Raw genomic sequence first — 230,686 nt, 5'->3', positions numbered from 1 at the left:
TTGCCAACGCTAGCAAGTTTGCGGAAAAATAACGAAAGCACAACAACGTATATAAAAAATAGCGGTTTTAGTGCTTAACCAAAAGATAAATAATAAAATAAAGGTCAGTTATAAACCGAAAAGTTAGTGCATAAAATCCGCTACTTTTCATATACAAGACCGTTGGCAACAAGCTGAAAAAAAACGCACAATGATTAAATGAAAATCAGAAAAGTAAATATTAAAGACATTGAAAAACTCAAAGAAATCGGAAAACTGACTTTTGCCGAAACTTTTTCTTCCGAGAACAGTGAAGATAATATGAGAGAATATTTGGAAAACGGATTTTCAACCGAAAAACTGACTACGGAACTGACCGACCAAAACGCTGAATTTTACTTTGCGGAACTTGACGAAAAAACAATCGGATATTTAAAAATAAACATTGGACAGTCACAAACCGAAATAAAGGACAAAAACGCACTTGAAATTGAACGAATATACGTGCTAAAGGAATTTCACGGAAAAAAAGTTGGACAAATACTTTACGACAAGGCGATTGAATTGGCCAAAGAGAAAAATGTGGAATATGTTTGGTTGGGAGTTTGGGAGCAAAACCCGAGAGCAATTCGATTTTATGAAAAAAATGGATTTGTAGCGTTTGACAAACACGTTTTTAAACTCGGAAACGATGAACAAACGGACATAATGATGAAACTCAATCTGAATGAAAAAAAGCCAGTTGCCAACAATGTATAAAAATAATTGCTCAATTTTGGGCTTAACCAAAGGTCGTTGCAAGTTTACTACGTCTGATTTTCCTGCGGAAAATCCTCGCACGTAAACCCGCAACTATTCTTATACTAACCGTTGTGTTTCATACTGCCAGCCGCATATTTTAGCACTTTCGGCTTTTTTTCCAACGCACAATTCCAACGCTAAAAAACCAAAAGAGCTAAAATTTCCCAACGCTCGAATCAAATTTCCAATAATATTTATTACATTTGACCAATATTAGTCAAGTCTAAATTTGGTAAAATGACTCTTGGGCAGAAAATAAAGGAATTAAGAGAATCAAATGGAATGTTTCAAAGGCAACTTGCTTCAATACTTGAAATCGGAGATGGTTTTTTAAGTAAAGTTGAAAGTGACCAGAAGCCTTTAAAACGAGAACACTTAAAAACAATTAGTAAAACTTTCAATTGTTCGTTTTCGGAATTAGAAGCTTTGTGGATTGGCTCAAAGGTTTATGACATAGTTAAAGACGAAAAAGAAGGAATGAACGCCTTAAAAGTTGCAGAAGAACAAATGAAATACGAGAAGAAATAATTGATGAAATACCAACTATATAAAAAAAATAGAAAAGAAGTTGTTCCTGTTGAGGAAACTAAACTGAACAAACTTGCAAAAACTAAACTGAACGAAATTTTTGAAAAGAGAGTTGAGTTGAGAATACCAAATAGATTTATCGAAGATTGGGAAAAAGTTGCATTATTTCACTCAAAAGGAGATGTTGAGAAAGCCAACGCAATTCTATTTCCTAATGAGAAATCAGCTTTTGCATTGAATAATGGATTAAATGATTTGACAGCAAAAGAATGGTTGCCTGAAACTATAACAGTTTTCAGTCAAAAAGGATTAGGAGCTGGAAATAAAGATGCACAAATAGAAAAACAGCATCCTGCACCTTTTTCATTTCAAGATGTTGGTAGACTTATTCAATTCTTTTCTAAAGAAAATGACAAAGTTCTTGACCCATTTTCTGGTGTTGCTTCAACAGTTAAGGCTTGTGCATTTAATAATAGAATTGGTTATGGAATAGAATTAAATCCTAAATACCACGATTTGGGTTTACAACGTATTGAATTGGAAGTTCCTGATGATTTTCCTTTAAAAACCAAGCAAAATTTAATAAATGGAAATAGTCAGAAAGAAATTAAGAAGTTTAAAAAAAACGAAATAGATTTTATTGCAACAAGCCCACCATATTGGAACATTTTGGAAACTGTTGACCATAAAGGAAAAGAAAGAATTGATAATGATTTAGACCATAAGTATAGTGAGAATAATGAAGATTTGGCAAATATTGAGGATTATGACAAATTCCTTTCAACGCTTGCAAAGTTTTTCAATGACTGTTCAAAACCACTAAAGTCTGGAAAGTATATGTGTGTAATTGTAAGCGACTTTAGAAAAAAAGAGAAATACTACACTTTTCACGCTGATTTAGCAAATGCGTTGGAGAAAAAAGGAAATTTTGTATTAAAAGGAATTAAAATATTATACCAAAGACACAAAAGTATTTATCCTTACGGTTATCCTTTTTCATTCGTTCCGAATATGCACCATCAAAATGTTTTAATATTCCAAAATATCAAAAAAGATGATTGAGACAAATAAAATATATTACGGAGACTGTATTAAGCAAATGCAGAAATTAGAAAATGATTCTATTGATTTAATCATAGCTGACCCACCATACAATTTAAACAAAGATTTTGGAAATTCTTCTGATAATTGGGATGATGTAGATGGATGGATAAAATGGTCAAAAAAGTGGCTTGATGTTGCAATTACAAAATTAAAGCCAACAGGTTCAATTTTCATTTATGGTATACACCATTATTTATGTCATCTTCACGTTTATCTTTATCAAAAGGATTTAAAGTACAGAAGGCAAATAATTTGGCATTATGAAAACAGTTTTTCAGGTTATAAAAATTCGCCTTCGGCAAATTACGAACCTATACTTTGGTTTTCAAAAACTGATGATTACACTTATCATCAAATAAGAGAACCATATAAAAGCACAGAAAGATTAAAAAATAAGATAACCAAAAACGGAAAAGTTTGGACACCACATCCAGATGGTAAACACGCTGGAGATGTATGGAACATTCCTGTTTTAGCAGGTAAAAGATTTGCTAACGAGAAAGTTGACCATCCAACTCAAAAACCATTGGCAATATGCGATAGAATAATTAAACACTTCTCAAATGAAAATGATTTAGTTCTAATTCCTTTTGGTGGTTCTGGGAGTGAATGCGTTAGTGCTGTAAAGAACAACAGAAATTTTATCGCTTTCGAGAAAAATAGAGATTACATTAAAATCGCTAATAATCGATTAAAAGAATTAAATGTCAATAATCAAATTGAGATAAAAATTAACACAAATGGTATATTAGCAGAAATTTAATTTCTGCTAATCAATGAAAAACTTTCCTCATCAATTTAATGACCTTACCAAAATATTTAATGCCTTATTAGCTATAAAACAGCTAATAGATGAGGAAACAGCTCTAAAAGATGAAAATTTTGGGGAACTCTTAACAAGAAACTTAATCTACACATATCGAGATAAAACTTTATCAGTTGACGAATTTCTTGCTTTGGAAGAAGAAAAACCAAAAGCAAATCGAGGTTACTTAACGGTTGCAAGAGACATTAGACGACTATTTGAACTTCTTGGATTTTTAACTGTTTTCGAGAATAAATCTGGAAGCTTAAGTTCACAAGCGATACAGTTACTTGCATCACCAAATGAAGAGATAAAAAGAGAATTATGGAAAAATTCATTTTTACAATTAGGTTTGGAAGGAACAGATGGAGAGATAAGTCATCCCTATAGAATTTTATTAAAACTTGTTCAAGAGAAACCAGGAATAGAGACAAAAAAATTAATGCTTGCTCTCGAAGCTGAAAATGATTCAATTGAAGAATACGAAAGAATTATTGCCCTATCAGAGTTATCATTAGAAGAAATTCTTGAATCCACAGGAACTTCTGAATCGATGGGTAGAAATGCTGTTAAAATTCTTCCCGGAATTGCAGAGCAATTAGGAGATATTGCACGTAGAGGAAACAATGCTTTTCCAATTGGTCGAATAGTTATTACAGAAGATGAAATTTCCACAGAAATACCATCTGATGCAACAAATCCAGAAGGAGTTCCCTATTCACAATATAGACCTGTAACTTCAGGTACAATTGCGGTTGACCCAATTTTTAATACAATTTCTACAGTTAGTATAGATTACACAGAATCAATTAGAATTCGTCAGCAACGTTTGGCAGAACATCAAGAAATCGTAAGACAACTTGGACTGTTCTGCGAAGAAAGAGCATTTGAACTTTATGAAGGAAAGTTTGATTGTTTGTCGACAATTGAAGAAACAGCTTTAGTTTTTGAAATTAAAACTATTTTAAGCTCAATGTCTGACCAAGAAAAACAGACTATTAAAGGAGTTGGACAGCTTAAATACTATAAGTTTTCAATCGTAAACCGACAAATGGAATACGAGGACATTAAAGAGTTCTTGGTCTACTCTCAAAAACCACAAGTCAGTTTAATTGAATTTTGTACAGCAGAAAATATTAAAGTTGTTTGGTTAGAAGAAGGAATATTCAAAATTTACGATTCTGCCTCAAATGAAGATATTGACTTTGAACCATTGGATTTCGTGTAAAAAGCCAACGCTAAAAGCCATACACATTTGCAATTCGCAACAGCCAACACAGAAGCCCAAAATTGCAAAAGAGTATGTCTTTGCCAACGCTACAAACTGAACGGAAAAAAGTACGAAAACACAACAACGTGTATAAATAATAGCGGTTTTAGTGCTTAATCAAAGTTAGTTTTTTATCTTTAAAGTTAAGTCATAAACCGAAAAGAAGGTATTTTAAATCCGCTACTATTCATACACAAGACCGTTGCCCACAATATGGAAAAACTGCCGAACGGAATAACAGGATTTTGGAAAATCGGACAAAAGAGAGTTCCTGAAATCGATAAATTATTGATAGAAAAACTAATTGAAAATTTTGAAAACCATAATGAATTTTGGAATATTAAACTGACTGAACCAAAAGAGGACAATAATTTTTATCTGATTTCATTAAATGACAAAACTGGCTCACATTTAATCGGAATAAACTCTGCTTATCCAATCTTCTGTGGAATAAAAAGTATGTCGGACTGGACAACTGTTGACTTCTATAATTTACCAACCAATATAACCGATGTATTACTTGACGATTTAACAGAATTAAAAACTGAATTTCTAAATCAACCTCTGAAAACTGAAAATTTAATATTGCTCAATGAAGCGGAAATAGAACAAATAAAATATTGGAAAACAGAGAAAATTGGAAATGTAATTTTTAATAAATATGATTAAAATACTGTGGGCAACATCGGCTATAGTTCACTGCTTGGCAGTTTTTCCTTCGGAAAAACCACGCAAACGTGAATGTTGGTGTTTATTTGCTAAATTAGTGCTTAACCGACGCAGCAAACCATAGCCCTAACGTTGCCAGCAATTTGATAATAAACAAATGACAGAAGACCAACCACTATTCTTTTTAAAATTCGGTAGCGAAAAAAATATGACCGATTTTATTGAAAATGGAACTGTTTATTTTAATACGATTGATTATTTTCAAAGACTTGAAGAGCAAGGATTACGCGGAGATAAATATGAGGGAACTACCAAAATTACAAATTACCACGAATACGAGTATCTTAAAGTAACTATTACAATTCCTGAAACTGGAAAGCAAATTCCAATAAATCCTACCAAATTCCATTTACGAGAGTTTTTAAGCGATATAAAAGGTAATCTTTATTCTATTTATTGCATAAGACCAAAAGACATAATTGGAGTTGAGGATTTTAAAGTTGACAAAAGAGTACGGGAATTCGGAACTCATTTTGTATTGATAAAAGATGTTGGAAAATTCATAAATAAAGTTTGTGATGAACTTGAAAAAATAAAAATGGATTTCAGCACCAGACAAGTTGAATATTACGAAAAAGATAAAATAAATGGAGATATAACTTTATTTCACAAAATGAAAGAATTTGAATATCAAAACGAATTCAGGATTGTCTTGTATAACGAAAAAATGGAACCTAAAGTAATAAAGATTGGTAGCTTAAAAGATTATGCGGAAATTTTTCCAGTTGATGCATTGGATACGTTGGAAGTGAAATGGGAACCGAGAAAAACTGCTGGCAACAAAGTATAAAAACAATAGGGCAAGTAGTTGCTAAACCAAAAGGTTCGGGCGTATTTGCGAAGTCGCCAAATTTTTAAATTTGGCTTATTGAGAAAAAAAGATAATAAGGAAAATTTAAAAATTCGGCTTGTGTTTAACCGAATAGTAACTGTCTATTTTCAGCCCTACTGTTCTTATACAGAGCCGTTACCACACATTTGAGAAAAACGCTATTCATATTGACCATTTTGATTTTCCAACAAAGTCTTTACTCGCAAAAAGAAATTGTCGGAAAGGTTGAGTTTTACAAATCTAAAGCTACAGAATTCGTATTATTTCGGGATAAGGACGACCTATACACTAAAAATCTAAATAAAAGAAAGAGTAAAATCAAATTATTCCAAAGAGATAGTATCAAAGAAATCGAAACTAACTCAAGTGGAGTTTTTGTTTTAAAGACAACCTTAAAGGACTCTATTCGAATAATAGTAAATGAACATTCACCAGTCTTTAACGGACAATTTGAATTTGACTTCAATGAAATTAACGACACTTTAAAGCTTCGGATATCTGACAAAAAATTAGCTATTAAACTTGATTCTCAACTTGAACCTGAATTCTATAATAAATACAGCGAGAATCAAGCGAATGTGGATTTTGCAAATGGAAAACGTATAATTCTGGCAGTCGGAATTGATTGGCGAACGGACGAATCGACAAAAATAATTAAAGAAATTACCGAATTATACAATGTGAATTACAAGTATATTTTTGACCCAAGTCAAAGTGAAATGCGAATTTTGTATCGCTATAATGAGGTAATGAAAAAATTAATGGGAATAAATAAAAACGTGTGGTAACAACGTGTATAGCTCATTGCGGCTGAATTCCTAATCGGAATTCATTGCAATTTGCTATCTTTCGGTTAGGGCGGAAAATATTTGCGTATTTTCCCGCAACAAGCCATACACAAACCGTTGTGTGGCATTTGAAAAGACCAAAATGAACCTAACTGAATTACTAGAAAAAGTAAACTCGAAAAAAACTTTCTTTGAATTTGTCGCAGCATTAAAAAAGGACAAGGAAGACGAAGACAATAAAGAAAAGGTAAATCCAACTTCTCCGTATTCAAGTGGATTCAACGGCTGGGAAAATGAAACTATTCCTGACTTTCTTGACTCTATTCACGCATACGGACAAGACAATGAAGACATAGATCTAGATTGGAAAAGTTTTGCACTCTTGCTCTATTCAGGAAAGTTTTACGAATGACAAAAAAGGAAAGAAATAAAAAAACGCCACACAACAATACCTAAAGACTAATGCGGCCATTTCGTCTTCGGCAGACACAAACGCGGTTGACGATGACGATCTCGTTTCTTTTGGAACTTGCGAGAAACCGCACTAGCTTTAGCCAGAACGTTGGCGGTAATGCTAACAAGACCCTGCTAAACAATAACAATCATTTCATTTTGACAGACAATGATTCAAAAAGAACAAATACAACAAAGACGACAAGAGATTGCAGAAATCCGACACGCTGATAGTGTTTACAGGGATATTGTTGCCAGAGAAAATGAAAGAGAAGATTATGAGAAGCGTTGGTTTTGGGAATTACTTCAAAATGCAAAAGACTCGGTAGAAGAAAATCAAAATCTTAAAGTAAAAATTGAAATTTCCGAAAATCAAATTTCATTTTCACATACAGGAAATCCATTCGAGTTGGATGACATTCTAAGTTTAATCATACAAGGCTCTTCAAAAAACAACAAAGAAGGTAAGACAGGTAGGTTTGGAACAGGTTTTATGACAACATATCTTCTTTCCAAAGAAGTTTATATAACGGGACAACTTACAAATAATCAAGGTAGCTTTCATTTTTTATTAAACAGAAACGCAACAAACAATGAGCATTTCTATGAATTACAGCAAGAATCAAACAAACAATTTGATGAATCAATTAGAGAATTAAGCTATTTAGAAGAAGATGAATTTCAAACTAAATTCACTTATAATTTAGGAGAGAAAGGAAAATTAACAGCAAAAGTTGGATTACAATGTCTTGATGAATTAATCCCAATTACTCAACTTTTCAATGAGCAAATTGAATCAGTTATTGTAGTTGAAAACGGTTTGTCAAAGACATTCTCAAAGACCCTAATCAAAACCTACGAATTGGGTTCAATTAACGAATGGGAAATCACAACACTGATTGATGGTTCTGTAAATACCTGTCTAAAAGCTTACATTCAAAAAGATGAAAAATTTGATGCTTGTATAATAACCCAAGAAAAGAACGGCAGTGAAGAGATTTTTCCTTTAACAAAAAATTATCCAAGACTATATTACACATTTCCACTAATTGGAACTGAAGAAATTGGAATACCAATTATTATCAATTCAACTCAGTTTGACCCAAGGGTAGAACGTGATGGAATTTATTTAAAAAAAGCAACAGAAGGCGGAAACGAATCAAACAATAAAGAAATAATTAGTAAAGCATTATCTGATAGCTTACAGGCATTCGCAGAATTATTTAAAACCAAAAAAATAATTGGTATCTACGAATTGTTTGATTTCAAGATTTCCAAAGACCTCAAATGGGTCGACCAAGAATGGCTTACAACTATTAAATCCTCAACGATTAATTTACTTGCCGCAAAAGAAATTATTAATTACCACGGGGCTGATAACAAATTCACATCTCTAAATGAATTTACAATTCCTTTCACTGAAAAAGAAAACACCACAAAAGAACTTTGGGAGCTATTATCGGAAATTATTGATATTAAAGTTCCACTATCATCAGAATTGTTAAAATGGGTTCATATATCAGAGAGTATTACACAACTTAAACCCGATATTGAAAAAACCTATGACTTAAAATTCGTTTGGGGAGTAAATGAATTAATCAAATTCATTGAAAAAAAAGAATCACTTAAAGAATTAGAAAGTTCTATTACAGCAGATAAAAAATCTTGGTTGAATAATCTCTACTCCCTAATAATTAAGATAAAAGGACATTTCCCATTAGACATAAAAATCTGTCTAAATCAAAGAAATAAGTTTAGGGGTGCAGACGGCATTTATTGGGATAAATGCAATGATGATGAATTGATTTCAATTTCCGACTTAATACAATTGAATTTTTCTGACAAACTATTTTCAAGAGAAATAAATTTTTTGCAAATCAATGGAGTTGAAAATTACACAATACAAAATGCCATTAATGATTTAAAAGCCGAATTGAACGAGCTTGATGAAACTGACTTCATTAAGTCATCCAATCAGGAGTGTAATGCAAGGTTTTTAAAATGGTTAATATTAAAAGACCATAAAGAAATAATCAAAGATTTGAAGATACTAACAGGTGCAAGTAAAAAGATTGACGAAAGTTTTATTTATGACCATTTTCCTAAATTCGAACACCTTTTACTTACTCCAAAGCCATATTTTGAAGTAAACTTTCCTTTGTATTCAAGCTTAGTTAGGGACAAAGACTGCCTAAATGAAATATATAATCAATATTTGAATGAAGCAGACTACAACTTTTTAAATGAGAGCGGATTTATTCACATAAGTCCTTTAGTAACCAAAACTGAAACAGCAACGATAAAATTATTAGAACATTTAATTATCAAAGAATCTGACCTTAGTGTGTTAAGAGATGCAGAAGGGCAACTCAAATATAAATTTAAAATCACCTATTCCGACTTTGCCTATTTAACCGCAACAGACGGACATATTTACGGGAGAAACACAACACAAAAGTCAAGTTTAGAAAGATTTAAATTTCTTCTATCCGAAGCTGTAGAAAAAGACACCTTATTTGATTCAGATATTCAAGAAGTAACAATCGAAGGATTAGAAAATCCTATACACTTTAGAACGTGTTTTTGGGTATATCGTGCTAAGCGTCTCAATTGGGTAAATGTAAAAACCGAAAGTGAAGGTTCTGAAACGAAATTTGTAAGTGAAACTCCGTCCTCCAAGAATCTTTCGGAGATACTTAAAGGAGATGAAACTTTAGTAAAAACTATTCGTGGTTCAAGGAAACAAAATTTCTTAAACAAACTTGGTGTGGGTGTATCTGACCTAATTAGAAACACACTCCCAACAGACGAACTTAGATTAAGTTGGGACAAGGCTATTACGAATATGATTACAAGTGATGCTGACCCAGAACTTGTTCAAGAAATATTTAATGACCCCAACATAAGAAAGGAATATGAAAAAAGATTAAATGAGCGAAAACTCATTAACCGTAACCAAAAAATCGGGAAACTAATTGAAGATTTATTTAAAGAATATATTGAGCAACTTAAAAAAAGTGGAGTCATTATAAATATTGAGAGAGAACCATTTGGAAGTGATTATATACTAACTGAAGAATCATCAGATTTAGTTAATAACGAAAATCAACGAGAAGTATTTAGAATAAACAATTGGCTTGTTGAATTAAAGGCGACAGGCAAGGAACACGCTTCTATGACGCCATTGCAAGCAAAAACAGCAACTGAACAAAAAGACAATTATTCTTTAGTAGTTGTGCCATTAGACGGAACAGAACCAGACATTGAATATCTTAGAATAAATGCAAAAGTAATAAGTAACATTGGTCATAAAATTGACACTGTATTTAGTGACTTCAATGACGTTGAAATCAAAAAAAACAATCTAAACAATGGACAAGACGGAATATCTGTAAATATTGAAGACCAAAACATACGGTTTAGGGTTAGTTCTACCGTTTGGAGTTCAGGTCAATCAGACATTGAAACATTTATAAGAAAGTATTTCACAGTTTTAGCCGAAACCAACAATGGGACGACAACAAATTAAAAAAGAAGCACATACCGCCAACATCACCTATACGCAAGCAGGGGTTTCGTGCTTCGTAGGACAGATAAGTGGTAAAGTTAAAGTTCAGTTCTTCGTAGGAAATTCAGTGGTTAAAATCCCTGCCTGCGTATAGCTGAGAACCGTTGCCTACAATTATGAAAAAAATCCTGCTAATCATAATATTTTGTTCATTCGGTGGACTTTTCGCTCAAGAAAAAGTCGGGCTGAAAGAAATTTATGTGGAAAATAATTTGGCGTATAAAGTGGCGAATGACCAATTATTTTCTGGACAAGCGCAAAAAGTTCGCAAAAATGGACATTTGGTGTACGAAGAATATTATGAAAAAGGAATTCCGATTAAATCAATACTTTATTACAACGGAACGGAAAAACCAAAACCTGTAGAGCTGACAGAATTTTACGAAAAAACGTTTGATAAGAAAAAAGTAACCAGATACGGATTATCAAAACCAACGATGGAGTTTAAATTCTATGACCAAAATGGAAAGAAAACTCTTATTGAAAAATACGAAAATGACAAGCTGACTTACCGCTGCGAATATTTGGATAACAAAAAACACGGAACAGAATTTTGCATCAAAGATGACGGAACGGAATTGGAAATCGAATATCGGAATGGTAAGAAGGTTGCGCAGAAATAACTGTAGGCAACAATGTATAACCGCAATTACGGCGGATTCGACTGCGTCCGAATCCACTCGGAATTGCTAACGTCTGTGCCAACCCGAAAATTAACGCATATTAACCCGTAACTAACGGTTATACGAAACCGTTGTGCGTCATACTGACTCAACCATATGAAAATTGAATTTGACTACATATTAGAAGAACACGGTTGGGCAGTTGGAAAGCTCAAATCGAGAGATTTTTCGGCTGAATTTAATGCTTCATATCTTCACGATACTCTGAATTCTATTATCAATGCACTAATCGGACTTTTGACTGACAGAAATAGAGTTGTGATTCCTTTCTACGAAGAACCTGGAGAACACCAAATAATAATTGAAAAAATTGATTCCACCAAAATTACGATTGAATTAAAATGGTACGAGGATTACGCAACTGAATATATGAATGATGCGGATAAATATGAATCTTTATTCAAAGGAGAAACAACTTTAAAAAGTTTAATCTCTAACGGATTTAACTCAATAAAAAGAATATTAGACGAAAACGGAATTGAAGGCTATAAAGAAAAGTGGAGGCACGAATTCCCAATTTCTGACTATAAAAAACTGACTGAATTAAAAAGTACGAACGCACAACATCGGCTATAGTTCATTGCTTCTGACTTTCCTTTCGGAAAGTCCTCGCAAATTTGCTATCTTCGGTTTACGGCGGAAAATCCTCGCGGATTTTCACGCAACGAAACCATAGCCAAACACGTTACCTGCAAGCTAAAAAAACATATAGATGAAACAAAAACTATTGATTTTTCTATTTGCGATTCTTTCCTCGAGTACTTTCGGACAGACTAATCCAGAGGATATTATAATTGTCTATGATTCATTAAATCCACGTGGAAAAATAATTTTGAAAAGCGAATTAGCGTCTAATTTAGATTCTTTGAGCACCCATCTTGTAGATGACAAAAGGATTGAATTATTGACAAAAAAAGATAGCTCAACAATAAAAAAATTATTAATTGGAAATTGGAAACTAGAAAGTGCTAAGCGAATAAATGGAAAAACCTTAAACATACAAACCCCCGACCAAATCAGATTTGATGAAAATCAAAACTTCATCCAAAATTTAAAAGGTAAAATTTTAAAAGGAGAATGGTTTGTGAAGCAAAACCCTATTGGAAACCTTCATCTAAAATATAATGAACGACAATTTTTAATAACAGATGAGGAATTAATAAAGCAATTACCTGAAGAACAAATTGAATCTATGAGTTTTAATTCCGATATCCTATCAATAATGGAAATCGACAAAGAACATCTTATTTTTGCAAATTTCGTACTTGAAAATGCTCAGGATTTTGATAATATGTTTTTCAGATTAGTATTAATAACATACATCAAAACGGATAAAGCCAGCAGGTAACAACGGCTATAGTTCATTGCGGCGGAATTTTCTACCGAAAATTCTCGCCGTTTTGCTATCTTTCGGCTACAGCGCAAAAGTCCTTCGGACATTTTCCGCAACGAAACCATAGCCTAAACGTTATGTGTGATTTAAAAACGACTTTGAATTGAAAAAACTGCTGATAATAATACTTTCTACAATTTTAGTTTCATGCGGAATTAAAAAAAACAACACGGAATTTGAAAAAATAACTATTGACAAAGAATTAAATAGCAATCTGTTTAATTCAATCGAATTTATGCTCAATCCTTTGACTTTGAAGACGGAATCTGGATATGATAATGTTCCTGACTCAACTCAACTCAATATATCATAAAATCTAATGCAATTGTAAATAACGACAGTTTAAGATTAATGAGATCTACGGAATTAAAACGAACTGACTCTGATACTCTTGAATTGAAGATTTTTGAGACTAATCCAGCGTATAGTCAATATTTGACGATAAAAATAGCCGACAATCAATTCAAATCGGATTTTAATTATTGGGTATCTGGTCCAGCAATTGACCCAAAAGTAATAACGCTTGAACAGGAATTGAAATTCCTAAACAAAAAGGAGAAATGATTTTTGAAATTTTTTATTTCAAAGGAATTTGTGAATCGGATTGCAGCGGAGAAATTGAAATAAAAGGAGATTTTAAAGCCGAATTGGAATAAAAACAAACAACAATGCCTATAGCTCCTTACTTCTGAATCTTTTTTAAAGGAATCGAAAAAACTGTTTCCAATAGAAAATCCCGTGCCGCTTCATCTGAAATAATTGCAATGCCATCCGTTGATCGCACCTCCAATCCGTCCCGTTGCAATCCCTTTGATTGCAATGAAAATGCTTCCTTAACCGTAGGGTTTTTCAATAAACTTAGGTTTGTAATGTCTTCCAACCTGTACGGTTGGTTGTTGGTTATCTTCAACATCTTGACCAACTCATTCCGATGTTCATCCATTGCATTTTGTTGGGCAAGAAATGAATTGTACAGAACCAATGTTTCATTTGGAAAATATGCTTTTACATTATCGCATAATAGGGTTGAAACATAACATGCAACATTCACCTGTTCCATATATTTTTCCTGTAGGTACGTATAGCTTCCTTCATCCATAATGCTTTTTTGCCTGAGCAGGTAGGAAACGGTTCTTTCCAGTTGGAACCTCTTTGCAATAATATTCTCCAATGCCTCAGGATTTTGCAATAGCGTTGTATTTCTATCTTTCGAGAGATATAAAAGCTGGTCTGCGTAGTCATTAAGTGGAAAATTGAACATCTCCTGAATTTCATCTACGATCAATTCACTTGGCACATAAAATACCGATTGCGACATCAACCGCCTATAAAGTTTTATAAATATTTTATAAGTATCCATAGTTATAACATATCTGAATAATCGGCTGGCATTTCGGCATCAATGGTACGCAGGTATTTTTCAAGTGCGGTCATTGTGGTATGGCCAGTAATCAACATCAACCTGCTTTTTGCGGAAAATGGTGCCTGTTCCTTTATCAGCTCATTGTACAATTTGGTAATGTAGGTGTGCCTAAAACTGTACAGTCCATAATTCTCATTGAATCCAAAATGATCCTTTATCACTTCCTTGAACCGTTTTGAGAAATAGTCCCTTCTGTTTGCCAGCTTGGATTCCCAATGTAGTCCAATTCCCTTTGGGGAGAACAAAAGATTTTCCTTTGGGAGCCCAGAAAGGTCTGGCAGTGCATCTATTAGCAACTGGGGCAATATTTTGGTCTTGTAGGGCTTGTTCTTTGCCTTAAAACGGATTCTTTTATTGGTTACGTCAACATCTTCCACTTTTATCCTGCATGCTTCAATTGGTCTTAAAAATGCGTAGGAAATAAATTTTATATAGAGTAGGAGCAACGGGTCGCGTTCTTCTAGATATAAAAATATTTTTTCCTGCTCCTTTAGGGAAAAACCTCTGTTGCGGACTGGAACGGAGCGTAGTGGCGGTATTTTTTTTAGATAGTTCTCTGCAACAAGATCATTGTCTTTCAACGTCTGGAAAAGGCTGCTCAAATCTATTCTGTAGTTGTTCCTGTTCCTTGCGCTTGTCCTTCCAAGAATATCATTGAGATAGGTATTGAGGTGTTGCTTTGTCAACTGCTCCATTGCAACTACAGTTGGCTCATTTTCTTCCAGCCATTTAAGAAGATGCTTTGCTTTGTAGGTATAATCCGCAAGGGTTCGCTCGTTTACTACATTCTTCTTTATGGATAATGCCTGTTGCAATGCCATTTCAACCGTAAGCGTTGCATCGGCGTTGCAATTGGCACTTTCCAATTTTTCTGGGTGAATGGTAGGGTTTCCAGTGTTTCCTTCCAATACAGACTTAATTGAAATTGGGGTGTTGTCTGTCATCAATTGTTCGGTTGCAATAGCGTTTTTGGCGGGAACTGAATTTTCTTCTTCCTTTTTTAGATTCTGGTAAAGTGCTGTGTTGTCATTATAGGGGCTGTACCCTTGCTCCAATAATTTTAAAAGATTTCTAGCATAAGTGGAAAGCACATACATCCTTTCCTCGAAAGTCGAAAAGGTATTTGTTATGCCATATACATTTTTTTGTCTTTCAAGCTTGCCACTGATCGGATTTCGAAAAGAATAATAGACATACCAACGCTTGTTGAGGTCGCCGTTGGCATTGTAGATTTTTGGTGCAGAAAATTGCTTTTTGTGTTCCAAATCGTGTTCAATTCTGTGTTCCAAGGTAATAAATTCGAGAATAGATTCCATAAAAAAAACGGTTAGGAATGAACCTAGCCGTTTGTTTTTGGCACTTTGACCTTTGTAGCGAGAGCGAGACTTGAACTCGCGACCTCCGGGTTATGAATCCGACGCTCTAACCAGCTGAGCTACCTCGCCATATTTTATCGCGCAATGCAAAGCATTTTACGCAAGCGGGTGCAAAGATAGAAACAAAATCATCTGTGGCAAATATTAGGTTCTGTTTTTATTGAAATTATTTACACTTTTGAAACTTCAATCTACTGAAAAATTTTCAATCTTTCATTTGAGGTTAAAATTAATATATATATATTGGGCATCAACTAACGAACAGCTATGGAAGACAAAATTAAATATGAAATGGAATTTCCCATTCAGGTTTCCCCTTCATTATTATACCAATATATTTCAACCCCTTCCGGTCTTTCGGAATGGTATGCAGACAACGTAAATTCCCGTGGTGAGTTTTACACTTTTATCTGGTCCGGCAGCGAAGAGCGAGCAAAATTGCTCAGCAAAAAAAGCCCCGAACGAATCAAATTTAGATGGGTGGAAGATGAAGGCGAAGAGTTCTATTTTGAGCTTCGCATTCAAGTGGATGAAATTACCAAAGACGTTTCGTTGATGGTAACGGATTATGCGGAGGAAGACGAAATTGAAGAGGGAAAAATGCTTTGGGACAATATGATTTCAAACTTAAAGCAAATTTTGGGATCAGTATAAGAACCCTATAAAATATAGTATCTTTGAGCCGTCTTAAACAAAGGCGGTTTTTTTTATGGTAAATCTGAACGGAAATCTTACGGAAAAAGCAAGTGTTTCATTTGATAATCGCGGGTTGAATTATGGCGATGCTGTTTTTGAAACCCTCCGCTTTTCCGGCGGAAAAATATATTTCTGGGAAGACCATTATTTTCGCTTAATGGCCTCCATGCGAATTCTGCGAATGGAAATTCCAATGAATTTTACGATGGAATTTCTGGAAGCGGAAATTTTAAAAACAATCAATTCGGAAGAAAAAAAAGGTGTAGGATTTCGCATAAAACTACTGGTTTGGCGTAAAACAGGCGGAAAATACACCCCAAATACAAATGAGATTGAATATTTAATTTCAACTGAAAATCTTGAAACACCTTTTTATGTTTTAAATGAAGGCGATTGCGAAGTGGAGCTTTTTAAAGACCATTATGTTGCTTCCGGACTACTTTCAACTTTAAAAAGCAATAATAGACTTATAAATATTTTAGGGAGCATTTACGCGAAAGAGAACGATTATGAAAATTGTTTGCTATTGAACGAACACAAACAGGTAGTTGAAGCACTTAATGGAAACATCTTTTTGGTTTCGGGAAATACAATAAAAACACCCCCTTTGGCGGATGGCTCCCTTAACGGTGTTACGCGAAAGCAGCTTATTTCAATTTTGGGAACCATGGAAGATTTCAAGTTGGAAGAAACCTCAATTTCTCCTTTTGAGCTTCAAAAAGCGGATGAAATTTTTATTACGAATGTTATTCAAGGAATTGTTCCAATAACAAAATACCGTAAAAAAGAATTTGGAAATACGATAGCAAAAACGCTATTGGCAAAACTGAACCTAAAAGCGCGGATGGGTTAGTTGAAACTTGGGTTTTCAGGGGCGTTGGACCATAAAATATAATCCCCGCCAAACTCGATCATTTTTTCTTTCCAAAAATTGATGTTAGTTTTCCCAATAATGGTATTGTTATAATTATTTGGAACCACCACCCAGCTGTTCACTTCAAGTTCCTGTTCTAGTTGGTCGCTTTCCCAACCTGAATAACCAAGAAAAAAACGTATTTGTTCTTTTTTAAGTTTGTCTTCTTTAAGCAGGTCTATAATGGCGCTAAAATCACCACCCCAATAAATACCATTGGAAATTTCAATACTGTCCGGGATAATTTCAGGAATACAGTGAATAAAATAAAGGTTGTCTTGTTCCACCGGGCCACCGTTATAAACGGGAAGTTTGGAATTCACCTCTGGAACGAAATCCCGAAGCTTGTGCTCTAAAGGTTTGTTTAGTATAAACCCAACAGAGCCATTCTCATTATATTCAGCCAAAAGCACTACAGATCGGTTAAAGGAAACATCTCCAATAATGGAAGGTTCGGCAACCAATAACAGTCCTTTGGCAGGTTTTAAGGTGGTCATATAGTTTTTTTGGTCAAATAAATCTAAGTATTAAATTTAAGATTACCAAAAATTTACTAAATCGATGTTTAAGATAAATATTCTTTATTAAAATCGCGAATTTTTAAAATTTCAATAATTCGCTCAATTTCAGCGCAATAAAAAATCCTTCTTTCCAAATTAATGGTAAGAAGGATTCTTGTTTTGTAAAATATTATTTACAATTAGTTTACGCTGTTTTGTAAATCTGAACCAGCTTTGAACTTTACTACTTTCTTAGCAGCAATTTTAATGGTTTTACCAGTTTGAGGGTTTCTTCCTTCTCTAGCAGCTCTTTTTGATACTGACCAAGATCCGAAACCTACAAGGGACACTCTGTTACCTTTTTTAAGGGATTTTTGTACGTTACCTAAAAAAGACTCCAATGATTTCTTTGCAGCAGCTTTAGTAATTCCGGCATCAGCTGCCATTGCATCGATTAAATCTGATTTGTTCATAATTTTTTTAAATTAAATTGTTGGTTAAACTTCGATTAATTGCCCTACAAATTTAACAGGAATATCCGTTCAGGCAAGTAACCACGCTGTAAATCCCTATTTTTGTTGATAACTTGGGTGGTTTGTTAATAAACATGCGCCCATTTTTCACATTTTTAATGAAATCACTGATAACAAGGGTTTACATAAATTTGGAATCTTCCTCAAAAGAATAGCCATTTAGAAGTGACGAAACATCCATTTTGCGTTTTCCCGGAAGTTGAAGTTCTTTAATGTTGATGTACCCATCCAAACAAGCTGCTTTCAGTTCTTTTTTTGAGGTTTGAATCGTTCCTGTTTTAAAATTGTGATTGGTCTTTTCAAAATCCGCAGTGTATATTTTAGTTTTCAACTCTTCCTTATTATTATAAAGAGTTGACCAAGCTACAGGATAGGGGGAAAGTCCGCGAATAAAAGCATCTATCTCTTTTCCTGATTTTGTCCAATCTATCTGTGTGTTTTTTGGAGTAAGTTTGGGCGCTTCCTTTAAAGTATCACTTTGTGGTTGTGGTTTGGGAGCAGCGATTCCCTTTTCAATTAATTGAAGGGTTTCCAAAACAAGCTCACTGCCTGTTTCCATTAATTTATCGTGAAGCGTTTCTGCAGTTTCTTTATTTTCAATTGAAACTTCTCTATTTGCAATGATATTTCCAGTATCAATCTTTTCATCAATAAAAAATGTGGTGACGCCAGTTTTGTCTTCATTGTTGATAATTGCCCAATTTATGGGCGCTGCTCCTCTATATTGTGGCAAAAGTGAAGCGTGTAGATTGAAAGTTCCCAATTCGGGCATTTGCCAAACTGCTTTTGGAAGCATACGGAAAGCCACTACAACTTGAAGATTGGCGTTTAAATCCCTTAGTTCTTTGAGAAAGGATTCGTCTTTTAAATTTGTGGGCTGAAGAATTTTCAAGTTTTGGGAAACTGCATATTCCTTTACTGCGGAAGCCATTAATTTTCTCCCTCGTCCCGCGGGTTTGTCGGGGGCAGTAATTATTCCTACAATATTTTTACCGGCCTCAACCATTTGTTTTAAGACCCCAACGGCAAAATCTGGGGTTCCCATAAACACTATTCTTAAATCGTTCGGCATACTTTTCAGTTTAAAAAATATTTATTTTTCGGGTCAATTTTTATTTTTCCGGCATCCATCAATGCGCGAATTACTTTTAAAATGTCGGCTTCGGCAAAAGTAAGTCTTTCTGAAATTTCCCGCGAACTTAAATCATCGCCTTCAAGTAGCAGCAAAATTTGTTTTGCAAGTTGTTGCATCTCCTTTCTTGACAAATTATCGTTTTGCTTTTTGCAAACGGAACAAATTCCACATTTTGCGGCTGTGGTTTCTCCAAAATAGGAAACCAATTGAACGCTTCTGCAGGTTTCGGTGTTTTCAATATAATGTATTACTGAATTTACCTGCGCTACTTTTTTTCTGTTTAAAGCTTCCACTTCGCGCGAAATAACGTTTATGGTTTTTTCGTCTTCCCTCGGCACGAGAAAGGTTAGTGTGGCATCGGTTATTTGCAGCATCATTTCCACAACTTGGTCGCGTTCCATTTTTTTTAAAACCGAAATAATAGTTTCAATGGATTGCCCGGTTTTGGAGGCAATTAAATCCAAATTTATTGAGGTTGGCATTTCGAAAATCCCCCCGTAAATCCTCAGGATGGTTTTCCCTATAACGGACGTAGTAATGTCTTTTTCAAAATAATTTAAAACCTCTTCGGAAGTAATCAAAAACTGTACGGTAGATTTTCGCCCAAATTCCTGTGAAAGCTGTATAATCCCCAATCGGTCCAAACTGTTGAGCGCATTATAGGCAAGTAAAGTGTTGAGATTATAAGTTTTACTGAATTCAGAAAAACCGAAATTGTGTTTTGTGTATTCGCCTTCACCGTAGGGAATCTGAAAATAATTGTTCAGGGTTCTGTAAATCTTTTTCAAATCGGAAGTCGTTGGCAGCGATTCCACAAATTGTTGTTTAACATATATTTTGTCGTACTCATTATAAAGAAGCACTGCGGAAGCATATTCGCCATCGCGCCCAGCCCGGCCTGCTTCCTGAAAATAGCTTTCCAAACTTTCGGGAATCTGAAGGTGGATAACAAAACGAACATTGGGGTGGTCAATACCCATGCCAAAAGCGTTGGTTGCAACCATTGTTGAAATGGAGCCGTTTCGCCACGTTTGAAGTTTTTGGGCTTTTTCCTTGGCGGAAATTCCACCGTGATAAAATGTTGCTGAAATACCCAAACTATTTAATTGATCACTTATTTCTATTGTACTTTTTCTATTTCTGACATAAATAATTGCAGAACCGGAACTGTTTTTCAGCAATTGTTCCGTCCTGTATAATTTGTCGTCCTCCTTAAAAACTTGGTACGAAAGATTTTCACGGACAAACGAGTCTTTGAAAACCGCGGGAAGCTCCATTTTTAATTCGGAAATGGTATCTTCCAACACTTCTGGCGTAGCGGTTGCTGTAAGCGCAATAATTGGAACCAAAGGATGTATTTCGCGAAGAATAGTAATATTTTTATATGCTGGCCGGAAATCATTTCCCCATTGCGAAATGCAGTGCGCTTCGTCAACCGCAATTAAATTCACATTCATTTGCTTGATGTAATTCTGAACTATCTCTTGTTGCAATCTTTCGGGCGAGAGATAGAGAAATTTGTAATTTCCGTAGAGCGCGTTATCAAGCAAAGTGTTCAGTTCGTCAAAAGAAATTCCGCCCGTTAGTTTCAAAGCTTTTATTCCTTTTTCCTTTAGTGCATTCACTTGGTCGCCCATCAATGCTACCAAGGGCGAAACCACGATGCAAATGCCATCCATTGCCATTGCCGGAATTTGGAAACATAAGGATTTTCCGCCACCAGTGGGCAATAATGCCACGGTATCCTTTCCGTTCAATACGGACGTAATTATTTCTTCCTGCATCGGTTTGAAGGAAGTGTAGCCCCAATATTTGGTCAGGATGTTGTGGACATTCGTCAAATTTTTGCTTTCAGTTTATTTAATATGTAATCCACCCGATCTTTAATGGATCCAACGGGCACTTCGTAAACATGATAGCCATAATCTTCGTAACCTTTTTTTAAGAAATCGAAGATTTTTTCTGCCTGCTCAAAAGATTCATAACGCTCATTGTCTTGTTCGTAAATCTCTTCCCAAGGGGGAAGTACGAATATTTCATCATATTTATTCTCAAAACAAGTCTCAGAAAAATTTGTTGGATAATGAACGTTTACAAAATCCATATAGGCCGTAACATCTGGCATTCCGCGGTCATAAAAAAGTACCGGTGCTGCGCAATCGTTGCTTTCGTGAAACTGTTTCAACCTTCCCTCCAGCAATTTTTCACTGAAAAGAATGGGGTTTTCTAAAAATAATTGTTCAACGCCTTCTTTTTGTGCTTCAAGAATAACCGCTCTTGAAATTTCGTGCTTTACCGGATAGCCTTCCTTTTCCAAATAATTTATCAATACTGTTTTTCCTGAGCCCGGTCCACCCGTAATTACAATTCTTTTTGCTTCCAAAAGTTTGAATTTTATACAAAGTAAGTAAATAAATATTTGTGGTGAAAGTGTATCTTTGTTGCACACATAGCAATATTTTTTTGATGGATCAGGACAAGAACACTATAGAATTTTACGAACGCCTAAAAAAACAACTTGAGGAAGATACCACATGGCCCTCGCCATATCTTTTCAAATTTATAGTTCCCGCCAATCTTGAAAAAATTGCTGAAATAAGAGCTATTTTTGACGCTACCGATGCTGAAATAAATACCCGTGATTCTGCGAAAGGAACCTACACAAGCGTTTCCATAAAAGTAACTATGCAATCTCCGGACGAAGTAGTGAAAAAATATCTTGAAGTTTCCAGCGTTGAAGGTGTTATTTCACTATAATTTTTAGTATTTTGCACGGGAAACGATTTTCAATCTTTCCCAATACAATAACTCTTCCCTTAACAACAACATTTTGATACAAGAAGTAGCACAGATAGAATATAATACAGAACGCCCAAAATTGATTATTCCGGAATATGGCCGCCATATCCAAAAAATGGTCGATCAGGCTATAGCAACGGAAGACAAGCAGGAGCGCAATAAAATAGCAAAAAGCATAATCGCGGTTATGGGTAATCTAAATCCGCACCTTCGCGATGTTCCTGATTTTCAACCGATGCTTTGGGACCAACTTTTTATTATTTCAGATTTTAAGTTGGATGTGGATTCTCCCTTCCCGATTCCTTCCCGTGAGGAACTTATGGAGCGTCCGGAACCCTTGAAATATCCGCAAAATCATCCAAAATACCGCTTTTACGGAAATAATATTAAAAGGATGATAGATGTTGCAAACAGTTGGGAAGAAGGCGATAAAAAGGAAGGGCTTATCTTAACTATTGCCAATCACATGAAAAAATGTTTCCTGAATTGGAACAAGGACACTGTGGAAGATGACGTGATTTTCGAACACCTTTTTGAGTTATCCGGCGGAAAAATTAATCTTAAAAACAGTGATGAGGATTTAAGTGACGCTTCCAATTTATTGAAAAACAAGAAACGTTTCAATACCAATAATTCTGGGAAGAAAAACTACAAATCAAACAACAATAACAATCGCAATCGTAAGCGTCACTAAAATTCCAATCTTTATTTATGGGAACTTTTCAAATTGAAGGAGGGCACAAACTGAAAGGCGAAATTACGCCTCAGGGAGCCAAAAATGAAGCATTACAAATACTTTGTGCAGTTTTGTTGACACCGGAAAAAGTGATTATTGAAAATATTCCGGATATTCTTGACGTCAATAAATTAATCAAGATTTTAGAGAATTTGGGTGTAAAAATCCAAAAACTTGGAAAAGGAAAATTCGCTTTTACAGCTGATGAAATAAATCTTGAATACCTTGAATCGGAACTTTTTAAGCAGGAGGGGAGCTCCCTTCGCGGTTCTATAATGATTGTTGGTCCATTATTGGCAAGATTTGGGAAAGGTTATATTCCTAGACCCGGCGGTGATAAAATTGGAAGAAGAAGACTCGACACCCATTTTGAAGGATTTATAAATCTGGGGGCAAAATTCCGTTACAACAAAGAAGAACGTTTTTACGGAGTTGAAGCTCCAAAAGGTTTAAAGGGAGCGTATATGCTTTTGGACCAAGCCTCGGTAACAGGAACTGCAAACATTGTTATGGCAGCAGTTTTGGCTAAGGGCACAACCACAATTTACAACGCAGCCTGCGAACCATATCTTCAGCAATTATGCAAAATGCTGAATTCAATGGGCGCCAATATTTCTGGTGTTGGCTCCAATCTTTTGATTATTGAAGGCGTTAAAAGTCTTGGCGGATGCAAGCACAGAATCTTGCCAGATATGATTGAAATTGGCAGTTGGATTGGTTTGGCGGCAATGACCCGAAGTGAAATCACAATCAAAAATGTAAGTTGGGAAAATCTGGGATTGATTCCTGAAACCTTCCGAAAACTTGGAATAAAGCTCAACAAAAAAGGGGATGATATTCACATACCTTCCCAAAAGGAATACGAAATTCAAGGTTATATTGACGGTTCCATCCTTACTGTGGCTGATGCTCCTTGGCCAGGTTTCACGCCAGATCTTTTAAGTATTGTTCTTGTAGTTTGTACGCAAGCAAAGGGTAGTGTGCTTATTCATCAAAAAATGTTTGAAAGCCGTTTGTTTTTCGTAGATAAATTGATTGATATGGGCGCAAAGATTATTCTTTGCGATCCGCACCGTGCAACGGTAATTGGACATAATTTTCAGTCAAACCTAAAGGCTACAACTATGGTTTCGCCAGATATTCGGGCAGGAATTTCATTGTTGATTGCAGCACTTTCAGCTCAGGGCACGAGTACAATCCACAATATTGAGCAGATTGACCGGGGTTATGAAAATATTGATGAACGGCTTCGCGCCATCGGGGCAAAAATCACAAGAACAGAACCTTAAGAGATTTTAGGCTTTACGGTTTTTGTTGATCTCGTCCTGTAGTTTTCTTCGAAGTTTTTGTTCGCGCTCCAAACTGTTTCGGCGGTAATCTTCCAGTTCCATTTCCATTTCAACCATTTTAAGCTCCGCGGCATTGGTGATTTTTGTACTGTTTAAAAATCTATAAAATAGAAAACCTCCAAATAACAGCAATAAAGCGATAATGCTCCACATAATGGCATTATAGGTAGTTTTGGATGTTAAAATACCGAAGATTGCTATTCCGTCTTCTTTTTCTTTTGAGGTAGTTAAACTCTGTTGGGTGTTTTTTAAATTCTGTCGCAGCGAATCAATTTCACTTTTTTGTTGCTTCAATTCGCTATCCTGGCTACTTATTTTTTTTTCCAAGGAAGAGACGGAATCTAAAATATTTCGCTTTAAAGTGGCAAGCTGTGTTTTTTTAACAACCTTATATTCTTGATAACTGTTGCTTTTATCAAAAGCATCCGTCATTTGTTCGTTTAAGGTGTTTTTTTTGACTTGAATTGTATCCTGCGCAGTTATGTTCAGGGTAAAAAGAAATAGGGGAAGGGTTAAAAATATAATCTTCTTCATGTTTTCAGGTTTGTGTGCAATGCTTTATTTAACAGTGCAAGAGTAGAAAAAATTGTGCACAACCACCCAAAATTCACTTCAAATTACAAAATCTTTAACAAACTCCCTCTTTTTTACGGGCGTACATGCGAGTGCCCCGGATGGGCATTTTTTTACTTGTGAAATAATTTTTTTTGTGCTCGCACCTTCTAAATCAATCCAGGGAATGACTGAAGTTTTGAACACTGAAGAAAGACCTTTAGCACAAGCTTCGGCATGAATGCAACGGCTTGGTTCATAAGTAACTATAACTTCACCATTACTGTATACGTTTTTGTAGGTTTCCATAAGTTTACAATTTGGGTTTTGTAAATACCAATGTTAAATTCTCGATAAAACTACATATTTTATCGATATAATACACAAAATAGGAATAATCGTACATAAATTAACATATTTTAAGAAACAGCTTTTTTATATACTTGTAAGCATCTTTCCCGTGCTTCTTTATGGTCAACTATTTTTTTCGGATACTTATCAGTTTCAAATTCAGCAACCCATTTCTTTATGTATTTATAATCTTTATCAAATTTTTCAATTTGTGTAGTGGGATTGAAAATCCTGAAATAAGGCGCGGCATCAACCCCGCTTCCTGCTGCCCATTGCCAGTTGCCCACGTTGCTGGACAATTCGTAATCCAGTAGTTTCTCTGCAAAATAGGCTTCGCCCCAACGCCAATCAATCAAAAGGTGTTTGCAAAGAAAGCTAGCAACCACCATCCGCACCCGGTTGTGCATATAGCCGGTTTCATTAAGTTGCCGCATTCCGGCGTCAACTAACGGATAACCTGTTTTTCCTTCTTTCCATTTTTGGAATTCTTCCTCATTGTTTCGCCATTCAATTCGGTCGTATTTCTTTTTAAAGGCATTTTCTACTGTTTCAGGAAAATGCCAAAGAATTTGCATAAAAAACTCCCTCCAAATAAGTTCCTGCCAAAACACTTCGTTCTTTTCCGCAATTGCTTTCTTAATCATTTTACGGATACTAACAGTTCCAAAGCGAAGGTGTGGCCCCAGATGTGAAGTCGCATCCTCAGCGGGAAAATTTCGGCGCTTTTCATATTCCTGAATGGTTGTTGGCGTAACATCATATTCAGGAATTTCAACCTTAGATTTTTCAAAACCAATATCGCCTAACGAAAGGTTCGGAAGTCGTGAATTTTGATATAGATTTTTTAAAAAATCATTGGTGTAATATATCTTTTCAGTATACTCTTTTCTGAATTTTTCCTTCCACTTTTTCATATACGGTGTGTACACAATGTACGGATCGCCATCATCTTTCACTATTTCGCTCTTTTCAAAAATAACCTGATCCTTAAAGGTGTAAAATCCTATTTCCTTTTCGGTGAGTAACTTTTCAATAGCTTCATCGCGTTTTTTTGCATAAGGTTCATAATCGTGATTGGTTATCACGTTTTGAACTTCAAATTCTGAAATCACTTTTTTGAAGACGTCTATTGGTTTGCCGTGATAGATTGCAATACTACTACCTTTTTCCTGCAATTCATTGCGCATTTTTTGGAGGATTTCAAAAATAAAAGTGACACGGGCGTCATCTTTTGAGAGCTCGTTGAGTATTTCAGAATCAAATATGAAAAGTGGCAGTACTGGAAATTTTCCGTGAAGCGCTTTGTAAAATCCCACGTTGTCATCCAACCGCAGATCTCTTCGGAACCAAAAGATGTTTACTTTTTCAGCCAATTTAATTAACGTTTAAAGTTGAAAGTCCGCCGTCAACCCCAAAGACTTGACCCGTAATCCATTTAGATTCATCATTTAAAAGAAATGACGCCATTGCTGCAATATCTTTTGTAGCTCCCACTTTTTTCAATGGGTGACGCTCCGCCATTTTTTCTTTTTTGGCATCATTATTTAAAAGTTTTGAAGCTAAAGGCGAGTCTGTTAAAGAAGGCGCAATTACATTTACCCTAAAATTGGGCGCATATTCCGCAGCCAGCGCTTTGGCAAAACCTTCAATGGCTCCTTTTGAAGCCGCGACACTTGTGTGAAAAGGCATACCCACTTTTACGGCAACGGTGCTGAAAAAAACAATACTTGCTTGCTCGGCATTTTTAAGTTTGGGCAACAAACCGTGAACTATGCGAACAAGCGAGTGAAAATTTAGCTCCATATCCTCATGGAATGTTTCGGGACTCATCATTTTAAAAGGTTTCAAATTGATGCTGCCTGGACAATAGACGAGGCCGTCAATTTTTTCGGGCAAATCTAATTTTGAAATATCATCGGTTAGTGCATCAAAGGAATGGTGTTTTATAACTTTAGGAATATTTTCGTTGCTCCGCGAGGCAATAATTACATTGTGATCTTTTTTAAGATTGTCGGCAATTGCAGCTCCAATTCCGTAAGAACCACCAATTAAAAGTATATTTTTTTGCATTGTTTTCTATTTTTGAAATTACATAGCGCCGAAAAGTTCCACCAATTTATTTTTTCGGTATTCAAATATTTCATCCAACTTCGGCTTTATCAAAAAAGGATGCACAAACTGACCGAGAAACCCAAACGGAAGTTTGTAATGAAGCAAATCTTCCATTTCAACCCCGCCTTCAATTTCTTTTATAAAATGTTTGTGGTGCCACAATGCATAAGGCCCGAAGCGTTGCTCGTCCACAAAATATTCTTTGTCAACGACGTGGGTTATTTCGGTAACCCATTTAGTTTTGAGGCCGAAAATAGGCGTAACAATATATTCAATAATCTGCCCTGCAAACATAGACCTGTCTGCACCAGACTGAATATGGAAGCCCATATAATCTGGGGTAATAATTTTTAGGTTTGCTGGATTTGACAAAAAATTCCAAGCCTCGCCCATAGTAATGGGAAGGTTTTGTTTTGCGTGCAGCGTGTAAATTTTCATTCAAGCTTTTATTTATCTTGCTTGATAGAAAGTTTCCTATTCATACGTACCAATCTGTAAGTGTTCATTTCCACGGCTTTCCTTGAAAACCTTGTGCGGAATAGTGTGAGTAATTGCTTCAACATAATTTTTTGTTTAAAAATACTTTGTTTTAGTAAATGATAAAAAGTTTAAACAAAAGATTAACAAATTAATAAAGTCTTGTTGGACTTTGAAATAAGACTGAGGTAAGAAAATATCAACTTTATTACTTTACATAATACTAATTTTCTGTTGCTAGATGAAAATTTCCCCACTGTAATATTGCATTAGCACATTTTATTTAGGCTTTTCTTAACTTTTTAAAACATTCCAAATTGTATTTTCGTGTGAAGATATAAACCACTAAAAATCACTACCATGAAAAAGATTATTTTACTTTTTTCCGCTTTAATGCTAACCGTTGGCATTCAGGCGCAAATTCAAACTCCACAACCCAGTCCGTTTCAAAAAATTGAACAAAAAGTAGGTCTTACAGACGTAACCTTAGAATATTCAAGACCTTCAATGAAAGGCAGAACTATTTTTGGCGGTTTGGTTCCTTATGATGCTATGTGGCGCACGGGAGCTAATGCCAATACAAAAATCACTTTTAGCGAAAACGTTGAAATTGGTGGTAAAACTGTTAAAGCAGGTTCATACGCTATTTACACAAAACCAAGCGCTTCAAGTTGGGAGGTATATTTTTATAACGACACAAACAATTGGGGAACTCCGGAAAAATGGGATGACAGCAAGGTAGCGGCACAAGTTTCTGTACAAGCGTATCCAATGCCTATGAATATTGAAACTTTCACAATGAGTTTTGATGAGTTGAAGAACGATTCTGCAATGTTGGGTATTCTTTGGGAAAAAACCTATGTAGGCGTACCGATTAAATTTGGAACGGATAAAGCAGTTACAGATAACATCCAAAAAGTTATGAATGGCCCAGGGGCAAATGATTATTACTCCGCGGCAGTTTATTATTTAGAATCAGGAAAAGATATCAACCAAGCCAAAACTTGGATTGATAAATCTATTGAAATGAACAAGGAGCCTGCTTTTTGGCAACTACGCCAAAAATCTTTAATCTATGCAAAAGCAGGAGACAAAAAAGGGGCTATTGAAGCCGCCAAAAAGTCTATGGAGCTTGCAAAGGCTGCTGGCAATAATGATTATGTTGCTTTAAACCAAAAATCTTTAAAAGAATGGGGAGCAATGTAAGTCTCTCTTCCTTAAATAAAAAAAGCCCCGAACTTTCGGGGCTTTTTTTATTTTGGACCTTTTGGCCCCTTGGGCCCTTTTTCGCCTTTATCACTGTGACCGTTTCTGTACCGGTCTAAAAGCTCTCGTTTAAAATCGTCTTCCGTTTTTTTCAGGATAATTATTTTTTTTGGGGAAATAACACCTCTTAGTTCTGCGATCATCTGTTTGCGCAACTCCAACTCTTCACTCTCCAATGATAAGCTGGTATCGATTAAAGCATTGGCCTCAACATCGTTCATATTGTCCAAACCATCTCTCAGTTTTTTATAGATCTCGCTTTTTTCCTTTTTCCGAAGTGCATGAAATTTGTCTTCATACTTATTATAAATAGGCCAAAATTTCTCTGCTTCAGTTGATGTTAGCGATAATTTTTCAGTGATATAAGCAGTTTTCAATGCTTTAATTTTTTCGTGTTTTCCGTCTTGGGCTTGCATGGTTATGGTTGCAAGCAAGAATATAAAAATTAACTTTTTCATCATTGTTCGTTTATTAAAGTTTCTTCATCCACATTTTCCAAAAGATAGTTTTCCAGTGTGGTTTCTGAAAATTGGTGGTCGTCCATATTTAAATCGGTTATATCTTCATCATCTATATATGAAGTCAAATCATAAAGGTCTATATTCAAATTTCCGTCCTCAATATAAGTATCAATTGCTGCCAATTGTAGCGAATCCAAACCTGAATTGTCGGTTTTGGTATTAAAAAGCATAAAACCAAGAAGCAGGCAAGCCGCGATTGCTGCGGCATACCCAAAGTATTTTTTCGCGAAAAGCGGAATGACTTTCGTAGGTTTTTCTGAAGCGATTACCGTTTTTAAAACACGATCTTCCAAATTTTCAAAATATCCATCGGGAACGGTATGCCCAGCTGATTTCGGGAAATTTTCTTCTGAAATCTTGCCAAACAAACGCTCCTCAAAATCCTCGAAATAATTTTCAGGAGCTTTAAAACCAGATATGTTTTTGTTTTCTTTCATTGTTTCAATAGGACTTTAAAAACGTCAAAGAGTTTCATCCTGCGTTTTTATAAATTCTGTAATTTTCTTAACTGCAATGTGATAGCTACTTTTCAATCCGCCCACAGAGGTTTCCAAAATTTCTGAAAGCTCCTCAAAAGTGTGGTCTTCAAAATATTTCATTGTAAAGATCAGCCGTTGTCTGTCTGGAAGCGTTGCAATCGCTTTTTGAAACTGAAGCTGCAATTGGTCGCCTTCAAAATATATATCGCTTTCCAAGTTTCGTATTGCGTTTTCCTTCATATTTTCAAGGGAAACATTGTTGCGTTTTGATTTTTTATTCAGAAAAGTGATGGATTCATTGGCGGCAATTCGGTACATCCAAGTGTGCAACTTACTGTCACCTTTAAAGGAATTAATATTTCTGAAAATCTTGATAAAGGTATTTTGAAGCACATCATCAGCATCATCGTGATCCAAAACCATATTCCGGATTTGCCAATAGAGCCGTTCTTTATACTGCGTAACAAGCTCCCGAAAGGCAGATTCCTTTTCCGATTCGGTCTGCAATGCCGTTACAAGTTCTTGTTCTTCAACCATTTTTAAGCGCGCAACTTATTTATAGGACTAAGTTACAGAACAATGGTTTAATATAGTATATATAATTATGCAAGTGATTGCATTTCCACCAAACTGAAGTAAACGCCTTTTTTCTCCAAAAGCTCTTGGTGTTTGCCTTGCTCAACAATTTTTCCTTTGGAAAGTACCACAATATTATCTGCATTTTGAATGGTTGAAAGACGGTGCGCAATAACAATGGAAGTTCTGTTTTTCATCATTTTTTCCAACGCATCCTGCACCAAACGCTCGCTTTCGGTATCCAAAGCTGAAGTTGCTTCGTCCAAAATCATGATTGGTGGATTTTTCAGAACGGCACGTGCAATGCTAAGGCGTTGTTTTTGGCCGCCGCTCAGTTTGTTCCCGCTGTCGCCAATATTTGTATCAAAACCTTCCGGAAGGTCTTTAATGAATTCGAATGAGTTGCTTATTTCCGCGGCTTCCTTTAATTCTGAATCGGAAGCTAAAGGTTTTCCCAACTTTAAGTTGTTTGCCACAGAATCATTAAAAAGAATTGAATCCTGAGAAACTATGCCCATTAAACCACGTAAAGACCTTTTCGATATATCTTTTATATCCACACCGTCAATCTCGATGCTGCCTTCATTTACGTCGTAAAAACGGGTCAGTAAATTTGCGATCGTACTTTTCCCGCTACCGGATTGGCCAACGAGTGCCACGGTTTTTCCTTTTGGAATTTCAAGTGAAAAATCCTTCAAAACATATTGATCTTCGTATTTAAAGGAAATATTTTTGATTGAAATAACGCCATCAAAACCTTCTTTTTGAACAGGATTTTCAATATCAGTAATCGTGTTTTCAGCTTCCAAAAGCTCCAAAATACGATGAGCGGAACCATCTGCCCGTTTCACGGAATAGCTAGCTTTTGCAATGGCTTTGGCGGGAGTAAGTATGTTATAGGCTAACATTATATAGCCGATAAAGAAACTCGCTTCCAGCGTTCTGTCCACAAAAACCAAATAGCCACCATAAACCAACAGAATTCCTATGGTAATGATTCCCAAAAGCTCACTGACGGGCGAAGCCAGATTTTGTCTATTAAGCACTTTATTGGAATATTTGTAAAAACGTTCGTTGCTATCCTCAAATTTCTTTTGAAAGAGGTTTTCGGCGTGAAAGGCTTTAATAATTCGCAATCCGCCCATTGTTTCTTCCAGAATGGAAAGAAAAACACCTTGTTCCTGTTGCACTTTTAAGGAGCCTTTTTTTAGTGATTTCCCAATTTTTGAAATTAAAAAACCTGAAATTGGCAAAAAGAGAAAAACAAAAAGTGTCAGTTTCGGACTTATAAAAAGCATCGTTGCCAAAGAGAAAATGATAGTCAACGGTTCGCGGACAATCATTTCCAAAACTGAAAGCACCGAATTTTTCACTTCATCCACATCGCCGCTCAATCTTGAAATTGTATCGCCTTTTCTTTTTTCAGAATAGAAAGCCAACGGAAACTGGATTACCTTGCTGTAAAGGTCATTCCGAAGATCTTTTAAAACTCCGTTCCGAAGAAAAGTGGAATAGAACATCGCTAGATAATTGCTCAAATTTTTCAATAAAAAGAGCGAAACAATAATGCCGACCATATACATCAATACTGTAAATTCCCCTTGTTTATTGATGTTGTCAATGATGAAATAATTAAGGTATTCCTGTGAATAATCCTTTATACCCGAAATTCCACTATAAATTGGTTTTGGGCCTAGTGTCCGTTGATCGCTAAAAATAATTTCCAAAACAGGAATTAGCGCAACAAAGGAAAGTGTGCTGAACAACGCATACAGGATGTTGAAAAAAATATTTAAAAACGCATATTTTTTGTAAGGGTAGGCGTAGCGCAGTATTTTTCTGAAATAACTCATTAACTAATGTTTAGTTGTGCGGCAATGGCGTCAATTTTTTTCTGAAGTATTTCTTCAAAATTTTCCTTTTCCAAAGTGTTCACGCTAATGTAAAACTTTATTTTCGGTTCCGTGCCGCTGGGTCGCGCTGCAATTTTGCTGCCATCCTCAGTATAATAAATCAAAACGTTGGATTTTGGCAGGTTTAGTGACAAAGTTTCCTGTTTTGTGAAATCCGTTGTTTCGTTTTTTGAAACATCGTCCATTCGTATCACTTTACTGCCTGCAATTTCCTTAAATGGATTTTCGCGAAGGGTTTTCATAATTGCTGAAATTTCTTCGGCGCCTTTTTTACCTTTTTTGGTAATTGAAATCAAGTGTTCGCGGTAGTTTCCGAATTGTTCGTACACATCGTTCAAATATTGAAACATACTGCTGCCGGCATGTTTTTTCTGGGCAGCAATCTCGCAGGCAAGTAGGGTAGCGGTAACAGCATCTTTATCACGGACGAAATCGCCCGCCAAATAACCGAAACTTTCCTCGCCGCCGCCAATAAATTCAAGTTCGGGGAAATCCTTAATCATTTTTGCGATCCATTTAAAGCCCGTAAGCCCTTCAATATATTTTACGTTGAAATATTCCGTAACCTTTGCCACCATTGGTGTAGAAACGATAGTTGATGCAACAAACTGTTTTCCGTTGAGTTTCCCGGCCTTTTTCCATTGCTCCAAAAGAAAATGGGTCATCAAAACCATTGTTTGGTTTCCGTTTAGCAAAACCATTTCGTTTTTATCATTTCTTACGGCAACTCCCAAACGATCGCAATCTGGGTCGGTTCCAATAACGATATCTGCATTTTCTTTTTCAGCAAGCTCCAAAGCCATTTTTAAGGCCGCGGGTTCCTCGGGATTGGGCGATTTTACGGTTGGGAAATCTCCGTTTGGTTCAGCCTGTTCTTCAACAATTGAAACATTTATATAGCCGGCTTGTTCCAAAACCTTCGGAATCATTGTGATTGAAGTACCGTGAAGCGAAGTGAAAACAATTTTCAAATCGTTTTTCGCTTCTTTTGAAGTATTAAAAGTGCCGTTTTCAACCGAAGCTTTTGCAAATGCTTCATCAACTTCGGAATCTATAAATTGAATCAAATTTTCATTCGCTTCAAATTTTATGTTTTCGTAATTAAGGGAATTTATTTCAGCAATAATTTCACCATCCTGCGGCGGAACAAGCTGTCCGCCATCTTCCCAATACACTTTGTAACCGTTGTATTCTGAAGGATTGTGGGATGCCGTCAAAACAATTCCAGCTTGACAGCCCAACTGTTTTACCGCAAAGGAAAGCTCCGGCGTAGGCCGCAATTCTGAAAAAAGAAAGACTTTTATTCCGTTTGCGGAAAAAACATCTGCCACAACTTTTGCAAATTTCTTGCTGTTGTGGCGGCAATCGTAGGCAATTGCAACCTTGATTTCTTTTTTCGGAAACTGTTTTTTTAAATAATTTGAAAGTCCCTGTGTGTTTTTCCCCAAGGTATATTTATTGATTCGGTTGTCGCCAAGACCCATTATGCCTCGCATTCCGCCAGTACCGAATTCAAGGTTTTTATAAAAACTGTCTTCCAGACCCTCGGGATCGTAGGCAATCATTTCTTTAATTTCGTGTTGGGTTTTTTCGTCGAAAAAAGGGGTGAGCCACTTATTAACGCGGGCTAAAATTTTCGGATCTACGTAAATCATTCGCTTAAATTAATGTGCAAAAATAGTATAAAAAAAGTGCCTAAAGTACTTGAAGTGCCTAAAGTGCGCTAAAGTTAAAAGTATTTAAAGTTAGTTTATTCAAAACTTTAGCTCACTTTCAACTTTAGGCACTTGTAACCTCTTTGATAATGTAGTTTTGGGAGTCTTTTTTACTTCTGAGAATCAATTCGCCCAAAAATCCAGCAAGGAAAAGTTGGCTTCCCAAAATCATCGCAGTCAGCGCAATAAAAAATTCTGGCCTTTCCGTAATAAGTCTTCCCGTGGTATTTATAAAAAGTTTGTCAATTCCCAAATAGAGTGTCAAAAGGAAACCAACAAAAAGCATTGCCGCGCCCCAAGCGCCAAAAAGATGCATCGGCCGTTTACCAAATCTGGAAAGGAACCAAATGGTAATCAAATCCAGAAACCCGCGGATAAAACGTTCAGCGCCAAATTTTGTGGTTCCATATTTTCTGGCTTGGTGCAAAACAGGTTTTTCAGAAATGTTGCCAAAACCTGCATTTTTGGCCAATACAGGAATATAGCGGTGCATTTCGCCAGTTACCTCTATACTTTTTACTACATCTTTTTTATACGCTTTCAGTCCGCAATTAAAGTCGTGCAGTTTTACACCGGAAGTTTTCCGCGCTGCGTAATTGAACAATTTGGAAGGCATGTTTTTGCTGAGAACAGAATCATACCGTTTCTTTTTCCAGCCGGAAACAAGATCAAAACCTTCCTCGGCAATCATTTTGTACAGTTCTGGAATTTCTTCGGGATTGTCCTGTAAATCGGCGTCCATGGTGATAATCACATCGCCTTTAGCCATTGCGAAACCTGCGTGCAGCGCTTGTGATTTTCCGTAATTCTTTTGAAAACGAATTCCCTTTACTTCTTCGTTTTCTTGCGAAAGTTTTTCAATTAACTTCCAGGAATTGTCCGTGCTGCCATCGTCAATAAAAATGAGCTCGTATAAAAAACCATTGGATTGCATAACGGATGCAATCCAACGGTACAATTCATTAAGCGATTCTTCTTCGTTAAGAAGCGGGATGACGATGGATATGTTCATTAATTAGTTTAACGGATTTGGATTTTTTGTTTTAAAAATCAACGCAACCAACAGACCAATAACACTCATAAAAGCAAGTCCGAAAACGTAATTTTTAAGTTGGGAAAAAATCGCGAAATTGTCCTGATCAGCCATTTTAGCCATTTGTTTGTCAATTTCTGCTTGAGGTGTGCCCAGTTTTTGTAAAAATTCCGCCGTCATTTCTAAAGTTCTTTCTTGAAGAAATGCTGCTAAATCTGGGTCAATAATGTTGAAAATTAAAATTCCTACTAAAGTGCTTATTAGTGAGCCAATAGCAACAGTTATAAAATAAACCGTAAATGCTTCCTTAAAACTCATTACACCGCCAAGTATTCCTTTTGCTTTTGCTACAGAAACTATTGCGACAACAATAACGACAAGAAAACTTAAAATTCCTATCCACCATTTTGTGAAAAGTTCAGTATTTAAAACATACATTAAGGTAGTCATCAGCGCAAGTACAGCACCTAAAATGAGGCCGTAATTAACTGCGGATTTTTTAATTGAGATTGGTTGGGTTTCCATATTTATGAAGTTTTTTGGTTCGGGTTGTTAGTAAACAAAGATAGCAAAACGTTACATTTGCCGATGATTTTGCAAAGAATTAAAAAAGTGCAATATTTTGTTGCTAATTTCCAATTAATACTTAAATTTGCAAACTCAAAATTGAGCGCATTTTAAAAATTATAAAGCCATGAAAAAAGGTATCCACCCAGAAAATTATAGATTAGTTGCTTTTAAGGACATGAGTAATGAAGATGTTTTCCTTACAAAATCAACTGCAGATACAAGAGAAACTATCGAAGTTGATGGAGTTGAGTATCCTTTGGTAAAGATGGAGATTTCACGTTCTTCACACCCTTTTTATACCGGAAAAGCAAAACTTATTGATACAGCGGGACGTATTGACAAATTCAAAAACAAATACGACAAGTTTAAAAAACCTGCAGCTAAAGAAGCTAAAACTGAAGAATAATCTTCAATTTGATAAATATTTAAAAGCCTTCGAGAAATCGGGGGCTTTTTTGTTTGGGGTTGCTCGCTCCTTTATTATCTTTATTACTTAATATCTAAACTAAACAAATGATTCCTTGGGCACAGTTGATACCAACAGCAATCTCTTTGGTCGAAGTGGCCGGGGGAATACTTTCTTCCAATAAAAAGGAAAAAGCGAAAGCGGCAAATAATCCAAGCCATGATGCTGCAAGTTTATTGAGCCGCATCGAGATTTTAGAAAATAACGAGCTAAAGCAGGCAGAACTTATCCAGCAAATGGCGCAACAAAACCTAACCCTTATAAAAAAAGCCGAAAATAATTATAGACTTGCAGTTATTGGTATTTGTGCCTCATTGCTATCTATAGCTTTACTTTTGGTGCTATTCTTTTTAAAATTTTAAAAACTTCAAAACATAAAAGCAATAAATAAGATGAACTACATACTCTTCGACGGAAACGTAAGAAACCAATTATTGCCCTTCACATTTACACGCCCCGTTGCGGAAATTCGAGTGGGAATTTTGACCATTCGTGAAAAGTGGGAACATTATTTAGGCTTAACCACAACTACTGTAACCGAAGATTATCTTTCTGAAAAATATCCTTTTTTAGAACTTGAAAGGAATGTATTTATAAATGCTTCTTTTCTCCCTTCGGAAAATTTGGTAAGTATAATTAAAGGTTTGGAAGAAAATCAAGCTATTTTTTTTGATGATGAACCGATTGCTTTTTTCACCACGGAAGGACAGGAAGTAGATTTTGAAACCTTCGACATTATTCAATATACTTACGATGATGTGTTAAGAATTGAACATACTTGGGAAATCTTTTCAAAAAATGGCGAAGCGATAAAACGCGATTTTGAAATGCTCACAAAAGGAAGAAAATCACAGCCAATCCCGAAAGGTATTTGGACAAAAAATCCTGAAAAAATTTTTATTGAAGAAGGCGCAATTTTAGAATTTTGCACCTTAAATGCTTCCGAAGGACCAATTTATATTGGCAAGGATGCTGAAATTATGGAAGGTTCCATGGTTCGTGGGCCTTTTGCTCTTTGCGAACATTCTACCTTAAAAATGGGCGCTAAAATATATACAAACACCACCATTGGCCCGCACAGCAAGGTTGGGGGAGAAGTGAACAATTCGGTTATTTTTGGGTATTCTAACAAAGGCCACGATGGTTTTTTGGGAAATTCCGTTTTGGGGGAATGGTGCAATTTGGGGGCCGATACCAATAATTCAAATTTAAAAAATAACTATGCCGAAGTACGTCTTTGGGATTATGAAACCGAAGGATTTGCCCGGACCGGATTGCAATTCTGCGGTTTGATGATGGGCGACCATAGCAAATGTGGCATAAACACAATGTTCAATACGGGAACCGTTGTTGGCGTTAGCGCGAATATCTTCGGAAGTGGGTTTCCACGGAATTTTGTGCCCAGTTTCAGTTGGGGCGGAAGTGCAGGTTTCACAACCTATAAAACCGATAAAGCTTTTGAAGTTGCAAAAGTGGTGATGGGCCGCAGAAATATTGAATTTTCGGAAATGGACGCCAAAATTTTGGAACACGTTTTTGAAGAAACGGCCAAATGGCGGAAAGCTTAGTGGTAAAATAAAAAGTAAATCAGGGCGCAAATAATTACAAGCATTATGCTTCCGAAGACAACTGCTAAATGTTTTTGGCGGCGTAATTCGTTTTCCTTCAGTTTTTGCTTGAAAGCCTCAAATTGGGCGGGAGACATTTTTTTGTAGTCAACAATTTTCCCATACTTAGGGTAATGAATGTCCACATCTTTGTCAAAAAGGGTTTTGTGGTCGCGCCTATTGTTTTTAAGCGTTTGGATCATATCCATTACAAAACCGGCTCCGAACATTTCTTTTTTTAATTATAAAACTTCAATATTTTCAAATATATAATTTTTTGTTTAAAACACAGAAATCACGAAAGAACTGAATGTGAGTGAGTTGGATTTCTTGTGAAATTTATTTGATAAAAATCATTTTCAAATAAGCAGGATTTAGTTTTATTTGCCTTTTTGGAAAAATTCCCAAGCAACACATTATGAAAAAAACCTTATTCGCCCTTTTTGTTTTTTTTGCCATTCAGACAAGTCGTGCGCAGATGACCGACCTTTTAACACTCGCGAATGGAAACGTTTCATTTTTCAACCCAATTTTTGAAGAAGATAAATCTATTTACGGTTATTTGGCAGTTTATGATTTGGGAAAAGCAAACGAGAATGAAAACCGCTTTGAATATGTAATATTGGACACACGGCTGGCGAAGGTTGCAAACGGAGAGTTTTTAACGCCTATATATGAGAAAGTGGCAAGTAAATTCTATTCATTGGAAAAGGTAAAGGATAAGTTGCTTTTGAGCAGGCTTTATATTTCATACACAAGAACCTATGTAGTCTTCACTTCGCACACCGAGATTGATTTGACAACAAACACTCCTTCGGAAACTTTTTATTTGGAGGAAGGAAAATTTATTGACGGCTACAGAAATGCCGACAACATTTTTAAGGACCAAAAAAAATATGATAACATAGATCTTTTATACGGTTTGGACGAAAACTATCTTTCCTTTCAGGTTTCCAAGGACAGAAAAAACATTGGCGATGTAAATTCCGTGGCCGTTTTTGGTACAGATAAAAAGGAAAAGTGGGAAACTACATTCCTTACGGGCGATAGAACGGATAAATACCGAAATTTTTCTATCAATTATGCCGAAAAAAATACATTGATAGTTGAAGAAAAGAATAAAAAAGAAATTACGCTCCACGTTTTTGATCCACTCACGGGGCAGAAACAGTTTTCGTATATACTGGAAAATGCCGACTCGGAATACAACTACAGTTATCAAGTTAAAAAAATTGGCAACGAGCTTGTGTTGACAGGTAAAATAAGCTCTTACAGCAGTTTTGGATTTAAGTATGAAAATGCAATGGGGCTTTTCAAAATAAAACTATCGGAAAATGGGGACGAAGTTTTCAAAAAATATTTTCTTTGGGAAGAAGCTGCGGCATTTTTGGAAATAAACAAACGCGGAAAGCTTGAAAAAGGCTACAGATTGTTGGCGCAGGACTATTTTATTTTTGAAGATGGACGCATCACTTTTTTGGCTGAAAAGTACAAAGAAGGTTACAATATCCTTTTGGGCGTAAATGTTCCAAAGGCAACAGATTTTGTACTGTTTCAGTTTGACGATGCTTTTTCACTCCAAAATGTGGAAACCATTGCAAAGGACAAATCAAAATTCTCGATTTCTGATTATCTGTTTTCGCAACCTATAAATAATGGAAACGATGTTGTTTTCTTTTATAGGGATTACCAACAGGATGAGGTCACAAAAGATAAAGATTGGGTTTTGGGAATCGTGAAGTTGGTTGATAAAAAATTTGATTACGAACAGATTCCAATGTCATCAGATGATTTTTATATTGAGCCCTATATTGCAAAGGAAGGGTTTATATTGCTTCGCGAATACAACAAGGATTCAGCGCACAATAAAATCCGCTTGGAGCGCGTAAACTTTTAATTTTGAAGGTAATATTCTGAAATAATTTTTATCTCGGCAAGGTTCAAATTCCAAAGAAATGAAAGAAAGCGAATATAGCTTTCGTCCTCCATTTCCGGAGTTACGTATTCCACGAATTTGTTGAAAGTATATTGCTTTTTGGCTTCGTACAACAACAGAAAATTTTGCCCCAACTGTGACTTTAAATAGTTGTTTTTCGGAGTTTCTAGCAACCGTTTTATATTAACATAAATACCCTTTCCGTATTCTCCTTTTTCAATATAATTGGTGATAACCTCCTGTTTTGCCAACAATTTCAATTGATAAAAACTGGACGTTGTGTCAATTTTTGGAACAGAATCAAATGCCACATCCAGTTCGCTGAAATCATTTTTTAGTTTTAGAATCCGCGCATCAATTTCTGGATGCGTTTTCAGGGAATCCTTGCTGATTTTTTCTTTGTAAAAATCATAATTGTATTTTGAAAAATCCTCTACTTGCAACCAATCCTCCTTGAATTTTTGATCCGGAAGGTCAAAAAGTGTTTGGTAATCTTCTTTTGAAATTGAAATGGAGGGAATGCTATCAAACTCTTTTAATCGGTAGAGAGCGTCTAAATAATTTGAATTTGTAGGGCCTGCTTTTTTGTAAAGTAGGTATCCCAGTGAATCTGCGGCCTGTTCTTCCATTCTTCTTTTTCCACCTTCGGAATAGAGAATGTGTTTCAATAACGAAAAAGCTTCATCATTTTGCCCAGCCTTGCTTTTTTCTATGCTGCGAACCCTCGCTTTTAATGCATCGGAATTATTAAGAGTTACTTTGGAGAGTACTGTATTCTCGGGGTGTTTTAGCTGTTTGTGCCCAAGCTCGTGGCATATAACCGAAAGAAGCTGTGCTTCATTGTCGAAAAACCGGAAGAGACCGATATTAATGACCAAAATGCCTCCCGGCATACAAAAAGCGTTTGGGTTATTGGATTTGGAAACCAAGATTTTAAAATCGGATAAGCCACTATTATTGGGCTGCGACTTTATTTTTCTTTCCAATTCTGCTACATAATCCGTAAAACGTGTGTCAAAAACAAATTCCTTTTTTTCAATATTGTGAATGAACTCCTCTTGTGAAAATTCATAAATATCAATAAGCTCTCGTTTTATCCTGCCGCTGTATTCTTTGCTAATTTTATGGTTGAAGTTTTCAAATTCATTTTTAAAGTTTTCAATCAGTATTTTCCGCTGAATAAAATCTGAAGTATCAATCGGTTTTAATTGTTGTGAAAACAGAGCTGACGAAAAAAGAACAATGAATAGTAATGAATTTTTCAAAATGTTTTTTTAATAGGGCGTGGCAAAAATAAGATGGGGCAATCGGTTTTCAAAGTATTTTGATAGTTAATGTAGGTTATGTTTTTTAACCCGTTTCAGCACTAAAAAATTCTGTGGATTTATGCCCAACCCGGAAACTTTTTTATTTACAAAACGTACTGCCATATCATAAAACAAAGGGACTACCGGTGCTTCTTCAACAATTATTGAATCCATTTTTACATAAAGTAATTTCCGTTCCTCAATATTTGAAATTGAAAGTGATTTTACATACAGACTGTCGTAAACTTCACTTTTGAAGTGCATATAGTTTGGGCCATCCGGCGTAAAATTGGGGCTGTAAAACAACGAAAGATAATTTTCGGCATCGGGATAATCTGCAATCCAGCTTGCCCTAAAAATGTCCAGTTCACCACTACTTTTCATCTGCCGTAATGTTGAAGGGGGCATCACATCTATGGTTACGGCAATCCCCAATTTTTCAAGTTCACGCTGCACATATTCACATAAATCCAAATATTGACTGTTTGTGCCAATGGTTATTTCGGGATTTTGGTCGCCAGTTTCAGCTTTGTACTGTGCAATCAATTGCTTCGCTTTTTCGGGATTATAATTATAACCTTCAATTTCGGCGTAGCCCGGTAAGCCTTTGGGAATAAAACCGTGAACAGCAGGAATCCCCATTCCGTTTCGAAGATAGGTAACCATTTTTTCTCGGTCAAAACCGTAATTTATTGCTTTTCGCAACGCTTTGTTTTTTATTTCGGGCGTGTGCGCTTCTAAGAAAAAACCGAGATATTCCGTGTTCAAATACGGCCCCGTAATCATATAAGCCAAGTGCTTATATTTTGGTTGCAATTTTCCGCGCGTGGTCAACAGTTCGTCTTTATAACTGCCGTCTAAACCTGAAATAAAATCTAGTTTGCCCTGCGCAAACTGTAAAAATTCACTTTGCTTATCTGGCAAAAAAGTGATTGCCACTGCCTCTAAGTAAGGCAATCGGTTTCCTTTTTTATCCTTTTCAAAATAAAGCGGATTTTTTCTGAAAACTAACTTTACATTTTCCTCCCACATTTTAAACTGAAATGGTCCCGTACCCACAGGGTTTCTTCGGAAATCATTGCCGTAAAACTCTACTGCTTCCTTTGGAACAACAGAGCAATAACGCATAGAAAGCAATCCCAAAAACGCAGGAAATGGTTGCTTCAGTTGAATTACAAAAGTAGTATCGTTTTCGGCTTTATAGCTTTCCACATAATTCATCACCCAACTTCCCGATGAGGCTATTTTTTCATCGGTTAACCTATTAAAACTGTACACAAAATCTTGTGCAACAACTTTTCGTGTATAGCGGGTTGGACTGTGAAGTCCTTTTTGAGCGAATGCCTTGTTTTGATGGAAAAAAACATCATTCCGCAGAAAGAAAGTATAGGTATGAGTAGAATCATTTATTATCCAGCTTTTAGCGATATCGGCTTTAATATTTAAAGAGTCATCCAATTGCACCAAACCATTATAAAGTTGATTATCCGGCCAAATAGCCTGTGGATTTCGTGCAAAAGCGGGGTCGAGCGTGGGTATATTTCCCTGTTCATTGTAGCGAAAAACAAGTTGTTCGTTTTTCGTTTCTGCGTTGTTTCCGCAGGAAAGGATTGTAAATATTGTAACGAGAAGTATGAAAAATCTGGACATTCTAGCGGATTACCACGAATTCACGAATATATATGTTTGGTGGGTTATTTTTTATAGAACACAAAAATTTCAAAATAAAAAATTCGTGTATTCGTGGTTTATAGTTTGTATTTTTGTTGCCTTAATTGCCAAAAGTACAACAATGTCTCCTTCAAAAAAAGTCGCTTTTTACACTTTGGGTTGTAAACTTAATTTCAGCGAAACTTCTACTATAGCCAGAAGTTTTGAAGGAGAAGGTTTTCAGCGCGTAGATTTTTCTGAAAAAGCTGATATTTATGTGATAAATACCTGCAGCGTTACCGAAAATGCGGATAAGCGTTTTAAAACGATTGTAAAGCATGCCCAAAAAGCAAATCCGGACGCTTTTGTAGCGGCGGTTGGTTGTTACGCACAATTGAAACCACAGGAATTGGCAGATGTTGATGGCGTGGATTTGGTGCTTGGAGCAACTGAGAAATTCAAAATCACGGATTATTTGAACGACCTTTCCAAAAATGATTTTGGGGAAGTACATTCCTGCGAAATTGAAGAAGCTGATTTTTATGTAGGTTCCTATTCAATTGGCGATAGAACACGTGCTTTTTTAAAAGTGCAGGACGGCTGCGATTATAAATGTACTTATTGCACAATTCCTTTGGCACGCGGTATTTCGCGAAGCGATACATTGGAAAATGTATTGAATAATGCTTTTGAAATCTCGCAACAGGGAATTAAGGAAATTGTATTAACTGGTGTGAATATTGGCGATTACGGAAAAGGGGAGTTCGGAAACAAAAAACACGAACACACTTTTCTTGAATTGGTAAAAGCTTTGGATGAAGTGGAAGGCATTGAAAGGCTTCGAATTTCTTCCATAGAACCAAATCTTCTTAAAAATGAAACGATTGATTTCGTTTCAAAATCAAGATCTTTTGTGCCGCATTTCCACATTCCGTTGCAAAGCGGCAGTAATGATATATTGAAATTGATGCGTCGCCGTTATATGCGCGAACTTTATACGGAAAGAGTTACGAAAATTCGTGAAGTAATGCCACACGCCTGTATTGGAGTTGATGTTATCGTTGGATTTCCGGGCGAAACGGACGAGCGGTTTTTGGAAACCTACCAATTTTTAAACGAGTTGGATATTTCATATCTGCACGTTTTCACCTATTCCGAAAGGGACAATACACCAGCGGCTGAAATGGAAGGAGTCGTGCCAATGAAAGTACGGAACAAGCGCAGCAAAATGTTACGAGGGCTCTCGGCAAAAAAAAGAAGGGCTTTTTACGAAAGCCAATTGGGAACTACCAGAACGGTTCTTTTTGAAGGGGAAAACAAAGAGGGTTATATCCACGGCTTCACCGAAAATTATGTGAAAGTAAAAGCTCCCTGGAATCCAGAATTGGTAAATACTTTACAGGAAATTACACTTACTGAAATTGATGAAGACGGATTGGTCCGTTTTAAGGTTTCGGAAATGGTTTCGATTTAAATATTAATTCCAACAGGCAATAAATCTTTATATTTTCTACGGTTTTTACGCATAAATCCTGCAACTTCGGGACTGGTGGGAACCAAGCTTATTCCGCGTTTTTTCACTTCCTCAAAGACCGCTTTAATAAAGATTTCACGAAAACCCTGTTCTTCAAGATCTTCGGGCATTTCATATTTTGTGAGAAAAATTTTTCGATCCTGCAGCGCATATTCTATTCGAGCCATATTGTCGCCAATTTCAAGCTCAAATTGTCTTAAAAATTCATTGTCGGTAATTTCTACATCTTCAATCATTGGGAGTTGTTTTAAATTTTATAGCATATTAAGGATGTAGTGATAAGGAGACGGTATCTTTAATACATAGCTTTGTATGAAAAATCCGAAGCCGAATACGCTACTTTTTGATGTCTGGGTTGTTTTCAAAGTAAATTATTGCAAGAAATTTCAGTATAGAGGAAACTGTTTTATAATTCTATCTTTGTATTCGTAAATTTACGAATAATCTTTGGGCTAAACCATTTTCTTCACAAAAGACTTATGAATTCTGCAAAAACACACCTATATTTTGTTCCGGGGATGGCTGCTGGAAGTGAGATATTCAGAAATATTAAACTTCCCGAAAACTATGAAATCCATATTTTGGAATGGTTAATACCCGAAAAAGGGGAGGATCTACAAACCTACGCTAAGCGCATGGCGCTTCGGGTTGAAGAAAAAGATCCAATTTTAATTGGTGTTTCCTTTGGAGGTGTAGTGGTGCAGGAAATGAGCAAATTTTTGAATTTGAGAAAATTGATAATAATTTCCAGCGTAAAGTCACGTAAAGAACTTCCGCGCAGAATGAAACTTGCCAGCTTGACAAAAGCTTACAAGCTTATACCAACCAGTTTAGTGTTGAGTGCGGAAGATTTGACAAAATTTTCCGTGGGGCCAAAATCAAAAAAGCGATTGGCACTCTATCAGCAATATCTTCACGTTCGCAGTAAACAATATTTGGACTGGGCACTGGAAAAAATGGTGACTTGGAACAGAACGGAAAAAAATAAAAACATTATTCACATTCACGGAGAAAAAGATATGGTATTCCCCATAAAATATGTTACCGACTGTGAAGTTATAAAAGGGGGAACACATATTATGATTTTGAACAAGGGGGGGGAAATCTCGCAAAAACTTTTAGAAATTATTGAAGAATAACATTTCCTTTTTTTAAGATTAAGTATCTTTATTGAAAATATGAATTTATGAAATGCCCACTAAAAAATTATAATTCTACCGGAAATAAATAATTTGGGCATTCCATCTTCCACTTTATCAAATATTTTAAACAGATGAAAACGATAGGCAAAGTAGGTTTGGGAATAGCAGTTTTGGCAGTTTGCGCATTGAGCATACACGCAGTGCAAGATGCCCCAACGGATGAGAATTTTGAAAAGAAACTGGTAAACGATTATAATGTTTATGCATTGCCTTTGCCAGAGAAAATGGATTTTGCCGGGGAACCAGTTCCATTAAATAATCCAGATATACGCGAGCGAATGGACAGGGAATTGTTGGTGAATACCTATTGGCAATCCAACGGACTGTTGCTTTTTAAACGCGCCAATAAATATTTTCCTCAGATTGAGCCCTTATTGAAAAAATATGGCCTGCCGGACGATTTTAAATATTTAGCAGTAGCAGAAAGCGGTTTGGAATATACTAGCTCACCGGCTGGCGCATCAGGAATTTGGCATTTTATGAAAGGTACAGGCCTTGAATATGGACTGGAAATCAATGATTATGTAGACGAGCGCTATAACCTTGAAAAAGCAACCATGGTAGCCGCAGAATATTTAAAAGCCGCTAAAAACAAATTCGGTAGTTGGACAATGGCTGCGGCTGCTTATAATGCAGGTTCTGGCGGAATGAACAAGCAAATAAACAGACAAAAGGAAACCAGTTATTACGATTTACTTTTGAATGATGAAACAAGCCGTTATGTATTCAGAATATTGGCTTTGAAGGAAATTATGACCCATCCACAGCAATATGGTTTTAATTTTAGGGAAAAAGATTTGTACACAAATATCCCAACGTTTAAAGTAAAGGTTAATACGCCTGTTGAAGATTGGGCCGAATGGGTAAAACCTTACGGGATTAATTATAAAATTTTAAAACTCCACAATCCGTGGCTTCGTGATACTTTTTTGAAAAATTCTTCAGGGAAGGAATATTTTATAGAAATTCCAGAAAAAGGATATTACAATTAACAGTAGGGATAATTCAAATAAAAAAACCCGTAAAAAAATATTTTTTTTACGGGTTTTGTTTTGATGCGAAATGCTCTTTTTCTTCACTACCCAAATTTTTGAGCAACGAAATTCCATTAAGGAAGGAGTTATAATTTAGTTCAAAAGAAATTTCATATTTTTCGTTGTAGGGGTGAAGTACACCGCGCCTAACATCAACAATACGTTTGTTTTCGTCAATAAAGAAAGACGTTGGAAAACCAAGACTGTGTTTCATTATTTCCACAATATGGTCGTTGGTGTTTTCTCTTTCATCCACATAAACGACGTTTATTTTGCTGGAATAATCACGGGTAGATTTCCGAACATTTTCCTTTGAATCCCAAAATAGGACAACAAAGTCAATATCTTGATAATGCTTTTCAGCGATTTCGTTTAAGGCGGGGATTTCCCCAACGCCGGGAGTACACCAAGAGGCATAAGTCATTAAAAAAACTGGCCTTTCAAATTTATAAAGCTCTATTTTTTTCCCTGAAAGTTTTCTCACTTTAAAATTATCGAGATAACTTCCGTTTACAACATTATTAATAAGGGAGTCAAATAAGAATTCCGCACGCTCAAAGTCCTGGTCTGCATAAGCATTTTGAGAATTTTTCACATACTTCTTAATATTTTTACCAATAGCTTCGGAAAATAGGGAGCCTTGTTCAATCTGTGATTGTACTGTTATGGAAAATAAAAAGAAGAGATAAAGTAGTTTTCTACCCATAAGCGTAAGCTTTGTGCAAAGTTAAGGTAGTTTAAATATTTATAACTCGCTATTCGACAAATAGTTATAAAAATTCGATGAAATGCACAATAAGTAGAAAACTATTTAAGAAATCTTGTTTAGAACCTTCTTCCGCCACGACCGCCGCGCCCAAATTGCTGCTTAGGTTGCCCCATTTTTTTCATTTGCTGTTTCATCATTTTAATTTGGTCGTCCAGCATATTGTGTTTGTCAAGGCTTTTTGCTTCGGCCATTAGCTGTTCTGCCTCACGCTTACGATTCTTCGTCATGGCAATACCTGCCAGGTTCAATTTGGTCATCGCCATATCTGCAGACATATTTAAACCAAGTTTTTCAGCTTTTTTAAAATATTTCTCAGCTTCGATCATATTGGTTTGGGAAACCATCAAACCGTTTAAATAATTATAATATCCTTCCTGTTTCGGTACTAATGCGGTACTTGGATTGCCAATTTTGTCGAGCCATTTTTTAGCTCCCGGAAAATCCTGTTTCCGAAGGCGAAGAAAGGCAAGCAAAATGATTTCGTTTTTGAAATAGAGAAAGACGAATATCAACGAAAGCAAAATAAGCATAATTCCGTTGCCGATTTCTATTTCCGTAAACTGCCAAACAGCAGCTCCAATCACTAAGGCGGCTAAAACTAATTTTATATTTTTATTGAACATTTTAAAGTAATTTGTATGTTATTTTTGATGTAAGTGATGTTGGAATTTCATTATTGTCTATTTCTGGAACGATTGTAGCTCCTTCCGTTTCTTGGTTTACTTCCATAGTTTTTATAAACCCAGAAGATGCACTAGACGTTGCTTCCGTTTGCTGATTTCCAGTTAGTTTCATTATAACAGAATCATCTTTTGTTTCCATCACAACGGTTGAATTTGCGCTAAGAACAATAGCATCATCTTTGGAGTAGCTTACTAATTTCCAAGTATTCTCAGCGTTTACGGGACCGGTATAATTGTTAGTCCAGGTTTGGTTTACTTTCACTTTAACTTCGGGGTAGATAAAAGTAAACTGTTGCAAACTTTCAAGCATATCTTGATTGTTGAACTCCTTTTCAAAAGTTTCCTTTATCAGCGAATTTGTGGCTTCATCACCCATTTCAACTTGCTTGATCATATTTTCTATAAGATTTTCAGTGCCAGTAAGTGATTCTATCTGTCCCGTTTTCAACATAACCATTCGGAATTTTGGGCCGATTAATCCTTGAAAAACCTTAGCCATAATATCTTCTTCATCGGCAGGTGGAACGTCAGTATCAACATCTGATAAAATACCATAAATGTCAGATTCGGTTTTAAACTTGAATTTTTCAAAATTTACTTCAAACACATATTTTCCATCAATAATGTTTACAACTTTCATTAAGAAAATTCCGCCAATGGTATTGGTCATTTGGTGTTCTATGCTATCCATTTTCTGGACAATATTTTGAACGGCGTTTTGTTCAATTCTGAAAACATCGTCTTTTTTAAGATTGTACTGAAGTTTTTCTTGGGCCGTTATAGTTTGTAAACCTAGAATGTTTAGGAATAGTATTAGGTAAATTACTGATTTCATTGAATATTTGTGTAAAATTAGAAAGGTCGACAAAGGTATAAAAAACAAATAAAAATAATTTGATATTTACATTTGGGAAAGTAAAAAATGATTGTATATTTGCACCCGACTTTTGAGGGAGTACTCTAAAGTTTTTGAAACAAGATATTACAGAAGTTAAAGCATACTATAATGAGCAAAAGAACATTTCAGCCATCAAAAAGAAAAAGAAGAAACAAACACGGTTTTAGAGAGCGTATGGCTTCTGTAAACGGAAGAAAGGTTTTGGCTGCCCGCAGAGCGAAAGGCAGAAAGAGACTATCTGTATCTTCTGAAGCCCGTCACAAAAAATAATGTTGATAAATTATATATAAAAGGTGTTGTTTAACTAAGCAACACCTTTTTTTTATACCCGAATGCATCGTAATTTTGCAACACCGAAAAAGTAAAAAAAATGCCTAAAAATCCATCCATTAAATCAGTTCTAATTATTGGCTCAGGCCCTATTGTTATTGGTCAAGCATGCGAGTTTGATTATTCCGGTTCACAATCATTGCGTTCTTTACGCGAAGACGGAATTGAAACAATTTTGATTAACAGCAACCCCGCAACCATTATGACCGACCCTTCCATGGCCGATCATATTTACTTGCTGCCGCTTACCACAAAATCACTCATAAAAATATTGAAAGAGCATCCGCAAATTGATGCGGTGCTGCCAACAATGGGCGGACAAACCGCATTAAATTTATGTATTGAAGCGGATGAGAAAGGAATTTGGAAGGATTTCGGAGTAAAATTAATTGGGGTAGATATTGATGCCATAAACATTACCGAAGACCGCGAAAAGTTTCGTGAATTGATGGAAAAGATTGGCGTGCCAATGGCACCCCAAGCCACCGCAAATTCATACCTGCAAGGAAAGGAGATAGCACAGGAATTCGGTTTTCCTTTAGTTATTAGGGCGTCCTATACGTTGGGAGGTGCCGGTGCTTCCATTGTTTATAAAGAAGAGGATTTTGATGAATTATTGTCCCACGGACTTGAAATTTCACCCATCCACGAGGTGATGATAGACAAGGCGATGATGGGTTGGAAGGAATATGAGCTGGAATTGCTTCGCGATAATAACGATAACGTTGTCATCATTTGTACCATTGAAAATATGGACCCAATGGGAATTCATACTGGAGATTCCATTACAGTAGCGCCTGCAATGACATTGAACGATCGCACTTTCCAAAAAATGCGCGATATGGCAATCCATATGATGCGCAGTATTGGGGATTTTGCAGGGGGCTGTAATGTTCAGTTTGCCGTTAGCCCTGATGAGGAAGAAGAAATTATTGCTATTGAAATTAACCCACGTGTTTCACGTTCTTCAGCCTTGGCATCGAAAGCAACTGGCTATCCAATTGCGAAAATCGCCACGAAATTGGCTATTGGCTATAGGTTGGACGAATTGAACAACCAAATAACAAAATCAACTTCGGCTTTGTTTGAACCAACTTTGGATTACGTAATCGTAAAAATCCCACGTTGGAATTTTGATAAATTTGAAGGGTCTGATAGAACTTTAGGACTTCAAATGAAATCAGTTGGAGAAGTAATGGGCATAGGCCGTTCTTTTCAAGAAGCATTACATAAAGCCACACAATCTCTTGAAATTAAACGAAATGGAATTGGCGCGGACGGAAAAAGTTATACCAATTACGAACAGATTCTTGACAAGCTGAAAAACGCAAGTTGGGACCGTGTTTTCGTTATTTATGATGCGATACAGATTGGAATTCCGCTGAGCAGAATTCACGAAATTACCAAAATTGATATGTGGTTTCTTCGCCAATATGAGGAATTATTTCTTTTGGAAAAGGAAATTTCAAAATACACTTTGGAAACACTTCCGAGGGAATTATTATTGGAAGCCAAACAAAAAGGCTACGGCGACCGTCAGATAGCGCATATGCTGAAATGCTTGGAAAGCCAAGTTTACAAAAAACGTGAAGAAATGAACATTCAGCGCGTTTATAAATTGGTTGATACCTGTGCTGCGGAATTTAAAGCTGAGACGCCTTATTACTATTCTACTTTCGAAAACGAAATGCAACTGGAAGGCGAAAAACCGTATTCAGAAAACGATAGTATTGTTACCGAAAAGAAAAAAATAATCGTCCTCGGTTCTGGTCCAAATAGAATAGGGCAGGGCATCGAGTTTGATTATTGCTGTGTTCACGGCGTTCTGGCTGCAGCGGAATGTGGATACGAAACCATAATGATTAACTGTAACCCGGAAACCGTTTCCACGGATTTTGACGTTGCGGACAAACTGTATTTTGAACCTGTTTTTTGGGAACATATTTACGACATCATTCGCCACGAAAAGCCCGAAGGCGTTATCGTTCAGTTGGGTGGACAAACAGCTTTAAAACTTGCTGAAAAGCTTGATAGATACGGTATAAAAATAATTGGAACAACTTATGAATCTTTGGATTTAGCCGAAGATCGCGGAAGTTTTTCATCGCTTTTGAAGGAAAACAATATTCCCTATCCAGAATTTGGTGTGGCTGAAACTACGGAAGAAGCCTTGGCACTTGCCGACCAATTGGATTTTCCGCTTTTAATTCGTCCTTCCTATGTTTTGGGCGGACAGGGGATGAAAATTGTTATCAATAAAAAGGAATTGGAAGAACATGTTGTTGATTTGCTTCGTAAAATTCCGAATAACAAATTGTTGCTGGATCATTATTTGGATGGCGCAATTGAAGCCGAAGCTGATGCAATCTGCGATGGTGAAAATGTTTACATCATTGGAATAATGGAACATATTGAACCTTGCGGAATCCATTCCGGAGATTCAAATGCTACGTTGCCACCTTTCAATATTGGCGAATTTGTGATGCAACAAATAAAAGACCATACTTTTAAAATTGCAAAAGCACTGAAAACCGTTGGATTAATAAATATCCAATTCGCCATAAAAGACGATATGGTTTATATTATTGAAGCCAATCCGCGTGCTTCGCGAACCGTTCCATTTATTGCGAAAGCGTATGGGGAGCCTTATGTTAATTATGCCACAAAAGTGATGTTGGGCCATAATAAAGTGACCGATTTCGATTTCAATCCAAAACTGGAAGGATTTGCAATCAAGCAACCTGTTTTCAGTTTCAACAAATTCCCGAATGTGAACAAACAATTGGGGCCAGAAATGAAGAGTACAGGTGAAAGTATCTTGTTTATAGATAGTTTAAAAGATGACGCTTTTTACGATCTTTACGCAAGAAGAAAAATGTATCTGAGCAAATAATGAGATGTTTTAATTGTGGCACGATTTTGTGTTAATATTTTTTCGTAAATTTAGATTGCTAACCTACTTAACCATTCATTTATGAAAAAAATTACTTTGTTCCTTTTTTTTATTACAATGAACATTCTCACTGCGCAGAATGTTTTTGAAATTCCATGGGGACAGGGCATTAATGAATCCGTTGCAAGTCCAACTATTGAGGTTGGAGATACCGTGCTTTGGAAATGGGCAGATGCTTCACAAAAAAGTGTTACAAGCGTTTCAAACGGAACAGAGAACTTTGACAGTGGTACTTTGAAGGGGAATAACGGTGAGTTTTCTTATACTTTCACAAAAATCGGAACTACCGAATATCGAAACGATTCAGATCCATCTATGCACGGAAAGGTTACTGTGGTTAGTAAACTTTCCACAGAGGACAAATTTTTCAAAAATTTAAATTTTTATCCGAACCCAGTAAGAAATGAATTGACCATTTCTTCTTTATTTAAAGTAGATAACTATCAAATTTACAATGTTTTGGGTACACTTGTTTCTGAAGGGAAAGGCGCCGGCACTCTTACACAAGTGGATATGAGCAGGCTAAACAGCGGTTTGTATTTTGTAAAAGTCACTTCAAATGGTATGCAAACCACTTTAAAGATTGCGAAAAAGTAGTTTTAAAAATTAATTTTCCGGCAACTCCTCCTGTGTGTTTTCTGTTTTCAGAATTTTTTGGTCGATGCTTTTACTAGCAATAGCCCCAAGTTTTCTTAATTTTTCTACCCTTCTCACTAAATTTCCCTTTCCTTCTAATTTCACTAAAGCACTATCAAAAGAACTTTGCACGGTTCCCATCTGTCTTTTAATTTTTGTCAGTTCGTCCAAAAGTCCTACAAACGAATCGTATAATTTTCCTGCTTCCGTTGCAATTTCCAAAGTGTTTCTTTTTTGATTATCATTTTCCCATAGATTTTCAACTAATCGCAATGCAGCTAAAAGTGTGGAAGGCGTCACGATCATTACTTTTCTTTTAAATGCCTCTTGGTACAGATTCTTTTGATTTGCAACGGCAATTGCAAAAGCGGGCTCAATTGGGACAAACATAAAAATAGTGTCCGGGCTCTCGTTAATGGCGTGATAATATTTCTTCTCACTCAACGTAACGATATGCCGTTTGATGGAATCAATATGATCTTTTAGATATCTTTTTTTAAGGTCTTCGTTTTCTTCCGAAACGTATCTTTCAAAATCGGTGAGCGAAACTTTACTGTCAATTATCATTTTTTTCCCATCAGGTAAATGTATAATTACGTCTGTCTGTAATCTTCCTCCATCGGGATTATCGTGACTATCCTGGATTGTGTATTCCCTTCCTTTTTCCAAACCGGATTCCTCCAAAACCCGGGAAAGTATCATTTCTCCCCAATTCCCTTGAATTTTGGAATCTCCTTTTAAAGCTTTTGTAAGATTGTCTGCTTCCTGACTTATTTTGATGTTTTGTTCATTTAAAAACTGAAGCTGTTTGCCTAATTCTGCGTGGGTTTTGATGAAATCTATATTGTTTTTCCCTACTTTTTCTTCAAAATCCTTGATTTTTTGGTTTAAGGGTTTTAGTATTCCTTCAATGTTTTCTTTGTTTGATTCTGTGAATTTTGCTGTTTTATCAATCAGGATTTTATCGGCCAAAAGGGAAAATTTATCCTCAAAATCCTTTTCAAAATTTCTGAAGCGTTCTTTTTCTTTTTCAAGTTCGTTCCGAAGTGCTTCATATTCGGCACTCTGTCTTGAAAGCTGAACATTCGCCTGCTCCTTTTCTTTCTGTAAAATATCTTTTTCCGAAGCCAAAAGACCCAAACGTTCATTCAGCTTTTCTTCCTGCATCAAAGTATTCTGAAGTCGCTCTTCCAGTTTACTGGTTTCTGTTTTGTTTTTTAAACGGGCAAAAAGATTACCTATAAACGCTCCAATCAATAAGCAGATAGCGGCGAGCAAGAGGAATAGAAAAGTTTCGTTCATCACAATGAATTTTAAAGTAAATATACTTATTTCCGAATGGTAAACCTTCCGGTCTTTGAATCAAAATCTATGGTTTCTTTCGGGAAAAGTGCTTCAAACCGTCCATCTTCAATCAATTTGCAGGGAGCATCAATATAGGTTCCGTCTTTTGCCATTACCAACATTTTGTCGGTAAGCTGAATTGCCAAATCTATTTCGTGGGTTGAAAAAAGTATGGTTTTCCCTGTTTCCTTCGCAAGGTTTTTCAAAAGTTTCAAAACGTAGGCGCGATGATATAAATCCAAATGTGTTGTGGGTTCATCGAGAATAATTAACGGTGTGTCTTGTGCCAATGCGCGTGCAATAGCAACGCGCTGCATTTGGCCATCGCTCAATTCATAACATTTTCGGTGGGTAAGTGCTGTGGTTTCCGTAGCTTCCAAAGCGAAATTTATTGCCTTTTTATCTATTTCGGAAAGTGAATCCATCCAATTTGTATAGGGCTGTCTTCCCAATGAAATCATTTCCAAAACTGAAAGATTTTTAGAAGCGGGCGCTTCGGTCAAAACCACGCTCAACTGTGTTGCAAGCTGAAAGGAGGAATATTCGTTTAAACTTTTTCCGTTTAAAAAAATTGACCCTTTTAAAGCGTTTTGCATTCCCGTCAAAGTTCTTAAAAGGGTTGATTTTCCAATACCATTCGCGCCAACAACTCCAACCAGTTCACCTTTTTCAATAGAAAAATCAATTCCTTCCGCAATGATGGAATCACTTCCTTTTTTTGAATAGCCTACGCTCAGATTATGCGTTTGCAGAATGATATGTTTTTCTTCCAAAGCCATTAAAAGAAGAGTTTTCGTTTTCTTACCAATAACCAAATTACAACTGGAGCCCCAATTAATGAAGTGATTGCGTTAATTGGCAATGTAAATTCACTGAAAGGCAATTGTGCCACAGTATCGCAAATTAGCATCAACAAACTGCCGCAAAGTAATACCGCGGGAAGCAAAATTAAATGGTTGGAGGTTTTAAAAACCTGGCGTACCAAATGCGGCACCGCCAAACCTATAAAAGCGATTGGCCCCACAAAGGCTGTTATACTTCCCGCAAGTATGCTGGTGGCGAGAATTATTATTAATGTGGTTCGTTTTATGTGAAGCCCCATGCTTTTAGCATAGTTTTCGCCCAACAATAGTGCGTTTAAAGATTTACTGCTGAAAACACTCAGCGCCAAACCGACCATAAAACAGAGGATTAAAATCAAAACGCCTTGCCACGATTGGTTTCCTAAACTTCCGAAGGACCAAAAGATGTATTGTTGCAATTGTTCCGCGTTGCTGAAATAGGAAAGAACCGAGACAACGGCCGTCGTAACGCTGCCGAACATCAGTCCGATTATCAAGATTGCCATGGTGTCCTTTATTCTGAAAGTTACTGCCAAAACTGCCAGCAGCACCAAAAAACTTCCCAAGGCCGAGGCTATGACCAAACTCCATTGGCTTAACAGAATTGTTCCGAAAAATCCACCGAAAGCACTGGCACCCAAAATTAAAATTGCCACTCCCAAACTCGCACCACTGCTAAGTCCCAAAACAAAAGGTCCCGCCAATGGATTTCTAAAAAGGGTCTGCATCAGTAAACCTGAAATTGCCAAGCCGCCGCCCGCAAGCATTGCGGTAATTGCTTTGGGCAGTCTATAATCCATTAAAATGTACTGCCACGTTTCTTTGGATGCGCCATTCCCGGTAAAAACCGAAATTATTTCCTTTAAAGGAATTGAAACCGAACCCATACTCAAATTCACCAAAAAAGCAACAATTAGCACCACAAAAAGTGCTGCGAATTGAAGCTTGTATGTTTTTGCGGCTTGCATTATTTCAGTTTATCAAAAAAATAAAGTTCGTGTTCGGTTAATAATTCGGGATGTAGAATTTTAATCAAATCCTTTAAAACCAGATCCGGTCTGTTTGGTGCCAATTCAAAATAGATTACACCACCGGTTTTGCCTTTTTTTAAACTATAGGAATATACATTGTTCGTTTTAAAAGCAGCAAATTGTGTGTAAGCATTATTTGCGTTTTTCATTTCTTCCAAAGTAGTAAATTGTCCCGGACCAATCCAAACTTCGGCGTCGTGGCCTTTATCCAAAACTGACTCCAAACTTAATGATAAACCGCCAGTGCCTTTTGAATCTTTCCAAAGGTAATCGCCATTAGCGTCTGCTATAAACTGTGCGCCCCAACTGTCTCCCTGTGGCAAATACCAAACATCTTTATACATTGCGCCACTAATAACAGTGGGTGTTTCCTTTGCTTCGGAAGCAAGTTTTTTTGCTGAAAGGTATTCGGTTTCAATTGTTTTGAAAATGCTGTCTGCCTCTTTCTCTTTGTTGAATAGTACACCAAAAAATTTTATCCATTCCGCTTTTCCCAAAGGGGAAGTTTCTGTCCAGTCTGAATTATAAAGCACGGGAATACCCGTTTTTTCAATAGTCGCGAAGGTTGAATTGTTTCCATCTATAGCAAAACCAATTACTGCATCTGGCGCTAAATCTATTAAAATTTCAGTATTTATATCTTCGTTTTTGCCGAGCTCGGTTATTTTTCCATCAGAAATTAGCTGTCTTGTTTTTTCTGAAGAAATATAATCGAGGTTGGGAAAACCGACCAAACGTTCTGCTTCACCCAACATTTCCAAAGAGGGAATATGGGTTGTGGAGGTAACAACAATTTTTTTGATAGGTTTTTGTACAACAGCATCAAGCGCGCCGAGATAGTCTAATATAACGCCTTCGTTAACAATACCATATTTAAAGGTTTTTTCAGTTCCTGGCCACGGGTTTTTTAAGGTTATTATTTTTAGATCTCCTAAATCCTCGATTTCAAAGCCTTCGGCATATTTTATATCAATCATTTTCCGTTTTGGATTTTCACTTTTTTTAGTTTTAATAGTGTCACCGTTGTTTTTGCACGCCGTAAAAATGATGAAGAAACTAAAGAAGAAAACAATTTTTTGCATCCCCAAAAATAATGGTTTTGTTTGGGCGAACTAATTTTTAAAGTCTATTTTTGCAAGGAATTTTGGTGAGCAATTTTCAAAATAAAAATGCTCTTAAAAGGGAAATAGGTACATGAGAATGAATTTATTTGTTGAAATCTGAAAATCAGCAATCGTAAATATAAAATCATAAATCCTATGCTGTTCCCGCAACTGTAAGTCGTCCCGAAAATTTTCGGGCGTGCATACTTCAAAACCACTGTTCGCTTTTGCGGATGGGAAGGTGGCACAAAAGACAAGCCAGGAGACCTGCCAGATTCATAACATAAAATCATCAAACTTTCGGGATAAAGGTTGAATTATGAAGCAAAACGGTTTCCATATTATTTTTATTTTTTTTCTGTGCACTACTTCTGTTTTTGCTCAATTGGACAGTATTCAGCAGTTACCGGAAGTGATGTTGACAGACTCAAAACTCGTGCATTTTTCAAAAGGATTTAAACTTGAAAAACTGAGCGATTCCATTATTGAAAGAAATGCAAGCTCGTTAACAGAAACACTTCGTTATAATTCTTCAATTTATTTTAAGGAAAATGGTTTCGGGATGGTTTCTTCGCCTAGCTTCCGGGGAACAAATGCTGCTCAAACGGCGGTGATTTGGAACGGAATAAACATCAATTCTATTTTTACCGGGCAAACGGATTTTAACACCATTTCACCTTTTAATTACAATGAAATTTCAATAAGAAGTGGCGGTGGTGGCGTGCAATATGGCAGTGGAGCCGTCGGTGGAAGTATTCATTTAAACAATTCCTATTCTTTTAAAAAAATTGATTCTACGCAAGTTTCACTTAATTACGGAAGCTTTTCAACTGTAGGAGGGAATGCCAGTACCACACAAACTTGGGGTGATCATTACTTAAGTTTGGGCGTTAATTTTGTGAGTTCTGAAAATGATTATGATTTTGTGGGAAAGAATAGAAAAAACAATCACGGACAGTTTTTACGTTTTGCCGCAACTGTAAATGAAGCGAGAAGGTTGAAGCGTGGCGTGGCTACCTGGAATTCGGAATACACCTATAACGACCGCAATTTTTCTGGCAGTTTAAATACAATTGGGAAGGACGGATATAAAGATGTTGCAACTCGAAACCTTTGGCAATTGCAACAAAAAATAGGTGTTTTTGACACAAAAGCAAGCGTGGCACATCTTTTTGAACAATACAGATATTTTCCGGATAGTGAAAAACCACTTTTTGATCAAGGCAGGGCAAATACATTTATAGGCGCCTTGCAGACTGAAATTTTTCTTCGGAAAAAACTTCGCATAAATGGAAAGATGGAATATAGTTACATAACTGCCAAAGGTGATAATGTGGGGAAAAATTCACGAAAAACATTGGCTGCCGTTGTGTTGCTGAACCATAAAATTTCTGCGGCATTTAGTTATGGAATTAATTTCAGAAAGGAATTTTTGAATGATTTTGACAACCCATTCCTTTTTTCCGCGGATGTGAAGTGGAGCGTTTCAAAAAATTATGAACTTCGACTGAATGGTTCAAAAAATTATCGCGTTCCCACATTTAATGATTTGTATTGGTATGCGGGTGGAAATATTGCTTTACAGCCCGAAACCTCCTATCAATTGGAACTTGGTCAGGAATTTTCATTTGGAAAACTGAAGGCAGATATTGCGACGTATTATATTTCTTCCGAAGACTTAATAAAATGGATTCCCGGAAGTGGTGGAATTTGGGAGCCCGTAAACATCAACAAAACCAGAAATTACGGTGCGGAAGTGGTTGTAGGTTATTCTGTAAAAATATTTTCCCAACATACACTTGGCTTTACTGCAAACTATTCATACACCAAAGCAGAGGATTTGGAAAAGGAGAAGCAGCTTATTTATGTTCCTTTTCATAAAGCTACGGGAACATTTCAGTATGATTTTAAAACCCTAATGGTCTATTTACAAGGACTTTATAATGGAGGGATATATACTACAACAGATAATTCCAACGCAGTGAAGGCATATAAAATTTTCAACTTGGGTTCAGAATTTACCTTTCGCTCAAACCCACAAATAACTTTGGGAGCAAGGCTTAAAAACGTTTTTGATGTTTATTATGAAAACGTTGCCTACCGGCCAATGCCTTCCCGAAACCTACAATTATTCTTAAAATTTAATATTTAAACAAATGAAAACGATGAAAAAACTATTGTTCTTAACTTTTGCAACAGTGCTGTTTATATCCTGTAGCAATGACGATGATCCACAACCGGGCCCAAACCCACCGGAGGCTTATGAAAAAGGTATTTTTGTAACCAATGAAGGCCCTTTTGGTGCAGGAACTGGGAATGTTACTTTTATTTCGGAAGACTTTACCGATGTACAGCAACATATTTTTTTAACCGTAAACGGAAAGGATTTGGGCAACATAGTTCAGTCTATGAATTTTCAGGATGAAAATGCATACATCGTTGTAAACAATTCGCAAAAAATTGAAATTGTAAATCGCTACAGTTTTGAAAGTGTGGATTCAATTAAAACCGGAATCAATAACCCGAGATATTTTTTGGGAACGGATAATAATAAGGGGTATGTTACCAATTGGGGTGATCCAAATGATAACACAGACGATTTTGTTTCGGTGGTAGATTTGCGCAGTAATGCTGTTTCAGCAACAATTCCAGTATCTTTCGGTCCTGAAAAAATGGTTTCCAACGGTAATAAAATTTACGTTGCCCATCAAGGCGGTTTCGGACAGAATAATTTGATTTCTGTTATTTCCGGAAATACTGTTGAAAGCACTATAAACGTAGGCGATGTTCCAAACTCAATGGTGGTTTCTGGAAATTCATTATTCGTTTTGTGCGGTGGAAATCCTAGCTATACGGGTAATGAAACTGCAGGTTCGCTTGTTAAAATTGATCTTTCAAATGGACAGGTTTCAAATACATATAATTTGGCTATTACCCAGCATCCAACTGGTTTGACAATAGATGGGGCAAATCTATATTATAATCTAGACGGGAAGGTTTATAAAGTTAATAGCGCTTCAGTAAGCTTGCCCGGTGCTGAAATTATCAACGGATTCTTTTATGCCCTTGAAGCACATAACGGAAAACTTTATGCAACTGATGCAGGCGATTTTGCGAGCAACGGAAGTTTGAAAATATTTGACCTTTCAACCAATCAACAAATTCAGGAATTTCAAACGGGGATAATTCCCGGTGGGATTTACTTCAACGATTAGTTTTAAAATTCTAAAAAAAATCCGGATATAACCATTGGGTCGTATCCGGATTTTGTTTTTTATAGAATGAAATTATTTCTTTTCACCAATCATTTTCTCATACAAAGGAGAATTTGCCTTACTGTTTGAAATTTCCTTTAAAGGTCTAAAATCACGGCGAACAGGTAATGGCCTGGGTAAAATCTCATTTAAAGCAGCTGCCAAAAACGGTTCGTTGGCATCGCCCAATTGCCCAAGATTGAAATAATCTTCCTGCATAGGAATCTGCGGAAAGAGTCCGTCATTATAATTTGTATTTCCAGCAGCATTCGCAGTTTTAAAGACCAAAGGAAGCATTACATAGGTATGATTGGGATTTGCCTCATTTCTACTGAATTGTGGCGCAGGTGCATCATAAAGCAAGAAAGACGCTTGGAATTTTCCCGTAGTTGTATCTCCAACCTGTACGGCATCTATATAGGGTCTCAGTCCGTTTAAAACCAATTCACTGGCAGAAGCTGTTCTTCTTGTGGTAAGTATATATACTTTAGAAAGATTTAAACTATTCGTTGCGTTTCCGTTGCTGATAGAGTTGTCAAAAACGCCGTTTTCGGCATATTCGGGCTGCCTATCTTCATTCCAGAATTCTTTGTAAAAAACCTGCCCGTTAAATTGCCCCGTAATCATACTGGCAAGGTCTGTTGCGGTTTCCACGGAGCCTCCGCCATTATATCTAAGATCCAAGACAAGGCTATTTACCCCGTCTGATTTAAATTGTGCAAAAGCATTGTTTAACTCTGCATCATAATCTCTAATAAAACCATTGTACATTAAATAACCTATTTTTTCGCCATTAATCTCCAGCGTCTGTGCCTTATAAACGGGGTTTTCGTTGTATTGGGTTTTATTAAGGGTAGCTGTTATACCTGTGGACGTAAAATCCGTACCGTTATAAGTTGCAAGACCAATGGTATAGCTATTTGGCGCCAGCAAATCATTGTAATTGTTTTCGTTTATCTGTTGCCCATTTATGGTCGTGAAAAGATCCCCACGTTTTAAACCTTGCGTTTGCGCATCGGTATTTGGCAAAACATAACGGACGTAACCAAAAACATTTCCGCTTCCATCCGGATAATACACCAAACCAAACTCCATTCCGTTGCTCAGTGTTATTCCGCTCAAAGCGTTTTCAATTAAGGTATAATCGCTGTAAAGATTACTGAAACGATCTTGTGGCGATTTTAGATAATCGAATAAAGTTTCGGGAGAATCATAATTATCCAAAAAGGCATTTAGTTCATCCTGGCCAGCAAAAGCGTCGTTGGCAAGCTCCGGCGTATCAGCTTTATAAAGGTAAAAATAATTCAAGCCGCGATAAATAAAGTTTTGAATGTCAATAGTAGCGGCGGGCTGAAGGTTGTCGTCCGCATCTTCAAAACAGGAAACAAATAGGGCAGAAACAATCAAAAAAGGGATGAAAATTTTTCGTTTCATAAAAAGGTTTTATTAAGGGATTCTTTAAAACAGATAAATTAGGGATTATATTGCAGTTGTAAAAATATGTTTTTTAGTCGAAATTAATCTGATACTTTGCATCATACCTTCATTTATTAATAGGAAAACATTTCATTGTAACAAAAATGGGCGCGATTCGTCATTAAATTAGAAGGCCAAAAACACAACCAAAACCAAATGGACAGAAACGAATTTATAACTATAGTAATGCCGCTCAAGGATAAGCTATATCGTTTGGCCAAGAGAATTTTGGTTTCCAAGGACGAAGCCGAGGATGCAGTGCAGGAAATTTTTATGAAACTATGGAAAGGAAAGCAACAGATTGAAAATTATAAAAGCCCTGAAGCGTTTGCCATTACAATGACCAAAAATTATTGCTTGGATCGATTAAAATCAAAACAGGCTTCAAATTTGAAAATTGTGCACAGCAATTATCAAACTTCAGAAAATATTGAAAGAAATATTGAAGCGAATGATGGGGTTGAACTGGTTTTCCAAATAATGGAAACCTTGCCCGAGCAACAGAAACTAGTGCTTCAATTGCGGGATGTGGAACAATTTGAGTTTTCAGAAATCGCAAAAATGCTGGAGAGTAACGAAACGGCAATTAGAGTGGCGCTTTCCCGCGCCCGCAAAACAGTTAGGGACGAAATGATAAAAAAATACAATTATGGAATCAGTTAAAATAGAAAAATTACTGGAAGCCTATTTTGAAGGTAATACCAGTTTAGCGGAAGAAAAATTGTTGCGGGACTATTTCAACAGTAATAATGTTGCGGAACATTTAGAGCAATACACCTCAATGTTTGCAGGCTTTCAAGTGGCTAAAGAAGAGCACTCCAGCAGAGAATTTAATTTGCCGGAACGTAAATCAAAAACCAATAAAACTTGGTGGTATTCTGTTGCGGCAATGCTTGTAGTGGCTTTCGGTGTGGGAAGTTTTTATTTTTCACAACCACATTACACACAAGAGGAGAAGGAAGCTTTGGCAGCTTTTGAAAAGAGTAAAAAAGCAATGATGCTTCTTTCCGAAAATTTAAACAAAGGGGCAGAGCAGATAACGTTCGTTGAACAATTTGCAATAACCAAGGATAAAATTTTTGAATAGTATTAAAGAGCAAAGAGCAAAGGAAAACTCTTGCCTTAATGAGAGAGCTAAAAGATTTATAATAAACCAATAAAAAAATAGAAATAAACAATAAACAATAACAAACAATGAAAAAAATAGCAATAATACTAGCACTGGCAATTATGCCGATGGCATCATTGGCACAAAACGCTTTCGATTCCTTTGAGGACGAAAAAGATGTAACCTCTGTAGTGGTTACCAAAAATATGTTCAAACTTTTGAGCAAGATGGATCTAAATTCCTCTGACCCGGAAGCGCAGGCCTATCTAAAAATGGTAAACGATTTGGACAACATCAAGATTTTCACCACTGAAAATCCGGCAATGGCCCAAAAAATGGATGCTGCCGTTTCAAAATATGTGGCTGGCTCCAAGAGTTTGGGGGAATTGATGCGCGTAAAGGACGATGGAAAAAACATCAAATTTTACAGCAAGGAAGGTAAGAATGAAAACTTTGTAAGCGAGCTTTTAATGCACCTTGACGGAATCGTGGACGGAAAACCGATGACAGTAATCATGAGCATTACAGGAAATATTGACCTAAAGCAAATTTCAAAATTGACCGAAGATTTAAAAGTTCCCGGTAGCGAACAATTGAAAAATATTGACAAAAACAAAAAGCAATAATTATGGTACTTGCAAGATATTTTATAGCCTTAATCTTGGGTGCCATGGCCTTGACTTCCTGTAGCGACAAATCCTTGCAGAAGTATTTGGTTGAAAAGCAAGATGACGATAAATTTGTAAAAATGGACATTGCAGCCAGTTTGCTTCAAGGCAGGAACAACAATTTCACACAGGAAGAGAAGGATATCCTAAATACAATCAAAAAAGTAAATGTGGTTGCCTACCCTATAAAAGAAGGGGATACCGCTGATTTTGAAAAGGAAAGAAACGAATTGAAGGATATTTTGGACCAAGAGCAATACAAAGAATTGACCCGAATAAAGAGCAATGATTGGAACGCTACTTTAAAATATACAGGTGAAGAGGATGCAATAGACGAGGTAATTGTTTTTGCAAGCGATAACAATCGTGGGTTTGCGGTGTTTAGATTATTGGGTGAAAATATGCGCCCGGATCAAATGCTGAAATTGATGAAATCTGCTGAAAGAGGCGATTTGGATGTTTCCAAATTAGAAGGCTTCGGAGAGATATTTAAAGATTAAATTAGTTGATTAATAGTCGAAAAAGGCTTCATCCAAATTTGGATTGAAGCCTTTTTTATTGGTCTATTTTTTAAATTCCAGTGTAGTTTCCGGGCGTTATGCTTCTCATTTCCTGCTTTACGCTTTCGGGAACTTCCAAGGTTTCTATGAAATTTGCAATCGAAGTTTGGTTAATCCGTTCGTTGGTGCGCGTTAATCCTTTTAAAGCTTCATATGGATTTGGATAACCTTCCCTGCGCAGAATGGTTTGGATTGCTTCAGCGACCACGGCCCAATTATTTTCAAGATCTTCGGCAAATTTTGTTTCATTGAGCAATAATTTATTCAAACCTTTTAAAGTAGAATAAAAAGCGATTAGCGTATGCCCAATAGGAACACCAATATTTCGTAAAACCGTACTATCAGTAAGGTCGCGTTGCAATCTGCTTATAGGAAGTTTTGCTGAAAGATGTTCAAAAAGTGCATTTGCAATTCCTAAGTTCCCCTCACTGTTTTCAAAATCTATAGGGTTTACTTTGTGGGGCATCGCGCTGGAGCCCACTTCACCTGCTTTAATTTTTTGTTTGAAATAGTCCATTGAAACATAGGTCCAAATATCCCTGTCTAAATCAATCAATATATTGTTTATTCTTTTCAAACAATCAAAAAGCGCGGCCATGTGGTCGTAATGCTCAATCTGCGTAGTTGGAAAAGAGTGGTGCAATCCCAAAGTATTTTGAACGAATTTTTTCCCAAAAGCTCTCCAATCTATGTTTGGATAAGCAACGTTATGGGCGTTGAAATTTCCGGTTGCCCCACCAAATTTTGCGGCGCTTTTTATATCGTTCATTAAATCGAACTGTTCTTCAATACGAACCACAAAAACTTCAATTTCCTTTCCCAAACGGGTAGGGGAAGCAGGTTGGCCGTGTGTTCTAGCCAGCATGGATATCTGTGCCCAATCTTCGGAAAGTTCCTTTAGTTTATTTTTCACTTCCATTAAAAGCGGAACATAAACATTGTTTATTGCGTCTTTAAGCGAAAGTGGAATGGCGGTATTATTTATGTCTTGGGAGGTCAATCCAAAGTGGATAAATTCCTTGAATTTTTGAAGGCTTAAATGGTCAAATTTTTCTTTTATGAAATATTCAACCGCTTTTACATCGTGATTGGTAATCTTTTCGGTTTCCTTGATTTTTACCGCGTCCTGCACGGTAAATTCAAGATATAAATCCCTTAAATCCGAAAAGAGATTTCGGTCAAAATCTGCTAACTGCGGAAGATCCAATTCCACCAAAGCGATGAAATATTCAATTTCTACCTGAACACGATACCGTATGAGCGCCTCTTCGGAAAAATAGGGAATAAGGCTTTCGGTTTTAGATGCATATCTGCCGTCAATGGGCGAAATGGCTTGCAGGGCGTTGGTGTACATGGTTCAAAATTTAAAACGGCAAAGATACGCAACTCTACCGATTTATTAGGAAAAGGAGGGATTATATAATTTGAATAGGTTCAATTGTGGTTCTATTAAAGGAATGCCAATAAATTCCACATTTAAGATAATGGATAGTTAAATGTGTATGTTACATATTCATTTTTAAGATTTTGTTGTACTGAAATCGTTTTTTTTAAAACTAATTTTAATAGTGAAAAGAAAAATGAATTATTAATTTAAATAAAAATTGTTATGAGCACACAAAATCAAAATCAGCAAAGGAACCCTCAAAATCAACAACAACAAAATCAGCAAGGGAATCCTCAAAACAGACCACAAAACCAGCGTCATCCTGAAGAGGAAGAAGAATAGTTGGTAGATTTAAAAAATGGGTATCTAATTTTAGGTACGACGAAACCCCTTAATCAACACAATGAGAAAGGGGTTTCTGATTGTGGGGATATGGATATAGAATTGCGGAATTGTAAATATATTAAAAAAATAAAGGTAAAAAAACCGACATAGTTTAATTTCAGAAGAAAAATCTATAATTTTTTAGTGGCTTTGCATAGTCGATGGACCACATATAAAGCTTTGCCCAAGCACAATCAAAGGAGGTTTTTCTTTCCTTTAGTTTTTAATCGAATAACCTTCTTTTTTCTCTTTCTGTTTTCATATAGTCAATAATTGCTAACCACATTATAGCACTTGATAAAACTTGATATTCATCTCCAATGATATGCAAATATGTGAAGATTGCATTTGTGTAAGCAACTATAACCCAAACTAACTTTAAGTAGTCAAGTCTTTTCTTTATTGTTTTATTTAAAAAACTGAAGAAATAAGTCAACATTATTCCAATGAAGCCAATTGTCATAATCAACCGGTTATATTCCCAATGCAATATTCTGAAAAGTGCTCCAATAATTATTATTGCTATTACCCCTTTTAGAATTCGAAAATATTTTGATTTGATGAATGTTCCATTTAGCAATAACATAAAAAAACCAGTAAGTTCACTAATCCAAAGTCCAATATAAGTCCAATTTTCAGCATCATAATTGTCAGTCAGTTGTGAGGTAAGAAAACCGACAAGAGCTATTATTAGTCCTATTCCGATTATTGTTATGTATGGTAAATTGTTTGTTTTCAAATGTTGGGAGTTGTTTATTTAGGATATAGCTTAAAAAGGGTTTTGTAAATTGTTTTTTTCAATCCGTAATTCATACATGATGTTAAGTAAGTTTTCCTTGAATTTTTCCTTTTTTCTTTTTTGAAGAAGATTAGTTAAGGCCAGAAATCCAATTGAAAATGGGATGAATAAAATTAATAGTGGATATATTTCCTTTATAATAATAAGACAGATTAACGCTATTAAAAAAAGATGTGTAATGATTTTTCCAAATGCAGCGAATTCATTATTTTCATTTAATTCAATTTCAACAGTTGTTTTGTTATTCACTTGCGTGATTTTTCCTTTTGCAAAGGCTGCGGACACATTTGAGTTCAAAAACTTTCTTTTATTTCGGATAAAAAAATTAGTCGAATTTATTTCACCTAAATATTCCTTTTTAGATTTATAAAATTCATCATATAAATATCCTCTATCCTGATCAATATACGGTCTAAATCGATTGACGAAAGTTTCATTTCCAAAATTGAAATCGATTAAAATTATTTCTTTTGGATAAAAATATTTAATAAGATCAAACTTCATCTTTAATATTTACAGGGCTTCTTTTTAATTGACATGGAGTGTGTTCTGGAAGGAATTTTTACTAATGGTAAATATCCAATAATGGAGTTTGTAAAGGATTTTTTTCTATTCCGCTTCAATTATTTCCGTTTTTCTTTCCGCTAAATTTATTCTAACCATAAATTCGGGTTTCCATTTAAATTCTGAACTATAGTTGATTTCAAAGCTATTGACAGTCCAATAATAAATATTTCCATCATCAGAAACATCTTCTAAATTTGGGCTTGCTTGTCTTTTGGCTCTCTCAATTTTACGTAACAGTTTTTTAATATTTCTGTCCCTTTCAAAAATTTTATTGACTTCTTCAATTTTTTTCATTTCAGCAATAACCTCATTTCGGAATCTTTTTTCAGAATCAACGCCGTGAATACTGTCCATTTTTTTCCAGAGTTTGGTGTGAATTGTTTCAACACTATCTATTAGTTTTTTTGAAACCACACAATCTGCAACTGTATAGAGTTCAATTCCCCATTTTTTTCCAACAAATTTTATAGCTTTTCGCTGGGCATCATACGGAAAACCATAGGTTAAGATTCTATCGGGACTTTGTAATTCCTGTGAAAAAGAAGTCAAACTTATGAGCAAAAGCAATACGCAAAGGATTTCTTTCATAAAATTTAATACATTTTTAAAACGCCCCATCCATAATTTCCTGCACTACCTCTGGGTTTAGCAGGGTGGAGATATCGCCCATATTGTTGGTGTCTTTTTCTGCAATCTTCCTCAGAATGCGGCGCATTATTTTTCCGCTTCGGGTTTTTGGCAAGCCTGTGGTAAACTGTATTTTATCCAATTTAGCTATCGGGCCAATATGTTCTGTAATGATTTGGTTTATTTCCTTACGCAAATTTTCGTGGAGACGGCTTTCGCCAATTTCCTTTAAAATAACAAAACCATAAAGCGCATTCCCTTTAACGTCGTGCGGGAATCCTACAATAGCACTTTCCGCAACAGCTGGATGTTCGTTTATGGCGTCTTCAATGGGCGCGGTACCCAAGTTGTGGCCAGAAACAATAATTACATCATCCACACGTCCCGTGATGCGGTAATACCCTGTGCTATCGCGCAAAGCGCCATCGCCTGTAAAGTATTTGTTTTCAAAAGCTGAAAAATAGGTTTCGCGATAACGTTCGTGGTTTCCCCAAATTGTTCTTGCCATTCCGGGCCACGGGAATTTAATACACAATCGGCCACTCACTAAGTTTCCTTTCAGCTCCTCGCCATTTTCGTCCATCAAAGCTGGTTGTACTCCAGGCAATGGCAGGGTTGCGTATGTTGGAATGGTGGGCGTGGAGTAGGGAATGGGCGAAATCATAATGCCGCCCGTTTCAGTCTGCCACCAGGTATCTACAATAGGGCAGTTTTTCTTCCCAATGTTTTCGTCATACCAGTGCCAGGCCTCTTCATTTATGGGTTCGCCCACGCTGCCCAAAATTTTAAGGGAGGAAAGGTCATAGTTTTCCGAAAAATCCAGTCGTTCCTTCGCCAAAGCACGAATAGCTGTGGGCGCTGTATAAAATTGGGTCACTTTGTGCTTTTCCACTACCTGCCAGAAGCGTCCAAAATCCGGGTAGGAGGGAACGCCTTCAAACATAAGCGTTGTGGCGCCATTGGCCAAAGGACCGTAAACTATATAACTATGGCCGGTAATCCAGCCAATATCTGCCGTACACCAAAACACGTCGTTTTCTCGATATTGAAATACGTTTTTAAAAGTGTATGCTGTATAAACCATATAGCCCGCCGTACTGTGAACCATACCTTTTGGTTTTCCCGTAGAACCGGAAGTGTACAAAATAAACAACGGATCTTCGGCGTCCATAACCACTGGCACACAGTCGTGATAGGCTTCATCAAGCAATGGTTGCAGCCATTTGTCGCGATTTTCCTTCATCGGTATTTCAGAATTGATACGTTTTGCTACCAAAACTGTTTTCACGCCTTCACAGCTTTCCAATGCCTCGTCAACAATACCTTTTAAATCTATGGTTTTACCGCCACGGTAAGAACCGTCACTCGTGATTACCATTTTACAATCGGAATCATTGATACGCGTGGAAAGTGCTGTGGAAGAAAATCCCGCAAAAACCACGGAGTGTATAGCACCAATACGTGCACAGGCCAATAATGATACGGCCAGTTCAGGAATCATTGGTAAATAGATACAAACCCTGTCCCCTTTTTTTACACCGTGGTTCAACAAAACATTTGCAAACTTGCAAACTCGCTCGTGGAGCTGCTTGTAGGTTATATGCTCAGCTTTTTCGGAAGGGTCATTGGGTTCAAAAATAATCGCGGTTTTATCGCCGCGAGTATATAAATGGCGGTCTATACAGTTTTCGGTGATGTTTAGTTTTGCGCCTTTGTACCAAGAAACCTCAGGTTTTGAAAGATCGTGCTCCAGCACTTTGTCCCAGCGTTTGCGCCACATAAAATTTTCTTCAGCAATCTCTTCCCAAAAATTTTCAGGGTCTCGGACTGATTTTCTATAAATCTGAAAATATTCTTCTAAATTCTTAATGTGGTAATTGCTCATGACATATTGGTTTTCTGACTAATATTGAAGTTGCTGAATTGATTTAGAAATATATTTAAATTGGATGAGTCTGAAAACGAAAAGATGAATTTTGTGAAGAAATTTTCTTGAAAATCAGCTTTAGAATATAACCTGATGAAGCTAAGTTTTGGCCTAAAGCAATTTTGATAAAATAAAAAAACCTGTAAACGCACTGTTTACAGGTTTTTGCGGAGAAAGAGGTATTTGAACCTTTTATTGACTATTGGAACTTATTATATGTAATGTCAACAAATACAGGCTTTTGTTGAAAACCTTATATCTTATTATAGTTCAATTATAGTATTAAATAGTATATTTACTGACACCTATACTGGCACCCGTAATTTAGTACTATGAAAAAAACATTTAATTTGAAAAAGCCTAATGCAGAAGGTTTATCTCTTATTTACTTAAAAGCATATTTTAAAAATGAGGGACGGAAATTTGTATATTCTACTGGAGAACATATTAAACCTGAAGATTGGGATTTTGAAAATAGACAACCAAAAAATTTAAACGGCAGAACTGAACACGCCAATAAGCAAAGAGGGGTTAAGAGACAATTAGACAGATACTCTAATTTCTTTTCTGATTTAGTCCAGAGTTATAAATTATCAAATAGGGAAATTATCATTTCAGATTTTAAAAATGATTTTGATATAGAATTTAAGAGAACTCAATCTTTAGGAAGTAAGTTTTTTGAGGTATATGAGCTATTTCTTTTAGAAAAGAAAAATGATTTTACGGAAGAAGCGAACTCCGATACCACTATTAAAAGGTATGAGTATAATAAAAAATTGCTATTAGATTTTCAGAGCAACAGAAATAAAATAATACATTTCAATCAAATAAATAAAGGGTTTTATAATTCCTTTATAGAATATTGTATTATTAAAAAAAAGCATTCTGCAAATACGCTTAGAAGGAACGTTGGTTTGATGAAAACATTTCTTTATTGGGCTTTAGAAAATAATTACACTTATAAAGTAGATTTTCAAAAATTTAAGGCTCCTAAACCTCAACAGACTGATGAGGTTGCTCTTAATTTAGACCAAGTGCAAGAGGTTTTTAATTTTGATTTGAGCAAGAATCCAAGATTAGAAAAGGTAAGGGATTTATTTGTATTTGGTTGTGCTACTGGAATGAGAATAAGTAATTACTCTAAAGTATCTAAGAAAGATATTTATGACGGTTGCATTAAGGTCAGAGATGAAAAGAATAAAGACAAAAGTTTAGAAATACCATTAAATGATTTTTCTAATTTCATCTTAAAAAAATATGAGTATAATTTGCCTAAACTTTCAAATCAAAAGTTTAACGATTATATAAAGGAGGTGTTTGAGTTAGTTGGTTATACTCAGGACGTAAAAAAAACTATTATGATAGGGAAGGAGCTTATTGAGCAAATTAACCCCTTATATGAGCGTATTTCGTCCCATACTGCCAGAAGAAGCTTTATTACAATAATGAAAAACAAAAAGATTCCTGACAAAGTAATAATGAGTTATACGGGTCATAGGAGTTTGGAGGTTTTCAATAAGTACTATAAACCTAATAATGATGATAAAAAGGATTTTATGCACACCGTTTGGAAAATGGAAACTGCTCAATTAAAAAAGGTTAAATAAATGAATAGACATAAAACATTATTTTTTAATGAGTTATCTGAAGTTAGTTATTGTGGTCATAAAATGCTAACGGGTAAAATTGGAGAATTTGAACGTCCCTTTGACATTATTGCAGTTGATGGCGCTCATAATTATTCAAATTGTGAAAATTGCAGAAATACACGCAAGGATATAATTGCAAGATTAAAGAAAGCGACTGAAATATTTCCTTTTTGCTGTGAATCTCATAGGAAGCTATTAGACTTCTCATTATATAGAAATGAAGATTATATAGGGTTAGAAGATAAAATAGCAGATAAAATAATGTATAGCTATCATCACGTGATTAATTTTATTGATAGGGATGATTGGCTTAATGAAATAACTGATTATTTAAAATATGTTATTGACAGTTTTGGTAGTTTTCCGCCTGAATATGGATGTGCATTTATGATAAATTATTATCCTGATATCTTAAGTGATTTATTAAAAGATAATTCCCCGTCTTCTAACAAAATTTCAAATGACGAATTTCAAAAAAGAATTAATAAAATTCAAAACTTTATAGATTTGAGATTTAAAGACACCAAACCACAAGATGACGACTTTGGTGAAAGAGATTTAAATTTACTCTTATCTACGTATGATAAATGGTATAGAACTTTCCCATTTGATTTAGAATATTTCAAACCATTAAAAGAGCATTTTAGAAATACAATTCCAATATTAGAGAATAAATTGAGAATTAATAAATATAATGGTGTTGCAACCACAAGACTTCATACTAAAGAGAATTTGACAAAAACCTTAATTCAAATTACCAAACAAATTATTACTGAGGTAAATGCCAAGAAGTTATTTGACAAAGGTTTATTAAATGATTCTGAGAAAATCAAAATGGATTTAATACTAAATAATAGAGAATTAGAACTATCTGAAATTAGCTCAATTGATTATTCAGATAGGAAAGGATATATTAAGGTTCTCAAACAATGGTTTAAGTCCGAAAAAAAATTCATTAAAGATATAACCCCATATATACAAGATAAGCCTAATACAAAGAGTAGCGGTTCAAGTACTAAAAAGGATTTTGAAGATAATTTTGAACTCTATAAATTGTTTAAGAATAAAGAAGATTATGAATCTGTCATTGATATTTTAATAAAGGCAAACTTTATAAGTCCAAAAGGCAAGGGATTTGAATGGGTTTTTACTGAAACTAAAGAGTTCAAAACAAAACAAATGATTATTGCGCTTTTTGTGGTCTTAGAGACTGAAAACTATCTTATCATTAGCCCAAAATCAATTTACACATTTATTGAAAAAAACTTTGGAATAAGAATAAATAAAGGCACTTATAGTAGGTCTTCAAATAACTTTAAAGAAGATTATTACAATAAAAACACTAAAAATTATTCTTATACTTCAATATTCCAAAGCCTCCTCTCAGATTGTAAATAATAACAACCTAAGCAACGTTGTATAGGTTGCTATTAGGTTGTCATATATAGGCTTATAGTTCATTGTACTTTCGTCCTAACGGTTAAAAATTGTTAGCGATGGAAAGTATAATTCAAGTTCAAAATGTTTCTAAGAATGAGTTCATTTCAATAATTGAAAAGGTTATTGAAGAAAAACTAATTCAGCATCTTCAGCCCAAACAAAGCGAAAATCTTACGGTAAAAGAAACTGCTGAGGTATTAAAAGTATCTGAGCAGTCTATCCACAATTACATTAAAAGAGGGATTATTCCAGCTCAAAAAGCAGGAAGGATTCTACTCATAAAAAGAAGTGATTTAGATAAAGCATTAACTGAGGTTAAGACCCTTAAATACAAAAGGTCTTAGCCTTTTTTATATCTCTAAACTCAACTTCTAAAATGGGTAATATCTATACATTAGCACAAAACGGGACAAGCAAAACAGGACAAAACAATGTTATTGTCAATGGAGAAGGTTCAGACCTCAGCAAAAAAGAGGCTTTAAAAGGAAGAGCAAAACGAAAAACCATTACTCAAATAATGATGTTAAACCTCATCTCATTAGCTCAGGAAAACGGAGAGACAGAATTAGAAAAATCGTATTGGAATACTTACTACTGCCAACAAAATATTATTACAGCAGATGGTAGGTTATACGGTAAGTACTGTAAAAATAGATTTTGCACTTTGTGTTGTGCCAATCGTAAAGGTGAAATGATAAATAAATACTATCCAATAATGAAAGAATGGAAAGAGCCATATTTCTTAACGTTAACTGTAAAAGCCTGTACCTCTCAACAATTAAAAGCCTATATAAACTCTATGCTAAGAACCTTTCAGAAAATAATTGAAAAACATAGAAAAAAATACCAACGGGGCAAAGGACAAAAATTAGTAGGAGTAAAATCTTTAGAAAGTAATTTTAATCCCGTTAAGAATACCTACAATCCGCATTTTCATATAATCACTAAAGAAAAATGGATGGCTGAGGTAATTTTAGAAGAATGGTTAAGCAGAAGTAAAAAGGGATATACCTTAAGATGGTCTCAAAATTTACAGCCAGTAAGGAATTTAGAAACGGGTTTAATTGAAATTATAAAATATGGAAGTAAAATTTTTACTGAGCCAGATTTAAAGAAGAAAGCAAAAGAGACAGATACAGCTCAAATTTATTTAAAAGCTTTAGATACAATCTTAAGTGCAATGAAAGGAAAACGCATATTTGATAGATTTGGTTTTAATGCACCTAAAAATATTAAACCAAAATATACACCTGCAAAGCTATTATCTAATTATAGAGAATGGGAGTATGATGCTGAGAGTTCTGATTGGATTGATAACATTACAGGAGAAGTGCTTACAGATTATAAAATGCCATCTCATTTACAGGCTATACTAACTCATAATATTAACTTAATTAGAAAGTAGGTTTCATACAAATCCATTTTATAAAGTTTAGTACATTTGAGAAAACTAATCAATACTTCGATTTATAAAATGCAAAACTTACAAGAAGACCTCATAAAGCTACTTAAAAATGAAGAGAATTTAGTAGTTGATGGACACCTCAACAAAAATAAAATTATAGAATTAGCTCTAAAAGTAGAACCTAAGTTAATAAGGCTCTTATTAAGTACTGATACTTTCAAAAAGCACTTCTTTCAAAAAGTCGATGAGGTTTTAATTTTTGATAAAATAAAATTCCAACGCTTCGTAAATAACAAATCTTTTCTTCCAGACAGTTATACAGTTTTTAAAAATAAAATTGGATTGGTTGTAAATGATGATTATTTAGATAATTATATTACAGGCTCTAAAGACGTTGTATTGGCTTTTCCTCATAAAGATTGCATATTAGAAGGAGGGCAAACTAAAGAAGACCAAAAACGCAATGAAGTTTTCTGGAATGAAACCTTAGCGCCAGATAATGTAGATAGGCTTTTATCTCCAAAAGTTTTCACCAACTTTAAAAAATATGATAAAGATGGGGAACACAAGGTTGAAGTCATAACTCCAAATGACAATCTAATTTTAAAAGGTAATAATTTACTTTGTTTAGCTTCATTACTTAAAACGCATAGAGGGAAAATTAAATTAATTTATATAGACCCACCATTTAATACTAATAATGATTCTTTTAAATATAACGATAGTTTCAACCATTCAACGTGGTTAACTTTTATGAGTAATAGATTAAGTATTGCAAAAGAATTAATGAAAGATGATGGTTTAATATTTATTCATTTAGACCAAATTGAAGAGGCTTACATGAAAATTTTATGTGATGAAATTTTTAATAGAGAGAATTATGTAAATACAATTGCCGTAAAGTCATCTACTCCAAGCGGTACAAAAACTGCTCATAGAGATAAGACAATAATTAAGCAAAAAGATTTTATTTTAGTTTATAGAAAAAGCTCTTCAGCTTCATTTATCCCCCAATATAAAAGAAAAGAAAAGTGGGACACACACTTTAATTATTATCTTAATAAAAAAGATAATACTGTAATATCGTTATTAGAAAAATTAAAAGCAGATAAAATTCTGGAAGCTGAACAATCCCTAAAAGATTTTGATATAGACAACAAAAAACATAGGGAGTTTTATCTAAAAGAAGCAAATAGAATATGTCAAACACAATCACATAAAAATGAAGAGTTAAAAAATCAATCTCGCAAATTAAAAGATAAAGTTTTAGTCATAAATGAAAATTTAGAAAATGAAACAATGTTTTATAATGGGAGACAACTTACACCTCTATCAAAAAGTATTCACGAAGTAATATATAATGGAAAAATTGATAATGATTTTGGAATGTTGCTTTGTGATTTTTGGGATGATATTGACTTTCAAAATACCCAAAACGAGGGAGGCGTTAGTTTTACAAATGGAAAAAAACCAGAAGAGCTTTTATATAGGATAATTAATATGGCCACAACCAAGAATGAAATTGTTTTGGACTTTTTTGTAGGTTCTGGAACAACTGCGTCAGTAGCTCATAAAATGAATAGAAGATATATTGGTATAGAGCAAATGGATTATATTGAAGAGTTACCTTTTCTAAGACTTCAGAAAGTAATTAATGGTGAAAATGGTGGAATTTCAAAGTCTTTAAATTGGAACGGTGGAGGCTCATTTGTATATGCTGAGTTACTACAATACAATCAAAAATATATAGAACAAATACAGGAGGCTAAAACCAAAGAGCGTTTAGTTGAAATATGGCAAGAAATGAAGTATAAAGCTTTTTTGTCTTACCAATTTGATGCAGAGGTATTCGACACCCGTATAGATGCTTTTAAGACGGCAACAATTGAGTATATGCAAAAGTATCTCAATGAAATCTTAGACAAGAACCAACTTTATGTAAACCTCAGCGAAATAGAAGATGAAACCTTTGAGATTAGTGATGAGGTTAAAGCACTAAATAAATCATTCTATAATACAAAATTTTAGATTGATGTTTACAGAGCAAATACAAAGATTAGACAGGCGTATAGCATCAAAAGTAGAGGACGGTGATATTGAAGTTTCATTATCGGCTGTAATAAAGAATAATTTAAGATACGAGCCAAGACCATATCAAATAGAAGCTTTCACCTATTTTAATTATTATCTAAACAATCCAAAATTAAGAGCAAAGCCTACTCAGATTTTGTTTCATATGGCTACAGGAAGCGGTAAGACGCTGGTAATGGCAGGAGCCATTTTAGAACTATATAAATTAGGATATAGAAATTTCATATTCTTTGTAAATACAGATACTATAATCCGTAAAACGAAAGAGAATTTTCTTAATCCAAAAAGCTCAAAGTATCTATTTAATCCAGAAATTAATGTTGAAGGGATAAATATAAATATTACAGAGGTTGAAAACTTTGAAAGTACCAATCCAGATGATATTAATATGCTCTTTTCCACTATTCAGGGTTTACATACAAGGCTAAACAACCCAAGAGAAAACAGCGTTACGTTTGATGATTTTATAGATAAAGAAGTAGTACTTATTAGTGATGAAGCCCATCATATAAACACCCTTACTAAAAAGAAGCTTTCAGCAACAGAAAAAAGCACAGTTACAAGTTGGGAATATACTGTAGAGCGTATAATGAAAGCAAATATTAATAATATCATGATGGAATTTACAGCAACCTTAGAGCTGACCCATCCTAACGTTGCTTCAAAGTATGCCGACAAACTTTTATATGACTATCCATTATCTAAATTTAGAGAAGACCGTTATTCTAAAGAAGTTCAGACAAACCAAGTAGATTATGAGCCTATTCAACGTGCTTTAGTCGCTATACTTATAAGCCAGTATAAAAAGAAGGTATTTGCTTCAAATGGTATTTTAGCAAAGCCTGTTATAATGTTTAAAAGCAAAACAACGGCTGAGAGTGCCGAAATGGAAGAAGCATTTATAGAGGCTATAAGAGGGTTAAATACTGCAAAGTTAAAAGACCTCATCAAATTAGATAACGACATTCTAAATAAGGCAATAGACTATTTTAAGAGCTTAGACATATCACTACAGAGTTTAGTTGATGAAATTAAAGATGATTTTTCAGAGGATAAAATTATATCGGTAAATTCAACAAATGATACTGACCAAAAACAGATTACAATAAATAGTTTGGAAGATTTTGATAACGAATACAGAGCCGTTTTTGCAGTCGATAAACTTAATGAGGGATGGGACGTTCTTAACCTTTACGACATTGTAAGGCTTTATGATACAAGGGACGCTAAAGGAGGAACTCCAGGAAAAACAACCATTCAAGAGGCACAGCTAATAGGGAGAGGAGCAAGGTATTATCCTTTCAAATTAGAAGAAAACCAAGAGATAGACCAAAGGAAATATGATAATGATATTGAAAATGTTTTAAGAGTATGTGAGACACTTCATTATCATTGTTCCCATAATCCAAGATATATAACAGAGCTTAATACGGCATTACGTCAAATGGGCTTATTTCCAGAGGAGAAAGTTGAGGTAGATTTAATTTTAAAAGATGAATTTAAAGCTACAAACCTATACAGGAATGGCTTTATTTTTCTAAATAAGAAAGTAAAAAACAATCCTAAAACCCTCTTAGAATACCAAGAACCGAATATAGGTAAAAGATATACTTATGCTTTAAAAACAAATCGTTCTGCATCAACAACCTTATTAGATAATGAATCTGTTAGACAGAACCGTATAGAAGCAAATTTTTCTAATACTCATCATTTCAGCGTTTGGAATCCTACTCTAATTAAAAAAGGATTGAATAAAATTCCATTTTATAGATTTGACAATCTAAAAAGGTTATTTCCTAAGCTAAAATCAATGGATTCCTTTGTTACTGATGAAAAATATTTTGGAGGTATTAAGGTTGAGGTTACAGGATTAAAAAAAGATACTAAAGACCTCAGCGCAAAACAAAAAATGGATATTGTGATAGATATTGCCAATAAAATATCTAATGAAATTACAACCCTATTTGGAGATTATAGAGGCACTAAGACTTTTGAGAGAGAACCGTTAAGAAAGTATTTTAGAAATAAGAAACTTTCATTCTCTGTAAATACAAATACAACAGCGGAGACGGGGAAACCAACAATGCGACAAGATATAGACCAAAAATATGCCATTAACCTATTAGAAAAGGATTGGTATGTTTACAATGAAAATTATGGTTCATCTGAAGAGAAATTTTTGGTGAAATATTTTGACGGTGTTATTGATGAGCTAAGCCTACGATTTAAAGATATTTACTTATTGAGAAATGAGCGTTTCTTTAAGCTTTACAGGTTTAGTGATGCAAAAGCTACTGAACCCGATTTTGTGCTATTTATGACCGCTAAGGAGGGCGATACAGAGGTATTATATCAACTTTTCATAGAACCCAAAGGAGAACATCTTATTTACAATGATATTTGGAAAGAAGATTTCCTTTTAGAAATAGAAATTGAAGCCAAAATAGAACTATACCAAAACCAAGAATTTAAGCTTATTGGTATGCCTTTTTATAATGAAGAGGCTGAAATGGGAAGGAAGAAAGATGAGTTTGATTTGAAGTTGAAAGGAATATGAAAAATGATGAACTTATTGAGTATTCTAAAACTGCTACTATTGAAGATATAAAGAAAATTATTGCTGAAAAGTTAACTGAAGCAAAATATTCTTCAATATTATGTAAAAATCAAAAATTTAAAGGTTTCTATCGGGCAAGAAAGCATCAATACTTTAACGGGGATTCTTTTAAAGGAGAATATAGTGTTTTTATTTCGGAAAATGAATTTTGGAACCCGCCCGCAAAAAAAATCTTTTGGAATGGAAGATGTAATAGAGCGGGTAAGAGTACCTTTTACGCATCTACACAATTTGAAACTGCAATAAAAGAAGTAAGACCAGAGGTTGGTAAATTTATTACAGTTTGCACATTTGAACCTCGTATTGTGGATGAAAAACTCCCAAGTTTCAAAATTAAGCCAATTGCAATACAGCATTTAAAGAAAATAGAAGGAGTACATAGTTGTATTGAAAATTTTGAACCGTCTAAACAACCAAAAGAATTTAAAGAAGTTGATGATTTTTTAGATAAATTATTTACTCATAAGGTTACAGATGATGAACATTATTACAAAATAACAAATGCAATTACAGAGTGTATGCTTGTAAAAGTAATGGACGACAATGGAGAACCAGTTTCTATGAATGGAATGATATATCCAAGTATTTCCGACAATCTAAACGGAATGAATTTGATATTAAGACCTATAGACGCTCACTTACATTATGATATAAAAAGTATCCAGACTTTCTATGTTGAGAGTTTTATAGGAGATAAATTTCAATTAGTACATGTAAGAAATGGGTTATTACCAAAAGAAAAAGAGTTCCCTGATTTAAAATATGATATTGAGTGGACGGAAAATATAGCAAAAGATAAAACGTTGGTTTGAGAAATAAAAACACGAGAATTGACACCTATACAGGCACCCCGCAAAACAAAGCCCCGTTATCATTACGATAACGGGGCTTTTTGCGGAGAAAGAGGGATTCGAACCCCCGGAGGTGTGACCCTCAACAGTTTTCAAGACTGCCGCATTCGACCACTCTGCCATTTCTCCAGTGGTATGCGTTTTCTAAGCGTTTTGCTTAAGAGGTTGCAAATATAAAAAGCTTTTTTAAATATTCCATTTCTTTTTGATGTTTTTGTTTGTTAAATGTAATCATAAGAAAATATCCCTAAAAGTACTGTGAAATTTGGGCCGGCGCTCACAAAACCTTTCAATAATTTCACCAATAATATTTTTAGTAATTTTATTTAGCCTAACAAATCCTTAATGAAGCGTTTAAAGCTACTTTTTCTTCTATTGTTTCCTTGCCTTGTTTTTTCGCAAAGCAACAAACAGGTAGCGTTTCGGGAACTTACGGTGGAACAAGGCTTGTCGCAAAATAGTGTGGTTAGCATTGCCCAAGACAGTACGGGTTTTATGTGGTTTGCCACCCAAGATGGATTGAATAAGTATGATGGACGCGATTTTATTCACTATGATATTCAATTTGAAGATGTAACACGGCCTAAATTCAGTAAGCTGGGCAAAATATATGTTAGCAAAACTGGAGAACTGTGGATTGTTTCCAACTCAGGAAAGCTTGAAAAATATAATCAGGAAACTGATGATTTTAAAACCATTTTGAATATTGGCCCAATAAGCGCGCTCATTCAAGATAAAGCTTCAGATTATTATTTGGGCACTTATGAGAAGGGGATTTACAAAATAAATCATCAAACCAAAGACACTGTTCAATTTTTAAAATCAAAAGACGCAAACCGTACAATCTATGATTTTCTTGAAACGTATGATAATATCGTTTTAGCTACTACAAATAATGGTTTCTTCGAAATTAAAGATGGGAATTATAAGTTTAGGGAAATTCTGCCCGAAACCAATTTCAGCGCCCTTTCACAATCAAAAAATGGAACGATTTATATAGGAAGCTTTGGGGAAGGTCTTTTTAAAAAACAACAAAATGAAACTGAGTTTTCGAGATTCACGGGTTTTTCCTTGACTTCATTGCCCAAAAATTTAATCATTCAGGATCTTTTGTTTGATAAGCGAAACCAACTATGGGTTGCAACTTATGGGCAAGGTGTTTATTTAATAAATTTTGAAAGGGAAACCATTCAACATTTCACAGAAAACAAAAACAATCCTTATGCTTTGCACTACAACGATGTGCTCAGTTTGTTTGAAGACAATACCGGCACCATTTGGTTGGGAACGGACGGTACGGGTCTGAGTTACTACGATGAGTATTTGGTGAAATTCAATGTATTAACTAATGATCAAGTGCCATTGAATGTAAATGTGGACGTTATAAGGGCAATTACAAAAGATACCCAAAATAATATTTGGGTAGGAACTTCGGGAAAAGGTTTAACCCGTTTAAATATTGATAAAAAGGATTTTTATACCTATACCACTGAAAATTCCAATCTTTTGGGAGATAGGATAATGAGTTTATTGGCTGATGATGATAATCTGTATATAGGCCACCAGGCGCATGGATTGCAAATAATGGATTCCAAGGGAAAGATTGCTTCTTTTAAAGAAACAACTTCGTTTACTATTTGGAAAATCTACAAAGATAAAAGCGGCAATATTTGGTTGGGAACAAGAGATCACGGACTTATTCAGTTTGATAAAGATCGAGGAATAATTCAGCAATACACAACCGAAAATTCAAGCCTGACCACAAACAATATTAGAACTATTGAACAGGGAGCAAACACAGATCTTTGGATTGGCACGGAGACTGACGGCCTTTTTAAATTAAATGTTCAAAACAATACAATTGAAAACATTGCGTCAGTAAACAGCAATGTGAAATCATTATATTTTAATGGCACTGTTCTATTAATTGGAACCAACGGAGATGGTCTGCAAATCTACAATCCCAACCATAAAACCATTCAAAAAATTACAAAGGCGGAAGGCTTGCCAAATAATGTTGTTTACGGAATTCTTCCAGATTCCGATGGCTATTTATGGATAAGCAGCAACAAAGGCATCTCAAAGTTGAAATTTCAAAACAATACAATTTCAGTTATAGAAAATTACAGCAATTACGATGGACTGCAAGCCTTTGAATTCAATACTGGCGCCTATTTCAAAGATAAAAACGGTATTCTGTATTTTGGTGGATTGGAAGGAATCAATTGGTTTAACCCAAATCAATTATCGTTTAACCCTATAAAACCGAAAACAGTAATTTCAGGTTTCGAGGTTTACAATAAAAGCCGAAAGCTTATTCCCAACCAAAATCTTAAGCATAATGAAAATACTGTTACGTTTACTTTTTCCTCACTGCATTTTTCACAACCGGAGCGCAACCAATATAAATATAAACTGCTGAACAACGATTTAGATTGGATTGTCGCTGGAAATAGCAATGTGGCGCACTATACAAACTTACCGCCAAATGATTATGAATTTCAGGTCATTTCCAGCAATTATGACGGCGTTTGGAACACTGAACCTGCAACCTATTCGTTCACAATCCTCAAGCCTTGGTACGGCACCAATTTGGCAAAGGCGATATATGCGCTGTTATTTCTACTATTTAGCTACTACCTTTATAGATATTTGAAATGGCGCTGGGAAATAAAGGCACAGCTTCGATTGGAGCACGAAGAAACGGAGCGACTAAAGAAGTTGGATGATTTCAAAACCAAGCTTTATACAAATATTTCGCACGAATTTAGAACCCCTTTAACGCTTATTTCGGGACCAATTGAGAACCAACTTTCAAAAGAAAAAATTTCAGAAGAAGATAAAAAAGAACTGTCTTTGGTAAAACAAAATGCAGACAGGCTACTAATTCTGGTTGAACAAATGCTGGATTTGTCTATGATAGATTCCGGTCAGCGAAAACTGAAAATTAAAAAAGGCAACCTTTCTATACTGCTTAATCAGCTTATCAGTGCTTTTCAGTATAAAGCGGCGGAGAAGGAGATAACTATTTTAAGTAACATTCAGGATTTAAAAAATGTGTGGTTTGATGAGGATATAATTGAAAAAGTAGTTTCAAACCTTTTGGTGAATGCCATAAAATATTCCCCGCCAAAGAGTACAATTGTTTTTGATGCAAACAGACAGGAAGCGGTTATGGTGCTTTCCATAATCAATAATAGCGATAACGTTGGTAAAAAGGATTTGAGCAAACTCTTTCAGCGTTTTTATCAGGACAACAAGCTGTCTGACGGCGTTGGGGTTGGCCTTGCCTTGGTTCGGGAATTGGTTACGCTTTCAAAAGGAACCATTATAGCGAACAATATTGATAACGACAAAATACAGTTTACCGTGTCGCTTCCCATAAATAAGGATGCTTTTGAAGATGAAGTTTTAAATATTGATGAAGAAATTTTATTCTTTGAAGAAGAAACTGAACAAACAATTTCCAATTTCAATTCCAATAAAGAAAAACCATTGTTATTAATTGTTGAGGACGATGCAGATATTCGTGCATTTATCATTTCGATCTTTAAAAAGCAGTATCAAATTATTGAAGCCGAAAACGGTGAAATAGGAATAGAAAAAGCATTTAAAGAAATACCAGATTTGATTATCAGTGATATTATGATGCCTGAAATTGATGGCATTCAACTTTGCAACACACTAAAAACAAACGAACTTACCAGCCACATCCCAATAATTCTCTTAACTGCAAAAGTGGGCGAGGAAAACGAAATTGAAGGAATAAAAACTGGCGCTGATGCGTATGTAACAAAACCTTTCAACAGTGAAAAACTAAAAATTTGGGTTGAAAAACTTATTGAAAACAGGAGGCAATTGCAAAAGCATTTCAGCAAAACCCTAAGCATTAATCCAGAGATTGCAATAACTTCAGCTGAAAGTGAATTCTTGAAACGCTTGCAAACGGTTTTGGACGAACACATAACAGACCCTGAATTTACAAGTGATCGTTTTGGTAAATTGATGCTGATGAGCCGTACGCAGCTTCATAGAAAATTAAAAGCAATTACAGCTATGTCTGCCAGTGAATTTATACGTTCGCAACGGTTAAAACTTGCAATCCGCTTAATGCAGGAATCTGACGCTTCCATTTCAGAAATTGCCTATCAAGTTGGCTTTAATACACCTTCCTATTTCAGCAAATGTTTTAAGGAAGTTTATAATTGTACGCCCAACGAATACCTTTCAAATAACCCATAATCATTACATTAAGAATGTATTTTAACTACTGAAACATATCTTTTATGTTTTGGAACATTTGTATTATTCCTCAATTTACTTTCATTATAAATTTGTTAAAACTAAAAGGCTTCATCAATGAAAAACACCCTTGGTACTGAAAAAAAGGACGAAGTTATTTACATGAGCATTGACCACCTAAGGCAGGGGAAATATGAATTGAGAATTCTTTTAAATAACAAAGTAATGAAGACCATAAAAATTTTTAAAAAATGAAAACTAAAATATTGCTATTGTTTGTAATAGTTGCAATCATTTTTTTCTTAGGTAAAGAAGGGGATGGCCCCCTGAATGTTTGCTGTATATGAGTCAAAATTTATCAGAAATTAACTTCAGGATAAATTAAAATAGCTTTCCCGTTTTAAGATTTGTGAATATAAAAATTAACCTAAAAAATAAAAATAAATAAAAATGGAAACGACAGAGCCCAAAACAACTCCAATAGAAACAAACACATCAACATCAGAAGGGAAGTCCATTGCGACTATAGCTTATCTGACTATCGTGGGACTTATTATTGCATTTGTAATGAACAATGATAAGAAAAACGAATTTGCCAAATATCACATCCGCCAATCTTTAGGCCTAGCCGCAACGGGATTGGCACTAGGAATTATTGGATTGATACCCATTTTAGGTTGGATTATCAACATACTCGGATTTTTTGTAATAATATATATGTGGATAATGGGTCTTATGAACGCAGTAAATGAAAAACAAAGCCCAGTTCCACTGTTGGGTAAAAAATACGAAGAGTGGTTTAAAAATGTCTAAATGATAACCCTATAAATGATAAGAATTATGAAATCTAAATTATTTTTAGTTGGACTATTTACGTTCTTTATATCCTGTGGCTTGGAGGATGCAGGAAAAAGTCAATGCGCCATTGATGTTGAAGACACCTTGGATAGTTGGCAAACAACCTATAACATCCAAATGACAGAGGCTGTTGACAGTGAGGGTAACTCACAATCTTTGGAAGCGTGTTTAATTAGAAAGGGATTGACTGAAGAATATATACAATCGTTAAAAAATAGACGGGGATGGTTGAATTCCAACGGTGGCTGTACTGCCGATGAAAAAAGCACGCTCAATTCGCGAATCAATAATCGTGTGCAGGAACTGGAAGAAGATATGGAAAGCACATGGAACCGTTGCGAGGAAGTTTACGGAAGTGGAGGGTAATTTTTAATTGTTTAATTAGTAGCAAAAGGATAGCGGTAAAAGGTCAACATTTTTATCGCTATTTTTGTGTCCAATACTAACTCATTTTTCTAAATGTCTTCAAAAACAATTGAAAAACTTCAATGGCGCTACGCTACCAAACGGTTTGACTCTTCTAAAACCCTTTCAGAAGAAAAGCTGCAAATTTTAAAGGAAACTTTTAATTTAACAGCAACTTCTTATGGCCTACAGCCCTTAAAACTTGTTGTGGTTAGCAATCCTGAATTGAAAACCCAACTAATGCCGCTTACCTACAATCAGCCACAGGTTCGGGATGCTTCACACGTTTTAATTTTGTGTATTGAAAATAATATTAATGAAGACTTTATTACGGATCATTTTAAAAGAGTGGAAGGACATCGGAACACGCCGCGTACCATTTTAGAGCCATTTGAAAAAGCATTGATTGAAAACTTTTCAAAGAAACAAACTTCTGAAATCCGTCAATGGATGGCGAACCAATTATATTTAACATTGGGCGCACTGCTTACAGTTTGTGCAGTTGAAAAAATAGATGCCTGCCCCATTGAAGGTTTTGAACCGAAAAAATACGATGAATTATTAGGTTTGAATAAAAAAGGTTTGGAATCTGTAATTGTTCTTCCTGTAGGCTATCGCGACGAATCAGACTTTTTTATAAACCTTAAAAAAGTACGCCGTGGGGTGGATGAACTTATTATTGAAATAAATTGATTTTTAAGAATTTCAATTTCACAACACAACCATTACCTTTGATCCTCATCTATTATTCATTCTACATTATAATTTAATCATTAAAAAAAATGCCTGGATTTGAAATTTTTGGCGCCGAAGAGCGCAAACAAGTAAACGATGTGCTCGAAACTGGTGTTTTGATGCGTTACGGTTTTGATGGAATGCGCAACAATCACTGGAAAGCCAAAGAGTTTGAAACCGCTTTTGCCAAAAGAATGGATTCTGAATATTGCCAATTAGTTTCCAGCGGAACTGCCGCGTTAACTGTAGCTTTGGCTTCTGCTGAAATTGGAGCGGGTGATGAGGTTATTATGCCAACCTTCACTTTCGTGGCGAGTTTTGAATCAATTTTAGCTTTGGGCGCTGTGCCAATTTTGGTGGATATTGATGATACATTGACTCTAGACCCAAAAGCAGTGGAAGCTGCAATCACTCCAAAAACCAAATGCGTAATGCCAGTGCATATGTGTGGTTCTATGGCAGATTTAAAAGCTTTGAAAACAATTTGTAATAAGCATAATTTAATTCTTTTAGAAGATGCCTGTCAGGCTCTTGGCGGAACTTACGAAGGAAAACCTCTGGGAAGCTACGGCGATTTGGGTTGTTTTTCATTTGATTATGTAAAAACCATAACTTGTGGTGAAGGCGGGGCAATTATAACCAATAACAAAAAGTACGCGCAAAATGCAGACCATTACCAAGATCACGGTCACGATCACATTGGCACGGACCGCGGTGCTGAAACCCATCCCTTTTGGGGATATAATTTCAGAATTTCTGAACTGAATGCGGCAGTTGGTTTAGCACAGTTGGATAAATTAGACGGAATTTTAAATATTCAAAAACAAAATTATACGATTCTACGTGAAGCATTGGAAACAATTGAAGGTATTACATTCAGAAGAGTTCCCGAAGGTGGTGTAGAGAATTATTCGTTTCTGAATTTTTTCCTACCTACGGAGGAATTGACAAAAAAAGCACACAAAGCTATATCTGAATCTGGCGTTGATGCCTGTTTTTATTGGTACACTAACAATTGGCATTACATTAAAGGCTGGGAACATTTAAAAAATTTAAAATCTCTTGGCAATCTTTCTTCCGAAGTAAAAAGCCAAATGCAGGATTTGAACAATACCGATTTTTCAAAAAGTGATGCTATTATGGGGCGTACTATTTCTTCTTTAATAAAAATTGGCTGGACCGAAAAACAAGTTAGAGATAGGGCAGAAGCTATGAAAAAGGCAATCGCCTCGGTGCTTTAATAATTCACATATTCCATAATCTCCAAGCCATAACCTATCATTCCCACACGTTTGGTCTGTTCACTATTGGAAACAAGACGTATTTTGTGAATTCCTAAATCGTGGAGAATTTGAGCGCCAATACCAAAATCCTTGCTGTCCATTTCAATGCGCGGCGCTTTTGCAATTTCGTTTGGTTTTTGGTTTTCTTTTAAATCTTTTAAGCGCGATAAAAGATTTAAGGATTGACTCTGTTGGTTTATGAAAACAATCGCGCCTTTACCTTCATTATTGATAACGTTGAACATATCATCAAGCTTCTGTTCAGCATTGTTGGTAAGCGTTCCTAAAATATCGCTGTTTACCAATGTTGCATTCACGCGAACCATTACCGGCTCGTTTTCTTTCCAAGTTCCCTTTGTGAGGGCGATGTGAATTTGGTCATTTGTGGTTTGCTTATAAGCGCGAAGCCTGAAATTTCCGAATTTAGTGTTAATATTGAAATCTTCTTTTTTCTCAATCAAAGAGTCGTGCTCCATTCGGTATTTCACCAAATCTTCAATAGAAATTAGTTTTAAATCAAACTTTTTGGCAACCTTCACCAATTGTGGAAGTCGCGCCATGGTTCCATCTTCATTTAAGATTTCAACTAAAATACCCGCAGGTTTTAAGCCAGCAAGTCTTGCCAAATCTATGGCAGCTTCTGTGTGTCCAGTTCTTCTCAAAACGCCACCTTCCTTTGCCCGTAACGGAAAAATGTGTCCGGGCCTTCCTAAATCTGAAGCTTTTGTTTCATCGTTTACAAGTGCTTTTATGGTTTTTGAACGGTCATGTACGGAAATTCCCGTGGTGCAACCGTGACCAATCAAATCTACCGAAACGGTAAACTGTGTGTGGTGCAATACAGTATTGTTTTCCACCATCATATTTAAATCAAGTGCATTGCAACGTTCCTCTGTCAAAGGAGCGCAAATAAGTCCCCGTCCGTGCGTGGCCATAAAATTTATCATTTCTGGAGTGACCATTTCAGCTGCTGCAATAAAATCTCCTTCGTTTTCCCTGTTTTCATCATCAACAACAATGATCACCTTTCCATTGCGGATGTCTTCAATAGCCTCTTCAATTGTGTTCAATTTAACGGAAGTCTCTTTTTCTGTAGAAATCATAGCTCTTTAAATATGTTGTGCAAAGATATAAAATGTAGGGCTTTAATATGGTATGTGGGCGAGGGTTTAGAAAGTGATTAATTTTCAGAATCTTTTTTCTTTTTTCTTCCGAAAAGTCGCCCAATGCGCCCAACAAATGAATCAAAATCAAAAATACCCTGATCTGTGGTTGCGCGATAAGTGAGCCAAACGCTCAGCGGAAGCATAATGGCAGTGCTGAGCCAAGTTGCTATAAACGGATGCATCGTGCCATCCTCTGCACTGTTTTTTGCGAAAATCCCTATAAAATGATAGGTGAGAAAAAGCAGGATTGCAACAACCATGGGTAATCCCATTCCTCCTTTGCGTATTATCGCCCCCAATGGGGCTCCCACAAAAAATAGAATTACACAGGCAAGAGCGAGCGCATACTTTTCGTGTAATGCTATCTCGGTTTTGTTCAAACGTTTGGTTTTCAGCTTGAATTCTTCTTTTTTTGCATCAACAGTTTGAAGCGTGCCCTTGGCATTGTTTAAAGCCAATTTAACAATCTGTAATTGTTGCGCGGGACTATAGATGTCAATAATACTAGCGATAGCAGGAGGTTGGGCAGTGTTACTGATTTTGTTTTCCTTAAATTTTTCCACCCCGCTTCGGAAATACATGTTTTTGGTATAGGATTGAATATCATTTGAGTAGCTGTTTGAAAGTGAATCTATTTCCACCCTCAATTCGCTGATATTGTACATATTCTGATTGTTCAGATTGTTTTCCTTATCAATATCTTTATTGTTCAATTCCGTAAGGTCAATATTTATGGAATATTCGTCAAAATAACTTTTCGCAAAAGGTTCGGCCTTTCTTTTTACAGGATCTTTGCTGTAGATTTCCTCATAATAATTCCCTTCCCTTAAAATAAGGGAAAGCGTATTGCTGCCCTCTTCGCTGGCAAGTTCACCGTTATTGGCAATTATTACTATAAGGTTTCCGTTAGGCCTGCTCTCATTTTTTTTGTGAATAACCACATTCTTTAAAAACTGGTCCCGATCTCCACTTTTTTCGTCAACTTTTATATTGAACATATCGCCAATCTGACTGAATTGCCCTTCGGAAATAACCATAGAAGGCTGAAACTGCGAAATATTACGGCGCAAATTCTGCCATTTATATTCGGAATAGGGGATAACGTTATTAGCGAAAAAGAATGCCGTTATGGAAAGCACAACAATAAACCCAATTACACTGCCCATGGCGCGTTGCAGGGAAATTCCGGTTGATTTCATTGCCGCAAATTCATATTTTTCGGCAAAGCTTCCAAAAACCATTAGTGAAGTCACCAAAATGGTCAAAGGCAAAACAAGCGGAATAAGGCGCGGGGAAACGTACCAAAGAAATTTGAGAACAATCCAAACATCCAAATCTTTTCCGGCAAGTTCTGAAATGTAGAGCCAAATAGTCTGCAGGACAAATATGAACATTAAAATAATGAAGACGCTTATAAACGTCTTCAAAAAGGTCACTAATATATACCTGTCCAGTATTTTCACTTATGTGCGGTTAGATTTTGTTTATGTAGTAACCGTCTTTTTTGTATTTGGCCTCATCAAAAGTAAACAAGGTTTTGGAAACAGGTTGATTTGTTTTGAAGGAATTTACGGTAAGTGTATATTTTGTTCCTTTGGCATCAGTCTGTATCAGTTTGTAGATATGTTTTGTCTGCACGTCTATCCCCAAAAGAATGTCTTTGATTTCGGCTTTGGAATCAATTGGGATAAGTTTTACGAACTGTATTTTTCGGCCTTTCACATTTTGTTCAATGTCCATTTTATAGGTATAGCCCTTTTCGTAAAAGGTCAACATTTTTGAAGGGGTAATTTCCTTATCGTCATTCGCGTTATATGCAGAAATGGTTACTTCTTCATCTTCGGGAACAATTGTGTAAATGTTTTTTCCATCGAAAATTCGGGTAGTGCCAAGCATATTCAAAACATATTTATTGCCCTGAAGTGTAACATCGCCACGGGTTTCCTGGTTAACGTTTTCTTTGGAATTATTCAAATTATATTTGAAATCGATTGAAATATTATCGTAGCTTTTTGCTTTCGCGGAAACTTCTTTCAACAAAGATTTTGCATCCTGTGCCTGTGAAAAAGAAGTTATTAATAGAGCGATTAAAAGAATACTTAGTTTTTGCATTTTAATAGTCATTTTGTTCGTTATCTAAAAGTTGATTTAAAGCATCAATTGTGGGAACCAAAACCTGCCGTGCCTTGCTGCCTTCAAAAGGGCCCACAATACCCGCCGCTTCCATTTGATCAATAATTCTTCCAGCCCGGTTATACCCCAATTTAAGCTTTCGCTGTAATAATGAAGCGGAACCTTGTTGTGCAATTACCAATACTTCCGCGGCTTCACGGAACATTTTGTCGCGTTCCTCGATGTTAATATCAAGATTTGTGCCACCTTCCTCACCAACGTATTCCGGAAGCAAATGTGCATCGGGATATGCTTTTTGTGAGCCGATAAACTCCGTAATATCAGCAACTTCTGGGGTATCTACAAATGCGCACTGAATACGTGTCAGTTCATTGCCCTGGGTGTAAAGCATATCGCCACGGCCAATAAGTTGATCTGCCCCTGAATTGTCCAAAATAGTTCGGGAATCAATTTTGCTGGTTACCCTAAACGCAATACGCGCCGGGAAGTTTGCCTTTATAATACCAGTAATAACGTTAACCGACGGCCTTTGAGTTGCAATAATCAAATGTATTCCAATTGCTCGTGCAAGTTGCGCCAACCGTGCAATAGGGGTTTCCACTTCCTTTCCGGCCGTCATAATTAAATCGGCAAATTCATCAATCACTAAAACGATATAGGGCAAATAATGGTGGCCATCATTTGGGTTCAGTTTTCGGTTTTTGAATTTTGTATTGTATTCCTTAATGTTTCGAACCATCGCATCCTTCAGCAAATCGTAACGATTGTCCATTTCAATACAAAGCGAGTTCAGCGTATGGATTACTTTGGTTGTATCGGTTATAATAGCTTCTTCGGTATCGGGAAGTTTTGCCAAATAATGTCTTTCAATTTTGTTGAAAAGTGTCAGTTCCACTTTTTTTGGATCTACTAAAACGAACTTTACTTCTGCGGGATGTTTTTTATAAAGAAGTGATGTCAATACTGCATTCAACCCAACCGATTTACCTTGCCCAGTGGCTCCAGCCATTAGCATATGCGGCATCTTTGCCAGATCCACAACAAATGTTTCGTTGCTAATGGTTTTTCCAAAAGCAATAGGCAATTCCATTTCTGCATTTTGAAATTTTGCGGAAGCAATTACCGAACGCATAGAAACCACCCGAGGGTTTTTATTTGGAACTTCAATACCAATGGTTCCCCTTCCAGGAATCGGGGCGATAATACGGATGCCCAAGGCCGAAAGCGAAAGGGCTATATCGTCCTCAAGATTTTTAATTTTTGAAATTCGGACTCCCGCATCGGGAACAATTTCATAAAGCGTTACCGTTGGCCCAACCGTAGCTTTAATATTTGCAATTCCAATTTTATAATTGTTGAGGGTTTCAACAATTCGGTTTTTGTTTTCTTCAAGTTCTTCCTGGTCTATGGTAATACTTCCGCCAGCGGTGTGGTCGCGCAACAATTCGATGCTTGGAAATTTATAGTTGCCCAATTCCAGTTTTGGGTCGAATTCCCCAAAATCCTTTACCAGTTTCGCACTTATATTTTCAATTTCCTCTTCTTCGGGGGCTTGCTCCACTTCCATTTCAACATCGCCTTCCACATCAGATTTCAGAATAATTTTTTCTGCTACAGGAGGAGTAGGGGGAGTTATTTTTTCTTCTATATAGGGTTCAGGAATTTCTTCCTCTTTTTCTTCTTCTGATTCTTCGGTATCTTTTTCAACAGTAGCCACCTCTTTTTTATCGCCAACAAATTCAGATTCAATTTGCTTTTTTGAGCTTCGGAAAGCATCAATGGCCATTTCTGGAGTTAATTTTAAACGCACGACCAAATAGACAATCAATATAAAAATCATCACCAACATTGCTCCAACCAAGCCTAAATAGTCCTGCATCAAATCATTGGTTTCATAACCAATAATTCCACTGAAAAGCGTTGTCTTTTCTCCGAAAAAACCGAAGAATACTGAAATCCAAAGCATCAGAAGCATTCCCCAAAACCAGAATTTTAAAAGCTGTTTTTTGGCGTAATCGAAAAAATAATAAATTCCGGTTAACGTAATTAAAAATCCAAATATTAAGGCTGAAATACCGAAACCGTCATAAATGAAAAAGTGGGCCACATTTGCACCAAATTTATTGAGCCAGTTATTTGTTTGCAGTTCACGCTCGGCCAAAAGACCAATTTCGCTTTGATCTGCCTGCCAGGTAAAAAAATAAGATATAAATGAAAACAAAAAGGCCAATCCCAACAAAAACAAAAAGCTACCCAAAAGTATTTTTTGTTGCTTGGATAGCGAAAAGCTTATTTTTTTGCGCGGTGCGCTAGTGTTTTTGTTCTTCTTTTTGGCCATTAATAGATGGGTTGTCTTTCAGCAAAAATACAAATATCAGTGAGGAAAGTTTCAAATTACAAAAAACAAATTCCAAATAAGTTTTAATTTCAATAAAACTTGGGAAAGTAAATAATACAACCAATAATAATGGCAGTTATTGCAGCAAAGAAAACAGCTCCGGCGGCAACATCTTTTATAAAACCGATTTTATTGTGAAAATCCGGGTGCACAAAATCTGCAATTTCCTCAACGGCTGTATTCAAACCTTCAATGCTCATAACCAATCCAATTGCAAAGATTTGAAGCATCCATTCAACTGCCGAAATTTCAAAATAAAATCCAGCAAACGCCATTATAATTGCGATAACAGCTTGTACTTGAATGCTCGCTTCATTGCGGAGCAAAAGCAAAGCGCCTTTAAATGCGTATCCACATCCTTTAAGGCGCTTTCCTAAAAATGAATTCCACATTATAAAAGTGGTTTTAATGCAGAAAGATAATCTGGTTCTTCGCCAATTTCAGGTACTTGTTGACTGTGAATTACTTTTCCGTTCTCGTCCAAAACTAGCACTGCTCGTGAGTGCAGGCCACTTAGCGCACCACTGGTCATTTCCACGCCATAGTTTTTTCCGAAGTTGCCATCGCGAAAATCGGAAAGATTGGTAACGTTATTTATTTCCTCATCACTCACAAAACGTTTTTGTGCAAATGGGAGGTCTTTAGAAATGCAAAGCACTTTTGTGTTTTTCAAGCCGGTAGCTTTTTCGTTGAATTTACGTACGGAAGTTGCACAAACATTAGTGTCTATACTGGGAAATATATTCATTATAACACGAGAACCTTTGTAGTCTGATAATTTTTTTGAACTTAAATCTTGTGCGGTTAAGTTGAAATCTGGAGCTGTATCGCCTACTTTTGGTAGTGTTCCGTTGGTTTCAATATTGTTTCCGCCTAGTTTGATAGTTGCCATTTTTTATTTTTTTTATTAGCCATAAAATTAAGCAAAGTGATTCATTTAAACTGCAAAAGACTTCTTAAAGGTTTTTAAATAAAAAAAGCCCTTTTCAAATTTGAAAAGGGCTTTGAACTATAAATTTATTTTTAGTTCAAGTGTTGGCTAAGGTATTCAGCAACACCTTCGCGGTTTGCGTTCATAGCAGTTGCGCCTTCCTGCCAGTTTGCTGGGCAAACTTCGCCGTTTTTTTGAACGTGTGAGTAAGCATCGATCAACCTTAAAAACTCTGAAACATTTCTACCTAACGGCATATGGTTCACACTTTCGTGGAAAACAGTGCCTTCCTCGTCAATTAAATAAGTTGCTCGGTAAGTTACGTTGTCCCCATCAATCATTAACATTCCTGTTTCTTCATCATAACGCTCGTTGGTACTGTCAAGAATTCCCAATTGAGAAGAAAGATTGCGATTTGTATCGGCCAAAAGTGGATAAGTAACTCCTTCAATACCGCCATTGTTTTTTGGGGTATTTAACCAAGCGAAGTGAACCTCTGCTGAATCACAAGATGCACCAATCACTATTGTATTTCTTTTTTCAAATTCGCTCAAGGCAGCTTGAAAGGCATGCAATTCAGTTGGGCAAACAAACGTAAAGTCCTTTGGATACCAAAAAAGGATTACTTTTTTGCCTTCTTTTTTTGCGGTTTCAAAAATGTTTAGGTTTTGGGAAACACCTTTGTTGTTTATTGCATTTACGGCAATGTTTGGAAATTTTTTACCTACTAAAGTCATATATTTTTCTTTTAAAAATTACTCTTTTTTTGATGGTGCAAAAGTACCCATTTAAGAGAGTAATAAAAAGTAAAGTTGACTTAAAATTCTATTAAAGTATAAGCAAAATAGATACTGTATTGCTGACTTTTAAAATTTTTAAAATAGATAGGTAATTCAGTTTATGCTGTTGCTCTTTTTGTTTCGGAAAGTTGTCTTATTTTTATGCTGAAAGCTGCAAAAATAAGTGTCATAATTGGGCTGAGCCAATTGAAAATAGCATAGCCAGCATAATGAAGGGTATCAACGCCCAAAACACTACTTTGATAGGCACCACAAGTGTTCCAGGGTACTAATACTGAGGTTACTGTTCCACTATCTTCCAAAGTTCTACTTAAATTTTCTGGTGCCAAGCCACGGTCATGATAAGCCTGCTTAAACATTTTTCCAGGAATTACTAAAGCTAAATATTGATCGGAAGCTATTATATTAAGTCCTAAACAGCTCAATACAGTACTTGCAAAAAGTCCAAAAATAGAGTGGGCAAGTTTTAATAGAGATTTGGTAATGCGTGCCAAAGCACCAATACCATCCATGATTCCTCCAAAGACCATCGCGCATAAAATTAAAAATATAGTCCAGAGCATTCCCTCCATTCCACCAGATGTAAAAAGATCGTTAAGTTGTTCGTTATCAGTTTTTATTGAGGTGTCCGTGAAAATAGAATTTACAATAGCACCAAAATTTGAAGATGAAATAGCATTTAATATTTGGGGCTGGAATACAATAGCAAATATTGCAGCAGAAATTACTCCAATGCCTAAAGCCAAAAGTGGTTTTGTCTTTAACAGAATTAAAACAATTACTAAACCCGGAACAATAAAAAGCCATGGATTAATATTGAAGGTAGCATCAATTGTTGCCAGAAGACCACTAACATCTGCATTACCATGAGTTTCTACGGTTGCACTCAAAATGGAAAAAACAATAAGGGTAATTACATAGGTAGGAACAGTGGTAAAAGCCATGTATCGAATGTGTGTAAACAAATCTGTCCCAGCCATTGCAGGGGCTAAATTTGTTGTATCGCTTAAAGGTGACATTTTATCTCCAAAATATGCACCTGAAATTACTGCTCCTGCTACCATTCCTGGGGAAATCCCCAATGCGGTACCAATACCTACCAAAGCTATTCCCACAGTAGCGGAAGTAGTCCAACTACTGCCTGTAGCAATCGAGATTATTGAAGCAATAATTACTGATGCGGGAAGAAAAAATGAAGGACTTAAAACTTGAAGCCCATAATATACCATAGCAGGAATAACACCACTTATTAACCAAGTACCTGCTAAAGCCCCAACTAAAAATAAAATCATAATAGGGACAAAAACACTTTTAAGATTTTCATACACTTCTGCCATCATTATGGCTACCGTGCTTTTATTAAAAAAACCTACTATTGCAGCCACCACGCCACCTATTAATAATATTAATTGGTTTGAATATTCACCAAACCATTCTCCATCCGCAAAAAAAATATTATATGCCAATAATGACATTAATATTATAACAGGAATCAATGCCTCCCAAATATTGAGCTCTACATTGTCAACTATATGCTCATTTTCGGGATGCGGGCGAAGGTTTTGGTTTTCCATAGTTGGGAAGATTTATTTTTTAGGAATGTAATGTTACGATTTTGTAAAAAGCTATGCAAATTTTATCTTCCTTCGTCTTGGTGGATGGCTTTTTTTAAGTGGACCGTCAACGCTAATTAGCTTATGCCATAATTTGTCCGTTCTCAGGTGAATTTCTTAAATCCTTTCATCCTTTTGTCCTTTTCTCTTTTGTACTTCTTCCCTCGTGCCTTGTCGTTCACACCTCGTTAATCACCCCTTAAAACACTTCTTTTTCATACTCCTCCCTAAAACCCATAGATATTATAAGTGTACCGAAACTTCCTCTTATTCCTGGCGCACAAATTTCTTCACTATACAAATGGCGTTCTTTATTTATGCATTCAAATGTTAATTTTTCCATTTCACAATAAATCATGATAAATATTTCTTGAGAGTTACCTACAAGGCTACTTTCTAAAATAGCTGCTTTTACTATGATTCAATACTTGAATTTCTTAGTCTTAAATAGACCTATCTATAAAATTAAAATTAACTTTACCTAAATGCACAGCTGGTATTGTATTAATAACTATTCATGAAACCAACCATTGCAATAGTAGAAGATAATGAAGACCTTTTGGAGGCTATGGCAGGTATGCTCAAAGCGACCCATAAGTATGCCATAGAAGGCAGTTTCAAAAATGCGGAAGAAGCACTCGTTGAGATTCCACTATTAAAACCTAATGTTGTATTAATGGATATTAATTTGCCCAAATTAACGGGTATAGAATGTGTATCAGCACTTAAAAAACAATGTCCTGACACTTTATTTGTGATGTGCACCTCCTATGAAGACGAGGATAAAATTTTTAAAAGTCTAGAAGCGGGAGCTAGTGGTTACATTTTAAAAACCGATGGCCCCAAAAAAATTATTTCAGCACTGGAAGATCTTTTTGAAGGGGGAAGTCCAATGAGTGCGAGTATTGCAAGAAAGGTAGTGAGTAGTTTTTCTAAATTTTCAAAAAAAACAAATGCAGAAATGGAGCTCTTAACAGAGCGGGAAGTAGAAATTTTGGATTTAATAGCAAAAGGAAACCTTAATAAAGAGGTTAGTGAAAAACTGTTCATAAGCCTAGGCACAGTAAAAAAGCATGTGCAAAACATTTACGAAAAACTTCACGTAAACACAAGGGTTGAAGCAGTAAACAAATACTTGAACCGTAATGTGTAGTTGTTTTATTTCAAAATGGAAAATGGTATTTGTTTATCTTTTTTTTATTCCAATTGTTGGAATGGCACAGCTTCAGGAAAAAGAACTACTGCCAAGAATACAATCCTGTAAAACAAAAGAATGTAAGCTTATAAACGCCTTCAAATTAGCGGAACATTACCTTGAAACCGATGAAATTCCATTAGCCCAAAAATGGCTGGACTCCTGTAAAATATGGAGTTTTGAAAATCCAGAAATCCTAAATCAGTCTGATATCTTTAGTTTGCAATCGGAGTTATTCTATTATTTTGGGTTGTTTCAATTTGGCACCACGGAAGCAGAAAAAGGGATTGACTTTGCGATGAAAGAAAAGGATAGTGCATCCATAGCCGATCTGTATTTTTTTAAGGGTATCAACCTTTTTGAAATGCGTAATTACGTGGCTTCCGGAAAAGCTTTAAAAAATGCAGAAAAATTCTATTCTTCAGAAATTAAAACAGAACACCTTAGAACATTTATAAAACCTGAGCATATCTACAATAATTTAGGACAACTAAAATTGCAACTTAAAGATTGGGACAGTGCTTATTATTATAACGAAAAAGCATACAGAATCGCAAAAATTGAAAAAAGCGGTCGCGCACTAGCCAATTGTGAGCAGACTTTTGGACTTATTAAATTGGGAAAACAACAAAAGGATAGTGCTGTATTTTATTTCCATAAAAGCAAACAAACAGCACTAGCTTTTAACTATTACGATATAGCAACTGTAAATGAAGGCTTTTTGATGAAAGCATTTATTCCGCAAAAAGATTCTGTGTTGAATCATTTTCGAAATGGAGAAATATTAATAGAAAACTATCCTGTTAATACTCTTTTTAAACGGTATTTTTTTAAGGAAGCCGCATCAATTTTTGAAGTTTTGGAAATGGAAAAGCAAACCATCGCGCTTCAAAAAAAAATACTGCAAATTGAAGACTCTATCCGTTTTCAAGGAAATTCATTGGTTCAAAATATATCCCAGCAATATTTGGAAAATGAAAAGGAATTATTTAACCTGCAGCGCAATGAATTTGAAAAACAGAAAAAGGTTAGCCTGTTGCAAATCACAACGCTTTTATTAATTACTTTCTTATTAATTGTAATGGTACTGCTTTTTAGAAGAAAAAATAAAGTTCAAAAAAGGCTGTTACAGCAAAAAACAGAAATTAGTAACGACTTGCACGATGATATTGGAAGCAATTTAACCAGTATTTTAATTCATGCACAAATGCTGGAAGCACAAGAAAACCTTTCCGTAGAACAAAAAAAGACTGCCTCGAAAATATCGAGTACAGGAGCGGAAATAGGTCAGCGTTTAAATACCTTTATTTGGACTTTAAATGAAGCCCACGATAATCTTCAGGACTTTTTGGAATACGTAAAGCATTATGCTGCTAAAACTTTAGAAGGAATGCCTATCAAACTGGAATATTTAGAAAACATTAAAAATGCCTCGGAAATAAAAATTTCTGGGCAAATGCGTAAAAATATCTTCTATTGCATCAAAGAATTAATAGCCAATGCATTAAAACACTCCGAATCAACAAATCTTTCCATAAAGATTTCACTTACCGAAAAAAGATTTTTACAAATACTTATTCAAGATAACGGCAAAGGATTCCAAAAGGGAAAACGCTTGGGAAATGGCTTGCTCAATATTGAAAAAAGAATGCAAGCACATAAAGGAACGTTTACCTACACTTCAGAAAAAGGGTTTAGTGCTACATTATTACTCCCTCTTTAAAATACGACTAAAGTAGTATTGTGAATACAAACGAGTTATGTCAATTTAGTATTTCATAGAAATACACTTGCAATGAAGTTTTTTTTACAAATTATCATTTTTCTTCTTACGGGAATTCTCACCGCTCAAGTTGGAATAAACACTACAAATCCCAATGCCACATTAGATATCCCTGCACTTAATTCATCCAGCCCAACGAATACTGAAGGTATTTTAATACCAAGAGTAAGTGCCTTTCCTTCTCCTAATCCCGGAGCAGGACAACACGGAATGATGCTGTTTTTGACCAGTACTGTTGGGGTGAATACGCCAGGGTTTTATTATTGGGATAATGTTTCAGGTAGTTGGATTCCTGTAGGAAATAATACAAACATAGGTTGGAAAACATCAGGAAATGCAGGTACAAACCCAACTACAAATTTTATTGGTACCACAGATAATCAGGACATTATTTTTAAAAGGAATAATGTAAACTCTGGAATTATAGCCCCTGCAAATACATCTTTTGGAAGATCGAGCTTAGCAGCCAATACCTCTGGTTTTGATAATTCAGCCTTTGGGGCAGATGCTTTACTTTCCAATACTACGGGAAGGGATAATTCCGCTTTTGGAAATAATGCTTTGGCAGCAAACACAATAGGTGTAAATAATGCCTCATTTGGGGCGTCTTCACTAGCTTCCAATATATCGGGAAATAGTAATTCTGCATTTGGAGCAAGTTCTATGATAAGCAATACTACGGGTAACTCGAATGCTGCTTATGGCACTGCTTCCTTAGCTTCAAACACTACAGGTAGTAATAATGTAGCTTTTGGCGTAAGTGCTCTGGAATCGAACACTACGGGAGCGAACAATAGTGCCTTTGGATCAGGTGCTCTTTTTGTTAATTCTACGGGAACAAATAATGTAGCAATTGGTTTGTTTGCCATGGGTTCTAATACTACTGGTCAAAGAAATACGGCAACTGGGCGAAGTGCTTTGGGGTCCAATACTACCGCGTCAGATAATTCCGCTTTTGGGTATTTTTCTTTAAACTCCAACACAACGGGTTTGCGTAACGCTGCTTTTGGAAATAATTCCTTATCGTTGAATACTACCGGAAATTTTAATTCCGCTTTCGGTTCTTCATCAATGCAATCGAATACTACGGGTATTAATAACGCTGCCTTTGGAAGTTCTAGCTTATTTAATAATACTAGCGGAGTAAATAATGCCGCTTTTGGTTCGTCCGCATTGCAAGCAAATACTACAGGTGGTAACAATGCCGCTTTTGGAGCTGGCTCTTTAAGCAGTAATACTTCGGGCAGTACCAATACAGCTTTTGGTGCCAACGCTTTATCTAATAATACAATTGGTGTTGAGAATGTTGGGATTGGTGCCGCCGCTTTATTTAATAATACTACGGCAAATTTTAACGTGGCCGTAGGGCGTTCTGCATTGTCTTCAAACCTAGACGGAATTGGAAATACTGCTCTTGGTAAAAGCGCACTTACTTCAAATACTTCAGGAAGCAGTAATGTTGCTTTGGGTATTAATGCGGTCAACTCAAACACCACAGGCAGCAGTAATATTGGCATAGGGCCTTTATCGCTTGACGATAATACTTCGGGGAGTTTAAATATTGCTATTGGGTCCAATTCTTTAACCAATAATATTTCCGGATTAAATAATGTAGGTATTGGAACAGCTTCTTTAGGAACTAATACTACTGGAAGTAACAATATAGGTATAGGGAACAATAGCGATGTGGGCTCGGATGCCTTGACCAATGCGACGGCAATTGGTAATAATGCCTTTGTAGAAGCCAGTAATAGCTTGGTTCTGGGAAGCATCAATGGTGTAAACGGGTCAACAGCGAACGTAAATGTGGGCATTGGTACAACAACGCCCTTGAGTAAACTTAACGTGGTAGCCAATGAAGGTACTTCAGGAGCTTCGTATAATACGGATGCTATACTAACCATAGATCGCAAGGGGGATGATGCCTATATAGGGCTTTATACAGATGACGATCAAGCTTCGGCATTGCTATTCGGGAATAGTTTGCACAGTTCCCACGGAGGTATTTATTACAACACCTCCAATACCTTTGATATGCGTTTTAGAACCAATGGAAACATTACCCGAATGACCTTGGATAATACTGGAAATTTAGGTGTAGGGACTTTGGCTCCAAATAGAAAACTGGAAATTTCAAATTCAGGGAATGTTTTTGCTAGAATTACCAGTACTAGCGGTAATCAAGCTGGATTAGAATTGTTACGAACGGGAAGTACCGGAAATGATTGGTTGCTTACGGATGACAATGGAATTTTTAAAATAACAAGAGGGTTAGCAGATTTTGTTAGTTCTCAAGATGAATTTTATTTTGACACTTCTTTTTTTGCCTCTGCCATAGACGGAACAAAGACATTGGGTACCTCAATCAGAAAATGGATAAGTATCCATGCAGTGAATGGAGTTATTCAAACAAGCGATGCTAGGGAAAAACAAAATATCCAAGAACTTAATTATGGTTTGGAAAAAGTTATGGGCCTAAAACCGGTATCTTATAATTGGATCAATAAAGATATTGATAATCATTCCACCCATCTTGGCTTTATTGCTCAAGAATTGCAAAAAACCATTCCCGAAGTGGTTCTAGCCAATGAATGGAAACAAAATAGTAATGAAACAAAAACCTGGGAGCCTGTAGACCGCCTAGGGGTAAATTATGCAGAGATTATTCCTGTTTTAGTGAAGGCTATCCAAGAGCAGCAACTACAAATTGAGGAATTAAAAAATCAAATCGAAGCACTGGAAAAACAATGAACTCCCAAACGCGCTTCCAGATAGTGCCTATTAAAAAGTAGCCCGCCTTGAGCGAAGTCAAAGGGAGGCCAAAAGCTCAATAGTTTCAATTCCCCCATTAGACAATTCAAAAAACCCCTAAATTCCCAATCCCCACAGCATTCGCACTCTTAAATAGATAAAAGGTCTCCCCAACCTTATCATAAAACTTCATACCCAGAACCGCAAGCGACGTGCCGCTCACATCCGGGAGATCCACTCCCAGTTGAAAGGAATCCCCTGAATAATTCTTGTCAAAATAGAAGGGAACACTGGTTTTCAATTGATATTTCAAGGTGTCAAAATCAAAATGCAAAAGCCCAAGGGTAAGCGCCATATGGGTAGCCCCAGATGGAAAGCTTACCGCGTGGATATCAAAGTTTGTAACTTCTAGAATCCTATTGACAAAATCATAGTGTAGGGTGGCACCCAAAACCTCAGCCACATTACAAGCGGGGGTAAAATTAAAATTCCCCAGCAAATTCTTTCCCCTCACAGTGGTCAATCCTTGGCCCACATTTCGCTGCCCACGCTCACTCACCGGATCCATTTTTTTTAGCTCAGTAAATAAGGTCATCATCCGTTTATGGAGGGTACCATCTTTTCGCACACATAGAAAGGGAGCCAACGAAAGCCTAAAATGCTTTTTCACACTACTGCAATGCCCAAACTCACTGGCATTTTCCCTGGTACGAACCATACTCGGGCTGTTTTTTACACTTTCACTGGTGTAACCCCCACCAGCAGCACGAGCTAGATCCCCACCATTTTTTGATCTGTAATAGGTAACATCCCCAATAGTACCCTTAAGCCGAATAACACCTACCTGTTTTGCCATAATTAAAGTATTTCGTGCTAATATAATAAAAATCAAGAAAATATATGTAGTGTATTTATATTGTTATTATAGCGTATATAAAGTGTATTTAAACCGTGTATAAAACGTGTTTATAGCGTATATAAAGCGTATCATATTCTAATAAAATATAAATCTATCCCCTTTTTGAACCGCTGTTGCATGAGAAAATATAATAGCTAATTCAAACAATGTCTAAGTTGTGATGTAAGAAAGGTATCGTCCTGCCTTTGCAATGGCAGTAGAAAGAATAGGGGAGGAAATACGCCACTGAAAAATATAGACTTACCAAATGCATGGGATTTAAATTTTAGAGCGGGGGGGGCTGCTGCCAATATTTTTATTGGTAATGGAAATAAATTTTCGCTACGCTTCTTAAAATGAAAATCGTTAGAGTGCAAATACGGCTTTATTTTTACAGGTGTTCCAAAGGGAAAGACCAAACAATTATGGATGCACTTATAAAAATATTGAACTAATAAAAGCGGCTTAAAAATTTCACATATTGAATAAAAAAGCACCCGATGATAATCGGGGAGTTTTTTGTTATTCAGAAATAATTCACCTACAAAACCCCAACTTTCACCATACATTCCCGCATCATTTGGTAGGTACGAGCAATATCGTTGTCTAGTCCAATACTAAAACGTATCAACCCATCACTAAGCCCCATTTCTTTTTGTTCCTCTTCTGGAATTTCTGAAGAAGTGGAAGAGCCCGGCGCACTGAAGAGTGTTTTATAAAAGCCTAAACTAACTGCCAGATACCCAAGATTGCGTTCCTGCATCATTTCCATCAATTCGTTCGCTTTTTCAATTCCACCAACGTCAATGGTTAACATTCCGCCGAAACCGTATTCGGTATTCATCATTTTTTTGAAAAGCTCGTGACCGGAATGTGACTTCAATCCCGGGTAAACCGTTTTTAAACCTTCGGACTCAAATTTTTCAGCTAAATACAACGCATTTTCACTGTGTTGTTTTATGCGAATGTGAAGCGTTCTCAAATTTTTCAAAATGGAAGCAGCTCGCAAACTGTCCATTGCTGGACCTAACAACATATTGGCGCCATCGTTTACATTGCGAAGGGCGTCAATAAATTCCTGTGTGCCACAAGTTACGCCGCCCATAGTATCACTACTTCCATTTATGAATTTTGTTAGACTATGTAAAACTACATCAGCTCCCAAATCTGCAGGAGAAATGCTCAAAGGTGAAAAGGTATTATCAACCAACAATTGCAGGCCGTGTTTTTTCGCAATTTTTGAAAGAGCTTCAATATCTGCAATTTCCAAAAGTGGATTGCTTACTGTTTCGCAGTAAATTATTTTAGTATTTTCAGTAATAGAGGCTTCAACTTGCTCCAAATTTGTAATATCTACAAACGAAGTTTCAATATTCAATTGTGGCGCAAAGTTTTTCAGAAAAGCATAAGTTCCTCCATAAATAGTTCTGCTGGAAACTATGTGATTACCCGCTTTGCAAAGCTGAAGAATTGCTGGCGTAATAGCGCCCATTCCGCTTGCGGCAACATTTGCTGTTTCCGTTCCTTCCATTGCCGCCAAAGCTTGGCCTAAATAGAGATTGGAAGGAGTAGAGTGGCGGGAATATAAATAACAGCCGTCCGCATTTCCTTCAAAAGTGTCGAACATCGTTTTTGCCGAAAGAAAGGTATAGGTTGAAGAATCTGAAATGGAAGGATTAACCCCTCCAAATTCGCCAAAGTACTGTAAATCCTGAATTTTGTCTGCTGGTTTAAAAGCCATGATAGTTATTTTAGGTTGTTCGGCAAATTTGCGAAAAATTAAAGGAGTGGTAAAATTATAAGCCATTTCCTTTTCTAAATTTAGTTTTCAGAATTGCCAAAACTTTATTGATTATAACTTTTACTATCTAAGCTTTAACTGTTAAATTTGCACTTCAATTTTAAAGAGATATTTTATGAGCACTTATGATGTAGCAATAATTGGTTCGGGTCCCGGTGGATATGTAGCAGCAATCCGTTGCGCACAATTGGGTATGAAAACCGCAATCATTGAAAAATATGATGTTTTAGGTGGAACCTGCCTGAATGTAGGCTGTATTCCGAGCAAAGCGTTACTGGATTCCTCACATCATTATGAAGATGCGATGAAACATTTTGAAGAGCACGGGATTGAAATTTCTGGCGATATAAAATTGAATTTGAAAAAAATGATAGAGCGCAAAGCTTCGGTTGTGGATCAAACCACCAAAGGAATTGCGTTTTTAATGGATAAAAACAAAATTGACGTTTTCACAGGAATGGGCGCTTTTAAGGATGCAACCCATATTAAAATCACCAACGGAAAGAAAAAAGAAACCATTGAAGCGAAAAATACCATTATTGCTACCGGCAGCAAGCCGTCAACGCTTCCTTTTATAAAATTGGATAAAGACCGAATTATCACTTCAACCGAGGCTTTAAATATGAAAGAGGTTCCAAAACACCTCATTGTTATTGGCGGTGGTGTGATTGGTTTGGAACTTGGGCAAGTATATCACCGTTTGGGTGCTGAGGTTTCTGTTGTGGAATATATGGATAGAATTATCCCAACAATGGATTCTTCGCAAAGCAAGGAATTGATGAAGGTTATGAAGAAACAAGGTGTAAAATTTTTCGTTTCGCATAAAGTTTCCTCAGTTTCCAAAAAAGGAAAAGAAGTAACTGTTACCGCAACCGATAAAAACGATAAAGAAGTAACTTTTAAAGGCGATTACTGCTTGGTTTCCGTAGGAAGAAAGCCTTATACCGAAGGTCTTAAAGCTGAAAACGCGGGTGTTAAAATCACTGAGCGCGGAATGATTGACGTTAACGATCATCTTCAAACAAACATTAAGAATATCTACGCCATTGGTGATGTGGTTCGCGGCGCAATGCTTGCGCACAAAGCTTCGGAAGAAGGCGTTTTGGTTGCAGAAATAATTGCCGGACAAAAACCACATATTGATTATAACCTAATTCCCGGAGTGGTTTACACTTGGCCGGAAGTTGCTTCCGTTGGAAAAACTGAAGAGCAACTTAAAGAAGCAAAAGTTGAATATAAAATGGGTCAGTTCCCGATGCGCGCTTTGGGAAGAAGCCGTGCCAGTGGTGATACCGATGGTTTTGTAAAAATCCTTTCCGATAAAAAAACCGATGAGGTTTTGGGTGTCCATATGGTTGGCGCAAGAGTTGCAGATCTAATTGCTGAAGCTGTTACAGCAATGGAGTTCCGTGCCAGTGCAGAAGATATTTCCAGAATGAGCCACGCACACCCAACCTATGCAGAAGCAGTGAAAGAAGCTGCGCTTGCCGCAACGGATGATAGGGCATTACATATTTAAGATCTTATAGTTTCCCATAAAAAAAGTCCCGCATAAGTGGGACTTTTTTATTGCTTGCTCTTAAGCAGTTTCTAATCTATAACTTCATTATCGATAGTGGTTGTTTCTTTTATCAAATTTGCTGCTTGGGTTTGCCAATCTTCCTCAAAAACTTCCCAATCTACATAAGCGTTTGCCATTTTGAAATCTGAAAAATTTATTGCGGTCTCTTCGGCGATGCCAAAATATTTTTCACCATCATCTTCCGTATATGAAAATGTGAAGGCATAATAATTTTTATCGTCAATTGTAGTTTCGCCTAAATATTCAAAAATGTTGGGATATTCTTCATATTCGCCTCCAGCGGTATTGTAGAGCGAAAGCTTTGCAAATTCAATTGGCTCTAAATATTCCTCGGGTATCAATTCAGTTTTTTCAACTTCTACCATACTTTCCATCATTTCAAAACGGGAGTACATATCTTCAAAAGCATCGTTCAATGTTTTTTGGTCGATTTCAATATCCAATTCAATACACGCCATCAAAGCTTGGGTTCGCAGCCATTGATCTTCTTCAAGTTCATCAACAAGAAATTTGAGAGTTTTGTTTATATCTGAATTGCTTTCTTTTACCGTTTTTGCAATGTCAATATAATTGTAAATAAGGTTGTAGTTTATGAAGCTGCTATTTTTGCGCGCTATAGTATCTATGTATGCTTTAGCGTCTGCATACATGTTTTTTAGAAGTGTATTTTTTAATAAAGGCATTTTGCCTCCATAAACACTATCTTTCAACACATTATTTTTGTAAAAAGCAGCTATTTTGTCTCTATAATCTTTTGTGTCCGCAAGCCGTGCGAAACGTTCATCATTTGCAACAAATAGCGGAATAGTATCTGACAATGAATACAAAACATTAAATGGAGTTCCTGAAACTCGTTCAGGTTGGTGATTTTCCAATAAATCGAAATAGGTTGCGGAGGCTTCTTCATTCTCAAAATCCAAAATACGTTCAAGGATGGCCAATCTAGCATTATTGCTAGTTTTTTTATTTTTATAATAATTGGTTAATGTTTTTAATGTTTCAGTATTTCTGAGAGTTACCAAATTACTGATTATGTAATATTTTGCTCCGTAATAAATGCTGTCGTCCCGATAGCGGTTTTTCAGATTTTTCTCTAAAATTTTATATTCCGAAGCGTCAAAAGTATAGTAACCCAAAGCTCCTTTTGCTTCTTTAAATTTTACGGAATCTTTGGATTTCAGATTTTTAAAGATTAAGTCTGCTTTTGAAGCCGAGAGGTTGAATTTGCTTGTATTATTTTTTATTTCAAATGAATTGAAAAATTCGTCCACCCGCGGTTCATTTATTTCTTCATCGCCCAAATACGTTAAAAACAGAAATATTGTATCATCATCGAGTAATAATTTCATTCGTTGTTTTACATGTGTGTTTGGATTTTCCATTAAAATTTCACGTGCCGGTTTTCCCGCCACTGTGGTGGGAATATTGCTGATTAGCGTATCGTTATAATCCTTAAGCGCATCTACATATTCTTCATAAAAAACCTCAAGGGATTTCTGCCTATAATAGGGTTTCAGTTTAATTTCCTGAACTAAATAGGTGCCTGCGGTCTGAAGGTCCAACGCACTGTAGTTTTTTACGTAACTATATTCTGATTCAGCTTCATATGGTTCTTCATCAAGAATAACTTTTTTGTTCGGTGTTTTAAAGGAATATTTTTCACTGATGTTTACAATACTGTCAAAAGGGGCTTCTGCATAGGGCAAAAATTTAAAGGAATTAAGAAATTCATCGTTAGCTGTTACTTTTTCATTTTCAACAGTTTTTTGGGCCATTAATAAATAGGTTCTGTTTCCGCGAAGAAAAAGTTTTGCGACGGTATGGTATTTATCCGCAAACATAATTTCGTAGGCTTTTCCTTCAATACCATCCATTGTTATGGATTTTGGCTCGCTTATTAAAATGCCACGTTCCTTAAAGTAATTTTCAAAATAATCGTAATACGCAGCTTTTTGGTTTATGTAATATCCCAAAGGTTGGTCATTATATCTAAACAAGTACAATGTATGCTCTGCCTTGTCAGAAGATGTGAAAATTTTTAAATCATAAGGAGAGCGTTCTTCTCCGTTTGGATTTTCTTTTTCATGGGAAAGATCTTTTTCCACATCTGGAAAACGAACACTGTAAGCGCCAATGGAATCTATTTTTGTGTGCCAAACAGAGGGAGAGTATTTGGGGCTGAACACTTTAATGGAATTGAAAAAAGCATCTGCATATGGAGATTTAACTTCATCCATTGTATTTTCTGTAAAGAAGAAATAGACAATTTTATTGGCGAATGCGAGTTGCATTCGGGAAATATTTTCGTTTTTTCTTATTAAAACCTCAGTAAATTGTACACTATCTTTTTGAAATGTTCTTTTACTTATTAATGAATCCGTTTCCGAAGCCATCTGCCCTTTGATGATGTTTTCAACAAAATCAAAATCTTTTTTTAAGGTTTCGCTTCTTAAATCCATTGCCATATAGGCAAAGGTGCCGCCAAAAATAAGGTCGGTGCTGGTTTGGGTCTCAAACTTTCCGCCCAGATTCATGGAAATGGCTTTGTTCGGTGTTAAAACACTGTAGCCCAATTCCTTATTGTTGTCTTCATACCAATGGTCTGTGTCTGGAATAATTTGGTATGGTTCCTCACTTTGAGTAAATGTGGCATTTACTTTTTTTACGGTATATCCTTTTTTCCGAAGTAAATCGATAACCCCATTCTTACCTGGCAAATGTGCTGTTCCCACAGCGGCAAAGACCGTGTGGTCCTTCATAATATCTTCAATGCTATTTGCCATCACATTGTTTCGCTTCACCATTATTTCATCTGCGGGCTCATTTAGGTTTACGTAATATAAAATTTCATCGATGTTACCATTGTAATATAATTCGATAATTCTTTCAAGTTGCTCTTCTTGCTCTTCAATACTAGAATCCAAAAGATATAAAATACTTTCTTTTATGTCGTTTTCGTCAATTTTATCTATGGTGGGTATTTGGTCCTCAATTTTCTCCAAGCCCGCTATTTGCTTTTTGTTGTTATAGGCAATTCCATATAAATAGGCATCTAAAAAAGTTTGTTTGTCATCTGGTTTGTCTTTTTCCTTGGTCAGCATGCTTTCTATTAATTGCGGATGCATTAATGGAAAACTGTCTAGGTCTGTATTGTTTAATTCATAAAATCTATTTTTTAACCTAGCATAATCTTCTTTTGATAAAATTTTCTTGAAAACATTTTCTAATCCAGTGGAATAATAATTATCATCAAAATTATCGTAAACGGAGTCCGGGTGAATTTCCAGCGCAAACATTTCTGACTTTTTAATTGCCGGAATTACGGAATCACTGAATTTGAAGGCACGATTGTCTTTTACATGCAAAGTTCCAAATATGTATGATTTTTTGTTGCTGTCTTTATGCTGAATTTCCCAAAGAAGATCATAATTATCACGCGTTTGGGCGTTTAAAAAAGTGATGTTGAAAAAGATAAAAACGAGCAGGAAATATAATCGGGCAGTAGTAGTCATTGAGAATAGGGCTGAATAAAATTATTTTTTCAATAATAGTAATTTTACAATTCATATTTATTCAATTTTTTATTTTTTTAAAATAAAAAAGCCACCCTTTCAAGGATGGCTTTTCATATTTATATGTGGTTTATATTATTATTTTATAATTCCACCACAGCTCACTCTTCCTCCTGCATCACCAGTAGGTTGGGTTGTAAAATCGTCTTTACCGTCGTGAACTATGACAGCTTTTCCAACAATATTTTTATTTTCATCCATACAGCCTATACACCATTCGTCTGTTTGCATTGAAATACTACCATTTCCATCGGCGTCAGCTTCAAAATTGCCAATGTCACCTTTATGATATCCTTCTGCATCGCCCCATTTACCGTGTTTTTGGTGTGTTGGGTTCCAGTGGCCTCCGGAAGAAGTTCCGTCTTCAGCGCTGCAATCTGCTTTTTCATGTATATGAATGGCGTGCGTTCCGGGTTTTAAACCTTTGAATTTGGCATCCATTACTACCATTCCGTTTTCTTCAGTAAAACTGATTTCACCTTTTGCTGTACTTCCGCTTTTTGGTTGCATTGAAACTGAAACCTTTATTGGCACTTCTTTCATTGCGTCTTCTGAATTTGTGGAATCCATTTGGATGGTATCATTCATTCCATCCATATTTTCCATATCTTTTTTTTCATTTTTACAGCCAACAAATGTTGTAATAGTGATGGCTGTAATTAATATTCCTAATTTTTTCATTTTGGAAATTTTTTAATAGTTAATGTTATGTTGGTTAAATTTTAAGATTATTAAAGGTAAGATTTCAATTCGCAGTGAGCAAGATTTTAAATAAATCTTAGCATTTATAAAAAACTGCTTATGAAAAATATTTAATTTCAGCTTATTCCACAAGCTTTGTAATTACTTGGGTTTTGGTGTGTAACGTTTTATGTACGGGGCATTTGTCGGCAATTTCGAGAAGCTTTTTTTTCTGTTCATCCGTAAGATTGCCTTTTAGTTTAATTTCACGTGTGAAGGTGTCTATTTTTGCTGAATCTTCTTCGCAATGTTCACAATCCACTGCATGATCTTTTGAGTAATTAATGTGGCAAGTAACATTTTCAACTTCCCATTTCTTTCTTTTTGCATACATCTGTATAGTCATTACAGTACAAGCAGCAAGCCCTGCGGAAAGAAATTCATAGGGAGAAGGGCCAAAATTGCTTCCTCCGAAATCCTTTGGCTCGTCCGCAATAAAATAATGATCCCCCAATTTTAAATGGGTCGTGAATTTATCATCAACGTTTAAACTAGCTGCGACCTTACTTTTGCTTTTTATTTCCTTTTGAACAGGAATTTCAACATAGCGCGACGCCCAACCGGCAATCACTTCTCCTACATAATGTGAATCCTCTTTTTTTGAAAGCAAATGATCCACGCCATCCAATGAAACAAAACTTTTTGGGTGATGCGCCGCTTTATAAATTTCTTCTGCGTTTTTTATACCAACCATTGAGTCCTGAGGCGAATGTAAAATTAAAAGTGCCTTCCCAAAACTGCTCACCACATCAATTAACGATTTGTTTTCAAGATCATCCAAAAATTGTTTTTTGATGGTGAAATCTATTCCGCTCAAATTTACTTTCGCCTTACCGTTTTTGTTAATTTCCAGTTCACTGTTTTTGAGCAGATGCATCACATGCGAAGGATGGCTGGGCGAATTGATAACAGCTACAGCCTTAATTGATTTAATTTTTGACGCAGCAAATATAGCAGCTGCTCCACCCAAAGAATGACCAATCAATAGGGTGGGAGCCCTATAATTTTTTTCTAAAAATATTGCTGCTTCAACAAGATCCTCCACATTTCCTGAAAAATTGGTGTTTTCAAAATCACCTTCACTTTCCCCCAAACCTGTAAAATCAAACCGGAGCACACCAAAACCGGCCTCGGTCAATGCGCGTCCCACATTTTTAACAGCCGTTAAATTTTTTGTACATGTAAAGCAGTGCGCAAAAATTGCAAAATTATGTGGTTCTTGATTTAAAGGAAGTTCCAAACGGCCCGCTAGCTGTTCTTCATCTTTGTTTGTGAACGATACTTTATGAATATTCATCAATGAAGGTTTTGTGTATGTAATTTACAGAACATTTCCGGTAAAGCCATTAAAAGACTCTCTTTTTCTATAGTTGCTGTTGCCTCGTCAATTTCACCCAAAAACTCGCCGTCTATTTGGAAAGGTATTTTTTTTATAGAATTAATCTTCGCTTTATGGGTTGAAATAACACGAACAAAATCATCGGACATTTCGGGCTTATCGTTTATTGTCTTAAAAATTTCGATAAAGTCAAGGTTTTTGAAAATGAGGATTTCAAACTTGCCATCGTTCATTTTACCATTCGGATTAATAGTCGCTCCCGTCCCAAATTTATTCGCATTGGCAATGGCGAGCAGTATTCCGGTTTCCTCAAAAGTTCCTTCTTCGGTTTCCACACTGAAATGGAACGGGGAATCTGAATTAAAAAGCGTGGGGATGGATTGTAAAAAATAGCCCATTTTCCCTCGAATGCCCGAGTCTTCATAATTTCTTATAAGTTCCGCATTTATGCCCAAATCAGCAATGTGCAGACAAATTTTGTCATTTATGAATAATGCGTCCAATTTCATAGTGCAATCTGAAAGTGCAATTTCTATCTGTTCCGGAAGCGTTTGCGGAAGATTGAAATTTACAGCCATTCCGTTTGCGGAACCTGCTGGAATTATTCCCAAACATATTTCAGTTCCTAATATACATTGGGCCACCAACGAAATAGTTCCGTCTCCACCAGCAACCAAAATTCGGGATGGTTTTATTTCTTTTATAATGGATTCAATAGCTTCTTTGTCTTTTTTTCCGCTGGTTTCGTAAAGTTTGAAATTGATTTTTCTGCTTTTGGCTTCCTCCTTTACTGAAGTTATAATTGGAGATTTGTCGGAATCACCTGAAATAGGGTTGACTACGAGCAAAATATAATTTTCTGAATTCATTAGTATAGTTTGTTTTTAAAATTAAGTAATTTGGAAATGCTAAATCGTTAACGAAATCTCAATAAGTGAAGCTTGATTTAAAATTGTACCGTGGCTATGTAAACAAAGAGGAATTGGTTGTTTTTGGCCACGTTTTTAAATCTTGGGCCCCAGACAAATACAGAATGGACCGAAAGGGCATCCGGCACGCGGTTTCGGTGATACATATGTTTCGTATTAAACCTTTGGAAAATGTTGAGGTAACTCTGAAATTCAAAAATATTGTAGTCACAACCAAAACCTTGGCTGACGGCTATTTTAGATTTACAATTCCTTATTCCGAAAACATGGAAAGTGGCTGGCATCCGTATGAAGTTAGCTGTAACTTGTATGATTATGGCATCGTGCAGACTTCAGAGTTGTTGAAACCTTTTGAAAGTAAAGTTGGCGTAATTTCAGATATTGATGATACGTTTTTGGTTTCGCACAGCGGAAATTTCTTCAAAAAACTTTACATCCTTCTTTTTAAAAACATCAACAAACGCAAGGTTTTTGAAGACGTTGTGCCACATTATCAAGCGTTGAGCAGGGCAGGGCAGGAGAACGAAACGGCCTCAAATTCATTTTTTTACGTTTCCAGCAGCGAATGGAATTTATATGAATTTATTGATGCTTTTGCGCGGTTGCACAAACTTCCGAAAGCAGTCATTAAATTGAAAAAAATAAAAACGGGAATTTCAGATTTCCTTTTCACCGGAAGAGGAAGCCACGACCACAAATTTGAAAAGATAAAGGATATTATTATGTTCTATCCAAATCTAGATTATGTTCTTTTGGGCGATGACTCGCAAAAAGACCCTTATTTATATGAACGCATCGTAAAGATTTTCCCCGAAAACATTAAGGCTATTTATATTCGTCAAACTTCCCGACGGAAAAAACAACAAGCTGCAGCAGTTCTGAAAAATATTGAATCTATGAATGTTGCAACTTGTTATTTCAGCAATAGCGAAGAAGCTATTGCGCATTCCGAAAGGATAGGAATTCTTTAAAATTTACAGCTTTCTATTTTTAGAAGTAGTTTAACGTTTCGGCTTTTTTTATAAACAAGTATTGTTTTACTTTTAGATTATGAACAAGAAAGAAGCCAAGAGCGGATTTATCTTCACCAAACACACTCCAAAAGACCAATCGCCCTTCGAAAAACTTTTCGATGTTTTTCAGGAATTGATTACGCACACCTCGGGCGATTTTGATGAAGCGATGGACTGGTTAAAACAGTTGGACGAAGAATATAACCTCACAACAGAAGATTATACACTCGATGATTTTGTGGAAGACCTTAAAAAGAAAGGCTATCTGCGCGAAGAAATAAAGATTGACGGCTCAAACGGTTTGGCAATTACCGAAAAAACCGAAAGAGCCCTTCGGAAACGAGCTTTGGAGCAGATTTTTGGAAAGCTCCGGAAAAGCGGCGCAGGAAATCACCGAACCAAACAAACGGGCAGGGGAGATGAGCAAGCTGGAGAGTTTCGCGATTATCGATTTGGGGATTCTTTGGAACAAATCTCGATGACGGAAAGCTTCAAAAATGCACAGGTAAATCACGGTTTGGGCGATTTCACACTTTCAGAAAGCGATTTGGTGGTTGAGGAAACCATGTATAAAACCCAAATGAGCACGGTTTTGATGATAGACATCAGTCATAGTATGATTCTTTATGGCGAAGACCGAATTACGCCCGCAAAAAAAGTGGCGATGGCGCTTTCAGAATTTATCACAACGCGTTATCCAAAAGACACCTTGGATATTTTGGTCTTCGGAAATGACGCTTGGCCCATAAAAGTTAAAGATTTGCCGTATTTAAATGTTGGTCCATACCATACAAATACAGTTGCTGGACTTCAATTGGCGATGGATTTATTACGAAGAAAACGGAACACCAATAAACAGATTTTTATGATAACCGATGGAAAACCGAGTTGCATCCAACTTTCAGATGGACGTTATTATAAAAATAGCAACGGACTGGACAGTTATATTGTAAACAAATGTTACGCAATGGCTTCGCAGGCACGAAAACTTCATATTCCAATCACCACTTTTATGATTGCGGAAGACCCTTATTTAATGCAATTTATTGAACATTTTACAGCTGCAAATCAAGGTAAGGCATTTTACACAGGCTTGAAAGGTTTGGGAGAAATGATTTTTAGTGATTACGAAACAAACAGAAAGAAAAGAATTAGATAAATGATGAATATAGAAAAAATCAAAACGTTCGGCGAACTTAAAAAATCCGGATACGAACCGAAATCAATCAAAGAAGAATTACGAAGAAATCTACTTCAAAAAATAATGAAGAAAGAAACACCATTTGTAGGCATTCATGGTTATGAACTTACCGTAATTCCAGAATTGGAACGCGCCATTCTTTCAAAACACAATATAAATCTTTTAGGGCTTCGCGGGCAAGCAAAAACCCGATTGGCTCGGCAAATGGTTGGTCTTTTGGATGAATACATTCCGGTGGTTGAAGGCAGTGAAATAAACGATGATCCTTTCAACCCCATTTCCCGATACGCCAAAAACTTGATGCACGAAAAAGGTGATGATACTCCAATAAGTTGGCTGCACCGCGATGACCGTTTTTCAGAAAAACTTGCAACACCAGATGTTACGGTTGCAGATATTATTGGCGATGTTGACCCAATAAAAGCTGCAAATCTAAAACTTACGTATGCAGATGACCGCGTGATTCATTTTGGGATGATTCCGCGAAGCAACCGCTGCATTTTTGTAATTAACGAGCTTCCAGATTTACAGCCGCGTATTCAAGTGGCGCTTTTTAATATTCTCCAGGAAGGTGATATTCAGATTCGCGGTTTTGCGGTTCGTTTGCCATTGGATATTCAGTTCGTTTTCACCGCAAACCCTGAAGATTACACAAACCGCGGAAGTATTGTTACGCCACTGAAAGATAGAATTGGCTCCCAAATTCTAACCCATTATCCCGAAGATATTCAAACTGCACGCACAATTACGGAACAGGAAACTGCTGAAGCTATTAAAACAAAATCGAACATTTACGTGCCTGAATTAGCAAAGGATATTTTGGAACAAATAAGTTTTGAAGCCCGTAAAAATGATTTTATTGACGCTAAAAGTGGCGTTAGCGCCCGTTTAAGCATTACAGCTTTTGAAAATCTTTTGAGTACTGCAGAAAGAAGAGCTTTACAAAATGGAGAAGAAAAAACTACAATTCGTTTGGGCGATTTTATGGGAGTAATTCCTTCAATTACTGGAAAAATTGAATTGGTTTATGAAGGCGAGCAGGAAGGTGTTTCCCAAGTTGCACAGCAATTAATTGTAGATGCCGTAAATACTACTTTTAAAGAGCGTTTTCCTAAAATTGAAAAGCTCACAAAAAATACCGATGAAGATCCGTATGCCGAAATTGTAGCCTGGTTTTTTGAGGAAAATGATTTTGAATTGCTCGATTCATATTCAGACGAAGAGTATAAAAATGAATTGGACCGAATCATCCCATTGCAACAATTGATTGAAAAATATCAGCCAGAAACTTCGAAAAAGGATAGTTATTTTTTAAAGGAGTTAATTCTTTGGGCATTGGCAGAAAACAAAAAACTGAGTAAATTCAGTTTGGGGAACGGACTTCATTTCAAGGATTTATACGGAAGCTATATTAGTGGACTTTAAAATTTCAGCAATAAAAAACCGCTCGTTTAAATTAAACGGGCGGCTTTTTCATTATTAACTATTTACTGAATATTAAATATTTGGAATCACCAATTCATCACCTGGATGGATGAGGTCTGCCGATTTTAATTTTCCTTTATTGGCTTCAAATATAGCATTATACTTGTTTGCATTGCCATAATACTGCTTCGCAATTTTACTTAAAGATTCCCCGCTTTTCACAGTGTGGTGCGCAAAAACAGATGAGTCTGCAACTTTAATATCAGCCATTATATCTGTAGGGTTTTCACCACCTATTCTTTTTATTTCGTCCCAAAGAAGATTTTTTTCATAAGGTGTTTTTGCAGTTCCCCAAACTTTAAGCTGGCCATTTTCTTCTTTTACATCACCGTTTTGAATGTTGAGTTTTTCTCCTAAATCTAAAACGCTTTGATATTTTGATTTGATCATTTTGTAAAAAGTTTTATTTGTTAATTTCTAAAGATACAATTTTGTGCATTATTTTTTTAATCATTAATAAAACTTTAATAAGAACAACTGTATAAAGTAATATCCATTAAAAAATTACCAAAAATTTAACTAAAGATTAATTACAATTAATAAAAAGTTCGTCCTAGTTGAAATACCTTTGATACAAACATTAAATCAACTATAATATTATGAAACTAAAAACAATTGTAATGTCTCTTGCAGTAATGACAATGCTTTTTGCAAGCTGTGAAGACACAAAAAAGAAAGAAGCTGAGGAACAAGCCAAAGCTGAACAGATGCGCATGGAGCGCGAAAAAGATTCTTTAATGAAAGTTGAAGCTGACAACCAGGCCATGATGGCTCAAATGGAAGCTAATTCAATTGCTGCAAAAGCAATGGGTAATGCAGACCTTTCTACATTGGTAAGCGCTCTTCAGGCCGCAGATATGGCCCAAACGCTTAAAGGTGAAGGCGATTACACAGTTTTTGCGCCTACAAACGAAGCTTTCAACAAAGTACCAAAAGCAACTTTAGAAAATTTAATGAAGCCAGAGAACAAAGCTCAACTTCAAAAATTGCTTCAGTATCATGTACTTCAAGGTAAAATGAATGCTGCTGATGTAATGGGTAAAATTAAAGATGCTGGCGGTAAATTGGATGTAACTACAATGAATGGTGAAACCCTTACTTTATCTGAAAAAAGTGGTAAAGTAATGATCAAAGATGCTAAAGGAAATACAGCTACCGTAACAAGTGCTGATATGGACGCGTCAAATGGTGTTGTTCATACTATAGATAAAGTATTGATGCCAAAAATGTAATTCATTTTTAAATGAATTTAAAAGAAAAGCCCCATAAATATGGGGCTTTTTTTATGACTAACTTTTACCGAGATATTCCAGTCTTTTTAAATCTTCCTTACTTTTAATTGGGATTCCAACACCATTTTTTATGAGTAGGTTTTTTGAAGTTATATCGAGAACATCTTCGTAATAATGATCCGTTATCAATATTCCTTTTTCAACTTTTAGCTTATTTAAAAGGCTTTTAATTTCTACTTTATAAAGTGGATCAATCATAGAAAATGGCTCGTCGAGCATTAAAAATGAATGGTCCAGATTTCCAACCAATAAAACTTCCAAATAACGAACTTGCCCTAATGATAATTCCCCAACTTTTTTAGCGGCAATTTTTGCAATCAGCGCATCATAAAAGATAGCATCCTGTTTTTTTTCTTCTGAAAAATATATAGGAATTAAATCCCGAACCTTACTATTTTTTGGTAAAAAGGAGTGTTGTGATAAGTAAGCGATGCATTCTGAAGAAATATTTTCTGAAGGATTAAAGTTTATTCCATCGATTGAAACAGTAACTGACCCTTTTCTTAATGTTCCAAATATCATTTTGAGCAAAGTAGATTTTCCGCAGCCATTTCTTCCGAAAATCCCTAAAATTTCTCCAGTTTCCAAAGAAAAGGAAACTTCTTTGAGAATTTCTTTTTTTCCAAAGTTTATTGAGGCATTATGTAATTTGAAGATTGCCAAATATGAAGGTTATAAATATAATTAGAACTGAAAAAACAGGAATGCCAACTAAAATATTGATAATAAATGAAACTTTAAAAAGCTTCCATTTGGTAATACCAAGATTAAAGTAGAAATAGAATTGATCATTATAAAACGTTCGAAACCCTATAAAACCAACCAACAAACCGATTGTCACGAAAAGAATAAAGCCCCAAAGCAACCCCACATATAGCATACTCAAAATTGAAAATGCTGCAATAAACGGAAAGATAGTTTTATAAAATTGCCAATATGCTCGGTACATTTTCTTCTATTAATGACAGCTGCAACCGCCATCCATAAATCCGTGGGTTTCCTGATGCCACGGGAAAGCTTGATTGTATTTCTCCATTTCCCAGAAAAAAGGAAGACGTTCTTTTGGATTGTTTCCTATTTCATTCATTGTTTCGGTATCATACAATCTTCCGTTGATCATTACCATTTCTATGGTTTGGGTGTTTTCAATATCTTCCAATGGGTTTTTATCCATCACAATCAAATCAGCAAGTTTTCCTTCTTTCAATGAACCAATATCTTCACCCGCACCAATGTATTCCGCGGAATTAATTGTAGCAGCTTTCAACGCTTCCAAATTGCTCATTCCTCCCTGTTGCAGCATCCAAGTTTCCCAATGTGCACCCAGACCTTGCAACTGTCCGTGCGCTCCCATATTTACTTTCACTCCGGCATCGCTCAAACTTTTTGCGGTTTCCGAGACCAAAATATGACCATTTTTATATTCTTCCTGCGGTGTTTTCATTCTGTGGCGTGAACGGCTATCAATAATACTTCTCGGGCTGAATGTTAGCAGTTTTTTATTTTCCCAAACATTGTCGCGTTCATAATAGTAGAATTCTCCATTCATTCCGCCATAATTTACAATAAGGGTAGGCGTGTAGCCAGAACCACTTTTGCCCCAAACCTCAAGAATATCTTTATAAACAGGTGCTACGGGAATGTTGTGCTCAATTCCTGTATGACCATCAATAACTTGGGTTATGTTGTGATAAAAAGTAGAACCACCTTCAGGAACCACGTTAATTCCCATTTCGCGCGCAGCTTGTAAAACTTGCTGACGTTGGTCTCTTCGCGGCTGATTGTAGCTTTTCACGCTTTTAGCACCAAACGCTTTTGTACGACGAATACTGCTTCTGGCGTCTTCCAAATTGTTTATCACGGCTTTAAAATCCCCATCAGCTCCGTAAAGAATGAATCCGGTTGAAAACAATCGTGGTCCAACTAATTGTCCGTTTTTTTGAAGTTCTGAAAGTGTAAAAACAGTTTCAGTATTTGCAGAAGGATCGTGCGAAGTCGTTACCCCGAAAGCTAAATTCACCATAAAAGGCCAATATTGCTGAGATGGAAGTCCATACCTGAATGCTCCAATATGTGCATGCGCATCAACCATTCCTGGCATGATGGTTTTCCCTTCTGCAGAATAAATCTTTGTTCCAGAAGGAACGGAAACCTTATCGGCTTCGCCAATGGCTTCTATTTTATTACCGTTTATTACGATGGTTCCATTTTCAATGATTTTGTCATTTTCCATTGTAATAATTCGTGCATTGGTGAATGCGATCCTTCCGCTGGGCTTATCAACAGTAGCTTGCAAGCCAATCTTTGTTCCGACCAAAGTTATTTCGGGTACTTTTTCTGGAGAGCCATCTAAAAATGTAAACCTATTTTTTAATTCATTGCTGAAATATTCATCGCCCAAAGTCCACATCAGTTTTTGACTGTTTGGCGACCAATGTATATTTATACCAGCATCTTTTGCGAGCTGTGAAACGGGAACAGATTTGCTGTTGTTATCTAAATCGATAGCTTGTCCGTTTAGCACCAAAGGAGCCACGAACAGTTTGTGAAGATTTGTAAAAGCGATCCATTCGTTATCTGGACTTGGGATTAATCTATTGGCGTATTTGGAAGTTATATGTGTTTTTTCATCATTCCCCTCAAGGTTTACACTTATCAATTTTTTCTCAATGTCTCCAAAATACGTTCCTCCCGTTTGCAGAAAAATTCGTTTTCCATCTTTACTAAACATAGGATATTCGCCTTTGTCAACGATGAATTTCTCGTTGCTTCCGTTGGAAGTCATTATATAAATACCGTTATTTTTGGTATAAGTAAATCCTTGGTCGGTGTTTCCTTTTTCCTTTTCAAAAACAATCTGTGTTCCGTTTGCCGAAAAAGAAGGGGTTCTATAGATTCCTTTTGCTGAAGTAAGTTTCACAGGATTTCCACCATTTGCTGAAATTTTATAAATAGCACCTTTTTCCAAATCGTTCCAAGTAACGTAAACTATCTCGGCGCCATTGGGCGAGAAGGTTGGTTCAAACTCAAAATCTTTACTATTTGTCAATCGCTGAGGTTCACCGTTGGGCAAAGATTTTTTATACAAATGTCCCAAAGCACTAAAAAGAATATATTTCCCATCCGGCGAAGTAACAGCGTTGCGAATCATTTTTGGAGTAAATGTTTCAGTCTCAATTTTATTATTGAAATGAACCGTTTCCGCCAAATCTATATTCACATTTGCTGTAAAAGGAATGTTGGTTACTGCCAATGATTTTACATCAATCTTATTGATTTTTCCACCGCTCCAAAAAACAATTTCGTAGTTGTTTGGCATCCAACTAAAATTAGGATAAACCCCGAAAAGCGCCCAAGCTTCCTGCTGATCTTTGTTTAATTGATCGTAAATGGGCCATTCCTCGCCAGTTTCCAAATCCTGGATAAATAATACACTTTTGGTACGAACTCTTTTAACAAAGGCCAATTTTTTTCCATCGCGTGAAATTGTTGGTCGAGCAGCTCCACCTGGGCCGCCAGTGGTTGTTTCAGTTTTGCCTGTTGCAAACTCATATCGTTTTATCACATAAATTTGGTCGTTGGGATCTTTATTGTACTGAAAATATCCGCCCGGATACATATCTTCACTATAATAAAGATATTTTCCGTCCGGGGAAACAAAAGGTTCGTTTACATCCTGTTGATCGTTTTTTCGTTTTGTGAGTTGCAGACCCGTTCCGCCAGATTTATGATATTGCCACATTTCACCAGCTCCCAAACTTCTTTCAGAGGAAAAATGCTTTCGTGCAATCAAATAGTTTCCGTCCGCACTCCAAACGGCGTTGTTCAATAGTCTAAAATCTTCTTTTGTAATTTGTTTTGCATTGCTGCCATCTACATTCATCACCCAAATATTGTCGCCACCACCCGCATCACTTGTAAACGAAATTTTTGTGCCGTCTGGGCTGAACCTTGGTTGCACTTCAAAAGGAATTCCCGTTCTAATTGCTTTGGCCGTTCCACCTGAAATTGGCATCGTGTAAATATCGCCGAGCATATCAAAAACGATGGTTTTACCGTCCGGACTTACATCTAGATTCATCCAAGTACCTTCGTTTGTTGTGAAGGAATGGGTTTTATAGTTGAAATCTTGTCCGGGATTTGCTACTTCCCATTTCGGTTCTTCTTTTTCTTTGTCTTTATTTTCTTTTTTCTGGGCAAAAAAAGTTGTTGAGATTAAGAGACATATTAGAAATGGAAACGTTTTCATAATTATAATATTTGGTGGTTATGTTCTGGATTTAATATTATTCTCGCAGAGCGATATAATTTCTGCAATTCGTTTGTTTCGGGTTTCTTCCCGTTTGGCGTGATTCAGCCAATAAAGATAGCTTTTTCTATAACTGCGACTAAAATTTTCAAAATTTATAAAAGCTTGTTTATTTAAGTCAAAGGCTTTTTGAAGATCTTCCGGAATTATCAAATTTTCTACATCGTCCAAAGCGGTCCAACTTCCATTTTTCTTGGCTTCAGCAATTACTTTTTTTCCGTTTTTATGAAGGAGGCCTTCTTTTTCCAATTCTTTTAAATAGGATTTATTTAATGCGCTCCAAACACTTTTTGGATTTCGCGGACAAAAATATTGTTGGCGTTTTCCATCGCCAAGACTTTTAACCGTGCTGTCTATCCAGCCATAGCAAAGTGCTATTTTTACCGCTTCTTCCCATCGCATTGATGCAACTTCCATTTCAACTTTGAAGAAAATTAAATAAACGCCTTGAGGATGTGTTTCGTGATTTTCATGTAACCATTCCCGCCATTCAATATCATTTTTGAAATAAAGTGTAGGCTTAGAATTCATTATTTTATTTCTTCGGAATTCACATAAAAATCTTCTTTAATCTGAAAATTTAAAATAGGGGAAGAGAGCGTTTTTGTTTTCCATTCCGAAGTGGGATAAATCCATTCTTCTTTTCCATTTATTAATGCAATTAAAGGCATGTCAAAGTTTTTTACAATATCCACATATCGAAATTTCAGATTTTTTCCATCGATGGAATATTGCAATTTTGGAACCATTACAGTTCTCAAATATTGATCAAAAAATTCAGAAAGATCTATTCCACTTTTTTTACTGATGTAATCTTCAATCTGTTTGGTAGTAACGGTTTGGTGATAAAATTCTTTGTTCAAACCACGAAGAATTTGTCGCCATTTTTCATCATCTTCAATAAGTTGACGAATCATATGTAGCATATTTCCGCCTTTGTAATACATGTCGCCACTTCCAGAATTGTCAACATTATACTGCCCAATAATTGGACTTTGGTTCATAATCTTTTTTCTCGTGCCGATAACGTATTCTGAAGAAGCCTTTTTTCCGAAGTAATAATCCAAATAAAGGTTTTCCGAATAATTTGTAAACCCTTCGTGAATCCACATATCTGCCACATCTTTATTCGTAATGCTGTTAGCAAACCATTCGTGGCCGCTTTCGTGAATAATTATAAAATCAAATTTTAATCCCCAACCAGTTTCTGAAAGATCGCGGCCCAAATAGCCGTTTTCAAATTTGTTGCCGTAGGTCACGCTACTTTGGTGCTCCATTCCCAAATAAGGAGCTTCAATCAACTTGTAGCCATCTTCGTAAAAAGGATAGGGGCCAAACCAATGCTCAAAGGCTTTCATCATCATTGGCGCCTGTTTGAATTGCTCTTTTCCCTTCGCCTCATTTTCGCGAAGCACATAATAATCCATGTCCAGCGTTCCTTTTTCACCTTCATATTTCTCGCTCCAGTGCACGTAATCGCCAATGTTTATGTCCACGCCGTAAGCATTTATGGGGTTTACCACTTGCCAAACCCAGGTTTTTGTATTTGCGTTTTCAATAACTTTCTTTAGTCTTCCGTTACTCACATCCATCAAATCTTTTGGTGCGGTCACTGAAATTGTAATGCCATTGTCGGGCTCATCGGAGGGATGGTCTTTTAATGGCCACCAAACACTGGAGCCAATGCCTTCATTGGAAGTTGCTATAAAATCTTTTCCATTGCTATCTTTAGTCCAAGTAAATCCTCCATCCCACGGCGGACGTCTAGCTACAATTGGTTTTCCGGAGAAATAGATTGTTATTTTTTCCTCGTTTCCTTTATGTTGTTTCTTTTGAAGTTTTAAAAAGTGTGCATTTCCTTCGGAAGTGAATGAAATTTCTTTTTCATCCTGAATAATTTTATCAATTTTCATCGGGGCTTGCAGGTCAATTTGCATCACTTCATTTGGCTCCAAAATTTTATAGGAAATAGTGTTGCTGCCCTCAATGGTTTTTTCGGAAGGATTTACGGTAACTTTTAAGTCATAATATGTTACGTCAAACCAAGCTCTTTCAGGAGTTATGCTACCGCGTAGCGTATCTGCTCGTGTGAATTCCTGTTGGGAAAATGCAGAAAGAGTTAGAAGCAATAAAACGACGATACAAATCTTTTCTTTCATAATTTATATTTTTACCTAAATACCGAATTTGGGAAAACAACAACGCTCTCAAAACCATCTTTCCCCACGGAAGCTACTCCAAAAAAAGAATTATCAATGACAATTCCTTTTAAAGTAAATTCTGAAACATCGCCAACGTAACGGCTGTGGTCCCAAGTTGGTGAAGTTGTGTCGCGCCAATATATTTTATAACCAATTGCGCCTTCAACTTTATCCCACTTCAATTTTGCGGAAGCTTCCACAACGCCACCAATGCTAACATTTTTAGGTTCGGGTGGGGCGGAAGCAATGCTCGCTAAATTAATTGCATTCACAGCGGTGAGTTTTGCTGCATAATCAAAATTTACAAACTCCAGTTTATCGCCGTAATCAATTCCGTTTTCGGTTCTTAAATCTTGGTGTTGGTGGTTGTAATCTTCGTGGGCTTCCATAATCCGGATTCCCGCCCAGCCCAAATCATTGAAAGGACGGTGATGCCCGCCGCGACCAAAACGGTCTAATCTATAAACCATCATTGGATTCATTTCTGGCATATATGTCTGCGTTGTCTTAAAAACGTAACGGGCAAGTTGGCGGGAAATTCCATCTACTTCGCCGCCGTAAAATCTTCGCATTTGTCTTTCTTTTTCGGTTTCTATTGGAGGAACGGGTTCTGAAAAAATCCTGAAATCCCGATTGCTTATTACGCCGTCAACACCTTTTATGTTGCCAATCATATCATTATTGAAAACGCCGATGATTTCCCAACCTTTATTTTTTGCATATTCCGCAAAACCTTTTCCACCGAAAAGGCCTTGTTCTTCGCCGCTCAATCCTAAATAAATTATACTGTTTTCAAATTTATATTTTGAAAGAACGCGAGCTGCCTCAATAGTTCCAGCCATTCCGCTCGCGTTGTCATTGGCACCGGGCGCATCTTTTGTGAAATCGCTACCGTCACTGTTTCGAGAATCTATGTCGCCGCTCATAATAATGTAACGGTTTGGGTATTTTGTCCCCTTTTGAATTGCGGCAACGTTAACAATCCAAGTATCTTGGGGAATGCGATCATTGCCATCGGCTTTTACCAAATCTTTCTGGAAGAAAACGTTTAGACAATTGTCGCAATCTTTAGAAACTTTTTCAAATTCAGATTTTATCCATCTTCGCGCTGCGCCAATTCCGCGGGTGTTGCTTATTGTATCGCTAAAAGTATTTCGGGTTCCGAAATTGGCAAGTTTAGTTATATCTGCCTCAATTCTTTCCGCAGAAACTGAATTGATAATATCGTAGATTTTTTGATCGGTTTGGGAAAAGGAAGTAGCGAAAACCAATAAGAATGCTAAAAGGGAAAATAATTTCATTTTGAAAAAAGTTTCCCTAAAAATACTCAAAAGAAGGAAGAATGAACTTAAACTTTTAGAATTTGTAATAGCTTAATTACATAGGTTGTGCAACTACTGCCAGTTTTTTCCCGTCAGGGCTTATAGCCATACGGCTAATATTTTTAATTCCGTATTCTTCAAGGGAGGCAACGCGTGTCCATTCCGGTTCGCCCAAGGTATCGTACATATAAAGTTTGTTTCCACTGCCCACTAAAATTTGTGTGTCATTGATCCAAACGCAATCTTGAATTCCGATTGGCAATTCGGTTACAAAAAAACTTTCGTATGAATCCATATCCAAAAGATAAACATCTAGATTTCCTTCCTCGTTTACTAAGGAATAGCTCATTGAGTTTGTTTTTGGCACTTTTTGGAGTGATCTGCCAGCGTTTCGAAAGATAGTATCGGCAGTTTTTGAAGATAAATCAATCAATACTAAATCCATGCTGTCGCCGTCCAAAACTGTTGAAAGAATTTTTTGGTCATTATAAAATGCGAAATAAGCAACTTGTAAATTTTTAATTAATTCTGAAGAACTTCCTGTTTGTGAATTGTAACGATACAAGCGTTGTAATCCATCTTTGTCGAGTCTAACAGAAGCTACATCATTGCTTGAAGGGAATTTTTGCGGAGAATATTCGCCGCCCTCGGTTTTTTTATTGATCCAAGTTTGAAGTTTTGAATTTAGATTATATTCTGAAATATCAGTTTGACCTTCATTATTTCCCGCAAAAACAAGTGCTTCGTTGGAAATGAACGAAGGTTGATTATCATAACCTTCATTGTTTGAAATATTTCGTGGATTAATTAATTCTAAACCTTCGTAGGCAGGGCGAATATCAAAAACATAAACTTCGGTGTTTTCTTGTGCGAAAATGAAACTTGAAGTTAAGATGATAAACAGGAAAAGGAGCTTTTTCATTGTAAATTATTTTTTTCAAAAATAGCAAACTCTGCGCCATAAATCTCTGTATTCATAATTCGTATTCGCCCCATTAAAAAAGTTTATCGATTTTATTATTCAACTGTTAGCATTGCTGTAGCATGTATTGGAATCCCAGTATCGGTAATTCCTTCAATGTCAATTTGAAAATTGCCTTTATCGTCACTGCTATAAAATGAAATAGTTGCGTTTGCATTTTCTTCAATTCGAATTTTTGGATTCCAATAAAGGGTGGTGCGTCTATCTTCACGGGCTGAATTTCTGTCTTCAAAGGAATAATCCGGCGCATAAAATTCACGGGAATTGTAAAAACCATCTAATTGAAAGCTAATAGACCCTGCTTTTCTGTTTATAATTTTTGAAGCACCTCCGCCTCTTCTTCCTTGTTTGGTATAAATGGCAATCACTCCTTGAGCTGCGAAGGCGTAATTTGCAGAGGCGTGACCAACATTTCGAATATCTATAAAATCTATGTTTGCCTGAGGAATAGATCTTGCATCGTTTAATGTTACCTGAATTCCATCTACAAAATATCGAGGCTCCATACCTCTTAGGTTTACCACAACATCCTGTGAAGTCTCTGCTTTGTATGTTTTTCCTATTCTAATACCTGGAACATTTGCAATTAACTCCATAAAATCTGCTCCCCCATGCATTCCCATATCATCAACTATAATCCGATAGGAGGGCGTAAAATGTTTTGTTCTTTTATTTCGTTCAATTTCGTTAAGCTCTTCTTTTGAAATTCTGGTAGTTTTGATATTTACCTCATCCAATATCTCCCTGTCTTTATCAAATTTAAAATTTGTTACTACAATTTTCTTTGCTTTTTGTTTATAGGCTTCTACGCTTGGGTTTTTTTGTATAAAAGCAACGTTTTTACTTTGCGGACTTATTTCAGGTTTTTCCAGTGGAGGGGCTAATTTTATATTCGTATCACTATAATTGGCATTGTTTGAAGATAACCCTTCTCCAGCCTGTAATAAAACACCGATCTCATCCTTGAATATATATGGCCCGTAAGAAAAGGAGCCGTTTTCATCAGTGTTTTGTGTTTCCTGTATAAAACCATCTTTTCTAAAAGTAAGTTTAGTTTCAGAAAATTTACTTTTAAAGGGAGTGTTGGCGCTTATTGTAATACCATTAATATATATTCCGTCTTCTGGCTGGAATTCTTGGAACATGCTGTTTTTTGAAAATTCTTGCCAAGTAAATCGTCGCCAGCCGTGGGTCATCATTATCAAGTCTAAAAGTTCTTTCTTTTTTATATTATCGCCATTTTGAAAAAAATAATTGGGAGATTTAATCTTTCCCCTTAAATCAGAATTTAATAATAGCCAGGTTTTTATATTCTCGGCATTTTCATTTGGCTTTATTAATTCAGTGTCTATAACAGAAAGTGAAAGATTACTGGGGATTAATTTTCCGAATTTATCTTTCACTTCAATTTCCAAGTTTACACGTTCACGCACACTTATTGGAGCATTTGTTTTCTTTTTGACGGATACTGATAATTCTTTTTCCTCTTTTTTAATATATAACAACCTTTCCGCAACAGGCTGTTCAGATTGATTGAAAAAAACAATATCCAATACACCTTCAATTAAATTCTCTTTCGGAATTTTCAACAGCATTGAACTTAGGTCTTTTTCTTGTGTGTAATCAAAAGCGGCCAATCCTCTTTGGTGACCTATAAGCAAAGTGTTTTTTAATCCTTGGGGTTTGTTGGTGGTAACTTTTATAACAACGTCCTTTTCAGTTGATGAGGTATTCATTACATAGCCATCTTTAAGTGGATCGGGCAAAGGAAATACTATATCTTCATTTCCAGAATTAACAATAGCACGATATTCTTTTCCCTTTTCAGGGTTTAAGTTGAAGTAAGCGAGGCCAAACTCCATGGTTTTAAAGTCCGTAATTTTATTTCCTTGTGAATCTTCAATATAACCAATAACAGGACTCGCGTTTAGATCGGCATCTTTAATTTTTACAGCAACTTTATTATTTATTCCCGATACTAAATAACCACCTTCGGGATAAAAGCCAAGGTCTGGTGAAGCTGAACTTTCTTTTATTTTGGAGCTATCGCTAAAATCATCGGTATTCACCCCAGAATTAAAAGCGAAAATTTGAATTTGCTTTTTGAAAAAAAAATCATTTGATTGGTTGCGCATATAGTTGGTATATGCTCTTAACAGATATGAACCACCTTTTAAATCAATGGGTAACTTAAAATCTCCAGGAGCATTGATTGAATCCGTATATAGTCTTCGGTCACTTATAATACTATCCTGTTCGTTTATGAGCTCTACATAAACAACTTTGCTTTTATTGGTTTTTGTATGGGTAACGCCATTGACCAGATAAGCGTTGAACCATATATTTTCTCCGGCGGTGTAATAGGGTTTGTCTGTTTGAATGTATATCTTTTCGGGATATTTTTCTGCTGTGTATTCGTTAAGTCGGTTAAGAATTAAAATTTTCAATCCAGATGTATCAACAAATGTAAAGGCAAGGCAAGAAAGGGTAAGAATTATTAAAACAAGTTTATTTTTCATTACTTATTTGCTGATATCATTCTAAAGATAAGTATTTTAAAAAAAAGCCCAACAGATTTTTAAAATCTATTGGACCTAATATTTGTAAACTTTTGCTATTTAATTGCTAATTAGCACAAAACGATTAAAATGGATATGTATTTTCCGAAATTACTTTATTTGCAATAGTTTTTCGCAACTCACCAATATTTGGCATGTTTTGATATTTGGTGAATCGTTTAAGTCCCATTAACATAGCGCGTTGCTCATCTCCTTCAGAAAAGGAAAGAATTGCTTCTTTTGCTTTAACGGTAATAATATCAACTGCGTGGTAAAGATAAAGCTGCGACATTGCAATCTGCTCTTTTTGTGCATCTTCACCAAAACGTTTTGCGTTTTTCTCAGCTCTTAAAACACCGCTTTCAGCCATATAGATTTCAATCAAAATATCTGCAGCGGCCATCAATGTTTGCTGATGCTCTTCCAGTTCGGTACCATATTTTTGCACGGCGCTTCCTGCAACCATTAAAAATACTTTTTTCAATTTGGCAATCATCGCCTTTTCTTCGGAAAGCAATTCAGAGTAATCGGGCGTTTCAAAAGAAGGAATTCCCATTAATTCCGAAGCCACAGCCTGTGCAGGATTCAATAAATCTACGTGACCTTTCATTGCTTTTTTCACAAGCATTCCCACGGCGAGCATTCTGTTTATTTCGTTGGTGCCTTCGTAAATACGGGCAATTCGAGCATCGCGCCATGCAGATTCCATTGGAGTGTCTGCACTAAAGCCCATTCCGCCAAAAATCTGTATTCCTTCGTCAGCGCAATTTTGAATGTCTTCAGAAACCGCTACTTTTAATATTGAACACTCAATAGCGTATTCCTCAACGCCTTTCAATTCTGCTTCTTGGTGCGAATTTCCTTGTGCAACGCGCATTGAAATTCTATCCTCAATATTTTTTCCGGCACGGTAACTAGCACTTTCACTCACGTAAGCGTTCGTTGCCATTTCAGCCAATTTCAATTTAATGGCACCAAAAGAAGAAATAGGCACTTTAAACTGAATACGTTCGTTGGCATATTTTACCGCTGTAGAAATTACGCGACGTTGCGCATCAAGACTTGCAGCGGCCAATTTTATTCTACCAACATTCAAGGCGTTCATCGCAATTTTAAATCCGTCGCCACGACCGGCCAACATATTTTCGACAGGAACTTTGGTGTCACTGAAGAAAACCTGACGGGTAGAGGAGGAGTGGATACCGAGTTTCTTTTCTTCCTCTCCCAAAGAAATTCCGTTTGAAGGATCGTTTTCAACTATAAATCCAGTAATATTTTTGTCGTCTTCAATACGTGCGAAAACAATAAAAGTATTACAAAATCCAGCGTTTGAAATCCACATTTTCTGTCCGGTTATGGAATAATATTTTCCATCTTCGGAAAGAACGGCTTTTGTTTTTCCACTATTTGCATCGCTTCCCGCACCGGGTTCTGTTAAAGCATAAGCGCCAAACCATTCACCAGTTGCAAGTTTTGGAACATATTTTTTGATTTGTTCCTCAGTTCCATATAAAGTAATTGGCATTGTTCCAATACCTGTATGTGCACCAAAAGCAGTAGCAATTGAACCCGTTGCGCCCGAAATGTAATCGCAAACCAACATTGTAGTTACGAAGCCCATGCCTAGTCCGCCGTAAGCTTCTGGAACTGCAACGCCAAGCAGACCAAGTTCGCCAGCTTTGCGCATAATTTCTTCCGTTAGCGCATAATCTTTATGCTCAAATCGTTCTTTATTCGGCCAAATTTCACGATCTACAAATTCCTTTACAGAGTCGCGCATCATTTTTTGTTCCTCGGAAAAATCTTCTGGGGTGAAGACGTCTTCTGCTTTAGTTTCCTTTACAAGAAATTGTCCGCCTCTTAGTAATTCAGAATTGTTTTTATTTTGTGTTTCCATTTTTTTATTTTGTATTTTGAATTCTAAATTTTGAATGAAAATTTAGATGTTATTGTTCTTTAAATTGGTCTGAGCCGTGATTATTATTTTGGTCAAAATGTTTATTATGTGTTCTATTTCCGTCAAAAAAGGAGAAATATTGAGTTGGGTCAAATTAGACTTGTCCAAAAGATTAAGCCAATATTTTGTTTCACGTGCCTCCTTAGAAGCGATGGACATTTTATTTATAAAATCCTTTTTCGACTGGGCTGCCGATGCTTCTTCAACGTTAGCACCTATACTGGTTGCCGAACGTAAAAGTTGTTTTGAAAGAATGTATTCCTTTTCATTTTGAAGTTTTTTGTATAAAGAAATTATATCAAGAGAAAACTTAAAGGTTTTGTCAATTATGATATTTTCCTTCTTCGGCTCCATTCATTCAAAATTTAGAATTCAGCATTTAAAATATTTCATAAACCCCCGCAGCACCTTGCCCGGTTCCCACACACATCGTCACCATTCCGTATTTTCCTTGTAGGTTTCTTTTGCGCATTTCATCAAATACTTGCACAGAAAGTTTGGCGCCAGTGCAACCCAATGGGTGACCCATAGCGATAGCGCCTCCGTTTACGTTGACTTTTTCTTTATCTAAGCCAAGACCGCGGATTACAGCCAACGATTGTGAAGCAAAAGCTTCGTTTAGCTCTATAATTTCCATTTGGTCTTGTTTTAATCCAGCTTGTTTCAATGCTTTTGGAATAGCATATAATGGGCCTATGCCCATAATTTTTGGCTCAACGCCAACGGCTGCAAAGCTTACCAATCTAGCAATGGGTTCAAGATTTAATTCCTTTACCATTTCTTCACTCATAATAACTGCGAAAGCTGCACCATCACTCATTTGTGAAGAATTTCCTGCGGTAACGCTTCCACCATTGGCGAATACAGGGCGAAGTTTTGACAGCGCTTCTATATTTGTTCCCTTTCTTGGACCTTCGTCTTTATTAACCGTATATGTTTCAGTTACTTTTTTTCCAGCATCATTTACGAAAGTGTGTTCCACTTCAATAGGCACAATTTGATCCTGAAATCTATCTTCATCCTGCGCCCTTAAAGCGCGCATTTGGCTTGTGTACGCAAATTCGTCTTGGTCTTCTCGGGAAACGTTGTATTTTTTTGCAACTGCTTCCGCAGTTAAACCCATATTCCAGTAGTAATCTTCGTGGCCTTCTTTTGCCAATTTATAATCTGGAACCGGTTTGTAACCACCCATCGGGATATAACTCATACTTTCGGCACCGCCTGCGATAATGCAATCTGCCATTCCACTTTGGATTTTCGCGGCAGCAATTGAAATAGTTTCCAATCCAGAAGCACAATAACGGTTAACCGTCATTCCGGGAATATCAACAATGTCCAAACCCATCAACGAAATCAATCGGCCCATATTCAAGCCTTGTTCAGCTTCAGGCATTGCGTTTCCAACAATTACGTCGTCAATTCTTTTTTTGTCGAGTTGCGGCAATTCGTTCATTATATATTTAATGGTTTCCGCAGCCAACTCGTCAGGGCGTTTGAAGCGGAAAACTCCGCGAGGGGCTTTGCCCACTGCGGTTCTGTATGCTTTTACTATATATGCTGTTTTCATTTTTATTTAGTATTTAGATGTTAGTATTGAGTATTGAGACACTCATTTTTCTAACGATTTTATTAATGAATAACTCATTTTTTGTAGTTCAATAACTTTGGATAAAATTGGATTTACTAATGATTCTGAACCAAGTTTTAATTTAATTGATAATAATAATTGTGTAAAAAGCTCATATGATGAACCGTTTGCAATGCCGAGGAAGTTTTTAAATTCACCATTGGTATTTCTTCCTGCCCCTTCTGCAATATTAGAAGGAATTGAAACTGCACTACTTCGAAGTTGGCTAATCAATCCAAACTTTTCTTCCTTTGGAAAATTTGCTGTAAGTAGATAGACTTCTTCAGCAACTTCCATTGCTTTGTTCCAAATCTTTAAATCTTCTAACTTATGCATACTCTTTTCTCAATACTCAATACTATCTACTCAATTCTAATTTCTCAACGGTTTTCCTTTCTGAATCATATGCTGAAGTCTTTCCAAAGTCTTTCGTTCTCCAGTTAAACTTAAGAAGGCTTCACGTTCCAAATCAAGCAAATATTGCTCGCTTACGTAGCTTGCTTCACTCAAATCGCCACCGGCCATAACGTAGGCGAGCTTGTTTGCGATTTTTTTATCGTGCTCGCTGATGTAGTTTCCTGCAACCATTTGGTCAGTTCCAACCAAGAACATACCCAAAGCTTGCTTTCCAAGTACTTTTACATCGGTTCGCGGAATTGGTTTCGTATAACCTTGATCAGCCATAAACCTTGCAACAGCTTTTGCAGCGGCAATTTGCCTTGCTTCGTTTACAATTACAATATCTTTTCCTTTTTGAAGAATCCCGGTATCATAGGCTTCATAAGCCGAAGTAGAAACCTTCGCCATTCCAATAGTCAAGAAATATTCCTGAAGTCGGTTCAATTCAACATCATCTTTTTTGAAAGAATCACTTGCGCGCATTGCCATTTCCTTGGAACCGCCACCGCCGGGAATCACCCCAACGCCAAATTCCACCAAGCCAATATAACTTTCGGCTGCAGCAACAACGCGGTCTGCGTGAAGTGTAAACTCGCAACCACCGCCCAAAGTCATTCCGTGCGGAGCAACCACAACGGGAATGGAGGAGTAGCGAATGCGCATACTTGTATCCTGAAAATATTTTACTGCGGCATTCAATTCTTCATATTCCTGCTCCACGGCCATCATAAATATCATTCCGATATTGGCGCCAACGGAGAAGTTTTTGCCGTTGTTGGCAATTACCAAACCATCGTAATCTTTTTCCGCCATATCAATCGCTTTATTGATTCCAGCTAAAACATCACCGCCCACGGAATTCATTTTACTTATAAACTCCACATTCAAAATTCCATCACCAAGATCTTCAACCACGACACCGCTATTTCTAAAAACTTCGGAAGTTTTACGAATGTTGTCCAAAATGATAAACGAATCCTGTCCGGGAACTTTTACGTGCTTTTTCTGCGGAATATCGTAATAATAGGTGTTTCCGTCTTTTACAGTGTAGAAAGAATCAACACCAGCTTCAAGCATTTCATTTACCCAAGCTGCTGGTTCTTTTCCTAAATCTTTAATTAATTCAATTCCTTTTTTTACGCCAACGGCATCCCAAATTTCGAATGGGCCATTATCCCAACCAAAACCGGCTTTCATTGCATCGTCAATCTTGTAGAGCTCGTCAGTTATTTCAGGAATTCTTTTTGAAACATAAGCGAACATCGCCCCGAAGTTTTTTCGGTAGAATTCGCCAGCTTTGTCTTCACCTTTTATAAGAATTGGGAAACGATCGGTAACTTTATCAACCGATTTTGTTTTTTCCAAAGTGCCGAAAGATGCTTTTTTGCTTTTTCTATATTCTAAAGAATCGAGGTCGAGTGAGAGAATTTCACTACTACCGTCGTCATTTTTCACTTTTTTGTAAAAACCTTGTCCGCTTTTGCTTCCCAACCATTTCTTTTCCATCATCGTATCGATGAAGCCTGGAATTTGAAAAATTCCGTGTTCTTCATCGTCGGGAACGTTATCGTAAATTCCTTTTGCAACGTGAACCAAAGTATCTAGACCAACAACGTCAACGGTTCTAAAAGTTGCGGATTTTGGTCGCCCGATTACAGGACCGGTCAATTTATCAACCTCTTCGATTGTAAGCCCCATTTCCTTTACTTGATGAAAAAGACTTTGGATGCCGAAGATTCCAATTCTATTTCCTATAAAAGCGGGTGTATCTTTTGCGACTACGGAGGTTTTTCCGAGGAATTTTTCACCATAACCATTTAAAAAGTCTAATACTTCGGTTGAAGTTTTAGGACCTGGAATGATTTCAAAAAGTTTTAAGTATCTCGGTGGATTGAAAAAGTGGGTTCCGCAGAAGTGCTTTTGAAAATCTTCACTTCGGCCTTCACTCATAAACTTAATAGGAATACCCGAAGTGTTTGAAGTAATTAACGTGCCGGGCGTTCTGTGTTTGTCAAGATTCTCAAAAACCTGTTTTTTGATGTCCAATCGTTCAATTACAACTTCAATAATCCAGTCGGCAGTTTTCACTTTGGAAATATCGTCTTCCAAATTTCCGGTGGAGATTCTTTTCGCAAAATCCTTGTGATAGAGTGGGGCAGGGTTGCTTTTAATGGCTTTCTGTAAATCTTCGTTCACAATGCGGTTTCGCACCACTTTATCTTCAAGGGTAAGTCCTTTTTTCTTTTCGGCATCATTAAGCTCACGCGGAACAATATCCAGCAAAAGCACTTCCACGCCAATATTAGCGAAATGGCAGGCTATGCCGCTTCCCATAATTCCGGAACCGATTACCGCTACTTTTTTAATTCTTCTTTTTGACATATTATATTATTTATCTGAATCGTATATTTTTTTTGAATTGACCAGTTCTGTAATTGTATTGGCCACTTTTTTAAATGTTTGCAGTTCTTCCAATGAAACATTTTTTTGAACAGCTTCATCAAAACCCAAAACCACTTGCTTAGAAAACTCCCGCATTTCCTTTCCGTAGGGCGTTAAGTGTATCAACACGCCACGGCCATCTTCAGGATTTGGTTTGCGCTCAATAAGGCCTTTTTGCTCCATAGATTTTAAAGTACGTGAAAGGCTCGTAGCCTCCATTCCCATTTTGGGTCCAAGTGCCGTAGAGGGTGTACCTTCTTCGGGATCAATACTTATAAGTGCAAAGCCCGTGGCCATTGTACTTCCTTTTTTCCCGGCCTCTTCATTGTACATTTTTGTAACGCTCATCCACGTGGAGCGCAGTATATAATCTATTGTTTTTTCCTTCATTAAAAGACTTTGAAAAAATGGAATACCAAATATACAAAATTTTATTATGCACGCATAGTAAATTAATAACAAATTATACTTTCTCCGCTGAATAATTCAACTTTCCATCAATAACATTTGCTGGGGCAGTGTACGGATGTTCCGTTGCTTTATTTTCACTCATAATATGCATTACGGACCAACCTTCAACTTTTAAAATATCAGCAATAAGAGAGCGGTGACAGCTCCACCAAACTGCTTCAGCACACATAATAGCAGTCTTTTTTTTTGAAGCGACTTGCTTAAGAATTTTTAGAGATTGCTGAAACTGTTCCGTTTCCATATAATCTGCATAACCTTTAAAGGAATCGAGCCGCCAAGCATCATTTTTTGAATTTGGTTCTGGTTTTCTGCGACCGCCCAAATCAACAAGATGTTTGTATTCAATTTTGTTTTCGGGAAGTGATTCTTCCAGACTATCCTTATTGAACTGCGGAAATTTCCGGGAGCCGGGAAAATGGCGCACATCCACCAATATTTCAATATTGAAGGAATTCAGCAATTTTAAAAATTCGTCAAATGTTCGGGTAGAATGACCGATGGTCCAAAGAGTATTCATTTTCAATGATTTCTTACTCTTTAAAGGTAAGAAATCAATACTGTTCAATTAAAGAATAAAGTGGGTTTAACGCAACTTTAATGGGTTACAAATTTCAATCCTACTATTGAAAGTATAAGAGTTGAAAGAAAAAAAACGCGCCAAAAGGTGGCGGGTTCATTAAAATAGAAAATACCGACTAAAACTGTTCCCACGGCACCAATTCCAGTCCAAACTGCATAGGCGGTGCCTATTGGGAGCGTTTTTGAAGCTTTTATAAGCAAAAACATACTTATAAAAAGACAAACAAGAAATCCGCCAAACCACAATTTTGAATCGATACCGGAGGTTTCTTTGAATTTTCCCAAGCAAGCGGCAAAAGCTACTTCAAAAAGGCCACCAATTATTAGAAGGATCCAATTCATAATTATTTACGAAGTATGCCCATAAATCTTATCATACAAATCTTTATACTGTTCTTTAATAATTTTACGTTTCATTTTCATTGTTGGGGTGAGTTGTCCGCCCTCAATACTCCAAACATCGGGGGTCAATTCAAACTTTTTCACTTTTTCCCACTGGCCGAAGCGTTCGTTGTAAAAATCCACTTCTTTTTGGATTCGGTCTATCACTGCTTGGTTCTTAACCATTTCTTTTGGGTCTGAAGAAATGTTTCTTCCTTTCTTGCTTCCCCATTCCTTAATAAAATCAAAGTCAGGTTGAATTAGTGCCGCTGGCATTTTTTCGCCTTCGCCAATTACTATTATTTGGTCAATAAAGCGTGATTGTTTCATTGCGTTTTCCAAAAGCTGTGGCGCTACATATTTACCACCACTGGTTTTGAACATTTCCTTTTTGCGGTCGGTAATTTTTAGGAAACCTTCGCTATCAACTTCGCCAATATCACCTGTGTGGAAATAGCCACCTTTCAATACTTCATCCGTCTGTTCTTGGTTTTTGTAATAACCTATCATTACCTGAGGTCCTTTCACGAGTATTTCGCCATCTTCCGCGATTTTAATTTCCGTTTCTTTTAAAGCTTTCCCCACGGTTCCAATTTTAAATCCGTGGTTGCGCATGTCGTTCACGGAAACTACGGGTGAGGTTTCCGTAAGTCCATAACCTTCCATTACAGGAATTTCCGCAGCGTTAAAAACGCGTGCCAAACGGGGCTGCAAAGGAGCGCTTCCAGAGGCAATGGCTTTTAGGTTGCCGCCCAAAGCTTCACGCCATTTACTGAAAATTAATTTATTGGCAAGTTTCAATTGGGTTTCATACCACCAACCATTCTGGCCATAGGGTTCATACTTAAGGCCCAAATCTATGGCCCAAAAGAATAATTTTTTCTTTATTCCCGTAAGCTCGGCGCCTTTTGCGTAGATTTTATCGTACACCTTTTCTAGCAAACGCGGCACTGCGGTCATTACTTCGGGCTGCACTTCTTTAAGGTTTTCGCTAATGGTTTCTAAGCTTTCCGCATAATGGATGCTCACTCCGCAGTACTGGTACATATACAAGATCATTCTTTCATAAATATGGCAAACGGGCAAAAAACTCAAGGATTTTGAGTGTCCCAAATCAATTGGCAAACGCTCTGCACTATGTTTGGAATTTGAAGCAATGTTTTTATGTGAAAGCATTACACCCTTAGGTTTTCCGGTAGTTCCGGAAGTATAGATTAAAGTTGCAATATCATCTTCGTGGATTGCTTCCTTTCGTTTTTCAACTTCTTCTTGATTGCTATCATCTTTTCCCTCTTCAAGAACTTCGCTCCAGTTTTTGGCACCTTTTATTTCATCAAAAGTATAAACCTCTTTAAGTGACGGAACGTTATTGCGAATTTGCTGCACCTTATCGTAAACTTCTTTACAGGAAGCGAAGCAATATATGGCCTCACTGTGGTTCAGTACATATTCATATTCTTCTTCCGAAATAGTGGGATAGATTGGCACATCCTGCGCCCCGGTTTGCATAATGCCAATATCACAAATGTTCCATTCGGTACGGTTGCTCATGGATATTATGGCAATTTTATCATTGGGTTTTACGCCCATTCGCAATAGACCACGGCTTATTGCATTTGCCTTGTCTATGTATTCCTGAGTGGATGTAGATTCCCATTTGCCATTGTATTTTGTTACAAGTGCTTTTTCCTGTGGGTATTTTTCAAGCTGAAAATATGGGAAGTCGAAGAGTCTTTTTGGGTCTGTCATGATAGTATTGTTAAGGAAGTGAAAATAGCGATTTTTTTTAAGTTTACGAGCGAAACAAAAAAAGGAATGACAAAATTTGCCATTCCTTAAATATACATTTTTTGAAGAAAGTTTTTCTTATTAAAAGAAGCTTAATTTTTATTCTCAATCCATTTTCTAGCATTCACAAGCGCTTCAATCCAAGGCGAAACTTCATCTTTTTTTCTATCTTTTGGGTAATACGCCCAATTCCAAGGGAAAGTAGAACGCTCCAAATGCGGCATCATCACTAAATGTCTTCCAGTTTTATCGCTCATCATTGCGGTGTTGAAATTACTGCCGTTTGGATTTGCGGGCAATGAATCGTAACCATATTTTGCAACAATATTATAGTGACTTTCAGCTTTCGGAAAACTGAATTTCCCTTCGCCATGCGCCGACCAAATTCCCAAAGTACTTCCCGCAAAGCTTGAAAGCATAACAGAATTATTTTCCTGAATTTTCACCGAAGTAAACACACATTCAAACTTTCCGGTATCGTTATGAAGCATTTTTGGTTTTTCTTCGTCTTCGGGATTTAAAAGACCCAATTCCACAAAAAGCTGGCAACCGTTGCAAACGCCCAGCGAAAGCGTGTCGTCTTTCGCAAAGAAATTCTTTAATGCTGTATTCGCCTTTTCATTGTATAAAAACGATCCAGCCCAACCTTTAGCACTTCCCAAAACGTCACTGTTGCTGAAACCACCAACGGCCACCAATAGTTTTGTATCTTCCAAATCTTCGCGACCTTCAATAAGGTCGGTCATATGCACATCCTTTACATCAAAACCTGCAAGGTGCATCATATATGCCATTTCGCGCTCGCTGTTGCTTCCTTTTTCACGGATAACAGCGGCTTTAGGTCTCAATGCAGCGTTCTCGACTGCGCTCGAACTGACAGGGAGACTTCCATTAAATTCCTTTGGAAACACAAACTTCAGCGGTTGATTTTTATAATTGTCAAAACGTTCTTTAGCAAGCTTTTCACCGCTTTGTTTTTTATCCAATAAATAGGAAGTTTTATACCAAACATCGCGCATTTCAGAAATGCTGAATGCAATTTCTTCGGAATTGTTTTTTATATGAAGCGTTTCGTTTTCGGAAACAGTACCGATTTTTTTGAAATCAATATTATTTTCAGAAAGCATTTTTTCAACTGAAGCATCATCCGATGCTTGAATTACAACGCCGCAGTTTTCAGCAAAAAGTAATTTTGCCAAATCATTTTCACCCAAACCAGAAAGATCCAAATCTGCTCCCAAATTCACATCCGCAAAACACATTTCCAGTAACGTTGTAATCAATCCACCCGAAGCCACATCGTGCCCGGCAAGTATTTTGTCTTCCTTTATCAATTCCTGTAAAGTGTTGAAAACAGTTTTTACGTATTCGGCACTTTTTACGGTTGGCGCATCATTTCCGATTGAACTTAAAATCTGTCCAAAAGAAGAACCGCCCAGTTTAAAATCGTCCTGTGAAATATTTATGTAGTAAATGCTGCCGCCATTTCTTTGCAGAACTGGCTCAACAACCTTTTTAATATCATTACAATTTCCCGCTGCCGAAATAATTACGGTTCCGGGAGAAATCACTTCCCCATCTTTGTATTTCTGCTTCATTGAAAGCGAATCTTTTCCCGTGGGAACGTTGATTCCCAAATTAATTGAAAAGTCTGAAACTGCTTTCACTGCCTCGTACAAACGAGCGTCTTCACCTTCATTATTGCAAGGCCACATCCAGTTTGCTGAAAGGGAAACACTTTTCAAACCATCCTTCAACGGCGCCCAAACAATGTTGGTCAAAGATTCGGTGATTGCATTTCGAGAACCCGCAGCAGGATTAATCAAAGCAGTTAATGGCGAATGCCCGATACTTGTGGCAACACCTTCTTTTCCGTGATAATCCAGCGCCATTACGCCGCAATTGTTTAACGGAAGCTGTAGCGGTCCAGCAGTTTGTTGTTTTGCAACACGGCCCGTAACGCAACGGTCTACTTTGTTGGTAAGCCAGTCTTTACAGGCCACGGCCTCCAATTGAAGCACTTGGGCAACGTATTCCTTTATTTTTGAAACTTCGTAAGCAGCATTTTTGTAATTTCTGTTTACGGTTTTGTCTTTCATTATGGTTTTTGGCGAACTGCCGAACATATCTTCCAAAGCGAAATCCATAGGCTTTTCACCTTTTTTGTTTTCAAAACAGAATCGTTGATCGCCGGTAACCTTTCCAACTTCATACATTGGCGAACGTTCTCGGTCTGCAACCTTCTTCAGTTTTTGGATATTTTCTTCACCAATAATCAAGCCCATGCGCTCCTGACTTTCGTTCCCCATAATTTCCTTTGCGGATAGGGTAGGGTCGCCAATAGGGAGTTTATCCAAATCAATTTTTCCGCCAGTATCCTCCACCAATTCGCTCAAGCAATTTAGGTGTCCACCGGCACCGTGATCGTGAATGGAAACAATTGGGTTTTCATCACTTTCAACCATTGCGCGGATTGCGTTTGCGGCACGTTTTTGCATTTCGGGATTGCTTCGTTGGATGGCGTTCAACTCGATTCCACTGCTAAATTCGCCAGTGTCTGCAGAAGAAACCGCGGCACCACCCATCCCGATTCTATAATTGTCACCACCTAGAACGACTATTTTATTGCCTTCCTGCGGTTTGCCCTTAATGGCTTGACTGGCTTTTCCGTAACCAATTCCACCAGCAAGCATGATAACTTTATCGAAGCCTAATCTTCTCGCTTCCTCTTCGTGTTCAAAAGTTAACACAGAACCCGCAACCAAGGGTTGCCCGAATTTATTTCCAAAATCAGAAGCGCCGTTACTGGCTTTTATCAAAATATCTAAAGGTGTTTGGTATAGCCAATCGCGCTCTTTCATTGCTTTTTCCCAAGGACGATTTTCCTCTAATCTAGAATAAGAAGTCATATAAACTGCGGTTCCCGCCAAAGGCAACGAACCTTTACCGCCAGCCAAACGGTCGCGAATCTCGCCGCCGCTTCCAGTTGCGGCACCGTTAAAAGGCTCTACGGTTGTTGGGAAGTTGTGGGTTTCCGCTTTTAAGGAAATCACGCTTTCAAAATCTTTTTCCTCGTACCAATCAGGCTTATCGCCACTTTTTGGTGCCCATTGCTTCACTTTTGGGCCTTTTACGAAAGCCACGTTGTCTTTATATGCCGAAACAATATCGTTTGGATTTTCGGCAGATGTTTTTTTAATTAGTTTGAATAGGGAAGAAGGCATTTCCTTGCCGTCTATTTCAAAAGTTCCGTTGAAGATTTTATGGCGGCAGTGCTCACTGTTCACTTGGCTAAAACCAAAAACTTCACTGTCGGTTAGTTTTCTGCCCAGTTTTTTTGAAAGGTTTTCCAAATATTCAACTTCTTCGGCATTCAGGGCGAGCCCTTCTTTTTGGTTGTACTCTGAAATATTTTCAATTTCCAAAATAGGTTCGGGCTGAATGTGGATATCAAAAATATCCTGGTCCAATTGGTTGAATTTCTGCGAAATCATAGGGTCGAAAGTTGCTTTTTCAACCTTGCTATTGTGAAATTCTTCAATTCGAATTATTCCATCAATACCCATATTTTGGGTTATTTCCACGGCATTGGTGCTCCACGGAGTTATCATTGCGGCACGTGGCCCAACAAAAAAATCCGCCGCGTTTGTGGACAGGACGGATTGCTTTATTTTAGGTTGGTTGCCGAAAAGCCACTCCAATTTTTTAATGTTTTCTTCTGAAATAGTTCCGTGGGTTTGGACTGCAAAAACGGTGTTTTCAACATTCCCAAAAAAGTGAATCATCCTTTTGAATATTAGTTCATTTTTGAAGGTGCAAAGCTAACCAATTTTGAAGGAATTTTAAAGACTTAAACATACGAGAATTATGTTTTTTCAAATTGTTTTAAACTTCTGGTATCAAGCTTTTAAAAGTAAAATATATGGACTACCTTTATTTTTATAAATTTTAATAAACAAACCATGAAATTTAAAAAATTATTTTTCGCAAGCTTCCTATTGTTTTGTTTAGTAATGCAGGCACAACAAACTTTTCCGCCCGATGAGGTAATTGTTGGGACTTTTATTGGGAAAACAATTCCACTGCGTGACTTCGCCATTCAAGAAGAAGAAGAAAACCAAAGTGTAAAAGAAATTAAAGTAGTGCAAAACAGATCGCGCTATCGCGAACAGGTAAATGAAGATGCCTTGCCAAATGGCTTTGACCAAACTGTACAAAAGGATTTTGGAAATATCCAGACCAGAGCGCTTGAGCAAAACTTTATTGGAGCCTCATCCTCAGAATCTGGATTTGTACCGCCAGATCCAACGGGAGCTGTAGGTCCAAACCATTATGTTCACGCCGTAAATTCAATTGTAAAGATATTCGACAAAACCGGTAATTTATTGGTTGGTCCAGTGGCATTGGGTACTTTTTTGGGAATTGGTTCCAACTCTGGTGATCCAATTGTACTTTATGATCAATTGGCAGATCGCTGGTTTGTAAGTGAATTTGGTTCTGGGAGTAATTCTTTGGCAATTGGAGTTTCAGAAACTGGCGATCCAACCGGTGCATACAATGTGTACCAATATAGTTTTGGAAGCTTTCCGGATTATCCACATTACAGCGTTTGGCACGATGCATATTATCTAACCGCAAATATTGGTACAACAAATAAAGTGTATGCGGTTGAAAGGGATGTAATGCTTGCCGGCGGGCCCAGTCCGAAAATTGTTGGATTTCCACTTCCGGGAATGGTTCAGAACAACAATACTGTTTTAAGCCCAGAGCCTGCAAATTTATTGGGCACTACATTTCCAGCTGATGTTCCTGGTTATATTACATATTTACAGGACGATGGTTGGTCTGGAGTAAGTTTTGACCATTTAAAGGTTTGGGAAGTTGAGTTGGATTGGGTAACAACAAGCAATTCCACAATCTCAGCTCCTTTGGAAATCCCTACAGCGCCATTTAATTCTGTATTCGCACCCTTCGGATCTGGAGATGTGCAACAACCGGGTACAAACCAAAAAATAGATATGATTGGCGGTGTAATTTCATACGCTCCAAACTATAGAAGTTTTGCAGATCACAATAGCTGGGTAATTACTTTTAATACAGATATTGACAATAACGATACCTCTGGTGTAAGATGGATTGAATTGCGAAATGACGCTTCCAATCCTTGGTCTATTTATCAAGAGGGAACCTATGCTCCCGCAGATGGCCACAGCCGTTTTATGGGCAGCGCGGGAATGGACGCTGCCGGAAATATTGGTTTGGCTTTCAACATTGCCAGTGCAACGCTTAAAGCTGGAATTAGATATACCGGAAGATTTGATGGTGACCCTTTGGGGCAAATGACTGTTGCTGAAACCGAAATAATCCAAGGGCCCGGAGTACAAACTTTCACCAATAGATTTGGAGATTATTCACATCTTACTTTAGATCCGGATAACTTCACCTTTTGGCACACTGCGGAATATTTTTCTTCAGATAACAACTGGAGAACACAGATTGCAGCCTTTACTTTATCTGGTGGATTTGCAAATGACGTAGGTGTAAATGCACTGATTCAGCCCGTGAATGGTATTTTGACAAATGCTGAGACAGTTGAAATAAGCATCCGCAATTTTGGAAGCAGTTCACAATCAAACATCCCTGTGGAACTTCGAGTTGATGGCACTTTACTAGCTTCGGAAACTTTCACCGGAACTGTGGCATCTGGCGCAACCGCAACTTATACTTTTGCACAAACAGTAGATTTGTCAAATTCTGGACAAACCTATTCTATTGAAGTGAGAACCAATTTGTCTGGTGACGAATTTCCAGCGAACGATCCATTCACAAAAGACATTACAAACCTTTTGGCCAATGACGTAGGTGCAATTGAAATTACCGCGCCTGTTTCTGGACCTGGTTTGGAGAATGAAACAATAACTGCAACCATTAAAAACTTTGGAGCTGCTACACAGTCAAACTTTAATGTGCAATATGTTATCGATGGCGGAACACCTGTTGTTGAAACCTTTTCTGGCCCAATCGCTTCCGAACAGGAAATGAGTTACAGTTTTGCACAAACTGCAGATTTTACTGCACTCGGAACATATAACGTAACAGTTTCAACTTCATTGGCAACTGATGTAAACGCTGCAAATGATGCTGTTACTGCAGAAATTGAACATGTTCTGTGTCAACCTAATATAGATTGTTCTTTCGGAGATGGTTTTCAATTGTTTGCAGTTGCCGATATCAACAATCCATCTGGTTGTGAAGGTTATGGTGATTTTACAAACCTGGTTGCCAATTTGGCGCCAGATAGCACTAACCAATTGACCGTTACTACAGGTTATGGTGATCAATTTGTAAAAGTTTGGATTGATTATAATGATGATTCAACATTTACCGCAAATGAAGTAGTTGTGAATAATGTTGTAATTGCTCCAGGTCAAGGAGCAGGAACATATACGCAAACAATGGATTTGGTTGTTCCCGCCGGAGCAGCAAACGGTCCGCACAGAATGCGCGCCAAAACTAATTGGAATGCCCCTGTGCCAGCTGATGCCTGTGAAGAAACTTCTTTTGGCGAAACCGAAGACTACACCGCAAATATTGGTACGCTTGGCGTTAATGACTTTTCAATCAGAAATGGTGAACTGGTTATTACTACCGAAGGCAATAAGCAATTTGAGATTACATTAATCACTGCTTATGAGGGACAGGCTTACATCTCTATTTACAATATGTTGGGCCAACAACTTAAAGTAAAAATGCTCGACAAAATGGGCGATTCCTTTAAAGCCAAGCTTGATATGAGCGAGGTGGCGAGCGGAGTTTACCTTGTGAGAGTAGGAGGAAAGGAAACAAAATCCTTTAAAACAGGAAGAATTATTGTTGAATAGTTCTCGACTGCGCTCGAACTGACATATAATTTTCAGAAATACATAAATTAATTGAAATAAAAAGAGCGGGTTTTGCCCGCTCTTTTCTTTTTATAAAAAATAAAATTTTTATTTTTTCTGAAGTAAAGAAATATAAAAACCATCAAAACCACTTTTGCTGGGCATTATTTTTTCTTCATTTATCAACGTAAAGTTTTTTCCTTCTTCCCTAGCCAAAAAGGCTTTAACCTGCATTTCGTTTTCTGAAGGAAGAATAGAACAGGTTGCATAAACCAATTGTCCACCCGGTTTTACCATTCGGGAATAACTGTCCAAAAGTTCTTTTTGGGTTGCACGAATGTTATCCAAAAATTCCGGCTGCAATTTCCATTTTGCGTCTGGGTTTCTCTTTAAAACGCCCAAACCAGAGCAAGGTGCGTCAATCAAAACCTTATCGGCTTTATCGATTAATTTTTTTATCACTTTCGTGGAATCGATCACGCGGGTTTCAATATTGAAAATATCATTTCTACGGGCGCGTCGTTTCAACTCGTTTAACTTGTTTTCGTAAATGTCCATCGAAATCAGTTGCCCTTTATTTTCCATCATCGTCGCGATGTGAAGACTTTTTCCACCGGCTCCTGCACAAGCATCAATCACTCGCATACCAGGTTTTGCATCGAGAATTTCAGCAACTTTTTGTGAAGAAGCATCCTGCACTTCAAAATGGCCATTTTTAAAAGCATCGGTTGTGAAAACATTTGTGCGTTCCTTCAACTTTAAAGCATCGGGATAGCCTTTTAAGATTTCGGTTTCAATATCTAAATCGGCTAATTCATTTTGAAGTTTATCAACAGTGGTTTTTAGCGTATTTACGCGTAAAACCACATCAGCTTGCTGGTTTAAAGCTGCAATTTCCTTATCCCATTTTTTGCCCAATTCCTTTTGTCCCAATTCGTCCAACCAATCAGGAATGGACTCACGGTACTTTCTGATTTTTGAAAGTTCATCAAATTTTCCTTTAATTCGGCGGGTTGGTGTGTCTTCAAACTGCTTCCATTCTGGAATCGCTATTCCATTTAAAGTTGCCCAAACAGCAAAAAGCCTAAAAAGATTTGGACGATCAAAAGGCTCCCGCACTTCGGCAATTTCAGAATACAATCGTTTCCAACGCACAATATCATAGGTTGTTTCCGCAATAAAGGCGCGATCGCGCGCACCCCAACGTTTGTCGCGCTTCAGGGTGTTTTTAAGTACTTTATCAGCCTGCTTATTTTCGTTGAAAATTAAGTCAAGGGAATCTATTGTGGCGAATACTAAGTTTCGGTGTAATTTCATTAGTGTGATTTATTGGGTGCAAAGGTATCTTTTTAAAATGAAACCGAAATCGAAAGTGAAATCGAAATCGATTTAAAGAATTCAACTTTTGGAATTTGGTTTCTGTGATTTGGAATTTTAGAATCGTTACTTTTGAAGAAAATAAAATGTATGCGTTTTGTAGTTACAATCTTTACCGTATTTCTCCTTTTTTCCTGTGAAAAGAAAACCGAAATTGAATTCAGTTCAGTAAAAATAACCCCTGTATTTATTGATAGTTTAAGCATCCGTGCTATTCAGCCCTTGGATGAAAACAAGGTTTGGTTCGCCGCCGATAAAGGAAAAGTGGGCCTGATTGACGGTGATACGCCAAAACTCGCGGTAATAAAATATGGTGACTCGCTGCTTCATTTTCGTTCAATTGCCGCTACTAAGGATGCGGTCTTTGTTTTAAGTATAGCGAATCCTGCCGTGCTTTATAAAATTGGTTTTAACGGTTCGGAAGCTACCAATATTGAAGAGGTTTATACCGAAAAAGGCGATGATGTTTTTTACGATTCCATGAAATTTTGGAACGAAAATGAAGGCATTGCCATTGGCGATCCCGTTGAAAATTGTATGTCCGTAATTATTACCCGCGATGGTGGCAATACTTGGAAAAAAATCTCCTGTGAAAATCTGCCGAAAGTGGAAAAGGGCGAAGCGGCTTTCGCGGCAAGCAATAGTAATATTGCCATTTTTGGCAAAAATGCTTGGGTTGCAACAGGCGGAAGAAAATCAAGGGTTATGCATACTTCGGACAAAGGAAAAACTTGGGAAATTTTCGATACTCCAATTGTTCAAGGAAAGGCAATGACGGGAATTTACAGTATAGATTTTCTGGATGAAAACAATGGGATTATCTTCGGTGGAAATTGGGAAGACAAGCCTTTTAACGAAGGCAACAAAGCAATAACGAAAGATGGTGGAAAAACTTGGAAACTCATTGCAAATGGCAAAGAGCCCGGTTATCGTTCCTCAGTGAAATTTGTTCCGGGAACGGAAGGGCAGAGGATTGTGGCCGTGGGCTCGCCCGGAATTTCGTTTAGTGGCGATGGCGGAAAAAACTGGAAAGAACTCTCAAAAGAAGGTTTTTTTGCTATTGAATTTGTGAATGATAGCGTTGCTTTTGCTTCGGGAAATAATAGGATTTCGAAGTTGGTTTTTAAGGAGTAATTATTGCCAAATAGCTATAACGATTTATGCAACTTTAAATTCCGATTCGTCGATTTCAACACTAAACCGGACATTTGCTTTTAATGCTTGAAAAACTTTTAAAATCGTTTCTATCGTTACGTTTTTAGTATTTCTTTCCAATTTCGAGATTTGTGATTTTTGAACCCCGATTAATTCTCCGAGTTGTTCTTGAGTTAGATTGCGTTCTTTTCGGACAGACTTTATCATATCGCCAAGCACTTCCATTCGTAAATCAAATTCGTATTTGTCTCTTTCGGCTGTTCCAACTTTTCCAATGTCATTATCCTTCATTTGGTCCAGCGTCATCATTTTCATTTTTTTATTTTTTGTTGCCATAACTTTAAGTTTATTTGTCGAAGTAACTGAGTTAATTTAAATCGAAATATTCAGATCTAATTTTCATTGCTTTTTCAATTTCTCCTTTGGGTACTTTACTCACTTTTTTAATAATCCCGTGTGTTGATAAAACAAGCGTTTCGATTTTGTTGGTTTTGTCCCAAAATGCAAAAAGTCTGTATTGAATTCCTTGGTAAAGCGTTCTAAATTCCCAAATCTCCTCCGTTAATTTCTTAAATAGTTTTGGATCGTTTTCGAATTTCGCTTTATCTAAATTGTAATAGAGTTTCCTTTTTGCTTTAGCATCCAATTTGGACATAAAGTCAATAGCTTGTTCAAGAAAAACTATTTCAAACTTTGGTTTCATTCAAAATGTTTGCCGATTTACTTTAGCAAAAGTAATAAAAAGTTGAATTATATGGAAACTTTTGTTTTTATTGAGTTTGTGAATTATAGCGTTGCTTTTGCTTCGGGAAATAATAGGATTTCTAAATTGATTTTCAGGTAATCTATATTGTGGGAATGGGTAGGAGTTTCAGAATCGAGCTAAAGTGATTAATAGCAAGTTTGTTATTTTTTAGTTTGAAGAAAATCACTAAATATTTTAATGTCTGTAATATAACCTATGCGTGCAATTTCATTTCCGCCCATATCAAGTAAAACAAAAAGTGGTTGGGCGTTTGAGTTGAATTTTGTTATTTGAATTTCAAGATTTTTTAGTCCTACAGTTTTTACTTCCTTTTTAAAAAAATCTGAATAAAATATTTCATTCTCTTTTAGCGGCTGTTTATTATCAACAAGTAAACTCACGAAAACCAAATTTGAATTTATATAATCCTGAATTTCATATTCAGATAAAATATTATCTTCCATTTTTCTTGCATTAACGCAAGCATATCCCGTGAAATAAAGTAAAATTGGCTTATTAGTTTCTTTTGATTTTTTTAACCCTTTTGAATACGAATCATATGCATATAGTCCTTTTACCCACTCAATACTTTCAGGATTTTTATCTTTAAATTCATCGTTCTTCTTTTGTTGCTGAATTAATTGCTTTTCCTTTTGCGCGTTTAAAGTATCGGAATAGATCAAAAATATTTCGGTATAGGGTTTATTTTCATTGTCTTTAACGATTGTATAGATTTCATTTAGTTGCTCGTCTATTAAACCCATTTTTGTAAGCAGTTGCTTGTCAGATTCCCAATTTATAACTGAAGCTTCCTTTTGTATAATAGCATTTTGTGCTTCTACAATATTTTTTATTTGGGAATATTCAGGTTTATTTTTAATATCTAAAAGTGTCTCTTTTAAATTTTCGAAAGTATAGCTTTTATTATTTTGGATTTCGTCTATAAACGTAAAGAGAAAACTACCAATTATAGGCATATTGCCTTCTGGCCCCATAAAAATTTGATAATCTATTTCATCAAATTCACAAAGTATAAGAGTTTTTAAATTAAGTAAGAATTCATCAATATTTTCATCAAGATCTGTTGCTGTAATCGTTCTGTTCAGCAGTTCGCTGCATTTTTCCTTGTTTTGTCCAAAAACTGTAAAAGAAGTAAATATTAAGCAAAATAATATTAAATATATTTTCATTTTTTTATTTTAAAGTATCATCACTGTTATTTTGACTAGGCAATAAAACCTGAAGTAAAACGGCAATTCCCATTACCAAAACACAACCTATTAAATTCAACCATAAATATGGAACTTTATCCATACCTCCATAATATTGGATTGCCCAATAAAATAATATGAATATCAAAAACTGTGTGATAAAAGCAGCTATAAAAACGGCTTTGCTTCGCACGAATTTTATAAAGAATGCAAGCAGAAAAATCCCCAAAACGTTTCCATAGAAAATGGAGCCGATAATGTTTACCAATTGAATAAGATTGTCGAATAAATGTGCCGAACAAGCAACTATTATCGCGATGATTCCCCATAAAAGTGTAAATCCTCTCGAAGCGGTAACGTAGTGTTTCTCGCGTTTTCCAGGTACGTTTCGTTTGTAAAGATCGATGGCGGTTGTGCTTCCCAAAGCATTGAGTTCGGAAGCAGTTGAGGACATTGCAGCGCTTAAAATTACAGCCAAAAGCAAACCGATCAAGCCGCGCGGAAGATTGTTAAGAATAAAGTGTATAAAAACATAATCCTTATCATTCGTTTCAGCATTTGGATTGGCTTTTTTGATAATCGCCACAGATTGCTTTCGCAATTGATTTTCAGATGTGTTTAGCGTTTTGATTTCTTTAGCGAAATTTTGCTTTTCCAAATCACTTTCAGCCTTTGAATAACTTATTTGGGTTGCGGCTAGTTCTTTATCAATCGCTTCTTTTTTCACTTCCAAAGCTTTATATTCCCCAGCGTATTCAGATTTTTTCACATCCTTAACTGCCGCAGGATTAAAGTGAAGTGGCGAAGCGTTGAACTGATAAAAAACGAAAACCATAATTCCCACCAACAAAATAAAGAACTGCATCGGTACTTTCAGCAAGCCGTTCATAATTAAACCCATCTGGCTTTGTTTTACACTTCTTCCCGAAAGATAGCGTTGCACTTGACTTTGATCGGTTCCAAAATAGGAGAGGGCCAAAAATGTTCCGCCAATAATTCCGCTCCAAAAAGTATATCGGTTATTAAGATCGAAAGAAAAATCGAGTATGTCCATTTTTCCGTTCGCGCCAGCAATTTCAAGCGCTTTGGTGAATGAAATATCTAGCGGCAGATAATTCAAAATCAATAAAAAAGCAATCAACATTCCGAAGAAAATTACTGCCATTTGTTGCTTTTGGGTAACGCTCACGGCTTTTGTTCCGCCGCTAACTGTATAAATTATTACAAGCACACCGATGATAATATTCAGATAAACCAAATTCCAGCCAAGGACCGCGGAAAGAATTATGGAAGGCGCGAAAATGGTTATTCCGCAAGCAAGTCCGCGTTGGATTAAAAAGAGAATTGCGGTAAGTGTTCGTGTTTTTTTGTCAAAACGGCTTTCTAAATATTCGTAAGCCGTGTAAACATTGAGCTTGTGATAAATTGGTATGAAAACCAAACAAATAATCACCATTGCAATGGGAAGCCCAAAATAAAACTGTACAAACCCCATTCCATCGTGAAAAGCTTGGCCGGGCGTGGAAAGAAAGGTAATGGCGCTTGCCTGTGTGGCCATAACGCTCAAGCCGATTGTCCACCAATGTGCGTTGCTGCCTCCTTTTAGATAATCGCCAACATCTTTGTGCTGTCGCGATTTCCAAGTGCCATAAAGAACGATGAAAACGAGGGTTCCTATTAAAACTATCCAATCAATCTGCTGCATCTAAGTGAAGTTTTGCATTAGTAGATAAAACAGATAGATATAAACGGCATTGAGCAGGAGCACCAAAGTATAGCTCCATTTCCAAACGAATTTTTGTTTTTCTTCGGTCACGTTTTCAAAAATTATTTTCCGATTGAAATCATATTTGCAAACAATCTGTAAGCTCCGGGAACACCAGCGGGAAGTTCGCGGAAAAAACTCAGTCCCGTATAAATATAATACCCTTTTCCGTATTTCGCCACGAGCAAAGCACCTTTTGTTTCGACCTCGCCTTTGTCTTTCATTCCCAATATTGGCGTGAATTCTTTATCCCATTCATTCGGAAAATAGAGCCCGCGTTCCTGTACCCAGCCTTCAAAATCTTTTTGGGTGATTTTATTGGGTGTGTTTAAAAGTGGATTTTCGGGGGCGAGAATTTTTACTTCAGAAAATTCATCGGTTACGCGATCGCGGGAAAGTTTTAGGGAATAGGGTGCAAGATTTTCAGATACTAAAGCGTGGCTCGTGTTATACTGAACGATCATAGTCCCACCATTTTCAACATATTTATTGAGAATGGGTTGTGCGAAAGCAAGCTCGGGAACGGTATTATAGGCACGTATTCCAACTACAATTGCATCAAAACCCTTTAAAGTATTTTCTGAAATTGATGAAGGATCAATCGTTGTAACTGAATACCCAATCTGCTTCAAACTTTCGGGAATGGCATCGCCAGCGCCATTTATGTACCCAATATTTCGCCCTTTTTTTTGAATGGCAATCTTTGCAATTTTCGCTTCCGAAGGCAAAAGCACGCTTTGATACGGAATGTGTTCGTAATCAATAATAACCAATTCCTTGTCAAAAGTTTGGCCTTCAGCATTTACAATAGGTTTTAAAAAGCCTTCGCTTTGACCGTTCGGCGGAATTACCGTAAAATTAAAAGTTTGTGTTTCGCCATTTCTGTTAAGAAGAAATGATTGCTGCGCAGGTTCAATTTTCCACCCATCGGGATGTTGTAAACTCACATTTCCTGAAATACTATCTTTCCCAGCACGAACAATAACCGAAACAGTTTCAGATGCTTCACTTGCAAAAATCAAAACCTTTTCGGGGATAGACGCTGTAACTTTTGGAAGTACTTCCAAGGGCCTGTAAACCTCTCCTTTAACGGGATCGTTGAATTTGTAAATAATATTTTTTGTGAAGGGAATGGTAATATTTCCCCATTGAAGCTCAAAAATCAATTGCTCTAAAGCTGGTGTTTCGGGTAACCCTATCAATTTTTCGGGCGCAACATACATGCCAACAGTTCCCTTTTCATTTAACCAATATGGAGAGGAATATTGAGGATTGTGATTTCCGGAATTAACTGTGACTTCAATCTTTTTATCGTCGTTAAAGGGAAGTGTTTGCGATTCATTCCAAAGAATTTTTCCTTCGGAATTTTTTATGGATTTCAAAGAAACATCACTTTTTCCGCGATTGATGGCTTCAACAGTTACTTTAAAATTTTGGTTCGGGTTTACAGAATTTACTTCGGAAGCGGCTTCAATAAAAATTCCACCGCAGTTTAAAATAAGTTGTTTCAGTTGCTCAAGCTTGATGTTTCTCCAATGTTCATCCTTTAAATTTGAAACCAAAGGATATGCTTTAAGCAACTGTGGAAGCATTTCCGAAGGATTTTTAAAATTGAAATTTTCTTCCAGGGGATTTAAAATCGCTCCAATTTCATTTCCGCCATCAAGCCTTGACCAAGTTGTGTTTATTCCTTCAAAAAGATTGTTTTCTGCAGGTTTTGTGCCTTCCAATAATTCCAGATATTCCGTTTCAGTACCACGCGAACCGGTGCTGCCAAAACCTTGCGATTTGTGCATGCTACGGCTCAATGAAGCAATTTCTCCATTGGAAAGGCCGAGCGATGGGAAATAGTTTCCAGTTTCCACCGAAACGAGTTTCGATTTGTCTGCTTTATCAAATTTTTCCTTGCTTCCATAGAACCACCACGAAGTGTTGAAAAAGAGCCGTTGTGGTTTCCAAACGCCAAATTCTTTAGCAGATTCTGGAAATTTTGCAGCGTCACCAACTAAATCAAAAGCCTCAACGCTCAACATGGCTGAAGCTGTGTGATGGCCGTGCGTGCTTCCGGGACTGCGGTGGTCGAACCGATTTACGATAACGTCTGGTTTAAACTTGCGAATGGTCATTACAACATCGCTCAAAACATCATTTCGGGTCCAAAATTCAAAGGTTTCATCGGGATTTTTACTGTACCCGAAATCATTCGCACGTGTAAAAAATTGTTGCCCGCCATCTGTTCTTCGTGCGGCCAAAAGCTCCTGCGTACGGATAACGCCCAAAAGCTCGCGCAGTTCCGGACCCACTAAATTTTGCCCGCCATCGCCACGGGTTATTGAAAGATATGCAGTATTTGCGTGTACATCATTCACCAAATAGGAAATCAGGCGTGTATTTTCGTCATCGGGATGGGCGGCAATGTAAAGCGCTGAACCAACAAAATTGAGTTTTTGAAGGGATTGAAATATTTCGGAAGCGGCAGGTTTTTTAGGGTTTTGGGCGGTGGCTGCTATTGTTAAAAATAAAAATAGAAGTCTGAAAAAAAATGTTTTTTGCATAAAATTGTTGCTGATTTATTCGAAAACCCTTCAAAGATACTTATTTGCGAAAATTAATCGTGCGGCAGTTCTTCCTTATTTTTGTCAGTTTCGTTCATTTGTTGCTCATAAAACTCATCTGCCTTAATTATGCTCACGCCTTTTTGGAGCATCATACTGTTTGGGTAGGTTATAATTTCGTTGTTTGTGGTATGAAGAATTATATGAAAAGTTTTAATGTCTTCAATAATTCCTTCACAGGGCATTTCCTTATCGTGGATTTTTATATAATCGCCTATTTTATATGGGAAAGTAAAGAACATAATCACGCCGCTCGTAACATTGCTCAAAATGGACCATTGCGCAAAAAAAGCGATTCCAATTACGGCAAATACTGAAGACATTACAAGGCCCAAATTGCGGAAATCCACGCCCCAAATTAATATCAACCCTAACACGATCAAAAAGAAAACGGCAAAATCAACGTGCTTCATAATAAGCCCGGTGCGGTGTTCAAGACGTTCAATTTTTTTGGCGAAGTTGCGAACGGTTCTTTTCAGGATAAATCTCAAAAAAAACAAACCCACAATCAATATTGCGGACTCAATCAATTGCAGCGAGTATTCTTTTAAATCTAAGTATATCATAATTTTGAATTTATCTTAAGCCCAATGAATCCCGAAGATGAGCGGAATCGTTTCCGTTTTCTTTCCAGTAAGCGCTTCGCATTCGCTTCATTTTTATTGCAGTGGTTTTAAGCCGTAAGGTATCATTTTGGTCCGCGGCATTTACTTCCTCCCATTTTTCAATTTCATACGGAAATGTGCTGTGGAAAAAAAGCATTAATTGGCGTTGCAGATCAGGATAATTCAAGGTGTAAATCGTTATTGAATCCCCTTGTTTTAAACTCGCGAAAGCGTTGTGTTCCTTTATTTCCTTATGCCGAAGACGTAAATATTCAAACGAGGGAATAATCATTATATCGCCCGTTGGCAACTCCTCGGGATTGATTCGGACGAGGTTCCAAAGCTCGTTCTCCAACCACGTTTTTGGCAACGTTAGGTTTTGATCTGCTTCCCCTTGAAAATAGGAATGACTTTCTATTTCAAAATTATTGCGATTGTTGAGTTGCATATAAACCTGCCCGCACCATTCCTGCACACTATTATTCACTTTCAGCGCGTGGTCTGTGGTGGAAATTGGGCTGAAAGCGCTTGTCATTATTGAATAGGGATAAATGCCAGTATTGAAATTCTTCATCTGGTTCAGCTTTAAAACCGAAATGTTTTCTGTGGAAGTATTATTCGCTTTAACCTGTTCATTTGGCAAAAAATCCTCGGTCACAAAAATGTTTACGGCAATGCCTTCGCGAATTTCACCATAGCGTTCCTGCATTAATGCATAGGAAGTAATCTCTGCCTTGCCGCTATACCAGTATTCTCTAAATTCATTTGAAACAGTCCGTGGCGTTATAGTTTTTGTATCTTCTTTTTTAGGAAGTAAATTTTTAGAAATCTTTTTTTCTTCGGAAGAATTACAAGCCAGAAATAAGCTAAAAATAAAAAAAATGGAAAGTATTTTTGGAAACTTCATTACTGTGGCGAATTTGCCCAAAAATACCAAAATTTTAACGGTCGGCAATCTGGGTTAACGTTTTATAAACAAGTCTCGTTGGAAGTCCCATAACGTTAAAATAACAGCCCTCAATCTTCTCGATGCCAATGTAGCCAATCCATTCCTGAATGCCGTAACTTCCAGCCTTATCAAAGGGTTTGTAGGTTTTTAGATAATAATCTATCTCTGCTTCGGAAATTGTTTTGAACCAAACTTTGGTAACGTCGTTCACCGTTTTTTGAAATTCTTTTGAAGTGAAACAAACCGAAGTGATTACTTCGTGCATTTGTCCGCTTAAATCGAGAAGCATTTCTGTCGCCTCTTCAAAATCTTTTGGTTTTCCCATTGCTTTTTCATCTTTCCAAACAATGGTATCGCTTGTAATCAAAATATCATTTTCTGATAAATTTGTAAAAACTGATGCTTTAAGTTGTGAAAGGTAATCTGTTATTTTTGAATGTTTTAATTTTTCAGAATACACTTCCTTCACTTCTTTTACTTGAATTGTAAAATCTAAATCCAGTTCCTTAAAAAACGCTTGCCTTCGCGGCGAGCCGGAAGCGAGAATGATATTATAATTCTTAAGTTTTTCGCGAAGCATTTTTTTGTTTAGGTTTCAGGTTGCAAGTTTACTTTTCTGTATTTAGTTCAAAAAAGATAATGAAAAAGAGGGATTGAGCAAATGCCCAAAAACATTATGACTTTCAATAATCTTGAAAGAAAGGCAAATTCTTTCGCTGTCTCTGCAGACCAAGATTTTAAACAAAAATAAAGCAGTGGCGCCACAATGGCAAATAGAAAATAAAGCAGTAAATATTGTTGGTTGTAAATATGCTCATACATATAAAAAACAACGGCTACAACCATAAAAACTGCCAAAAGGAAAACTATTGTTATCGTTCTTTTTCTGCCCAGGGCAATTGCCAATGTGTTCATTCCGCCTTTTTTATCGCCGTTTATATCTTGTAAATCTTTTACAATTTCACGGATTAGATTAATAAAAAACGCAAACAGGGAATAATGCAAAACAATTTTGAAAACCGCCGATTGTGAAGCTTGGTTTTCGGGAGTAATTGCCGGAAGGAGATCAAAAAGTGCTACAATAACAAGGCTCATAGCCACCAATACCGAGATTAAGACGTTGCCTATCAGCAACATTCCTTTTAAATAGGAAGCGTATAAATAAAGCAATGCGGAAAACACGATGAAAAGTGCCGCAAATCCTGGTTTTCCGATGCTATTTGAAAGATAAAACCCTATTGCAACCCCAAGGATATTTAAAATAATGAAAAGCCGATTTGCAGTTCTTTCAGAAACTTTTTTGCCGATCAATACTTTGTTGGGTTTGTTTATTTTGTCAATTTCCACATCATAAATATCGTTGATGATGTTTCCCGCTGCGGCGATGCAAAGCGTAGCAACAACGAGCAATGTGAAGTTAAAGGCGTTTAAAGTTGTATCAATACCAAGAGGACGGAAAAGGCCATACTTGATGAAAATCTGCACAAGGGCAATGAAGAGTAAATTTTGGTAGCGAAAAAGGTTTAAATAGTTCAAGGTTTTTGGTTTTCGTTTTAGCTACTTTGAAACTTAATCGAATTTAGCGCTCACAGCGTTTGTTGCCATCCACTTTCCCTGTACTTTCAGCACTTGTTCAATCACGTCGCGAACGCAGCCTTTTCCGCCTTTTTTGTGCGAAACGTATTTTGAAATAGCTTTAATTTCCTGCACGGCATCCTGAGGGCAGGCGGGAAGACCAACTTTCTGCATAACCTCATAATCGGGAAGGTCATCACCCATATAGAGAATGTTTTCTCTTTTAAGATTATTCTCTTTCAAATAATCTTCCAAGATTTTGGTTTTGTGGTGGGCGCCCAAAAAAACGTCCTTTATCCCTAAATTTTGCAAACGAACACGTACGCCCTCGTTAGTTCCGCCAGAAATCACACACACTTTAAAACCCTGTTCCACCGCGGTTTTAATTCCGTAGCCATCCCTAATATTCATTGTTCGGAACATTTCGCCTTGGGTGTTCACTTGTATCGTGCCGTTAGTTAAAACACCGTCAATGTCAAAAATAAATGCACTGATGTGTTTTAGGTATTCTTTATAGCTTTTTTCCATAACTCTGCTTTAACTCTTCTGTAAACAATTCGTATAGCTTTCTGTAGCGACTATTTTCCAGCAAATGTAAATGTTTTTCAATGGTTTTTGCATCGTTACGTATTGCCGGTCCAGTCTGTGCTTTTTCTGGTGAAAGATTTTCAATTTTGGAAGCAGTTTCTAAAATAAGGGGTTTTAGCAAATCGAACGGCAAATCTTCTTCTTCCAAAATTTCACTGCTAATTTGATATAAATAATTGGTAAAATTATTCACAAAAACCGCTGCCAAATGTAGTTTTGCTCTTTTTTCGGAAGAAATTTCCACTACGTTTTCCGAAATGGTTTCTCCCAATTTCCGCAACATTTCCAAATCCTTTTTGTTTTCGGCCTCAATGCAAATTGGAATTTTTTTGAAATCCAATGAACGTTCCTTTGAAAAGGTTTGCAACGGATAAAAAATTCCGCGTCTATTGTTGTTTGAAAGCGCACCCATTGAAACGCCACCGGAGGTGTGGACAACCAACTTATTTTGAAAAGGTAGGCTTTCTGAAAACGTGGAAATTGCATCGTCGGGGATTCCTATAATGTAAATATCCGCTTCTTTAATTTTTGAAACATCATCTGTAAAAGGTACATTTTCAAAAGGCGAAATCATTTTTATATAATTTCTGTTAAAAATCTGTTTTACAGTTATTTCGTTACGATTATTTAAAGTTTTGAACAAATTACTGTTCACATTTCCAAACCCTAAAAAAACCACATTTATCATAGTGCGAAGTTAACGTTTTTTGAAAATTGTTAGCGAAACACTTTATGTTTTATAAGTTTTATTTCGCCGTCCTGTTCCAATTGTTTTATGGCACGGATTACGGTTTCTACCCGCTGTCCGGTTAAATCTGCAATCTGTTGCCGGGTGAGTTCTACCTGGAAAAGTTCTTCGGAACCGTATCTGTTTTTTAAAAAATCTATCAGGGCAAGAATGCGATGTTCCGGCGGATGTACGGAGATTTCCTTTAAAATCGTGGCTTTGTAATAAAGCCTTTTTGCAAATGCTTTTGTGAATTTTAAATTTATCTCTGGGTTGTTGGTGAGCAGTTCAAATAATTTTGATTTTGACAATTTGAAAAGTTCAGTAGCTTTTACGGCCGAAGCGGAAGCTGGATATTTAAAATCTGCAAAAAGCGGCGGCTCGCCAAAACTTTCGCCATCGTAAAAAATTCCCTGCACAAATTCCTTTCCGTTTTCATTCAGGTTGAACATTTTCACTTCCCCTGTTTTTATCTGAAAATAGAAATCGGCACGTTTTTTTTCAGAAATAATAACTTCGGAAACATCTATATTTTCAAGGGTTGCGCCGTACTCCAACAATAAATTTTCAGGAATCATGGGTTTATGATTTGCCTCATAAAATAGGGCCTGTTAGGGGTTGTAAATTTACACCATTAAAAACAAAACACTATTATATTATGAAATCACTATCAATAAAATCATTGCAAGAAGAATTTGTGAACGATTATTATATGTACATTCCGCTTACAATTATTTTGAACAGTTGCATCGGTTCCATAGCTGCAATGACTATTTTGGCGCAGGGTACGGGCATTATTTCAGGAATTGAATTGACCCTCTGTGTTTCCCTATGTATGGGCTACAATGCCGCTTTACTTGCAGGTTCCAACAAAAAAATTGCTTTTTGGTTGCTTGCGGTTAGTTTGGTTGCAAACCTATTGTTGATTTTAATAACTTTGCTATAAAAAAATGTCCAAAAAGAAAATAGAATCCCGTGAAGATGTGTCTTTGCTTGTAAATACGTTCTATTCAAAAATAAGGAAAGACGCACTTCTCGGGCCTATTTTCAATGGAATAATTACCGATTGGGAAACCCACCTTGAGTTACTTACGGATTTTTGGGAAACCAATCTTTTCTTTGAGCGCAAATACTTCGGAAATCCGCTGCACACACACGTTGAAGTGGATAAAAAATGTGGAAATACCATCAACGAACTTCACTTTGGCACTTGGATAAATCTTTGGTTGGAGACCATAAACGAACTTTTTGAAGGTGAAACAGCACAGATTGCGATAAACCGAGCCAGAAATATGGCGACTTTTATGCATTTGAATATTCACAATGCCCGAAATGAAAGAACGTAAAAGAAGTAATAGTTAACAGATTTCAGTAGCTTAAATGGGCGCGATTCCTTATTTTTGCGCCAAAATTTCCTGTAATGCAAAAAAAGATTGCTTCCGTTCTTTTCTCCACCCGTTTAACCGCCGTTTTATTCATCGTTTTTGCAGTCGCTATGGCTGCCGGAACCTTTTTGGACGCAGATTCACAAAGTCCGCCAACACCTTACACTAGAGAGCTGATCTATAACGCTTGGTGGTTTGAGGCAATAATGTTGCTTTTTGTGATCAATTTTGCGGGAAATATTTTCCGATACAATCTTCACAAACGCAAAATGTGGGCTTCATTGACGCTGCACTTGGCTTTCATTTTAATTATTGTTGGCGCTTTTGTAACCCGCTATATTGGGTTTGAAGGCGTAATGCACATCCGCGAGGGACAGACAGAAAATTCCATCCTTTCAGATCAAACCTATCTCGATGTTTTTATAGATGGCGATTATATGATTGATGGCGTACAGCAAAGACGACCATTAAAACCTAAAAAACTTAGGCTTTCCGAAAAGTTGAACAATGATTTCAGCATTGAAACAGATTATAACGAGCAGCCCGTTACCATTAAATACAAGGATTTTATTAATGGGGCAAAGGAAGGTTTAATACCAAGTGAAGATGGTGAGGAATATTTAAAAATAGTGGAAGCTGGTGATGGCGAACGTCACGATCATTGGGTAAAAGTGGGGGAAGTTTCCGAAATTCACAATATAATCTTTGCAATAAATAATCCCACTCAAGGTGCCATAAACATTGGCTTTTCCGAAGATGGAGTCTATACCATTTCAAGTCCCTTTGAAGGAAACTACATGCGTATGGCAGACCAAAAGCAGGGCGAAGTGGTTGCAGATAGCATTCAACCTTTTAACTTACGCTCTTTATACAGAATGGGCGGCATTTCTTTTGTTATTCCAGAAACCGTTACAAAAGGAAAATATGGCGTAGTTAAAGCGGGAGCAGGCGAACCAGCCAATCAAGATGCTTTGATTTTGGAAGTTTCCTCGAAAGATGAAACCAAAACCGTTGAGTTGCTCGGCGGAAAAGGAACAGCCCCAGATCCTGAAAAAGTTGAAATTGCTGGACTGAAAGTTTACTTGAGCTATGGTTCCGAAAAAATTGATATTCCCTTCAGCTTAACGCTCAATGATTTTATAGCTACAAAATATCCCGGCACCGAAAAAGGCTATTCTTCCTTTAAAAGTAAAGTAACGGTTATAGATACCGATAAAACCCATTTTGATGCCGACATTTTTATGAACAATGTTTTGGACCACAAAGGCTATCGTTTTTTTCAGGCTGGATTTGATCCCGATGAAGGAGGAACTATTCTTTCCGTAAACCACGATTGGTGGGGCACTTGGATTACTTATATAGGTTATTTTCTTCTTTATTTAGGGTTAATGGCAATTCTTTTCAGCAAACACAGCCGTTTTGGAAAACTTGAAGAAATCCTTAACCGTATAAAGCGCAAGAAAAAAAGTATGATTACTATTTTGGTATTGCTTTTCTCCCTTTCGGGAATTGCACAACAACCACAACCATCAGCGCATACTTCTGTTCCGAAACAACAAATAGATTCGCTGATAAAAGTGAATGCCGTGAGCAAAGAACACGCGGCCAAGTTTGGACATTTAATAATACAGGACAATGGGCGGATGAAGCCTATCAACACTTTCGCTAGCGAGCTTTTACGAAAAATAAGCCGTAGCGATAATTACGAAGGCTTGGATGCTAATCAGGTTTTTATTTCGATGACTGAATTTCCAAGACTTTGGGTGGAAGTACCGTTAATTGCCCTAAAACGAGGAAATGACAGTATCCGCCACGTTGCTGGAGTTCCCGAGGGACAGAAAGACATTGCACTATTGGATCTTTTTGATGAAAGAGGAAACTATAAATTGGAGCCTTATCTGGAAGCAGCCACACGAACTACAAATCCGAACCAATTTCAAAAAGATTTTATTAAGGCACACGAAAACTTTTCATTGCTGAATGCCGCATTAAGCGGAAGTATTCTGAAAATATTTCCAATTCCAGATGATGAGGGCAACAAATGGGTTTCGTATCCTGAATTGAATGAAGCGAATTTGAAGGGAATGGATTCACTGTATGCCAAAAATATTCTTCCGTTATATTTTGACAGTTTGAAAAAAGCACGAGAAAGTGGCGATTATACCCAAGCAGATGAATTTTTGGAAAGCATCACGAATTTTCAAAAAAAATATGGTGCTGAAGTAATGCCTTCCGAAAGCAAACTGCGCGCAGAAACAATTTACAACAGAGCCGATATTTTCAACAGATTGTACAAATATTTTGCTGTGTTTGGGGTTTTGATGTTCATCTTTATTATCGCACAACTTTTCAAGGATCGAAAAATACTTCGCACCCTTATAAAAACATCAAAAATCATTATGTGGGTTTTCTTTGCGGTAATGACTCTTGGTTTGGCTTTACGTTGGTACGTAAGCGGCCACGCGCCGTGGAGTGATGCTTATGAATCTGTTGTATATGTAGCTTGGGCAACAGTCTTTTTCGGATTGGCTTTTGGAAGACGAAGCGATTTAACCGTTGCTTCCACCGCTTTTGTGGGCGCAATCATCCTTTGGGTTGCTCACGAAAACTGGTTGGACCCTTCAATTGCAAACCTGCAGCCTGTTTTGGATAGTTATTGGTTGATGATACACGTTGCCGTAATTGTGGGCAGTTATGGACCTTTCACTTTAGGAATGATTTTAGCCGCAACCTCTTTGTTTTTGATGATTTTTACCACCAAAGGAAACTACAAAAACATGGAAATCAATATCAGTGAACTTGCAGTTGTAACCGAAATGGCGCTGACGGTTGGTTTGGTAATGCTTACTATTGGAAACTTTTTGGGTGGACAATGGGCCAACGAGAGTTGGGGCCGTTATTGGGGCTGGGATCCAAAGGAAACTTGGGCTTTGATTAGTATTATGATTTACGCCTTTGTAATACACGCAAGATTGGTTCCCGGACTTCGCGGGCGTTGGACTTTTAATGTTTTTGCTCTGTTTGCTTACGCTTCAATTATGATGACTTATTTTGGAGTGAATTTCTATTTAAGTGGATTGCATTCCTATGCCAGTGGCGATGCGCCGGCAACACCAACTTTTGTTTGGTATATCACGGCCTTTGCTGTTCTGTTGAGTACCGTGGCCTATTTTAGGTATAAAAAGTTTTACGGGAAGAAAAAGAAATCAAAAGCATAAAATTTAAAACCACGAATTCACGAATTATTATTTAAAAATATTCGTGAATTCGTGGTCTAAAATTGAATCTTCAATCTAAAATCCTTAGATCATATCTTCCGGTTTAACCCATTCATCAAACTCTTCCGCAGTTAAATAACCAAGGTTTACTGCTTCCTCTTTTAGAGTAGTTCCATTTTTATGGGCTGTGTTTGCAATTTCCGCAGCTTTGTAATAACCTATTTTTGGATTCAAGGCCGTAACGAGCATCAAACTGTTGTTCAATTGCTTTTTGATTACTTCATAATTAGGTTCAATTCCCTGTGCACAATGCACATCAAACGAAACACAGGCATCACCAATCAATTGTGCGGATTGAAGGAAATTGGCAGCCATTACTGGCTTAAAAACGTTTAATTCAAATTGCCCCTGCATTCCGCCAACCGCAATCGCCATATCGTTTCCTATTACTTGGGCACAAACCATCGTCAACGCCTCACATTGCGTTGGATTTACTTTTCCGGGCATAATTGATGATCCAGGTTCGTTTGCTGGAATATTGATTTCTCCAATTCCACTGCGTGGACCGCTGGAAAGCATGCGCACATCGTTTGCAATTTTGTTCAATGAAACCGACAACTGCTTCAAAGCGCCGTGACTTTCAACCAATGCATCGTGTGCCGCCAGGGCTTCAAACTTATTTTTTGCAGTTACAAAAGGCAATTCTGTGAATTTTGCAATGTATTCGGCAACTTTTACGTCGTATCCTTTTGGGGTATTTAAACCCGTTCCAACGGCAGTTCCGCCCAAAGCGAGCTCCGCCAAATGTGGAAGTGTGTTTTTTAAAGCTTTAATTCCGTACTCAAGTTGAGCGGCATAACCGCTAAATTCCTGCCCGAGGGTTAGGGGAGTGGCGTCCATAAAATGGGTACGGCCTATTTTTACAACACTTTTAAAATCCTCCGCTTTTTTTGAAAGCGTTTTCTGAAGTTGTTCAACGCCGGGAAGCGTAGTTTCAATCAATTTTTTATAGGCTGCAATATGCATTCCTGTTGGGAAAGTATCGTTTGAGGATTGACTTTTGTTAACATCATCATTTGGTTGCAATGTTTTTTCGCCTTCACCAATCGTTTTTCCTGCAATTTGGTGCGCACGATTTGCAATTACTTCATTTACGTTCATATTGCTTTGGGTACCGCTTCCAGTTTGCCAAATCACAAGTGGAAATTGGTCGTCGTGTTTTCCATCTAAAATTTCATCACAAACCTTGGCTATCAAATCTCTTTTCTCTTCGGAAAGAACGCCAAGTTCACAGTTTGTGTATGCTGCAGCTTTCTTCAAATAAGCAAAGCCATGAATTATTTCCAACGGCATGGAAGCTTTTGGACCGATTTTAAAATTTTCAAAAGAACGCTCCGTTTGGGCGCCCCACAGTTTGTCGGCAGGTACTTTTACCTCGCCCATGGTGTCTTTTTCTATTCTATATTGCATTGTGAAATGGTTTATTTTGAATTAATTACATTCCTTAGCCATGGCTTCGGAACTTTTTTAGTACTCCTTCGCTGAAGCTTCGGAGCGCGAAGGCAAAGGTAGCGAAAAGTGAAAAGTTGTTCAACCCGCGCGGCTGTTTATTTGTTGTGAATAAATCAAAAAGTTTTGTTGTCGTTTCTCAAAAAAACCTTTTATCTTTGAACCATCAATTTAAAAACGCCACATCATGTTTACTTTTGAACAATATTTAGGATTTCTTGCATTTTTAATGATTCTTACTTTAGGATTTTGGTTAATGATTTTCTTGGTAAGCATTCTTCCTTATTGGATTGGCGGTTCGCTATATGAAAGCTGGAAAATGAAGCGTGAGGCAAAGAAAAAGAACGAATTGAAATCGTAAATTTCAAACTATAATATATTTAAAAAGGGAACCAATTTGGTTCCCTTTTTTTATTGATGGTAATTACTAAATACATATTTTATTTAAATGTTTTTTTTCAAACTTACATATGTTACATCCTTATAAAGTTTTATTATTATATGGCAACAAAGAAAAATATAAACAATAATATTTTCATATAAATTAAGCAAAAAATAACTTGTCCACACTATAATTATTATAAAAAGACCTTCATTTAGAAAATGTAAAATTGAAGGTGGCTTGTATTTAAGTCTCTTTTTATAAAAATCAGTTATTAGAAATAATATAAAAATAGCTGTTGAAATAGTTAATACATAGGGCAATAACCACCTTATTAATGGAAATAATCCCATAAAAAAAGTCACGCACAGTCCAATATAAGGCAATATATATTTTGATAAATTCATTATTTTCTAAATATATAATTAATTTGTAATTTATTTATTTTTAAATCATAAATCAAACTATAATATATTTAAAAAGGGAACCAATTTGGTTCCCTTTTTTTATTTAATGTATTTATCCTTCAAAACCACCTTCATCATCACCGCCGCCATTTCTTTCTGGACGCTGACGCTGCTTCTTTTGGTTGAAACGATAAGTAAAAGTCATCGTTACTTGGCGCTGTCTCCACTGAAACTCACTTTCACTAGTAAAGGAATTTGTTGTTGTAAGGCTATTTCTTTTTCGTGTATTAAAAAGGTCGCTCACGTTAAGGGATAGTGTTGCATTGTCATCAATTATGTCTTTGCTCATCGCCATATCTACCGAAAGAATTCCGTCTGATTCCGTTTGTGAATTATTGGAAGGCCCTCTATAAAAAGCGTTGGTTTGCCATTCAATTTTTGCAGGCAATTTCACTTTACTGCTAAACCTTCCGAAGTAGCTAGTGTTTTCTGCGCCGTAATCTATGTTATTATAAAATCCTTCTGTTTTAAAGAGAAAATAATTAAAACTTCCGTTTAGGTTTAACCATTTTGTGGGATTGTAAAGAAGTCCGGCTTCAAAACCGTAGCGCTCATTTGTGGAAAGGTTAATTGGCAAAGTGCGAATTACGGGAATTCCATTGCTTGTTACCTCACCAGTTTCTTCCTGTACTCTTTCAAAAGCATCTGTTTCATATTGATAATAAACGGAAGTGGTCAAGGTGAGTTTTTTCCAACGTTTTAGGTAACCTAAATCAAAAGCGCTTGCGTAAGCCGGATCCAAATCTGGGTTTCCCTGGAAAATATTCGCTTCGCTGGAACGCGATGGGAAAGGATTTATAAACCAATTTCGAGGTCTGTTTATACGCCTGTTATACCCAAGTGTGATGTTTTCGTTATCCTTTATTTCATAAGTAAGGTTTACAGTTGGGAAAAGACCTGTGTAATTTTTATCGAAATTTAAATCGAAAGGAATGTTTGAAACATTTTCAGCAGAAACCTTTCCTTTTAACTGTGTGTTTTCAACACGAAGCCCAAGCAGGAAAGAAAACTTACCGAATTTATTTCCGTATTGCGTGTAGAAGGCATTTACGTTTTCATCATAGGTGAAAACGTTTGAAAGACTGTCGTTTCTGATGAAATTTCCAGACGTTCCCGCTTCTTCAAGCAAAGTATAATCCGTAATCGTTTGTTCAAAATTACCGCGATAGCCAGCTTCAAACTGTGCATTTTCACCAATTGGTAAAACATAATCAACCTGCGCCAAATATTCTTTTTGGTTCTCTTTATTAATAATATCTTCAGAAGGAAGGATTTCAAAATCTGGCAGTGTTCTTTGTTCGGTAATTAGTGATCGTTCGGTTTCTTTTCCACGATCGTACTGAAGGTCTGCGGTTAATTTATGGCCTTTGTCGTTGAAATTATTTACATAATTTAATGAAAACTGATAGTTTGAATCATCTTCACTTTCGTTCTCAATTCTCTTGCTTTGCTCCTCAAGAATGTTGTTGTTATAGTTTGCAGTATTGTTTGTAGTTTCATCATTGCCATCTCCTTTACGGTAAAAACCGCTGGCAGTGATTGAGGATTTGTCTGTCAAAAAATATTCAATACCTAAATTTGTGTTGAAGCCTTTCCCCATCCGGTCCATTTTTCTATTTTCAATGACTTGGTCAAATTCCGGAACAACGGTAATTGGGTTTCCATTATCATCTAAAGTAGTACGGGGAAAATATTTATTGTTGAAATTTGCTTTTCCAGGGCTATTTCTATAATAAACCCCTGTGGTATTGAAAATATTGAATTTATCTGTGCGAAGATTTATATTTCCGGAAGCGTTGCTGTTCAGCGGAACGCCAATACTTGTGCTAAGCGAACCATTAAGCCCAAGTGTTTTTTCCTTTTTAAGGATGATATTCAAGATTCCAGCAGTTCCTTCTGCGTCATAGCGAGCTGATGGAGAAGTGATTACTTCTACTCGTTCAATAGCTTCCGCAGGAAGTTGGCGAAGGGCATCAGTAGAGCCAAAACCAGCAATAGCAGAAGGTTTCCCGTTAATAAGAATCTTAACGTTTTCATTTCCCCGAAGTGCAATTGCGCCATCAACATCCACAGTTACTGAAGGAACATTGTTTAAGGCGTCGCTAACGGTGGCGCCACCAGCAGTGAGGTCTTTACCTATATTGTATATTTTTTTGTCTAATCTAACTTGAACTTCGGTTGTTTCGGCACGTACAACTACCTCATCCAGACTGGCGGCATCCAAAGCTAAAGAAACATTTGGTAATGTTGTGTTTTTTGTGAGGTTTTGGTTGGTAAGCTGTTTTGTTTTGTATGAAATAAATTCAAACTGAACGGTGTATTTTCCTTCGGGAACTTCAATGCTGTAGTGGCCTTCAGTATCTGTTATCCCACCGGTGACGGTTTTTCCCTGGGGATTGATGAAAGAAACCGTGGCATATTCCAACGGATAATTGGTTCCTTCTTCAAAGATGGTTCCTTTAATGGTAACTTGTTTTTTTTCAGGTTGTTGTGCGAACAGGGTTGTTGTTGCGCATAAGAGTAGAACAGATAATAAAAACTTCATAGAATTCTTTAGCAAATTTGACTCACGAAAATAGCCGTGGTTTAACGATGATTTGCCAATTTTCTGTTAAATAAAAACAACTAAACTATAAAATATCGAGTACTTTTTTTGGTGGTCTTCCAATCACGGCATGCGTTCCTTTTATTGCGATGGGGCGTTCAATGAGCTTTGGATTTTCAATCATTGCGTCAATAATTTCCTCGTCTGTTAAGTTTTTGCCTTTGTAGTTTTCTTTCCAATCGGTTTCTTGGGTTCGCACAAGTTCTATTGGCCCTATTCCCAAAAGTTCAATTATTTGTTTCAACTCTTGGTGTGATGGGGGCTTTTCAAGATATTTTATTATTTCAATGGTTTCTCCTTCCTCTTCCAAAAGGTGAAGTGCTTCACGTGATTTACTGCAGCGTGGGTTGTGGTATAATGTTGTCATTTTTTTAGTTATAAGTTGAAAGTTATAAGTTTAAAGTTTTAAGATTTAAGATTTTCAAGTTCTAGCTCATAATCATATTGCAAATCTTCGTGCAATGCTCCCACTTTTTTTGAAATGTAATCCAGTTGTCTATAATATAAATTGGAAAGTGTAATATTTCGTTTTATGGAAGGTTTAAAATCTTTCAACTTCTCACAAAAATAGAGCAAAAGTTCTACTTCGGTTTCTTTGTTTTGCGAATAACGGATAAATTTTTTCAGCTCGCGCAAAATTTTCCGGACACTCTTTTTTATGTAGAAAAAGGTTTTAGTGTTTATAGTTTCAAAATCCTCGTCCACTTTATTTTTTATGCTTTGGATAAAACTTTCTTCATCGGCAGATTCAAAAAGTAAATAGGTGAGTAGCTCTTTGTTTTCCTTTTTAAATTTTGAAAGACGAAGGCAAAGCTCCAGCAATTCCTGCGTAGATCTGTGGTTGAGCTCAGTTTTTATTTCCTTTAAAGTAGCGGCCTTCATTTTTTGAAGTAAAAATACGTTCGATTTTTAGTTGTGGAAGAATTTTAATTGATAAAAAGATTTAAAATTTAATAAAAGAAGTCATTTAACAAGCCAAATTTCAAATGAAAACTATTTTTATGTACTTTTAAAATCGCAAAAAAAATATATGCCTTTAAAAAGAATAAATCTCACATTTACGCTCCTCACTTTTATTGGTTTAGGAGCCTTTTCCCAGACAAAATCACAAAATAATATTTACGAAACCTACGACGCCATTGTTGGTTTGGACAATACGGGTCTTTACAACGGAACTGAATTTACCGACCCATTTCTGAATACTGATGGCAGTTATAGGTATTTCAATGGTTTTGATTATACCAAAGGATCTGTTGCATACAATGGACAATATTATGTAAACGTTTCTTTGAAGTATGATCTTTTAGAGGATAATCTTTTGGTGCGCTCTGATGATAACCTGAGTGTTTTCAATGTTAAAATGATTCCTGAATTTGTAACTGAATTCACACTATACAATCACCATTTTGTTAGATTGCCCGAAACCGGCTTAAGCCTTTCGGGAAATGGTTTTTTTGAAACCGCTTATATTGGAAACGATTTAAGCCTTTATATAAAACACACAAAAAAGAAAAAAGACAAAGCACTCAATAGCGGAATTCAATATCGATTTACCGAGAATAATTTTTATGTACTGAAAAACAACGGAAAATATTACTCGGTCAGTTCTTCAAAAGACATTGAAAAGATTTTGCCAGAGAAAAAAGAGCTCATCCGCAATTTCTCAAAAAGCTACAAAGCACTCTATAAATCCAATCCGGATAGTTATATGACTAAACTGTTGAAATATCTGGATGGCGCAACCGAAAACACAAAATAAAAGTAATCTGCAGGAAATTTATTAGATGGAAAAAAAATATTTAATTCTTATAACATTGTTATTTGTCACCTGTGGAATTTTTGGGCAAAACCAAACAATCACGGCCAGTTTCAATAACACCCCTTTAGAGGAAGCGGTTTTAAAAGTGGAAACGCTCTCAAACAAAACTTTTTATTTTGACAAAACCTGGTTAAAAGGCCATTTTGTAACCAAAAATTTTGAAAATGAGCCACTCCGAAAAGTTTTGGATGGTTTGTTTGAAAACACAAATATAAATTACGTTTTAAAAGACGGAAACGTAATTCTGCTGAACAATACCTATGTATATACTGAGTTGCCTTCAGACTATTTCAATGAGGCAAAACCTGATGAAAATGTTATAGAGGAAAACAATAATACCCCAATTTTTCAAGAGGAATATGCTGCGGCGCAAACAGTTCAAAATAGAAAATTGGTAACCATTGGCAAGCAACGGCCAAATTCAGCAAATAAAACATATACACTTACGGGGATTTTTAAAAATACCAAAACCGGCGAACCACTTCAAAACCTTTCCATTTCTACTACAGACCGTTCCAGATATGCAGTAACAGATTCTGACGGGCGTTTCAGCATTCGCTTGCCTTACGGGTTGAATAAACTGGAAACCAATCTTTTGGGGTATGAAAAAATCAGACAGGATGTAATTATGTATGGCGATGGCACGTTGAATATAACCTTACAGGAGAATACCGAATCATTGGACGAAGTAGTTGTAAAGTCAAATAAAGATGCCAATGTTCGTGATGCGGTAGTGGGCGTGACCAATATTGACATAGAATCCATTAAAACAATTCCACTTGTTTTGGGCGAACGCGACATTTTGAAAGTTGCAACCACAATGCCCGGAATTAAAACAACAGGTGAGGGTTCCAGCGGTTTCAACGTTCGCGGTGGCCGTTCTGATCAAAACCTTATTTTGCTGGATGACGCCGTGCTTTACAATCCGTCTCACTTTTTAGGTTTCTTTTCGGCAGTAAACCCTTTTACCACGGGAAGTTTGGAAATTTATAAAGCAAGTATTCCTGCCGAATACGGCGGAAGATTGTCCTCGGTTTTTGATATCGAAACCAAATCGGGCAATATGGAAAAATTTGCAGGGGAAGGTTCTGTGGGACCAATTACCGCAAACCTTGCGGTAGAAGTTCCGGTAGTGAAGGAAAAAGCTTCATTGATTGCAGGTTTCCGCGCTACTTATTCCGACTGGATTTTAAGAAGCCTTGATGAAGAAGAACTCAAAAATAGCGAAGCTTCCTTTTATGATGGTATTGTGAAATACAAGCATAACATCGATAACAACAATTCTGTTCAGGGTACTTTTTATTTTAGCAAAGACCGTTTCAGTATAACTTCCGACTCTATTTTTGATTATAACAACCGTTTGATTTCGTTGAAATACGGCCATAATTTTAGTGAAAAGAGCAGAGCAGAGCTCATTTTGGTGAGCAGTCAATACAAATACGGAATCAATTACGAAGCAGATGCAAACGAGGATTTTGACTTTGGCTATGAATTGAACGAATATCAAGCAAAACTGAATTTCAATTATAAACTGAGTGAAAAACACAAATTAAGTTATGGGCTTAGTAGCAAACTTTATTCCGTAGATCCCGGAGAAATAGCTCCTATTGGCCCAAATTCAGATGTTAATCCAAAGACCGTTGACCGTGAAAAAGGCTTGGAGTCTGCCATTTATCTTGCAGATTTGTTTGAAATAAACGATAAGTTTTTACTCGATGTTGGTTTAAGATATTCGTTTTATGCGGCTTTGGGTGAAGCAACCCAAAATGTTTATGCGGAAGGCGTTCCGCGAAGTGAAAGTTCTGTGATTGAAGTTAGAACTTACGGTAAAAACGAAGTGATAAAGACCTACGGTGGTCCAGAATACAGAATTTCTGCCCGTTATTTATTGGGGAATGATTTTTCTGTTAAGGCTGGCTTCAACCGTACTATTCAGTATTTGCACCTTCTTTCAACTAATACAACACAATCGCCCACAGATATTTGGAAGCTTTCAGATTTAAATATCCAGCCACAGCGCGCCAACCAATATTCATTGGGATTCTTTAAAAACCTTCCCGGAAAAGACGTGGAATTCAGCATTGAAGGATATTACAAAACAATGGACGATTTACTGGATTATAAAATTGGCGCCCAATTAATTTTGAACGATGATCTTGAAACCGAACTATTGCAAGGTGAGGGAAGGGCTTATGGCGTAGAATTTCTTGTGAAAAAAAATGCAGGAAGATTCAACGGTTATTTGGGTTATAGCTATTCGCGTTCAGAAGTGAAATTGGATAGTCAAATTATGCAGGAGCGCGTAAACAATGGCGAATTTTTTCCTGCAAACTATGATAAGCCCCACGATTTTTCAGTAGTTGCTAATTATAAATTGACCAAGCGTTTTAGCTTTTCGGGCAATTTTACCTATCAAACGGGAAGACCGATTACCTACCCAATTGGCCGATATATTTTTGCAGGCGAGGAGCAGGTGCTTTACAGTGACCGTAATCAATTCAGAATACCTGATTACTACCGTTTAGACTTGGGCGTAAACATTGAAGGAAACCACAAACTTAATAAATTGGCACACAGTTTTATCAATATTTCTGTGTATAATGTGTTGGGGAGAAATAATCCGTATTCCGTATTTTTTGTGAATGATGCAGGAGAAATAAAGGCTTACAAAACTTCCATATTTTCTGTGCCGGTGCCAACAATAACATATAACTTTAAGTTTTAGGAATGATAAAAACTAAGACATTCTATATAATAATTTGTTCAGCATTCCTTTTTCTGGTAGGCTGCACCGAGCCTTATGAAATAGAAACTGTGGATTATGAAAATGTCTTGGTTGTTGAAAGCACGATTACAAATGAACTAAAGCCCCAAATAGTAAAACTTAGCAGAACTTCCACCTTGGAAAATCCTCAAATTTTACTGGAGAATTATGCTACGGTAACAGTTAGGGGGGACAATGGAGAAAATTTTAGTTTTTCACAAGATAGCGAAACAGGTTTTTACGTTTCAAACCAAGCTTTTAGCGCACAGCCAAATGTTTCGTATAGTTTAAATATAAAAACACAGGATGGCAAAACCTACAGTTCCTCCCCGGTAATTTTGCCACCAGCCGTTGAAATAGATGAGGTATATGGAGAACGAATTGTAAACAATGAAGATAATAAAGATGGAGTGCAGGTTTTAGTGAATACCGAAGACCCAACAGGAAATGCGAAATATTTTCGTTATGAGTATGAAGAAACGTATAAAATCGTTGCGCCTTATCCTTCGCCATATATTGCCGAAATAATAAACTTTGATGATGAATGGTATACTTATGAAGTTATTTTATCTCCAAGGGAACCAGAGATAATATGTTATACAACTGAAAACTCTACGGGCATAAATCAAACGGCAACAACTGAGTTTAATGAAAATAGGGTGTTTCGTTTTCCTGTGAAATATCTTTCAAAGTTTGATGCTAAAATGCAGACCCGTTACAGTATTTTGGTAAAACAATATGTGCAAAGCTTGGAAGCTTACACCTTTTATAAAATTGTGAAAGAACTTGGAAACGTTGAAAGTCTGTTATCTCAAGGCCAGCCAGGGTATGTGGCCGGAAATATGGTTTCAGATACAAATTCTGATGAAAAAGTTCTCGGTTTTTTTGAGGCTTCATCAATGACATCAAAGAGAATTTACTTTAATTACGATGACTTTGGACTTGAAAAACCCCCATATTTCGTGGATTGTGATTATTTAATCCTAGATTATCGCGATAATTCTACACTTGACAATGACCCCAATGATAGGGAAATTATTTTCACTTATCTAAGCTACTTTGATTATCAGGTAGTTGATTTTCAACCTCCTTTTGTCTATATAATTGCGAAAGCAGAATGTACTGTATGCACTTCATTTTCATCAAATGTAAGACCCAATTTTTGGGAAGATTAATTATGCAAAGAAAAATTAAACAAATATTGGCTTTGTTTTTAGTGATTGTATTTCAATACAGTTGCACGGAGTCTTATGAAATAGAAACAGTTGATTATGAAAGCGTTTTGGTTGTGGAAAGTACAATCACAAACGAACTAAAACCACAGCTAGTAAAACTTAGCCGTACATCAACTCTTGAAAATCCTGGAATTTTGCTTGAAAACAACGCCACAGTAACTGTTTCAGATAGCAATGGCGAAATATATAATTTCTCTCAAAACAATGAAACTGGATTTTACAATTCAAACCAACCATTTAGCGCCCAACCAAACGTTTCCTATACATTAAACATAGAAACACAGGATGGTAAAAGCTACAGTTCGGCAGCCGTAACATTACCGCCAACAGTAGAAATGGATGAGGTTTATGCTGAGCGAATTGATGATTTAAGCGCAAATAAAGATGGGGTACAGGTGTTGGTAAACACGGAAGATCCAACAGGAAATGCAAAATATTTTAGATATGAATATGAAGAAACTTATAAAGTTGTAGCTCCATTTCCTTCGCCTTACATAGCTGAAATAATCAATTTCAATCCAGATAACTATACATATGATGTTGTTTTAACACCAAGGGAACCAGAGGAAATCTGTTACTCCACAGAAAATTCAACAGGAATAAACCAAACTAGTACTACCGAATTTAATGAGAACAGAGTATTTCGATTTCCTGTAAAATACCTTTCAAAGCTTGATGCAAAAATGCAAACCCGGTACAGCATTTTAGTAAAACAATATGTGCAAAGCATAGAAGCATATACATTCTATAAAATAGTAAAAGAATTAGGGAGTGTGGAAAGTCTGCTCTCCCAAGGACAACCTGGATATGTGGCGGGCAATATGGTTTCGGTTGCAAATCCAGATGAAAAGGTTCTGGGTTTCTTTGAAGCTTCATCTATGACTTCGAAACGGATTTATTTCAATTATGAAGATTTTGGCTTAGAGAAACCACCATATTTTGTGGAGTGTGAGGTGCTGGTGTTGGATTATCTTGACAATACTACATTTGATAATGATCCCAATGAACGGGAAAACATATTTACTTATTTAAGTTATTTTGACTATCAAGTGCTGAGTTTGGCACAAAATACCATTTATAGAATTGTTCAAGCAGAATGCAGTGTATGCACTTCATTTTCATCAAATATAAGACCCGATTTTTGGGAAGATTAATTATGATAAAAAAATCGATATTCATAGCATTTTTACTTTTCGGAATTTTTGCAACTGCGCAAATTCCCAAATCGGAAGTTGCAGCTGACACAAAAGTTTTCCCAAAAGAAAATGTGCAACTTTCAATCAATTCAAACCTGCTTTTGGCTGGCGAATTACTCCAATATAAAGCCTATAATCTCAGCGCTGCCAATAAAAAAAGCAGCCTTAGCAAGGTGCTATACGTTTCTATGCGCAACGAAAATGATTCCGTAGTTTTTAGCCATAAATTGAAAGTGGAAAATGGAACTGCAAATGGTGACTTTTTCATTCCTTCTTCTCTGAAAACAGGTATTTATAGACTCATTGGCTATACCAATTTTTCAAGGAACAACAGTCAAGACGCTTTTGTGGAGAGGTATATTTATGTTTTAAACTCTTTTGTAAAGACAGAGAAAATTATTGGAAAGTCAATGGATACTGTATTTCTAAAAAAGACACCAGAATTTACGCCGCAAGAAAACTTAAAATCGCAATTGGGAAATCAAATCACGACAGACAAAACTATTTATGGGTATCGCGAAAAAGTTACTGTAAATATTGAAAATCTACCGGTTAACAACCGTGGAAATTACGTGCTTTCTGTTCGGAAAATGGATCCAATTGAGATTTCGGATAAATCTACGAATAGTACAAAAGGCAAACTTTCAGAAACCTTTTATATACCTGAGCTTCGTGGCGAAATTATTTCAGGTGTAGTGTTTTCCAAAACTTCTAATCAACCTATGCCGAACAAGGAAGTCTCGCTTACAATTCCGGGAAAGGATTATGTTTTTAAAATTGCAAAAACCAATAGTAATGGAAGGTTTTTCTTTTCTGTGCCCGAAGGATATAATGCTGAAAAAAGTATTGTGCAATTAAATGAAACCCCTTCTGAAGCTACAAACTTTAATCTTGTTTTAGATAAAAAAGATTTTGATTTGGGCAAAAAAAGAGCATCATTTTTAAAATTGGGTACTGAATTGAAAAACTGGCTGCAGGAACGAAGTGTGCAAATGCAAATTGAAAATGCATATTATGATGCAAAAAAGGATAGTATTCTTAAAAATGAAATGAACTTACCGTTTTATAATAATTTAGGCACAGTGTTCTTATTGGATGATTATACCCGTTTTTCTACCGTAAAAGAAACTTTTGTTGAAGTTGTGACGCTTGCAGCCATTCGAGGAAGTGGAAGTGATAGTAGATTTGTTGTAAACAATGAATATGACCCAAATGGAACCGCAAACTTTAATGCTATACCGCCGTTGGTGCTAATGGATGGCATGCAAATTTTGAACAATGAAGATTTGATTAACTATAATGCCAGAGAGATAAAAAGCATACGTGTTATTAACCAGCCCTATAGGTTTGGCCCAAAACTATTCAGTGGGGTAATAGCAGTAGAAACCAAAAAAGGTGATTTTGTACCCACAAAAAAAGAAGGATATATTGAAGAATTAAATCTTCCACCTGCAGTGAAAGACAAAAAGTATTTCCGCCCAGATTATTCCCAAAAGTCTGAAAATGCAAGAATTCCTGATTATAGGGTACAATTGCTTTGGAAGGCCGATTTTAATCCTGCCGAAAATGGTGGCGTTGTTACATTCTACACATCAGACGTAGCAGGAACTTTTGAAATTTCATTGGAAGGATATTCTGAAGAAGGCTCGTATTTATCTTCAAAAAGTTATTTCGAAGGTGTAGAAAATTAGAATATTGTGTTAAAATTATTTGGTTTTTTCTAAAAAAAATCCGTGAATTGTTTTAACTTTAGTTCAAAGTTTTAAACAACCAAAACCAACCTCCTCATGCTTCACTGGAAAGCAATCTATATTATTTTGGCCATTGTGTTTGGCGTTATTGGGTTTATAGGCCTTGGAGATGGGGGATTAGAGCCTGCAAAATACATAAGCGGTATTTTTGTAATTCTATTACTTGTATTTTGGACTACAGATTTTGTGGGCAGAAAGCGCAGTTAATTTTCAATGTTAAAGTTTTGAAAAAGCAACGTGCTTATAAATTTTAATATCGTACTTTTATAAGACTATCATATCGGGGTGCTTAAGTTTTCATAACAGCTGAGATTATACCCGTCGAACTTCGAAGGATAATGCCAACAGAAGAAATATGATTTGCAAAGGGAACGAAGATTTTTTCAAATCTTGTTCCCTTTGTTTTTTAAATCTCATCTTTTTTCTCTTTCTGTCCAGTCATCATCAAATACGCCTTTAAAAATTCGTCAATCTCACCATCAAGCATAGCGTCGGTGTTTCCGGTTTCGTGCGCAGTACGAACGTCTTTAACCAATTTATAAGGGTGCAAAACATAATTCCGGATCTGCGAGCCCCATTCTATAGCCAATTTGCTATCTTCTATTTCGGCACGTTGGGCAAGTTGTTTCCGCAGTTCAATTTCATACAATTGCGACTTAAGCATCTGCATCGCTTTTTCGCGATTATCCAATTGACTGCGCGTTTCACTATTGTGAATTACAATTCCGGTAGGGTGGTGGGTAAGAATGGCTTTTGTTTCAACCTTATTTACGTTTTGTCCACCGGCACCGCTGCTTCGGGCAAAATCCCAGGAAATATCGGCCGGGTTTATTTCAATCTCAATGGTATCATCCACCAACGGATAAACATAAACACTCGCAAAACTTGTGTGCCGTTTTGCATTACTATCAAAAGGGGAAATACGCACTAATCGGTGGACTCCATTTTCACTTTTTAACCAACCAAAGGCGTATTCGCCCTCAATTTCCAAGGTTACAGTTTTTACGCCAGCAACATCGCCCGCCTGAAAGTTGAGTTCCTTTACTTTATAACCGTTTTTTTGCGCCCACATTAGGTACATGCGCATAAGCATTTGTGCCCAATCACAGCTTTCGGTTCCGCCAGCGCCGGCCGTAATTTGAAGTACGGCACTCATATCATCGCCTTCTTCGCCAAGCATATTACGGAATTCCAATGCCTCAATAGCATTTTCGGCTTTTTCAAATGCGGCATCAACCTGTTCAGCAGTGCCTTCGCCTTCTTTATAAAAATCGAGCAGAATTTCGGTTTCTTCGGTAAAATTTAAAGCTGCTTCAAAATCTGTTACCCATTTTTTTTTGGTACGCAAAACCTTCATAAAAGCTTCAGCTTCGCGCGGGTTGTTCCAAAAGTTGGGATCAAAGGTTTTTTCTTCGTCGTTGGTAATCTCTATATTTTTGCCAGCAATGTCAAAGATAGCGCCTCAAGGCGTCCAGCCGCGACTTAAGGTCTTTGATTTGGTCTGTTGTAGTCATACTCGTGCCCGCGAAAGCGGGTATCTCTTTAATAAAAGTTCATTTTTCTAATTTTGAATACAGTGCTTCAAAATTTTATGTTTCAAAAATACTATTAACTTCGTGAGCGGAAAGTATTTTTCGGCTAATTTTATACTTTTTGAAAACAAGCTTTCCAAATTTTAAATTTGCAATAAAATAACTTCCTATGAAAAATATATTTTTTCTTTTCATTTTAATGATAGCAAGTATTGGGTTCGCCCAAAACGATGAAGCTTTTGTTGACAACCTGGTTTCCCAAAAAATGGCAGAGCTGGAATTGCAGGCAAATCCCGAGCGGTTTTACCGAAAGGACTATTGCGAAGGAAATATACAAATGTTTACCCTGCCCGACGGAAAACTTTGTACGTCAACTTCCACTTATTATTCGGTGTATGTTTTTTGGAAAGAAGACGATAAAATCATGAAACTTCAAAAATTTGACAATTGTGGAAGTTTTAAGCCTATATCTGTGGGAATCAGCAAGGAAATGTCAAAAATATTAAAAAATAAAGAAGCTTTAAAAACCGAGGAAGTTAAGCCCTATGAAGGTGAAAAAGTGGATAACAATGCCTTCGGAAATATGTTTGTAAGTTCTTGCCACAAAGAGTACAAATTTGTCTTTGGAAGAGATGCGTTTGAAAAAAGTTTTAAGGAGTTTGATTTGAGCAATGATTCAAAATATAAAAATGTGAATGCGGAACACAATAATTCACTTGAATTGGTTTCGTTGGACAAGGAAATTTCAGAGCTAGTAAAGAATTTTGAGGAAAGCGGAAAGTTTTTTCGCGAAGATTAAAAATATAAAATGATTATAGATTTAAGAAGTGATACGGTAACTAAGCCTACCCAGGCAATGATGCAAGCAATCATAACTGCTGAAGTGGGCGACGATGTTTATAAAGAGGATCCCACGACCAACAGGCTGGAACAGAAATTAGCAGATATGTTCGGAATGGATACAGCACTGTTTTTTCCCACGGGAAGTATGGCAAACCAAGCAGCCATAAAAATGCACACCCAGCCTGGTGAACAGTTGATTGCCGATAAATGGGCCCATGTTTATAATTATGAAGGTGGCGGTGTTTCGTTCAATAGTGGGGTTTCGTGCAAACTTTTGGATGGAAATAGGGGAATGATTACCGTTGCGCAGGTTGAGGAAAACATCAATCCACCGGATTTTTACCACAGTCCTTTAACTAGTTTGGTTTGCCTTGAAAACACTACCAACAAAGGCGGCGGAGCGTGTTATGATTTTTCTGAAATTGAAAATATTCGAAAGATATGTGATAAACACGGATTAGGGCTTCATCTTGACGGCGCGCGAATTTGGAACGCACTCGTTGCAAAAAAAGAAGACCCGAAAAATTATGGAAAGATTTTCGACACTATTTCCGTTTGTTTGAGCAAAGGTTTGGGAACGCCAATGGGGAGTGTTTTGATTGGAAAAAAAGAAATTATGCAAAAGGCCATGCGCGTACGTAAAGTTTTGGGCGGCGGGATGCGACAGATCGGTTTTATGGCCGCTGCGGGTATTTATGCGTTGGACAACCACGTGCAACGTTTGGCGGAAGATCATAAAAAAGCTTCTGAAATTGCAGAAATACTTTCAAAACAACCTTTTGTGAAAAAGGTGGAACCTACAGAAACAAACATTGTTATTTTCTACCTATCGGAAGGAATTTCTGAAGAAAAATTTATGCAGGATCTGCTTCAGAAGAATATAAAAATAAGTGGAATGGGGCAGGGAAAACTTCGGATTGTTACACATCTGGATTATACCGATGAAATGCACGAAAAGTTTTTGGAGATTCTGAAAAACTATAAATAGCTGTGAAAAAAATAGCCGCGAATTCACGAATGTTTACTTAAAATTTTCGTGGATTCGCGGCAAAATATAATTTACTCAACTTCTTTTACGGATGCTCCAGGAGCATTTTTTCTCACGGATTCAATTCCGTTTTTGGCACCGCTCTCGGCAGCATACATTTGGCTACTGCCAATAATTTGCCCATTGCTGGCCTTAATGTTAAAATGAATTTTACCGTTTTTTGCAGTTTTCATTTCAAAGCTTTCGTCTTTTCCACAGTTTTTTTGAACAGATTCAATCCCGTTCATTGCGGAAGCTTTTGAGGCATACATCTGGCTAGAAAGAATTACTTGTCCGTTGGCCGCTTTTAAGGTAAAGTGAAATTTATCACCGCTTTTTTTAAGTTCAAACATAATTAGGTGTTTAAGAATTAATGAATACTTGAACGCCCAATATCGTGAAAAACAACAAGTTTTAAAAGCTAGCCAAAGCTTTTATAAAAATTTTAGCATTCGTTTACTTAAACATATCCATCCCCGGAATGTTCGGCATTCCTTCTTTGGCAACGGCAGCAATTTCAGTTTCGTTTACGTTTGTGGCTTTTTCGATTGCTTTATTCAAAGTAAGTATTAAATAATCTTCCAATTGCTCTTTGTCCTCCAGCAGACGCTCGTCTATTTCAATAGATTTTATTTTTCTATTTGCGGTAAGTGTTATTTTTAAAAGTCCATCGCTGCTGCTTTCGTCAATTAATACGGTGTCTAAGCGCTTTTTGGTGGCTTCAACTTTTTCTTGGGTTTCTTTCAGTTTGCCCATCATTCCCATTAAATCTCCAAACATGTTTTTTCGTTTTAGTTTGCTACAAATTTACTACTTTGTATAACTTTTTAACCAATTTCAATTATGAAAAAATTTGTATTTGTTTCATTTGCAAGCCTTACTTTTGCCGCTTCAATAAATGCGCAGGAAACTTCAACGGAAATTATGAAAATTACTCCCCCCAAAGCCGAAAAAATTGCCAAGGAATTAAAAGCCCATGGCGATGTTCGTGTAGATAATTATTACTGGTTAAACAATCCCGAAGATGAAAAGGTCATTGATTATTTGAAGGACGAAAACAAATATTACGAAGCAATGACTGAGCATACCAAAAAGTTCAAAGAAGATCTTTTTGAGGAAATGAAGGCTCGCATAAAGGAGGATGATGAATCTGTTCCGTACAAATTGAACGGATATTATTACATAACCCGCTTTGAAACTGGCAAGGATTATCCAATCTACACACGAAAAAAAGGTTCTTTGGAGGCTTCGGAAGAAATTCTTTTTGATGTAAACGAAATGGCGAAAGGCCATTCCTATTACAATCTTAACGGCTTAAATGTTTCTGAGGATAACAATCTCGTTTCTTTTGGCGTAGATACGTTAAGCAGAAGAAAGTATGATATTTTCATAAAAAACCTAAAAACTGGCGAAATCTATCCCGAAAGAATTCCGCTGACAACGGGAAGTGCAACTTGGGGCAGCGACAACAAAACCCTTTTTTACACACGTAAAGATGAAAAAACATTGCGTGCCGATAGAATTTACAGGCATACTATGGGCACCGACCCAATTACGGACGAACTCGTTTTTACTGAAGAGGATGAAACTTTTGGAACTTATGTTTATAAAACGAAATCGAAAAAATATATAGTGATCGGTTGTTACAGCACACTTACTTCAGAATACAGGGTTTTGGATGCGGATAACCCGATGGGCGAATTTAAAATATTTCAACCGCGCGAAAGAGGGTTGGAGTACAGCATTTCGCATTATGGCAACAATTGGTATGTGTTGACCAATAAGGACAAAGCGCTCAATTTTAAACTGATGAAAACTTCGGAAGACAAAACTTCCAAAGAAAATTGGGTTGATATGATCCCGCACAGAAATGATGTTTTGGTGGAGGATATTGATATTTTTAAGGATTATTTGGTAGTGAGCGAACGAAATAATGGACTCACCAAAATCCGTATAAAAAAGTGGGATGGCAAGGAGGATTATTACCTTCCTTTTGATAATGAAACCTATACGGCTTTCACTACCCAAAACCCGGAGTTTGACACGAAAATACTTCGTTACGGCTACAACTCTTTGAATACACCAGCTTCCGTTATCGATTTCAACATGGAAACCAAAGCAAAAACGGTTTTGAAGGAAACTGAAGTTTTGGGCGGAAAGTTTGATAAAGACAATTATGAAACTGAGCGTTTATGGGCAACTGCGGAAGACGGAACAAAAATCCCAATGTCGGTTATCTACAGAAAAGGCATTAAAAAAGATGGGAAGAATCCGTTGCTTATTTATGGTTACGGTTCGTACGGAGCCACGATGGATCCCTATTTTTCAACGGTACGCTTAAGTCTTTTGGATCGCGGATTTATTTATGTAATTGCACACATCCGCGGTGGGGAATATATGGGGCGGCAGTGGTATGAAGACGGAAAACTGCTGAAAAAGAAAAACACTTTTACAGATTTTATTGATGCTTCAAAATATTTGATTTCCGAAGGCTATACTTCAAAAGAACATCTTTACGCTTCGGGTGGTTCCGCAGGCGGACTTTTAATGGGCGCGATTACCAATATGGCTCCGGAATTATACCATGGTGTAATTGCTTCGGTACCATTTGTGGATGTTGTTACCACAATGCTGGACGATTCTATTCCACTTACAACTGGAGAATATGACGAATGGGGAAATCCAAACGAAGCCGAATATTATAATTATATTAAAAGTTATTCACCATATGATAATGTGGAGGCAAAAACATACCCAAATATGCTTGTAACAACGGGATTGCACGATAGCCAAGTGCAATATTGGGAACCAGCAAAATGGGTTGCCAAACTTCGGGATTTAAAAACCGACAATAATATTTTATTGTTGCAAACCAATATGGATGCAGGCCACGGCGGGGCTTCCGGGCGTTTTGAAGCGTTGAAGGAAGTTGCGATGGATTATGCCTTTTTATTGGATTTGGAAGGAATTAATGAGTAATAAAAATATTTCCTTACCTTTGTACGGTTTAAAATTTCAGTTTTCGCACTGAGTATTTTTTATAACGAACTCCCTCTTTATGAAAGAAGAAATAAAAGCCTATAATAATGTGTTGGAACTAATAGGCAACACACCGTTAATAAAGCTTAACAAAATTACCCAAAAGATGAAGGGTAATTATTTCGCAAAGGTTGAAGCATTCAACCCGGGACATTCTACCAAGGATCGAATTGCACTTTATATTATTGAAGAAGCCGAAAGAAAAGGCATTCTTAAACCAGGTGATACCATTATTGAAACCACAAGTGGAAATACAGGTTTCAGTATTGCAATGGTGAGCATCATTAAGGGTTATGAATGTATTTTGGCGGTAAGCTCAAAATCTTCGGCAGATAAGATTGATATGCTGAAAACAATGGGCGCCAAAGTTTATGTGTGTCCGGCCCACGTTAGCGCTGACGATCCGCGTTCCTATTACGAAGTTGCAAAAAAACTTCACAGCGAAATTAAAGGCTCGGTTTACATCAATCAATATTTTAATGAATTGAACATTGATGCACATTACCAAACAACTGGTCCTGAAATCTGGGAACAGACTGCTGGAAAAATTACACATTTAGTAGCGTGTAGTGGAACCGGAGGAACAATTTCTGGAACGGCCCGTTTTTTAAAGGAACAAAACCCAAATATAAAAGTTATCGGGATTGATGCTTATGGCTCGGTTCTTCAGAAATACCACCAAACAAAGGAATTTGACGCCAATGAAATCTATCCTTACCGCATTGAAGGTTTGGGTAAAAATTTAATTCCAACTGCTACAGATTTCAATATTATTGACAAATTTGAAAAAGTAACTGACGAATCTAGTGCACACACAGCGCGCGAACTTGCAAAAACCGAAGGTCTTTTCGTGGGGTACACAAGTGGTGCGGCAATGCAGGGTTTAAAACAACTTGAAGAAGAAGGTGAGTTTGATGAAAACAGCAACATTGTTGTTATCTTCCCAGACCACGGTTCGCGTTATATGAGTAAAATTTATAATGATGAATGGATGAACCAGCAAGGTTTCTTTGATTCTGAAACTGCTGAAATTCACAAGATTGAATATGTGAAATAAAGTACGAAGTAAGAAATACGAGTTACTAAATATAAAAAAATAGAAATATTAAAAATCCCGACTGACTTTGTTCTCTCGGGATTTTTTCATTTAGAAAAGATGTAATCTAAAATCTAACGTCTAAAATCTAAAATCTAATTTTAATTTAATTAATTTTGTCCCAAATTTTTAACTAAAGATTTAATGAAAGATTTATTCGATAAAATCTATAAAGATAAAGGTCCGTTGGGAAAATGGGCTGAACAAGCGGAAGGCTACTTTGTTTTCCCAAAATTGGAAGGTCCAATTTCCAATAGAATGAAATTCAAGGGCAAGGAAGTAATTACTTGGAGTATTAATGATTATTTAGGTCTTGCCAACCACCCGGAAGTTAGAAAAGTAGATGGTGAAGCCGCTGTAAAATGGGGCTCAGCCTATCCAATGGGTGCGAGAATGATGAGTGGCCACACAGATCTTCACGAACAACTTCAACGCGAACTTGCAGCATTTGTAAATAAAGAAGCAGCTTATTTGTTGAATTTCGGGTATCAAGGAATGGTTTCAACCATTGACGCACTCGTTTCAAAAGATGATGTGATTGTTTATGATGTTGATGCCCACGCTTGTATTATTGACGGCGTTCGCCTTCATTTAGGGCAACGTTTTACGTATAAGCACAACGATATGGAGAGTATCGAAAAAAACCTACAACGTGCTACTAAAGTTGCGGAAAAAACTGGCGGCGGAATTCTTCTTATTTCTGAAGGTGTTTTTGGAATGCGCGGTGAACAAGGGAAACTAAAAGAAATTATAGCACTTAAGAAAAAATACAATTTCCGCTTTTTTGTTGATGATGCCCACGGTTTTGGAACACTAGGTAAAACTGGTGCTGGAGCAGGCGAGGAGCAAGGAGTTCAGGATGGAATTGACGTTTATTTTGCAACTTTCGCAAAATCTATGGCAAGTACCGGAGCTTTTATTGCAGGTGATGAGGAAATAATGAATTACCTTAAATACAATTTGCGCTCACAAATGTTTGCGAAATCCTTACAAATGGTTTTGGTAGAAGGTGCTTTGAAGCGCTTGGATATGCTTCGCACAATGCCCGAGCTAAAAGAAAAACTTTGGGAAAACGTAAATGCACTACAAGGTGGATTGAAAAAGAGAGGTTTTGATATAGGAACTACCCAAAGCTGCGTTACGCCAGTATATTTAAAAGGAAGCATTCCAGAAGCGATGGCGCTTGTAAAAGACCTTCGTGAAAACCATGGAATTTTCTGTTCAATCGTTGTGTATCCAGTAATCCCGAAAGGATTGATTCTTTTAAGAATGATTCCAACGGCTTCACACACAATGGAAGATATTGAAGAGACTTTGGAGGCATTTTCATCTATCCGCGAGCGCTTGGAGAATGGAACCTACAAACGTCTTTCTGCGGCTGTTGCTGAGGCGATGGGAGAGAAGATTTAAACAAATTCCCGCGCAGGCGGAATCTTATGATATTAAAAAATCCACCTTTTTTTGGGTGGATTTTTTTGTGCCTTATTTTTTTGGAATAACCATTTGGTGTTTTTGATTAACTTTACGGGATAACAGTAATAAGAAAGTTATTATATCCTGACTTATATGCGGCATAACACCAATAAAAGTTATTATATAAGGCGTTACCTGCAAGCTGAAAAAAATGAAGTACATATTTACAATAATTATTTTATTCTTAAGTTTTTTGATTTTTAGCCAACAAATCGAAAAAAAATTTGATTATGAAAAAGAATATTATCCGATAAAAAACTCAATTCAAACAGATAGCCTGAAATTTTGGACTTACTCAATTGATTATGAATTTGAGAAACCAAATGACTCTATAAAACCAGTTGCTAAAATTAAATTTTGGAGAACTGAATCAATTAATGATAAAAAAAGTCAAAAAATATACGGAAAACCTTGGACACCTTCAATTGATTTTGAGATTTACAATATAAATGATTTAGAATTTTGCAAAGAATCTTCATATTTAACTAAAGTTCGTTCAAGTTGCGTCAAGCCCAATGTTGGTGGAGATTTAATTATAATTCAAAATTATGTACTGGTTAACAAAAGTGTTTGCTTGAATTGTATCAGATATGACAATGGAATTGATTACTGCCGACCAACTTTGGATAAAATACTTTCGGAATTGAATTTAGCAGAAAACAGTTCTTTAAGCGGAATTGACAAAGCAATTGGGACAAAAATTGAACGAACGGAATAAAGCCAGCAGGTCACATCCTTATATAACATATAAATTCTTACAAAAACCCTACTTCTAAAAAAATTATTACAAAGTCTTCCTAAAAGTACTCCGCTCCTTATGTTGCACAGGATTATAATCCTTCCAAAGCAATTGCACGGCAGTATTTTCTTTTAATTCAGGATTTGTTTCAACCGTCTGGATTCCTTTGGAATTGAAGAGGTGTTGCATTTCTTCAAAAATAATCGCGGTAACCCCTTTTCCTTGATATTCTGGGTCAATTCCTATTAAATAGAAAGCGGCAGTGTCGTTCTTTTTCTGGGCTTGAAGAATGTAATTCCAGCCAAATGGAAACAATTTTCCGTTCGCTTTTTTCAATGCTTTTGAAAAGGAAGGCATCACGATTGAAAAAGCAATCAATTTTCCTGTTTCGTCCTTTATGCAGCAAATGTAATCTGGGTGAATAAAGCTGAAATATTTCTTTTTGTAATAATCTATTTGATATTGCTGGATGGGCACGAAAGTTTGTAGCGTATTGTATGTTTTGTTCAGCAGGCCAAACATATCATCAACATAGGGTAAAATCTCCTTTTTATCCTTAAAACGAATCACGGAAAGTTTATACCGCTCCCGAACAATTTTTGAAAACTTTGCAACTTTCTCAAAGATAGCTTCGGGAATTTTTAGCGTGTATTCAACCCAAGTTGCCTGTTTTTCATAACCAAGTTTTTCCAAATGTTCAGCGTAATACGGATAGTGGTACCAAGTAATCATGGTATTCATTTCCTCAAAACCCATGGTGAGGATTCCCGCTTTTTCCATATTGCTGAAGCCAACGGGGCCTTCGGCATATTCTAGGTTGTGTTCTCGGCCTTTTTCATAAGCTTTTTCAAGCAGGGCTTTGGTAATTTCAATATCATCCACCATATCCAGCCACCCGAAACGGATTTTTTTCTTTCCCTGTTCGTTTACTTCCAAATGGTTCAGAATAACGGCAATCCGGCCAACTACTTCATTATTTTTATAAGCCAAATAATACCAAGCTTCGGCATTTTTGAAAACCGGATTTTTTGCAGTATCCAAAGTTTCCATTTCATCCTTTATCAAAGATGGAACCCAGTATTTACTGTCTTTGTAGAGCTTAAAGGGAAAAGTGACGAATTTTTTAAGATCACTTTTGGAGGTTAGTTGTTTTACTTCAATCATATCAAAAAAATCTTTTTATTCGCCGTCGTCTTCATCTAAATTCAATTCGTCTTGACGCTCTTGCTTTTTGTTTTTTTCTTCTTTTAATTTTTCTTCTTTATTTGCCTTGTCTTCCAAATATTCATCTTTGTCGTGCATGTCAAAACGGTAAGCGACTCCGGCCCGACCATAAAATTTTGATGGAGTGTCCTTAAAACTATAGGTAAGTGAAAGATCAACTTGTAAGTTTCCATTGACCAATGCAGCAGCCCCGCCACGAATTAACTGATCTGAATAGAAATCACTTTTCAAGCCTTGATTTTCTAGAAAAACTGAGAAATAACGATTGGTTGCATGGGTTAGCGTTAAAATATAGCCATATGTTGGGAAATCCGTTGTGACGCGGTCAACAATAATATTTGTTACAAAAACCCAGCCGCCAATAAAATTATTTTGGGTGGAAAGCACCAATTTCGGGCTTATTTTACTCTCAGCTTCGGGTGTAAACGGATTGTCTGCAAAATCAAAATTAGCCCCTGCGTATATTGAAATTGCCGGAATTAAATCTGCCCATTGTGTTTTGTTATTCGCCTTCCAACTGTAAAGATTTGGGCCCTCCAAATCACGTTTTCTGTAGGGGTCATAAATCAAGTATTTTGCGCCTAGCGTATTGCTTTTAAAATTTGAAAGACTGTATTCGCGTGAAACGGCAGAGCGATTATCAGTAACCTTGTTTGATTGGTATTCGCCCATAAGGCTTACCTCCAGTCGTTCTTTCCAAAAACCATAGCGAACAGAATAATCTATTGCAAGTCCGTTGGTTTCGGTTTTTAAAAGTTCGTGTTTTTCCTTTCCGTAGCTTATTCCGGATTCAAATTGAAGCACGTTTGTTCCTACGGAAAATGCGCCCTGCGAACCGCCCGGACGGTTGGTGTTTATCATTTCGGTATATTGTGCCGAAACATTTGAAAAAGTTATGAAACTCAGCAGAAATAGAAAGGGAAGTTTGATATTCATGGAAAGTTGGGTTTAGTTCAAAGATATAAGATTTTACCATTTATTTAATAGTCAATATTCGTCTTTTTCTGCATCAATCCTTATTTTTGAAAAGAATTTTACAGTTATGATGACATTCCTAAAAACGATATTAATTGTTCTTCTGGTATATTTTGGGGTAAAGTTTCTCTTTAGACTCGCAACCCCTTATTTAATGCGCTATATTTCGAAAAAAGCTGGGCAGCAGTTTGAACAGTTCTTCGGAAACAATGCAAATATAAATACCCAACGCGAAAAAGAGGGAAGTATAACCATTGATAAAAATCCTTCCCCAAATTCCCGAAACAGTAAAAAAGTTGGGGAATATGTGGATTTTGAAGAGGTTGAATAACGCTTGAAGTGTGAAGCGGGAAATTAAAAAAATTTCTCAATAATATATTTTACACCTTCCATTTCCACCAACTTCCAACTTTCAATCCTTTTTTTCTACCATATTTTTGCTAATTTCCCCACTTCATATTTACAAGCCAAATTATGCAGCCCAACTATAAAAAATTCCTTCCCCATTTAGTTGTTTTCGTTTTGTTTATCGTTGCCTCCTTGGCTTATTTCAACCCGGTTTTGCAAGGGAAAAAAATATTCCAAAGTGATATTGTACAATATTCCGGAATGGCAAAACAGCAAAACGATTTCAGAAAAACTACGGGAGAGGAAACCTATTGGACTGATGGGGCTTTCGGCGGAATGCCAACCTATCAGCTGGGTGCAAAATATCCAAACAATTACATAAAACAACTCGATCTCGCCATTCGTTTTTTGCCGCGTCCAGCAGATTATCTTTTCCTATATTTTATAGGAATGTACATACTTTTTTTGGTGCTGAAAGTTGATTATAAACTCGCTTTTCTCGGTGCTTTGGCATTTGGGTTTTCGACGTATTTAATCATTATTTTGGGCGTTGGCCACAACGCAAAAGCCCACGCCATAGCTTATATGCCCTTTGTTTTAAGTGGAATATTTCTCACCTTCCAAGGAAAATATCTTTGGGGATTTTTATTGCTCACAGTTTCCATGGCTTTGGAATTGGTCGCAAACCACTTTCAAATGACGTATTATTTGATGCTTTTGGTGATAATCATCGGCATCGTTTATTTAATTGATGCTTTTAAGAAAAAAATGTTGCCCCACTATTTCAAAGCGGTGTGTATAATGATAGGTGCGGTAATTATTTCCATAGGTTTAAATGCTACGAATATTTTGGCAACCAAGGAATATGCAGACACTTCAACCCGCGGAAAAACCGAATTGACCATCAATGCAGACGGTACGCCAAAGGACAACAAAACAGGGCTTGATTTTGATTACATCACCGAATATAGCTACGGAAAGCTGGAAAGCTTCAACCTATTTATTCCGCGTTTTATGGGCGGTAGCTCCACCGAAGCGTTTCCAAAAGATTCAAAAACCGTTGAAAGTTTAATGCGAATGGGCGCTTCTTCACAGGAAGCAAATCAGGTTTTAAACCAAATACCGTTGTATTGGGGAGACCAATCTTTTGTGGGGGCACCTGCTTATATTGGCGCAATCATTATATTTCTTGCAGTTTTAGCTCTGTTTTTACTTCGCGGAAGATTAAAATGGTGGGCGGTTTCGGCCTTTGTTTTGACATTGCTTTTGTCGTGGGGAAAAAACTTCGGAGGTCTTACTGAATTTTTTATCGATTATGTGCCGATGTACAACAAATTCCGGGCAGTTTCTTCAATCCAAGTTATCATTGAATTGATTCTGCCAATTCTCGCTATAGTTGGGCTACATCAGTTTTTCAGCCATTTTGAAAAGGAAGAAAAAAAGAAAAAAGCATTGCTTTGGTCAACTGGAATTGTTGGCGGAATTACTTTGATCTTTATTCTTTTTAAAACAGTATTGTTTGATTTTGCAAGTCCGTATGATAGCTATTTTAGAGATGAAATGGGACTTCCGTTTTTGGAAGCAATTCGCGAGGATAGAATTTCACTTTTCACTTCCGATGCAATTCGCTCTTTGATTTTTGTGATTTTGACAGCGGCTGTTCTTTGGTTTTTTATGAAAGGAAAACTGAAAAAAGGCTTTGCCATTGCAGGCCTTTCCGTTTTGATGATTATAGATTTGGTGGACGTTGACAGAAGATATGTAAACGAAGATGATTTTGTACAAGCAAAATTGGTTGATGAACCATTTCAAAAGAATGGTGCAGACGAACAAATTTTGAAAGATGATGGCCATTACCGTGTTTATGACGCCACTACAAATGCTTTTAACAGTGGTCGCGCAAGTTATTATCACAATGCTTTGGGCGGTTATCACGCCGCGAAACCGGGCAGAATGCAGGATTTATTTGAATTCTATATTTCAAAAGGAAATATTGGAATTTTGAATATGATGAATGTTCGTTACATCATAACCCAAACTAAAAATGGCGGACCCGTAGCACAACGCAATCCGTATGCAAATGGCGACGCTTGGTTTGTTGAGAATGTACTTCCAGCAGAAAATGCAAATGAGGAAATTCAACTTTTGGATAGTTTAGACACCAAAAAGACTGCGGTTGTAAATAAAGAATTTCTTTCAAAAATCCCGAGTCAAAAAATTGAAAGGGATAGCACTGCGACTATTGAACTTTTTAGTCATCAACCGAATAAATTGGTTTATGAAACCTCCACAAAATCGCCACAGTTGGCAATTTTTTCTGAAGTGTATTACCCAAAAGGGTGGAACGCATACATAAATGGTAAACCTGTTGAATATTTTAGGGCAGATTACTTGTTGAGAGCGATGGTAATTCCTCCCGGAAACAATAAAATTGAATTCATATTTGAACCGAAAGTTATTCAAACGGGAAGCACCATTTCACTGGCGAGTAGCATAGTTTTTCTTTTAATATTATTGAGCGGCTTGTATTTTGCCTTTAGAAAGAAAGATGGGGGAGAATCAGCTTAGGCCAATATTTTATTAAATGTTACTTTGTTACTGAGTTATAAAGTTATTTAGGCTGTTCGCTTTATTAAGAATTTATCATAAACCATTCATATAATAACTCAATAACGTATAACTAAATATGAAACGCGCCCTAATCATCACATACTATTGGACTCCAGCAGGCGGCCCGGGCGTACAGCGATGGTTAAAGTTTGTAAAGTATTTTCGGGAATTTGGCGTAGAGCCAATTGTTTATGCGCCCGAAAACCCAAATTATCCTTTGGTGGATGCCAATTTTTCTTCTGAAATTCCTTCGGACATTGAAATTATAAAACAGCCAATCAACGAGCCGTATCGATTCGCGAAGCTTTTTTCAAAAAAGAAAACGAAGCAGATTAGCAGCGGTATTATTTCAAAGAAGGAAATTTCCGCAATGGAAAAGTTGATGCTTTACGTTCGTGGAAACTTTTTTATACCCGATGCGCGCGTTGGTTGGGTGAAACCTTCGGTTGAATTTCTTTCAAAATATATTGCTGAAAATAATGTAGATGTTATAATAACAACCGGTCCGCCGCACAGCCTTCACCTTATAGGTATGCAACTTAAAAAAGAGTTGAAAGTAAAATGGATTGCAGATTTTCGCGATCCGTGGACGACGATTCACTACCACAAATCCCTTCGATTGAATAAAACCTCGGAACGGAAACATAAAGAATTGGAGGCTTTGGTTTTGAAATCAGCAGATATTATTACCGTTACCAGCCCAACAACGAAAAAGGAGTTCGAGATGATTACCGAAACTCCAATTGAAGTTATTACAAATGGTTTTGATATTTCGGAAAAAATTGAATTTGAAATGGATTCAACTTTTTCAATTTCACATATTGGCTCACTTTTAAGCGAACGCAATCCAGAAGTTTTATGGAAAATGCTTGCAGAGATTTGCAAAGAAAATTCTTCTTTCAAAAAGGATTTACAATTGAAATTTGCTGGAGCCTTAAGCGTAGAAGTGAAGCAAAGCCTTGAAAGTTTTAAGCTATTGGAAAATTGTGAATTTTTGGGTTATGTTTCGCATTCCGAAGCTTTAAAAATGCAACATCAAAGTCAAGTACTGCTTTTGGTTGAGATAAACAGTGCTGAAACCCGTGCGATAATTCCGGGAAAATTATTTGAATATTTGGCTTCCAAACGGCCTATAATTGCGATGGGTCCAAAAGAAAGCGATATTGAAGGAATTATTACTGAAACCAAATCTGGAAAATTCTTTAGTTATTGGGATGATGATGAATTGAAAGCTGAAATTTTGCAATTGTATGCAGCATTCAAAAGTGGAAATTTAGGGATTGCTTCCGAAGGAATTGAAAAATATAGCAGGAGGGAACTGACGAAACAAATGGCTTCTTTAATTCTGAATTTAAAAAAGTAAACCCCCGATCTCCGCCAGTGGCGAATCACGGAGGTTTAACCAACCAACCAAAAAACTATCTTTATCCTCTTCCTCTTTTGCTAACTTCTCTAGAAGAAGTGCCTCTTGAAGAAGTGTTCGCTTTTGAACTGCTTCGTGAAGGAGCGCTGGATTTATTTACTGTACTACGGCTCGCAGTTTCTCTTTTGGGAGTTTGTGTTTTGCTTCTTGTTACTGAACTACTTCTGTTGTTCGATGAAGCAGTTCTCGTTTGTTGTTTTTGAACAGTTCTGTCAGCTGATACATTTCGAGTATTTGTTGACCGAGTTGTATTCGCATTTCTTGTATTTTTTACGGTATTTTGAGAATTGCTCCTTTCAACATTCCTTTTCGTGTTATTGCTATTTACTCTTGTAGCAGTATTGCTTCGCGAGGTAACTGTGTTGTTTCGGCTAACATTTCCTGAGTTATTTCTAGTAGTTTTTGTACTTCTAACAACATTTCCGGCTCCTTTACTATCAGTGCTGCTGTTTCTTGAAACAGTATTACTTCTTGAGTTATTAGCTTGTGTTTTATTACTTCGGATTGAGCTATTGTTGCGACTGTTATTTGAAGCAACCATTGTATTTCTTCTATTTGGATTATAATCTTTATTCAATGAAGACCTTCCTTTTTTGTCATAAACACGGCTTCCTGGACGATAAAAATCTCTTCTACTATTATGATAGGCTACATGTTTTCTGTTTTTGTAATACACTACGTGATCGTGATAGCTATATCTAACAGGGCTGTAATATCTTCTGTAAGGCATATCATAAACTACACAGTGACTGTATATTGGTCTAACATAATAAACGTGCCAAGGGCGATAAACGTAATAAGGGTTATAAATATTTATTACACCAGTAACATGCGAAAAATAACCGTAGTTATTATAAACTACGTGAAGGCCACCAACGCGAACAATTCTTCTGTCATTATATTGAATGTCAACATTTCCCGCTTGAGCAATACGACCATATTCGTCATAATAAATAGGAACATTTTCAACTTGAATAACCGCGCCGTAATCATCATACTGTACGTATGCTTCATAATCATAACCAGAATTGAAACTTATATTGACATTGGGAGTATTGATAGTAACACTTGAGCCTTTTTGTGGCCCAACATATACAAAGTCAAACTGCCCATCGGGGAAAACGGAGAATTCAATATCTCCTTCTACAAAGATGTATGCGTTTCCGTCATAACCTCTTCGGTAATTGTTTTCATTTTCGGTGGAAGTTGCATTTGCTGAAAATCCCATCAAAATGATACTGAATATTAGCGCTAGATTTTTCATAAGTTTCAAAAATTTAAGGTTTGTACTTGCTTTGGTCTTTTGGTTTGCTGAGTACGCTTACAAATAACCAACGACCGTGCCAAAATTTTAAATCATTGATTTTCAGTAATGTTTTTGAAGTTTGAAAAAAAGAAAAGATATTTTGAAGCATTTAAATAAAAAATCCGCTGAAGTGTTTTATCATTTCAACGGATTTTAAAAAACTAACCAACCAAAAAAACTAAAAGTCTTATTTTCTGTTATTTTGATTTCAATTAGTGTGCCAAAAATATTCTATTTAACGAAAATCAATTCACTAAAAACTTATCGGTTTTCACCATTTTTTCTTTTGAAAATAATTGGTATAAGTAAATTCCAGATTTAAATTCTGCATTATTTATTGAATAATCATTATTTACTATAGTTTCATTTTTTAGAATTCTTCCTGAAACATCGTAAATGATAATTTTGTCTATCCTCGCATTTTCAGTTAGATATAATTTTGATGTTGTTGTTACGGGATTGGGATATAAAATTACATTCTTGTAATCAAAATCATTTGTTCCAAGTATTACTCTATCACAAGTTGTAGCTCCATTAAAAAAAGTAGTTATGTTATCTTTTGTAAAACATACCAATAATGTGGTTCCTACATCTATAAATTCCTCGTGTGGGTCAACACCATTTAACGAACCTATTCCTTCAATCCAATATTTTATATAGTTTGGAAAATTTACGTCATCTTTTAATTCTATAACTTTTCTGTTTTCTCCTGCAATAAATTGAGTTTCAACCGATGTTACCTGAAATTCAATACCCGCATCACCGCATTGTGTGGAATAACCACAAGACTCATACCCAAACTCAAATATATCTCCCAATTCTAGATTGAAATTATATTGAATAACTTCCTCATTGGAGGTGTTTAATCCATATATTATTCCATTTTCTTCTCTCCAATTACAAACTCCTCCACTATATTCAAAGTTTACTTCTTTATATATTTTTCCATTTATTTCTATTTCTCCTATAATTTCAACTGGATGCGCAATTATATCGCCATCTATTGAATGATATTCAACATTCCAAACATTTCCTTCTTCCAACATAGGAAGATAGGGCTGTGAAAAAGAAGTAATGGAATATAAAATGCAAAGTATGAGTAGAAATGTTTTCATATTCAGATTGGTTAGAAAGGCTTATGAATATACTAAATTTTCTCTTTCAAATATTCCGCAGTAAAGGATTTCTTGTTCTTTGCGACTTCTTCCGGAGTTCCCTCAGCAACAATTTTTCCACCGTTTTCACCACCTTCAGGTCCTAAATCTATTATGTGGTCTGCGCATTTAATTAAATCAATATTATGCTCCACTACAATCACCGTATGCCCTCTATCTAACAAAGCATAAAAGGAAGCCAACAGTTTTTTTATATCGTGAAAATGAAGTCCCGTGGTGGGTTCGTCAAAAATGAAAACAGTTTTTTCTTTTGAAGTTCCTTTAACCAAAAACGAAGCGAGCTTAATTCGCTGCGCCTCACCACCAGAAAGGGTAGAGGAGCTTTGGCCCAGCTGTACATAGCCAAGCCCCACATCTTGTAAAGGCTGGAGTTTTGCTGAAATTTTATCTTGTTTGTTCTCTCCAAAAAAAGTAACAGCGTCATCAACGGTCATCGTAAGAATGTCATCAATATTTTTACCTTGAAAAGTTACTTCCAACACCTCTTTTTTGAAACGTTTGCCATTACAGGTGTCGCAGAGCAAATGTACATCTGCCATAAATTGCATCTCGATAGTTACTTCGCCTTCGCCTTTGCAGGTTTCGCAACGGCCGCCATCAACGTTGAAACTGAAATGTTTTGCTTTGTACCCACGGATGTCCGAAAGTTTCTGCGAGGCATACAGATTGCGAATATCATCATAAGCCTTAATATAGGTTACGGGATTGCTTCGGCTGGAGCGGCCAATTGGGTTTTGGTCAATAAATTCGATACTTTTTATTGTACCAAAATCACCTTTTATTTCTGAAAACTGACCAGGTTTTTCACCATAACCGCCAATTTCACGAAGCAAAGCTGGATAAAGAATTTTCTTCACTAAGGTACTTTTCCCGCTACCGGAAACGCCAGTAACAGCTGTGAAAATATTCAAAGGAAATGTAACGTCTATATTTTTCAGATTGTTTTGGCGCGCACCACTAATTGTGATTTTGTTTTTTGAAGTACGTCGTTTTTTTGGAACTTCAATTTCCATTTCTCCATTTAAATATTTCGCAGTCAACGAATCTGATTTTAAAATTTCAGCATAGTTTCCTTGCGCAACCACTTCACCGCCAAAGGTTCCGGCTTCGGGGCCGATGTCTATAATTTCATCGGCAGCTTTCATAATATCCTCATCGTGTTCCACAACAATCACGGTATTGCCCAAATCACGAAGGGATTTTAGAACAACGATAAGCCTTTCCGTGTCTTTTGGATGAAGCCCAATACTGGGTTCGTCCAAAATATACATTGAACCAACAAGACTGCTTCCCAAAGAGGTAGCAAGATTGATACGCTGTGATTCTCCACCCGAAAGTGTATTTGACTTTCGATTCAATGTTAGATAACCTAAACCAACATCCTGCAAAAAGCGAAGACGATTGTTTATTTCTAGTAGTAATCGTTTTGCAACTTTTTCTTCAAATTCAGACAATTCTAAATTTTTAAAGAATATCGCGGTTTTATCTAAAGGAAGTTCCACCAATTCCTGAATTGCGGTACTGTTTATTTTTACATATCCAGCTTCGGGGCGTAATCTTTTTCCCTTACAGGTTGTGCATTTTGTTTTTCCTCTGTAGCGCGAAAGCATCACTCTATTTTGGATTTTATAGCTTTTAGATTCCAAAAATGAAAAGAACGAGTTTAATCCTTCAAAATATTTATTGCCATCCCAGACCAATTGTTTTTGCTGATCTGTAAGCTGAAACCAAGGTTTGTGGATGGGAAAGTCAAATTTATAAGCATTGTTCACCAATTGATCGCGATACCAACTCATGCTTTCCCCTCGCCATGGAAATATTGCATTTTCAAAGATTGAAAGCGAAGTATTTGGAATAACCAAATCTTCGTCAATGCCAATAACGTCACCGTAGCCTTCACAAGTGGGACAAGCGCCGTATGGGTTGTTAAAACTGAAAAGATGGACGTTTGGTTCCATAAAGACCATTCCATCGGCTTCAAAACGATTGTTGAATTCCGTAACTTTATTTGATGAAATTTCCTCAATATATAACTCACCTTTGCCCTCAAAAAATGCTATTTCAATTGCATCTGCCAAACGATTGTAAAAATCTTCATCGTTTTTAGTAATGATTCGGTCAATGACCAAATCTACTTTTTTAGGAAACGTTTTTTCGTCCAGCTCATCAATACGAATAACTTCACCTTTCACCTTAATTCTGGAATAACCTTGTTGTGCCAACGCTTGGATTTTATTTTCCATCGTGCGTCCTTCCTCTAAAAAAATTGGGGCGAGGAGCAGCAATTTTTCATTTTCACCAAAATTTTTTATGAAATTTATAACATCTGTGGTAGTGTCTTTTTTAACTTCTTTTTGGGAAATAGGAGAAATTGTTTTCCCTATTCGAGTATAAAGCAATTTCAGATAATCATAAATTTCAGTGGAAGTTCCAACAGTGGAACGTGGGTTTGTTGAATTTACTTTTTGCTCGATTGCAATAGCGGGAGCAATTCCTTTTATGGAATCTACTTTAGGTTTATCCAGTCTTCCCAAAAATTGGCGAGCATAGCTGGAAAGGCTTTCAACATAGCGGCGTTGGCCTTCGGCATAAAGTGTGTCAAACGCCAAACTTGATTTTCCGCTACCGGAAAGTCCCGTTACAACTACTAATTTATTGCGCGGTATTGCTACCGAAATATCTTTAAGATTGTGAAGTTTTGCACCCTGGATAAGGATGTTTTTTTTTATATCTACTGTTTCCGTACTCAATTTTATTTTTCCTTTTTTATAGCTTTTCGCAAAGATACTATATCGGTTTCAGCAATGCACATTTGATCTTATTATTATTTTTTAATGAAAATTTTAACCTTTTTTTTGCATTTATGAATTCTTTGTTGTTATATTTACAGCTCTTAACGTCATATAAAAAAATTATTGCCTATAGCTGATCATTACTTTTAACAAATAAACATTGTAACTAAGCAACCAAATCCATAGTTGTTTATTTTTTAAAAAAGTATTGATATGAAGCAAAGCACAAACTCTGATGCGTTTTTGGTAAACGCTTATATGAACGGTAACGAATCTGCACTCAGTGAGTTAATTACTCGCCACAAGCAAAGAATCTACAGTTTTATTTATTCGAAAGTATTTGACCGGGATGTCGCCGAAGACATTTTTCAGGATACCTTTATTAAGGTTATTAGAACCTTAAAAAGAGGTGCCTATAATGAAGAAGGCAAGTTTCTTCCTTGGGTTATGCGTATCTCGCATAATTTGGTGATTGACCATTTCAGAAAAAACAACCGCATGCCGAAATTTGAAAACAATGACGATTTCAATATTTTTTCAGTACTAAGCGACAACGCTTTAAATATTGAAAAGCAAATAATAAAAGGGCAGGTTGAAGATGACGTTCGTAGATTAATACAGGAGCTTCCGGACGATCAAAAAGAAGTCCTGATCATGCGAATTTATAAAGACATGAGTTTTAAGGAAATAAGCGAGCAAACAGGCGTCAGTATTAATACGGCACTGGGACGGATGCGTTATGCATTGATCAATTTGCGCAAAGTAATTGATAAACATAATATTATATTAACCAATTGATACAATAAACTGGTTTTTGCTGCGTTATTTGGAAATAAAACCTCAAAATAACATTCTATGCAAAAATTTTACACTGAATCATCACGGTTGGACGACGTGAATAAAAAACTTGTTCCAAAAGAAGAAACCATTAAATTTCTTCTGGATTATTCGATGGCTTTAAGTGTTATAGATTATAATAAATTGAAGTTTGAAGCACTTCTAAACTAAACTTTGGAGAAACCCTGGAATTAGCTTTTCAGGGTTTTTTTTTAATTAATTTTAAGGGTTTAGAAGTTTATAAGTTTTAAAAATGTTGGTTTAAGACACTCAACTTTTAAACTCCTCAACTCATCGACTTTTTTTATTCAAATAATCATTGATTACTGTTTTTCTGCCAATAGTTTTGGTAATTACATCTTTTTCTAAATTCCATCCTCTAGCAGGGGAATATTGTCTCCCGTACCATATAATTTGAAGGTGAAGTATGTTCCACAGGTCTTCTGGAAATAAGCGCTTAGCATCCTTTTCGGTCTGAACTACATTTTTCCCATTAGTAAAACCCCAGCGATACATTAACCTATGAATATGTGTGTCTACCGGAAAAGCGGGAATGTTAAAGGCTTGGCTCATCACCACACTTGCAGTTTTATGGCCCACGGCCGGTAAAGATTCCAATGCTTCAAAATCTGCTGGAACTTGGCCGTTATATTTTTCAATTAAAATTTCAGAAAGCCCATGAATTCCTTTCGATTTCATCGGTGAAAGACCAACGGGTTTGATGATTTCCCTGATTTCTTCTACGGTTAGTTTTACCATGTCGTAGGGATTGTCGGCTATTTCAAATAAAAAGGGTGTAATCTTGTTCACCCTAACGTCTGTGCTCTGTGCAGAAAGCAGAACTGCAATCAATAAGGTATAGGGGTCTTTATGGTCTAAAGGAATGGGAACTTGGGGGTATAATTTATTTAACGTATTAATAACGAATGTTACCTTTTCTTGCTTGGTCATTATAAGTATTTTTATACAAAAATAAAGATAATGAAAACATTACAGGCAGGAGATAAGGCTCCAAATTTCAAGGTAAATGATCAAGATGGGAACAGTATTTCTTCTGCAGATTTTAAAGGAAAAAAATGGATCGTTTTTTTCTATCCAAAAGCCGATACTCCAGGCTGTACTGCTGAAGCTTGTAATCTTCGCGATAATTATAAAGAATTTGAAAACCAAGGTTTTGAATTGCTTGGGGTTAGCGCAGATAATGAAAAGCGTCAAAAGAAATTCAAAGAAAAATATAATTTGCCTTTTCCGCTTTTAGCTGATGAAAACAAGGAAGTAATAAATGCTTTCGGTGTATGGGGACCAAAAAAGTTTATGGGAAGGGAATTTGATGGAATCCATCGAAAAACATTTATTATTGATGAAAAAGGAATTATTGAACAGGTGATAGACAAGGTAAAAACCAAGGATCACGCTGCACAGATTTTAGATTAGTTATCAACTTTTTCAGTGGTTCCTTTGTAATTGAAAAGATGTTTTTTCTTAATGATTTCTGAAACTCCAGCAGGTAACATTTCTTCCCAGCCCTCCTCGCCGCTTTCTATTTTTGAAAGTACTTCGCGAGAGAAGATGTCGAGAATGTCAGGATTGTAATTGGTAATGTCCACCACTTTTCCGTTGTATTTGAAGAATTTGTACAGTTCTTTCATTCGCGGGTGAACTTTAAGATTTTCACTGTTGGTATATTCTCCAGTTTCTGGGTCTTTCATTGGGTATAAATATACTTTCAAGTCTTTAAAAAAAAGTTTTCCGAAAGCCTCCAATATTCCGCCACTCAAATGGCGATAATATTTTTCGTCAAAAATGTCCACCAAATTGTTAACGCCCATGGCGAGGCCCATTCTCATTTTGGTATAACGGGAAAAATATTCAACCAATTTATAATACTCCTGGAAATTCGAGATCATTACGGTATGCCCAAGGGAACATAAGAGTTTCGCCCGGTCCATAAAATCCTCTTCATCAATTTCTCCTTCTGCACGAAGATTGGAAAGGGTGATTTCAAAAATAACCTCGGTGCGTTCTTTTTCTACTCTATTTTCTTCGAGAAACATTTCATAGGAACGCTCAAACATGTCAATGTTCACCTTGGTTACAGGCCTAAAACTTCCGCGAAGCGCTAAAATGTTTTTCTTGTAAAGTATTCTTGCAGGTAAAATATTATGACCATCTGGGCCAAACATAACCGCATCTGTCATTCCATTCTTAATAAGCTGTAGACTCATTAAACGATTGTCCACATCTTGGAAACGTGGCCCGGAAAAGTTGATCGTGTCTATTTCAATTTTATCTTTATCAATATGATCATACAAATAGCGCAACAATTTTTTAGGCTGGTCATATTTGTAATAAGCGCCATAAATTAGGTTTACGCCCAATATTCCTAAAGTAATTTGCTGTAATTGTGCATCATTTTCGTGAAAACGAACGTGAAGCGTTATTTCGTTATATGCTTCTTTTGGATCCACTTGATAACGAATGCCCAACCAGCCGTGACCTTTGTATTGTTTTGCAAAATCAATGGTCGCCACGGTATTTGCATAGGCGAAGAAAAGTTTATTGGGATGTTTTTGGCGAATGATGCGTTCCTCAATCAAATTGATTTCGTGGGAAAGCATTTTAATGAGCCTCGCCTCGGTAACATATCTGCCATCTTCTTCAATTCCGTAAATAGCATCGCTAAAATCCTTATCATAGGCAGACATTGTTTTCGCGATAGTCCCTGAAGCACCGCCAGCCCTGAAAAAATTACGCACTGTTTCTTGCCCGGCACCAATTTCGGCAAAAGTACCGTAAATGTTTTCGTTCAGATTGATTCGTAAAGCCTTACTCTTTATGGAAGGAATGTTTTCAAATTCCTTGTCACCTAATATGGTTTCTGGCATAGCAACGTTCTATTTTTCTTAATAACAAAGGTAGCAAATACAATAGGTAAACAAAAAAAATACCAGTATTTTTGCGAGAATGGATTCAACCTTCACCGTTACATTTCTTGGCACTGGAACTTCACAGGGAATCCCTGTAATAGGTAGCAATCACCCTGTTTGCAAAAGCAACGATATAAAAGATAAACGTTTGCGTGTATCTGTTTTATTGCGTTGGCAAGATTTTACTTATGTAATTGACTGCGGCCCAGATTTTAGGCAGCAGATGTTGCGCGAAAATGTTGAAAAACTGGATGGAGTTTTATTGACCCACGAACATAGCGACCATACGGCAGGTTTGGATGATATTCGTCCTTTTAATTTTATGCAGGGCAACTTGCCATTTTACGCCCACAAGCGGGTTTTTAAATCATTGCACGAGCGGTTTGCCTATATTTTTGAAACCGAAAACAAATATCCCGGAGCGCCGAGTATTGAAGAAATTGTTATTGACAAGGATGTTCCCTTTATTATTGGCGGAAAAAAAGTGATTCCCATTGAAGCATTTCACGATACGTTGCCTGTTTTAGGTTTCAGGGTTGAAGATTTCACCTATTTAACAGACGTGAAAACCATTTCGGAAGAAGAAATTGAAAAAGTGAAAGGCACCAAGGTTTTGGTTGTAAATGCCCTTAGGGAAGAACCGCATTATTCACATTTTAACCTTTCCGAAGCGCTAGATTTTGTTGAAAAAGTAAAACCCGAGAAAACATATTTAACCCATATTAGCCATTTAATGGGCTTTCACGAAGAAGTAGAGAATAAACTTCCGAAGAAAGTACATTTGGCTTTTGACACCCTCACCATAAACATTTGATTATGAAGAATAAAATATTTATGTATCTGTTTCTTTTCGCATTGCTGTTCATAATTTATCAATATATGAACGAAAAGAGCATTTTTGAATCACAGGAAACTAAAATAGAAAATCTGGAGGCAAAAGTTCAAAAAGAAAATACCTCGATTGATAGTTTGCAGAATGTTGTCCGCGATTTAAATTATTTTACCCTTCAGGGAAATGACAACGCAATGACCTATTTGGAAAATTTGGGTTTTGAGGCAGCCGATGTTGAATCTATGGTTTCTGACCAAATCTATGATTTTAATTTTGAAAAGGGCAATAATCCTTTGGTGCCTTTTGATGGAATGAACGGGGATATGAAGATCAACAAACTAAAATTCCTCAATCACAAATGGATTCAGGCAGATTTTACCGATGGGAAATTTTGGGGCGAAATGATTTTGGAATATTATTTCAACGATAAAAAAGAACTTGAATTAACCCCTATAGCTTCATTTCTTTACCCAAATTGAATTTGAGAATTCTTTAGTTATTCAGTTATACAATTACTGACTACTGACGACTGATTACTGTTTTTCCAACCAATTTTTCAGTTCGTAAAAATTTTGGGGAGCTACTCCGTGCCCAACCGGAAATTCTGAATATGTGCAATCAATATTCAGATTTTTGAGAAATGGCTCGGTTTTTCGGGCCCATTGCACGGGAATCACCTGATCTACACTTCCGTGGGAAGTATAGACTTTAAGCTTGCTGAAGTCATTTTTCTCAAAACCATCTTTCAAAATTTCTTCGTTTATATAACCGCTCAAACCAATTACATTCTTTACTTTTTCAGGATAGCTCAGCGCTACCGCGAAGCTTAAAATGGTACCTTGGCTGAAACCTAGCAGCGTGATATTATTTTTGTCAATTTTGTATTTTTCAATCACTTCGTCAATGCATTTCGAAACCAATTCGCGCGAGGCAATTGCTTGTTCGTCATCGCTGAATTTTCCCTGTGAATTATCAAAATATATATTATACCAAGCATTTCCGTAAGGTTCCAAACGGATTGGCGCTTTTAGGGAAATGATTGCATATTTCTCCGGAAGTTCACTTGCGAAAGAAAACAAATCGTTTTCATCACTCCCGAAACCGTGAAGCATAATGATTGCTGGCGGATTTTCAGAAGCATTTTTGGCTGGCCTGTAATTGTGTTCTAAAAGTAAGGTCTGTTTTTTCATAGGTTGCAAAAATAAACAAGACCTTTTAAACTGAAGTTGTTTCAGCTTAAAAGGTCTCGTTAAATATTGTTTAAAATCTAAATTCCCTTAAACCATTCCTGAAATTGCTCGCCCAATACAGGAACGGGTTTCATTTCGCCCTGTAGGGCAGTGATGAATCCAAGTAACCAAAAAGTAATTAAAGCGAGATTTATTATTACTGAAAGAATCCAAATACTAACTACTCCCGCAATTATACTTAAAATAGCACCCACACACATAATACCAAGCGATTGCCGTATGTGATAAGAGCCTAATGCTGTTTTGTTTCCGTTGTTCATTATTAAAGCTATAATCCAGCCAATTAAGAAAATATAGGCAATTATTGCCACGGTCTTTCCGTTGTCTGTAGTTGTTTCCATGTTTTTAAAATTAGGTTAGTGATTTTTATAAGCTAAAGATAGCCAATACTTTAATTCAAGAATGTAAACCATTCCTGAAATTTTTCACTTAAAATTGGAAGCCCTGTTTTCTTGTTTAAAAAAGCCATTGCCCAGCAAAATAGCCAAATTGCACAACAACCCAGCCATAAAATGTCGCCCGTGGTTACGTCAATTTGCGATTGCACGATTAACGAAACCACAAACAAAATAGACAATCCGAACATATTTTTGATATGCCAGGTTGCAAATTGGTGGTTTTCGTCACGGTTGATGAAATAAGCGATCAAAAAACCCACGAAAGGCGCATAAGCAATAAGGGCGGTAGATTTTCCTGCGGGAGAAGTCTTCATTATTTATTTAGCACCAATTGATTGTTCGCAAAAATCCCGTAAGCGTTTCCTTTTAGCTTCATCCCCAATAATGCAGCATTTTTGGAGGTTGAAAGAATATCCTTTTCTGAAAACTCCCAGCTTTCATCGGGATTAAAAAGTGTAAATTCCGCAAGATTTCCTTCTTCAATTTTTACTGAAGGAATATTAAAAGTTTTTTTCAAACCAGTTAATACTTTGACGGATTCTTCAATTCCCAAAGTTGTATTGATTGCTCCAAAACATCCCTCCAAGCCAATGCTTCCGAAGAAAGCGTGATCAAATTCAGTTTTTTTATGTTCTACATCAATCGGGTTGTGATCGCTGGTAATGCCATCAATTGTTCCATCTTTTAGGCCTTTTAACAAGGCTTTTGTATCTTCTTTTGTGCGGAGTGGAGGCAACAATTTGTAGTTTGTATCAAAATCTTCCAAAGCTTCGTCCGTTAAAACAAGGTTGAAAATTGAAACACTGCAGGTTACATTCAGCCCTTTTTTCTTAGCGTCCTTAATAAGTTCTACCGATTTTTTAGTGGAAATAGTGGGAATGTGAAGCTTTCCGCCGGTATATTCCAAAATATACAAATCCCTAATTATCTGCAGTTCTTCAGAAAGCGCCGGAATTCCTTTCAATCCCAAGCGGGTGCTGGTTACTTCTTCATTCACCATTCCATTTCTAGCAACAGATTTTTCAAAAGGAAATGATTGAACCAGTCCATCAAAATTTTGGGTGTATTGCAGCGCTATCTTTAAAAGGTTTGCATTTGCGATTGGACTTTTATAATCATAAAATGAAACCGCACCTTCACTTTTCATATCAAATAGTTCCGCCAAATCTATTCCTTTACTGCCCACAGTGAGCGCGCCAATAGGGTAGAGGCTAACTGCATTTCCTTCGGCTTTGCTTTTCAAAAACTTGATATGCCCTTTACTGTCGGTTATGGGAAAACTATTGGCATTTACCGCAACACTTGTAAAACCGCTGTGGGCAGCAGTTTTTAAACCGTTTTCAACAGTTTCCCGTTCTTCAAAGCCGGGTTCTCCAAAAGAGACACTGCTATCAAACCAACCTTGCGAAATATGAAGATTTTTCAGTGAAATTTCCTTTACTTTTTCGGAAGAAGAAATAGTAGCGGCAATTTTTGAAATTTTACCGTTTTCAATCAAAACATCCCTTTTTTTCATGTGATGCTTGCTGGAAGCATCAACAATGGTGGCAGATTTCAGTAATATCTTCATTTGTAGAATTTTAAGATAAGCATTTCAAAAAGTAAAAAGAGCAATGCAAAAATAGCAAACCATTTCCAAAAACTGTTGATTGAATTTGCATCGGCAATCGAATCAAATAGATCATCCACCGTTTTATAGACTTCTGCGCCTTTCCAATCCTCAGGATTTAAGTATTGCAATTCACTTTCGTCGCGGGCATAATTGTAACTAATGTTTTCCAAGAATTCATTTTCTTTCACAACCTGGAAATTGCCAGCTTTATGGGGCTCATCAGTTGTAGTCATCAACACAAAGTTAGCTTTTGTTTGCTGAAGTGGGATAAACTGGGCGGTACTGTCTTTGATTGTTAAAATTTCATCCGGTCCCAATTTCACTGGAATAGCGATGGAATTTTGGCTTCCGATAGTGTAATACAAGCGCGGCAAAGGCAGGCTTTGCAAAGCCATATTATAAAGCGCCGGAACGATCAAAGGTGAATTCTGAAAATTTGAATTCTCGTTATTGATTGCAGCAGTCAGTAAATAAGTTTTATTTTTTTGCACCAAAAATGGCTGATTATCCTCAAAACCTATGGCCGGCGTTGCGTTGGTTGAAATAGCATAAAAGGAATTTACCTTCGGATATTGGAAATTTACAACTTCCTTTTCAAAAACATTTTTAAATAACGGATGTGAAAAATATATTTTCGCAATCTTTTTTTCCTGCTGTATTTCTTCTGAAAATGTTCCCAAAGACATCGTTAAAAGAAAATTATTATAGCTGCCCAATTCCACTTCAGAAGCTGGAATTACCAAAACACTTCCACCTTCATCCGTAAAAGATTTCAGAGCGGTTGCCAAGGAAGCGGGAATTTCTTTCAACTCATTTAAAACGATGAAGTTTTGGTCCGGAATTTCGTTATAGTTCAGTGTTTTGAAAGTTTGCTGCGTAAACTTGAATTCCTCTTTCTCAAAAAGTCGGCGCATAAAATTTCCATCGGCTTCATTTATTGCCAATACTTTAATTTTTGCGGGTTTATTGATGCTGAAAAACAAGGTATTGTCAAAAGGAAGGTTGGGTTCGTTAAGCTCCAGTTTCCCAATAAAACCTTCGGAATTATCGATGTCAAAAGTAACCGTGCCATCTGCGTTGCCCGAAAAATCCGGAGCTGTTTTTGCAATCAGTTTTCCATTGTTGTAAAGTGAAATTGGAGTTTCCGAAACAGCATTTCCACGTTTTGAAACTTTCACTTTCAACTGGGTTGCGGCAGTATTATTTGAAGCAATATAAACACTGTCAATAGCGATATTTGATGCTTTTACGGGCTTTAACTGAACAGCGTCCACGGTTAAATTTTCTGGAATTTCTGGAAAAGTTTCCTTTTGCTGAAAATCTGAAATGTAAACCAGTCTTTTCAAAACATCTTTTTCATTGGAAAAAAGTTGGTTTGCTTTCAACAAAACCTGGTTCGGCGTGAGTTGGTTTTGGGAATATTCAACAGAAAGTATTTCGTTTTTGAAATCTTGGGGTGAGGTATTTTTGCGTTCGGAACTGTTCGTGAACCAACTTAATTTTTCGGCTCCTGAAGTTTTATCAAACAAATCCTGCAAAGCCCGCTCCAATATTGGGCCTTTGTCTCCTTTTGCCTGCAGACTGAACGAATTGTCAATGTAAACAACCGTTTCTTTTTTGGTGTTCAAAGCAGTTTTTGAAGCGGTGAAGGGTTGTGCAAATGCTACAATAATACAGGCCAATGCGAGCAAACGCATCAGCAAAGTAAGCCATTTTTTTAGCTGCGAACTTTTTCGGGTTTGGATGGTCACCTTTTTAAGAAAAGCGACATTGGTAAAATCTACTTTTTGGAAACGCCGAAGTTGGAAAAGGTGAATAAATATGGGGATGAGCAGTAGGAAAAGGGCGTAAAGAATTTCTGGGTTTTTAAACTGCATTCCTATAAATATTGCCCAAAGATAAAAAATGGAACGTAATTTCAGCTATTTCTGAACGGTAAACGTAAAGGTGCTTCCTTTTTCGGGTTCAGATTCCAAAGAAATGCTACCCCCAAGTTTTGAAACCAAACTTTTTACAGTCGCCAAGCCAATGCCCGTACCTTCTTTACCGTCGCGATCTTTTATGCCAGTTGTTTTAAAAAGATTGAAAATTTCTTCTTGTACGCCAAGGTCTATCCCCATTCCATTATCCTTGATGGAAAATTTGTGAAAATCAGGATCTTCAATGTATTTTACAGAAACCAGCCTTTTTTCGTTTAAATTATATTTTAAGCTGTTGTCAATCAAATTCAGAAAAATTTGGGTCAATGCAGCTTTGTTTACATTTGTTAAAACTCCTTTTTGGGGATATTCAAAAATAATATCTTCCGTAATTAAAATTTCGTCAATTTCCTCAAAAAGTTTTTTCAATTCAACGTCCTGTTTTTGGGCTTCAAGCAATTCATCAGCTTTATAAAATTTTAAAATACCGTTGATGTAGTTTTTCAAGGTAAAAGATGATTCTTCAATGTAATTGAGGTAAAGTTCTGAATCTTTAGACAGCGTTTCAAAATTTTCTTCCCGCAACATGCGCGTGAGAGAGGTTATATTGGCCAACGGCGATTTTAAATCATGGGAGACTACGTGGGCAAAATTCACAAGTCTTTCATTTCTTTGTTGGAGCTCTTTTTGAAAATCTGTTAGCAGGTTATTTTTCTTTCGAAGTTCAAAAAGATTTATCACCTGTTTTGCCAAAGCTTTTAAGGTTACTATTTGAATTTCAGTAAGCTGGCGGGGTTTTTCGTCAAAAATGCAGAGCGTGCCCAGTTTGAAGCCTTTTGGGTTGATAAGAGGGACGCCTGCATAAAAAATTGCATTGTTATCATATATCAATGGGTTGTTTTTAAAGCGCTCATCCTTTGTGGCATCTTCCACAATAAATAGTTCCTCATCCTGCAAAATAGCATGGCCGCAAAAAGAAATATTTCTTGGCGATTGGTTAAAATCGAGCCCAAAGTGGGATTTAAAAAAGTTTCTATCAGTATCTAAAAGTGTAATTAAGGAAACGGGCACTTCACAGATTACTGCTATTAGGGATGTAATATTGTCAAAATCATTTTCAGAAAGAGTGTCGAGTAAATTATATTTTTTTAATTCAGCAATTCTTTCTTTTTCATTATCAGGGAATTTTGGAGGAATCATAAAAGGGGTACAAATATTTTTTACCGTAGGTGCATATAGAAAAGGGGCGGGGATTGAAATTATTTTTGGAATATTGAAATAAAGAAAATTAACACTTAAGCTTTTCAATATTAAACTGAAACGAGGTGCCTTTCCCTACAGTAGAAGAAACGGTAATTTCGCCATTTAGTTTTTTGACAAGTTTTTTTACTGTAGATAAACCAATACCATTTCCTTTTTTTCCGTTTCTGTCCAATTTTCCGGTAGTTGCAAAAAGGTCAAAAATATGATCCATTTTATCTTTTGGGATACCAATTCCGTTGTCTGAAATTTTGAAATAATAAAAGCCATTTTCTTCAGTACAGGCAATATCAATTTTTATTTTTTTCTTATCGTTATATTTTAAGCTATTTGCAATGAGATTGAGCAATATTTGCTCCAATGCTACTTTGTTTGCGTGCATTTCTATATTTTCCTCCGGAAGGTTTATTTCACAATCAATATTGATGTTTAACAATTCAATTATATCTTCAAGCAGGTCATGGCTGTCAAAAGACTCCCCATTTAAAGAAGCAGTTTTATCGCTTTCATAATGTTCCAACAGGCCTGTAATGTATTCGCTTAACGTAAAGGAGGATTGTTTTATATAATCTAAATATTGCTTGCCCTGAACATCCAACAATGAGCCGTATTTACTTCGGAGCATATCTGAGGTGATAATCATATTGGCAAGCGGCATTTTCATATCGTGAGACACAATTCCCGCAAAATTTTTGAGCTCTTCGTTTTTTTCCTTCAATTCTTGTTGTACGGACATTAATGTTCTATTTCGCTTTCGGGCCTCAAAAAGATTTACAACTTGATATGCCAATGCAGTTAGCGCTGTTTTTTGTTGTTTTGATAGGGTTCGGGGCTTTTTGTCAAAAACACAAAGAGTGCCCAGTGGGTAACCATCGCTATTTACAAGCCTTACGCCGGCATAAAATATAGCGTGCATTTCGGTTACCAACGGATTGTCATGAAAACGTGGATCGTTTCTGGCATCTTCAACAATAAATATGTTTGATTCATCCAAAATAGCATGCCCACAGAAAGAAATGTTTCGTGGGGATTCACTGAAATTAATTCCGTAGTGTGATTTTAAAAAATTTCTGTCAGCGTCAAGCAATGTTACCAAGGCAATAGGAACATCACAAATGCTTGCCGTGAGGGCAGTTATGTTGTCAAAATCCTTTTCAGGCAAGGTGTCCAACAAATTGTAAGACCGAACTGCAGCGAGACGTTCCAGTTCATAGGCAGGAATTTGTGGTATTTTCAATGTAAAATCTCCTAATTTTTTTTAATCCTTTATAAAACATAATTGTTTAAGGATTGAAAGTAAATGTACAACATTTTATAAAAACTTGTTTCATCTTAAAAAATATTATAAAAAATTAAAAAAATAAATTTAAAATTTTTCAAATACCCCTAAGCCGAAAAGTGCAAAATCATATTTAACAGGGTCAGCACTATCAAGTTTTCTAAGGGAAAAATCCAACTCTGCCAATGCTTTTCCATCATTTTGTTTGCGATTTAAAAGGTTTAATTTTCTCGCTACATTACCGCTGTGCACATCCAACGGACACGAAAGTTGGGCAGGGGAAATGGTTTTCCAAATCCCGAAATCAACGCCCGCTTTATCATTGCGGACCATCCAGCGGAGAAACATATTTATTCTTTTTGCTGCGGAATTTTTAAGTGGATCGCTTATATGTTTTTGGGTCCTTGGAAGATGCGGCAGTTCAAAAAAACTTTTTTTGAAATGATGGATTGCAGGTTGCAATGTGGTCTTTTCAGCATATTTGGAAAAAACAGCTTCCAAACCCCCGTGATTTTTATAGATGTTTTGAAGTGCTTTGAAAAAATAAAAAAGATCTTCATTATTAAAAGTTCTATGTACAAAGGGTGAAAGCGACCCAGAATTCTTTTCTGAAAAATTCATAACAAAATCATAAGGCGAATTGCCCATCATTTCCATCAAGCGATGCCCGTTGTTTATGATGCTTTTTCGGTTTCCCCAAGCAATGGTTGCTACGAGGAACCCAGCAATTTCTATATCTTCCTTTAATGTGAAAAGATGTGGAATTTGAATGGGATCGCTTTCAATAAAATTGGGGTGGTTGTAAATATTTACCTTTTCGTCGAGAAATGATTTTAATTCACTTTTCTTCATAAGAGTGAATTTTTGAAATTCGGTATTTGAGATTTAATTAAAATTTAATTGATAATAACACCATCCTGCATCACCAACTTTCGGTCAGCCATATTTGCAAGCTCTTCGTTATGCGTAACAATTACAAAGGTTTGTCCAAATTCATCCCGAAGTTTAAAAAACAAATTGTGCAGGTTTTCGGCGCTTTCGGTATCTAAATTTCCGCTTGGCTCGTCCGCGAGAATGATTGCGGGATTGTTTATTAAAGCCCGAGCCACAGCCACACGTTGCTGTTCCCCTCCGGAAAGTTCATTGGGTTTGTGGTCCTCACGGTGTGAAAGGCCTAAAAAGGAAAGTAATTCTTTCGCTTTTTTAACAGCCTCGTTTTTGGGTGTATTTTTTATAAAGGCTGGAATACAAACATTTTCAAGCGCAGTAAATTCAGGTAATAATTGATGGAACTGAAAAATAAACCCCAAATTTTCATTTCTGAATTGCGCCAACTTTTTACCCGAAAGGGAACCAATATTTACTCCGTTTATTTCCAGTTTGCTTTTGCTGTCGTGAAGCGAATCCAATGTGCCCAATATTTGGAGTAGCGTAGTTTTACCCGCGCCCGAAGCCCCAACAATAGAGACAATTTCACTTTTTTTAATATGAAGGTCAACTCCTTTCAAAACGTGGAGATTGTCGTAATATTTGTGGATATTTTGGGCCTCGATCATAGCGAAATTTTAAAGCGTGAAAGTACTATTTATAGCGCTATAATGCAATCCAATTGGTTATATTGTTCTTATTCGGAATTATGTGTTTATTTTTGAAATCCAATTCTTAAACAGAAAAAAGATGTCGTCATATAGATATTTTGAAGAATACGACCAGCCTGTAACTGACAATTTAATTGAAAACTACAGCAAAATTTTAAGTGGAATAGGCGAGGAAGTTTCCCGTGAAGGATTACTTAAAACTCCCGAAAGAGCTGCAAAGGCAATGCAGTTTTTAACTTCTGGTAATTGCCAGGATCCCGCTGAAATTTTGAAAAGTGCGATGTTCGCGGAAGCCTATCACGATATGGTAATTATAAAGGATATTGAACTTTATTCTTTGTGTGAACATCATATTTTGCCTTTTTTTGGAAAAGCCCATGTTGCTTATATTCCGGACGGTTATATTGTGGGGTTGAGTAAAATTCCGCGCATTGTTGATGTTTTTGCAAGAAGATTGCAAGTGCAGGAAAGGCTTACCCACGATATTTTGGAGTGTATAAACAATACGTTGAAACCGAAAGGTGTTGCCGTTGTTATTGAAGCCTCGCATATGTGCATGATGATGCGTGGCGTGCAGAAACAGAACAGTGTTACCACAACTTCGGGTTTCCGCGGTCAGTTTGAGGCAATTGAAACGCGAAATGAATTTTTGAAATTGATTAGTAGCGATCTTTCGTAATTTTTTGGAATGTTTTTTGATTCTTTTAATTGAAATTAAATACAACAAAAATGAAAAACGAAAAATATAAACTACTCCGCCAAGGAATCATTTATGATTTGGTTGGTATGGCCACAATGGCAATACCGGTTATAGGTCCTTTTTTGGATATACTTTGGGCACCATTTGCCGCAAAAAAAATGAACGATATGTATAAAGGTACCGAAGGAAAAATAGCTTCCGTTTTTGTTTTTCTTGAAGAAATATTGCCTTTCACAGATGTTGTTCCAACGTTCACGCTTATGTGGCTTTACACATTTGTCTGGAAAAAACAGCCAGCGCCACAAACTATTGAAATTCGCATAGATGAATAAAAAAAGCCCCGATTTGGGGCTTTTTTTTAGATTTCTATTTTCAGGTTCACATTAATACTTCGACCGATGTTAAAAATTCCATCGGGTTTAAATCGTGATAGGTGCGAAACATATTCCTTATCGGTAAGATTTGTTCCGTTCAAACCAACTTTCAATAAAACTTTTTGAATTTGAAAGCTGCTTTCAATTCCTGCACTTAATAGCGAATAACCGCCAGTTCTCGTTTCGAAATTACTTACATTTTTTTGATCGAAAGTATTTTCGAGTGTGATAAAAGCAAAACTGTTTTTTCTTAATTTTCCATCATTTAATTCTACGCGAAACGTATTCCGAAGCGAATTTGCGGGAATCAAAGGCAAATAATCATCATTGCTCAATTTACCGGTAACGGTTTCAAAACTGCTTTCCAAATGCAGCCAATCCAACGGATGTGGGTGTAGGTGAAAACCGAATTCACCACCATAAAGCATAGCATCATTTTGAAGATAATCAAAAACTTGGGTGTCATCAATAGTTTCGTCAGTTGGGGAAATGAAAATGTAATTGTTCACTGCATTATAAAATCCGTTGGCGAAAAGTTCAATGTGTTCATTTCTATATTCCAAAGAAAGATCCGCTTGAAAATTTTGCTCGTTCGTCAAATTCTCATTTCCTTTTTCATATCTATTGGTGCCCTCATGGACGCCGTTTGAAGTAAGTTCTGCCAAATTGGGTGCTCTAAAACCGCTTGCAAAATTTATTCGTGTGGAAAAGTTTTCGAACAAACCCAATTTTGCGCCCAAAGCTGCCGTGAAACTCGTAAAAGTTTTGTCCAACGCAGGAATAAAATCATCTTCCAAAGGATTTCTCGCGGCTTCACTTTCAATCTTTCGGGAGTCGAAACGGATTCCTGCCTGCAAATCCAATTTTTCCAAATGATAATGGGAAGTTCCCAAAACCCCGACATCAGTAGTATTTGCATCGGGAATCAAGATTTCCTCGCCTTCGTTTTTATTGTTTTGGAACATTCCCTGCAAGCCTATTATTGTTTCAAATTTTCCCAATTCTGGCAGATTGTATTTTATATCGTAATTAATGGTGTTCAATTTCATTCGAAGTGCCGCTGTAGCTGGATCATCATCAAATTCGCGGCGGTCATTGAACAAATAACCAGCTTTTATATCCAAACTTGAATTATTGAAAAAAACAGTATTATCAAAACTTAAAATATGGTTATCAATTTCTTGAAACGGCAATTCTAAACTTTTTGATCGCGTTTGTTGGCCAACTTCTTCAGCAATGCCAATATTTGAACGGTTATAATTATAACGTAGCGTTGACTTAAATTTCGTACCTAAATATTGCACGCCCGTTTTCAAATCCTTTTCATTGAAACGGGAATTGGTCAAACGATAATCTGCACCAGATTTATAATCACTAAACTCTGAATACGATCCACGCGCCAAAAACTTCAACTTTTCACCGGAGGTTTTTACTCCCAAATTGGTTGATGTTCCTCGTGTGTTTGAAAAATAGGTGCTACTTAAATCGGCGTGTGTTTCACCACCAATTGCAAATTTTTCTGGATTCAAATAAAGAACCCCACCCAAAGCATCACTTCCGTAGAGTAGGGAAGCGGGACCTTTTATCACTTCCACACTTTCAACGCCTGCTTCGTTTACGCCTAAACCATGTTCGTCACCAAACTGTTGGTTTTCAAGCCGAACGCCTTGGGTATAGGTCAAAACACGATTTGAACTCAAGCCGCGGATAACTGGTTTACCGATTCCTGTTCCTGTCGTAATAAGGTCAACACCCGCAATGTTTTTAATTCCGTCAGCAAGTGTGACTGCACCGGAAGAATTCAAATCTTCCGTGGAAACACGTTCCACTTTCATCACGTTATCACTTTGCAATTTATGGAATGGCGTGGAAACAATGACTTCTTCCATTTCCACGGCGCTTTCTTCCAACTGTAGGTTCTCAGTAATTTCTTGATTGTTCGAAAAACTTATTTTTTTCGAAATTGTGGCATATCCCAAAGACGAAAAAACTACGTTGTAATTTCCATCGGGAATGTTGTTCAATTTATAGTTTCCATCAAAATCCGCGGCTGTTCCTTTTTCCAATTGCGGAATGTAAACAGTTGCGGGGATGGGTTGATTTTTTTCTTTCGAAGCTATTTTTCCTATTAAGGAATTTTGTGCGCTCGCCGCAGTATATAACAAAAATACTGCAAGCAAGCATAGAATATTTTTCATCTGTATAAAATATTTGATAAGTAGGAAGATGGAATGCCCTAATTATCTATACCGATTGGCATAAATAATTGTCAAGGGGCATTTCATGCTTTCTTGATTTTAAGAATTGTTTTTTTTAAAAATTTATGCTAAAAAGTCAAGAAATTGTGGAGGCCCACGAAGAAAATAATGTGTGGAATGTAATTTGAATTCGGGTAAAAAATAAACAGTTTCATTTTTTTGAAAACCGTCTAATACCGCAAACTTAGGAAGTTCCTGGGGAGTGTAATTAAAAATTGAAAAATGAAAATCACAAATGGAACAATCCAGTTGTTTTTTGTGAATGTGCGTGGAAAACTCTGTACAGGCTTTGTGCTCGTGACCTTCAAAAGTATGGGCAAATTGTATAGCAGATGGAAGCAGCAGTGCAAACGAAAAGACCGTAGCTGCAAAAATCCGTATTATTTCCCTTTTAAAAATCTTCATTTATTAAATAAAAACCCCAAACCCATTCCGCGGAGCATTTTTTTTTCAAAGTTCCAAAAAAAATCAAACTCACCAAACACCCAACCATAAAAAACCAAAAGTAGCTGATAAATTGGAAGAATTATTAAAATTCGGAAAGGCCAATATATGTACCATCCCATTTCCTTTTTTATTTCGAAAAACTCAGTTAGTGGTACAGCAAGTTTTGCGGCTGAACTTCCCGTTATGGCAAAGACGAGAAAGATTATAAAAAGTTGTCCGTTGGTTTTGATTTTCCAACGTTCTTTAAGTTTTTTCAATTTCTACCGCCTATAAATTTTTGATTGTATTTATCTTGAAAATAGACAAAGTAATTATAAAGCAGGTAATTTACTTCGTAGCCATAGTCCACTGCAGGATCATAGTTTATTTGCTCAGTGTATAAGTTTGGCGAATATTGGTTGGGCTGAAGCACGCGGCTGTTATATTCGGAAACAAAAGAACGGTTTTTAGACTCCAAAAGAGATTGGCCGTAAAATCCACGTTTTGGTTGCGTTATAAGCCAAGAATCAAATCCAGGTTCAATAATTATAATTTCGTATTCAAGACTGTCATTTGCAATACGAATTGTATCATTTGAAGAAACTCCTGTGTTGGAATTGTTATTTATATTGCCGCTTCCACAGCTATAAAGTGCTATTGAAAAAGCGATTATGATTAGAAAGTTTTTCATAATAATGATTTTGTCAAAGTTAAGAAATGTAAAATGAAGCAAACTATGTTTAACGTTCATTTAAAAAAAACACCGTTCATTTTAAAAAAGGAACGGTGCTTCAAAAAAAATTTTAAAAATTTTATCTTCCGAATAAACCACCCAAAAGACCGCCAAGGCCGCCTTTTTTCTTATTTCCGCCCATAACCATACCGGCAACATCGTCAATTACACTACCATCGCCATCAGCATCAAGTAGACTTTCAAGAAACGATTGATCGTGATTTGTATTTTTTCCTAAAACTGAACCTAACAAATCTCCAATTCCGCCTTGACCAACATTATCCTTTCTTTTTTGGCTTCCTAAAACTCCCATTAAAATTGGTGCGGCCATTTTGATTATTTGTGCAACGGAACCAGCATCAACACCGCTTGTTTTGCTTATGTTTTGTTCCACTTTTTGCTGATTTCCGCCAAGAACGTGTTTTAATATTCCAGCTCCATCGTTCAATAAATTGGAATCTGTACTTCCGCCTCCTAAAAGCCCGCCTAATTGGTCTAAAATAGAACCATCGTGACGGTTGTCATTTAAAGCATTATTCAAGCTTTCTGCTCCTTGAGGAGTTGCGGCATTGCGCTGCATTGCTCCCAAAATAACAGGTAGCGCCATGCTCAAAACATTTGCTGTTTTATCTTCTGATTGACCAGTTTGTGCACTTGCACCACTGATGAGCTGCTTGCCCAAATCACTACTAAGTAAATCTAATATTGAAGCCATTTTTTAAAAGTATTGGTTAATCAACTAAGTTAGTTAAAAATGCTAAGCATTAGCCATTATATTTATAATTTGTTCAGCCAACTCGGTGCCAATTCTGTCTTGTGCTTCATCTGTAGCAGCCCCAATATGAGGAGTTAATGAAATTTTATCGTTCATCAATACTTTAATGGAAGGAGTGGGCTCTTCTTCAAAAACATCTAAACCAGCAAAAGAAATTTTTCCGCTTTCAAGACCTTCCAACAGCGCGTTTTCATCAAGAACACCACCTCGGGCAGCATTCACAAGACCAACGCCATTCTTCATTTTCGAGATTTCTTCTTTTCCAATTAGGTACCCATTTTGGGCCGGTACGTGGAGGGAAATAAAATCGCTGTGTTTTATCAATTCTTCAACAGGCTCTGTCTTTATTTTTAAAGTGATTTTTTGACCGTCATAAAATTCAAGGGTAATATCGGCTTCCCCTATGCTATGGTCGCTGGCAATAACTTTCATTCCGCAACCCAAAGCTATTTTTGCAACTTCACGACCAATTCTACCAAATCCAACGATACCTAAAGTCTTTCCGCGAAGTTCACGACCCGCGCCGTAACTTTTCTTTAATCCATTAAATTTTGTATCTCCGTCCAACGGCATATTTCTGTTTGAATCGTGAAGAAAACGAACTCCACCAAATAAATGTGCAAATACTAATTCTGCAACAGAAGCAGACGAAGCTGCGGGCGTATTAATGACCTCAATCCCGTTTTCGCGAGCGTAATCAACATCAATATTGTCCATTCCAACTCCACCACGGCCTATAATTTTTAGAGTAGGGCAGTTATCAATTATATCTTTTCGAACTTTAGTGGCACTGCGAACCAGTAGCACTTCAATCTTATGTTCGTTTATATAATTTTGAAGCTGTTCTTGGGCCACTTGTACTGTTAATACTTCAAAACCTGCTTTCTCCAAAGCTGTGATTCCACTTTTTGAAATTCCGTCGTTTGCTAATACTTTCATTTATAAGGATTACTGTGTTAATAAATTATTTTTAGGCGCCTTTTTCCAATGCCTGCATCACATCTACCAAAACCTGCACGCTTTCTAGCGGTAATGCATTGTACATAGAGGCTCGATATCCGCCAACGCTTCGGTGGCCATTCAAGCCGTTGATGCCCGCTTGTTTTATATGGTCTTCAAAAGTTGCTTTCAATTCATCATTCTTTAAATTGAAAGTGGCGTTCATTTTGGAGCGATCTTCTTTTTTAGGAACAAAGCCTTCAAACAAAGGATTTCTATCTATTTCGTTATAAAGAAGCTCTGCTTTTTGGTTGTTCACTTTTTCAATTGCTGAAATTCCGCCCAAATCCTTTAACCATTCTAGTGTCAACATGGAAACATATACAGGGAAAACTGCTGGCGTATTGAACATGCTCTCTTTTTCAATATGCACTTTGTAATTAAGCATAGAAGGAATTGCGCGAGAAACTTTGCCCAAAATATCCTCTTTAATTACAACAAGTGTGGTTCCCGCAGGCCCCATATTTTTTTGTGCCCCGGCATAAATCAAACTGAATTTTGAAAAATCCAGCTGTCTTGAAAAAATATCGCTACTCATATCACACACCATCGGAATTTGCGTTTCCGGAAAACTTTGCATCTGTGTTCCAAAAATGGTGTTGTTGCTTGTGCAGTGGAAATAATCTGCATCAGCTGGGATATTGTAATTTTTGGGAATAAAGTTAAAATTATCACTTTTTGAAGTGGCAACTTCCACAACTTCGCCCAAAAGTTTGGCTTCTTTTATTGCGTTGTTGGACCAAGTTCCTGTGTTGAGATAGGCAGCTTTTTTTTCTAAAAGATTAAATGCCGCCATCAAAAATTGAAGACTTGCTCCACCTTGAAGAAACAATGCTTGGTAGCCTTTGTTTTGAAGTCCAAGATGCTCCAAAGCAAGGTCCCGGGCATTGTCCATAACCGCTACAAAATCCTTGCTGCGGTGGGAGATCTCTATCAGTGAAAGATTTGAATTGTTGAAATTTAAAACCGCATCTGCAGATTTTTGCAATACGGATTGTGGAAGAATGCAGGGTCCTGCACTAAAATTATGTTTTTTCATTTTGATGAAAATTTATAGTGCAAAGATGTGAATTATGCTACGAAATATATGGGAATTATGAATATTTTATCAAGGAAGTTTCAACAAAAATTCAACCGTGTCTATCCCATCGGCATAATCCCATAATTCTGGGTTTTGGGCTTTTCCGAACGGAATTTCATTATTGATTCCAGCTTTTGAAACAACACATTGAATGTTCTCGGATTGTTCTTCCAATTCTTTTGAAAGGTCTTCAAAAGAATTATATTTTTCATAAAAAACCACAGAGATAGGAGAGGAGAAAGCTGTGTCTTCTTTCAGCAACATAAATTCATTGTCCAATAACGGAAAGCTGTCCATTAAATATACCGCTTTGTTATAATCATAATTGTTGATGTACTTATGGTTGTGGATTATTTCTTTCCAAGAAAACATTCCTTTGAAAAAAGCTTCGAAATCGTAATTTTCAGGAATGTACAACTTTGAAACATTGCGACAGCCAAGACCGAAGTATGTAAAAATATCATCGGCAAGATTTTTCAATTCTTCTTCGGTTTCATTTCCTGTTAAAATCGCTGCGGAATTTCTGTTTTTACGGATTATGTTTGGGTATTTTCCAAAGTAATATTCAAAATAACGTGCAGTGTTATTGCTGCCAGTAGCGATTATAGCATCAAAGTTTTCTAATTTTCCATCGGTAAATTCAATATAATTTTTGAATTCCGGTTCCACTGAAATTAAATATTCCGACAGAAAAGGAAGTAGTGTTTTATCATTCGAGGAAAGTTTTGCCAATACTTTGTTTCCACTAATCAAAACAGAAAGAAAATCGTGAAAACCTACCAATGGGATATTGCCAGCCATTATAATTGCAACTGTTTTAGGCTCAATATCCTCAATTTTATATTTTGAAATCCATCGTTGGAGATTTTCTTTGGAAAGTGCATCTCCCCAATTTTTTAAAGCAAATTTTATGTTTTCCTGCGTGAACCATCCGTTCTCAGCTTCAGCTTTTCTTAAAATAGATTCAAATTCGTTTTCGAACTCAATTTTCCCGAGAAACTTACCCAATTCTACAAAAGCGTTAATTCTTTGATTTAATTGCATACTTATTTTGGAGTTGCGATTGATAGGCATTAAATTTGCGCAAAGTTAGAAAAACTAAACCCCATGGCAATTATTATAACGGACGAATGTATAAACTGTGGCGCCTGTGAGCCGGAATGTCCAAATACCGCAATTTATGAAGGTGCTGATGATTGGCGCTATGCTGATGGAACCGATCTTGATGGTAAAGTTGTATTGCCAAATGGAAAAGAGGTAGATGCAAACGAAGCGCAGGAACCGGTTAGTGATGAAATTTATTTCATTGTAGCTGATAAATGTACAGAATGCAAAGGGTTTCACGATGAGCCCCAATGTGCAGCGGTTTGCCCCGTTGATTGCTGTGTTCCTGATGAAGATAACGTGGAAAGTGAAGAAACACTTTTGGCCAAACAGGCATTTATGCACAAGGAATAACTAATATCAAATAAATCAAATCGCCCTTCAGATTAGTGGAATCTGAAGGGCGATTTTTTTTGCGGGGATAGTTAATTTGAAAAATTACATTTTATCCTTTTTCATCATTTTGGTTTCTTTTACCTGTAATTGATATACTGTAGAAATAATTGCGTCTGAGGCTGCATCATAACGTTCTACAACAAAATCTCCATTTTGGTTAAAATATCCAAAAGAGCTATTTCCATCCTGCGACATAATATAATATCCTTTCTGTGAGGATGGACGAACAATTGCATAATCCTTTACAGCTCCAGCATCTGAAGTCATCATTTTGTAACCTACTGGCGCAGTTTGAAATGTATAATTTCTACCATCATTACTGTAATTCACATCAGTATTTACCTGAACGGGAGTAGGAACCACTTCTTGATTTGTTTGATTAGCATCGTTACTGTTAAGAGCAACAACTTGCTTTTCAGATTTGGTTACTTCCTTGGTGGCAACATCTGTTCCTTTACTGTCCTTAACGGAAGTTTTTGTAACCACGGTTTCTGTTTTTTCATTTTTATTTTCCTGTGCAAAGGCAGTTGTAAAAGCTGCCAAAGCAAAAATCATCAATACTTTTTTCATAATGGTTTGTTTATTAGTTTAATATGATTCAAAGATAACCATTGAATATGTTAAAGTATCAATATATAATTATAAGAAATTCATAAAAAAGAATGTGATATTCAATTTTAAATTAAAAACCCCATCAATCTATGATGAGGTTTTTTAATTCTTAATAAAAAAGTTATTCTTAGAAATTGTAGTTTATCCTAGCATAATAGAATGCCCCACCAAAGCCCATTTGTACTGAATCCCAATATCCGCCGCCTTCAGTCCAATCGTCCTGCTGATCTGGATAAATATTAAAAAGGTTATTGGAGCCCACATTGAGTTTTATATTTTCAGAAACTTTAAAACCAAGATTTAAATCGGTTACAAATTTTGCGGTATAGGTATCGGTTGCCGCAACAATTTGACTTTCGAACCCACCATAATCCGCAGGATCTTCGAACATTTGAAAATCCAAAAGCTCAACTTCGCTGAAACGTGTTACGGTTACACCGGCGCTTAACCAATTTCTTTCATAGGTAAGGTTTCCAACCAATTTACTTTCGGGCGCGGAAGCCAATAAAAATGCCTTGTCGCGTTCCCCAAAAAATGTTTGCTCATCCAGATTTCCATTTTTCACATCTTTGATTACCATATTATTGAAATTCGCCAAAAGCGACACACCAATAATATTGTCATTAAAGTTGTCTTTATAGGTCAAAACCACATCAAGACCTGTAGTTTCTGTATCCACACCGTTTGCAAAGAATTGTGCGGAATCCACATTTTCAATTTGCGGCGCAGGAAAATTTCCAGTTAAAACAATTCTATCGCGAACGTCTATGTAATAAAGATCTGCAGTTGCCGTGAATTTTGAAAAGTTTGCAGTGAAACCCAAACCGGCATTAGTGGATTTTTCTTCCTTTAAAGGGCCAATTCCAAAAGAAGCCGTAACGGGGCTGTTGTTTGGGGATAACAATTGATCGCTTGCCACACCGCCAATAAAGTTGGTGAAACGTAGGTTGTAATAAAGCTGAGCCAAAGATGGAGCTCTAAAACCAGTACTTACGGAACCTCGAACATTTATGTTTTCTGTAGCCTTAAATCGCATTGCAAGTTTTCCGTTGATAGTACTTCCAAAATCGCTGTAATTTTCAAAACGTCCAGCAGCACTTATTAAAAAGGCCTCGCTTAAATCAAATTCCCCATCAGCATATACTGAAACGTTTGATCTGCTTCTGTCCACCTCATTTGATGGTCCATAACCTGGGAACCCCTGCGAGCCACCCGGTCTTAAAATTTGGTTTCCATCACCGTCCAAAATTGGGTTTCCGTCGCCATCGCGGTAAATAACGATATCTTCTTCTGGAGTATTTGCATTTACGGGAACGCCGTTCACGTCATAAGTTGCGTAGGAACCTTCTTCCCCTGCGAAAATTATAAAATTTTCCGTTCTGTATTCTGCACCGAAGGCGATGTTCATTCCACTTAAAACGTCGTCATAATATTTTGAAAAATCCAAATTTACTGTGTTTTGTGATAATGAATGGCCACCTGCGTCAAACTCTGTTGGTGAAAGATCTACCAAGGAAGCATTTAAAGTTCCTTTAATGTAATAATGAAAATTGTTAATTCCATAGGCATTACTAATATCCACTTTCCAGCCAGAATCTGTTTCGGTTTTAACACCTGCAACTACAGAATTATCCGTAATTATTGAAGTAATGCGTGGCGTATAACCGTTGGGAAAAATTGACTCTACAACACGATTTCCGCCATTTCTGGTGAAAGCATACGCATCGGTATCTCTATAGTTTCTTCCTCCGAAGGCATAAACTTCGGTTTTTTCACCAACTGGAATTCCAACATTTCCCATTAAATTGAAACCTTCAATGGCAGCCTCGCCAAATCCTTTTCTGAAATCGAAAGTAGGGCGTAAGGTCTTGTTTTTGTTGATATATTCCGTTGTGAAATTTGCGAAACCGCCTTTCTTTCCAATAGCAAATCCGTAGTTAGCACCAAATTTTAAAGAGCCGCCATCAAAATTCTGATCCTTTCCTATTGCATTTCCATCTTTTTCGGTATCAAGTCTATAACCATCAGTATTCCAAAGACCGTAAGCATCTTCTGTAAATGCGCTAGTATCAACATCTGCATTGGTGCTATAGGCGCCATAGGAAACGCTTCCCGATAATTCATCAACATTATCCTTAAGTACAATGTTGATAACCCCTGCAATTGCATCACTTCCGTATTGCGCTGAAGCACCGTCACGTAAAACCTCAATGCGTTTGATGGAAGTTGCTGGTATCGCGTTCAAATCAGTACCCGTATTTCCACGGCCGCGAGTTCCAAAAACGTTTATCAATGACGATTGGTGCCTTCTTTTGCCATTTATCAAGACCAAAGTTTGGTCGGGCCCCAAACCGCGGAGCGAAGCAGGATCAATATGGTCTGCACCATCTGAGCCTGATTGTTTGCTGGCGTTGAAAGAAGGAGCTGCATACTGCAAAAGTTCGTTTATTTCAACTTTTCCAACCTGTAAGGTTGTGGTTTCAACATCAATCACATCAATAGGCACCGCAGTGTTTACTGCAGTTCTTTTTGGGCTACGGGAACCTACAAGCATAACATCTTCCAGAGATTCACCTTCTGCAAGTGTTACTTGAATATTTGTTTGTCCATTCACTTCGACTTCTTGGGTGTTGAAGCCCACATAACTAATGCTTAGGGTTGCATTATCATTTACCTGAAGCGAAAAAGTTCCATCTATCGAGGTTGTGGTTCCGTTTGTTGTACCTTTTTCCAGCACATTCACGAAGGAAAGCGGTATTCCTGAGGCATCCGTTACCGTTCCAGTAACCGTGGTTTGCGAAAAAGCAATTCCGCAAACAAAAAATAATAAAAGTGTAATTTTCTTCATTGGTTGTTGTTTTTTATGTTAGTTATTTGTTAAAGTTAAGTTTTTAATTCATCCTTTAATCGAATTTATTTGCAATTTATAAACAAGGCTTTGTACATAACTTTTAAAAAGTAAAAATAGCAAGGCCTTAATTTTGTACATTTATAGGAAACGGAACTTATGCCACTGTGGCTGCATGTTTTAATTCTAATAATTGGCGCTTATATAATAGTGAGCGTCTTGCTCTATTATTTACAAGATTACTTTTTGTTCAAGCCTGAAAAACTTCCGAAGGACTTCAACTTTTATTACGAAAACCAATCCGTTTCAGAATACAATCTGGAAACCCGCGATGGCGCGATAATTAATGGATTGCATTTCAGCGTTGAAAAACCATTGGGCGTTGTGCTTTATTTAAAGGGGAATTCGAAAAGTATAAAGGGTTGGGGCAAGTTTGCGGTAGATTTCACGCGGAACAATTACGATGTAATAATGGTAGATTACCGAGGTTTTGGAAAAAGTACGGGCAAACGCTCACAAAAAGCCATAAAACATGATTTGCAATTTATCTATAATGAAATTCGGGAAAAGGTAAGTGAAAAATATATTATTATTTACGGACGTTCCCTAGGTTCGGGTTTTGCCACAAAACTGGCTTCAATGAACAACCCAAAAATGCTTATTTTGGACGCACCATATTATAGTTTGACGAAAGTAACCGGACGTTATATGCCGTTTATGCCGCTTTCCATTATTTTGAAATACCCAATGCCGACCTATAAATGGTTGAAATATGTGAAATGCCCAATCCACATCATTCATGGAACAAAGGACAAGCTAATACCTTTTGGCAGCAGCGTGAAACTTTCGCAGGTAAACCAAAAACTTACGCGTCTTCACCCCATTATTGGTGGTGGCCATAAAAATTTGAATAACTTTGAATCCTATCACAAAATTTTGACGGAAATCATTAAATCAAAAGCAGAGAAAATAGATTTTTCCACCACCAGCATTGGCGTAAAACATACTGCTAAGAAATGAAACGAAGACTCAAAAAATTCTTAATTGTTCTCGCTTCGTTGTATGTTATCATTTTCATCGGCCTTTATTTTCTACAGGAAAAAATGATTTTTATGCCAGATTCGCTTCCGCAGGATTATTTGTATTCGTTTTCAGAAAATTTTCAAGAAATCAATTTAGAAACTGAAGATGGCGCAAAACTGAATGCGCTTCATTTTAAAGTTGAAAATCCAAAAGGCGTAGTGCTCTATTTCCACGGAAACGCTGGCGAGCTTTCCCGTTGGGGGATTGTGGTCCAAAAATTTGTGGAATTGGATTACGATGTTTTGGTAATGGATTATAGAACCTACGGAAAAAGTACGGGGAAACTAAGCCAAGATGTGTTGTATAGCGACGCCCAATTGTTTTATGATTATCTGCTGAAAAGTTATTCAGAAGATGAAATATCTATTTATGGAAGATCTCTGGGGACTACTTTTGCTACTTTTGTTGCTGCAAAAAACCATCCAAAACAACTTATTCTCGAAGCCCCTTTTTATAGTTTGGACAAAGTGGCCGCGGACCGTTTTCCAATCTACCCTGTTAGTTGGTTTTTAAAATTTCACTTTCCAACGTATCAGTATTTAAAAGATGTTTCCTGCCCAATTACAATTTTTCACGGTACCGATGATTCTGTAGTAAACTATAAAAACAGTGAAAAACTCTCAAAAATCCAAACCAAGGAAAAACTCAATTTTATAACAATTTCCGGAGGAACCCACCACAATTTAGATAGTTACAGTGTTTACAAAAAAGCGTTGGATACACTATTATAAAAAAAACGCCCCAATAAAATTGGAGCGTTTTTTTAAAAATTAAAAGAGATTTAATCCTTTTTCAATTTTGCCATTCCTTTTGGTCTTGACTCTAGTTGCGCTCTTCTTTCGGCAAGCTCTTTTTGCATCTGTGCTTGTTTTGCCTCATATTCCATTTTCTTTTTTGCGGCCAGTGCTTCTTGTTCTCTTTTGGAAGCTTCAAGCTGTGCCTCTTGTTGCGCTTTCTTTTCAGCAATCATTGCTTCGTTTTGTTTGTCAACAACCACATCGTCAACAATCACTTTATTGTCTGAATCTTTTCGTGTTGCTTCGCTAAATTCTTGATTTGTTTTGTCATTGCCTTCAACAATTACAGCTCCACTTTCGGTATCGGTGTTTTTAATTTCTTTTATTTTTACATCGCTACCTTCTTTTGTAACAACACGTTTTACTGTAGATTCTTCTTTTACAGTTTTATTTACCTGTGCTTGGGTTGCCGTTATTGTAAAGGCAACAATTGCAATACTCATTAAAATACGTTTCATAATTATTGGTTATTTATTGTTTCAATTGTAAACTTAGGGCTATTGTCGTTAAATTCCTGTGAATTTTTAGTGAAATAAAACCCAAATTTTTTCTAAAAAGCATTTTAAATCAATTATGAAAAATTTGCTTTGAAGATGTATATTTGCACCCTCGTAAACCAAAACCAATTGTTAAAAGGTTTACACTAAAAATATATTTAATGAAAGCAGGTATTGTAGGATTGCCAAACGTGGGAAAATCCACACTTTTCAATTGTTTGAGCAACGCAAAGGCGCAGAGTGCCAATTTCCCTTTTTGTACGATTGAGCCCAACGTTGGGGTAGTGAATGTTCCGGACAAACGTTTGTTAAAATTGGAAGAATTGGTAAAACCAGAACGTGTGCTTCCTGCAACTGTTGAAATAGTTGATATAGCAGGATTGGTAAAAGGCGCAAGTAAAGGAGAAGGCTTGGGTAACCAGTTTTTGAGCAATATTCGTGAAACCGATGCGATTCTTCACGTTTTGCGTTGTTTTGACAATGACAATATTGTGCATGTTGACGGCAGCGTAAACCCAATTCGAGATAAGGAAACGATTGATATTGAACTTCAATTAAAAGATTTGGAAACGGTTGACAAAAAACTTGAAAAAGTAAAGCGAGCCGCCCGCACCGGAAATAAAGACGCCCAAAAAGAAGAAGCTGCTTTGTTGAAAGTGAAATCAGGTTTGGAGGCTGGAATTTCCGTTCGCGCAATAGATTTATCCGAAAGTGAACGGGAAGAATTCATTGTAAATGCACAATTCATTACTGACAAACCTGTAATGTACGTTTGCAATGTTGATGAAGGAGCTGCTGCAACTGGGAATGCCTATGTTGAAAAAGTGAAGCAAGCCGTTGCGGGTGAAAATGCAGAAGTTTTGGTGCTTGCCGTGGGAACGGAAGCAGATATTACGGAACTGGAAACTTTTGAAGAACGCCAAATGTTTTTGGAAGATTTAGGTCTTGATGAAGCTGGTTCAGCAAAATTGATTCGCAGTGCCTATAAGCTTTTGAAACTACAAACTTACTTTACCGCTGGCGTGAAAGAAGTTCGCGCTTGGACTATTCCAGTTGGGGCTACTGCGCCACAGGCTGCGGGAGTAATCCATACAGATTTTGAAAAAGGTTTTATTCGCGCCGAAGTAATAAAATATGACGACTACGTAACCTACGGAAGCGAAGCAAAAGTAAAGGAAGCCGGAAAGATGGGGGTAGAAGGGAAGGAATACATTGTTAAGGATGGTGATGTGATGCACTTCCGTTTTAATGTTTAAAAAAAATCCCGCTATAAGCGGGATTTTTTCTGCATTCTTTCCTTGAAGGTATAAACTTAAAATGTATATCTAAACGCCATTCCGTTATAACTGTCTCCGTTAAAACTTGTTCCAGAACTGGGGTAAATATCTATATTTTCGTTTTTTCTTTTATGCAGTTCGGGCACTAAAATTCCCGTTCCCGCACCCAGTACATATCCCAAGAGTACGTCAGTTAAAAAGTGCTGGCCAGCTTCCATTCTGAATACGCCAACGGCTGCCGGTAGAACGGCTGCCCCGCCCCAAATGAAAACTTTTCCGTTTGCATCGGGGTTAAAATCGCTATACGCCTTTGCTGCAAAAAAAGTAGCGGTTGCCGTTGCCGCAACATGACCTGAATAAAACGAGCGTTGACCATTATTTTTGAAACGCCTATCGTCAGTAGTATCCCCACTGTTGTCATAAACATAGGGGCGGCTTCTGTCCACCAAACCAGCGGTAATGGTATAAATAGCTGCGGTCGTGGCTAAGCTTTCAATATAAAGGCCAATATACTGCCCTGTGTGATCATTAATTTCAGCGTCAAAAAGAAACGCAAAAGGTGCGGCAAATGAAAGAGCAAAAGGGATGTCGCTTATGCTATTTGCGTTTTCCGAATGATTTCCAGCAACCCATTTATCTAAAAACGGAAGGTTGTCTATTTCTTCCTGTAGTTTTACAGGATCCAAAAATTTATCTCTTTCCGCTAAGGGTAAATCATCCTTGTTTTTTATCAAAATCAAGCCATAAGCACTGGCACCTATCCCTACACCAGTCCAAATTCCGTCGCGTACCCACTTCCATTCATAGGGAGAGGTACTTTTGTCAACAGATTTATTTTGAATATTTCCTGAAAAAGAGGTGCTTGGGGAATTTGTTGATGTATTTTTAGATTGATTGGAAAGTGACGAATAATTATTATCCTGAGGGATTGTATCCTGCGAAGCCGTTAAACCGGTATTGAAATTATAATTTATTTTTGTGACATTTAAACTGTCTTGTGCGTATGTATGTATTGCGAATAGTATCGCTAAAAGGGAGATGGTTTTTTTCATAAATGCTAAGATATATAGTTAAGCTTTACAGGAAATGTGCTTTAACTTTTATTTAAAATAAAAAATAAAGTGATTTTGGACTCAATTTGTTTGGTAAAATCCTAACTTCTTTTGTAATAAATCCAATTGTTTCTCCATTTTTTTCATTCGTTTAAGCATCTGTTTTATTGCGTCAAGGCCTTCAAAATTAATTCCTAAGTCGGTGTGGAGGCGAAACATTTTTTCTATTTCCGAAATATCCTTTTCATCAATAAAAACATCATTTTCCTTTTTCTCAAAAGTCACTAAACCATATTCGTGAAGGTTTTTCAAAAATGAATCCTCAATTTGCGCGTGTTTGCAGTAGTGACTTACCAATATATATTTTTCCCGTGCCATTAT

At 36.5% G+C, this 230,686-nt stretch carries 206 protein-coding genes, 2 tRNA genes, 1 pseudogene and 1 riboswitch (1 of these 210 cut by a window edge); of the genes and pseudogenes, 89 read left to right on the top strand and 120 right to left on the bottom strand.

What is annotated here, in order from left to right:
- Window positions 1–198 precede the first annotated feature (198 nt).
- From A7A78_RS02150 to A7A78_RS02090, 13 genes are all read left to right on the top strand, one after another.
- On the top strand, window positions 199–738 hold the full coding sequence (locus A7A78_RS02150; RefSeq protein ID WP_068760772.1) for a GNAT family N-acetyltransferase: 540 nt from the start codon (window positions 199–201) through the stop codon (window positions 736–738).
- Window positions 739–1,017: 279 nt separating this feature from the next.
- Window positions 1,018–1,308, top strand: a complete 291-nt coding sequence (locus A7A78_RS02145) for a helix-turn-helix domain-containing protein (protein ID WP_068760770.1) — start codon at window positions 1,018–1,020, stop codon at window positions 1,306–1,308.
- 3 nt (window positions 1,309–1,311) lie between these two features.
- Window positions 1,312–2,370 carry a DNA methyltransferase gene (locus A7A78_RS02140; RefSeq protein ID WP_068760768.1) on the top strand — a complete coding sequence of 353 codons (1,059 nt, stop codon included), beginning with the start codon at window positions 1,312–1,314 and terminating at the stop codon, window positions 2,368–2,370.
- A complete protein-coding gene (locus A7A78_RS02135) occupies window positions 2,363–3,175 on the top strand; it encodes a DNA-methyltransferase (protein ID WP_094746000.1) in 813 nt (270 codons plus the stop codon). The genes A7A78_RS02140 and A7A78_RS02135 overlap by 8 nt, the downstream gene beginning before the upstream one ends.
- A 13-nt stretch (window positions 3,176–3,188) precedes the next feature.
- Window positions 3,189–4,445, top strand: coding sequence for a hypothetical protein (locus A7A78_RS02130; RefSeq protein WP_068760766.1), 1,257 nt, complete (start codon window positions 3,189–3,191; stop codon window positions 4,443–4,445).
- 255 nt (window positions 4,446–4,700) lie between these two features.
- Window positions 4,701–5,156 (top strand): hypothetical protein, encoded by a 456-nt coding sequence (locus A7A78_RS02125; RefSeq protein ID WP_068760764.1) that lies wholly within the window; start codon window positions 4,701–4,703, stop codon window positions 5,154–5,156.
- 157 nt (window positions 5,157–5,313) lie between these two features.
- On the top strand, window positions 5,314–6,006 hold the full coding sequence (locus A7A78_RS02120) for a hypothetical protein (RefSeq protein ID WP_068760762.1): 693 nt from the start codon (window positions 5,314–5,316) through the stop codon (window positions 6,004–6,006).
- Between the two features lie 209 nt (window positions 6,007–6,215).
- Window positions 6,216–6,836, top strand: coding sequence for a hypothetical protein (locus tag A7A78_RS02115; protein WP_131811085.1), 621 nt, complete (start codon window positions 6,216–6,218; stop codon window positions 6,834–6,836).
- Window positions 6,837–6,978: 142 nt separating this feature from the next.
- Complete coding sequence (locus A7A78_RS02110) at window positions 6,979–7,248, top strand: DUF7660 family protein (protein ID WP_068760897.1); 270 nt, start codon at window positions 6,979–6,981, stop codon at window positions 7,246–7,248.
- Window positions 7,249–7,458: 210 nt separating this feature from the next.
- Complete coding sequence (locus A7A78_RS02105) at window positions 7,459–10,818, top strand: sacsin N-terminal ATP-binding-like domain-containing protein (protein ID WP_068760758.1); 3,360 nt, start codon at window positions 7,459–7,461, stop codon at window positions 10,816–10,818.
- Between the two features lie 155 nt (window positions 10,819–10,973).
- The gene (locus A7A78_RS02100) at window positions 10,974–11,480 is read left to right on the top strand and encodes a hypothetical protein (protein ID WP_068760756.1); all 507 of its coding nucleotides are present in this window, start codon (window positions 10,974–10,976) and stop codon (window positions 11,478–11,480) included.
- 156 nt (window positions 11,481–11,636) lie between these two features.
- On the top strand, window positions 11,637–12,116 hold the full coding sequence (locus tag A7A78_RS02095) for a hypothetical protein (protein ID WP_068760754.1): 480 nt from the start codon (window positions 11,637–11,639) through the stop codon (window positions 12,114–12,116).
- A 136-nt stretch (window positions 12,117–12,252) separates the two neighbouring features.
- Window positions 12,253–12,888, top strand: a complete 636-nt coding sequence (locus A7A78_RS02090) for a hypothetical protein (protein ID WP_068760752.1) — start codon at window positions 12,253–12,255, stop codon at window positions 12,886–12,888.
- 727 nt (window positions 12,889–13,615) lie between these two features.
- Here A7A78_RS02090 and A7A78_RS02075 read toward each other — a convergent pair.
- From A7A78_RS02075 to A7A78_RS02065, 3 genes are all read right to left on the bottom strand, one after another.
- The gene (locus A7A78_RS02075; RefSeq protein WP_131811084.1) at window positions 13,616–14,293 is read right to left on the bottom strand and encodes a hypothetical protein; all 678 of its coding nucleotides are present in this window, start codon (window positions 14,291–14,293) and stop codon (window positions 13,616–13,618) included.
- Window positions 14,294–14,295: 2 nt separating this feature from the next.
- On the bottom strand, window positions 14,296–15,672 hold the full coding sequence (locus A7A78_RS02070) for a tyrosine-type recombinase/integrase (protein WP_068760744.1): 1,377 nt from the start codon (window positions 15,670–15,672) through the stop codon (window positions 14,296–14,298).
- Between the two features lie 55 nt (window positions 15,673–15,727).
- Window positions 15,728–15,801, bottom strand: a tRNA-Met gene (locus tag A7A78_RS02065).
- Window positions 15,802–15,999: 198 nt separating this feature from the next.
- Between A7A78_RS02065 and A7A78_RS02060 the strand changes: the two genes are divergently transcribed.
- Window positions 16,000–16,386: an START-like domain-containing protein gene (locus A7A78_RS02060; RefSeq protein WP_068760742.1), complete on the top strand. Its 387-nt coding sequence runs from the start codon at window positions 16,000–16,002 to the stop codon at window positions 16,384–16,386.
- 55 nt (window positions 16,387–16,441) lie between these two features.
- The gene (locus tag A7A78_RS02055; RefSeq protein WP_068760740.1) at window positions 16,442–17,281 is read left to right on the top strand and encodes an aminotransferase class IV; all 840 of its coding nucleotides are present in this window, start codon (window positions 16,442–16,444) and stop codon (window positions 17,279–17,281) included.
- On the opposite strand, the gene A7A78_RS02050 is transcribed toward A7A78_RS02055, so the two are convergent.
- The 5 genes from A7A78_RS02050 to A7A78_RS02030 all read right to left on the bottom strand — a co-directional run bounded on the left by A7A78_RS02050 (window position 17,278) and on the right by A7A78_RS02030 (window position 21,892).
- Window positions 17,278–17,838 carry a YqgE/AlgH family protein gene (locus tag A7A78_RS02050; RefSeq protein WP_068760739.1) on the bottom strand — a complete coding sequence of 187 codons (561 nt, stop codon included), beginning with the start codon at window positions 17,836–17,838 and terminating at the stop codon, window positions 17,278–17,280. The genes A7A78_RS02055 and A7A78_RS02050 overlap by 4 nt on opposite strands.
- Before the next feature lie 203 nt (window positions 17,839–18,041).
- Window positions 18,042–18,314: an HU family DNA-binding protein gene (locus tag A7A78_RS02045; RefSeq protein ID WP_062620916.1), complete on the bottom strand. Its 273-nt coding sequence runs from the start codon at window positions 18,312–18,314 to the stop codon at window positions 18,042–18,044.
- A 181-nt stretch (window positions 18,315–18,495) separates the two neighbouring features.
- Complete coding sequence (gene fmt, locus A7A78_RS02040; protein ID WP_068760736.1) at window positions 18,496–19,446, bottom strand: methionyl-tRNA formyltransferase; 951 nt, start codon at window positions 19,444–19,446, stop codon at window positions 18,496–18,498.
- Window positions 19,447–19,451: 5 nt separating this feature from the next.
- A complete protein-coding gene (locus A7A78_RS02035) occupies window positions 19,452–21,350 on the bottom strand; it encodes a RecQ family ATP-dependent DNA helicase (RefSeq protein ID WP_068760734.1) in 1,899 nt (632 codons plus the stop codon).
- The gene (locus A7A78_RS02030) at window positions 21,347–21,892 is read right to left on the bottom strand and encodes an AAA family ATPase (protein WP_068760732.1); all 546 of its coding nucleotides are present in this window, start codon (window positions 21,890–21,892) and stop codon (window positions 21,347–21,349) included. Before A7A78_RS02030 ends, A7A78_RS02035 begins: the two co-directional genes overlap by 4 nt.
- Window positions 21,893–21,975: 83 nt before the next feature.
- Between A7A78_RS02030 and A7A78_RS02025 the strand changes: the two genes are divergently transcribed.
- The 3 genes from A7A78_RS02025 to murA all read left to right on the top strand — a co-directional run bounded on the left by A7A78_RS02025 (window position 21,976) and on the right by murA (window position 24,333).
- Window positions 21,976–22,266, top strand: a complete 291-nt coding sequence (locus A7A78_RS02025; protein WP_068760730.1) for a DUF493 family protein — start codon at window positions 21,976–21,978, stop codon at window positions 22,264–22,266.
- Between the two features lie 73 nt (window positions 22,267–22,339).
- Window positions 22,340–23,002, top strand: a complete 663-nt coding sequence (locus A7A78_RS02020) for a DUF4290 domain-containing protein (RefSeq protein ID WP_068760728.1) — start codon at window positions 22,340–22,342, stop codon at window positions 23,000–23,002.
- Between the two features lie 17 nt (window positions 23,003–23,019).
- Entirely contained in the window at window positions 23,020–24,333 is a 1,314-nt protein-coding gene (gene murA, locus A7A78_RS02015) for a UDP-N-acetylglucosamine 1-carboxyvinyltransferase (protein WP_068760726.1), read from the top strand.
- A gap of 6 nt (window positions 24,334–24,339) precedes the next feature.
- Here murA and A7A78_RS02010 read toward each other — a convergent pair whose 3' ends face one another.
- From A7A78_RS02010 to A7A78_RS01990, 5 genes are all read right to left on the bottom strand, one after another.
- Entirely contained in the window at window positions 24,340–24,927 is a 588-nt protein-coding gene (locus A7A78_RS02010; protein ID WP_068760724.1) for a hypothetical protein, read from the bottom strand.
- A 78-nt stretch (window positions 24,928–25,005) separates the two neighbouring features.
- Window positions 25,006–25,254 carry a (4Fe-4S)-binding protein gene (locus A7A78_RS02005; RefSeq protein WP_068760722.1) on the bottom strand — a complete coding sequence of 83 codons (249 nt, stop codon included), beginning with the start codon at window positions 25,252–25,254 and terminating at the stop codon, window positions 25,006–25,008.
- Window positions 25,255–25,364: 110 nt separating this feature from the next.
- A complete protein-coding gene (locus tag A7A78_RS02000) occupies window positions 25,365–26,669 on the bottom strand; it encodes a cryptochrome/photolyase family protein (RefSeq protein WP_068760720.1) in 1,305 nt (434 codons plus the stop codon).
- Between the two features lies 1 nt (window position 26,670).
- Complete coding sequence (locus A7A78_RS01995; RefSeq protein ID WP_068760718.1) at window positions 26,671–27,366, bottom strand: SDR family NAD(P)-dependent oxidoreductase; 696 nt, start codon at window positions 27,364–27,366, stop codon at window positions 26,671–26,673.
- Window positions 27,367–27,384: 18 nt separating this feature from the next.
- On the bottom strand, window positions 27,385–27,846 hold the full coding sequence (locus tag A7A78_RS01990; RefSeq protein ID WP_068760716.1) for an SRPBCC family protein: 462 nt from the start codon (window positions 27,844–27,846) through the stop codon (window positions 27,385–27,387).
- A 399-nt stretch (window positions 27,847–28,245) separates the two neighbouring features.
- Here A7A78_RS01990 and A7A78_RS01985 point away from each other — a divergent pair, with 399 nt between their 5' ends.
- Window positions 28,246–29,091, top strand: coding sequence for a DUF2911 domain-containing protein (locus tag A7A78_RS01985; protein WP_068760714.1), 846 nt, complete (start codon window positions 28,246–28,248; stop codon window positions 29,089–29,091).
- A gap of 47 nt (window positions 29,092–29,138) precedes the next feature.
- Here A7A78_RS01985 and A7A78_RS01980 read toward each other — a convergent pair whose 3' ends face one another.
- The 7 genes from A7A78_RS01980 to A7A78_RS01950 all read right to left on the bottom strand — a co-directional run bounded on the left by A7A78_RS01980 (window position 29,139) and on the right by A7A78_RS01950 (window position 35,913).
- The gene (locus A7A78_RS01980; protein ID WP_094745998.1) at window positions 29,139–29,612 is read right to left on the bottom strand and encodes a hypothetical protein; all 474 of its coding nucleotides are present in this window, start codon (window positions 29,610–29,612) and stop codon (window positions 29,139–29,141) included.
- Window positions 29,609–30,109 (bottom strand): hypothetical protein, encoded by a 501-nt coding sequence (locus A7A78_RS01975; RefSeq protein WP_068760712.1) that lies wholly within the window; start codon window positions 30,107–30,109, stop codon window positions 29,609–29,611. Before A7A78_RS01975 ends, A7A78_RS01980 begins: the two co-directional genes overlap by 4 nt.
- A gap of 24 nt (window positions 30,110–30,133) precedes the next feature.
- A complete protein-coding gene (locus A7A78_RS01970) occupies window positions 30,134–30,688 on the bottom strand; it encodes an RNA polymerase sigma factor (protein ID WP_068760710.1) in 555 nt (184 codons plus the stop codon).
- Window positions 30,689–30,753: 65 nt separating this feature from the next.
- A complete protein-coding gene (locus A7A78_RS01965; RefSeq protein WP_068760708.1) occupies window positions 30,754–32,580 on the bottom strand; it encodes an ABC transporter ATP-binding protein in 1,827 nt (608 codons plus the stop codon).
- Window positions 32,580–34,295, bottom strand: coding sequence for a phospho-sugar mutase (locus A7A78_RS01960; RefSeq protein WP_068760706.1), 1,716 nt, complete (start codon window positions 34,293–34,295; stop codon window positions 32,580–32,582). Before A7A78_RS01960 ends, A7A78_RS01965 begins: the two co-directional genes overlap by 1 nt.
- 124 nt (window positions 34,296–34,419) lie before the next feature.
- Entirely contained in the window at window positions 34,420–35,367 is a 948-nt protein-coding gene (locus A7A78_RS01955; protein WP_068760704.1) for a glycosyltransferase family 2 protein, read from the bottom strand.
- A 3-nt stretch (window positions 35,368–35,370) separates the two neighbouring features.
- The gene (locus tag A7A78_RS01950; RefSeq protein WP_068760702.1) at window positions 35,371–35,913 is read right to left on the bottom strand and encodes a DUF4199 domain-containing protein; all 543 of its coding nucleotides are present in this window, start codon (window positions 35,911–35,913) and stop codon (window positions 35,371–35,373) included.
- A gap of 169 nt (window positions 35,914–36,082) precedes the next feature.
- On the opposite strand from A7A78_RS01950, the gene A7A78_RS01945 reads away from it, so the two are divergent.
- The 3 genes from A7A78_RS01945 to A7A78_RS01935 all read left to right on the top strand — a co-directional run bounded on the left by A7A78_RS01945 (window position 36,083) and on the right by A7A78_RS01935 (window position 37,992).
- The gene (locus A7A78_RS01945) at window positions 36,083–36,364 is read left to right on the top strand and encodes a type B 50S ribosomal protein L31 (protein ID WP_068760700.1); all 282 of its coding nucleotides are present in this window, start codon (window positions 36,083–36,085) and stop codon (window positions 36,362–36,364) included.
- A gap of 107 nt (window positions 36,365–36,471) precedes the next feature.
- A complete protein-coding gene (locus A7A78_RS01940; RefSeq protein WP_068760698.1) occupies window positions 36,472–36,786 on the top strand; it encodes a hypothetical protein in 315 nt (104 codons plus the stop codon).
- A 30-nt stretch (window positions 36,787–36,816) separates the two neighbouring features.
- Window positions 36,817–37,992 carry a GlmU family protein gene (locus A7A78_RS01935; protein WP_068760697.1) on the top strand — a complete coding sequence of 392 codons (1,176 nt, stop codon included), beginning with the start codon at window positions 36,817–36,819 and terminating at the stop codon, window positions 37,990–37,992.
- On the opposite strand, the gene A7A78_RS01930 is transcribed toward A7A78_RS01935, so the two are convergent.
- Complete coding sequence (locus A7A78_RS01930; RefSeq protein ID WP_068760694.1) at window positions 37,989–38,261, bottom strand: hypothetical protein; 273 nt, start codon at window positions 38,259–38,261, stop codon at window positions 37,989–37,991. The two genes, A7A78_RS01935 and A7A78_RS01930, sit on opposite strands and share 4 nt — an antisense overlap.
- Window positions 38,262–38,449: 188 nt before the next feature.
- On the opposite strand from A7A78_RS01930, the gene A7A78_RS01925 reads away from it, so the two are divergent.
- Window positions 38,450–39,928 (top strand): hypothetical protein, encoded by a 1,479-nt coding sequence (locus A7A78_RS01925; protein ID WP_068760692.1) that lies wholly within the window; start codon window positions 38,450–38,452, stop codon window positions 39,926–39,928.
- Here the strand turns inward: A7A78_RS01925 and A7A78_RS01920 are convergent.
- Complete coding sequence (locus tag A7A78_RS01920) at window positions 39,925–41,232, bottom strand: M48 family metalloprotease (RefSeq protein WP_068760690.1); 1,308 nt, start codon at window positions 41,230–41,232, stop codon at window positions 39,925–39,927. The two genes, A7A78_RS01925 and A7A78_RS01920, sit on opposite strands and share 4 nt — an antisense overlap.
- Window positions 41,233–41,298: 66 nt before the next feature.
- Window positions 41,299–42,924 (bottom strand): ABC transporter substrate-binding protein, encoded by a 1,626-nt coding sequence (locus tag A7A78_RS01915; protein WP_068760689.1) that lies wholly within the window; start codon window positions 42,922–42,924, stop codon window positions 41,299–41,301.
- Between the two features lie 142 nt (window positions 42,925–43,066).
- Between A7A78_RS01915 and mtaB the strand changes: the two genes are divergently transcribed.
- Window positions 43,067–44,398: a tRNA (N(6)-L-threonylcarbamoyladenosine(37)-C(2))-methylthiotransferase MtaB gene (gene mtaB, locus A7A78_RS01910; RefSeq protein ID WP_068760895.1), complete on the top strand. Its 1,332-nt coding sequence runs from the start codon at window positions 43,067–43,069 to the stop codon at window positions 44,396–44,398.
- Here the strand turns inward: mtaB and A7A78_RS01905 are convergent.
- Complete coding sequence (locus tag A7A78_RS01905; protein WP_068760687.1) at window positions 44,395–44,694, bottom strand: GNAT family N-acetyltransferase; 300 nt, start codon at window positions 44,692–44,694, stop codon at window positions 44,395–44,397. The genes mtaB and A7A78_RS01905 overlap by 4 nt on opposite strands.
- Before the next feature lie 243 nt (window positions 44,695–44,937).
- Here A7A78_RS01905 and A7A78_RS01900 point away from each other — a divergent pair, with 243 nt between their 5' ends.
- Both A7A78_RS01900 and A7A78_RS01895 read left to right on the top strand, forming a co-directional pair.
- On the top strand, window positions 44,938–45,597 hold the full coding sequence (locus A7A78_RS01900) for an alpha/beta hydrolase (protein ID WP_068760685.1): 660 nt from the start codon (window positions 44,938–44,940) through the stop codon (window positions 45,595–45,597).
- A 134-nt stretch (window positions 45,598–45,731) separates the two neighbouring features.
- Complete coding sequence (locus tag A7A78_RS01895; protein ID WP_068760683.1) at window positions 45,732–46,652, top strand: lytic transglycosylase domain-containing protein; 921 nt, start codon at window positions 45,732–45,734, stop codon at window positions 46,650–46,652.
- Between the two features lie 46 nt (window positions 46,653–46,698).
- On the opposite strand, the gene A7A78_RS01890 is transcribed toward A7A78_RS01895, so the two are convergent.
- The 3 genes from A7A78_RS01890 to A7A78_RS01880 form a co-directional block, all read right to left on the bottom strand.
- Window positions 46,699–47,400, bottom strand: coding sequence for a TlpA family protein disulfide reductase (locus A7A78_RS01890; protein ID WP_068760680.1), 702 nt, complete (start codon window positions 47,398–47,400; stop codon window positions 46,699–46,701).
- 119 nt (window positions 47,401–47,519) lie between these two features.
- Window positions 47,520–48,086, bottom strand: coding sequence for a hypothetical protein (locus tag A7A78_RS01885; protein ID WP_068760678.1), 567 nt, complete (start codon window positions 48,084–48,086; stop codon window positions 47,520–47,522).
- 1 nt (window position 48,087) lies between these two features.
- Entirely contained in the window at window positions 48,088–48,981 is an 894-nt protein-coding gene (locus A7A78_RS01880) for a DUF6263 family protein (protein WP_068760676.1), read from the bottom strand.
- Window positions 48,982–49,152: 171 nt separating this feature from the next.
- On the opposite strand from A7A78_RS01880, the gene rpmH reads away from it, so the two are divergent.
- The 3 genes from rpmH (at window position 49,153) to A7A78_RS01865 (ending at window position 52,924) form a co-directional block, all read left to right on the top strand.
- Window positions 49,153–49,314, top strand: coding sequence for a 50S ribosomal protein L34 (rpmH, locus tag A7A78_RS01875; protein WP_068760675.1), 162 nt, complete (start codon window positions 49,153–49,155; stop codon window positions 49,312–49,314).
- Between the two features lie 100 nt (window positions 49,315–49,414).
- Entirely contained in the window at window positions 49,415–52,267 is a 2,853-nt protein-coding gene (gene carB, locus A7A78_RS01870) for a carbamoyl-phosphate synthase large subunit (protein WP_068760673.1), read from the top strand.
- Between the two features lie 81 nt (window positions 52,268–52,348).
- Window positions 52,349–52,924, top strand: a complete 576-nt coding sequence (locus A7A78_RS01865) for a T9SS type A sorting domain-containing protein (protein ID WP_068760671.1) — start codon at window positions 52,349–52,351, stop codon at window positions 52,922–52,924.
- Between the two features lie 9 nt (window positions 52,925–52,933).
- Here A7A78_RS01865 and A7A78_RS01860 read toward each other — a convergent pair whose 3' ends face one another.
- The 4 genes from A7A78_RS01860 to A7A78_RS01845 are packed head-to-tail and all read right to left on the bottom strand — an operon-like array spanning window position 52,934 to window position 57,262.
- A complete protein-coding gene (locus A7A78_RS01860) occupies window positions 52,934–54,265 on the bottom strand; it encodes a DNA recombination protein RmuC (RefSeq protein ID WP_068760670.1) in 1,332 nt (443 codons plus the stop codon).
- A gap of 26 nt (window positions 54,266–54,291) precedes the next feature.
- Window positions 54,292–55,086 (bottom strand): ABC transporter ATP-binding protein, encoded by a 795-nt coding sequence (locus A7A78_RS01855; RefSeq protein ID WP_068760668.1) that lies wholly within the window; start codon window positions 55,084–55,086, stop codon window positions 54,292–54,294.
- Window positions 55,086–56,117 carry a FecCD family ABC transporter permease gene (locus A7A78_RS01850; RefSeq protein WP_068760665.1) on the bottom strand — a complete coding sequence of 344 codons (1,032 nt, stop codon included), beginning with the start codon at window positions 56,115–56,117 and terminating at the stop codon, window positions 55,086–55,088. Before A7A78_RS01850 ends, A7A78_RS01855 begins: the two co-directional genes overlap by 1 nt.
- Window positions 56,117–57,262 (bottom strand): ABC transporter substrate-binding protein, encoded by a 1,146-nt coding sequence (locus A7A78_RS01845; protein ID WP_068760663.1) that lies wholly within the window; start codon window positions 57,260–57,262, stop codon window positions 56,117–56,119. The genes A7A78_RS01850 and A7A78_RS01845 overlap by 1 nt, the downstream gene beginning before the upstream one ends.
- A 46-nt stretch (window positions 57,263–57,308) precedes the next feature.
- Window positions 57,309–57,572, top strand: a riboswitch (cobalamin riboswitch).
- A 30-nt stretch (window positions 57,573–57,602) separates the two neighbouring features.
- On the opposite strand from A7A78_RS01845, the gene A7A78_RS01840 reads away from it, so the two are divergent.
- On the top strand, window positions 57,603–59,435 hold the full coding sequence (locus tag A7A78_RS01840) for a TonB-dependent receptor (RefSeq protein ID WP_068760661.1): 1,833 nt from the start codon (window positions 57,603–57,605) through the stop codon (window positions 59,433–59,435).
- A gap of 13 nt (window positions 59,436–59,448) precedes the next feature.
- Entirely contained in the window at window positions 59,449–60,498 is a 1,050-nt protein-coding gene (locus tag A7A78_RS01835; RefSeq protein ID WP_242649239.1) for a DUF5074 domain-containing protein, read from the top strand.
- A gap of 72 nt (window positions 60,499–60,570) precedes the next feature.
- On the opposite strand, the gene A7A78_RS01830 is transcribed toward A7A78_RS01835, so the two are convergent.
- On the bottom strand, window positions 60,571–61,971 hold the full coding sequence (locus A7A78_RS01830) for a S41 family peptidase (RefSeq protein ID WP_068760657.1): 1,401 nt from the start codon (window positions 61,969–61,971) through the stop codon (window positions 60,571–60,573).
- 198 nt (window positions 61,972–62,169) lie between these two features.
- On the opposite strand from A7A78_RS01830, the gene A7A78_RS01825 reads away from it, so the two are divergent.
- From A7A78_RS01825 to A7A78_RS01810, 4 genes are all read left to right on the top strand, one after another.
- A complete protein-coding gene (locus tag A7A78_RS01825; protein ID WP_068760655.1) occupies window positions 62,170–62,676 on the top strand; it encodes an RNA polymerase sigma factor in 507 nt (168 codons plus the stop codon).
- On the top strand, window positions 62,663–63,100 hold the full coding sequence (locus A7A78_RS01820; RefSeq protein ID WP_068760653.1) for a hypothetical protein: 438 nt from the start codon (window positions 62,663–62,665) through the stop codon (window positions 63,098–63,100). Before A7A78_RS01825 ends, A7A78_RS01820 begins: the two co-directional genes overlap by 14 nt.
- Window positions 63,101–63,207: 107 nt before the next feature.
- Window positions 63,208–63,747 carry a DUF4252 domain-containing protein gene (locus A7A78_RS01815; protein ID WP_068760651.1) on the top strand — a complete coding sequence of 180 codons (540 nt, stop codon included), beginning with the start codon at window positions 63,208–63,210 and terminating at the stop codon, window positions 63,745–63,747.
- Window positions 63,748–63,749: 2 nt separating this feature from the next.
- On the top strand, window positions 63,750–64,289 hold the full coding sequence (locus A7A78_RS01810) for a DUF4252 domain-containing protein (protein WP_068760649.1): 540 nt from the start codon (window positions 63,750–63,752) through the stop codon (window positions 64,287–64,289).
- Between the two features lie 70 nt (window positions 64,290–64,359).
- On the opposite strand, the gene purB is transcribed toward A7A78_RS01810, so the two are convergent.
- The 5 genes from purB to acs all read right to left on the bottom strand — a co-directional run bounded on the left by purB (window position 64,360) and on the right by acs (window position 69,998).
- Window positions 64,360–65,703, bottom strand: a complete 1,344-nt coding sequence (gene purB, locus A7A78_RS01805; protein ID WP_068760647.1) for an adenylosuccinate lyase — start codon at window positions 65,701–65,703, stop codon at window positions 64,360–64,362.
- Window positions 65,704–66,343: 640 nt separating this feature from the next.
- Entirely contained in the window at window positions 66,344–66,859 is a 516-nt protein-coding gene (locus A7A78_RS01800) for a GldL-related protein (protein WP_068760645.1), read from the bottom strand.
- A gap of 30 nt (window positions 66,860–66,889) precedes the next feature.
- Window positions 66,890–67,423 carry a hypothetical protein gene (locus A7A78_RS01795; RefSeq protein WP_068760643.1) on the bottom strand — a complete coding sequence of 178 codons (534 nt, stop codon included), beginning with the start codon at window positions 67,421–67,423 and terminating at the stop codon, window positions 66,890–66,892.
- 105 nt (window positions 67,424–67,528) lie between these two features.
- Window positions 67,529–68,074: a hypothetical protein gene (locus tag A7A78_RS01790; RefSeq protein ID WP_068760641.1), complete on the bottom strand. Its 546-nt coding sequence runs from the start codon at window positions 68,072–68,074 to the stop codon at window positions 67,529–67,531.
- A gap of 16 nt (window positions 68,075–68,090) precedes the next feature.
- The gene (gene acs, locus A7A78_RS01785) at window positions 68,091–69,998 is read right to left on the bottom strand and encodes an acetate--CoA ligase (protein ID WP_068760639.1); all 1,908 of its coding nucleotides are present in this window, start codon (window positions 69,996–69,998) and stop codon (window positions 68,091–68,093) included.
- A gap of 374 nt (window positions 69,999–70,372) precedes the next feature.
- Between acs and A7A78_RS01780 the strand changes: the two genes are divergently transcribed.
- From A7A78_RS01780 to A7A78_RS01750, 7 genes are all read left to right on the top strand, one after another.
- Window positions 70,373–71,647 carry a tyrosine-type recombinase/integrase gene (locus tag A7A78_RS01780; protein WP_068760637.1) on the top strand — a complete coding sequence of 425 codons (1,275 nt, stop codon included), beginning with the start codon at window positions 70,373–70,375 and terminating at the stop codon, window positions 71,645–71,647.
- Window positions 71,648–73,087, top strand: coding sequence for a hypothetical protein (locus A7A78_RS01775; protein ID WP_131811083.1), 1,440 nt, complete (start codon window positions 71,648–71,650; stop codon window positions 73,085–73,087). It abuts the gene before it with no gap.
- 98 nt (window positions 73,088–73,185) lie between these two features.
- On the top strand, window positions 73,186–73,473 hold the full coding sequence (locus A7A78_RS01770) for a helix-turn-helix domain-containing protein (RefSeq protein ID WP_068760633.1): 288 nt from the start codon (window positions 73,186–73,188) through the stop codon (window positions 73,471–73,473).
- 32 nt (window positions 73,474–73,505) lie between these two features.
- Window positions 73,506–74,534 carry a protein rep gene (locus A7A78_RS01765; protein ID WP_068760631.1) on the top strand — a complete coding sequence of 343 codons (1,029 nt, stop codon included), beginning with the start codon at window positions 73,506–73,508 and terminating at the stop codon, window positions 74,532–74,534.
- Window positions 74,535–74,603: 69 nt separating this feature from the next.
- Window positions 74,604–76,562, top strand: a complete 1,959-nt coding sequence (locus A7A78_RS01760) for a DNA methyltransferase (RefSeq protein ID WP_068760629.1) — start codon at window positions 74,604–74,606, stop codon at window positions 76,560–76,562.
- 4 nt (window positions 76,563–76,566) lie between these two features.
- Window positions 76,567–79,182, top strand: coding sequence for a DEAD/DEAH box helicase family protein (locus A7A78_RS01755; RefSeq protein WP_068760627.1), 2,616 nt, complete (start codon window positions 76,567–76,569; stop codon window positions 79,180–79,182).
- A complete protein-coding gene (locus A7A78_RS01750; RefSeq protein WP_068760625.1) occupies window positions 79,179–80,054 on the top strand; it encodes an RES family NAD+ phosphorylase in 876 nt (291 codons plus the stop codon). Before A7A78_RS01755 ends, A7A78_RS01750 begins: the two co-directional genes overlap by 4 nt.
- 83 nt (window positions 80,055–80,137) lie before the next feature.
- Here the strand turns inward: A7A78_RS01750 and A7A78_RS01745 are convergent.
- Window positions 80,138–80,222: transfer RNA gene (locus tag A7A78_RS01745), tRNA-Ser, on the bottom strand.
- A 216-nt stretch (window positions 80,223–80,438) separates the two neighbouring features.
- Between A7A78_RS01745 and A7A78_RS01740 the strand changes: the two genes are divergently transcribed.
- From A7A78_RS01740 to A7A78_RS01720, 6 genes are all read left to right on the top strand, one after another.
- A complete protein-coding gene (locus A7A78_RS01740; RefSeq protein ID WP_068760623.1) occupies window positions 80,439–84,335 on the top strand; it encodes a hybrid sensor histidine kinase/response regulator transcription factor in 3,897 nt (1,298 codons plus the stop codon).
- A gap of 117 nt (window positions 84,336–84,452) precedes the next feature.
- Window positions 84,453–84,590 (top strand): hypothetical protein, encoded by a 138-nt coding sequence (locus tag A7A78_RS15050; protein ID WP_165593535.1) that lies wholly within the window; start codon window positions 84,453–84,455, stop codon window positions 84,588–84,590.
- A 195-nt stretch (window positions 84,591–84,785) separates the two neighbouring features.
- Complete coding sequence (locus A7A78_RS01735; protein ID WP_068760621.1) at window positions 84,786–85,148, top strand: DUF4870 domain-containing protein; 363 nt, start codon at window positions 84,786–84,788, stop codon at window positions 85,146–85,148.
- 27 nt (window positions 85,149–85,175) lie between these two features.
- Entirely contained in the window at window positions 85,176–85,559 is a 384-nt protein-coding gene (locus A7A78_RS01730) for a hypothetical protein (RefSeq protein ID WP_131811082.1), read from the top strand.
- A 93-nt stretch (window positions 85,560–85,652) separates the two neighbouring features.
- A complete protein-coding gene (locus A7A78_RS01725; RefSeq protein ID WP_068760617.1) occupies window positions 85,653–86,291 on the top strand; it encodes an NAD(P)H-dependent oxidoreductase in 639 nt (212 codons plus the stop codon).
- Between the two features lie 89 nt (window positions 86,292–86,380).
- Entirely contained in the window at window positions 86,381–87,574 is a 1,194-nt protein-coding gene (locus A7A78_RS01720; protein WP_068760614.1) for a DegT/DnrJ/EryC1/StrS family aminotransferase, read from the top strand.
- Here the strand turns inward: A7A78_RS01720 and ribB are convergent.
- The 8 genes from ribB to nhaC form a co-directional block, all read right to left on the bottom strand.
- Window positions 87,571–88,719 carry a 3,4-dihydroxy-2-butanone-4-phosphate synthase gene (gene ribB, locus A7A78_RS01715; protein WP_068760612.1) on the bottom strand — a complete coding sequence of 383 codons (1,149 nt, stop codon included), beginning with the start codon at window positions 88,717–88,719 and terminating at the stop codon, window positions 87,571–87,573. The genes A7A78_RS01720 and ribB overlap by 4 nt on opposite strands.
- A 77-nt stretch (window positions 88,720–88,796) precedes the next feature.
- Window positions 88,797–90,245, bottom strand: coding sequence for an LptF/LptG family permease (locus A7A78_RS01710; RefSeq protein ID WP_068760610.1), 1,449 nt, complete (start codon window positions 90,243–90,245; stop codon window positions 88,797–88,799).
- Window positions 90,246–90,255: 10 nt separating this feature from the next.
- Window positions 90,256–90,894 (bottom strand): outer membrane lipoprotein periplasmic chaperone LolA1, encoded by a 639-nt coding sequence (gene lolA1 / locus A7A78_RS01705; protein WP_068760894.1) that lies wholly within the window; start codon window positions 90,892–90,894, stop codon window positions 90,256–90,258.
- 1 nt (window position 90,895) lies between these two features.
- Complete coding sequence (locus A7A78_RS01700; protein ID WP_068760608.1) at window positions 90,896–93,253, bottom strand: FtsK/SpoIIIE family DNA translocase; 2,358 nt, start codon at window positions 93,251–93,253, stop codon at window positions 90,896–90,898.
- Window positions 93,254–93,342: 89 nt separating this feature from the next.
- Complete coding sequence (locus A7A78_RS01695) at window positions 93,343–93,705, bottom strand: diacylglycerol kinase (protein WP_068760606.1); 363 nt, start codon at window positions 93,703–93,705, stop codon at window positions 93,343–93,345.
- Window positions 93,705–94,205 (bottom strand): thiol peroxidase, encoded by a 501-nt coding sequence (gene tpx / locus A7A78_RS01690; RefSeq protein ID WP_068760604.1) that lies wholly within the window; start codon window positions 94,203–94,205, stop codon window positions 93,705–93,707. Before tpx ends, A7A78_RS01695 begins: the two co-directional genes overlap by 1 nt.
- Window positions 94,206–94,336: 131 nt before the next feature.
- Window positions 94,337–94,981 carry a peroxiredoxin gene (locus tag A7A78_RS01685; RefSeq protein ID WP_068760602.1) on the bottom strand — a complete coding sequence of 215 codons (645 nt, stop codon included), beginning with the start codon at window positions 94,979–94,981 and terminating at the stop codon, window positions 94,337–94,339.
- Between the two features lie 161 nt (window positions 94,982–95,142).
- Window positions 95,143–96,618, bottom strand: a complete 1,476-nt coding sequence (gene nhaC, locus A7A78_RS01680; protein ID WP_068760600.1) for a Na+/H+ antiporter NhaC — start codon at window positions 96,616–96,618, stop codon at window positions 95,143–95,145.
- 416 nt (window positions 96,619–97,034) lie between these two features.
- On the opposite strand from nhaC, the pseudogene A7A78_RS15350 reads away from it, so the two are divergent.
- The 4 genes and pseudogenes from A7A78_RS15350 to A7A78_RS01665 all read left to right on the top strand — a co-directional run.
- A pseudogene (locus tag A7A78_RS15350) lies at window positions 97,035–97,142 on the top strand (IS982 family transposase); the annotation flags it as partial.
- Window positions 97,143–97,174: 32 nt separating this feature from the next.
- Complete coding sequence (locus A7A78_RS01675) at window positions 97,175–97,810, top strand: response regulator (RefSeq protein WP_068760598.1); 636 nt, start codon at window positions 97,175–97,177, stop codon at window positions 97,808–97,810.
- 61 nt (window positions 97,811–97,871) lie between these two features.
- The gene (locus A7A78_RS01670; protein WP_165593534.1) at window positions 97,872–99,575 is read left to right on the top strand and encodes a sensor histidine kinase; all 1,704 of its coding nucleotides are present in this window, start codon (window positions 97,872–97,874) and stop codon (window positions 99,573–99,575) included.
- A gap of 72 nt (window positions 99,576–99,647) precedes the next feature.
- On the top strand, window positions 99,648–102,386 hold the full coding sequence (locus tag A7A78_RS01665; protein WP_068760593.1) for a tail fiber domain-containing protein: 2,739 nt from the start codon (window positions 99,648–99,650) through the stop codon (window positions 102,384–102,386).
- 106 nt (window positions 102,387–102,492) lie between these two features.
- On the opposite strand, the gene A7A78_RS01660 is transcribed toward A7A78_RS01665, so the two are convergent.
- Window positions 102,493–103,242 carry a hypothetical protein gene (locus A7A78_RS01660; RefSeq protein WP_068760591.1) on the bottom strand — a complete coding sequence of 250 codons (750 nt, stop codon included), beginning with the start codon at window positions 103,240–103,242 and terminating at the stop codon, window positions 102,493–102,495.
- Between the two features lie 583 nt (window positions 103,243–103,825).
- Window positions 103,826–105,025: an aminotransferase class I/II-fold pyridoxal phosphate-dependent enzyme gene (locus A7A78_RS01650; protein WP_068760893.1), complete on the bottom strand. Its 1,200-nt coding sequence runs from the start codon at window positions 105,023–105,025 to the stop codon at window positions 103,826–103,828.
- Between the two features lie 175 nt (window positions 105,026–105,200).
- Here A7A78_RS01650 and lpdA point away from each other — a divergent pair, with 175 nt between their 5' ends.
- Complete coding sequence (gene lpdA, locus A7A78_RS01645; RefSeq protein WP_068760587.1) at window positions 105,201–106,604, top strand: dihydrolipoyl dehydrogenase; 1,404 nt, start codon at window positions 105,201–105,203, stop codon at window positions 106,602–106,604.
- 71 nt (window positions 106,605–106,675) lie between these two features.
- On the opposite strand, the gene A7A78_RS01640 is transcribed toward lpdA, so the two are convergent.
- The 4 genes from A7A78_RS01640 to A7A78_RS01625 all read right to left on the bottom strand — a co-directional run bounded on the left by A7A78_RS01640 (window position 106,676) and on the right by A7A78_RS01625 (window position 113,188).
- Window positions 106,676–110,179: a TraB/GumN family protein gene (locus A7A78_RS01640; protein ID WP_068760585.1), complete on the bottom strand. Its 3,504-nt coding sequence runs from the start codon at window positions 110,177–110,179 to the stop codon at window positions 106,676–106,678.
- 138 nt (window positions 110,180–110,317) lie between these two features.
- Complete coding sequence (locus tag A7A78_RS01635) at window positions 110,318–110,920, bottom strand: superoxide dismutase family protein (RefSeq protein WP_068760584.1); 603 nt, start codon at window positions 110,918–110,920, stop codon at window positions 110,318–110,320.
- Window positions 110,921–111,062: 142 nt separating this feature from the next.
- The gene (locus A7A78_RS01630) at window positions 111,063–112,277 is read right to left on the bottom strand and encodes a bifunctional alpha/beta hydrolase/OsmC family protein (RefSeq protein ID WP_068760582.1); all 1,215 of its coding nucleotides are present in this window, start codon (window positions 112,275–112,277) and stop codon (window positions 111,063–111,065) included.
- Window positions 112,277–113,188: a diacylglycerol/lipid kinase family protein gene (locus A7A78_RS01625; protein WP_068760580.1), complete on the bottom strand. Its 912-nt coding sequence runs from the start codon at window positions 113,186–113,188 to the stop codon at window positions 112,277–112,279. Before A7A78_RS01625 ends, A7A78_RS01630 begins: the two co-directional genes overlap by 1 nt.
- Before the next feature lie 65 nt (window positions 113,189–113,253).
- Here A7A78_RS01625 and A7A78_RS01620 point away from each other — a divergent pair, with 65 nt between their 5' ends.
- The 3 genes from A7A78_RS01620 (at window position 113,254) to A7A78_RS01610 (ending at window position 116,887) form a co-directional block, all read left to right on the top strand.
- Window positions 113,254–114,219, top strand: coding sequence for an App1 family protein (locus A7A78_RS01620; protein WP_068760579.1), 966 nt, complete (start codon window positions 113,254–113,256; stop codon window positions 114,217–114,219).
- A 79-nt stretch (window positions 114,220–114,298) separates the two neighbouring features.
- Entirely contained in the window at window positions 114,299–115,420 is a 1,122-nt protein-coding gene (locus tag A7A78_RS01615; RefSeq protein WP_068760577.1) for a vWA domain-containing protein, read from the top strand.
- Window positions 115,421–115,423: 3 nt separating this feature from the next.
- Complete coding sequence (locus A7A78_RS01610) at window positions 115,424–116,887, top strand: magnesium chelatase (protein ID WP_068760892.1); 1,464 nt, start codon at window positions 115,424–115,426, stop codon at window positions 116,885–116,887.
- Between the two features lie 72 nt (window positions 116,888–116,959).
- Here the strand turns inward: A7A78_RS01610 and A7A78_RS01605 are convergent, their stop codons facing one another.
- A complete protein-coding gene (locus tag A7A78_RS01605) occupies window positions 116,960–117,337 on the bottom strand; it encodes a LysM peptidoglycan-binding domain-containing protein (RefSeq protein WP_068760575.1) in 378 nt (125 codons plus the stop codon).
- 209 nt (window positions 117,338–117,546) lie between these two features.
- Between A7A78_RS01605 and A7A78_RS01600 the strand changes: the two genes are divergently transcribed.
- Entirely contained in the window at window positions 117,547–118,179 is a 633-nt protein-coding gene (locus A7A78_RS01600; protein WP_068760573.1) for a fasciclin domain-containing protein, read from the top strand.
- Window positions 118,180–118,236: 57 nt separating this feature from the next.
- Here A7A78_RS01600 and A7A78_RS01595 read toward each other — a convergent pair whose 3' ends face one another.
- The 17 genes from A7A78_RS01595 to purL all read right to left on the bottom strand — a co-directional run bounded on the left by A7A78_RS01595 (window position 118,237) and on the right by purL (window position 143,040).
- Window positions 118,237–118,902, bottom strand: a complete 666-nt coding sequence (locus A7A78_RS01595; protein WP_068760571.1) for an ATP-binding cassette domain-containing protein — start codon at window positions 118,900–118,902, stop codon at window positions 118,237–118,239.
- A 295-nt stretch (window positions 118,903–119,197) separates the two neighbouring features.
- Entirely contained in the window at window positions 119,198–122,488 is a 3,291-nt protein-coding gene (locus A7A78_RS01585; RefSeq protein ID WP_068760567.1) for an amidohydrolase family protein, read from the bottom strand.
- Window positions 122,489–122,506: 18 nt separating this feature from the next.
- The gene (locus A7A78_RS01580; protein WP_068760565.1) at window positions 122,507–123,079 is read right to left on the bottom strand and encodes a YdeI/OmpD-associated family protein; all 573 of its coding nucleotides are present in this window, start codon (window positions 123,077–123,079) and stop codon (window positions 122,507–122,509) included.
- The gene (locus A7A78_RS01575) at window positions 123,079–124,707 is read right to left on the bottom strand and encodes a M1 family metallopeptidase (RefSeq protein ID WP_068760563.1); all 1,629 of its coding nucleotides are present in this window, start codon (window positions 124,705–124,707) and stop codon (window positions 123,079–123,081) included. Before A7A78_RS01575 ends, A7A78_RS01580 begins: the two co-directional genes overlap by 1 nt.
- An 11-nt stretch (window positions 124,708–124,718) precedes the next feature.
- Complete coding sequence (locus A7A78_RS01570; RefSeq protein WP_068760561.1) at window positions 124,719–126,050, bottom strand: M28 family peptidase; 1,332 nt, start codon at window positions 126,048–126,050, stop codon at window positions 124,719–124,721.
- Window positions 126,051–126,126: 76 nt separating this feature from the next.
- On the bottom strand, window positions 126,127–126,993 hold the full coding sequence (locus A7A78_RS01565; protein ID WP_068760560.1) for a TolB-like translocation protein: 867 nt from the start codon (window positions 126,991–126,993) through the stop codon (window positions 126,127–126,129).
- 95 nt (window positions 126,994–127,088) lie between these two features.
- Window positions 127,089–129,572 (bottom strand): TonB-dependent receptor plug domain-containing protein, encoded by a 2,484-nt coding sequence (locus A7A78_RS01560; protein ID WP_068760558.1) that lies wholly within the window; start codon window positions 129,570–129,572, stop codon window positions 127,089–127,091.
- 124 nt (window positions 129,573–129,696) lie between these two features.
- The gene (locus A7A78_RS01555; protein WP_068760556.1) at window positions 129,697–131,508 is read right to left on the bottom strand and encodes an acyl-CoA dehydrogenase family protein; all 1,812 of its coding nucleotides are present in this window, start codon (window positions 131,506–131,508) and stop codon (window positions 129,697–129,699) included.
- 42 nt (window positions 131,509–131,550) lie between these two features.
- Window positions 131,551–131,922, bottom strand: a complete 372-nt coding sequence (locus A7A78_RS01550; protein ID WP_068760554.1) for a four helix bundle protein — start codon at window positions 131,920–131,922, stop codon at window positions 131,551–131,553.
- 25 nt (window positions 131,923–131,947) lie between these two features.
- On the bottom strand, window positions 131,948–133,135 hold the full coding sequence (locus A7A78_RS01545; protein ID WP_068760552.1) for an acetyl-CoA C-acyltransferase: 1,188 nt from the start codon (window positions 133,133–133,135) through the stop codon (window positions 131,948–131,950).
- Between the two features lie 42 nt (window positions 133,136–133,177).
- Complete coding sequence (locus A7A78_RS01540; RefSeq protein WP_068760550.1) at window positions 133,178–133,531, bottom strand: four helix bundle protein; 354 nt, start codon at window positions 133,529–133,531, stop codon at window positions 133,178–133,180.
- 36 nt (window positions 133,532–133,567) lie between these two features.
- Window positions 133,568–135,976 carry a 3-hydroxyacyl-CoA dehydrogenase/enoyl-CoA hydratase family protein gene (locus A7A78_RS01535; RefSeq protein ID WP_068760548.1) on the bottom strand — a complete coding sequence of 803 codons (2,409 nt, stop codon included), beginning with the start codon at window positions 135,974–135,976 and terminating at the stop codon, window positions 133,568–133,570.
- A 6-nt stretch (window positions 135,977–135,982) separates the two neighbouring features.
- Window positions 135,983–136,426 carry a MarR family winged helix-turn-helix transcriptional regulator gene (locus A7A78_RS01530; RefSeq protein ID WP_068760546.1) on the bottom strand — a complete coding sequence of 148 codons (444 nt, stop codon included), beginning with the start codon at window positions 136,424–136,426 and terminating at the stop codon, window positions 135,983–135,985.
- Between the two features lie 73 nt (window positions 136,427–136,499).
- Window positions 136,500–137,024: a DUF488 domain-containing protein gene (locus A7A78_RS01525; RefSeq protein WP_068760544.1), complete on the bottom strand. Its 525-nt coding sequence runs from the start codon at window positions 137,022–137,024 to the stop codon at window positions 136,500–136,502.
- A 77-nt stretch (window positions 137,025–137,101) separates the two neighbouring features.
- The gene (locus tag A7A78_RS01520; protein WP_068760542.1) at window positions 137,102–137,428 is read right to left on the bottom strand and encodes a DMT family transporter; all 327 of its coding nucleotides are present in this window, start codon (window positions 137,426–137,428) and stop codon (window positions 137,102–137,104) included.
- A 6-nt stretch (window positions 137,429–137,434) separates the two neighbouring features.
- Complete coding sequence (locus A7A78_RS01515) at window positions 137,435–139,216, bottom strand: AMP-dependent synthetase/ligase (RefSeq protein ID WP_068760540.1); 1,782 nt, start codon at window positions 139,214–139,216, stop codon at window positions 137,435–137,437.
- Between the two features lie 131 nt (window positions 139,217–139,347).
- Window positions 139,348–143,040, bottom strand: a complete 3,693-nt coding sequence (gene purL / locus A7A78_RS01510; RefSeq protein ID WP_068760538.1) for a phosphoribosylformylglycinamidine synthase — start codon at window positions 143,038–143,040, stop codon at window positions 139,348–139,350.
- A gap of 177 nt (window positions 143,041–143,217) precedes the next feature.
- Here purL and A7A78_RS01505 point away from each other — a divergent pair, with 177 nt between their 5' ends.
- Window positions 143,218–146,136, top strand: coding sequence for a GEVED domain-containing protein (locus A7A78_RS01505; protein ID WP_068760536.1), 2,919 nt, complete (start codon window positions 143,218–143,220; stop codon window positions 146,134–146,136).
- A gap of 108 nt (window positions 146,137–146,244) precedes the next feature.
- Here the strand turns inward: A7A78_RS01505 and A7A78_RS01500 are convergent, their stop codons facing one another.
- Window positions 146,245–147,453, bottom strand: a complete 1,209-nt coding sequence (locus tag A7A78_RS01500; protein ID WP_068760534.1) for an RsmB/NOP family class I SAM-dependent RNA methyltransferase — start codon at window positions 147,451–147,453, stop codon at window positions 146,245–146,247.
- Between the two features lie 132 nt (window positions 147,454–147,585).
- Here A7A78_RS01500 and A7A78_RS01495 point away from each other — a divergent pair, with 132 nt between their 5' ends.
- The gene (locus A7A78_RS01495) at window positions 147,586–148,647 is read left to right on the top strand and encodes a WD40/YVTN/BNR-like repeat-containing protein (RefSeq protein ID WP_341271708.1); all 1,062 of its coding nucleotides are present in this window, start codon (window positions 147,586–147,588) and stop codon (window positions 148,645–148,647) included.
- 24 nt (window positions 148,648–148,671) lie between these two features.
- On the opposite strand, the gene A7A78_RS01490 is transcribed toward A7A78_RS01495, so the two are convergent.
- From A7A78_RS01490 to A7A78_RS01435, 12 genes are all read right to left on the bottom strand, one after another.
- On the bottom strand, window positions 148,672–149,004 hold the full coding sequence (locus tag A7A78_RS01490) for a helix-turn-helix domain-containing protein (protein ID WP_068760530.1): 333 nt from the start codon (window positions 149,002–149,004) through the stop codon (window positions 148,672–148,674).
- 31 nt (window positions 149,005–149,035) lie between these two features.
- The gene (locus A7A78_RS01485; RefSeq protein WP_068760528.1) at window positions 149,036–149,371 is read right to left on the bottom strand and encodes a type II toxin-antitoxin system RelE/ParE family toxin; all 336 of its coding nucleotides are present in this window, start codon (window positions 149,369–149,371) and stop codon (window positions 149,036–149,038) included.
- A gap of 203 nt (window positions 149,372–149,574) precedes the next feature.
- On the bottom strand, window positions 149,575–150,603 hold the full coding sequence (locus tag A7A78_RS01480) for a thioredoxin family protein (RefSeq protein WP_068760527.1): 1,029 nt from the start codon (window positions 150,601–150,603) through the stop codon (window positions 149,575–149,577).
- 4 nt (window positions 150,604–150,607) lie between these two features.
- Window positions 150,608–152,329: a sodium:solute symporter family protein gene (locus tag A7A78_RS01475; protein WP_068760525.1), complete on the bottom strand. Its 1,722-nt coding sequence runs from the start codon at window positions 152,327–152,329 to the stop codon at window positions 150,608–150,610.
- Between the two features lie 122 nt (window positions 152,330–152,451).
- Window positions 152,452–154,944: a PIG-L family deacetylase gene (locus A7A78_RS01470; RefSeq protein WP_068760523.1), complete on the bottom strand. Its 2,493-nt coding sequence runs from the start codon at window positions 154,942–154,944 to the stop codon at window positions 152,452–152,454.
- A 53-nt stretch (window positions 154,945–154,997) separates the two neighbouring features.
- Complete coding sequence (locus A7A78_RS01465; RefSeq protein ID WP_068760521.1) at window positions 154,998–155,570, bottom strand: mechanosensitive ion channel family protein; 573 nt, start codon at window positions 155,568–155,570, stop codon at window positions 154,998–155,000.
- A gap of 10 nt (window positions 155,571–155,580) precedes the next feature.
- Complete coding sequence (locus A7A78_RS01460; RefSeq protein WP_068760519.1) at window positions 155,581–156,516, bottom strand: septum formation inhibitor Maf; 936 nt, start codon at window positions 156,514–156,516, stop codon at window positions 155,581–155,583.
- 34 nt (window positions 156,517–156,550) lie between these two features.
- A complete protein-coding gene (locus tag A7A78_RS01455; protein WP_068760517.1) occupies window positions 156,551–157,138 on the bottom strand; it encodes a Maf family nucleotide pyrophosphatase in 588 nt (195 codons plus the stop codon).
- 47 nt (window positions 157,139–157,185) lie between these two features.
- Complete coding sequence (locus A7A78_RS01450) at window positions 157,186–158,094, bottom strand: geranylgeranylglycerol-phosphate geranylgeranyltransferase (protein ID WP_068760515.1); 909 nt, start codon at window positions 158,092–158,094, stop codon at window positions 157,186–157,188.
- A gap of 33 nt (window positions 158,095–158,127) precedes the next feature.
- Entirely contained in the window at window positions 158,128–158,661 is a 534-nt protein-coding gene (locus A7A78_RS01445) for a KdsC family phosphatase (protein ID WP_068760513.1), read from the bottom strand.
- Window positions 158,645–159,409 (bottom strand): Rossmann-like and DUF2520 domain-containing protein, encoded by a 765-nt coding sequence (locus A7A78_RS01440; protein WP_068760511.1) that lies wholly within the window; start codon window positions 159,407–159,409, stop codon window positions 158,645–158,647. The genes A7A78_RS01445 and A7A78_RS01440 overlap by 17 nt, the downstream gene beginning before the upstream one ends.
- 29 nt (window positions 159,410–159,438) lie before the next feature.
- The gene (locus A7A78_RS01435; RefSeq protein WP_068760509.1) at window positions 159,439–160,026 is read right to left on the bottom strand and encodes a Crp/Fnr family transcriptional regulator; all 588 of its coding nucleotides are present in this window, start codon (window positions 160,024–160,026) and stop codon (window positions 159,439–159,441) included.
- A gap of 80 nt (window positions 160,027–160,106) precedes the next feature.
- On the opposite strand from A7A78_RS01435, the gene A7A78_RS01430 reads away from it, so the two are divergent.
- From A7A78_RS01430 to A7A78_RS01420, 3 genes are all read left to right on the top strand, one after another.
- Complete coding sequence (locus A7A78_RS01430) at window positions 160,107–160,394, top strand: hypothetical protein (RefSeq protein WP_068760507.1); 288 nt, start codon at window positions 160,107–160,109, stop codon at window positions 160,392–160,394.
- A gap of 4 nt (window positions 160,395–160,398) precedes the next feature.
- Window positions 160,399–160,794, top strand: coding sequence for a group III truncated hemoglobin (locus A7A78_RS01425; protein ID WP_068760505.1), 396 nt, complete (start codon window positions 160,399–160,401; stop codon window positions 160,792–160,794).
- Window positions 160,795–160,868: 74 nt separating this feature from the next.
- A complete protein-coding gene (locus tag A7A78_RS01420; protein ID WP_068760503.1) occupies window positions 160,869–164,051 on the top strand; it encodes a cytochrome c biogenesis protein CcsA in 3,183 nt (1,060 codons plus the stop codon).
- 84 nt (window positions 164,052–164,135) lie between these two features.
- Here A7A78_RS01420 and fumC read toward each other — a convergent pair whose 3' ends face one another.
- Window positions 164,136–165,521 (bottom strand): class II fumarate hydratase, encoded by a 1,386-nt coding sequence (gene fumC / locus A7A78_RS01415; protein WP_068760501.1) that lies wholly within the window; start codon window positions 165,519–165,521, stop codon window positions 164,136–164,138.
- 226 nt (window positions 165,522–165,747) lie between these two features.
- On the opposite strand from fumC, the gene A7A78_RS15045 reads away from it, so the two are divergent.
- Window positions 165,748–165,921, top strand: coding sequence for a hypothetical protein (locus A7A78_RS15045; protein ID WP_094745996.1), 174 nt, complete (start codon window positions 165,748–165,750; stop codon window positions 165,919–165,921).
- A 540-nt stretch (window positions 165,922–166,461) separates the two neighbouring features.
- Here A7A78_RS15045 and A7A78_RS01405 read toward each other — a convergent pair.
- The 3 genes from A7A78_RS01405 to A7A78_RS01395 form a co-directional block, all read right to left on the bottom strand.
- On the bottom strand, window positions 166,462–168,954 hold the full coding sequence (locus A7A78_RS01405) for a TonB-dependent receptor (protein WP_068760497.1): 2,493 nt from the start codon (window positions 168,952–168,954) through the stop codon (window positions 166,462–166,464).
- 85 nt (window positions 168,955–169,039) lie between these two features.
- Entirely contained in the window at window positions 169,040–169,381 is a 342-nt protein-coding gene (gene arsC, locus A7A78_RS01400; protein WP_068760496.1) for an arsenate reductase (glutaredoxin), read from the bottom strand.
- A gap of 38 nt (window positions 169,382–169,419) precedes the next feature.
- Window positions 169,420–169,896: a hypothetical protein gene (locus tag A7A78_RS01395; RefSeq protein ID WP_068760494.1), complete on the bottom strand. Its 477-nt coding sequence runs from the start codon at window positions 169,894–169,896 to the stop codon at window positions 169,420–169,422.
- A 148-nt stretch (window positions 169,897–170,044) separates the two neighbouring features.
- Between A7A78_RS01395 and A7A78_RS01390 the strand changes: the two genes are divergently transcribed.
- From A7A78_RS01390 to A7A78_RS14930, 6 genes are all read left to right on the top strand, one after another.
- Window positions 170,045–170,773 carry a hypothetical protein gene (locus tag A7A78_RS01390; RefSeq protein WP_068760492.1) on the top strand — a complete coding sequence of 243 codons (729 nt, stop codon included), beginning with the start codon at window positions 170,045–170,047 and terminating at the stop codon, window positions 170,771–170,773.
- A 25-nt stretch (window positions 170,774–170,798) separates the two neighbouring features.
- Complete coding sequence (locus tag A7A78_RS01385) at window positions 170,799–173,558, top strand: carboxypeptidase-like regulatory domain-containing protein (protein WP_068760490.1); 2,760 nt, start codon at window positions 170,799–170,801, stop codon at window positions 173,556–173,558.
- 2 nt (window positions 173,559–173,560) lie between these two features.
- Window positions 173,561–174,772 (top strand): DUF4249 domain-containing protein, encoded by a 1,212-nt coding sequence (locus A7A78_RS01380; protein ID WP_068760488.1) that lies wholly within the window; start codon window positions 173,561–173,563, stop codon window positions 174,770–174,772.
- A gap of 2 nt (window positions 174,773–174,774) precedes the next feature.
- The gene (locus A7A78_RS01375; protein WP_068760486.1) at window positions 174,775–175,986 is read left to right on the top strand and encodes a DUF4249 domain-containing protein; all 1,212 of its coding nucleotides are present in this window, start codon (window positions 174,775–174,777) and stop codon (window positions 175,984–175,986) included.
- A 2-nt stretch (window positions 175,987–175,988) separates the two neighbouring features.
- Window positions 175,989–177,719, top strand: coding sequence for a carboxypeptidase-like regulatory domain-containing protein (locus A7A78_RS01370; RefSeq protein WP_068760484.1), 1,731 nt, complete (start codon window positions 175,989–175,991; stop codon window positions 177,717–177,719).
- Window positions 177,720–177,815: 96 nt separating this feature from the next.
- Complete coding sequence (locus A7A78_RS14930) at window positions 177,816–177,986, top strand: DUF1328 domain-containing protein (RefSeq protein WP_117624747.1); 171 nt, start codon at window positions 177,816–177,818, stop codon at window positions 177,984–177,986.
- A 199-nt stretch (window positions 177,987–178,185) separates the two neighbouring features.
- Here the strand turns inward: A7A78_RS14930 and prfB are convergent.
- A protein-coding gene (gene prfB, locus A7A78_RS01365) for a peptide chain release factor 2 (protein ID WP_117624746.1) occupies window positions 178,186–179,293 on the bottom strand; the annotation gives its coding sequence in 2 pieces (ribosomal slippage) (window positions 178,186–179,229 and window positions 179,231–179,293; 1,107 coding nt in all).
- A gap of 187 nt (window positions 179,294–179,480) precedes the next feature.
- On the opposite strand from prfB, the gene A7A78_RS01360 reads away from it, so the two are divergent.
- Complete coding sequence (locus tag A7A78_RS01360; RefSeq protein ID WP_068760480.1) at window positions 179,481–180,110, top strand: hypothetical protein; 630 nt, start codon at window positions 179,481–179,483, stop codon at window positions 180,108–180,110.
- Window positions 180,111–180,119: 9 nt separating this feature from the next.
- On the top strand, window positions 180,120–181,142 hold the full coding sequence (locus A7A78_RS01355) for a threonine aldolase family protein (protein WP_068760478.1): 1,023 nt from the start codon (window positions 180,120–180,122) through the stop codon (window positions 181,140–181,142).
- Window positions 181,143–181,213: 71 nt separating this feature from the next.
- Here A7A78_RS01355 and A7A78_RS01350 read toward each other — a convergent pair whose 3' ends face one another.
- Entirely contained in the window at window positions 181,214–181,534 is a 321-nt protein-coding gene (locus A7A78_RS01350; RefSeq protein WP_068760476.1) for a YegP family protein, read from the bottom strand.
- 103 nt (window positions 181,535–181,637) lie between these two features.
- A complete protein-coding gene (locus A7A78_RS01345; RefSeq protein ID WP_068760474.1) occupies window positions 181,638–181,961 on the bottom strand; it encodes a YbaB/EbfC family nucleoid-associated protein in 324 nt (107 codons plus the stop codon).
- A gap of 63 nt (window positions 181,962–182,024) precedes the next feature.
- On the opposite strand from A7A78_RS01345, the gene A7A78_RS01340 reads away from it, so the two are divergent.
- From A7A78_RS01340 to A7A78_RS01325, 4 genes are all read left to right on the top strand, one after another.
- Entirely contained in the window at window positions 182,025–184,160 is a 2,136-nt protein-coding gene (locus A7A78_RS01340) for a S9 family peptidase (protein ID WP_068760472.1), read from the top strand.
- A gap of 79 nt (window positions 184,161–184,239) precedes the next feature.
- Window positions 184,240–185,277: a cysteate synthase gene (gene capA / locus A7A78_RS01335; protein ID WP_068760470.1), complete on the top strand. Its 1,038-nt coding sequence runs from the start codon at window positions 184,240–184,242 to the stop codon at window positions 185,275–185,277.
- Window positions 185,278–185,460: 183 nt separating this feature from the next.
- Complete coding sequence (gene capB, locus A7A78_RS01330) at window positions 185,461–186,726, top strand: cysteate-C-fatty acyltransferase (RefSeq protein WP_068760468.1); 1,266 nt, start codon at window positions 185,461–185,463, stop codon at window positions 186,724–186,726.
- Window positions 186,727–186,940: 214 nt separating this feature from the next.
- Entirely contained in the window at window positions 186,941–187,507 is a 567-nt protein-coding gene (locus A7A78_RS01325) for a hypothetical protein (RefSeq protein ID WP_131811081.1), read from the top strand.
- Window positions 187,508–187,573: 66 nt separating this feature from the next.
- Here the strand turns inward: A7A78_RS01325 and A7A78_RS01320 are convergent, their stop codons facing one another.
- Together A7A78_RS01320 and A7A78_RS01315 are read right to left on the bottom strand one after the other, a co-directional pair.
- Entirely contained in the window at window positions 187,574–188,692 is a 1,119-nt protein-coding gene (locus A7A78_RS01320) for a GNAT family N-acetyltransferase (RefSeq protein WP_068760465.1), read from the bottom strand.
- 15 nt (window positions 188,693–188,707) lie between these two features.
- On the bottom strand, window positions 188,708–189,688 hold the full coding sequence (locus A7A78_RS01315) for a transporter (protein WP_068760463.1): 981 nt from the start codon (window positions 189,686–189,688) through the stop codon (window positions 188,708–188,710).
- A gap of 106 nt (window positions 189,689–189,794) precedes the next feature.
- Between A7A78_RS01315 and A7A78_RS01310 the strand changes: the two genes are divergently transcribed.
- The 3 genes from A7A78_RS01310 to A7A78_RS01300 all read left to right on the top strand — a co-directional run bounded on the left by A7A78_RS01310 (window position 189,795) and on the right by A7A78_RS01300 (window position 194,048).
- Window positions 189,795–190,058 carry a DUF4834 family protein gene (locus A7A78_RS01310; protein ID WP_242649238.1) on the top strand — a complete coding sequence of 88 codons (264 nt, stop codon included), beginning with the start codon at window positions 189,795–189,797 and terminating at the stop codon, window positions 190,056–190,058.
- A 143-nt stretch (window positions 190,059–190,201) separates the two neighbouring features.
- Window positions 190,202–192,643: a YfhO family protein gene (locus A7A78_RS01305; protein ID WP_068760459.1), complete on the top strand. Its 2,442-nt coding sequence runs from the start codon at window positions 190,202–190,204 to the stop codon at window positions 192,641–192,643.
- A 118-nt stretch (window positions 192,644–192,761) separates the two neighbouring features.
- Window positions 192,762–194,048, top strand: a complete 1,287-nt coding sequence (locus tag A7A78_RS01300; protein WP_068760457.1) for a glycosyltransferase family 4 protein — start codon at window positions 192,762–192,764, stop codon at window positions 194,046–194,048.
- 61 nt (window positions 194,049–194,109) lie between these two features.
- Here the strand turns inward: A7A78_RS01300 and A7A78_RS01295 are convergent, their stop codons facing one another.
- From A7A78_RS01295 to uvrA, 3 genes are all read right to left on the bottom strand, one after another.
- A complete protein-coding gene (locus A7A78_RS01295; protein WP_068760455.1) occupies window positions 194,110–195,372 on the bottom strand; it encodes a hypothetical protein in 1,263 nt (420 codons plus the stop codon).
- A gap of 287 nt (window positions 195,373–195,659) precedes the next feature.
- Complete coding sequence (locus A7A78_RS01290) at window positions 195,660–196,529, bottom strand: T9SS type A sorting domain-containing protein (protein WP_094745993.1); 870 nt, start codon at window positions 196,527–196,529, stop codon at window positions 195,660–195,662.
- Between the two features lie 32 nt (window positions 196,530–196,561).
- Window positions 196,562–199,339: an excinuclease ABC subunit UvrA gene (uvrA, locus tag A7A78_RS01285; protein WP_068760452.1), complete on the bottom strand. Its 2,778-nt coding sequence runs from the start codon at window positions 199,337–199,339 to the stop codon at window positions 196,562–196,564.
- A 255-nt stretch (window positions 199,340–199,594) separates the two neighbouring features.
- On the opposite strand from uvrA, the gene A7A78_RS01280 reads away from it, so the two are divergent.
- Entirely contained in the window at window positions 199,595–200,179 is a 585-nt protein-coding gene (locus A7A78_RS01280; protein WP_068760450.1) for an RNA polymerase sigma factor, read from the top strand.
- 57 nt (window positions 200,180–200,236) lie between these two features.
- The gene (locus tag A7A78_RS15040; RefSeq protein ID WP_165593533.1) at window positions 200,237–200,389 is read left to right on the top strand and encodes a hypothetical protein; all 153 of its coding nucleotides are present in this window, start codon (window positions 200,237–200,239) and stop codon (window positions 200,387–200,389) included.
- A 120-nt stretch (window positions 200,390–200,509) separates the two neighbouring features.
- On the opposite strand, the gene A7A78_RS01275 is transcribed toward A7A78_RS15040, so the two are convergent.
- Window positions 200,510–201,169 carry an endonuclease III domain-containing protein gene (locus A7A78_RS01275; RefSeq protein ID WP_068760448.1) on the bottom strand — a complete coding sequence of 220 codons (660 nt, stop codon included), beginning with the start codon at window positions 201,167–201,169 and terminating at the stop codon, window positions 200,510–200,512.
- A 30-nt stretch (window positions 201,170–201,199) separates the two neighbouring features.
- Between A7A78_RS01275 and bcp the strand changes: the two genes are divergently transcribed.
- Window positions 201,200–201,652: a thioredoxin-dependent thiol peroxidase gene (gene bcp / locus A7A78_RS01270; RefSeq protein ID WP_068760446.1), complete on the top strand. Its 453-nt coding sequence runs from the start codon at window positions 201,200–201,202 to the stop codon at window positions 201,650–201,652.
- Here bcp and A7A78_RS01265 read toward each other — a convergent pair.
- Complete coding sequence (locus tag A7A78_RS01265; protein WP_068760444.1) at window positions 201,649–203,103, bottom strand: nicotinate-nucleotide adenylyltransferase; 1,455 nt, start codon at window positions 203,101–203,103, stop codon at window positions 201,649–201,651. The two genes, bcp and A7A78_RS01265, sit on opposite strands and share 4 nt — an antisense overlap.
- Window positions 203,104–203,182: 79 nt before the next feature.
- Between A7A78_RS01265 and A7A78_RS01260 the strand changes: the two genes are divergently transcribed.
- Both A7A78_RS01260 and A7A78_RS01255 read left to right on the top strand, forming a co-directional pair.
- Window positions 203,183–203,959 (top strand): MBL fold metallo-hydrolase, encoded by a 777-nt coding sequence (locus A7A78_RS01260; RefSeq protein WP_068760442.1) that lies wholly within the window; start codon window positions 203,183–203,185, stop codon window positions 203,957–203,959.
- A 2-nt stretch (window positions 203,960–203,961) separates the two neighbouring features.
- The gene (locus tag A7A78_RS01255; RefSeq protein ID WP_068760440.1) at window positions 203,962–204,456 is read left to right on the top strand and encodes a hypothetical protein; all 495 of its coding nucleotides are present in this window, start codon (window positions 203,962–203,964) and stop codon (window positions 204,454–204,456) included.
- A 54-nt stretch (window positions 204,457–204,510) separates the two neighbouring features.
- Here A7A78_RS01255 and A7A78_RS01250 read toward each other — a convergent pair whose 3' ends face one another.
- The 9 genes from A7A78_RS01250 to A7A78_RS01210 form a co-directional block, all read right to left on the bottom strand.
- The gene (locus A7A78_RS01250; protein WP_068760438.1) at window positions 204,511–205,167 is read right to left on the bottom strand and encodes an alpha/beta hydrolase; all 657 of its coding nucleotides are present in this window, start codon (window positions 205,165–205,167) and stop codon (window positions 204,511–204,513) included.
- A gap of 77 nt (window positions 205,168–205,244) precedes the next feature.
- Complete coding sequence (locus A7A78_RS01245) at window positions 205,245–205,568, bottom strand: DUF4870 domain-containing protein (RefSeq protein WP_068760437.1); 324 nt, start codon at window positions 205,566–205,568, stop codon at window positions 205,245–205,247.
- A 50-nt stretch (window positions 205,569–205,618) separates the two neighbouring features.
- The gene (locus A7A78_RS01240) at window positions 205,619–205,939 is read right to left on the bottom strand and encodes a hypothetical protein (protein WP_068760435.1); all 321 of its coding nucleotides are present in this window, start codon (window positions 205,937–205,939) and stop codon (window positions 205,619–205,621) included.
- Window positions 205,939–207,195: a dihydroorotase gene (locus A7A78_RS01235; RefSeq protein WP_068760433.1), complete on the bottom strand. Its 1,257-nt coding sequence runs from the start codon at window positions 207,193–207,195 to the stop codon at window positions 205,939–205,941. Before A7A78_RS01235 ends, A7A78_RS01240 begins: the two co-directional genes overlap by 1 nt.
- Window positions 207,192–209,114, bottom strand: a complete 1,923-nt coding sequence (locus A7A78_RS01230) for a BatA domain-containing protein (RefSeq protein WP_068760431.1) — start codon at window positions 209,112–209,114, stop codon at window positions 207,192–207,194. The genes A7A78_RS01235 and A7A78_RS01230 overlap by 4 nt, the downstream gene beginning before the upstream one ends.
- Window positions 209,115–209,159: 45 nt before the next feature.
- Window positions 209,160–210,356 carry a sensor histidine kinase gene (locus A7A78_RS01225; RefSeq protein ID WP_068760891.1) on the bottom strand — a complete coding sequence of 399 codons (1,197 nt, stop codon included), beginning with the start codon at window positions 210,354–210,356 and terminating at the stop codon, window positions 209,160–209,162.
- A gap of 88 nt (window positions 210,357–210,444) precedes the next feature.
- Window positions 210,445–211,653: a sensor histidine kinase gene (locus tag A7A78_RS01220; RefSeq protein WP_068760429.1), complete on the bottom strand. Its 1,209-nt coding sequence runs from the start codon at window positions 211,651–211,653 to the stop codon at window positions 210,445–210,447.
- Window positions 211,654–211,782: 129 nt separating this feature from the next.
- Entirely contained in the window at window positions 211,783–212,547 is a 765-nt protein-coding gene (locus A7A78_RS01215; RefSeq protein ID WP_068760427.1) for a TIGR02757 family protein, read from the bottom strand.
- 44 nt (window positions 212,548–212,591) lie between these two features.
- Window positions 212,592–213,251, bottom strand: coding sequence for an ABC transporter ATP-binding protein (locus A7A78_RS01210; protein WP_068760425.1), 660 nt, complete (start codon window positions 213,249–213,251; stop codon window positions 212,592–212,594).
- Between the two features lie 121 nt (window positions 213,252–213,372).
- On the opposite strand from A7A78_RS01210, the gene folE reads away from it, so the two are divergent.
- Both folE and A7A78_RS01200 read left to right on the top strand, forming a co-directional pair.
- Window positions 213,373–213,972, top strand: coding sequence for a GTP cyclohydrolase I FolE (folE, locus tag A7A78_RS01205; protein ID WP_068760423.1), 600 nt, complete (start codon window positions 213,373–213,375; stop codon window positions 213,970–213,972).
- Window positions 213,973–214,022: 50 nt separating this feature from the next.
- Window positions 214,023–214,325, top strand: a complete 303-nt coding sequence (locus A7A78_RS01200; RefSeq protein WP_068760421.1) for a hypothetical protein — start codon at window positions 214,023–214,025, stop codon at window positions 214,323–214,325.
- Between the two features lie 26 nt (window positions 214,326–214,351).
- On the opposite strand, the gene A7A78_RS01195 is transcribed toward A7A78_RS01200, so the two are convergent.
- The 8 genes from A7A78_RS01195 to A7A78_RS01160 all read right to left on the bottom strand — a co-directional run bounded on the left by A7A78_RS01195 (window position 214,352) and on the right by A7A78_RS01160 (window position 221,683).
- Window positions 214,352–216,565, bottom strand: coding sequence for a TonB-dependent receptor (locus A7A78_RS01195; protein WP_068760419.1), 2,214 nt, complete (start codon window positions 216,563–216,565; stop codon window positions 214,352–214,354).
- 123 nt (window positions 216,566–216,688) lie between these two features.
- On the bottom strand, window positions 216,689–217,030 hold the full coding sequence (locus A7A78_RS01190; RefSeq protein ID WP_068760417.1) for a hypothetical protein: 342 nt from the start codon (window positions 217,028–217,030) through the stop codon (window positions 216,689–216,691).
- Entirely contained in the window at window positions 217,027–217,329 is a 303-nt protein-coding gene (locus tag A7A78_RS01185; protein ID WP_068760415.1) for a DUF6787 family protein, read from the bottom strand. The genes A7A78_RS01190 and A7A78_RS01185 overlap by 4 nt, the downstream gene beginning before the upstream one ends.
- Window positions 217,326–217,742, bottom strand: a complete 417-nt coding sequence (locus A7A78_RS01180; protein ID WP_068760890.1) for a DUF6146 family protein — start codon at window positions 217,740–217,742, stop codon at window positions 217,326–217,328. Before A7A78_RS01180 ends, A7A78_RS01185 begins: the two co-directional genes overlap by 4 nt.
- 121 nt (window positions 217,743–217,863) lie before the next feature.
- Window positions 217,864–218,499 (bottom strand): DUF937 domain-containing protein, encoded by a 636-nt coding sequence (locus A7A78_RS01175; protein ID WP_068760413.1) that lies wholly within the window; start codon window positions 218,497–218,499, stop codon window positions 217,864–217,866.
- Between the two features lie 42 nt (window positions 218,500–218,541).
- Entirely contained in the window at window positions 218,542–219,498 is a 957-nt protein-coding gene (locus A7A78_RS01170; protein WP_068760411.1) for a D-2-hydroxyacid dehydrogenase, read from the bottom strand.
- 31 nt (window positions 219,499–219,529) lie between these two features.
- Window positions 219,530–220,597, bottom strand: coding sequence for a 3-phosphoserine/phosphohydroxythreonine transaminase (gene serC, locus A7A78_RS01165; protein ID WP_068760409.1), 1,068 nt, complete (start codon window positions 220,595–220,597; stop codon window positions 219,530–219,532).
- A 69-nt stretch (window positions 220,598–220,666) separates the two neighbouring features.
- Window positions 220,667–221,683, bottom strand: a complete 1,017-nt coding sequence (locus A7A78_RS01160) for an acyl-CoA reductase (RefSeq protein ID WP_068760889.1) — start codon at window positions 221,681–221,683, stop codon at window positions 220,667–220,669.
- 63 nt (window positions 221,684–221,746) lie between these two features.
- On the opposite strand from A7A78_RS01160, the gene A7A78_RS01155 reads away from it, so the two are divergent.
- Window positions 221,747–222,097 carry a 4Fe-4S binding protein gene (locus A7A78_RS01155; protein ID WP_068760407.1) on the top strand — a complete coding sequence of 117 codons (351 nt, stop codon included), beginning with the start codon at window positions 221,747–221,749 and terminating at the stop codon, window positions 222,095–222,097.
- A gap of 84 nt (window positions 222,098–222,181) precedes the next feature.
- Here A7A78_RS01155 and A7A78_RS01150 read toward each other — a convergent pair whose 3' ends face one another.
- Together A7A78_RS01150 and A7A78_RS01145 are read right to left on the bottom strand one after the other, a co-directional pair.
- A complete protein-coding gene (locus A7A78_RS01150; RefSeq protein WP_068760405.1) occupies window positions 222,182–222,709 on the bottom strand; it encodes a hypothetical protein in 528 nt (175 codons plus the stop codon).
- 169 nt (window positions 222,710–222,878) lie between these two features.
- On the bottom strand, window positions 222,879–225,599 hold the full coding sequence (locus A7A78_RS01145; RefSeq protein ID WP_068760403.1) for a TonB-dependent receptor: 2,721 nt from the start codon (window positions 225,597–225,599) through the stop codon (window positions 222,879–222,881).
- 159 nt (window positions 225,600–225,758) lie between these two features.
- Between A7A78_RS01145 and A7A78_RS01140 the strand changes: the two genes are divergently transcribed.
- Both A7A78_RS01140 and A7A78_RS01135 read left to right on the top strand, forming a co-directional pair.
- On the top strand, window positions 225,759–226,619 hold the full coding sequence (locus tag A7A78_RS01140; RefSeq protein WP_068760402.1) for an alpha/beta hydrolase: 861 nt from the start codon (window positions 225,759–225,761) through the stop codon (window positions 226,617–226,619).
- Window positions 226,616–227,413: an alpha/beta hydrolase gene (locus A7A78_RS01135; RefSeq protein WP_068760400.1), complete on the top strand. Its 798-nt coding sequence runs from the start codon at window positions 226,616–226,618 to the stop codon at window positions 227,411–227,413. Before A7A78_RS01140 ends, A7A78_RS01135 begins: the two co-directional genes overlap by 4 nt.
- Before the next feature lie 50 nt (window positions 227,414–227,463).
- Here A7A78_RS01135 and A7A78_RS01130 read toward each other — a convergent pair whose 3' ends face one another.
- Entirely contained in the window at window positions 227,464–227,937 is a 474-nt protein-coding gene (locus A7A78_RS01130; RefSeq protein WP_068760398.1) for a hypothetical protein, read from the bottom strand.
- Window positions 227,938–228,137: 200 nt separating this feature from the next.
- Between A7A78_RS01130 and ychF the strand changes: the two genes are divergently transcribed.
- On the top strand, window positions 228,138–229,232 hold the full coding sequence (ychF, locus tag A7A78_RS01125; RefSeq protein ID WP_068760396.1) for a redox-regulated ATPase YchF: 1,095 nt from the start codon (window positions 228,138–228,140) through the stop codon (window positions 229,230–229,232).
- Between the two features lie 56 nt (window positions 229,233–229,288).
- Here ychF and A7A78_RS01120 read toward each other — a convergent pair whose 3' ends face one another.
- The 3 genes from A7A78_RS01120 to A7A78_RS01110 all read right to left on the bottom strand — a co-directional run.
- Window positions 229,289–230,305, bottom strand: coding sequence for a phosphatase PAP2 family protein (locus A7A78_RS01120; protein ID WP_094745992.1), 1,017 nt, complete (start codon window positions 230,303–230,305; stop codon window positions 229,289–229,291).
- A gap of 81 nt (window positions 230,306–230,386) precedes the next feature.
- Complete coding sequence (locus A7A78_RS01115) at window positions 230,387–230,683, bottom strand: chaperone modulator CbpM (RefSeq protein WP_068760394.1); 297 nt, start codon at window positions 230,681–230,683, stop codon at window positions 230,387–230,389.
- Window positions 230,683–230,686, bottom strand: the 3' end of a protein-coding gene (locus tag A7A78_RS01110; protein ID WP_068760392.1) for a DnaJ C-terminal domain-containing protein. Its footprint extends 917 nt past the window's final position; only the last 4 of its 921 coding nucleotides appear in the window; the start codon falls outside the window, past its right edge — the gene reads right to left on this strand; its stop codon occupies window positions 230,683–230,685. Before A7A78_RS01110 ends, A7A78_RS01115 begins: the two co-directional genes overlap by 1 nt.

The sequence above is a fragment of the Aequorivita soesokkakensis genome, assembly GCF_001641085.1.
GTDB classification, from domain to species: Bacteria; Bacteroidota; Bacteroidia; order Flavobacteriales; family Flavobacteriaceae; genus Aequorivita; species Aequorivita soesokkakensis.
This window is presented reverse-complemented; position numbering and strand designations above follow the sequence as displayed.

Excerpts from the sequence above, each read along its gene's own strand:
- A7A78_RS02150 (WP_068760772.1), top strand. The coding sequence starts at position 199 with ATGAAAATCAGAAAAGTAAATATTAAAGACATTGAAAAACTCAAAGAA.
- A7A78_RS02145 (WP_068760770.1), top strand. The coding sequence starts at position 1,018 with ATGACTCTTGGGCAGAAAATAAAGGAATTAAGAGAATCAAATGGAATG.
- A7A78_RS02140 (WP_068760768.1), top strand. The coding sequence starts at position 1,312 with ATGAAATACCAACTATATAAAAAAAATAGAAAAGAAGTTGTTCCTGTT.
- A7A78_RS02135 (WP_094746000.1), top strand. The coding sequence starts at position 2,363 with ATGATTGAGACAAATAAAATATATTACGGAGACTGTATTAAGCAAATG.
- A7A78_RS02130 (WP_068760766.1), top strand. The coding sequence starts at position 3,189 with ATGAAAAACTTTCCTCATCAATTTAATGACCTTACCAAAATATTTAAT.
- A7A78_RS02125 (WP_068760764.1), top strand. The coding sequence starts at position 4,701 with ATGGAAAAACTGCCGAACGGAATAACAGGATTTTGGAAAATCGGACAA.
- A7A78_RS02120 (WP_068760762.1), top strand. The coding sequence starts at position 5,314 with ATGACAGAAGACCAACCACTATTCTTTTTAAAATTCGGTAGCGAAAAA.
- A7A78_RS02110 (WP_068760897.1), top strand. The coding sequence starts at position 6,979 with ATGAACCTAACTGAATTACTAGAAAAAGTAAACTCGAAAAAAACTTTC.
- A7A78_RS02105 (WP_068760758.1), top strand. The coding sequence starts at position 7,459 with ATGATTCAAAAAGAACAAATACAACAAAGACGACAAGAGATTGCAGAA.
- A7A78_RS02100 (WP_068760756.1), top strand. The coding sequence starts at position 10,974 with ATGAAAAAAATCCTGCTAATCATAATATTTTGTTCATTCGGTGGACTT.
- A7A78_RS02095 (WP_068760754.1), top strand. The coding sequence starts at position 11,637 with ATGAAAATTGAATTTGACTACATATTAGAAGAACACGGTTGGGCAGTT.
- A7A78_RS02090 (WP_068760752.1), top strand. The coding sequence starts at position 12,253 with ATGAAACAAAAACTATTGATTTTTCTATTTGCGATTCTTTCCTCGAGT.
- A7A78_RS02075 (WP_131811084.1), bottom strand. The coding sequence starts at position 14,293 with ATGGATACTTATAAAATATTTATAAAACTTTATAGGCGGTTGATGTCG.
- A7A78_RS02070 (WP_068760744.1), bottom strand. The coding sequence starts at position 15,672 with ATGGAATCTATTCTCGAATTTATTACCTTGGAACACAGAATTGAACAC.
- A7A78_RS02060 (WP_068760742.1), top strand. The coding sequence starts at position 16,000 with ATGGAAGACAAAATTAAATATGAAATGGAATTTCCCATTCAGGTTTCC.
- A7A78_RS02055 (WP_068760740.1), top strand. The coding sequence starts at position 16,442 with ATGGTAAATCTGAACGGAAATCTTACGGAAAAAGCAAGTGTTTCATTT.
- A7A78_RS02050 (WP_068760739.1), bottom strand. The coding sequence starts at position 17,838 with ATGACCACCTTAAAACCTGCCAAAGGACTGTTATTGGTTGCCGAACCT.
- A7A78_RS02045 (WP_062620916.1), bottom strand. The coding sequence starts at position 18,314 with ATGAACAAATCAGATTTAATCGATGCAATGGCAGCTGATGCCGGAATT.
- fmt (WP_068760736.1), bottom strand. The coding sequence starts at position 19,446 with ATGCCGAACGATTTAAGAATAGTGTTTATGGGAACCCCAGATTTTGCC.
- A7A78_RS02025 (WP_068760730.1), top strand. The coding sequence starts at position 21,976 with ATGGATCAGGACAAGAACACTATAGAATTTTACGAACGCCTAAAAAAA.
- murA (WP_068760726.1), top strand. The coding sequence starts at position 23,020 with ATGGGAACTTTTCAAATTGAAGGAGGGCACAAACTGAAAGGCGAAATT.
- A7A78_RS02010 (WP_068760724.1), bottom strand. The coding sequence starts at position 24,927 with ATGAAGAAGATTATATTTTTAACCCTTCCCCTATTTCTTTTTACCCTG.
- A7A78_RS02005 (WP_068760722.1), bottom strand. The coding sequence starts at position 25,254 with ATGGAAACCTACAAAAACGTATACAGTAATGGTGAAGTTATAGTTACT.
- A7A78_RS01995 (WP_068760718.1), bottom strand. The coding sequence starts at position 27,366 with ATGCAAAAAAATATACTTTTAATTGGTGGTTCTTACGGAATTGGAGCT.
- A7A78_RS01990 (WP_068760716.1), bottom strand. The coding sequence starts at position 27,846 with ATGAAAATTTACACGCTGCACGCAAAACAAAACCTTCCCATTACTATG.
- A7A78_RS01985 (WP_068760714.1), top strand. The coding sequence starts at position 28,246 with ATGAAAAAGATTATTTTACTTTTTTCCGCTTTAATGCTAACCGTTGGC.
- A7A78_RS01980 (WP_094745998.1), bottom strand. The coding sequence starts at position 29,612 with ATGATGAAAAAGTTAATTTTTATATTCTTGCTTGCAACCATAACCATG.
- A7A78_RS01975 (WP_068760712.1), bottom strand. The coding sequence starts at position 30,109 with ATGAAAGAAAACAAAAACATATCTGGTTTTAAAGCTCCTGAAAATTAT.
- A7A78_RS01970 (WP_068760710.1), bottom strand. The coding sequence starts at position 30,688 with ATGGTTGAAGAACAAGAACTTGTAACGGCATTGCAGACCGAATCGGAA.
- A7A78_RS01965 (WP_068760708.1), bottom strand. The coding sequence starts at position 32,580 with ATGAGTTATTTCAGAAAAATACTGCGCTACGCCTACCCTTACAAAAAA.
- A7A78_RS01960 (WP_068760706.1), bottom strand. The coding sequence starts at position 34,295 with ATGATTTACGTAGATCCGAAAATTTTAGCCCGCGTTAATAAGTGGCTC.
- A7A78_RS01955 (WP_068760704.1), bottom strand. The coding sequence starts at position 35,367 with ATGAACATATCCATCGTCATCCCGCTTCTTAACGAAGAAGAATCGCTT.
- A7A78_RS01950 (WP_068760702.1), bottom strand. The coding sequence starts at position 35,913 with ATGGAAACCCAACCAATCTCAATTAAAAAATCCGCAGTTAATTACGGC.
- A7A78_RS01945 (WP_068760700.1), top strand. The coding sequence starts at position 36,083 with ATGAAAAAAGGTATCCACCCAGAAAATTATAGATTAGTTGCTTTTAAG.
- A7A78_RS01940 (WP_068760698.1), top strand. The coding sequence starts at position 36,472 with ATGATTCCTTGGGCACAGTTGATACCAACAGCAATCTCTTTGGTCGAA.
- A7A78_RS01935 (WP_068760697.1), top strand. The coding sequence starts at position 36,817 with ATGAACTACATACTCTTCGACGGAAACGTAAGAAACCAATTATTGCCC.
- A7A78_RS01930 (WP_068760694.1), bottom strand. The coding sequence starts at position 38,261 with ATGTTCGGAGCCGGTTTTGTAATGGATATGATCCAAACGCTTAAAAAC.
- A7A78_RS01925 (WP_068760692.1), top strand. The coding sequence starts at position 38,450 with ATGAAAAAAACCTTATTCGCCCTTTTTGTTTTTTTTGCCATTCAGACA.
- A7A78_RS01915 (WP_068760689.1), bottom strand. The coding sequence starts at position 42,924 with ATGTCCAGATTTTTCATACTTCTCGTTACAATATTTACAATCCTTTCC.
- mtaB (WP_068760895.1), top strand. The coding sequence starts at position 43,067 with ATGTCTCCTTCAAAAAAAGTCGCTTTTTACACTTTGGGTTGTAAACTT.
- A7A78_RS01905 (WP_068760687.1), bottom strand. The coding sequence starts at position 44,694 with ATGATTGAAGATGTAGAAATTACCGACAATGAATTTTTAAGACAATTT.
- A7A78_RS01900 (WP_068760685.1), top strand. The coding sequence starts at position 44,938 with ATGAATTCTGCAAAAACACACCTATATTTTGTTCCGGGGATGGCTGCT.
- A7A78_RS01895 (WP_068760683.1), top strand. The coding sequence starts at position 45,732 with ATGAAAACGATAGGCAAAGTAGGTTTGGGAATAGCAGTTTTGGCAGTT.
- A7A78_RS01890 (WP_068760680.1), bottom strand. The coding sequence starts at position 47,400 with ATGGGTAGAAAACTACTTTATCTCTTCTTTTTATTTTCCATAACAGTA.
- A7A78_RS01885 (WP_068760678.1), bottom strand. The coding sequence starts at position 48,086 with ATGTTCAATAAAAATATAAAATTAGTTTTAGCCGCCTTAGTGATTGGA.
- A7A78_RS01880 (WP_068760676.1), bottom strand. The coding sequence starts at position 48,981 with ATGAAATCAGTAATTTACCTAATACTATTCCTAAACATTCTAGGTTTA.
- rpmH (WP_068760675.1), top strand. The coding sequence starts at position 49,153 with ATGAGCAAAAGAACATTTCAGCCATCAAAAAGAAAAAGAAGAAACAAA.
- carB (WP_068760673.1), top strand. The coding sequence starts at position 49,415 with ATGCCTAAAAATCCATCCATTAAATCAGTTCTAATTATTGGCTCAGGC.
- A7A78_RS01865 (WP_068760671.1), top strand. The coding sequence starts at position 52,349 with ATGAAAAAAATTACTTTGTTCCTTTTTTTTATTACAATGAACATTCTC.
- A7A78_RS01860 (WP_068760670.1), bottom strand. The coding sequence starts at position 54,265 with ATGAACGAAACTTTTCTATTCCTCTTGCTCGCCGCTATCTGCTTATTG.
- A7A78_RS01855 (WP_068760668.1), bottom strand. The coding sequence starts at position 55,086 with ATGGCTTTGGAAGAAAAACATATCATTCTGCAAACGCATAATCTGAGC.
- A7A78_RS01850 (WP_068760665.1), bottom strand. The coding sequence starts at position 56,117 with ATGCAAGCCGCAAAAACATACAAGCTTCAATTCGCAGCACTTTTTGTG.
- A7A78_RS01845 (WP_068760663.1), bottom strand. The coding sequence starts at position 57,262 with ATGCAAAAAATTGTTTTCTTCTTTAGTTTCTTCATCATTTTTACGGCG.
- A7A78_RS01840 (WP_068760661.1), top strand. The coding sequence starts at position 57,603 with ATGAAGCAAAACGGTTTCCATATTATTTTTATTTTTTTTCTGTGCACT.
- A7A78_RS01835 (WP_242649239.1), top strand. The coding sequence starts at position 59,449 with ATGAAAAAACTATTGTTCTTAACTTTTGCAACAGTGCTGTTTATATCC.
- A7A78_RS01830 (WP_068760657.1), bottom strand. The coding sequence starts at position 61,971 with ATGAAACGAAAAATTTTCATCCCTTTTTTGATTGTTTCTGCCCTATTT.
- A7A78_RS01825 (WP_068760655.1), top strand. The coding sequence starts at position 62,170 with ATGGACAGAAACGAATTTATAACTATAGTAATGCCGCTCAAGGATAAG.
- A7A78_RS01820 (WP_068760653.1), top strand. The coding sequence starts at position 62,663 with ATGGAATCAGTTAAAATAGAAAAATTACTGGAAGCCTATTTTGAAGGT.
- A7A78_RS01815 (WP_068760651.1), top strand. The coding sequence starts at position 63,208 with ATGAAAAAAATAGCAATAATACTAGCACTGGCAATTATGCCGATGGCA.
- A7A78_RS01810 (WP_068760649.1), top strand. The coding sequence starts at position 63,750 with ATGGTACTTGCAAGATATTTTATAGCCTTAATCTTGGGTGCCATGGCC.
- purB (WP_068760647.1), bottom strand. The coding sequence starts at position 65,703 with ATGTACACCAACGCCCTGCAAGCCATTTCGCCCATTGACGGCAGATAT.
- A7A78_RS01795 (WP_068760643.1), bottom strand. The coding sequence starts at position 67,423 with ATGAAGTTTGATCTTATTAAATATTTTTATCCAAAAGAAATAATTTTA.
- A7A78_RS01790 (WP_068760641.1), bottom strand. The coding sequence starts at position 68,074 with ATGAAAGAAATCCTTTGCGTATTGCTTTTGCTCATAAGTTTGACTTCT.
- acs (WP_068760639.1), bottom strand. The coding sequence starts at position 69,998 with ATGAGCAATTACCACATTAAGAATTTAGAAGAATATTTTCAGATTTAT.
- A7A78_RS01780 (WP_068760637.1), top strand. The coding sequence starts at position 70,373 with ATGAAAAAAACATTTAATTTGAAAAAGCCTAATGCAGAAGGTTTATCT.
- A7A78_RS01775 (WP_131811083.1), top strand. The coding sequence starts at position 71,648 with ATGAATAGACATAAAACATTATTTTTTAATGAGTTATCTGAAGTTAGT.
- A7A78_RS01770 (WP_068760633.1), top strand. The coding sequence starts at position 73,186 with ATGGAAAGTATAATTCAAGTTCAAAATGTTTCTAAGAATGAGTTCATT.
- A7A78_RS01765 (WP_068760631.1), top strand. The coding sequence starts at position 73,506 with ATGGGTAATATCTATACATTAGCACAAAACGGGACAAGCAAAACAGGA.
- A7A78_RS01760 (WP_068760629.1), top strand. The coding sequence starts at position 74,604 with ATGCAAAACTTACAAGAAGACCTCATAAAGCTACTTAAAAATGAAGAG.
- A7A78_RS01755 (WP_068760627.1), top strand. The coding sequence starts at position 76,567 with ATGTTTACAGAGCAAATACAAAGATTAGACAGGCGTATAGCATCAAAA.
- A7A78_RS01750 (WP_068760625.1), top strand. The coding sequence starts at position 79,179 with ATGAAAAATGATGAACTTATTGAGTATTCTAAAACTGCTACTATTGAA.
- A7A78_RS01740 (WP_068760623.1), top strand. The coding sequence starts at position 80,439 with ATGAAGCGTTTAAAGCTACTTTTTCTTCTATTGTTTCCTTGCCTTGTT.
- A7A78_RS15050 (WP_165593535.1), top strand. The coding sequence starts at position 84,453 with ATGAAAAACACCCTTGGTACTGAAAAAAAGGACGAAGTTATTTACATG.
- A7A78_RS01735 (WP_068760621.1), top strand. The coding sequence starts at position 84,786 with ATGGAAACGACAGAGCCCAAAACAACTCCAATAGAAACAAACACATCA.
- A7A78_RS01730 (WP_131811082.1), top strand. The coding sequence starts at position 85,176 with ATGAAATCTAAATTATTTTTAGTTGGACTATTTACGTTCTTTATATCC.
- A7A78_RS01725 (WP_068760617.1), top strand. The coding sequence starts at position 85,653 with ATGTCTTCAAAAACAATTGAAAAACTTCAATGGCGCTACGCTACCAAA.
- A7A78_RS01720 (WP_068760614.1), top strand. The coding sequence starts at position 86,381 with ATGCCTGGATTTGAAATTTTTGGCGCCGAAGAGCGCAAACAAGTAAAC.
- ribB (WP_068760612.1), bottom strand. The coding sequence starts at position 88,719 with ATGATTTCTACAGAAAAAGAGACTTCCGTTAAATTGAACACAATTGAA.
- lolA1 (WP_068760894.1), bottom strand. The coding sequence starts at position 90,894 with ATGCAAAAACTAAGTATTCTTTTAATCGCTCTATTAATAACTTCTTTT.
- A7A78_RS01700 (WP_068760608.1), bottom strand. The coding sequence starts at position 93,253 with ATGGCCAAAAAGAAGAACAAAAACACTAGCGCACCGCGCAAAAAAATA.
- A7A78_RS01695 (WP_068760606.1), bottom strand. The coding sequence starts at position 93,705 with ATGTGGAATTCATTTTTAGGAAAGCGCCTTAAAGGATGTGGATACGCA.
- tpx (WP_068760604.1), bottom strand. The coding sequence starts at position 94,205 with ATGGCAACTATCAAACTAGGCGGAAACAATATTGAAACCAACGGAACA.
- A7A78_RS01685 (WP_068760602.1), bottom strand. The coding sequence starts at position 94,981 with ATGACTTTAGTAGGTAAAAAATTTCCAAACATTGCCGTAAATGCAATA.
- nhaC (WP_068760600.1), bottom strand. The coding sequence starts at position 96,618 with ATGGAAAACCAAAACCTTCGCCCGCATCCCGAAAATGAGCATATAGTT.
- A7A78_RS01675 (WP_068760598.1), top strand. The coding sequence starts at position 97,175 with ATGAAACCAACCATTGCAATAGTAGAAGATAATGAAGACCTTTTGGAG.
- A7A78_RS01670 (WP_165593534.1), top strand. The coding sequence starts at position 97,872 with ATGGCACAGCTTCAGGAAAAAGAACTACTGCCAAGAATACAATCCTGT.
- A7A78_RS01665 (WP_068760593.1), top strand. The coding sequence starts at position 99,648 with ATGAAGTTTTTTTTACAAATTATCATTTTTCTTCTTACGGGAATTCTC.
- A7A78_RS01660 (WP_068760591.1), bottom strand. The coding sequence starts at position 103,242 with ATGGCAAAACAGGTAGGTGTTATTCGGCTTAAGGGTACTATTGGGGAT.
- A7A78_RS01650 (WP_068760893.1), bottom strand. The coding sequence starts at position 105,025 with ATGGCTTTTAAACCAGCAGACAAAATTCAGGATTTACAGTACTTTGGC.
- lpdA (WP_068760587.1), top strand. The coding sequence starts at position 105,201 with ATGAGCACTTATGATGTAGCAATAATTGGTTCGGGTCCCGGTGGATAT.
- A7A78_RS01640 (WP_068760585.1), bottom strand. The coding sequence starts at position 110,179 with ATGACTACTACTGCCCGATTATATTTCCTGCTCGTTTTTATCTTTTTC.
- A7A78_RS01635 (WP_068760584.1), bottom strand. The coding sequence starts at position 110,920 with ATGAAAAAATTAGGAATATTAATTACAGCCATCACTATTACAACATTT.
- A7A78_RS01630 (WP_068760582.1), bottom strand. The coding sequence starts at position 112,277 with ATGAATATTCATAAAGTATCGTTCACAAACAAAGATGAAGAACAGCTA.
- A7A78_RS01625 (WP_068760580.1), bottom strand. The coding sequence starts at position 113,188 with ATGAATTCAGAAAATTATATTTTGCTCGTAGTCAACCCTATTTCAGGT.
- A7A78_RS01615 (WP_068760577.1), top strand. The coding sequence starts at position 114,299 with ATGAACAAGAAAGAAGCCAAGAGCGGATTTATCTTCACCAAACACACT.
- A7A78_RS01610 (WP_068760892.1), top strand. The coding sequence starts at position 115,424 with ATGAATATAGAAAAAATCAAAACGTTCGGCGAACTTAAAAAATCCGGA.
- A7A78_RS01605 (WP_068760575.1), bottom strand. The coding sequence starts at position 117,337 with ATGATCAAATCAAAATATCAAAGCGTTTTAGATTTAGGAGAAAAACTC.
- A7A78_RS01600 (WP_068760573.1), top strand. The coding sequence starts at position 117,547 with ATGAAACTAAAAACAATTGTAATGTCTCTTGCAGTAATGACAATGCTT.
- A7A78_RS01585 (WP_068760567.1), bottom strand. The coding sequence starts at position 122,488 with ATGAAAACGTTTCCATTTCTAATATGTCTCTTAATCTCAACAACTTTT.
- A7A78_RS01580 (WP_068760565.1), bottom strand. The coding sequence starts at position 123,079 with ATGAATTCTAAGCCTACACTTTATTTCAAAAATGATATTGAATGGCGG.
- A7A78_RS01575 (WP_068760563.1), bottom strand. The coding sequence starts at position 124,707 with ATGAAAGAAAAGATTTGTATCGTCGTTTTATTGCTTCTAACTCTTTCT.
- A7A78_RS01570 (WP_068760561.1), bottom strand. The coding sequence starts at position 126,050 with ATGAAATTATTTTCCCTTTTAGCATTCTTATTGGTTTTCGCTACTTCC.
- A7A78_RS01565 (WP_068760560.1), bottom strand. The coding sequence starts at position 126,993 with ATGAAAAAGCTCCTTTTCCTGTTTATCATCTTAACTTCAAGTTTCATT.
- A7A78_RS01560 (WP_068760558.1), bottom strand. The coding sequence starts at position 129,572 with ATGAAAAATAAACTTGTTTTAATAATTCTTACCCTTTCTTGCCTTGCC.
- A7A78_RS01555 (WP_068760556.1), bottom strand. The coding sequence starts at position 131,508 with ATGGAAACACAAAATAAAAACAATTCTGAATTACTAAGAGGCGGACAA.
- A7A78_RS01550 (WP_068760554.1), bottom strand. The coding sequence starts at position 131,922 with ATGGAGCCGAAGAAGGAAAATATCATAATTGACAAAACCTTTAAGTTT.
- A7A78_RS01545 (WP_068760552.1), bottom strand. The coding sequence starts at position 133,135 with ATGAAAACAGCATATATAGTAAAAGCATACAGAACCGCAGTGGGCAAA.
- A7A78_RS01540 (WP_068760550.1), bottom strand. The coding sequence starts at position 133,531 with ATGCATAAGTTAGAAGATTTAAAGATTTGGAACAAAGCAATGGAAGTT.
- A7A78_RS01535 (WP_068760548.1), bottom strand. The coding sequence starts at position 135,976 with ATGTCAAAAAGAAGAATTAAAAAAGTAGCGGTAATCGGTTCCGGAATT.
- A7A78_RS01530 (WP_068760546.1), bottom strand. The coding sequence starts at position 136,426 with ATGAAGGAAAAAACAATAGATTATATACTGCGCTCCACGTGGATGAGC.
- A7A78_RS01525 (WP_068760544.1), bottom strand. The coding sequence starts at position 137,024 with ATGAATACTCTTTGGACCATCGGTCATTCTACCCGAACATTTGACGAA.
- A7A78_RS01520 (WP_068760542.1), bottom strand. The coding sequence starts at position 137,428 with ATGAATTGGATCCTTCTAATAATTGGTGGCCTTTTTGAAGTAGCTTTT.
- A7A78_RS01515 (WP_068760540.1), bottom strand. The coding sequence starts at position 139,216 with ATGACAGACCCAAAAAGACTCTTCGACTTCCCATATTTTCAGCTTGAA.
- purL (WP_068760538.1), bottom strand. The coding sequence starts at position 143,040 with ATGATTCACTTTTTTGGGAATGTTGAAAACACCGTTTTTGCAGTCCAA.
- A7A78_RS01505 (WP_068760536.1), top strand. The coding sequence starts at position 143,218 with ATGAAATTTAAAAAATTATTTTTCGCAAGCTTCCTATTGTTTTGTTTA.
- A7A78_RS01500 (WP_068760534.1), bottom strand. The coding sequence starts at position 147,453 with ATGAAATTACACCGAAACTTAGTATTCGCCACAATAGATTCCCTTGAC.
- A7A78_RS01490 (WP_068760530.1), bottom strand. The coding sequence starts at position 149,004 with ATGGCAACAAAAAATAAAAAAATGAAAATGATGACGCTGGACCAAATG.
- A7A78_RS01485 (WP_068760528.1), bottom strand. The coding sequence starts at position 149,371 with ATGAAACCAAAGTTTGAAATAGTTTTTCTTGAACAAGCTATTGACTTT.
- A7A78_RS01480 (WP_068760527.1), bottom strand. The coding sequence starts at position 150,603 with ATGAAAATATATTTAATATTATTTTGCTTAATATTTACTTCTTTTACA.
- A7A78_RS01475 (WP_068760525.1), bottom strand. The coding sequence starts at position 152,329 with ATGCAGCAGATTGATTGGATAGTTTTAATAGGAACCCTCGTTTTCATC.
- A7A78_RS01470 (WP_068760523.1), bottom strand. The coding sequence starts at position 154,944 with ATGCAAAAAACATTTTTTTTCAGACTTCTATTTTTATTTTTAACAATA.
- A7A78_RS01465 (WP_068760521.1), bottom strand. The coding sequence starts at position 155,570 with ATGATATACTTAGATTTAAAAGAATACTCGCTGCAATTGATTGAGTCC.
- A7A78_RS01460 (WP_068760519.1), bottom strand. The coding sequence starts at position 156,516 with ATGAAGTTTCCAAAAATACTTTCCATTTTTTTTATTTTTAGCTTATTT.
- A7A78_RS01455 (WP_068760517.1), bottom strand. The coding sequence starts at position 157,138 with ATGCTTCGCGAAAAACTTAAGAATTATAATATCATTCTCGCTTCCGGC.
- A7A78_RS01445 (WP_068760513.1), bottom strand. The coding sequence starts at position 158,661 with ATGGAAAAAAGCTATAAAGAATACCTAAAACACATCAGTGCATTTATT.
- A7A78_RS01440 (WP_068760511.1), bottom strand. The coding sequence starts at position 159,409 with ATGATAAATGTGGTTTTTTTAGGGTTTGGAAATGTGAACAGTAATTTG.
- A7A78_RS01435 (WP_068760509.1), bottom strand. The coding sequence starts at position 160,026 with ATGATTCCTGAAAATTTATTGTTGGAGTACGGCGCAACCCTTGAAAAT.
- A7A78_RS01430 (WP_068760507.1), top strand. The coding sequence starts at position 160,107 with ATGAAATCACTATCAATAAAATCATTGCAAGAAGAATTTGTGAACGAT.
- A7A78_RS01425 (WP_068760505.1), top strand. The coding sequence starts at position 160,399 with ATGTCCAAAAAGAAAATAGAATCCCGTGAAGATGTGTCTTTGCTTGTA.
- A7A78_RS01420 (WP_068760503.1), top strand. The coding sequence starts at position 160,869 with ATGCAAAAAAAGATTGCTTCCGTTCTTTTCTCCACCCGTTTAACCGCC.
- fumC (WP_068760501.1), bottom strand. The coding sequence starts at position 165,521 with ATGCAATATAGAATAGAAAAAGACACCATGGGCGAGGTAAAAGTACCT.
- A7A78_RS15045 (WP_094745996.1), top strand. The coding sequence starts at position 165,748 with ATGTTTACTTTTGAACAATATTTAGGATTTCTTGCATTTTTAATGATT.
- A7A78_RS01405 (WP_068760497.1), bottom strand. The coding sequence starts at position 168,954 with ATGAAGTTTTTATTATCTGTTCTACTCTTATGCGCAACAACAACCCTG.
- arsC (WP_068760496.1), bottom strand. The coding sequence starts at position 169,381 with ATGACAACATTATACCACAACCCACGCTGCAGTAAATCACGTGAAGCA.
- A7A78_RS01395 (WP_068760494.1), bottom strand. The coding sequence starts at position 169,896 with ATGAAGGCCGCTACTTTAAAGGAAATAAAAACTGAGCTCAACCACAGA.
- A7A78_RS01390 (WP_068760492.1), top strand. The coding sequence starts at position 170,045 with ATGCCTTTAAAAAGAATAAATCTCACATTTACGCTCCTCACTTTTATT.
- A7A78_RS01385 (WP_068760490.1), top strand. The coding sequence starts at position 170,799 with ATGGAAAAAAAATATTTAATTCTTATAACATTGTTATTTGTCACCTGT.
- A7A78_RS01380 (WP_068760488.1), top strand. The coding sequence starts at position 173,561 with ATGATAAAAACTAAGACATTCTATATAATAATTTGTTCAGCATTCCTT.
- A7A78_RS01375 (WP_068760486.1), top strand. The coding sequence starts at position 174,775 with ATGCAAAGAAAAATTAAACAAATATTGGCTTTGTTTTTAGTGATTGTA.
- A7A78_RS01370 (WP_068760484.1), top strand. The coding sequence starts at position 175,989 with ATGATAAAAAAATCGATATTCATAGCATTTTTACTTTTCGGAATTTTT.
- A7A78_RS14930 (WP_117624747.1), top strand. The coding sequence starts at position 177,816 with ATGCTTCACTGGAAAGCAATCTATATTATTTTGGCCATTGTGTTTGGC.
- A7A78_RS01360 (WP_068760480.1), top strand. The coding sequence starts at position 179,481 with ATGAAAAATATATTTTTTCTTTTCATTTTAATGATAGCAAGTATTGGG.
- A7A78_RS01355 (WP_068760478.1), top strand. The coding sequence starts at position 180,120 with ATGATTATAGATTTAAGAAGTGATACGGTAACTAAGCCTACCCAGGCA.
- A7A78_RS01350 (WP_068760476.1), bottom strand. The coding sequence starts at position 181,534 with ATGTTTGAACTTAAAAAAAGCGGTGATAAATTTCACTTTACCTTAAAA.
- A7A78_RS01345 (WP_068760474.1), bottom strand. The coding sequence starts at position 181,961 with ATGTTTGGAGATTTAATGGGAATGATGGGCAAACTGAAAGAAACCCAA.
- A7A78_RS01340 (WP_068760472.1), top strand. The coding sequence starts at position 182,025 with ATGAAAAAATTTGTATTTGTTTCATTTGCAAGCCTTACTTTTGCCGCT.
- capA (WP_068760470.1), top strand. The coding sequence starts at position 184,240 with ATGAAAGAAGAAATAAAAGCCTATAATAATGTGTTGGAACTAATAGGC.
- capB (WP_068760468.1), top strand. The coding sequence starts at position 185,461 with ATGAAAGATTTATTCGATAAAATCTATAAAGATAAAGGTCCGTTGGGA.
- A7A78_RS01325 (WP_131811081.1), top strand. The coding sequence starts at position 186,941 with ATGAAGTACATATTTACAATAATTATTTTATTCTTAAGTTTTTTGATT.
- A7A78_RS01320 (WP_068760465.1), bottom strand. The coding sequence starts at position 188,692 with ATGATTGAAGTAAAACAACTAACCTCCAAAAGTGATCTTAAAAAATTC.
- A7A78_RS01315 (WP_068760463.1), bottom strand. The coding sequence starts at position 189,688 with ATGAATATCAAACTTCCCTTTCTATTTCTGCTGAGTTTCATAACTTTT.
- A7A78_RS01310 (WP_242649238.1), top strand. The coding sequence starts at position 189,795 with ATGATGACATTCCTAAAAACGATATTAATTGTTCTTCTGGTATATTTT.
- A7A78_RS01305 (WP_068760459.1), top strand. The coding sequence starts at position 190,202 with ATGCAGCCCAACTATAAAAAATTCCTTCCCCATTTAGTTGTTTTCGTT.
- A7A78_RS01300 (WP_068760457.1), top strand. The coding sequence starts at position 192,762 with ATGAAACGCGCCCTAATCATCACATACTATTGGACTCCAGCAGGCGGC.
- A7A78_RS01295 (WP_068760455.1), bottom strand. The coding sequence starts at position 195,372 with ATGAAAAATCTAGCGCTAATATTCAGTATCATTTTGATGGGATTTTCA.
- A7A78_RS01290 (WP_094745993.1), bottom strand. The coding sequence starts at position 196,529 with ATGAAAACATTTCTACTCATACTTTGCATTTTATATTCCATTACTTCT.
- A7A78_RS01280 (WP_068760450.1), top strand. The coding sequence starts at position 199,595 with ATGAAGCAAAGCACAAACTCTGATGCGTTTTTGGTAAACGCTTATATG.
- A7A78_RS15040 (WP_165593533.1), top strand. The coding sequence starts at position 200,237 with ATGCAAAAATTTTACACTGAATCATCACGGTTGGACGACGTGAATAAA.
- A7A78_RS01275 (WP_068760448.1), bottom strand. The coding sequence starts at position 201,169 with ATGACCAAGCAAGAAAAGGTAACATTCGTTATTAATACGTTAAATAAA.
- bcp (WP_068760446.1), top strand. The coding sequence starts at position 201,200 with ATGAAAACATTACAGGCAGGAGATAAGGCTCCAAATTTCAAGGTAAAT.
- A7A78_RS01265 (WP_068760444.1), bottom strand. The coding sequence starts at position 203,103 with ATGCCAGAAACCATATTAGGTGACAAGGAATTTGAAAACATTCCTTCC.
- A7A78_RS01260 (WP_068760442.1), top strand. The coding sequence starts at position 203,183 with ATGGATTCAACCTTCACCGTTACATTTCTTGGCACTGGAACTTCACAG.
- A7A78_RS01255 (WP_068760440.1), top strand. The coding sequence starts at position 203,962 with ATGAAGAATAAAATATTTATGTATCTGTTTCTTTTCGCATTGCTGTTC.
- A7A78_RS01250 (WP_068760438.1), bottom strand. The coding sequence starts at position 205,167 with ATGAAAAAACAGACCTTACTTTTAGAACACAATTACAGGCCAGCCAAA.
- A7A78_RS01245 (WP_068760437.1), bottom strand. The coding sequence starts at position 205,568 with ATGGAAACAACTACAGACAACGGAAAGACCGTGGCAATAATTGCCTAT.
- A7A78_RS01240 (WP_068760435.1), bottom strand. The coding sequence starts at position 205,939 with ATGAAGACTTCTCCCGCAGGAAAATCTACCGCCCTTATTGCTTATGCG.
- A7A78_RS01235 (WP_068760433.1), bottom strand. The coding sequence starts at position 207,195 with ATGAAGATATTACTGAAATCTGCCACCATTGTTGATGCTTCCAGCAAG.
- A7A78_RS01230 (WP_068760431.1), bottom strand. The coding sequence starts at position 209,114 with ATGCAGTTTAAAAACCCAGAAATTCTTTACGCCCTTTTCCTACTGCTC.
- A7A78_RS01225 (WP_068760891.1), bottom strand. The coding sequence starts at position 210,356 with ATGATTCCTCCAAAATTCCCTGATAATGAAAAAGAAAGAATTGCTGAA.
- A7A78_RS01215 (WP_068760427.1), bottom strand. The coding sequence starts at position 212,547 with ATGAAGAAAAGTGAATTAAAATCATTTCTCGACGAAAAGGTAAATATT.
- A7A78_RS01210 (WP_068760425.1), bottom strand. The coding sequence starts at position 213,251 with ATGATCGAGGCCCAAAATATCCACAAATATTACGACAATCTCCACGTT.
- folE (WP_068760423.1), top strand. The coding sequence starts at position 213,373 with ATGTCGTCATATAGATATTTTGAAGAATACGACCAGCCTGTAACTGAC.
- A7A78_RS01200 (WP_068760421.1), top strand. The coding sequence starts at position 214,023 with ATGAAAAACGAAAAATATAAACTACTCCGCCAAGGAATCATTTATGAT.
- A7A78_RS01195 (WP_068760419.1), bottom strand. The coding sequence starts at position 216,565 with ATGAAAAATATTCTATGCTTGCTTGCAGTATTTTTGTTATATACTGCG.
- A7A78_RS01190 (WP_068760417.1), bottom strand. The coding sequence starts at position 217,030 with ATGAAGATTTTTAAAAGGGAAATAATACGGATTTTTGCAGCTACGGTC.
- A7A78_RS01180 (WP_068760890.1), bottom strand. The coding sequence starts at position 217,742 with ATGAAAAACTTTCTAATCATAATCGCTTTTTCAATAGCACTTTATAGC.
- A7A78_RS01175 (WP_068760413.1), bottom strand. The coding sequence starts at position 218,499 with ATGGCTTCAATATTAGATTTACTTAGTAGTGATTTGGGCAAGCAGCTC.
- A7A78_RS01170 (WP_068760411.1), bottom strand. The coding sequence starts at position 219,498 with ATGAAAGTATTAGCAAACGACGGAATTTCAAAAAGTGGAATCACAGCT.
- serC (WP_068760409.1), bottom strand. The coding sequence starts at position 220,597 with ATGAAAAAACATAATTTTAGTGCAGGACCCTGCATTCTTCCACAATCC.
- A7A78_RS01160 (WP_068760889.1), bottom strand. The coding sequence starts at position 221,683 with ATGCAATTAAATCAAAGAATTAACGCTTTTGTAGAATTGGGTAAGTTT.
- A7A78_RS01155 (WP_068760407.1), top strand. The coding sequence starts at position 221,747 with ATGGCAATTATTATAACGGACGAATGTATAAACTGTGGCGCCTGTGAG.
- A7A78_RS01150 (WP_068760405.1), bottom strand. The coding sequence starts at position 222,709 with ATGAAAAAAGTATTGATGATTTTTGCTTTGGCAGCTTTTACAACTGCC.
- A7A78_RS01145 (WP_068760403.1), bottom strand. The coding sequence starts at position 225,599 with ATGAAGAAAATTACACTTTTATTATTTTTTGTTTGCGGAATTGCTTTT.
- A7A78_RS01140 (WP_068760402.1), top strand. The coding sequence starts at position 225,759 with ATGCCACTGTGGCTGCATGTTTTAATTCTAATAATTGGCGCTTATATA.
- A7A78_RS01135 (WP_068760400.1), top strand. The coding sequence starts at position 226,616 with ATGAAACGAAGACTCAAAAAATTCTTAATTGTTCTCGCTTCGTTGTAT.
- A7A78_RS01130 (WP_068760398.1), bottom strand. The coding sequence starts at position 227,937 with ATGAAACGTATTTTAATGAGTATTGCAATTGTTGCCTTTACAATAACG.
- ychF (WP_068760396.1), top strand. The coding sequence starts at position 228,138 with ATGAAAGCAGGTATTGTAGGATTGCCAAACGTGGGAAAATCCACACTT.
- A7A78_RS01120 (WP_094745992.1), bottom strand. The coding sequence starts at position 230,305 with ATGAAAAAAACCATCTCCCTTTTAGCGATACTATTCGCAATACATACA.
- A7A78_RS01115 (WP_068760394.1), bottom strand. The coding sequence starts at position 230,683 with ATGGCACGGGAAAAATATATATTGGTAAGTCACTACTGCAAACACGCG.